This is a genomic window from Paraburkholderia dinghuensis, assembly GCF_003837865.1.
GTDB lineage: Bacteria > Pseudomonadota > Gammaproteobacteria > Burkholderiales > Burkholderiaceae > Paraburkholderia > Paraburkholderia dinghuensis.
This window is the reverse complement of record NZ_RQIS01000011.1, coordinates 19236-249921: the sequence shown is the minus strand read 5'-3', so window position 1 is coordinate 249921 and position 230686 is coordinate 19236. Positions and strand designations below refer to the sequence as shown.

The window sequence follows — 230686 nt, the reverse complement described above, 5'->3', positions numbered from 1 at the left end:
CAAGGGCGCGGCTTCGCTGTGGTCGCAAGCGAAGTCCGCAGTCTCGCACAGCGCTCCTCAAGCGCAGCCAAGGAAATCAAGGAACTGATCCAGGGTTCGGTAGCAACGGTCCACTGTGGCTCCGCCCAGGCGGAGCAGGTCGGCCATACCATGGCCGAAGTGACGCTAGCAATTCGGCGGGTCGCGGATATCAACGCGGAAATATCCTCTGCATCAGACGAGCAGGCCCGCGATATTGAGCAGGTCAACCTGGCGGTCAACCAGATGGATGAGGCCACGCAGCAGAACGCAGCGCTCGTCCAGGAAGCGACCGCCGCGGCGCAGTCGCTCGAGCAAATGGCTGGGGAACAGAAGAGCGCGGTGGCCGTGTTCAGGCTGGCAGGCAGTGCGGAGCGATTCGCTTCCGCTATCCCGCACAAGTCTGAGCCTGCGCTGGCCCCTGGGCCCGCCATGCGTCAAGCTGTATCAGCCTGAACTCCATCTGAGAGGTAGTCGGCCGATAGGCAAGAAGCGGTCAATGGGCGGTGAGTTTTTCCCTAACTGCGCAGGGCTGACGCTCCGATCGTTCAATGCGGCGGTGAAGTTGACCGAAACCAGAAGTCGCGACTAGCCGCCGTTCGCCTGCAACATCCTCCAGCCTCGGCTGTGCACGCCGCGCCCCGTTCGCGGCTGCTTGACGTGCAGCCGCCATGCGCGGGCTCCCCCTCCCGCGCAACCACAATTTCTCTCGGCTCATAGCCCATCTCCGGGTCAACCCTGACTTCTTCGTTCAGAACGACGCTGGAAAACCGCCGTAATTCGCTATATCATTAAGCTAATTACACCAAACTTCGAGACGCCCTACCCATGTCTGATCCGCATATCGTTGTGGGCCATGCCGACGGCATCACGACTCTGACCCTCGCGCGCCCGGAGCGGCGTAACGCGTTGACGCTTGGCATGTACCGCGCACTTGCCGATGCCCTGACTGCTGCAACCCACGACACGCAAACCCGAGCGGTGGTGTTGAGCGGCGCGGATGGCTATTTCACCGCGGGCAATGACCTCGCGGACTTCATCGACTACCGGAAAGGCGGAGAGTTTGTCGCGCTGACCTTCCTGCACGCACTTTCAGCCTGCAAGAAGCCCGTCGTGGCGGCGGTCGAACGCGGCGCGATCGGCGTCGGCGCAACACTTCTTCAGCATTGCGACTTTGTCTATGCGGGCCGCAGTACGCGTTTCTCACTGCCGTTCATCAACTTCGGACTGAGTATCGAAGGCGGTACGAGTCTCGCATTGGGTCGCGGGCCGCTAGCACGCCAGGTGACCCGTTGGCTGATGCTCGGTGAGCCTTTCAACGCCACGGAAGCGCTCGCCGCCGGCCTCGTCACCGAAGTGCTCGACGACGATTCGACGCTCGCCGCAGCGCAGACCACCGCAGCACGTCTCGCAGCGATGCCGCCGGAGCCGCTCCAGCGCACCAAGGCGTTGCTGCAGAAAGCACGCGGCCCGATGCACGAGACGCTGGCCGAAGAGATCGACTATTTCACCGGTCTTTTGCAAGGCGAATTTGCGCAGGAACAACTGCGACGCTTCACAACGAGGGACAAGTCATGAAACGTACGATCTTCGAAGCCGAGCACGAGAGCTTCCGCAACAGCGTGCGCCGTTTCGTGAATAACGAAATTGCGCCCCACGTCGAAGCATGGCGCGCCCAGGGTTCCGTCACCCGTGAGGCATGGCGCAAGGCCGGAGAGCAGTCGCTCCTGTGCATGTGGGCAGGCGAGCAGTATGGCGGCGCGGGAATCGAAGACTTTCGCTATGACCAGATCCTTGCCGAGGAACTGTATCTTGGCGGCGACCCGGGCTTTTACATTCCGCTGCACAACCGCATCGTCGCGCCCTATATCCAGCGGTTCGGCAACGAGGAGCAGCGCCAGCGCTTCCTGCCTGGCGCTATCAGCGGCGAGACTATCCTCGCGGTCGCCATGACCGAACCGGGCGCAGGATCCGACCTGGCCGGCATGAAAGCCCACGCGCGCGACTGCGGCGACTACTGGCTGCTCAATGGCAGCAAGACGTATATCTCGAACGGGATTCTCGCCGACGCGGTCATCGTCGCGGCACGGACCAACCCGGAAAGCAGCCATGGGCTGAGCCTGTTCATCGTCGAACGCGGCATGCAAGGATTCGAACGCGGTCGACGCCTCGCCAAGATGGGTCTCGATGCCCAGGACACCGCCGAGCTGTTCTTCAACGACGTGAAGGTCCCGAAGGCCAATGTGCTGGGCGAGCCCGGCAAGGGGTTCGTCTATCTGGCGAGCAATCTGGCCGAGGAGCGCCTGATGTGCGCCGTGCAGTCGCTCGCGCACGCTCAGGCCGCTTTCGATCTCACGCTCGACTTTGTGAAACAGCGCCGTGCCTTCGGCAGGCCCATTGGCGCGTTGCAGAACACACGCTTCAAGATGGCCGAGATGCGAGCGCAACTGGACTGTCAGCAGGTCTGGGTCGATCAACTGGTGCTTCTGCACAACGAAGGAAAGCTCGACGCGGTCGATGCGTCGTCGGCGAAGCTGCTCGCGACGGAACTCGAAGGGCGCGTCATCGACGAGTGCGTGCAGTTACACGGCGGCGCGGGCTTCATGGAAGAGTACCGGATTTCGCGCATGTATCGCGACGCGCGCGTCACGCGCATTTTCGCGGGTACCAACGAGATCATGAAGGAAATCATCGGCCGCTCGCTCGGCCTCGACGAACGCAAGCTGACCTGATCCGGTTTCCGCGCGGGTGTGCCTGACTGGCCGCCCCGCCTCGCCCACTCGATACGCACACCCGCATATGACAACACCGCTGACCATGAAGACCCGCGTCACTGAACTGCTGGGCACCCGCTACCCCATCGTGCAGGGTGGCATGCAGTGGGTCGGCCTCGCCGAGATGGCTGCGGGCGTCGCCAACGCAGGCGGCCTCGGCATGCTCACCGGCCTCTCCCAGCCCACGCCCGAAGCCCTCGCCGCCGAGATCGACCGCTGCCGCAGCATGACCGACCAGCCCTTCGGCGTGAACATGACCATCTTCCCCACCATCAAGCCGCCCCCTTACGCCGAGTACATCGACGTCATCATCGACAAGGGCGTCAAGGTTGTCGAAACCGCCGGCAATAAAGCCGTCGATTTCATGCCGAAGATGAAGGCCGCCGGCATCAAGATCATCCACAAGTGCGTCGCCGTGCGCCATGCCCTCTCCGCCGAAAAGCTCGGCGTCGACGCCATCAGCATCGACGGCTTCGAATGCGCCGGCCACCCCGGCGAGGAAGACATCCCCGGCCTCGTGCTCATCCCCGCCGCCGCGCGCGTGCTCAAGGTGCCCGTGATCGCCTCCGGCGGCATCGGCGACGGTCGCGGCATGGCCGCCGCGCTCGTGCTCGGCGCCGAAGGCATCAACATGGGCACGCGCTTTTGCGCCACCCAGGAAGCACCGATCCACGAGAACATCAAGCGCGCCCTGCTCCAGGCCAGCGAGCGCGACACCAACCTGATCTTCCGCTCGCTGAAGAACACCGCGCGCGTGCTCAAGAACACCGTCTCCGATGAGGTGGTCGCCACCGAACGCCGACCCGGCGGCTGTGATTTCGCCGAGATCCGCCCGCTCGTGGCAGGCACCCGTGGCAAGGCCGCGCTCGATGCGGGCGATCCGCAAGGCGGCATCATCACCGCAGGCATGGTAGTGGGCCTGATCGACGACATCCCCACCTGCGCCGAACTGCTCGAGCGCATGGTCGCCGAGTGCCACCAGCGCCTCGGTGCCGCCAGTGGCTACTTCGCCTGACCAGCGAAGCGATCGAAAACAACCTTCGTGGCGCCCATCGCGCCACGAACATGGAGGAACGACACAATGAAGATTCTGGTCCCGGTCAAACGGGTGATCGACTACAACGTCAAGGTTCGCGTCAAGGGCGATGGCAGCGGCGTCGATCTCAGCAACGTCAAGATGAGCATGAATCCGTTCGACGAAATTGCTGTGGAAGAAGCGGTTCGTCTCAAGGAAAAAGGCGCGGCAAGCGAAGTCGTGGTCGTGTCCTGTGGTCCGGCGGCGAGTCAGGAAACGCTGCGCACGGCGCTCGCCATCGGCGCCGACCGTGCCATCCTGGTCGAGAGCGACGCGGACCTGCAGCCGCTGGCCGTCGCGAAGCTGCTCAAGGCGCTGCTCGACAAGGAACAGCCTGGCCTCATCATTGCCGGCAAGCAGGCCATCGACGACGACTGCAACCAGACCGGCCAGATGCTCGCGGCGCTGGCCGATCTGCCGCAGGCCACCTTTGCATCGAAGGTTGAAATTTCTGAAGGCGCGGCCATCGTCACGCGCGAAGTGGATGGCGGCCTGGAGACGCTCAGGCTGAACCTGCCCGCTGTCGTCACGACCGACTTGCGCCTGAACGAGCCGCGCTACGTCACGCTGCCCAACATCATGAAGGCCAAGAAGAAGCCGCTCGACACCATCAAGCCTGACGCACTCGGCGTGGATGTCACACCGCGCCTGAAGACCCTGAAGGTCAGCGAGCCGCCGAGCCGCAGCGCCGGCGTGAAGGTGCCCGATGTCGCTACCCTGGTGGCAAAGCTCAAGAACGAAGCGAAGGTGATCTGACATGACAGTGCTGGTAATTGCCGAACACGACAACGCGTCTATCAAGGGCGCCACGCTCAATGTAGTGACCGCCGCCGCGCGGTGCGGCGGCGAAGTTCACGTGCTGGTGGCCGGACACAACGCCGGCGCAGCCGCCGCGGCTGCCGCCCAGATCGCCAGTGTCGCCAAGGTGCTGCACGCTGACGATGCGCGTCTCGCCGACGGGCTGGCCGAATCCGTGGCCGCCCAGGTGCTCGCAATCGCAGGGCGCTACAGCCATCTTCTGTTTGCTGCCACCGCCAGCGGCAAAAACGTCGCGCCCCGCGTGGCGGCGAAGCTGGACGTGGCTCAGGTCAGCGACATCATCCGCGTGGTGGACACCGCGATCTTCGAACGCCCGATCTATGCCGGCAACGCTATTGCCACGGTGCAAAGCGACGATGCAATCAAAGTCGTCACCGTTCGCACCACCGCGTTCGACGCTGCATCTCAAGGCGGTACGGCGCCGGTCGAGACCATCCCACCGGTATGCGACAACGTCGGCAGCAGCCTGGTTGGCCGCGAAGTCACGAAGAGCGACCGCCCCGAACTGACTGCGGCGCAGATCGTCGTTTCCGGTGGCCGTGCGCTCGGCAGCAATGAACAATTCATGCAGGTGCTCACGCCGCTGGCCGACAAGCTGGGCGCAGCGCTCGGCGCAAGCCGTGCGGCAGTCGACGCCGGCTACGCCCCGAACGACTGGCAGGTTGGGCAGACGGGCAAGATCGTCGCCCCCGATCTGTACGTTGCATGCGGGATTTCCGGGGCGATCCAGCATCTCGCCGGCATGAAGGATTCCAAAATCATCGTGGCCATTAACAAGGACGCCGAGGCGCCTATTTTCGGCATCGCGGACTACGGGCTTGAAGCCGATTTGTTTACCGCGATCCCTGAACTCGTTAACGCGCTGTAATCCGCTGCCGCCCCTCCACCATGAAACCTGACGATACAGCTGCCCTGATGCCGGACAAACCCGCCGCTGTACTGGCGGGCGACGGCAGCGTGCTGAGCTTCGCGGAACTGAGCGAGCGCTCCTTGCGCCTTGCTTCCGCGATGGCCGCACAGGGTCTGCGCTCGCGCGATCACGTCGCGATCCTGCTGGAAAACCGGCTCGAGTACTTTGTCGCGGCGTGGGCAGCGCACCGGCTAGGCCTGTACTACACGCCGGTGAACTGGCACCTGCAGCCGGGCGAGGTCGCGCACATCGTGGCGGACTCGGGGGCGCGCTGGCTGTTCGTTTCCAGGGAACTCGCGCCGCTGGTGACAGGGCTCCAGTCCGAATCGCTCGAACGCGTGATCGTCATCGAAGACAGCGTAGCCGGACTGGCGACACTGCTCTCGCGAGCCGACATCGAGCGCCTGATCGACCAGCGCGAAGGCCAGGCGATGTTCTATTCGTCCGGCACCACGGGCCAACCGAAAGGGATCAAGCGCAATCTCGCGCTCGACATGTATGGCACCACACCGCCGTGGGAATCGCTGATTACCGACGCCTATAACGTCGACGCCGAAACTGTCTATCTCTGTCCCGCCCCGCTCTACCACGCGGCGCCGCTGGGCTGGACGATGGCCGTGCAGCGCCGTGGCGGAACGGTGATTCTGATGGAGCGGTTCGATCCGCGCGAGGTCTTGCGCCTGATCGAGCAGTATCGTGTGACGCATCTGCAAATGGTACCCACGCATTTCGTGCAGTTGCTCAAGCTGAGCCGCGCCGAGCGCGAAGCGTTCGACCTGTCCAGCCTTCAGGTCGCGGTGCATGCGGCCGCGCCGTGCCCGGTGCAGGTGAAAGAGCAGATGATCGACTGGTGGGGGCCTATCGTCTACGAATACTATGCGTACTCGGAAGGCAGTGGCTTCGCCCGCATCAGTCCCCAGGAATGGCTGGCGCACAAAGGCTCGGTAGGACGTCCGGTGCTCGGTACCGTGCGCATTCTGGATGAACACGGCAAGGAACTGCCGACCGGCGAGCCGGGCGTTATCTGGATCGAGGGCGGCGCGGATTTCGCGTATCACAACGATCAGGCCAAGACTGCTTCGGTGCATGACGCGCAAGGCCGCACCTCGGTCGGCGACATGGGCTATGTCGATGCCGAGGGCTATCTGTACCTGACTGACCGCGTGTCGCACATGATCATCTCAGGTGGCGTCAACATCTACCCGCAGGAGGTGGAGAATCTGCTGGTCATGCATCCCGAACTGGCCGACGCTGCGGTGATCGGCGTTCCGGATGCGGAATATGGCGAACGGGTGCTTGCCGTGGTCGTGCCTGCCGAGGGCGTGCAGGCCGACGCGGCGCTGGCTGCGCGCCTCATCGAATATTGCCGCAGCAATATCGCCCACTACAAATGTCCCAAAGCAGTCGAGTTTGTCGATAGCCTGCCGCGACTGCCCACCGGCAAGCTGCTCAAACGACACCTGCGCGAACGCTTCACACTTCCGAAGACATCCGTATGAATTTCGATCTCACTCCCGAGTTGCTCGATCTCCAGCAGCGCACGCGCGATTTCATCGCGCGCGACGTGATTCCGTTCGAGCGCGACCCGCGTTGCACCCCTCACGGCCCGACGGAAGATCTGCGGGCTGAACTGATTGCTCGTGCAAAGGCTGCCGGCCTTTTGTCCTCGCACATGCCGCTGGAACTGGGCGGCCTGGGCCTGAACCACCGTGCCAAAGCGATCGTTTTCGAAGAATCCGGCTACTCGCCGCTCGGTCCTGTGGCCATGAATATCGCCGCGCCCGACGAAGGCAACATGCACCTGATGGAAGTCGTAGCGACGCCGGAACACAAGGCACGCTGGCTCGTGCCGCTTGCCGCTGGCAAGATCCGCTCGTGCTTCTGCATGACGGAGCCGGACCCCGGCGCGGGGTCGGACCCGAACATGCTGATGACGACCGCGACGCGCGACGGCGACAGCTATCTGATCAACGGTCGGAAGTGGTTCACCACGGGAGCCGAGGGCGCGGCTTTCGCCATCATCATGGCAAGGCACGAGGGTGGCGAACTCGATGGCCAGGCGACCATGTTCCTCGCCGACATGAATCAGCCCGGAGTGACGCTCGAACGCACGATGGACGCGCTCGACACCTGCTTTCCTGGCGGCCACGGCGTGGTGCGCTTCGACAACCTGCGCGTGCCCGCCACCGATGTGCTCGGCGAGCCGGGCCAGGGCTTCCGCTACGCGCAGGTCCGGCTTTCGCCCGCGCGACTCACGCACTGCATGCGCTGGCTCGGCGAGGCAAGACGCGCGCACGACGTCGCCACGGCCTACGCTGCCAAACGCAAGGCGTTCGGCAAGACGCTGGGCGAGCACGAAGGCGTGGGTTTCATGCTCGCTGACAACGAGATGGATCTGCACGTCACGCGCCTCGCGATCTGGCATTGCGCATGGACGCTCGACCAGGACAAACTGGGCCGCCACGCATCGAGCGTCGCCAAGGTCATCTCGTCCGAGGCCTGCTGGCGGGTGGTAGACCGCTCCGTGCAGATTCTCGGCGGCCAGGGCGTAACGAACGACACCGTTGTCGCGCGCATCTTTGCGGACATGCGCGCATTCCGTATCTACGACGGCCCTTCGGAAGTGCATCGCTGGAGCATCGCCAACAACATCCTGCGCCGCGCTAAGCCGGCGCATTGAATCGTTCTGCGGAGACCCTTATGTCCGATCTGGTGCTTGTCACCCGTCACGACGCAGTCGTGCAGTTGACATTGAATCTGCCCGACAAGCGCAACGCGCTGGAGACCGCGCTTACCGACGCGCTCGCCGAGGAACTCGAAGCGCTGCAGCGTGACGCCACGTGCCGCGCCGTGGTGTTGAGCGGCGGCAAAAGCTTTTGCGCGGGCGGCTCGCTCGACTCACTGAAAACCAGCGGCCTCGAGATGCGCGGCGAGATGCGCGCCGGCCATCGCCTGCTGCGCCTGATCAATGCGGGACGGCTGCCGGTCGTGGCGGCGGTGGAAGGCGCCGCATTCGGCGCCGGCCTGTCGCTGGCGGCGCTGTGCGACTTCGTCGTCTGCGATAGCGAAACGAAGTTTGGCGCAGTGTATGGCAAGGTCGGCATCATGCCAGACTGGGGCGCGTTGTGGATACTGCCGCAGCGCATGGGCATCGGGCGCACGCGCGAGCTGGTGATGTTCAGTCAGGTCGTGGGCGGCGCCGAGGCCAAATCGATCGGCCTCGCCGATGTGCTCGCCGAGAACGGCCAGGTGCTGCCCGCCGCGCTCGCGTGGGCGCAACGTCTCGCGACGGCGGCCCCGGGCGCCATCAGTGCCACCAAGGCCGCATTGGCTCGCCAACCGCTTTCGCTCGATGCAATGCTCGACTGGGAAGCGGACACCCAGGCACTGCTGATCGCATCGGACGACTTCGCGGAGGGCCGCGACGCGTTCTTCGGCAAACGCGCCGCGCAATTCAAGGGGCGGTAGGCTCGCCACGGACGCTGGCGCGGACCTCGTATTTCAGCAGCTTGCCCGCCGCCGACAACGGCAACGCATCTCGAAATTCGATGCTACGCGGGCATTTATAGCCGGCAAGGTGTTCACGGCAGTGAGCGATGACCCGATCACTGCCGAGCGCCGTGCCGGCCTTGAGCACCAACGCGGCGTGCACGCGCTCACCCCACATCGCATCCGGCACGCCAACCACCGCACAGGCGGCGATCTCGGGCATCATCAGCAGCACGTTCTCCACTTCCGCCGAATACACGTTTTCACCACCGGTGATGATCATGTCCTTCAGGCGATCGACGACGTAGAGAAAGCCATCGTCATCGAAGCGTCCGAGATCGCCCGTGTGCATCCAGCCGCCTCTTAGCGTCTGCGCACTCAACTGCGGCTGCCCCCAGTAACCTTGCATGACCATCGGGCCGCGCGCGACGATCTCTCCCACCTGCCCTGGCGGCAACGGCAGTCCGTCGGTATCGATGACGGCCACTTCCGCAATCGGAATGGGGCGCCCGGCCGAGCGCAGACGTGCGCGTTCCGCCGCATTGCTAGTTGGCAAATGACACGAGGCAGGCAAGGCGGTAATGACCGGAGAGAGTTCCGTCATGCCATAGAACTGCACGAAGCCCACCGACGGCATGGCGCACAATGCCTGATTGAGCAACGCTTCGTCGATCGGCGCCGCGCCGTAGAGCACCGAGCGCAACGACGAGAGATCGAATTCACCGAAGCGCGGATGATCGATCAGGCGCTTGAGCATCGTCGGCACGAGAAAGGTCTCCGTAGCCCGTTCGTCGGCAATGCCCCGCATGATAGCCACTTCATCGAAGGCGGGCAGCAGCACCACAGTCGCCGCTTGCCCGACCAGTTGCAGCAGATGGCCGATCGCGCCGACATGGAATAGCGGCGCACACGTCAGCGCCACCGTGTCCGCCTCACGATCGACCGAGGCGCTCGCCGACTGTGTACCGAGGAACAGGTTAGCGTGCGACAGCATCACGCCCTTGGGTTTGCCAGTCGTGCCGCCCGTGTACATCAGGGCGGCGAGGTCATCGCCTTGCCGCGCGGCATCCTCCACCGGCGCGAGGCCGACCAGTGCCGCTTCGATATCGACGACGTCCGCCGGCGCTGCGCCGTCACCGCAATAGAGGACCTCGACGAGGCTGTGCGATTTCTCGCGCAGCGCCGGCACCTGCGGCGCGAATGTCTGATCGACGATCAGCCAACGGGTCTCGCAATCGTCGAGTGACCAGGCCATCTCCGCTGTGGTCCAGCGGATGTTCACCGGATTCACGACGCCGCCAGCCCACCACACGGCGTACATCGCCTCGACGTAGCGCGCGCTGTTCATCCCGAGCAGTCCCACGCGATCGCCGGCGCGCACGCCTCGTGCATGCAGCAGCGCCGCCAGCCGCGCGACACGCGCGGCCAGCTCGCCATACGCCACGTGTCGCCCGCTATCGGCAAGAGCGATGCGGTGCGGGCAGTTGGACAACGCACGGTGCAGCGGATGGGTCAGTTGCATGAGTTTCCTCGAAACCGGTGGACCAGAAAGCAGACAATCAGGCCGCCCAGGCAGGCGTCCTTGCACCACGCTAGAGGGCGCGCAACCGCTCGCGCAGCGCCTGCTTGTTGATCTTGCCAGTCGCATTGCGCGGCAACACGGCAATCGCCTCCAGCCTTTCAGGTGTTTTCTGACGCGCCTTGCCGAGCCTCGCGAAATGCGCGGCGACCTCATCGAGCGCGAGCGGATTGCCGTCCCTCCACACCACGAACGCACAGATCCGCTCGCCCACACGCGAGTCCGGCGAGCCCACGACAGCGACCTCGGCGACTTGCGGCAGGAGCGCTAGTATCTCTTCGACCTCCCGCGACGAAATTTTTTCACCGCCTCGGTTGACGATGTCCTTTTTACGGTCGGTGATGTGCAGAAAACCGTCGGCGTCGAGGTGCCCGATGTCCCCTGTGAGAAACCAGCCACCGGGAAGAAAGGCCGCGCGATTCAGCGAGGCGTCGCGATAGCCGATGAAGCACTCCGGTCCGCGCGTGGCGATTTCGCCGTCCTCGCCAAACGGCACGTCGCGGCCTGCATCGTCGACAATCCGCATCCGGTTGCCGGCTGACAGCGAACCTTCGGTATGCAGACGAGTTTCGAGTGCATCGTCAGTCCAGCCGAGCGTCACTGTCGGGTGCTCCGAGAGACCATAGGCCCGATAGGTGGAGATGCCGCGCTCGACACAACGCTGCACCAGCGCGCTCGGCACCGGCGCGGCGCCGGTCAGGTAATCATGCAGCGTGGCAAGCGCGAGGCCCGCGGTATCGGCGGCATCCAGTAGCGCGCTCAGGTGGAAGGGCGTGCCCGAACTCGCTCCGATCTCGAAGCGCTCCACGAGTACCGCCGCGCGCGCGGGGTCCCACGCGTCCATCAGCACAGTGGGCCGTCCGCGCAACGCGTGCTCCAGCAGCACGACGAGGCCCGCGATATGACCCGTAGGCCAGGGAGAAAGCTGTGGTGTCATTGGGTTTGCGCGGCGCTGCGCCGCCGTGCGGCTCTCGGCCAGCAACGTGTTGGCGCTGTGCTGCACGCCCTTGGGGGCCGCCGTCGTGCCCGACGTGTAGATCAGAAGCGCGGGATCGTCGGCGCCGGCGCGACTCGGCGGCAAGACGATGCCAGCACCGCCGCCGACGTCGGCGGTCAGCGTGCTCCAGCTCAGCGCGTGACCGCCAGAGGTCTCGCCAACCACGATGGTCCGCCGTAGCCCCGGCAACGTGCGCGCGGGATCAAGCGCGTCGAGCAGCGCCTGCGCGCTGCCGTGACGCGTCGTCGCCGGCACCACCAGCATGCGGGCATTCGCATCGCGCAAGATCTCGCTCAGTTCCGCCGCACCGTAGATCGGCACGATGGGCAGAAAAACCGCGCCCAACGCGGCGGCCGCGCGCTGCAACAGCACGCCTTCGAGCGAGTTGGGCAATTGCACCGCGAGTACATCGCCCGTGCGGAGCCCTTCGGCGGACAATGCGGCGGCCAGCCTCAGTCCCTGTGCGTGCAGGTCCGCCAGCGTCGTGCGGGTTTCACCCGCGGCCGTGCTGATGACAATCGGCGCGTCCGGAAACGCGCCGGCCGCTTCCGCGAAAGCCTGCCCCAGATTCCGTTCGCCGTGCAGGCCCAAGGTGCGCCACTCGAGCCGCTGCTCCCGCGGCGGTGCCCAGCTACGCTCGCCTTCCCGCCCGGCAAGCCGCGTCGTCTCCGTCATGACTCGCTCCATAATCAGCTTTATCATTAATATAATTTTACGATACCATTGATGGACCATCAATGCACCGCAGAGACGCCTGAACTGCTCATGAAGTCCTCCGATCAGCCGGTCACCGCGGCCACACTAGATATCCCTGAACGTTTCAATACCGTTCAGCCCGACCTTGGCAGCGACCCCGCCTGGGACCACCGCGACCTGAGCGTGCTGCTCTCGCTCAAGCGTGGCGACGATGGCGCGCTGTATAGCCCCCATACAGACGTCAACCTGAATGGCGCGGTTTTCGGTGGCCAACTGGTGGGCCAGGCCATTGCCGCCGCCTCGGCGCAGGACATCCCCCCCGACGCGGCGGCGCACTGCGTGCAGGTGAATTTTCTGACCGCCGGCCGCGCAGGCGAGCCGATGCGTTACGAAGTGCGTCAACTGATGAAGGGACGCCAGTTCTGCGTACAGCAAGTTCTGGGTACCCAGGGCGAGCGTGTCGTCATCAGCGCGAACGTCTCGTTCCATCGCGATGAGCCAGGCCCGAGGTTTCATCAGCCCATGCCGACGAACATGCCAGACCCCGACAGCCTGCCGACGCTGCGCGACACCCTGCTCGCGCACGCCGACCAGTTGCCGGCGCGGGTGCGCAAGCGCGCCGGGATGTCGCGCTCGCTGGACTTGCGTCCGGTCGATCCGGAAGGCTTCCTGTTCAGGCGCGACACAGTTCATGCCGCGTTTCGCTACTGGGTGCGTGTCGCACGTCCGCTTCCCGACGAACCCTGGATTCAGCAAGCCGCGCTGGGCTATCTGTCCGATTACTGGTTCCCGTTGACCGGGCTCACGCCGCATCTCGACAACAAAATCGGTGCCGGTCTGTACGTAGCGAGCCTGAACCACACGATGTGGCTGCACCAGCCGACGCGTGCCGATGACTGGTTGCTGGTCGACGCAAGCAGCCCCGGTTCGGGCAACTCGCGCGCGCTGAGCATCGCCCGCGTGTATGCGCGAGACGGCCGCCTAGTGGCGAGCCTTGCTCAGGAAAGTCTGTGCCGCGGATGGGTCGAGCATGACGGCGTCTTCGATGCGCCCGGCATGCCGGACGATTCAACCGACATCAATTCGAGTCCCTCTTAATCTTACCGTGTCGTTTAATTGATTATGCGAGGCTGATCGTCCGGGCAAGAGGGGCACCATCGTTGCATGAGACGAAATCCAAACAGAATGCATAACGTGGCACTGCAAACGCGCGGTGGCTGCCGGTGCGCTGTTCGGTAGAAACGAACTGCTCCAAAAGGAAAAAATCGATATGAGGAGTTTCGAAAAAATCGCCGATCTACAGCCACTCGTTGGCGAGTCGCTTGGCACGAGCGAGTGGCTGACGGTCGATCAGCATCGCGTGAACCTGTTTGCGGAGGTGACAGAGGATCACCAGTGGATACACGTGGATGAAGCTCGCGCAAAGGCGGGGCCTTTTGGAGGAACCATCGTGCACGGCTTTCTCACGCTGAGCCTGCTGCCCGCTTTCACCGCGAGGACATTCCATATCGGTGAGACGAAAAGCGGCCTCAATTACGGGCTCGACAAGGTCCGGTTCGTCTCGCCGGCGCTCGTGGGCAAGCGGCTGCGTGCCCATTTTCGGCTGCTGGAGTGGACGGCGATCAATAACGGCGGCGCACAGTTGAAGATCGAAATGACGGTCGAATGCGAAGGACTGGAAAAGCCCGTGTGCATTGCCGAGTCGATCCTGCGTCTTTTCCCATGAAAATAACAAAATAATATTAATCAATCGTGTCTATGTCCGATACCCTGTTGCGCCGAAGCGAACTCGCACCCCCAGCCGAACCGAGGCCTGGCCAGCTACTGGTCCGCAATCCGCAGCGACTGCTGCGCAGTTCCTACCCTTACTTCTGGCCGTTTCCGATCCGCTGGAGCGACGTCGAAAACGGCATTGTCAGCCGGGTCGGCATGGCGCAATTCTACGAGGACACGCGTACGCGGGTCGCGCGTGCAATCCTGGGCGACGATAACTTCGGCTTCGACAAATGGAAGGGCTTGCTGCGCGCCATCACGTTCGAGCATGTCAGCCCGGCGCAACACGATCTGCCGATCGAGATGGCGGGCACAATCGGCGCGGTGGGGCGCAGTTCCCACACGTTCGCGCTGGCCGCGTTCCAGGGTGAACGCTGCGTGTCCCTTGGCCGAGCCGTCGGCGTAACCGTGGACGACGAAATGCACGCCGCGCCCACGCCGCCCGAACTGCGCCTGCTCCTGCTGAGCCAGGTCTGGCCGCATGCCGACACGTTGCCCGTCAGTCACGGCGACGCCGATCTGCCGCACGACGTACATGCCTATCCCTTCGTCGAGGAATACGCGACACGCTTTTCCGACACAGACGCGGTCGGCCACGTGAACAACGTTGCCGTAACCCGCTATCACGACAACGGGCTGATGGCCTTCCAGGCGGCGCAGACCGGCCGCGTGACGGTGCACGGCGACGCCGGGTATTGGCACGTCGCGCGTCACGAGATTTCGATGCTTGGAGAGTCTTTCTACCCGGCGCCCATGCGTGTTTGTGTTGGCGTTACTGGTGAGATCGGGCCGACGCATTTCACGTTGGCTCAGGCGCTTTTCCAGGAGGGGCGTTGCACGGGCCGGTCCATCGCTGAGATCAGCGTGCTGGACGCGAGTGGAAAGCCACGCGTGCTGTCCGCTGCGTTGCGCAACAGACTGGAGCGCAATCGGCTCGTCGGTTGACTGAGACAAAAACGGGAGCCGTAAAGGATCGCAACCAGCCGGTCGGTCCTTTACGGCATTGACGGCTTGCCCTGCTTCAGGCCGCCTTCAACGAGGCCATGTCGATCACGAAGCGATACTTGATGTCGTTACGCTGCATCCGCTCCCACGCCGTATTGATTTCTTGCATCGGAATCAACTCGCATTGCGGCAACACCTGATGCTCGGCACAGAATTCCAGCAGACCCTGCGTGGCCGCAATCCCACCGATGGCCGAACCGGCCAGTGAACGGTGGTTTTGCAGAAGCAGACCAGCATGAACCGGCGGGATGAAGTCGATTGCGCCTACCATCACCATCACCCCGTTACGGCCAAGCAGATTCAGATAAGGCGCGACGTCATGCGCATTAGGAATCGTGTCGATCAGTAGATCGAAGCGGTTCCTGCTGGCCTTCATCGCATCGCGATCATTGGATAGCAGCACATGATCCGCGCCCAGAGCGCGGGCGTCGGCCGCCTTCGACGGCGAGGTCGTGATCATCGTCACCTCGGCGCCCAATGCGGCGGCCAGCTTCACGCCCATATGGCCCAAGCCGCCCAGGCCAACAATCCCCACCCGCTTGCCCGGACCGGCATGGAAGCGGCGCAACGGCGACCACATGGTGATGCCCGCGCAGAGCAGCGGTGCCGCGTAGCGCAGATCGAGGCCGTCCGGCACCTTCAGCACGAAACGATCGCGCACGACGATGTGCTCGGCGTAGCCGCCACGCGTGAATCCGTCGCCATTGCGCTCGCGTGCGTTGTAGGTGCCAGTCGGCCCTTTTTCGCATAGCTGTTCTTCACCCCCTTCGCAGGCGGCGCAGCGTAGGCAACTGTCGACCAGACAGCCCACCGCCACCGCGTCGCCCACGGCGAAGGCAGTCACCGCCGATCCCACCGCAGTCACGTGGCCGACGATCTCATGCCCCGGCACCAAAGGGTAATTGGTGTTGTGCCAGTCGTTGTGCGCCTGATGAGCATCCGAGTGACACACGCCGCAATACGCGATCGCAATTGCCACGTCGTCTTCGTTCAGCGCGCGCCGCTCGAAGGTCATCGGAGTGAGTGGCGCATCGGCACTCGTCACGCCATAACCGAAACATTGACTCATGACACGCGCTCCGTTTTCAGGTGGGCAGGACGCGAGGGTCCGGATTACCGCAATCGCAGACACCGTGAATCACCTTGCCCTTCAGACCCGTGCGAAGTTTGTAGAACGGCTCCGAGCGCTCCAACCGGCTCGACAGCACGACTTCGCCGCCCTCCTCTTCGACGTTCCATTCGAAGCGGTCCAGATGCGCACCATGGCCCGCAGGACACTCGATGGCGAAAGCGGGTCCCACCTCCAGGCAGCGATACACCTGCAGACCCGGTAGCGCTTTGAGCGTCTCGTAGGCACCGGGCCTCGCCCAGACCACCATGCCCTCGAACACTTTGGCCGGATCCAGATCCATGCGGGCGAGCCCTTCCAGCGTGCCCGGCGTGATGCCCATTGCAGCGATCAGCTTAAAACGGCGCGAAATGTTCGCCACGCGTCCCGCGTCGAAAACTGAGGAGTCGGCGGATACCACGACCATGCCGTACGACATGATCGCGCGCTCGACGCCCAGCAACTGTGCGCCCTCGTCCCACATCGCGGTGAACATCACATTGCCGCCGGTCCGGAAGTGGAACGCGTCGAGCACGCGCACTGCCGCAAGGCGGGCGCGTTCCAGTTCGAGCGCGGAATACGCCAGCGTTTTGCGCGAGCCATCGGCGGCGATATAGCGGCCGACCGCGATGGGCGAAATATCGAACTTGAGATCTGGATTGTTCATGCCTTGGTCACTCGCGGAATCTTGTTGGGAGGCCCGTTCTTCAACAATTCGGCGTTCTCGACTAGCTCCACTTCTGCCGGCACGCCAAGCCCGGCGCTAACCGCCGCGCAGATTGCCTGCGCCAATTCTTCCTTGCTGCCCTGGAGCAAATCGGCGGCGTAACCCACGCGCAACTTCAGCACCTCGGCTTCGCGCTGCGGACGCACCAGCTGGAACAACGCCGACTGCGTAGCGGGGAACTGGTGCATCAGCGGGAAAATGTCGAGCGGCAAGACCGAGCGGCCCTGAATCAGCATCTCGTCACCCTTGCGGCCCAGCGGGCGGATGCGGCCATGCGTGCGGCCGCATGTGCACGGTTTGCTTGTGTACTCGACCAGATCGTCGGTACGGAAACGTACCAGCGGTCCGACGTCGTCGGCAAGCGCCGTCACCACCATTTCGCCACGTGCACCGTCCGGCACCGGCTGATTTCCCGATGGATCGAGGTGCTCCACCAGCGCGAGGTCTTCCCACGTATGCATTCCTTCATGGGCGCTGCATTCCATGCATGTCGCAATGTCGCCCAGCGACGTCAGCTGGAAGATCTCGAGACCCCAGCTTTCTACCAATTGCCGCAAACTCTGACTCAGCGGCTCGCCACCGAAGACCACACCCCGACAGGACGAGAAAGCCTCGCGCAAGTCGTCGCCGGTTTTCTGCTGATATTGCTGCAGGCCCATGATGAGCGGCGTGGACAACATGAAAAGCGTCGTCGGCCTGAACTTGCGTGTAATCGCTACCAGGTTCGCCACCTCGAACGGCAGATGCGGCACACAAACGGGACGGATCCCCGAAGCGGTGAACTTGTCGAAGTTCAGCCCCTCGCGGAACGTGAACAGCGCATAAGCCATGTAATCGTGAGGTCTGGCACCCATGTGCCACATCTCGCGCTGGATGCCATCGATCGTAGTGTGATGTTCCGAGCGCGGCAAAGGCGTCGGGTCACCCGTGGTGCCCGAGGTGAAACCCACGCCGCGCAGATGCGGGGCGTCGGCACAGCGCAGACCTCCAAAGGGGTCGCCATGCGTATCGCGGAAGCGCCGGATGCGATCCTTGTCGATGAACGGCACCTTCGCCTTGAAATCGGCCATCGAGCGGAGGTCTGACGGCTTGACACCTGCCTCGTCCCACACTTCCCGGATCAAGGGCGAACGCTGATACACGTACGGCATGAGCTGAAGAATGCGCACCTCTTGCAGCCTCTCGAGCTGATCGCGCGGCATCGTCTCAATGTGCGGATCGAAATATCGATCACTCTGGGCACAGGGCGTGGTCATTCTGTCTCCTTCATGTGAACCGCTCCGGTCTCACCAGCTCAAACGGGCGAAATTAGCTTAATGATTTACATTTTGAAGATGAATCACAGCGCGCGCCTCCGTAGTTTCCCGAAGCCCGCGTGCTTAATTCATACGAAACTGTCGAGCTGCTGCTGCGCACGCGTGCGAACGGCGTGGCGGCGGCGCTCCAGATCGCCCGGATCGATGTCCGGCATGGCCGCCACCGAGCGGCGATGTTCCAGTTCCAGCGCCTCACCGTAGGGCAGTGCGTAACCGTCGTCGATCAGGCGCTTATATTCGATTAGGGTCTGCGGCACCGTGGAGAGCATCGCGGCCGCCATCTGGCACGCTTCAGGCAACAGGCGATGCGGCTCGACCACGCGATGAGCGAGGCCCCAGGCCTCGGCTTGCGCAGCGGACAAAAAATCTCCGGTAAGCGACAGCGCCTTCGCACGATAGATGCCGATCGTGCGCGAAAGCCGCTGCGACAGCGTCCAACCCGGCAGCACGCCCACTCGCGCGTGCGTGTCGGCAAAACGGGCAAGCTGGCTGCAGATCAGCACATCGCAGGCAAGCGCCAGTTCAAAGCCACCAGTGATGGCCACGCCGTTGATCGCACCAATCACGGGGCCGGGGAAGTCCAGCAATGCGGCGACCGGATTGCACTCGATGTCATCGAGCGCAAGCGCGTTGCCACTCGCGGCGGCGCCAAGCTCCTTGAGATCCAGTCCGGCGCAGAATGCGTCGCCCGCGCCAGTGAGAATCAGCACGCGCGCCTGCGGGTCCCGCGCCAGCATTCGCACCGTATCAGTCAGTTCGCGCCGCAATGCCTGCGACAGCGCGTTCTTCGCGTGCGGACGGTTCAATGTGAGCAACACGCAACCGGGCAGCCGTCGCTCGACAAGCAAACTGGAGTCGGCCATCAAGCTTTCTCGTCAGGTTGAAGGTAAACATAGGACCCGGCGGCGTGAAACTCGCCGCCGGGTTACTGCCGGCAATTCCGGCGCACTCAATTGCCGTAAAAACGCTGCCCTTGCGCTGCCATCGCACGCATGCGTTCGGTCGGCCGATAGCCCGGGCCCAATGCCGCGTAGGCCTCGGCCCGCTCGACGACGTGAGCAAGACCCAGCCAGTCCGCGTACTTCAATGCGCCGCCCAGATAGGCCGGAAACCCGATGCCAAGCAGCAATGCCATATCGAGTTCGACCGGACTGGCCACGACACCGTCTTCCAGCGCGTGCGCCGCTTCGATGATCAGCGGCAGCATCATGCGTTCGATGATCTCGTTGTCGCTGAAATCGCGCGTGCCGTTCGGCTGGATCTGCGCCAGCAGCGCGCGGGTATCGTCCGCCACGCTGCGGCGCGGCTTGCCGTTCGGGTCGGTTTCATAACGGTAGAAACCCACGCCGTTCTTTTGCCCGAAGCGCTTGTTGGTCGACATCAAACGCAATGCGTCGTGCTCGAGGTAAGGCATGCGCTCGGCGTAGCCCGCCGAAATGATGTCGCTGACGTGACTGCCCGTGTCCATGCCGACCACGTCTTCCAGATAGGCCGGGCCCATCGGCCAGCCGAATGCTTCCATCACCTGATCGACGCGCTCGAAATCGGCGCCGTCGCTGACCAGTTGCAGAAAGCCGCGCATATAGGCGGTCAGAATGCGATTGACGAGGAAGCCCGGACAATCCTTGACGACAATCGGTGTCTTGCCCATCGCCACGGCGTAACCGACCGCCGTCGATACCGCTGCGTCGCTCGTCCGGCTGCCTTTGATGACCTCCACCAGCGGCATCACGGGAACCGGGTTGAAAAAGTGCATGCCGACGAAGTTTTCGGGCCGTTGCAGCGGTTGGGCGATATCGTCGATGCGCAAGCTCGACGTGTTCGAGGCGATCACGGTATCCGAACGCACCACGCCCTCAAGTTCGCGCAGCACCTTGTGCTTGACGCCAAGGTTCTCGACCACCGCCTCGACCACCACGTCGACCTTGTCGAAGTCGGTATAGGCAAGACTGGGGACAATCGCGCGCAGCACATCGTGCGCCTTGGATTGCGCCAACCGTCCGGCCTTGATCTGCTTGGCGAGCTGCTTTTCGGCTTCACTTATGCCGAGGTCGAGCTGTGCCTGGGCGATGTCCTTCAGACGCACCGGCACGCCCCGCAATGCACTGGTGTAGGCAATGCCGCCGCCCATGATGCCGGCGCCGAGAACCGCCCCCTGGCCTACAGCACGAGCCTGCTTCGCGTGCTGCTTGAACAGTTTCTTCAGAACCTGATCGCTCAGGAACGTCTGAACCAGGGCATCGGCTGCCTGGGTTTTGGCGATCCGGGCAAAAGCGAGTCCCTCTTCGTCCAGCGCACCGGCGCGATCCATGCGGGCCGCGCGCTCCATCATTTCGACTGCGGACAGCGCGGCCGGCTGATGCTTGCCACTCGACTTCGCTACCTTCGCCCTCGCCTCGTCGAACAGCTTCGCCAGATCTTGCGGCGACTGTGCGAGCGGCGAGCGCTTGGCGTTCTGACGCGCGCGCCAATCCAGTTTGCCCTCTGCCGCGCGTTTCAGATGATCGAGCGCGACATCGCGCAATGCTTCCGGCTGCGCCACCGTGTCGACCACGCCGGCTGCCAGCGCGCCGTCTGCTTTCGACGGCTTGCCTGAGGCAATCCAGTCGATCGCGACCGCCGGGCTCGCCAGACGCGGCAGGCGCACCGTGCCGCCAAATCCCGGGAACAGGCCGAGCTTGACCTCGGGCAGTCCAACCTGCGCCTCGCTCGACATGATCCGGTAGCACGCACTCATCGCCATTTCCAGACCACCGCCGAGCGCGAAACCGTTCAGCGCGACGACCGTCGGCACCGGCAAGTCCTCGAACGCGTTGAACACTTCATTCGAGCGCGCGTTGTGCGCTGCGAGATCCGGAACCGGCAGCTTGAACATCTCGCCGAACTCCGTGATGTCCGCACCGACAATGAATACATTTTTTGCGCTGGTTACCAGAACGCCTCGCAAACCCGCCACGCCGGCGATTTCCGCCGTGGCACGGCGCAACTCGTCGACCGTGCGCGCGTCGAGCTTGTTGATCGAATCGCCTTCGCGATCGAAACACAGTTCGACGTATCCGTCCCCGAGCGCCTGCACCCGGATGCTCTGACCTTTGAACAAGACTTCTCTCCTCTTCCGTGATTCACCGACGGCAGCGTCGCCCGTCAGCCGTCAAAGACGTTCGACGATGGTGACGTTAGCCATGCCGCCGCCTTCGCACATCGTCTGCAGGCCATAGCGCTTGCCGCGTTGTTCGAGCGCGTTGATCAGCGTCGTCATCAGCTTGGTACCGGACGCGCCCAGCGGGTGACCCAGCGCGATCGCGCCGCCGTTCACGTTCAGTCGCTCCGGGTCGGCGTCCAGTGCCTTAAGCCACGCAAGCGGGACCGGTGCGAACGCTTCGTTGACCTCGTAGAGATCGATATCGGAGATCTTCATGCCCGCCTTCTTCAGTGCGTGGGCGGTGGCCTGGATCGGCGTTTCGAGCATGATCACCGGATCGCTGCCCAGCACGGTCATGTGGTGAATGCGCGCGAGCGGCTTGACGCCCAGCGCCTTCAGGCCACGCTCGTTGACGATCATCACGCCGGTCGCGCCATCGCACACCTGGCTGGCCGTCGCGGCGCTCACGCGCCCGCCTTCCTGCAGGAGCTTCACGCCAGCGATGCCTGCGAGCGTCGCGTCGAAACGGATACCTTCATCGACCGTGTGCATGTCGCCTGGCACCGTGCCATCTGCGAGACGCACCTGAAGCGGCAGAATTTCGTTCTTGAAACGGCCCGCTTCGGTGGCCTGAATGGCGAGCTGGTGGCTATGCAGCGCGTAGGCGTCGAGTTGGTCCTTCGAGAGCGCGTACTTTTCAGCCATCATCTCCGCGCCCATGAACTGGCTGAAGACCACGCCGTTGTAACGTGCCGAGACCGTGTCGCTGATGTAGGTGCCCATGCCGTTCTTCTGCGGCAGCGCCGAAGGCGTGAACATCGGCACGCGCGTCATCGACTCGACGCCAGCGGCAATCACGATATCCATTGCGCCCGACATCACCGCCTGCGCCGCGAAATGCGCGGCCTGTTGCGACGAGCCGCACTGGCGATCCACCGAGGTGCCCGGCACGGATTCCGGCAGCTTCGATGCGAGTACCGCATTGCGCGCGACATTGGTCGACTGTTCGCCGACCTGGCTCACGCAGCCCATGATCACGTCGTCGACCGCGGCCGGATCGGCGCCCGAGCGTTCGAGCAACTCGTTGATGACCTGAGCGGCCATGTCCACCGGATGCCAGCCCGCCAGACGGCCATTGCGACGACCGCCCGCGGTACGCACCGCGGCGACGATATAGGCTTCAGCCATGTTGATCTCCTGAGAATATGCAGAAAAATGGATTCGACTTCGTCGCCGGATCAGCGCGGCGCCATGCGGATAGCGCCGTCGAGACGGATGCACTCCCCATTGAGGTATGCATTGGTCGCGATGCTTTCCACGAGCGCAGCGAACTCTTCCGGCTTGCCAAGACGTTTCGGGAACGGGACCGAATCGGCCAACGACTGCAACACGTGATCGGGCACGCCCATCATCAACGGCGTTTCGAAAATGCCCGGCAGAATCGTATTGACGCGGATACCGTCGTTCATCAGGTCGCGCGCGATCGGCAACGTCATGCCAACGATCCCCGCCTTCGAAGCGCTATAGGCCGCCTGTCCCACCTGACCGTCCTGCGCCGCCACCGATGCGGTATTGACCACGAGGCCGCGTTCGCCATCCGCGAGCGGAGCGAGGTTCAACATGCCGGCGGCCGACTTCGCGATGCAGCGGAAGGTCCCGATCAGATTGATCTGAATCGTGCGCTCGAACTTGTCCAGCGGATAGTGCTTCGTCTCGCCAGTCGACTTGTCGCGACTGGCCGTCTTGATCGCGTCTCCGGTGCCGGCGCAGTTGATCATCAAACGCTCCTGGCCAATGGCGGCTCGCGCCTTCGCGAACGCGGCGTCCACCTGTGCCTCGTCGGTTACGTCGACCTTGCAGAATACGCCGCCCACCTCTTTTGCCACGGCTTCGCCGTGTTCCGCGTTGAAGTCCAGAATCGCTACGCGCACGCCGTGCGACGCCAGACGGCGCGCAGTGCTCGCGCCCAGACCGGACGCGCCGCCGGTGATCACAGCCGAAATCGTTGAATCAAGAATCATGATGAATCGCACTCCTCGTTGATGGTCAAGCGGCGTATGCAGACTCCGCAATGCCATCACTCTAGGCACGAATCGCACGAAAGGCCATCGTCCGAAACGACGAGAGCGGCGGCGCAATGCGGCCCGCAAGGTGCGTTGCCTTCACGGAGATCCCCCTCTAGAATAGAGGTATCTGTTTAGACTAAAATCGCCGTGACGGGTTGGCGGTTTCGATGACATCCGGACAATACCGGTATCTTTATTTGACGCGCCACGCCTCTTCGACAGGCATCAGGAGACAACACATGAGTCAAACCGGCTCCGGCATCGATGGCAAGTTCTTTCGCAGCGCACTCGGCTCCTTCGCCACGGGCGTGACCATCGTCACCACGCACGACAGCGAAGGCGGGGACGTCGGTCTGACCGCCAATAGTTTCAACTCAGTTTCACTCGACCCGCCCATGGTGTTGTGGAGCCTCGCCAAGACCTCGGGCAGCATGCCCGCGTTCATGGCCAACGACCACTTCGCGGTGCACGTGCTCGCGGCGGATCAGCAGCCGCTGTCGGACCAGTTCGCGCGGCGCGGCACCAACAAATTCGCCGGCCTCGAGATGGAGCGCGGCGTGGGCAACGTGCCGCTACTCGATGGCTGCTCGGCGCGCTTTCAGTGCCGCACTGCGTTTCGCTACGAAGGCGGCGATCACGTGATCTTCGTGGGCGAAGTGCAGGCCTTCGATCATTTCGACCATCCTCCACTGGTATTTCACGGCGGCAAATACGCGAAGATGATGCCTCGCGCGGCGGCCGATGCGAACTCGGGCGAGGAAGTGGAGAGCAGCTTCAGGAAGGACTTTCTTGGTTATCTGCTCGGCCTCGCGTCGATCCAGTTGCACAACCCGGTGAAAGCATGCTGTGCGCAACGTGGCATCTCAGAGCCGGTGTATTACGTGTTGACGCTGTTGATGGCCCGCCCTGATCTGACCGCCGGGCAAGTGAACGACCTGCTCGCGCTCACCGGCGAGGGACTCACGCCGGCCCTGGCGCAGCAATTGGTCGATTCGGGATGGGTCGAGCCAGGTGACGGCTCTCGCGAGGCGCGGCTGAAGCTGACGCCGCAAGGCTGCCAGCTCGCCATCGAGATATTCGCCGTCGCCAAGGCGGCCGAAGGGGCCGCGACCCGTCTGCTGGATTTCGAAGAATTGACCCTGCTGAAACGACTGCTCAAGCAGGTGATCCGTGGCTCGCTCGCCACCGGGACGGAGAGCGCGAGTTCACCGCAATAAGCCAGGTAACGCTTGCACGGCCGGTGAATCACCGGCCGTGCAAGCCAAGTCAAGCTGTGGTCTGGTTGAACGGTACGTCGCGATCAGGCCGGAAATCGGCGGGCAATTGCAGCACGCGTTCGGCGATGATGTTGCGCAAGATCTCGTCCGTGCCACCGGCAATGCGCAGGCCCGAGGACCACATCTGCCAGTAATTGAACCGCTGCACCGGCGATGCCTCGTCGTTGTCGATTGCGAGGTTCCCGACCAGCTCCTGCGCCCAGGCCGACATATCCTGCAGGTTCTTCGCCACAACCAGTTTGCTGATCGACGCTTCGGGGCCAGGCACGCCTCCGCGCGACAATGCAGTCATGAGACGCATGCGCGTAAGAGCGATACCCTGATCCGCGACGTAAAAACGCGCCAGTGCTTCGGCATGCGGCAAGGGATCCTCACCGAGACCCGACATCAGCGCAATCAGATCGGTGACACCGGGTGAGCCCGCGGGCTTGCCACCCACCGCGAGGCGCTCGAACATCAACGTCGTGAGCGACACCTTCCAGCCTTCGCCGAGTGCACCGAGACGCTGACTATCCGGAATGCGCAAGTCGGTGAAAAATACTTCGTTGAACTCAGCATCGCCGTACATCGTGCGAATGGGCCGCACCTCGACACCCGGCGCACGCATGTCGATGAAGAACATCGTCAGGCCCTTGTGCTTCGGTACGCTAGGGTCGGTGCGCGCGAGCAGCAGACCGAAGTCAGCCTCATGGGCAAACGACGTCCAGACCTTCTGGCCGTTAATCACCCAGTCATCACCGTCTCGCACCGCGCGGGTCCGGGCCGCCGCCAGGTCCGAACCCGCCGAAGGCTCGGAAAACAGCTGGCACCAGATCTCCTCGCCGCGCATGCCCGGAGGAACATAGCGCTTCGCCACTTCGGGCGAACCGTGCGTGAATACCGTGGGCAGACACATGCCCACGCCGACGGCAAACTGCATGGTCGGCAAGCGATAGTGCTCTTCTTCCTGATGAAAGATCACATGCTGGATCGGGCTCCCGCCCTGACCACCGGCAGCTTTCGGCCAGACGATGCCGACATATCCGGCGTCGGCCTTCGCGGCCTGCCAGCGGCGCGCCCGGCGCATGATCTCTTCATCACTCAGTTTTTCGCCTGCCGGCAGCACGCAAGCAGGGGCCTGTTCCGCCAGCCACGCGCGCACCTGCGCGCGGTAGGCGGCTTCTTCGGGGGAATCCTGGAAGTCCATCGTGGTATGTCTCGTTCGGGATCAGGATGTGGCGGATTTAGCAAGCGAGGCCGCCAGCGCCGCGGTAAGTGCTCGTGACCAGTACTGGCGCCCGCCGAGGCCCACGGCCTGTGCACGGCAGTTTCGGTAGTACAACTGGGCGTCGCATTCCCAGGTAAAGCCGATGCCGCCATGCAACTCAACCGATTCTTCGGTCACGTAAGCGAGCGCATCGAGCGCCGCGAGCCGTGCGCCTGCAGCAGCCTGCGGCAGCTCGGGTGCACCGTGGCTAAGCGCCCAGGCGCCGTAGTAGGCATGACTGCGCGCCAGTTGAATCTTCACATACATGTCGGCCAGCTTGTGTTTCACCGCCTGGTATCCGGCCACCTCACGACCGAATGCCTTACGGGTTTTCACATACTCGAGCGTCATCGCCATCGCGCCTTCCGCGCTGCCGAGCTGTTCGAACGCGGTGAACACCGCAACGGCTTCGGTCAGTCGCTGCAGGATGGCCGCGCCCGCGCCCGCTGCACCGACACGCCGCGCCGCCGCGCCCTCGAAACGAAGCCGGCCATGCCGGTTGACGAGATCGAGGCTCTTCAGCGTTTCGCGCTGCACGCCGTCGCCGCGCAGGTCGACGAGCCACAGGCTGAAACCGTCGCCGTCATCGTCGTCGTGCGCCGAAACGATGGCGATGTCCGCGCCTGCCGCGTGTGCAACCGGCTCCTTGGTGCCGCTCAACCGTCCACCCACGACACGCGTGCCTGGCTTGTCGGTCCACAGGCGCCCGCCCGTCTCGACGAGCGCAAGCGTCGCCACTACGTCACCGGCTGCCAGTTGCGGCAACCACTCGTTCGCAACCTCATCGACGCTACCGCTGGATTGCGCCAACTTCAGCGCCTCGGTCGCCTGCAACACGGAGGCCGCGAAAGGGAGCGGCGCCAGCACCCGGCCGCACTCTTCAGCCAGCACGCACAGCTCCAGCGCACCCAGCCCGAGGCCGCCCTGTTCTTCGGCGATCGCAGCGGCAGTCCAGCCCATTTCGACAGCCTGACGCCACAACGCGCTGTCGAACGGCGCGTCGCTTTCGAGCTGCGCGCGCGCCGCCCGCGGGCCGATACCCAGCAGCCGCTGGGCCTGGCGTCGCAATTCCTGCTGCTCGTCGGAAAAATCGAAATTCATGCGGACACCGGATAGAAAAGTTGGCCAGCTGCGGCACGCTGCCGAAGCCAGTCGCTCGGACGGAAACGCTCACCGAACGCATCGGCCAGCTTGTCGCACGCGGCGACAAAGACGGACGGCCCGACCGTGTCGATCTGCGAAAAGACACCGCCGGTGTACAGCGGAAAACCGATGCCCAGCACCGAGCCGACATCGCCCTCAGGGGCGGAGTTGATCACGCCGCGCTCCATCGCGCGCGCCGCTTCCAGTGAAGCGATGTAGAGCAGCCGCTGCTTGAGGGTATCGACGCCCGGCTGCACAGCCGGTGCGGGGAAAACTGCGGCGAGTTCCGCCGACGGCGTGCGTTTGTCGTCGGGATAGTCGTAGAAGCCCTTGCCGGAACGACGCCCACGACGCTCCAGCTTTTCGCAGAACAGCTTCTGAACCTGATAGCCGGCGGGCTCGTGCCAGGCCTCGCCCGCGGCTTCGGCGGCCTCACGCTCCGCACGCAACGCCTTGTAGCCGTTGTCCATGCCAAGCTCGTCCATCATCGCGAGCGGACCGGTCGGGAAGCCGGCCATTTTCGCAACGTTGTCAATCAGCGCTGGGCTCAGCCCTTCGCCGACCATCTGGAACGCTTCCTGGATGTAGGCGGAGATCACCCGCGTCGTGAAGAAGCCGCGCGAATCGTTGACGACGATCGGCGTCTTGCGCAGCGCCTTGACGAGATCCATGGCCTCCGCGAGCGTCGCTTCGCTGGTCGCTTTGCCGACGATCACTTCGACGAGCGGCATGCGGTCCACCGGCGAGAAAAAGTGCATGCCGATGAAACGTTCGGGCTGCTCCAGCCCTTCGGCCAGTTCCGTGATCGGCAGCGTCGAGGTGTTGCTCGCCAGAATCGCGCCCGGCTTCATCGCGCGGCTCGCGCGCAGGAACACATCGCGCTTGACCGTCGGATCTTCGAATACGGCCTCGACCACCAGCGAACAGTCGGCGAGTGCCGCGAAATCATCGGTCGGATGAATGCGGGCCAGCAACGCGTCTGCCTTGTCCTGCTTCATGCGGCCTTTGGCGATGCGTTTGGCGAAATCCGCAGCCAGTTTCGCCTTCGCGTTTTCCGCTTGCGCGAGCGTCGAATCGAGCAACGCCACGTCGATGCCAGCTGCTGCTGCGGACTGCGCAACTCCGGCGCCCATCAGACCCGCGCCGATCACGCCGATGCGGCGGTGACTCACCGGCGCCACGCCTTGCGGCCGCCGTACGCCCTTGTCGAGTTCGCCCTTGCTGACGAACATCGTGCGGGCGATGTTACGGGCTACCGGATTCAGCACGAGCTTCGCGAAGTTGCAGGCTTCGATATGCAGCCCCGCATCGATCGACACGGCCGTGCCGCGCGCGACCGCGCTCAGGAGTGCGATCGGAGCCGGAAGATTGTGCTGCGTATCGCGCGAAATCTGCGTTGCGCTGAGGTTGTACAGTTGCCCCAGTTCGGGAGTCTGAAAACCGCCGCCGCCCGGAATCTTGAAACCCTTCTGGTCCCACGGCTGCACTGCATTCGGCGCATCGCTGAGCCACGCGCGCGCAACGGCAACGGTCTGCTCGGGTGCTGCCACGGCGTGCACGACGCCCTGCTTCAGCGCATCGGCAGCGGACAGCCGGGTGCCCTTGAGCATCAGAGGCAACGCCTTCGCCACACCAATCAGGCGCGGCAATCGTTGGGTGCCGCCCGCGCCGGGCATCAGGCCAAGCGTCGCCTCGGGCAGCGCCATTTGCACGGACGGCGCATCGGCCGCGACGCGGTAATGGCAGGCCAGCGCGAGTTCAAGTCCGCCGCCCATCGCCGGGCCGTTGATGGCCGCCGCGAACGGCTTGCCACACGTCTCGATGCGGCGCAGGGTGGGCTGAAACGTCGTGGCAATGGCAAACGCTTCTTCGCGCGTCATCGGGCGCGAGAACGCCTCGACCATGTACTTGAGATCGCCGCCGGCCATAAAGTCGCTCTTGGCCGAAGTCAGGATCACGCCCTTAATGGCGGAGTCGGCGCGAACATGGTCGACGAGCGCATCGAGGTCGTTGCGCAATGCATCGCTGATGACATTGGCTGTGCTGCCGGGTACGTCGATCGTGACCAGCGCTATGCCGTCGTCGCCGAGATCGAAGCGCAAGGTGTCGAATCGCAGGGGAGTGTTCATGGCTAGATTCCGAGTGTCCGGGTTCACAGTCGTTCGATGATGGTTGCGGTGCCCATCCCGAGCCCCACACACGCCGTAATCAGCGCGGTACCCTGGCCGGTGCGCTCCAGTTCGTCGAGCGCGGTGCCGAGCAGCATCGCGCCCGTAGCGCCGAGCGGATGGCCCATGGCAATCGCGCCGCCGTTCACGTTGATGCGATCGTGCGGCACGTTCATCACCCGCATGTATTCGAGCACGACTGAAGCGAACGCTTCGTTCAGCTCCCACAGATCGATATCCTTTGCCGACATGCCGCCGCGCTCCAGCGCCTTCAGCGATGCCGGCGCGGGGCCGGTGAGCTGGATGGTCGGCTCCGAACCGACCGAGGCATAGCTGCGCAAACGCGCACGCGGCTTCAGACCCAGCGCTTCGCCTGCCTCGCGGCTGCCGATCAGGACGCCCGAAGCGCCGTCGACGATGCCGCTCGAATTACCTGCGGTGTGCATGTAGTTGATGTCGAAGGTATCGGGATAGCGCTGCAATGCGACTGCGGTATAGCCGCCCAGTTGACCCATCTGCGCGAACGACGGTTCGAGCTTGCTGAGATCCTCGAGCTTGATGCCAACGCGAATGTGCTCGTCGCGCGAAAGCAGCGGCAGACCCAATTCATCCGTCACAGTGATGACCGAACGGGAGAACCGTCCCTCATCCCACGCCCGCGCAGCACGTCGCTGACTCTCGAGTGCGTAGTTGTCGACATCACTACGGGTGAACCCTGAGCGCGTCGCGACCAGATCGGCCGCGAGACCCACCGGGTTGAAGTAAAGGCCGTAAACCAAGGCCGGATCGAGCGCGTACGCGCCGCCTTGCGAGCCGATCGGAATGCGCGACATCGATTCGACACCGCCAGCAATGGCCAGATGCAACTGCCCCGCCATCACCTGCGCGGCGGCCAGATTGCACGCGTCGAGGCTCGACGAACAGTAGCGGTCGATCTGGATGCCCGGCACGCTCTCGCCGAGCGCCAGCAGCGCAGCCGGCCGCGCGATATCCGCACCCTGCTCGCCCACCGGATTGACGCAACCGAGAATGACTTCCTCGACGCGCGAGGGGTCCAGTTGGCTGCGTTCGCGCAGCGCCCGCAGCACCTGTGCGGCCATCTCAACCGGCGGCACGCCGTGCAACCCGCCGCTGCTGCGCCCCCGCCCACGGGGCGTACGCACGTGGTCAAAGATAAAAGCTTCGGTCATCTCGATCGTCTCCTGCGCGGCTGCGCGTTCGCTTTTTTGCCCAGTCACGGCCCGAATCCGACCGTTGGCTTTACAGTCGAAAGCGGGACGCGCCCGTTACCTTGCACGTAATCCTATCAATCTTTAATATGTTTTGGAATATTCAGGCACCTCTTTTTCGGCGACAATCCAGCCAGCCAGGGACCCCATACGGAGACATCATGGACTACAGCACCATCCTGTACGAAACCACGCCCGACCACGTCGCGACGATCACGCTGAACCGCCCCGACGCGCTGAACACCTTCACGCCGCAGATGCGCCGCGAGTTCGATCACGTGTGGGCACGTATCCGCGAAGACGATGCGGTTCATGCCGTGGTACTGCGCGCCGCACCCGGCAAGGCCTTCTCAACGGGGGCAGATGTGCGCGGCGGCCACTCGGTCGAGGAGGTCCTGTTGTCCGAGAAGATGTGGAACCAGACCGATCCCGGCGAAAGTCTCGGACCCAAGATGAACAAGCTGTGGAAGCCCGTCGTCACGGCGGTACATGGCTGGTGTTGCGCCGGTGCGTTTTACTGGCTCAACGAAAGCGACCTCATCATCTGCTCCGAAGACGCGCAATTCTTCGATCCCCACGTGTCGTACGGCATGGTGTGCGCGGTTGAGCCGATTGGCTTGCGCTATCGCCTGCCGCTTGGCGATGTGCTGCGCATGGCGCTGCTCGGCAATGACGAGCGTATCAGCGCGCAAACCGCCCTGCGCATCGGCCTCGTCAGCGAAGTGGTCGCGCCGGAAGCACTTTGGGCGCGTGCACATCACCTCGCCGCACGCATCGCGGCCAAGCCGCCCACCGCGGTGCAAGGCACCGTCCGCGCAATCTGGGAGTCGATGGACTTGCCGCGCACGGCGGCAATCATCCAGTCGCTCAAGTATCCGTTGATGGGCAATCCCGTCGGCGCTACCGAAATCGATGCTGAAGAGGCCCGACGCAGCGCCAAGGTGTACGAGACGCGCTGACCCTGTTATCCGCCCGTGGCGTAGTCAATTGCCGGCGCGCAACGGGCGTGACTTCGGCATTGCCAATCGGCTTAATCATATATATCATTTACCCCACACGGACACATGTGGGGATGCATATGCAGCAGACGCGAGAGGTTGTGATTGTCGCCGGTACGCGCACGGCAATTGGCGATTTCGGCGGGGGGCTGTCGACGGTGCCACCGACCGAACTGGCAGCCATCGTCGTGCGCGAAACGCTGCGCCGCTCGGCGGTTGAAGGCCATGAGGTCGGGCAGGTCGTTTTTGGCCATGTGATCCACACCGAGCCGAAGGACATGTATCTGGCGCGCGTGGCCGCGCTTAACGGCGGCGTCGCGGAGCAGGCGAGCGCCCTCACGCTGAACCGTCTGTGCGGTTCCGGCTTGCAGGCCATAGTCTCAGCCGCACAATCGATCATGCTGGGCGACGCTGATGTCGCCATCGCTGGGGGTGCGGAAAACATGAGCCGCTCCGCCTACGCCGCCACTTCCGCACGCTGGGGCAACCGCATGGGCGACATCCGGCTCATCGACATGATGGTGGGCGCGCTCACCGACCCGCTGCACCTGTGTCACATGGGCGTGACTGCGGAAAACGTCGCGGCACGCTATGACATCAGCCGTGCCGAGCAGGACGCCCTCTCCGCCGAGTCGCACCGTCGCGCGGCCAGCGCCGTCGAGCAAGGAAGGTTCGAGTCGCAGATCGTTCCGGTCCCGGTGCGGACGAAGCGGGGAGAAACGTTCGTCACTGTGGACGAGCATGTCCGTGGCGGCACGACAGCTGAACAGCTCGGCGCGCTCAAACCGGCCTTCCAGAAAGACGGCACCGTCACCGCAGGCAATGCGTCCAGTCTGAACGATGGTGCGGCGGCGGTCATGTTGATGGAGCGTGCCACTGCCGAGCGACGCGGACTCGCGCCGCTCGGGCGGCTGGTTGCCTACGCGCACTCAGGCGTCGATCCGTTGTACATGGGCATTGGCCCGGTACCCGCTACGCGCGCCGCGCTGCAGCGCGCAGGCCTCACGCTGTCCGACATCGACGTGATCGAATCCAACGAAGCATTCGCCGCGCAAGCGTGCGCGGTCGCCAAGGAACTTGGGTTCGATGCATCGCGGGTCAATCCGAACGGCTCGGGTATCTCGCTCGGTCACCCGATCGGCGCCACTGGCGCCATCATCACGGTCAAGGCGCTCTATGAATTGCAGCGCACCGGCGGCCGCTATGCGCTCGTGACGATGTGCATCGGTGGCGGGCAGGGCATCGCCGCCATTTTCGAGCGGGTTTGACGTCCTGGCGAGTGCGGACCCAAGTGACCATGCAGACTCCGATGACAAGCGCTGACACACCCGCATTGGCGGGTGATACTCCGTTGTCACCGCTCACGCTTGCGTTGAACACCAGCCGAGGGCTATTTCTGAGCGGGTTGCAGTTTCCCTATCCCACGGACATCAAGGTAGTCAGTGGCAAGCTCACGCTGGCCGGCGCAAGTGCCTTCCCGCGACAACTGTCTGCCGGATCGAGCACGCTCGTGCCAGCCAATCACCGCTTCGATCTCCTCCTGTTACCCGCGACCGGCGTCGCGACGACTGGGCGATGTCAAATAGCGCTCGATCGCGCCAGCACACACCACGGCGACAGTAGAAGACTTCTCTCGCGCGAAGCTGCACGGCTCGTATTCGAATCGCCCGCCGATGCGTGGACGGTCGCACTGCTGGCCGAGCGTCTAAGCATCTCCGTCACACGGCTTCGCGCGCGCCTGTTCGTGGAAAACGCAGGGGCAAGCTACATCATCCGGACGCAGCGTATTCAGCACGCGCTCACCATGCTGCTCACGACTGATCTGCCGCTCGCGCGGATCGCGGCTTCATCAGGCTGGCCGAATAGCCGCGCGCTAAAGCTTGCCCTACGCGATGGACTGCTGCTCGACCCAAAGCAGATCGAACGTGTGCAACCGAAACCCGCGACGCGGAGCTTGCCCGAAAAAAGGTTCTGGCGCGCTTCGCCGCTGCTGCTGTCCGGCGGCAGCCGCAACAGTCGCACATCCGGTGCGAATGGAATATCGAACTAATGGCGGAAGACCTGCGGCTCATCGAGCAGCCAGAGGCGCTTCCCTCCAGGGCCGCCGTCACGGCCATCCCGGCCGATGTTCCCGCGCCGCCTGGCACGCCCGCCACGGCGGTCATGAACCGACCAATGATCACGCTGTCGATCATGCTCGCGACACTGATGCAGTCACTGGACAGCACGATCGCCAATGTCGCGCTGCCCCACATGCAAGGCGCGCTGTCGGCCTCGCAGGACGAGATCACGTGGGTGCTGACCTCATACATTGTTGCAGCAGCGATTACGATGCCGCTGACAAGCTGGCTGGCGGCCCGCTTCGGCGTCAAGCATCTGCTCGCGGCCTCGATCATCGGCTTCACGATCGCCTCGGGCCTATGCGGCATCGCGCAGTCTTTGCCGCAGATGGTCATTGCGCGGCTGCTGCAGGGCGTGTTCGGCGCATCGCTTATACCGCTCTCCCAATCGACTCTGCTCGACATTAACCCCCCCGACCGACAGGGCCGAGCGATGGCAGTCTGGGGCATGGGTGTCATGGTTGGCCCGATCCTCGGCCCCACGCTCGGCGGCTGGCTCACCGAAAGCCTCGACTGGCGCTGGGTGTTCTTCATCAATCTGCCCGTCGGTGCTGTGGCACTTTTCGGCGCCTGCACCTATCTGCCGAAGAACACGCGCAAACCAGACCAAAGTCTCGACTTCTTCGGCTTTGTGGCGCTCAGCCTCGCGCTCGGCGCGCTGCAGGCGTTGCTCGATCGCGGCGAGCAACTGGACTGGTTCAACTCGATCGAGATCCGTATCGAAACGCTGATTGCCGTCATCGCGATGGCGTTCTTTGTCGTGCACACGAAAACCGCTGGCCACTGTTCTTTTTTTCGTCGTGAGCTACTCAAAGACGGCAATTTTGTGACAGGACTTTTTTTCGTCTTTGTCGTCGGCGCAGTGTTGTACGCAACGCGCGCACTGCTGCCGCCGATGCTGCAATCCCTGATGGGCTACAACGCGTTGAACGCGGGCCTCGTCAGCGCGCCCAGCGGTATCGGCACCTTGATCGCGATGCAGCTCGTGAGCCGTCTGATCGGCCGTGTCGATGTACGCCTGCTGCTGGTGACCGGTTTCACGATTTCAGCGCTAGCGCTTTGGCAGATGATGCATTACACGCTCGTGCTCGCCGAGTCGAACATCATCTGGCCAGGCGTGATCCAGGGTTTCGGCCTCGGCCTCGTATTCGTGCCGCTCAGCACCATGACGTTCTCCACGCTGCCCGGCACACTGCGACACGACGGTACCGCGATCTATAGCCTGATGCGCAGCATCGGCAGCAGTATCGGCATCGCGGTCGTGCAGACCTTCGCCACGCGCAATACGCAGATCGCGCACGCTTCGCTCGCCGGCCATTTGTCCGTGTTCGACGCCGTGGTGCAGAATCAGGTCGATCTGCATTCTCCGGCCGCGATCTGGCTATTGAACGAGCAGGTAACGCGACAAGCCGTGATGACGGCCTATCTCGACGATTTCAAGCTGATGTTCATGGTGACGTTGCTCGTGATTCCGCTGCTCGCGCTGATCCGGCCGGCCAACTCCGGTGCCGCTTCAGCAACCGATGTCCACGTCGCGATGGAGTGAGCAGCAACACTGTTGACACGAGCAAGGGTCGAGTTAATGCTTGCGATCTTGCGGATAAGAACCACACCCGCACTCGCCGCTCATGGCTTCTTTCCCAGCTCGCTCAACATGTCGCGCCCCGACGCGGCGTAGTCACGCTTTTGCCCCACCACGCGAACGGCCACTTCACGCCGTTCCGGCTGAAATGAATGACAGAGTGCGGGCTGATGCATAGCGGCCGCAGTAGCAATCCGGTCATGGTCGATCGCACGACCGCCCGCGACCAAGATGGCGCGGCGCAGAATCGTCGCGTATTCGGCCGATGCCTCATCCATGCTCTCGGTCCATGCACGAAATCCCCCGCCCAAAGACTGTCCGGCAAACTGCGCGGGCGCCTTGATAAGGTTTTCCGCAACGTCCCAGTACATGACCTGTGCGCCATCCTGAATGAGTTCCGCGCGCAGCGGACCGAACACCGGTTGGTACGCGCCCTCCCAACGAAGAACGTCCGGGTCGCTCACCAGCACTTCGTATCGCCGGTGCGCCTCGGCGCGGGAAATGTGAGCGAGAACGAGGCCGCTCAGATCGAAAACATGCGTGCATTGCGCGCGCATGTCGACCAGCGCGCCGATGTCCGACGCGCGCCGTGGCACCGCGCAGCCAACGAGCGCCTGCAACGGCGCGTCGACCTCCGCGCAGGTGGCCCATGGATACCGCACGGTCGCCACGCGCACGGCCCGCACGCGCCCTTCTGCGTGCTCGATCGTCACGCCGAAGTGATGGAAATCGTCCTCGACCCATCCGACGACCGTGTTTTCGTCCCAGCGTTGCAAGTCGATCAGGCGCCGCAGGCGGCCCTCGGGAGAGGCTTTTCGGGCAAGGGTCATCTATAGTCTCGTGGTGAAATTGCAGACTCGCCGCGTTGGCGGACCACTACTGTACAAGACAGTATGCCTTGCAAAGAATAATGTAAATCATTAATATGTTTTCAAGGTATCTTCGCGTGGCGCCCCCTTGCGACCCACGCGACTTCAAATTCAAATCACACCAACGTATTTGCAGGAGACACATCTTGACCGCTGCAACCATTGCCCAACCTCGGCGAGATCTCAAGGCCTTCTTCAGTCCGCGAAGCGTGGCGTTGGTCGGCGCCTCCGAAAAGTCCGCGTGGTCGCACGGCGTGGCGGCTAAATTCCGTGCCTACGGCTACGCCGGCAAAGTGTTCGCGGTCAACCGCGGCGGCGTCGACGCACACGGCTTTCCCGGCTTCAAGTCGTGCAAGGACATCCCTGAACCAGTCGATTTCGCCTACCTGTTCGTGCCAGCCGAAGCGACGCTTGAAGCGCTGACCGACGCAGCCGACGCTGGTATCAAGCACGTCAACATCCTGACGTCCGGGTTTGCCGAGACTGGCGAGTCGGGAGCGCTCCTTCAGCAGCAGCTGCTGGATCTGGCCAATGCGCGCGGCATCACGCTGCAAGGCCCGAATTCACTCGGCTTTGCGAACATCGCCGCAAGACTGGTCGCGACCTCGATCCCGACCCGCCTGCCGCTGATCGACGGCACGATCGGCCTTGTCTCGCAAAGTGGCGCGGTAGTTGCCGAAATTTCCAAGGTCATGCACCAGCAGGGCGTCGGGCTGAGTCTGGTCGCAGCGACCGGCAACGAGGCACAGATCGCATTGACTGACGTGATGGACTATCTCGTCGACGATCCCGGCACGCGCGTCATCACGGTGTTCTCCGAATCGATCCGCGATCCCCAGGCGTTTCGAGACGTGGCACTGCGCGCGCTCGCCGCGCGCAAGCCGATCGTCATCCTGAAGGTCGGCAAGAGTGAAATCAGCGCACAAGTGGCACAGGCGCATACCGGCTCACTGGTCGGCGACGATCGCGTATTCGATGCAGTGTGCACGCAATACGGCATCGTGCGCGTCGATTCGATCGAAGAACTCGTCGCAACGAGCGATCTGCTGTCGCGCGTGCCGCCGCTGAAAAAAAGCGGCGTGGGTGTCGTGTCGATTTCCGGTGGCGGATGCGGCATGTTTGCCGATCGCGCCGCCGAATGCGGTGTCTCGATCACGCCTTTCAGCGACGCAACGCGCGCGGCCCTCAAGCAGGTGTTGCCGGACTTTGCCTCCGATCTCAATCCGCTCGATATCACCGGTGCTGTGTTCCGTGCGCCTCAACTCTGGGAAACCACGCTGCCGGTCGTCGCGCGCGATGAAAACGTCGGCCTCGTCGTCGTCCTGAATCAGTTGCCCGGCACACCGGATGAACTGAGGGGCCTGCGCGAGAACGTGCTGGCGATGGGCCGCGGCCTTGCGTTGTGCGAAACGCCCGGCGTCGTTGTTTCGATGACCGCCCAACCGATGACCGAAACGTTGCGCGAGGTCGCGACCGAAGCCGGATTGTCCGGTGTCTGCGCGGGTATTCCGCTGACCGTGCGCGCGATTGCCGGGCATGTTCAGTGGTCCGAATGTCTCGCCCGCTTCGAGGCCGGCGAGCGTCGCGCGCGACCGGCGAGCGAGACGCAGGCGGCAACGGGCCAGCGCCCGCGCTCCGAGCGTGAGGTGCTCGAATTCCTGCGCGATCAGCGCGTGCCTGTCATTCCCGCGCACGTCGCGCGCTCCGCGCAGGAAGCCGTCAGCTTCGCGCGCTCGGCGGGCGGCAAGGTGGCGATGAAAGTCCTCTCGGCTGACATCGCACACAAAACCGAGGTTGGGGGTGTCAAGCTCGGCGTCATCGGCGACGATGCGGTGGCGCAGGCCTACACCGACATCGACACGGCGGTGCGAAAAAACTGCCCGAACGCGAAAATCGACGGCGTCATCGTGTCGCCGATGCGCAGCGGCGGTATCGAATTGTTCGTCGGCACGGCGCGCGATCCGCACTGGGGACCCGTGATCGCCGTCGGGCTCGGCGGTGTGTGGGTCGAAGTGTTGGCCGACACGGCCGTACGCGCCCTGCCCGTTACGCCCGGCGACGTCAAGGACATGCTCGGCAGCCTGCGCGCTGCAAAAATTCTGCAAGGGTTCCGTGGCACGCCGGCAGCCGACCTCGACACACTCGCACAAACCATCGCACGGATCGGCGACGCCGCGCTGGCGCTCGGCCCGCAACTCGCGTCGCTCGAAATCAATCCGTTGCTGGTGTCGGGCGACAAGGTCGAGGCGCTCGACGGCCTGTGCGTTTGGGAGGATGCCTCCCAGTGAAAGACGCCACGACGGATACAGGAACAGGCCTGCCCGAACGCGAAGAAGTCGTGCGCTACGAGCGCGTTGGCGAACACATCGCCGTTGTCACGCTGAATCGTCCTCAAGCGCGCAATGCAATTAACGGCGACGTCGCGCGCGCCATCGACACCATCCGCATGCAAATCGAAGCGGATCCGGAGATTCGCGTCGCGATTCTCGCCAGCAGCAGCGCCGATGTATTCAGCGCGGGAGCGGATCTGAGAGAGGTGAGCAGTTCGCGTGCGGGGGCTTCGGGACTTTCGACGCCAAACGGCGGGTTCGCCGGTTTCGTCAAGGCTGAGCGCAAAAAGCCGTGGATTGCCGCCGTGCGCGGTAAAGCGCTTGGTGGCGGGTTCGAACTGGTGCTGGCCTGCGATATGGTCGTCGCGGGCCAGAGTGCGAGCTTCGGCCTTCCGGAAGTGAAGATCGGCGTGCTGGCCGCGGCAGGCGGCGCGTTTCGCGTCGCACAGATCCTGCCGCGCGCGATAGCCAATGAACTGGTGAGCACCGGGCGCTCCATCGACTCTGCCTTCGCCCTCGCGCACGGACTGATCAACCGGGTCGTCGCCGACGACGCCGTGCTGGACGAAGCGATACGTCTTGCTAGTGAGATCGTGAAAAACGCGCCGATATCGGTGCGGGCTTCACTCGACATCGTACGCGCCGCCACCCAACTGGGTGAAGGCGAATTGTGGAAAATGACCGAAGCGTGGGCCCAGCGCATCATCCGTACCGAAGATGCAAAGGAAGGGCCCCGCGCTTTCCTCGAAAAACGCGCGCCGCGCTGGACCGGCCGCTGACTGCCCAGCTCCGGCTACGCACGACCACGCGTAGCCGGCAACCCGCCGCACCCGACAGCGCATCGACGCAGATCAGGCTCCTCTCCGAATACCGGCTGCCCCGGTGTCAGCGTCCCATCAATCGTCCCGTCTTCCCTGGCGAAGTGCGCCGCGCAGGACATGTGCGACGGTTCGTCTCGCAAGTTCAAACAGGTATCTTAATGAGGGCCTGTGCTAGTATGACCAGTCCCACAGAACAGGTTAAACCTCGCTTGCAGCTATGAGCACGCCTACGAAAAGCCGCCCTCGGCCCCGCGCCGATTCGCTGCGCAAATCCCCCACCGGCGACCGTACGGCGCAAGCGCGCGAAACGGCAATTCCCGCTGAAAAGATCTCAAGGCCACCTGTCGGCCACGCCGATGAAGGCGCTCCGCTAGTTCAGCGCGCAGTTGAAGCGCTGCGAAAAAAGATCCTGTCGGTGCCCCACGACAATCCGTTCCTTGGATCGGAAGACGAGCTGATCGCCACGCTCGGCATCAGCCGCCCCACCTTTCGGCAAGCCGCCCGCCTGCTCGAGCATGAACAGCTCCTGAAGATCAAGCGCGGCAGCGGAGGAGGATTCTTCGCACAAGCACCGTCGGCGCGTGCCGTCTCACGCATGGCGGCGATCTATCTGAATTCGCAGGGAACGACACTTCAGCAGATTCACAATGCCTTTGGACCGCTCGTCATCGAAGCTGCCGCTCTCGCGGCGGGCACAGCCAACGAGGCGACGCGCAGCCGTCTCACCGACTTTGTGCAGTCACACGACGGTTTCGAGGAACTCGATGATGAACGGCTTCAGATGCGCGTGGTGCTCGAATTCGAGAGGCTGCTTGGGGACATTTGCGGCAACCCCGCCGTTGCCTTGATGCTGAGCGTGATGCGCGATCTCGTGCGAGATCCGCGCTTCGGCAATGTCGGCCTCACGCGCGATCGCGCGCGGTCCTACGCGGAATTTCATCGCAAGCTCGCCGAAGCGGTGCGCCTTGGCGATGCCGATATGGCGAGACTTTTCGTGCGCGCCCATATGGCCGAACTGGCTCGCTGGAAGCCTGTCGCGTCCAGGGCCCGACGCGACGCGGACGTGACGCATGCGGTCACCGCCGGGGACTGACGCGGAATCGCCGGCGCGCATGCTCACGCAGCCGCCGGCGACATTTCACTGACTCAACGCGCACTACGCAGGCGGGCGGTGCGATCCGCAGGTCGATCATCCGCCTTGCGGGTGCGCTCCAGCGTTTGATTCGGCCCGGTAGTCGACTGTTCTCCGGCGCTGCGCGCCCACAGTCCGTCGGGAAGCAGAAAATGCGAGAGCGCAGGGATCAGGACAACTGCGCCGACCATGTTCCAGATAAACATGAAGGCCAGCAGAATCCCCATATCGGCCTGGAACTTGATCGGCGACCACGCCCACGTGATCACGCCTGCCGCGAGCGTAAATCCGATCAGACCGACCACCTTGCCCGTGAACATCACCGACTTGCGATAGGCTTCGGCCAGACTGACGCCGCGTCGTTGCAACCCAAGCTGCACGCTCAACAGATAAAGCGCGTAGTCCACCCCGACGCCGACACCGAGCGCGGTGACCGGCAAGGTCGCCACCTTGACGCCGATACCCAGCGCGACCATCAACGCCTCGCACAGCACCGACGTAATGATGAGCGGCACCAGCGCGACGATCACGGCGCGCCAGCTGCGGAAAGTGATGAAGCACAGCACGATCACGGCGCCATACAGCATCAGCAATACCGAACGGTTGGCAGATTTGACGACCAGGTTCGTGATCGCCTCTATGCCGGCCGAGCCCGCCGCCGGAAGGAACTGCACGTCGTCCGAGTTGTGCTTCTTGCCAAACGCAACAACTGCATCGAGCACCCGGGTCAGCGTCTCCGCCTTGTGGTCACTTAGGTAGGCGACGATAGGCACCACCGAACACGCCTGATTCGTCGCATCGGGCATCGCGACCGAGGCCGCCGAATAGGCGGAATCGACGAGCCCCTGATCGCGGCTGATCGTCTGCCACTTGCCGTTGCCGTCGAACTGCCCAGCGGTAACGTGACGGATGATTCCCGGCAGCGACACCACGGTCTGCACACCTGGCAACTGCTGCAACGACCAGGCCAGATTGTCCATGGTGACAAGGTTGGCCCAGCTTGCGCAAGCGTTGGGTTGCGTCTTGACGATGACCGCAAACTGGTCGCTCGACAAACCGTAGTGCGCCGTGATGTACGCATCATCCAGGTTGTAGCGGGATGACTTGCGCAACTCCGGCGCGCCGGGGTCGAGATCGCCGACCTTGACATTCAGACTGCCAATGAATCCGGCCACGCCGATCACGGCGAAAACCGCGACCGTCGCAGTTGCCCAGCGGCGTTGCGTAAAGCGGTCGAGCTTGCCCCACAGCTCATTTATCTTGCGGCGCTTAGGCGCCTGTGCATCGTCGACATGTCGCGCGGCCGCTTTCTTGCTCACCCCGACGTAAGACAACATCACCGGAATCAGAATCAGTTTGGTGACGATCAGCACGAACACACCGATGCTCGTTTGCAACGCCATGCTCTTGATGATCGGGATGTCGATCACCATCAGCACGGCGAAGCCCACTACATTGGTCAATAGCGCAGTCAATCCGGCAAGAAACAGGCGCCGGAACGTGTAGCGCGCGGCGACATACTTATGCGTGCCCCGCGCCACGTCCTGCATGATGCCGTTCATTTTCTGGGCACCATGTGACAGGCCAATCGCGAAAATCAGGAACGGCACGAGAATCGAGTACGGATCGAGAACGTACCCCGCCAGATGCATGAGACCGAGCAGCCACACCACGCCCAGCAGCGAGATGGAGACGAGCAGCACCGTGCTGCGCACGCAACGCGTGTACCAGAAGATCAACAGCGTGGCGATGGCCGCTGAAACGGCAAAGAACCGCGCCACGTAGGCAAGACCGTCCATCAGGTCGCCGACCAGCTTGCCGAAACCGACGATATGCACCTTCACGCCCGATGACTGCTGAGCCTGGATAGTACGTTCAAGTTCGTGCGAGAACGCGCGATAGTCGAGTGGTGCCCCCGTTCTCACGTCCGTCTCGAGCAACGGCACAATAATCATGCTCGAATGGAGATCGTTCGACACCAGCGTGCCCAACACCCCGGCGCGTGCAACGTTCCTGCGCAGCGCCGCCACGCTATCGGGCGACGCATTGTAGTCAGGCGGCATGACAGGGCCGCCGTTGTAGCCCTCTTCCGTCACCTCGGTCCAGCGGACGACCGGCATCCAGAGTGACTTCATCCACGAGCGGTCGACGCCCGGAATCAGGTACACCGCGTCGTTGATCTTCTTCAGTGTGTCAAGGTAGTGCGGATCGAAAATATCGCCATTCGTGTTTTCGACGGCAATGCGCACGGTGTTGCCAAGACCCGGCAACTCTTTTTCGTTGTCGAGGTAGTTGCGAATATACGGATGCGAGCTCGGAATCGTCTTTTCGAAGCTGGCGTTAATGGTCAACCTGGAGGCATGAAACCCCAGAAAAATGGTTGCCAGCACGCATAAGATAATCACAACCGGACGATGATTAAATACGAGCCGCTCAAAAAAGCTGCCCGAATTCCGGTCGAAATCCTCTGGATTTCTAACGACCGGCATCTGGTTAGACGATGAATTCACTTGCACAGTCACAATCAAATCCTTTCGATATCGCGGGTAACAGCGTTCGGGGGCAGCGCTCAGAGTCTCAGTGCGCGCCACCCAGTCGCACCAGCTTCGGGCCGGTCGACGTTGCGACAACAACACCGTTGTCGCCCTCCGGCGCAATGCCGAACACCTCACCTGCTATTGCCTGCCCGCTCGCGGACAGCTGCGTAGCATTCGCGGGCAACTGCATGATCTTGCCGCCTTGCGAGACTAGCAGCAGAGCGCCGTCGGGCCGCTCGGCCGAGCCAACGAAAGACTGCGTCGTGCCGGTCTCCAGCACATGCCATGTGGCGCCGTGATCGTCGCTCAACAGAACATGGCCGCCGAGACCGTAGACGACGACTCGGTTCGCTTGCACCGCCACGCCGAAGAGCGATCCCTTATACGGCAAGGGGACGGCTACAAAGCGGCCCGTGGCGGCGTCGAGCCGCAGTACGATTCCCTGTTCGCCGGCAATGAACACGTCATCTCCGTGTCCGCGGACCGCGTACAGGTGGAGCCGCTTCGCGTTGTCGGTCAAATCCATTATCGGCGTCCAACTGTTGCCCGCATCCGTCGTGTGCAGGATCAGTCCGAACGCACCCACCAGATATCCATCCCTATCGTTCCTGAACCAGACGTCGAGGAACGGCCATGCGGGCGCTTGAGCCGCCACCTTTTTCAAATAATTGAGTTGACGCGCAGCCGCCTCGTCGCCCTTGGCCGCGCGACCTTCGTAGTACGAAACCGCAGCCTGCCAGGCCGTATGGCCGTCGAGGCGACGCTGCCAGCTTTGTCCACCGTCGCTGCTCGACAGCACGACGCCATCGTGCCCGACCGCCCAACCGTGATCCGGCGACGGAAACGACACCGCCACAAGATCGCTCGAGACCGGCACCGCTACCTGAACCCACGTCGCAGTAGGCGATGATTTGCGCAGAATGTGTCCACGTTGACCGACGGCGACAACCCCGGTTCCAGCTTGCGCGATTGCAAGAACGGGCGAGTGCAGCGACATCGGCGTTATCTGCGCCGGCTGATGGAGCGGATCCTCGAATTGCGCGGGCATTGCCGTAGCGTTGACAGCAATCCCTAATACACACATCACGCCAAGCCATGCACGCGCAGTTCTCATACCCGTCTCCGTTCTATCGTCGCCTGTGCTGGCGTTAGAAGCCAGCCTTGAAAGTCACAAAGAACCAGCCCTTATCGTTGAGGGCGTCGCTACCGTTGGCAACTACACCCGCGGGGGTGTTGTGCGTCCGGTTGTAGAAGCCTTCGTAACTCAGTGTGAGATCGTACTTGCCACGATACGTGAAGTCGACCCCTGCTGAGTAGGTAAGGGAACCCTGGAAACCGCCCGCGTTATTTGCCGCATTGCCGTACAGGCCGTAGTTCAGGAACAGCGGCGTGCTGATATCGACCGAGGGGAAGACCTGCAACCATTGCGGTGTGAACTGATACGTCACGCCTACAAAGTCCCGCGTTGCGCAGCCGTTCCACTTGTTCGTACACGCGCCATAGGCCTGACCATTGAATTCGGACACATTGTTGGTGACGGAATTCAGGTGGTTGTACGTGAATTCCAGAATGGAAGTACCCGTATCGTAGAAGCGAGTTTTGTCGAGCAGCCAGATCGCGTTCAGTACTCCGTTCAGGGTATTCCCCGAAGCGCCCTGATTGTTCACCAGGCTGATACCCGATGACGAGAGCGCCGTGTTCTTGCGGAACGAGAATTCGGCACCCACGCTTGCACCTGCGATATCGCGTGCCGCTGTGACACCGAAGAGTTGCGTATCGGTGGCATACGCGAGGCGAGCACCATTGGGCACCACAATCCCCATCGCAAGCAGCGCCGGATTCAGGGTGACCTGGGGAGCCGTCCACGGCGTGTAGTCATCGAACTTGCGATAGTAGAAGCCGAACTTCGTCTGAAGCGGCTCGACCTTCCACTGAACGTTCAGGCCGAAATTGCCTACGTTCTTCGGCTCGAGGTCGCCCGTACGCGGAACAGTAAAGCCGCCTGTCCCTGGAATCGGAAATTGATTCGGACCCTGGAATAGCATGTCCGCAGGGCCGAAGTACGTACCGCCTGCTGGCAAACGTGTCGGCGCCCACTCAAGGAAATATTGTCCGCCCACCGAAACTGTAGGCGTGATTTGCGATTGCAGCGAAATCTGGTTCAAAGGCAGAAACAGTGTCTTGATTTCCGCACCTGGGTTCGAGCTACCCTTGATGAGGTCAACAGGTGACTGCGAATCGGACACTGCGTAGGTATTGGAGAAAACCGCTTCGCCCCAATACTCTGTGTGGCGGCCGACCTTCACGTTGATCGGCACTTCCCCGGCAAAGAACTTGCCGAACGCGTAAGCATCGAGAAGCTCACCCGCCGGTCCTCTGTAGTATCGCTGCGTATAGCTGCTGAACCTGTTGTTTGCATAGCCGCTCGCGCCGAGGAACGGACTGACCTCCGCCGTCAACGAACTGTACGCGGGATCGTACCAGCCATCACCGCTGATGCGGAATCCGTAGTTGTTCTGGTATTTCACAACCAATTCCGAAAGCAGAGAGAAGCGGCTGGTATTGATGTCACCCTGGCCGAACTTCAAATTGCCGCCTCCCGCCACGGAGTTGGTGATGTAGTCACGCTGCGCTTGCGTCCGGACACCGCCTGTATAGCCGAACGTGTTGGTCCAGTCGACGCTCAGGTCGGGCAATCCCGTATCGAACGACATCGCGCTTGCGGAACCCTGTGTGAGGAGTACCGAAATTGCGACGACGGATGCCTTCAACGCAAATCGGGCCTCGTGAAACGAACCACCTCTGTATCGCTGGAATGCCATGTTCCCTAGTCTCCTGGAGTTATTGTTGGTGCGGCGAACGGTCTGGGCCGATGTGCTCGCCCGGTCTGGCGGCAAAGAGGAGCACTTCAGGGCTTCGTCATTTTCCGTCCTAATGATCTATATTATTAACACTTTGGTCAAGGCAAACGACGCTGGGGAAAACCAGAAGATCGACTCATCTACCCAACGTACCGCTAATGCCTCTTGCAAGCGGCGCCGTGGACTGTTAGATGCGAAGCGCGAAGCAGCACACGACAGGATCCAATCGCACAGCAATAAAAAAGGAGGCTCAATGAGCCTCCGCAGATTGGTGACCAACCCCACGTTTTTTCGAAAGCGTGGTTTTATTGCTTTTCAGGCGCAGGCTAGAGGTGTCCCACCGCACGCGAACGGAATTGACCGGCGTCAGCGTTGGCGAAACCGCGCTCTACCGTCTCCTTGCGCCGCGCACAGATAGCCGATGAACAGCAGCTTGCACACCACCGGATCAAGCGGCGGGCGGTCTTTGTCCGCGCAGTACCGGTGCTCCATCTTCGCGCGGATCAATTCGAAATCCTCCGCCCCTCGATCTGGTGCAATGCGTGCTCCTTCGACGCGAGTTCCTCGAGTGTCGCTATCTCGAGTTCGTGCCGGGTGGGTGTCAGCTTCTTCGGCATGACGTCCATTAAATAGCAAAGCCCAAGGCTGGACCTTGGGCTTTGTCGGCAGTCTGAGAAGGCTCAGTGAGCCCCCCTCTGCTCAATTTCAATCAAAGCTGTTCGCGCGCTCGACACCGCAATGAATCGAAAAACATTCGCGCCGGGCTTCAATCATTGCCGCTGCCGGCCAGTGCTTCGGGCGTCAACTCACGCTCTCCCGGAACCTTGATATGGAAGTTGTAATAGCCCGTCGGTCCGAGAATGGACTGCAGCGAATAATTGCCCTTCGTGAAGTCAAACGCGGAGAAGATTGCAGCATAGGGAGTAGCGGCGTCGTACACCTGGAACTCGAGCGTATACAGCGCCTTGTAGAGATTCCCGCCGCCGTCGTAGGTGTCCTCCATACCGCTTGCCGGCGCATCCTCATCGAGATAAAACACCCGCTTGCTGTACGCATGCCGCATTCCCGGCTTCAGCGTTGCCTCGACAACCCAGACACGGTGCAATTCCCAGCGCTCGCACGCCGGGTCCAGCGTGTGGGCCTTCAGGGCCTGGTTCTCGCCGACGCACTGCATCGCCAGCTTGTAGTTGTTGTACGGGATGTACATCTCCTTCTTGCCGATCAGCTTGAAGTCGAAACGGTCCATCGCTCCGCTGAACAGGAACGCCTCATCGAAGAAGGTAGTGCCGCCCGTCTGCGAGCTCGGCGTGTCATACGCGAAGGTCGGGGCAAGCTTGACCCGCCGCTGACCCGGATCGAACTGCCACGCCTGACGCGGCTGCTTGACCGGGTCCAGGTAGTCCGAGTATCCAAGCATGCCTCCTCGCTCGCGCGCCGGATTCTGCGTCACGATGTAGAGCTGATAATATTTCTGCGGGTTTGACCGGCCCTCTGCCATATAGAACGTCGTCTCGGTATAGGAGTCGAGTTCGTTGGCCACGTAAGGATGCCCAGCGGTATCCACGACGTACGAGCGCGCGTTATGTGACCTGACGGGTGGCGTATAAGCTGTAAGCAGATTCCACATGACTTCATTGCCGGTCTTCGGAATCGGGAAAGCCACACCACCGCGGCACACCGGATCCAGCGTGACGCCACCTTGCAACGTCTTGCATTCAGTTGCGTTGCGCTTCGTGCCCGCATAGACCGCTTCCGGGTACGCCGCCGTCCGATGCGTCGGATAGATGTCCAGGTAATAGTCCGGATTGCGCTTGAGCAGCTCCTTGGTCCCGGCGCTAAGCTTGTCGGCATACTGCGCCATGTTCTTGCTATCGATGCGCAGGACCGGCTTGTCCCCCTTGAACGGATCGATGTATGCACCAGGCGCGAGCTTCGGTGTATACCCTGCCGGCGGTGTGGTCAGCCCACCTGTCCACTCCGGAATCGTGCCGTCTGCGTTGGCCGCCTTGATCGCGCCAACCGGCGTGAGCGTAGTGCCAAGCGCCTTCGCTTCATCCGCCGATACTGCCGCGAAACAGCTGTAGGAACCGACTGCGAGCGTGCACGCCAGTATTCCTGCTTTCAGAACATTCATACCTGTCTCCAATCTTTTTTGATGTTTCGGCCGCGCTAAGGATTTCGCCGAACAGCAGAATCACCTCAGCGACGAAACCCGCTGCCATCACCCGGTACGCCGGAACGTCGACGCATACGAACTTCCGGCGGCCACGTATCGAAGCGAACAGAGGGCAAACCCCAAGACATGTCGACCCTTCCGGACACTCGCCGACCATTCAGCATGGCCAACTTCCCGCCGCCTTAATCCTATATATCATTATTATTGTTTGCAAGCGCTTTTTGGGCGGCTGCACGACGACACCCCGACACCCCGAATCGTCCGCCGCCGCCCGCCTGCGTAACAGCGACAAAGCACGCCTCAACGCGGCAATCCGAGGCCACGCTGAGCGATCAGCGTGCGCTGTATTTCGTTTGTCCCGCCACCGACGACGATCATGATCGAGTGACGCAGCAGGTGCTCAAGCCGGCCCTGCGCGACTGCACCAACCGAGCCGGTCGAAAGCGACGCGTCGCTTCCGAAAATATCGAGCGCTGCCTCGCCTACGCGCTGCATCAATTCGCCGCTGAAAATCTTGCTCATGCCCGCTTCGAACGTGACCTGCACACCCGCCTCGGCCAGCCGCGCGCTGCGCGTGAGCAGTTGACGGGCAACTTCAATCTCCGCCGCCAGCGTGCCGATTCGCTCGCGCACTGTAGCGTCGCCGGCCAAGCGCGTGGAAGCCCGCACCTCAGCCAGCATCTTTTCGAACGCCGCGCGCACCGTGGCGACAAAGCCGCCCATCGAGATCCGTTCCGTCGCCAACGCCGACGTGATAATCGCCCAACCCTGGTTGACCTCGCCGACCAGCGCACTCGCGGGAACACGAACGTTATCGAGGAATTCGGTACAGAACGTGTGCCCGTACATCGCCATCGAAGGCCTGATCGTGATGCCCGGCGTGTTCATCGGCACGATGAACACGCTGATTCCCGCGTGCTTGGATTTGGCGTCAGGATCGGTACGCGCGGCGAGCCACATGTAGTCGGCGTATTCCGCACCAGTCGTCCATAGCTTCTGGCCGTTAATGACCCACTCGTCGCCGTCACGCAACGCCGTGGTCTTAAGCGAAGCCAGGTCCGAACCCGATTCCGGCTCGCTATAGCCGAGACAGAACGTCACCTCGCCGCTCGCGATACGCGGCAGGAACTCGCTCCTCTGCGCCTCGCTGCCGAACTGCATCAGCGCGTGCGCCTGAATCGCGCCACGGCTCGACGGCGCACCGGCAAGCTGCGTTTCCTCGACAAAGGCGAGTTGTTCCAACGGCGTTCTGGCCTGGCCGCCAAATTCCACCGGCCAGCTGAGCGCATTCCAGCCCTTCTCACCGAGCCCCCGCGCGTATTCTGGATCGAAAGCGCCTATCACGACATCTGCCGCACCAGACGCGGCGCGCGGCTTAACCCAGTGCTCGTTCAGCCATGCCCGCACTTCCGCGCGGAACGCATTGCCCGTGCTCCCCAGATCGTATTCGGGCAGCACGCCACCTGCGTCGATCAACGCTTCAGCCAGTTCGGCACGTGCACTACGCACACCGCCGTGGCGGATCAAGTCGGCGTGCGCACGCCGGAAATGGCGCGGTGCTTCATGTTCCTCGGCGTAGCCGATCGCCCCCAGCACATGATGCGTTTCCAGGGTGACCTGGCGCAGCGCCGGGCTGGCGTAGGCAAATGCGGCGCACGCGAAGTAACGCCAGTGGTCGACTCCCAGATCGAACGCCTCACTCGCGTGCGCAAGCGTCAGGCGCGAGCCATCGAGTTCCGTCAGGGCGTCGGCAAGCTTGTGCTGGATCGCCTGGAAGCGGCCGATCGGCTGGCCGAACTGGTGCCGCTGTTTTGCATGGTCGACGGCCAGCTCAAACCCTCGCTCAGCCGCGCCCAAAGCGCGTGCCAGCAAGCACAGACGACTCAGCAGTTCGACGTCGCGGCGTGCCTGATCCGGTAGCGGAATTAGCGTCGCCGGGACATCGTCGAACCTGACACGTGCGAATGAGGGCACCGCGAGTCCTGGCGTTAGCTCATGTGACACACCTGGCGAATCGCGTTCGACGATAGCGAAACCGGCTACATCGTCGGATAACACGACGAGGTGGGTCGCCGCGGCCATGCCTTCGACGCCCCCCGCTTCCCCGTTGAGTTTCCCGCCCGCCACGCTCAGCCACAGGCCGCCGCTTTGATCGCCGGCACCAAAGACCACGGCGAGACTCGCCTGCCCTTCGTGCACGGCGGACGCGAGCGCGCTGTCGGCACCTGCTGAGTCAAGCAGCCAGTTCGTGAGCACCGCTTCGCGCACGGCGGCGGGACAAGCGGCCCGGCCGAGCTCCTGCAATACGACCAGTGCCTCCCGCAAACCGCCTGCGGACTGCGTGCTACCGAGATCGAGCAGACCCTGCTCGCCCAGGAGACGCAGTAGCGAACGCACCTCGGCCGGATCGTTCGCCAGCGTTAGCGCGTGCTCGGCAGGCCAATGTTTGGACAAGAGCGCCCGAACATTGTCACGAATCAGTTCCCGATCCTCGTCCGTCATGCCGCCGTTTTCATCGGTCGTTACTGGTGATGTCATCCTCAGCCTCTTCAATATGCGATGTTCTTGATGCAATATGTGTCTACTCACACGACACGTGTCGCGTAAAATATCATGATGTATATTTGCCGCGCAATACGGCAGAACCAGCGGCAGGACCAGCATCCGCCGGCTGTCATGTAACTTCAGTGAGTAAGGTGTCGCAACGTGAAGAGAGGAACCCGCATGGAGGACTTTGACGAAGATACGCCCGGCGACGTGTCAATTCGTGAACGGCATCGGCAGATTACGCGCATGGCGATCCTTGACGCGGCCCATGCCGTATTTCACAAGCATGGGCTGCGAGCCGCGACGATCGACCAGATCACCAGCGCGGCGCAAATCAACCGGGCGACGTTTTACCTGCATTTCAAGGACAAGATCGACGTCGCAGCGAACCTTGCGCGCCGGCTCGTGACGCGTCACAAGGAGCACTACGGCGAGCTGGCTACCCTGCGCTCACCAACCCGGGCAAGCGTGCGCAAGTGGGTCGAGCGCTATTTGGCTTTCGTCGAGGAAGAGCGCCTGTTGACGGCAATGTTGAATGAGGCGACGTCTGCTGAACCTGCGTTCGCCCAGGAACATCTCGATTACGTGGGGCGCATCGCAGACACCCGGCTCGAAACACTGCTCGCTCGTGCAACGGGCAAGCCACGTGAAGTGTTACGTAGCAAACTGATTCTGCTGCAAATGATGATGTCTCATTACGCGTACTACACGGTGGGCCAGGCGCTGACGTTTCCCGGCAAGTTTCCGCTCGATGCACTTGCCGATATCTGGTGGAACGAGGTCTTCAGTCCGCAAACGTGAGCGCGCTGGCCTGCCGCTTTTGTCCCCGTTCCGGCCCGGTTACCGCGGGCCACCGCGGAGCGTATCGGCCAGGACCCTTGCCGCGGCCTCGATCAGTCGCTCCGTCGTCACGCCAAAAGCATTCGATCCGCCCGGTACATACGCGGCAAGACGGTCGAGCATCGCGAGCAGCACACCGGCGGCCGAAGGGGCGTGATCGATATCCGGACGCACGTGCGCAAGTTTGGCTGAGAGCGCTTTTAGCAGCGGCAGCGAAGCGTCTTCCTCCGCTTTCGCAAAGCGCGGCTCACCTTCGGCCACGAGCATCGCACGTACGCGCAGCAACGGCGCGTGCTCACGCCAGTACGATACATAGGCAGAAACGAACTCGAATGCCCGTGCGTCGATTTCGTTAGAGGGCCACGCGGCGTCGAGCAGTCCGACAATATGGTCGTCGCCCATCAATACCTGCTGCACGGTCGCCAGCACCGCGTCGATTACACCATCGAAATACAAATAGAAATTAGGCAAGGAAGTACCGGCCTCGCGCGCGATGTCGGCGGCGCGCAGTTGCCCGAGCGGACACGTGCGCAACAGATTGCCGGTAGCCTCGACGATGCGCTGGCGCTTCTCCTGGCCCTTGCGGCGCATCGCCTGGCCGGACTTGTTGACTGAAGGTGATCCGGACAAAGTGCTCATGTCGCGCAAACGAAAGGAAGACGACAAGATTTTACTTTGCCGCGGGCCAGCATGCATCACCACCCGACACGTCATGCAGCATCATGCCCGACGATGACTGCCGCGGGGCGTTCGCACGTCGCAAACCGGTTTTCAATAGCCCCCCTCGGGGATACGAAATTCGGCACCATTCAGCGCCGGAGTCACGATGACCTGACAAGTCAATCGGCTACCCGGGCGCGGGTCGATCACGTTATCAAGCATCGCCGACTCCATCTCCCCGGGCGGCGGGACGCGGCCTGCAAATTCTGCCGAAAGGTGTGCATGACATGTCCCGCATGACAGGCAGCCACCACATTCAGCGGCGATGCCCGGCACGGAGTTGCGCACCGCCGCTTCCATGACAGAGATACCTTCCTCGCTGGCCACTGTGACGACTTCACCACTCGTCAAGACGAACCGGATCTCGATCATCTCACCCTTCCACTTCAACCATGTAAAAATCGGATTTCACAGCGCCGCAGTCAGGGCAAGTCCAGTTCTCGGGAATCGATTCCCATCGCGTTCCGGGAGCAATGCCCGCTTTCGGCAAACCAAGCTCTTCGTCATAAAAGAAGCCGCAGAAAAAGCATTGCCATTTTTTCCAGTCACTCATCGGACCTTCCCTTCAGGGTACTGAATGTGTCTCGGCGGGATTCCAGACAAGCGGCAGTGAAGTAATCGTAGCCACGCTGCGCACACTGACCTTCACGTCAGCGTCCGGGCTGATCTGGAAATCGGGAATCCGCTTCAACCATTCATCGAGAAACACCCGCAACTCTGTGCGGGCGAGCATCGAACCCATGCAACGGTGCACTCCGCCACCGAACGTGGCATGAATAGGTTTCTCGCGATTGAAATCCACCTTCAGCGGATCGGAGAACTTGCGATCGTCGAGCCCATCAAGCGCCGTCGGCACCACGACCATGTCTCCTGCCTTCATCGCAACACCGCCGAATTCCACATCCTCCTTTACGACACGCGCGAGATTCGCAATCGGATAGCGACGTAGCAGCTCCTCAACTGCGTTCTGCATCAACGCGGGGTTGCTGGCCAGTTGCCTGCGATGATCGGGATTCGTCGCGAGAAAGCGGGCAAAGAAACCCATCATGGAGGCAACCGTGTCAAGGCCAGCGAGCAATAGTAACGTCATCATGCCGGTCAACGCGAAGTCGTCCAGCTCCTCGCCGTCGACCTTCGCGGTCGCTAGCGAGCTAATCAGATCGGAACCAGGATGGGCTCGGCGCTCGCGGATTTTCTGCATCCCGTATGCACCGATTTTTTGCAGCGCAGACTGGCGCTGCGATTCGTCGTCGCTACGCACGACAACTTCGGTAAGCTGCGTCAAATAGGGACGATCCGACTCCGGCAAATCGACGATGTTCAGGAAAATCGCCACCGGAAGGTGTTGTGCAAACTCGCTGACGAACTCGCACTCACCGCGTGCGCGAAAACCCTCGATCAGTTCAATGGCGAGTACGCGTGCATTTTCGCCTAATCCTTGAACAGCCTTCGGAGAAAGCGCCGCCATCAGCAGGTTGCGATACTTCATGTGATCGGGCGGATCCACCTGAAGTGGCTTAAGCGGCGGCATTTCCCGTTCAGGAGGCGGTTTAGGAACACTAATATAACGGGACGAAAAATGAGCCGTATCGCTCAGGACGGCATTGATTTCGGTCGAACGCGTCACGACCCAATGACCACCATTTCGGACAGTCCAGAAGACTTCGGGCACGTCTGGCTCTTGCAACCGCCTGAGTGCGGCTTGATATTCGGCACCGGCGAGACCGAGGTCGTAAATATCAAAATCCAACACCCGGCTTGCATGCACGTGTGGCGGGTACTCCACAGACTGCTGTTTCATGGTTGTCTTCCCCTGTTTAAAACCGTTTCAGTTCAAAGTCGCCCACCAGGAACGGGTGCGAGTGCATCTTCAATGCCGCTCATTAAGACAGCCCGTTCAGGGTTTAGGCGATCAAGACAGTTCAATCAGGCAGTTCCTCTCAAGCGGGAATGCTGACTGTCTTCAGGCGAATGAACTCGTCGAGTCCCGGCCGCCCGCCTTCCTTGCCGTAACCGGACAGGCCGACCCCGCCAAACGGCGCCCACGCCGGGATATTGCGCGAGCCGTTGATGTGCACGTAACCGGTCTTGAGTGCCGTTGCCACGCGTTGCGCACGCTTCAGATCATTCGTCTGCAAGTAACCGCCAAGCCCGTAGTTGGTCGAGTTGGCGATGGCAATCGCTTCTTCCTCCGTCCTGAAGCGATGAATCACGAGCACCGGACCGAACACCTCGTTGCGCGCGATCTCGCTACTCGGGTCGACGTCGGCGATCACGGTCGGCGCAACGTAACAACCTGTCGCGAGGTGACCGCCGAGCCGCTCGCCACCGGTTATCACGCGCCCCGCGCCGCTATCACGCGCACGGCCGATCATGCCCAGCACGCGCTCACAGGCGGCCTGGTTGATCAGCGGCCCGACGACAGTCGCCGGATCGAACGGATCGCCCACCGGCAGATGGCCTGCCACCGCCGCGACCGCTTCGACCGTGCGCTCGTAGATGCTGTCGTCGACGAGCAGGCGCGTGGGCAGTTCGCAACCCTGCCCGCTCAGTAGCCCGACGCTCCAGAACGCCGCAAACTGCGCCACGGCCTGAATATCGGCATCGGGAAACACGATGTTGGCCGATTTACCGCCCAGTTCGAGCACCGCTGGCTTCAGCAAATCGGCACACTGATGCAGGATCTTGCGTGCAGTCGCGGGACCACCCGTGAACGTGATTTTCTCGACGTCAGGATGGGCGATCAATGCCTCGGCAGCCTCTGCCGCACCCGGCACCACATTCACAACCCCCGGCGGAATGCCGGCCTCACGGGCAAGATCGGCGAACAGACAGGCCACGAAAGGCGTCTGTTCCGCCGGCTTGATAACGACAGTGTTACCCGCAGCGAGCGCGGGGGCCACCTTCATGCCCAGCGAAATCAGCGGCCCATTCCAGGTCACGATGATGCCGATCACGCCATACGGCTCGGGCAGCGTATAGATGAACTCGTCCGCTGGCGGCATCGACACCACCTGGCCATCGATCTTGTCCGCCCATCCGGCGTAGTAGTTCGTCCACTCCACGGCGAGGCGCGGGCCACCCGCGCCGACCGTCACGGGCGTACCTCCTTCGATGGCCGCGAGGCGAATGAACTCGTCGCTGCGCGACTCGATCAGTGCGGCGAGGCGAGCAAGCCTCTCACGCCGTTCGACGGCCGGCATCCGGCGCCACACTTCGAAAGCCTGCTTCGCACAGGCGACGGCCTGCTCGACCTCCGCTTTGCCGGCGAGCGGCACATCGGCCTGATGCTCGCCATTGGCGGGGTTGATGTGGGCGAAGACACCGCCACTGCCAGCGGCAAAATCGCGCTCGCCAATCACGATACGACCTGCCGGCGGGCGCCGGTCGATCGCGGGTTTGATCATGTCACTCATGGGATACCTTTCGCTGTGAGCAGTGGGCGATCAGAGCCGGACGATCGTCCCGCCGTCCACCGGCAAGATCTGACCGTTGATGTAATGCGCGTCGTCGCTGAGCAGGAAAATGCCGACCCGCGCGATCATCTCGGGCGCCGCGACTTCAGCGGTCGGCTTGCCGAGCATCTGCGCCCACTGCCCCATCTGCTCGACTGACATGATGGGTTGCATCCCTTCCGTCGCCGTGGTCCCCGGTGCGACCGCATTGACACGAATACCGTGCGGCCCGAGCGTCTGCGACAGATTGACGGTCAGTGCGTTGACGCCGGCCTTCGACACCGAATAGATGCCGGTCTTCATCCAGCTGCCGATCGACGACGTGTTGACGATTGCGCCGCCGCCTGCGGCCTTCATGGCCGGCACCACCGCCTGGGTCATGTACAGCACGCTGTGCATGTTGACCGCGACGATGCGCAGATAGTCGTCGATCGCGATTTCCGGCAGCGGTGCCGCGAAAGAAGCACTGAGTAGCCCCGCGTTGTTCACGAGGTAGTCGATGCGCCCGAACGCCTGCGTCGCAGCCGAAGCGCAGGCAAGACAGGACGCGGGATCGCCCACGTTAGTTGCGTGCGCAACCGCGCGGCCGCCGTCGGCACGAATACTCTTTGCCACCGCCTCTGCCGCGTCGGCCTGAATATCGGCGACGACCACCGCTGCACCGCGCTGCGCGAGCAGGCGTGCATAAGCTGCGCCCATGCCCTGGGCAGCACCCGTGACGACCGCTACCTTGTTCTCGAAACCCATGTCGTTGTCTCCTCGATTCCCTGGACCACCCTATTAACGGAATACTATTCCGTTTTTTATTATTGGGATGTTCGGCGCACCAGGTCAAGCGCAACACGACACAGTGCTTTCCCTAAGCCGCGCGCTTTTGAAATGCCAACGGAGGCGATCGTAGGTAAAGTGCTTTACCGCGCCGAGACTTGCAAATAATATATATGATCGAGATGATAATCTGCGGTTATCCCGAGCAGCATCTCCACCTTCTCCTCGCTTCAGCACGGCTTCCAATGAAAACAAAAGTATGTGAGATGTTGCAGATCGAACTCCCTATCTTTGCCTTTTCGCACTGCCGGGACGTGGTCGCGGAAGTCACGCGTGCGGGCGGCATGGGTGTTCTGGGGATCAGCGGATACTCGCCGGAACAACTGGAGCAGGAGCTGCACTGGATCGACGAGCACACAGACGGCAAGCCGTACGGCGTTGACATCCTGATTCCCAATAAATACGAGGCGTCGGCGAAGCGCTCGAACGGACGTCCGACGTTGCCCGAGGAAAACCAGCGCTTTCTCAGGAAGCTCTGTGACGACGCGGGCATCCCGCCATTGCCGGCCGGAGAAGGCGACCGCATGTTCGACGAGTTCCTCGAACGTCTGCACATGACCCCCGAAGCCGCCGAGGAACTTTTCGAGGTCGTGCTGCGCCACCCGAACGTCAAACTGCTGGTCAATGCGCTGGGCACGCCGCCGAAGCACAAAGTCGACGAGCTTCACGCGAAGGGCATCAAGGTGGGATCGCTCGTGGGTCGTCTCGATCACGTGGCCGCCCAAATCGAAGCGGGCGTCGATGTTCTCGTCGCTCAAGGCTGCGAAGCCGGCGGACACACCGGCACGATCACGTCGATGGTTCTCTGGCCGCAGGTGGTCGACGCGGCAGGCGACATTCCGGTGCTCGCCGCCGGCGGCATTGGACGTGGCCGGCAAATGGCTGCCGCTCTGGCGCTGGGCGCAGATGGAATCTGGTGTGGATCGATCTGGCTGGGCACGGACAAGAGCGATCTGACTCCGGAAATGAAACAGCGGCTCTTCAATGCAAAGTCGGAAGAAGCGGTCCAATCGCGGGCGCTGACCGGCAAGCCGTGCCGCATGCTTAAGAGCAAGCTGAGCGATGCGTTCGAGCAGCCCGGTGCGCCGAAGCCGCTGCAGATGCCGCTGCAGACCATTTCGACCTTCGAAGCGCGCACCCGCATCGAACGTGCGCGCGCGAGCGACTATATGAGTTACCCGGTCGGGCAGATCGTCGGTGACATGAATGGTGAAACCACGGTGAAGGAAATCGTCTACGGCTTGCTCAACGAGTTCCTCGACGCGACTGAGCGTCTCCATCAACTCGTTCACGCAGAAGACCACGCATAGAGGAAGGACCGCCTCGGTTCGAGTACGGCGCTGATCGCCAGCCTCAATAAAGGCCACTCGATCAAATCACCTCAGGAGACAAACCTTGCCTACGGACGCATCGTCGATTGCCGAGAAGACCCATCTTCTCCTGAACCAACCCGCAGCCTTGGCGGGATATTCGCTGCATGGCTGGGAGCACCTCCCGCGTGCCGAACTGGATGCGATGCATCTGCTCGGCCTGAAGCAGCGCTTCGCTGAACTGAGAGACGCGATCCCGATGCTGAAAAAGCTCGCCGACGGGACAGGCGTCGAAACCATCGAGCAGGTCGATGACGTCGTCCCGCTGCTGTTTCAGCACACCGTCTACAAATCGTATCCACCGGCGCTGCTGGAAAACAACCGTTTTCCGCAGATCAACCAATGGCTGACCAAGCTGGTAACACCAGAACTGGCCGAGCAGGTGCGCGCGGCAGAAGTGGGTGCCTGTGAGGGACTGGACGACTGGTTCGCCGTCATGGACGAAGCGGTGCCCGCGTTACGGCTCGGGCATTCCACTGGCACATCGGGGTCGATGTCGTTCTTGCCGGTGAGCAGCACCGAGTATCAGAAAAACGCGCTGGTGCGGCGACTCTTCGTCTGGAATCAGACCGGTCCGGACATGCCTGCCCCCGACTTGCACGTAGCCTACCCCTACTTCCGCTCGGGTAGCTCGGGCCATCTGCGAGGCAACGACATGGCGGTACAGGTGTTGCTGAAAGGAGAAGATTACTTTCACGCGGCTTATCCGGGTCGAATGAGTTCGGATGTGCTTTATCTCGGCGCGCGGATCCGCGCAGCGCAGGCCCGCGGCACATTGGACCGGCTGCAGATCAGCCCAGCGCTAAGGGCCAAAAAGGCGCAGTTCGATGCGCTGCTGGCCGACATGCCACAGCGCCTGGAACAATTCTTCGAACAGCTCGCCGAGCAACTACACGGCAAACGCATCTATATCTGGGCGACCTGGAACATGCTGCACGGCATGGCCAAGGCAGGTTTGGCGCGTGGGCTGGAAGGCGTGTTCGCGCCGGATTCGTATATCAGCTATGGAGGCGGCGCAAAGGGCATGGTGCCACCACCGGACTGGCAGGACGATGTGCGCCGCTTTACCGGAGTAAAACGTCTGCACGAACTCTACGGCATGACGGAGATCCTCGGCTCGCATATGAAATGCGAACACGGTCATTTTCACTTCGCACCCACCGTGATTCCGTTTTTGCTTGATCCGGAAACGGGTCAACCGCTGCCGCGCGAAGGCCGTGTGACCGGACGCGCAGCGTTCTTCGATCTGGGCGCTCACGCGCGCTGGGGCGGGTTTATCTCGGGCGACGAAATCACGGTCGAGTGGGACAAGCCGTGCCCGTGCGGGCACACCGGCCGCTATGTGGTTGGCGCGGTCCAACGTTATAGCGAGAAGAATGGCGGCGACGACAAGATCACGTGTGCTGCCTCGGAGAGCGTCGTCAACGATGCACTGTCGTTTCTCAACCAGTTCGAGGTATGAGCATGGAAATCCAGGTAGCTCATGACACGACGCTGCCCGTCGTGCCCTTGATTATCCGTGGCGAAGTGATCACCGATCACCTCGTGGAAGTGGGTGGCCGAGGCGGCGATCTCCGCTTTCTGACCCCCGACTGGCACCACTACGCGGATCGCTTGCCGCTCGCCGATCCAGCGCGCCTCGCCGAACTGACCCGGCTCACGTTCGACGATATCCTCGACTACGCCGCCACGCTCGCAAAACACCTCGACCTCGCCAGCAATCCGCATCTGCAGCGTGCCTGCGAGCTGACCTATCTGACCGCGCCGACCACGCCGTCACTGGTTCGTGCCACTTACCTGGGCCTGCCTCGCATGCTGGACCGCGCGGCCATCATCGAAGCGACGGAGAGCACCGTCGGCATCCGGCACCTGGAAGGCTGGGTTCGTCAGACGTTGATCGACGGGACGGAGCTCGAAGTGCGCTGCTTCGGCGCACGCGCGCTGCATATCGTCGCCGGCAACTCGCCGGGGCTCTCTCTGCTGACGATCCTGCGCAACATGATCTTGCGCAGCGACGCCATCATCAAGGCGCCCTCAAACGACCCTTTCACGGCGACGGCCATTGCCCGCACGATGATCGAGATGGCGCCCGATCACCCGCTCACCCGCCATCTCACCGTGGCCTACTGGAAAGGCGGAGACGAGGCCTTCGAGCGCCGCCTGTACCAGCCGCAGCACATCGAGAAAATCGTGGCATGGGGCGGCTTCGCGTCGGTCAAGCACGTCACCCGATACATTCAGCCCGGGCTGGAACTGATCTCGCTGGACCCGAAGCGAAGCGTCAGTATTTTGGGCGCAGGCACCTTCGATAGCGAGCAGACCCTTGCCGAAGCAGCCCAACGACTTGCCTGCGACATCGGCGCCGCCAACCAGACCGGTTGCGTGAACGCCCGCGTCGTCTATGTCGAATCGGGCACCGACGAAGCAGGACTCGCGCGGCTCAACGACTTCGGGCGGCGCGTCTACGAGGCCATACAAACGCTGCCGAATTCGATCAGCACCGCCCCCCGACGGCCCGACCCGAACCTCAAGGCGGACGTCGATGCGTTACGCCTCGATGACGACTGGTATCGCGTCATTGGTGGCGAGCAAGGCGAAGGCTCGATCATCGTTTCGCAACTGTCCGATCCGGTGTCTTTCGCTGCCGCACTGAACGACCGCAACGCGAACCTGGTGCCTGTCGATACGCTGGATCAAGTGCTGGCCGCCGTCGACGCCACCACGCAAACCGTCGGTATATACCCCGAAGCCCTGAAGGACGAGCTCAAGGATCTGTTGCCGTTGTACGGTGCACAACGGATCGTTTCACTGGGTTACGCCGTTGCGCTCAAGTGGGCCGCTCCGCAGGATGCAATCGAACCGCTACGGCGCATGGGCAAATGGATCTCCAACCAGATCGCCAGTCCCGAACGCGTCCCCGGTCCCTGGCAGCGTCCGCCGATCGTCATGGAATGAACGGAATGCTGACCAACCACTTCCTGAGCCAGGAAGAGCGCGCGGAACTGGCGCTGTTCACGCAGTCCGTCGAGCGCTTCTGCGCGGCTGAAATCGAACCGCACTATCGCGAGTGGGAGAAAGCAGGCCAGGTGCCCCGTGAGCTATTCGCCAAGATGGGTGAGCACGGTTTTCTCTGTGCTGACGTGCCCGAGTGCTATGGCGGTGCAGGCGCCAACGTGAATTTCTCGTTCGCGGTGATCGAGGTGCTGTCGCGGCTTGGCTATGCCGGTTTTGTTGGCGGTCTGCAAGTGCATACCGACATCATTCCGCCGTACTTGCTGCACTTCGGCACCGAGGCACAACGTCAGTACTGGCTGCCGCGCATGGTTCAGGGCAACGCGATCGCCGCGATCGCCATGACCGAACCCGGCGCGGGCAGCGACCTTAAGGCCATCCGCAGCCATGCGCGCCGGGACGGCGACAGCTATGTGATCAACGGCTCGAAGATTTTCATCTCCAACGGGCAGAACGCCGATCTGTTCGTGCTCGCGGCCAAGACCGATCCGTCCGCTGGCGCCAAAGGAGTGAGCCTCTTCCTCGTGGACGCGAGCGCGCCCGGCTTCAAACGCGGCCGGCGCCTCGAGAAGGTGGGCCAGCACGCGGGCGACACCTCGGAAATCTTTTTCGACGACATGCGCGTGCCTGCAGATGCGTTGTTGGGAGGCGTCGAGGGACAGGGCTTCGTGCAGATGATGCGCGAACTGCCACGCGAGCGGCTGATCATCGCCGTACAGGGCGTGAACGCTGCCAAGGGTGCGCTCGATGCCACGGTTCGCTACGTACGCGAGCGTGAAGCGTTCGGCCATTCCCTTGCGCAATTTCAGAACACGCGCTTCAAGCTCGCGCAGGCCGCAACCGATATCGCGGCCGCCGACGCGTTCACCGCCGCCTGCGTCGATGCCTATCGCCGCGGCGAGTTGACGCCCGAGGCGGCATCCGCGCTCAAGCTGCACGTGAGCGAGCTATTCGGCCGGGTAGCCGATGAGTGCCTGCAGCTATTCGGAGGCTACGGCTATATGGCCGAATATCCGATCTCACGTTTCTGGACCGACGCACGCGTGCTGCGCATCTATGGCGGCACGTCCGAAGTGATGAAAGAACTGGTCGCGCGCTCGCTGCTCGGCCGCTGATGAGTCGCCATCCATGACTATCTCAAACCCGACACCTCAATCTGCACGCACCGTGCAGCAATTGCACGATCTGCGCAACCGCACCGCACTCGTAACCGGCGGTTCGCGAGGCCTTGGATTGCAGATGGCTCACGCGCTCGGCGAAGCCGGCGCCCGTCTGATGCTGAGCGCGCGCAAGGCCGACGAACTGGCCGAGGCCGTGGCCGAACTGCGTGCAGCCGGTATCGAAGCCGATAGCATCGTCGCCGACGGTGGCCAGGAAGACCAGGTGCTGGCGCTAGCGGACAATGCGCTGGAACGGCTCGGTGCCGTGGACATCCTCGTGAATTGCGCAGGCACGACCTGGGGCGCGCCGGCCGCCGAGCATCCCACCACCGCGTGGGACAAAGTAATGGACGTCAATGCCCGCGCGAGCTTCGTGCTCGCGCGCGAACTCGGACGGCGCAGCATGATTCCGCGCGGTCATGGCCGCATTATCAACATCGCATCCGTGGCGGCGCTGGGGGGCACCAACGGCTCGATGGAAGCGCTCGCCTATTGCGCCAGCAAGGGAGCGGTGGTCGCGATGACTCGTGCACTGGCTTGCGAGTGGGGTCCGTTTGGCATCACCGTCAACGCCATCCTGCCGGGCATTTTCCCCAGCCGCATGTCGAAGCACCTCACCACGCCGGAGCGCACCGCCGAATTGACTGGCGCGGTGCCGCTACGCCGTTTCGGTGACGACGAAGCGTTGAAGGGCGCAGTACTGTTGTTCGCGAGCGATGCTGGCAAGCACATCACCGGGCAACTGCTGCCGGTGGACGGCGGCGTCTCTGCAGTGGTCATGGACTGACGGCCCACCATGAGCGCTATCCGCACCGAACTCGATGACCAGGTTCTGACGATCACGCTGGACCGTCCCGACCAACTCAATGCTTTCACTGTGAGCATGGGCGAGGAGCTGATCGAGGCCTTCGACGACGCGAGTGAAAACGATGCTGTACGGGCCGTGATCGTGACCGGCGCCGGTCGTGCATTCTGTGCCGGCATGGACCTGAGCGGTCCGGGCAACGTGTTTGGCCTGGACGAAACGATGTCGCCCACCCTCGCCGATCTTCAGCAACAGCCCGACGACCCGATGCTGCTACGCGGCGTCCGTGACAAGGGTGGTCTGCTGACACTGGCCATTTTCCGTTGCAAGAAGCCCGTGATCGCGGCTGTCAACGGCCCGGCCGTCGGCGTGGGTGCGACGATGACGCTCGCGATGGACGTCCGCTTCGCGTCAGATCGGGCCCGTTTCGGTTTCGTGTTCGGCAAGATCGGCATCGTTCCCGATGCTTGCTCGAGCTGGTTTTTGCCCAAGGTGGTGGGCCTGCCGAAAGCGCTGGAGTGGGTCTATTCGGGCGAAATTATTCCGGCATCCGAAGCACACCGCTGCGGCCTCGTCAGCGAGGTCTTGCCTGCGGACGAGTTGCTCGCGCGCGCGCATCGCTACGCACACGTGCTGGTGCATGAACGTTCCCCGGTATCGGTGGCGCTCACACGGCAGATGATGTATCGCCTGTCGTCGATGCCCGATCCCTGGCAGGCGCATCTGGTCGAGACAATGGGTGAATTTCACACGAGCCAGCACGACGGGCGCGAAGGTGTACGGGCCTTCCTTGAAAAACGGCCGCCGCAGTTCGCCGAACGCGCGTCCCGCATGCCTGACTTCTATCCCTGGTGGCTCGGTCCAGCCTGACCGGCCAGCCGACCATTTCGAGGCGTTCCCTATGACCGACGCCGTACTGCATGTCCACATTGCAGACGCAATCGCTACGCTAACGCTCAACCGGCCGCAGCGCTTCAACGCGCTGGACGTCGCTCTGATCGACGCTCTGCGCCGTACGCTGGACGAGCTTGCCGTGCGCGAGGATGTGCGCGCCCTGGTATTGACCGGGGCCGGACGCGCCTTCTGCAGCGGTGCCGATCTTGCCGCCGGAGGCGCGAGCGGCACCGGCCGCGACTACGACGGCATACTCGACCTGCCGCCTGAGGGACGCTCGGCCGAGTTGCGCCATATCGGCGACGACACCCGCGACGGCCTGCTGCAGCACTTCCACCCGCTGATTCGCCAGATCGCCGACCATCCGAAGGCGGTGGTCTGTGCAGTGAACGGTACCGCCGCCGGTGGCGGTGTGGGCCTCGCGCTGGCCTGCGACATCGTGCTGGCGTCACGCTCCGCGCGCTTCATCCAAGTATTTGCACCGCGCCTCGGCCTGGTGCCCGACTGCGGAATTAGCTGGCAGTTGCCCCGCACAGTCGGACGCGCCCGCAGTCTCGCGCTGGCGCTGCTCGGCGAACCGGTATCCGCCGACGAAGCCGAACGCCTTGGCCTCATCTGGCGTGCGGTGGACGACGACGCGCTGGCAGCCGAAGCACAACGTGTGGCCGCACGGCTCGCCGCGAATCCCACGCACGTCAATGCAGAGGTAAAGGCCTTGCTGCGCCGCTCGCCCGAACACGACCTCGCCACCCAACTCGACCTCGAGGCACAACTGCAGGGCGAGTGTGGTGCGAAGCCGTCCTTTGTCGAGGGCGTGCTGGCCTTCCAGCAGAAACGCGAACCTGTTTTTCATCCGGCGCCGACGCCGGATGATTAGGCAGCGTGCTCAGGTTCGTTGCTGCTTGTCGGCCGAGTCGCGCCGGGCAATCGCGGCGCGAGCCTGGAGCCAGTCGTCATCGCTCATCTTGCTCATGCTCGAGAAATTGCCGCCAGTCGCCTGATATTGGCCGCCATCGATTGCAATGATCTGACCGTTCACGTAAGCCGATCCCGGCGACAGCAGGTACACGGCGAGGTTGGCTAGTTCGGGCATCTCGCCCGTACGCCGCATCGGGTTACCTTCGATCATCCCGCCTTCATCGCCGTTCGGATTCAATCTCGCACTCATGCCTTCCGTTGGAAACACGCCGGGCGCGATCGCGTTGAAGCGGATGCCGCGTCCACCCCACTCCACGGCAAGAGACTGCGTCATCGCCGCCAGCGCCGCCTTTGACATGGCTGAAGGCACGACGAACGGCGAACCGTTCCAGACCCACGTCGTGACGATCGAGATGACCGAGGCTTGCGTGCCGGAGGCGAGCCAGCGTTTGCCGCAATCGAGCGTGACGAGGAAAGAGCCTCGAAAGACGATGTTGGAAATCGCATCAAAACCGCGCGTCGACAGATCCTCTGTACGACTGACGAAATTTCCGGCAGCGTTGTTGACGAGACCGGTAAGCGGACCGCCATCGGCCCAGATCGCATCGAGCATTGCGCTAATCTGCGTCGCCTCTCGGATGTCACATACCAGTCCGACCACGTTGCCACCATGTGCGGCCATCAGCTCCGCCGAGGTTTGCTCGAGCACGCCTGCACGTCGACCGCAGATATAGACCGTCGCGCCGAGCAGCAAACAGGCCTCGGCCATCACCCGCCCGAGACCCGTTCCGCCACCGGTAATCAAAATACGCTGACCTTGTAGCAGGCCCGGCTTGTAGAGCAATTCGTCGAGTTTCATCAGGACCCACTTTATCTTCAGATTTTTTGCACATAGTTCGGCACGCGTTTTTCGACGAAGGCGCTGACCGCCTCGACGAACTGCGGGGTCTGCGTGCAGAGGACCTGCTGTCGGTCCTCCAGCGCGATCACCGCTTCGAGGCTCGCTCCGTCGATCGCATGATTGAGACCGTCCTTGGTCAGGCGTAGGCCCAGCGGCGACGTGGCAAGCATGTCGCTAGCCAGCGCACGCGCTTCCTCATGCAACTGCTGCAACGTATCGACACGGCTGACCAGTCCGAGACCGACGGCGCGAGTCGCGTCGATAAAGCGCCCGGTGAGGATGAGTTCGGCAGCCACCGAAGCGCCGACCATACGATTCAGGAAGTAGCTCACGCCGACATCACAGCCAGTCAGCCCCACCTTGATGAAGGCTGCGTTCATGCGCGCATCGGGCGTCATCAGCCGGATATCGCAGGCCAGTGCGAGTGCAAGACCACCGCCGCTGGCTGCTCCCTGCACAATGCCGATGATCGGTTGCGGGCAGCGCCGCATGGCAAGGATGATGTTGCGAATGCTGTGCTGCAACGCAAGCGCGGCCTCCGCATCGCCATGCACCGGCTGAACGAGTTGCTCCTTCAGATCGAGACCGCAGCAGAAGCTGCGCCCGGCCGCCTGAAGGATGACAACGCGCGTGCTGCGGTCTCGCACAAGCCCAGAGAAGAAGTCATGCAGTTCGGCCGCCAGCGCCGCATTGAGCGCATTCAGTTGCTGCGGCCGGTTCAGGGTGACCCGCGCTACCGGACCATCCCAATCGATGAGAAGGTTAGGTTCTGCCATACACACTCGCCAGTTATAAGAATGCAGGGGTAAACACGCACGCCGTGTATCGGAGATCGGATCTCGTCATGCAAACCGATCGCGCGGACGCCGGCGAAGCTCCCACTTTATCGTATAAATGATTACAATTAATAGATGCTGCACGCAAGCGTGCTCCCAACACAACTCCTCCATACGGACGAACCAATCATGTCCAGAATTGCAGACAACACCCCTGTCGTGATCGGCGTCGGACAGGTCAGCGAACGCCTGAACACGCCCGAGTATCGCCAGTTGTCGCCGGTGGATCTGGCTGCACTGGCCGCCAGTGCAGCCTGCGACGACGCCCTGTCACTCGCGGCGCTTGCGCCGGCAATCGACGCCATCTTCGCCGTGCGCACCGTGGCCGACTCCGTGGCCGCGCCGATGCGTGCGCAAATGGCACCGTTCGGCTCGCCTGAGAACGTACCTGCCAGCGTTGCAAAGCGTCTCGGAGCCACACCCCGCCTGCTGGTCTATTCGCCCGCGTGCGGAGACGAACCGCAAAAGCTGTTGAGCGAGGCCTGCGAACGGCTGCACAGCGGCGAACTGGAAATGGCGCTCGTCTGCGGAGGCGAGGCCATTTCAACCCAGCGCGCCGCGCAAGCAGCCAAGCAGCCACTGGATTGGTCCGAACCCAGCGACGTGCCGTTCGAAAACCGTAACTGGAATATGGGCACGCTGCGCACGCGGCATATGAACGATCACAAGATGATCATGCCACCCACGGTTTACGCGATGTTTGAGAACGCGCGCCGCAAGCGCCTGGGGCTGTCGCGCGACGCCTATGCTCACGAAATGGGCCGTCTGCTGTCGCCCTTCTCGAAGGTGGCCGCAGCCAATCCACACTCCGCCGGCACCAGGAAGGTCTGGAGTGCAGAGGAAATCGCGACGATCAGCGCCGACAATCGTATGATCGCCGACCCGCACCCCATCTCGGCGGTCGCGCGCGACCAGGTGAACCTCGGCGCGGCGGTCTTGCTGACCACGGTCGGCACCGCGCGCAAACTGGGCATCGACGAAAGCAAATGGGTGTATCTGCACGGCTATAGCAGTATCGACGAGCGCGCGGTGCTGGAGCGCGAGCGCCTCGACCAATCTGTCGCGATGGACCTGGCTTATCGCAAGGCGCTGGAAGAAGCCGGGGTCGAGATCGCCCAGATCCGTTACATCGATATCTATAGCTGTTTTCCGATTGCGGTGTTCTCGGCCACCGACGCGCTGGGACTCGACGCACAGGACCCGCGCGGCCTGACCCTCACCGGCGGTCTGCACTTTTTCGGCGGCCCGGGCAATAACTACTCGATGCACGCCATTGCCGAAGTCGTCGCTCGCCTGCGCGCGGACCCTGGCACTTTCGGCCTCGTCGGCGCCAATGGCGGGTTCCTCTCTACGCATGCGGTGGGCATCTACTCAACCACCCCACGGGCGTGGAAAACCTGCGACAGCGAGGACATCCAGGCCACGGTGAACCAACTCCCCGCGCCAGCCTTCACGCGCGAGCCGGAAGGCTGGGCCACCATCGAAACCTACACGGTCCTGTACGGCAAGGAAGGTCCGACCGATGTGATCGTGGTCGGCCGCCTCGAACGCAACGGCGAGCGTTTCATCGCCAACAGCATCCAAGGCGATCGCGATACGTTGCAGGCCTTTGTCGACGGAGACGGCCTGAATCTGCGCATCTGCCTGCGTCCGCATTACCAGGGCCTCAACCAGTTCGCGCTCGATGAAGAAACCCTGAATCGTCTGCTGCCCAAGCATCCGAACCGCATTCTTCCTGCCTACGAACACGTGCTGGTGCAACGCCACGGCCCGCTGCTCGAAGTGACCATCAATCGGCCGGACGTGAATAACGCGCTGACGCCCGAGGCCAACGACGAACTCGAACAGATCTTCGATGCATTCGACGCAGATCGCAGCCTGTGGGTCGCCATCATCACTGGCGCTGGCACGCGTGCGTTCTGCACCGGCAATGACCTCAAGGCCGGCTCCTCCGGGCGTCGTATGTGGATGCCGCGCACCGGCTTCGGCGGGCTCACGAACCGTCGCACCCGCGTCAAACCCGTTATCGCGGCAGTCAACGGCTACGCGATGGGCGGTGGATTCGAAATCGCGCTCGCGTGCGATCTGATCGTCGCCGATGACAAAGCGCAGTTCGCGTTAAGTGAAGTGCGGGTCGGACTGCTCGCCGGTGCCGGCGGCCTGCAACGGCTGACGCGCCAGATCCCGTACAAGCAGGCGATCGATCTGATTCTTACCGGGCGGCGCGCCAGTGCAGAGGAAGGCCGGACCCTCGGCTTTGTGAACCGCGTGGTGCCCGAAGGCACGGCATTGCAAGCCGCTCGCCAACTGGCCGAGGAACTGCTCGAAAACTCGCCTACCTCGATCCGTCTCTCACTGGAGATGCTCAGGGATTCAGAGCGGTTCGCCAGCACAACTGACTCGATCGGGCTTCCCTATCCGGCGCTTGAGCGCCTGCTGGCAAGCGAAGACCGTATCGAAGGCATGATGGCCTTCGCCCAGAAGCGCAAGCCGCAATGGAAAAACCGCTGAGCGGCGGCTAGCTCAGTTCGTCCCGCCGCCGGGGTGGCGGCGGGCAAGACGGCGTGCCGTACGGGCGCGTCGCCACATCAGGCCAGCAAGGCCCGCAATGCGCTAACGAGGCTCAGCGGTTGATCCAGCATGATGTGGTGGTGCGCCTCGGGTATCACGACGGCGCGCCGCCCCTGCCCGATTGCCGCCTCGATATGCACGAGCCGTTCGGCATCGCATATCACGCTGCGGGCTCCGCCGATGTAGTCGGTAGGCACGTCCAACCGCCGCAACGCGGCTTGCGTCCCGAACTCGAGACGCGCAGCCGGCAACGCCGTGTCGAATTTCCAGCTCCAGCCACCCTCCACCTCGCGCACGGAGTGATGCGCGATATAGGCCAGCGCCCACGGCGGGCAAGGCTGCCCGGGCAACAGCCGGTAACGCCCGACGATGCTCGCATAGTCCGGATAGGGCTGCACGCTCCCGACCTTCTCCGCAACGCGCTCTTCGTCCAGACCCGGAAACAGAATGAGCGTATCGACGACAATCAGACGCTTCACCAGCCCCCGATGCTGGGCCGCCAGTTCAATGCTGCAGGCACCGCCAAAGCTGTGGCCGACCACGGTCACCGGCCCATCGGACACCTGACCGATCAACGACGCGAGATCGTCCGCGAAGCGGGACCGATCGCCATAGTCGGCCCGTCGGCCGCTCATCCCCATCCCCATCAGATCGACTGCCATCACGCGAAATTGCCCGGTCAGGAAGGGCGCGATGGGGTCCCAGGCATGCGTGTGCGCGCGATAGCCGTGAACCAGCAGCAGCAGTGGCTTCTCGATCTCGCTCTCGTTCCAGAACACGCAGTGCAAGTGCTCGCCTGATGGCATCAAAACCTGCCGTTCGGTCGTAGGTTGCTGGACGGCATCCAGATACCACGCGGGCGCATCGGCAGCGCGCAAGATCTTCAGCAGTTCGTCAGAAACATTCGGGGCAGAACTAACCATACTCTTCCTTATCGATGACAACTCATCGGCTTCGTCCATTTCCTCACCCGCTCCGGCATGTCTGGCTCGGGCCACCTTTAAATATTATAATCATATATCTGATTAAATCGATCTCGCGGCGAGATCGATTCTCCTCCACGCCTTGTTCGAGGTCCGCATGACTTCATTCGATTTCAACAGCAAGACCGCATTGGTCACCGGCGCATCCGGTGGGATAGGTGCGCAGATCGCGCATCGCCTGGCCGAGGCGGGCGCGGTCGTTGCTGCGCATTGTGGCCGTAACCGCGCTGCCGCCGATCAGCTCGTGGGCGAGATCCGGGCCAACGGCGGCAAAGCGTTCGTCGTCCAGGCGGATTTGCGCGACGTCGCCGGGCTGCCCCGCCTTTACGAGACGGTCACGCGCGGATTCGAGCTGGAAACGCAGCGCCCGCAACTGGACTTCCTCATCAACAATGCCGGAGCAGGCGGCTCACGACCCTTGATGCACGTTACGCCTAAGCACTTCGATGAGGAGTGCGAGATCTTGTTTCGTGGCACGTTCTTTATGTGTCAACTGGCATGCGAGCACTTGAGCGATGGCGGACGCATCGTCAATATCTCATCGAATGCGGCCAGCAGCGCATTGCCCTATCAGGCTGTGTACGCCGCGGCCAAGGCTGCGGTCAATCACTTGACGCTATCGTTCGCCCAGCATCTTGGTCACCGCGGTATTACGGTCAACGCCGTTTCTCCCGGCGCGACGGATACCGCGTTGATCGCCAACTTGCGTGCCAGAAAAGGATTCGACGAAAGCGTGCAGCGCCTGACGGCGTTGGGACGTCTGGGACAACCCGATGACATTGCGTCAGCCGTGATGTTGCTGTTGAGCCCGGAGGGCCGCTGGATAACGGGGCAAATCGTCGAAGCAAGCGGCGGAATGAGCCTTTGAGGGCGAGGCGTTGGCGAATACCCCGCGGCGCCAGTGATGACCCAGGCAGCGCCATACGCGCCCTACCACTGGGAGCAATGGGTTGTCTTTGCCCGAGCCGACCAACGAGAATCGTTATGCTTTTTTGAGCGAGCGTCGCCTATTTTGGGTAAAGAGCAACGCAAGGCAGCGTGCATCGAATCACACCCTTCATCGGCATTCGACCGCGTGTCTCTACAGTCCATCGATCGAGGATTGAGGTAGTGGAAATCCTGAAATGGGCCGTTACTGCAAGCGCCCTGATCGGCCTTGTGATAGGTATCCAGTTGTTCAACAGCACTGCCGTGGTCGCTTCAGTCACCGCTTTTTCACGCTTCGCGCATTCTGGCTGGCTGCACTGGGTATCAACCTGATGCGGTTCGGACGCTATTGCTATGCGAATGCCATAAGCAATCGTGCTTTCATTTACGATGAACTCGTCCTCGTCGTTCTGAGCATCGTCGCCATTGTCTAGATGGCCTATGAAAACATCCGTGATATTACGATTGACACGTTCGAAGGCCTTATGAAACGCTTTGCGACAAGCAACGTCTTGGCTTAGCACGGTCCGATTACGTGAGGAGTGAAAGTGATACTGGAGGATGCAGCTATTCGTTATGTGGCACTTTCGAATTTGCGTGCCCCGTCATGAATTGGCCGGTGAATTCTGGCTGGCCTCGCAGCCATTCGCGAGTACCCGCCGCAGCATGTTCTTGAGAAAGCCGGTTTCCTCGGATGACAGACCGTTCATGAGTTTATCCGAGACGGTAGTGAAGATAGTCGGCATGCATGCAGCAATGGCCTGCCCTTCGGGCGTGAGCGCGAGCCGCACAGCCCGGCGATCTTCGGAACTACGCACGCGCTCAAGCAGACCGCGCTGTTCCAGCCGGTCGACGAGGCGCGTCACCGCGCTCGCGTCGATCCCGTACTCGCGTGCGAGTTCGGCGGCCAGCACGCACTTGCCACTTGCTACCATGAGCAGCACGCTGGCCTGCTGGCTCGTGACGCCGAATTCGTTGACAGTGCGCTGGTTGATCAGGTTCGACAGGCTCGACTTCACGCGAGCGATCAGGTGGCCGGCACTTTCGCCGAAGTCGCACTCGACGACTTCGAGTGGAGTTGTAGGGGTCGGGTCTGTCATGATTCTGCTGCGCCGTCAACGGTTGACCAAGCAGGAATTATAGGGTGTGGTTAATTGCCACAGCAAGTTTCAATTCTGAATAATGACTTCGCGGTCGAAATGACGGCCGTTGAACGACCACTCCAGATCTTTCAGCTTGCTCATTGGCTCCTGATCGTCAAAAGCTCAAGGCTAACTGACTGACGCATCGGAATTGCACCACAACCAAGCGACAATAGTTTTTCGCTACATCTTTTGCATACGTTGGTATCTGCGCTACAAGCTCAGTCTGCGTGATCTTGTCGAGATGATGGCCGAACGCGGCGTATCGCTGGTCCACACGACGATCCTGCGTTGGGTGAAGCGCTACACGCCGGAGTTCGTCAAACACGGGAACCGGTTGGTCACGATAGCCGGTCGGTCGTGGCGCGTCGCCGAGACCTGCGTGAAGATTCGTGGCAAATGGCCTATTTCTACCGTGCTGTCGACCGTGCGGGAAAGACGGTCGATTTTCGCCTCAGCGCCAGGCGCGACGTGGCGGCAGCAAAGGCGTTCTTCGCGAAGGCGATCAGAACGCAGGGGCGCACTCCCGAAACGATTACGCCGGACGGCTACGCGGCGTCTCATCGGGCGGTCCGCGAGATGAAGATCGATGGCTCGCTATCCGGGCGAACGAAATTGCGATCCTCGAAGTACCTGAACAACCTGATCGAGCAGGATCACCGCCACATCAAGTCGCGGGTGAGCGTGATGCTCGGGTTCAAGCGGTTCCGGAACGCGGCCATTACCCTGTCCGGCATCGAACTGATGCATCGCATTGGCAAAGGCCAGTTCGATCTCACCCGCAAGCGCCTCAAAGATACCACTTCGCCCCCGGTCTGGATGGCGGTTCTTTCGGCTCGTTGAAGGTCCCGAAAAAAGAGCGATTTTTCGCCCACCTACTCAGTTTGCACCACAACCCTATCCACCACCTCACGCACCGATTCCGGTTTCAAGCTCGTTAAGTGCGCCTTCATGTGCCGCGAGCAGCCGTCGCACTTGATTCCGTAATTTTTGGATAACTACTGAAATTTTTCTGGTCGTACGGACATTCTGGTCATCACACCTGTCCGCGATGGCCGGTGTCGCTCAATGCCAGTTCGTCTCGACGCGCCGTATTTCAGTTCGAGCTCCTTGAACCGGGACGGGTCAAGGTCGGACGGACCTGCGCCCCTGTACCGTATGGGGCGCAGCCCTGAACCGCCTGTCGCGAAGTCAGGGGCGAGGCATTCGGTGATACGGACGTTAGGCACCAAGCTCTGATACAAATAACTACATAAAATGTAGTGAATATTACGTCTTGGTGGTTCTGCCGGCCAGAATCGAGCGTAGCCCGTCGCTACACGGTTTTCCGCCATTAAGTGCACTGGCAAAACGTGAAACATTCATCTGGAATACGACCGAAAGCGCCGCTGGTTAAGGCATTGGAGCATCTGAGAATTCTCTCTCGAATGTTTCACGGCGGCGAGATTAGCCACCGGCATGATCTGCTCGCGGTGGTCCGGGTAAGAGGCTCAGTTAGCCGACTGGCCGCCTGGAGATCGACTTGAGTACCCACCGAGTTTCTGCAACGATGCCCCGCACTTCTCAAATAAACTCCGTCGCGGCGTCCATGTCCTCAATCACCAATCGCGCCACGAAATATGCGGGCGCCATCAGGCGCCTCGTGGTTTCTCGGCGGATTGACGGTTAGTTGCGTTATTGAATTTCAATCATAAATTGCGCGACTCAGTTCCCGTCAGTATTCCCGCCGACGCTTCTGCTGGCACAGGTGCGTGGGCCGGTCATAGCCGCTGCGACACCTATGTGTTGCTGTAAGCGAGATATCGCTGAAACTGACCTCTCCCGAACTCCGTTTTCGCGGCGTCGACAGCGCCCTTCACCTGTCCCAAAGTGGCTACCCAAGAATGTTTGTGCCGCTTTCTGAACGCCGCGATGGACTGCTCGCGTTAGGCTATTCACGGGCTCACTTCTGGCTTCGTCTCCGTACGCCGCCCCTTACGCACCTATTGATAAAGCGCACACTGATATTGCGCCGCAACCTTCCGTGGCCGCCTACAAGCCGCTCCGCGCGCGTGGAAATATACTGAGCAGTGCCATTCGTCAACAATTGACTCGCGTGCAGCTTCCGTCTCGTGACGGCATGCGTTTTAGTAACGTTGCAGGTCATCAGAGCGCCCAAATCTCCGCCACTCTCTGTGCCCCGCTCGTTCGCGCCAGCATCATGCCGGGAACAGAATCCGACTACGGCTAGCAGTCCTCGTTGTGATCGCGCCGTGCCGTTTAAACAAAACGCACGGGCATGACTTCACGCAGATGCCTCAAGATCGATTTGCCAATTGGCTCGGAGAAGATCCGGACGAACCGGGGCGTGCAGAGTTTTGACAAACGCAGAGTATGGTTCATCCAAGTTTTTGACGAGATGACGCTCACCCATCAAAAGACTGCGGAGTGATCGTGGCGGCAAGCTTTGACTTTGCAAGGTGCCGACGCCACCCAACGACTTTTTGGTGCCGGTATTGCTTCATTGAAACCGGTCGGATAGACACATGCCGTGAATGCAGTGTGCCTATTAGGCGCACTTGGCGAGCCCGCTCGTGCCGCAGACCTGCATTCAGGTCTGTGCCTAAAAGGCACACTCCCGGACTAAAGAGGACGCGCGTGGCGGCTGTCCTACGGTCTGGTAGAGCACTAGTTCGACCATTCGGTTCGTACCCGCGTGACCCACAGTATCCAGCGTGTGTCAGCTTTACTGGGAGCCTGCTTTCGGGTCGGTGGGACGCGAAACAAAGGCCCCATGTGGTGACGGATATAGCTAACGGGGCTGAAGCGTTCAGCACACGTCTCACATCTGCCAGCGATTCCGCCGCTGAAGCTGGAGTCACGCGCACGAGGGTGATTAATTCGAATCGATTCAATCTGATCGGTGGTGGTCCGCTTCGCCCCTGGGCGGCCGGCATGAAACACGTCAATGTTCGCGCAGGAGTGTGCCTAAAAGGCACACACTTCGCTGGCACTACCTTCGAACCGTTGCGCGCCTTCGTTGACAACTGTGCGCCTTAACCACTTCGACACCCACCCGACGAAGCCACGCGAATATGCGACACCAATAAAAAAGCCCGCTTTCGCGGGCCCCCGATCTGCATCTCCAATTCACACTGGATCGCCGTTAAACAACTCGCTGATGACCTGGCGAATCCTCGTTTCCTGAGCGTCAGAGAGAACACCGGTCTTGATCTTCACAGTAAAGCTGTTCACGTCTTTCGTAATGCTGCCCGCGTGAGTCGTTCCAGCAAAGAACTTCTCGATTGATCGTTCGCGAGCAGATGTTCGCGAGTTTCGCCGTACAACAAGCGCCGCAATCGCCGACGCGAACTTGCTTTGATCGAGACTTCCGGACACAACATCGGGCCAAAGCTCACGAGCCGCAACTACGCCATCGTCTCCGTGCTTCTTCAACACCGTGACGATTGCATCAGCCGCATTGCATCCGATCAACGACGGCTTCAGATCCAAGTCCTTCGTAACGAATTCCGGAAGGCTTCCAAAGGAAATGAACTTATACAGACCACGGCGACTCATTCCTACGGCCTCCGCGAGACGCGTGCGGTTTGGAAATTCCTTTTCGGTCGTCCGGATCGAAACTGCGATCTCGTAGTCGGTCAAATCGTCACGACTCACGTTCTCCACTAGGGCGAGAACAGCCATGTCCTGGTCCGAACATTCGATCACCACCGCTGTAACGGCATCTTTCCCGAGCATCTTGTGCGCCCGCCAACGCCGCTCCCCCGCTACGATTTGATATCCCGCCTCGGCACGCCGGACCACGATCGGCTGCAACAGTCCCGTCTCGCGAATCGATTCTGCCAACTCGGAGAGTTTTTCCTCCGAAAACACCCGGCGGGGTTGCCACGGGTTCGGAACGATTGCTGCCACGGGAAGTTGCGAAGGCGTTCCCGAAGCCTCCAATTCCCGCACTCGAAGTTGAGCCGACGCCAGCGCTCCCGCCATCCCCGGTGCTGTCTCGGTACGTGACGCGCGACGGGCGGGATCAGGCTTTCGTTCGTCCGTGGACCGGATGCCCGCCGTTTTGGCAAGCAGTTGCTCACGAATGTTGCTCATTGTGCGGGCCTCCATTGCTTGATGAATTGTTCGTCGACCCACCGGCAGTAGTCGACTAAAGGCTGTCGCACTCGCTGCAAGGACTTCGCCTGACTGTGTGTGCTACTGATGTCGAACACAGTGGTAAATGCCAGCGCGCCGGAACTCATGACTGAACTTGCGGGGACCTCGAACGGATCCAGCCACTGACGGTAGGCGCCTTGAGCCCAGGTGCGGACAACTGGAGCCGATGATGTCGGCCCGTAATTTACGCGGGTAAGAAGCACGGACACGAAGTCGTACTTTTTATCGGCCTCGAACCTGATGAACGATTTGGCGACGTCGGAGAACAACCGCCAGAATGAGAGCGAACTGAAAAAGTCCAGATTTTCGGGCACCATCGGCATGATCATGGCGTCAGCGGCCATCAATGCATTCAAGTTGAGATACGACAGGGAAGGGGAAGTGTCGAGGACAATGTAGTCGTAGTACTTCCGCAGAGGTGCCAGCCCGTCTCGCAGCACCTGCCAGAACTTGAATCCTGGAAGCTTCATCTGCATCGCCGGGAGGTGATACTCGGCACCGACCAACTCGGTATGCGCCGGAATGATGTCGAGTCCATCCCAGTATGTCGACTGAACTTTTGCGAGCAGCCCGCCTTCAATGTCCTGATCGTAGACATAGGGCAGCACCGTCGCTTCAGGAAACACCTCCTTCTCCGCGTATAGCCCACAGAGCTCTGAAAGAGAGGCTTGGGGGTCAAGGTCGACTACCAACACTTTGCGACCACGGAGCGTCAGTCCCTGTGCAAGACACATGGTAGTCGTAGTCTTCGCAGAGCCGCCCTTCAGCTGCGAGGTAATGATAATCTTGCCCTCGAAGTCCTCGCTTGGGCCCGCGACTAGCGGTGTCTGGTAGATATCGGAAATCTGCTGGACCCAGGTGCGCGCTTCTGCCAGAGTGAACTGCCGACTCCGACTGCGCCCCGTCCCGGTGCTATGCCCTTCCGGCAACACCCCATCACCTTTCGTTATCTGGTATTGCACCTGATTACGGGTCAATCCGCACAGTTCCGCGATCTCGCCGGTCGTGAAGACCGGTGGAGTCTTGCGGGGGCGCGGGGCGAGAATTTGGTCTCGCAGTTCCGACGCATAGTCGGTCACGATGTCTGCGAAATCGCTGATTTCCGCGAGCGTGACTGTCCGGTCGATTGGAAGCGGTTGGCTGACATTGGCCATTTTCAGAGTTTCCGGTCAAAAATTAGGCTAAACGCAGAATACCGGAAAAATCCGAAAACGTCTTTATATTAGTGCCGTATTCGTCGACTTTAGCTGCTTTCGAGCTTAGCGACAGCAACCCATTGATCTTCTTCAGGGCTAACGAGCATCTTACCTGTCGCCCGGATGCACACAACCAAGTACAAAATATCTCACCTTTGTGACGGCTCGCGCGTGCTCAAGTACAAAGGTGAGCTATTTTGTACCTCGTTAGAGCAATGCATGTAATGCAAAATGACATAGAAGGGCAAGACGTGGGTCAATCGGATGAATCTAACATTACGTTTTCATTTCGCGCGCCATCTCCACCAGCAAAGGTGAGAGATTTTGTACCGCTCTATCGAGCGCTACCGACAACCAACCCTTGAGCGGTACATAATCTCTCACCTCTGAGAGGCGTCTCTAAACGAAGACCGAACGGCCCGTTTACCGGCGCTCCGTTTCTTGCGGCGGAGTCAGCTTTTCTTGGCTTGGGTTCGACACTCGCCGAGCCCGGAACACCAATTCTTCCCTTGAGATCCTCAAGAAAACTCGGACCATATCCGGACGTTGCCTCGTTGGGTAATTACTCTGGAAACAACCCAACGATGTGACAGCTGTGGAGAAAGCGGTTTGGTGCACCGGGTTTGTATGTTGTTTTAATAAAAAATAACGAACCTACAAACATACTGGACGAAGAATCTTGTTTAAAACCAGATACTTATGCACGAAAAGTGAGAGATGGTGTCCCAAAGGTGAGAGTTCATGTACCACAAAGGTGAGAGACACTGTACGCAGAGGTGAGACTAAGTGCGAAGGGGAGGTGAGAGATATTGTCCTGAAGCGAACAGATGCGATACGACTCAATGCATGCCTGTGGACAACCCTTCGGACGCGCTTCGCTATTGGGATCGACCAGAATTCTCCGTGTGTAAAGGTGAGAGTTTGTGTACTAGAGGTGAGAGATTTTGTGCGTCCGTGCTGTGGGATCGATGTAAGGTGAGAGATCCCCGTTGACATCTCACCTTTATGTGCTACAGTCAGTTGAAATTTTGAGGGTAAGAACGGCTCCATGATCACGGACCTGGCATGAATGGCAGAATTGACCGGCGGGTGACACCGCTCCAGTATGCACTCGACCTTTTTGTCGAAAACTCGCCGGCTCAGAGAGCTATTCACGAACTCGCGTCAGACAAGGACATCGGATTTCAAAAGAATCGGGTGTTTGCCCGAATCGTCGGCCTTGGGCTGTCCGCGCGGCGTTTCGTTGACGCGGCTTACTTCATCGTAGCTCAAGAGCCAGAAGTCAAGGAGGCCTACGACGTCACGCTCAGCTTTTTCAAGTGGCTGATGCGCTACGACAGCAAAAACAAAAAACACTTTTCCAGCGTTATACGTAGCGTCAAGTCGTCCATGCTCGAGGTGACAAGCGCGCCGATCGTCTCGGTTGATCCGGCTGGACGGTTGGTCGATCAGTCATCTGACGACCACGACCTCGATGAAGAGGGCCAGACGGATGATGCGGGGAAAGCCGCAATTGTTTCGATCGCTGATGAAGATGGCGACTGGCTGGAGTTGATCGGCCGGGTAAGCGTTCGAAACGGCCGGATACGATTCCGCGTGCCTGTCGAACTGCAGAGACTCATCAAAGATCCAGAGAATTCGTACTGGACGAGCTTGCTGGTGACATCAAGGTTCACCCTGATCTACGCGAGAGGCATCTACGACCACGTGCAACCTGCCGTCGCCAATGGCGTAACGGAATGGCTGTCCCTCGACCTGATACGAAACCTCCCGGGGAAATCCTGGGCGAACAACGCCGAGTTCAAATACTTCAAGCGTGACTATCTCGAGCCTGCCGTCAGGCAAATTAACGAGCTGTCCGATATCGACCTGTCATATGAGACGCGAGCTGGAACGCCTGGGTCACGCAAAAAGGATCAGATTCGCTTCAAGCTCAAGCGAAAGAATGGCGCATTGGCGTCCAAGGCCGCGATGCTCAACTCTGTGGCTCTTTTCCAGACCCTGCAGAACGAGTTTGGCCTGACTGACAAGCAATTTGAACGAATCGAGGACAACCGGGCTGTCTGGACCGACGAGCGAATTCAGCAGGCGATCGACTACACGCAGTGGACGATCCGCCAGGGCACCAAAGTCAAACGAGCGTCTGCGTACCTGATGAAGGCCCTGTCGGAAAACTACCGCGTGGCCGAAGCAGACCGGCAAGTTGAGCTCGTGCAGATGAAACTCGCCGAGACGGCTGCGGCCGAAAGTGCGGCCAAGCTTGCTTCCCGTACCGCCGTCGCCGAAAGCGTGGCGGCAGCAGATGCGGCGGCGAACCAGCGTCGTGAGGACGAGGCGAAACACGCGCGAGAATCTTTCGCGGCGTTTGACAAGAAAATGCGAGAAGAACTCGTTCGCAAGTTCGTCGCGCAGAACGTGTTCGGACTTCGCGCTATCGAGCGCCAGGGGATCAAACCGGCAGATGTCACGCATGAGAACATTATGGAATTGCCCGGCATCGCAAATACGTTCAGCCATTTCGTCGCGTCAGAATTGAGGAAGGCCGCGCGGGCACGGCAATTAAAAGACTGATGCGAGACATGAGATGTGCCGGAGTAAATGAGCGTGCACCTGTAATCGAGCCGTACTCAAGGGACGCGACCACAATCTCCATCGAGCGCATCGAGATCAACGGCTATCAGCGCTGATTCCCCGACGCCTTTTGATATCGAGAACGGTCTCGCTGTCGGGTAGCCACGGAAGCGGGCGGCACGGTCCAATGCGCGAGTGACATACAAGCCTGAAATGCCGTGGTCGATGACGATGTCGACAGCTCTTTCGTGAAATCGTCGACGATTGTCAGGCACTTCAGGCGTCGCCCACCGGCAAGCGTACGCGCTCAGCCGCGGATGGGCGTCCGCATCAATTCGGACCGTCAGCTCAAGATGCGCGTTCGTCACTTCGTTTTCCCGTGCGTGTTACGTTGCGGCTGGTATTTCACGCTGGTCGGTCGGCCAGCGCTGACTTACCGGCAAAGAGAAATCCGCGCGCGTTGACCATCAGGGGATCACGCAACACCTGGACCGGAATGTCGCTGAAAACCTTTGTGATCGCTGGCCGGAAGAACTCGCCGCCGCCCCCAGTGAGGCAGATGCCGGCGAGATTCTCGGTCGAGCCGGCGTGGCCATAGATTTCGAGCACACTGGCATCGAGCTGCGCCGCGATTCCTTGCATGAAAGGCTTAGGCGCGATCGGTCAGTCATACACCGTATAGGGTGTCTTTGTGTGCAGGCAGTGCTCAAGTTGATCGAGGTTGCTGATCGGCTTGCGTAGATGTTGCGCGATGGTATCGGCCACCGTTCGGTAGATTTTGCTTATCCCCGCCTCCAGCCCAAAGCCGTGCGCATGTTCCAGCGTGAGGCCGCGGACGTGCAAGACGTCAACGCTGTAGTAGCCAACGTCGATCACGAGTTGAACGTGATGTGCACAATTAATTCGGAGTGCGTGATTTATACCACTCAGCAATGATCCAAACGGCCGGGAGGCACGATGGTGTTGCCAATGTGATGGCGGCCAAAGCCAAAATCAACCGCGCCACGAATCGACACAAGGTGGTCGTGGTGCTTCTCAAATGTATGCACAGCTATGCCGACCACAAGGACATCGATTTGATTCAGTCCGACTGACACAGACCCGCAGCCAACAGGGTGGTGTGCCACGTGTCAATTGTGGGGAGGTGCCGGCGAGCGTCGCCTTTGTTGCGAGCGCTAGGGCGCGTTGTACGTCGCATTCTTGTAACTTCGTTAAGGCTCGCGCGAGGTCAGGGGGCCGTCGAGCTTTAACTGCGTGACCGCATACTCACGGAGGTCCGCAGGGGTTGACTCGGCGCGGTGCGTGCAGGACGCGAGGGCCGGGAAGTTGTCAGTCACTTCGCCCTTGCGAGTGATGTCATTATCTGCACAGTGGTGACGATCGCCGTCCGAAGACTCGCCATGATAAAAAGCCATAACTGCGCCGAGTTCCCTAAGCTTGTCCTCCTGCAACGTCTGCTGCTTCATCCCGTTTTGTCTTCCTTATCCACCCCGAACCATAATGCAGGGGGGGCGCTCTGCGGTGGACTTGATCAGCTCTGCCTTAGAGAATCCTGAGGTTGCGGATCCTGCCGATTGTCGGGGAGCGCTCGACGATCAGCGTGGCAATGAATTCAGGTAGCAAGGCGCGCGGCACGTTCGCTGGAATATCGGCGACGACCTGCGATGGAACGTGAACGATGAATTCGTCCGGCGCAGACGCCAGGCTATGTTCGTAACTGACGCAAATTTCCATGTGGTTTCGTTTTGGGGATGTCATCGCCAGCTACACATTTAGCGTGCGCTGGCGTTGGGCCGGGCTCTGGGATCAGTGTAGCGCTGGATGCCTGTCTTTGCCCTGACGAGCACGGGCAACGCTGTTTGCGGGCACCAGTACGTTCTGCCTTTAACCGGGCGTGGTTACGGACCGCTGTTTCTTTTCCTTTGCGACACACGTGCGGTGTGTCTGGTCTCCATCTATGGGGGCCGGTTACCATAGGGCTGGTTATTGCCAACAGTCTAAAGGTTGCGTGCGGTTCACTCACGCCCGCGTCTGTTAGCCGACTCACGAAAGTGAAGCGCGGTGCGCGCGCCGAGAGTTGTTCCCCGGCGGTGAAACACGAAGAGGCTACTGTGCGACCTGGCGTTGGCTGTCTGTGAATCGACTGTCTTGGGCGGCCAGATCTACCAGCTTTTCAAGATGATCACTCGCCTGGACAACGATCTCCATACGGGTCACGCAAAGCTGGCGGTCGTACTCGTTGACTACGGCAGTGAGGCCCTCGATCAACGAATCAGAAACATTCCATATCCCGCTGCGATCTGCCTCGAGGAGTACTTCACCGAGGCCACGCTCCACGCGTTCAATGTCCTCGATATCGAGCTCTCCATGTCCCGCCCTGGTGATAAAGCTCGCGATGATGACGATCTGGGAAACGAGATTGATCAGGGAGCGGTCTGCTTCGCCATTGCGCAGGCGCTCAACTGCGATCCGCGCACGCAGCGCAAGATCCGAGGCTTCCGCCCGCGGCATGGGAAGAAACAGCGCCTTCGCGTGTGCTCCCGATGGCCGACGCGGCGATCGATAGATCTTCTTGTTGGGCATGTCCAGTAAAAACGGCCGATTAATTCCGGGACGGTAGGTTGGGATCTTTCCACCAGAGTCAAGGGCGAACGCCAAAAGCTACCCTGAATCATCACGCGTTTGCGGTTCCAGCCAGGGCTGGGACGGTTGCGACCTGGAACGGCCTAAGCCGTCTCGCAGCTCTCCCCGGATCGCCGTCATGGTCTGGCTGGACGCACATCGTGTTAGTGCAGCCACCGCCGGCACACGTGCGGCCGTGGGCGAGGAGGATGTGGATCAGGCGGCGGTCGAGGGGAGTTGATTCACGGCAGATCCTGGCATTAATGCAACTAACCGTCGGTCAACTCCACACACAGCCAACGCCTGCCGGCGGCAGGAGTCGATCGGCAGCGAGGATGGGGTAATGGATGACAGGTCCGCTCTGCGATATCCAGCCGGGACGCGGGCCGCGCAGGATAGCCAGGACAAGTGGTTCCCTGAAGCCCGGGGGCGTTGGACAGCCGTTTAATTGCGATACTCGGCTGTCACTTCACCAGCCTGTTTCGATTGTTGCGATTTCGAATAATTCGATTTAGACTGTGCGTTGTTGAATCAGGAGCATCTTATGAACACCACCATGCACCCTACGACGCTGCCTTCGGAGCAGGAGGCGGAACTAGCCAGGACGTCGGGCAGGGATTTGTCGGTTGTGTTGTCGAGCCGGGCCGAAAATCAGCAGTTCGAGTTCAGGGACGACAGGGGGGAGGTGCGCACCGTAACGCTGCCGACGTCGTTCGTGCGGCTGATGGTTGATGCACTCGCAGAAATCGGGAAAGGCAATGCGGTATCGATTATCCCGATCCATGCCGAGCTGACATCACAGGAGGCGGCGGACGTTCTGAATGTTTCGCGCCCGTACCTTATCCAGCTTCTGGACAAAGGCGAGATTCCTTTCCGGAAGGTGAACACGCATCGACGCATCCGCTACGACGACGTGATGGCCTACAAGAATCGCGTCGATGCCGATCGTCGTGCAGCGCTTGAAGAACTTGCGGCGCTTGATCAGGAAATGGGACTCGAATAAATGGCATCGAGTTTCACCGCGATCTACGACGCCTGCGTTCTCTATCCGGCTGCACTACGCAACCTGTTGATGCATCTCGCGCTCACCGACCTGTTTCGTGCGCGCTGGACTGATGCCATACACGACGAATGGACGCGCAACCTGATCAAGGATCGTCCTGATCTGGATCCCGCAATGATCTATCGAACGCGTGACCTGATGGACAGGCACGTCCGGGATGCGAAGGTTGTGGGCTATGAGCAGTTGATGTCAGCGGTTCAGCTGCCGGATCCGGACGACGCCCATGTCGTAGCGGCAGCCATTCACTGCCATGCGTCGACCATCGTCACGCTCAACCTCAAAGACTTTCCACCTGACGTGCTGGCGCTGTTCGGCATCGAGGCGCAACATCCCGACGATTTCGTTGTCGGTTTGTTTAACCTGAACCAGATGCTGGTGCTTCGAGCGATGGCGGACCATCGGCGCTCGCTACGCAATCCGTCAAAGTCGGCCCATGAATACCTCGATACGCTGGCGTCTCAAGGCTTGACGCAGACCGTCTCGGTCATCAGACCGTACGCCGCCGCGATCTGAGATGACCCGGAAGCGCCGCGCATTCCGGCAGATCTGATCGCTCATGCGTTGACCGGATACCCGACCTGTTTTCGGCCCACGCGCGTGTTCCGGCGTCCGCCGGGCAGGGAACCGGGCGTCAACCATCCGGAGGCCCCTCATGGATGCCCGGATCGACTTTTCGGCAGCGTCGATCATCTTTCTCCACGCCAGGTGAATTACGGCCAGAGAGGGGGCTGCCTGCATGCTGTCAATCGTTTTGTCCTCACGTCGCGCTTGATGATGTGGCTTGTCATGCCGGCCTGAGGCTTTTCCTTCATGCTGTCCGTATTCTTCACGATGAAGAGCGGGTCATGCGGCGAAAAGCGGCACCAGTTTGGGGGTGTTTCAGGCTGAACGTGGTGGCGAGTAGCTCTCCGGCGCTGACACCGGAGTTCCCCACGGGTGCAGATTCCGGCTACGCCAGACCATCTGGACTGCTATCTGTCTGATGCATGGCGCGCCGGAGAACGATGACGCAGAGGGCGACCACGCCGATCGTGGCGGGAACAATGTGTACGTCGCGTGGTGTAATCATTTGATCTCCCTGCCGTGGCGAAAGCCTGTGGCCGCATCGCTCTGTCGGGCATTCAACCTCGCATCGAGTGCCTGCAGGGTCCCGAGCGCAGGGCCCGCCAGGCCGACGCCGCGGTAGCTCGCGATCCGGAAATCATGCGGGTTGATGCGGATGATGCGTCGCCCCATCTGTTCACTGAAGTGGCGTACGGTCGGGATCGCCTTGCCGGCACCGAGCTCAACCACGACCGGATTGCGGAGCCGGGCACGCCAGCGCGTCCAGTGCTCCCGCTGTCGGGCGAGGGTGGTGTCAATCCATCGGGGATCGTCAAACAGCAGCATGTTGGGGCGGGCAACCTGCCCACAGCGGGGGCAGGTGGGCAGGTTGCTCAGGAGTTGGCACCTGGCCATTTCGATGACGGGCTGGAAATCGTCTGCCGGCCAGATGGCCGCATCACAGCCGTCGATACACTGCAGGTAGTGCAGCGAACCGTGGCATTCCATGATCCGCTCGCGGTCGTAGCCGGCTTTCTGGAATGCCCCGTCCACGTTGCTCGTGAAGACGAAATACCCCTGTTCCATCTGCCGCGCCCAGTGCAGGAGGATCTGGAATCCCTTGTGGGGATGCGTCCCGCGGAAGCATTGCAGCAGATACCCGTGGAAGCCCCATGCGAGTCGTGGCGCCTTGCGTATCGCGATCTCCGTGGAGATCCTGGCGAAATCCATGTTCAGGTGCTTCAGCGCGGGCCAGGCCTTCCAGAGCCCATGCCGACCCCGAAATGCGGGCAGGCCCGAATCCACGCCCATACCTGCACCCGCTGTGATCAGCAGGGCGTCCGCATCCCGGAGCCACGCCACGGCCTGATCGAGTTTCTCCTCGTCGGTCAACGCCATTTTATTTCTCCTTCTGGTTCGCGAGATTCGCGATCGCCGCAATCCCTGCCTGCATCCGCGCAGCAGCAGCCGGATTGGCGGAATGGACGAGGATGAGCGGTGGCACGAACCCGCGCAGCGCAACGGCTTCCTCGATCCAGCGGATCACGTCGTAGCCGGTGCCGCGGCTGTCGTCACCAAGATCGTGATCGAGGCTGACGGCTTCCACCCTGCCTGTCTCGAGCAGTGCAATGACCTCATCAGGCCAGTACGCCCGGACCCAGCCTTCAGGGGTGACGCGTTCATCATCAAGAAAGATTTTCATCGTGGAGGCCACCGTGAAAGGAAGTGGGCGGGGCAGACTTTTGTCGCGAACGTCAGGGTGGTCATCGGCATCCTTCTTCGGCCAGAACACCCTGATCCAGGCATCCAGGAGGGTCATGTCGACGATCCCTTTTCCGGGTAACCCGATCCTGACCGTCCAGCGGAACGACACATCGTGGGTGACGGACTCGACGGGCATGCAGAACGTCGTCGAGGTCGTCCCGGGTGCGCGGCATGGTGGCCTCGTGCCCGGTGAACGGGTGTGTCCCGGATGTGGCGTGGCCGCATGCCGGGACGCGTGCGTGGGCGTACGGCGGCATATCGGCGAATTCGACCTGAAGGCGGTCGGGCGCAGCAGTGCAGGTGACGCGTGCTGCGCCGTCGCAGGCTGGACCGTGACGCAGGCATGCAGCAGGCCGGTCGATGCGGGTCCAGCGTGCACGTCCGGTCGAAGCACGTCAGCCGGGGTGGCTGTTTCAGCGAGCGGGCGGGAGCCGGCGGCTGGCCAGTCCGGATCGCCGGTCAGCGTGACGGGTATGCGGGAGCGCTGGATTAGTCGATCGCGCAGCGATCGCCGGATCAGGCAGGGTCTCGCGGGTCCGGGAGATACGGCAGGAAAGTCAGTCATGGGTGGTGTCCACGAAAAGGGAGGGGCGACCTGCGGGGCATCCATGCGTGTGATGCCCGCACAGGCGGAACATGGGGCTAGCGCAGCGGCCCGTCATGTATGCCGTCACGCCGCGGCAGGAACAGCCGGCACGGCACCTTGAGCGCCATGCGCAGGCGCAGTTGGCGTCGCCGCCGGCTGCGTCGTTGTCCGAGGCGAATGGCCCGACGTCCCAGGCCTGTGCGGTTCGGTCTGTCGCGGCTCATGCGGAACAGCCAGCCCGACAGGCTGATCGGGACCCGTTCGGCAATGAGCGACGAGGCGGTGGGGTTGAGCGGATAGCGAGGCACCCGGCGCCGGTGGGGAGTGAGGCGAAACCAGAAGCGATCGCGGTGGGAGCGGATAACCATGATCGTGGTCTCCTCAGCGACGCGTGACGCGCCGCAACCAGCGCCAGGCGATGACCAGCGGCAGGAAGTACTCGCGCAGGCAGATCCTGGCCTCGTCAACGACGACCTGCCAGAGGGTACGGGGTTCATTCATGAACGGGTTCTCCCATGTGAAAGTGAGTGAAATTGAGTGAAACGCATGACGGATAACCGGGCCACCCGAAACGGGCCAGCCCATCTGTTGCTGCACGGCGCTGTGCAGGCAGAACCAGGTTCTCACGGGGTTGAACGAATGCAAGTCGACATCCGGGCGCAGCAAAGTGCCGGCGAGGTGCCGCGCAATCCATCCAATCCACACAACAGGCTTTGCGCCGTCTCCTGCCAGGGGGCCGGGCATACCGGCACAGGCGGGTGCTCCCGGAAATGCCGGCTACACATCGACTGCGATGAACGGCACCGCAGGACATGCGGCGCGGGGGTCGGCTCGCCGACGGGCGGCAGCATCCGGGCCGTGCGCGTTGTGCCCGGAAACGGGAGGCAGGCCGGTGGGCCAGGGGCCCGGGACTGGGGCAAAAGAACGACCGCTGGGTGCGCAGGCGGGGGGCACCGGCAGGCTCCGCCCCCGGCGCGCAAGCGGCTGTCCGTGGCTTCGGTCAGTCGATGCACGGCCGGATCCGTGTTGCGATCCGTTCGCCGGTCGCGCAGCTTCGCCTGCTGCAATCTTTCGTCGCGCGAAGTCAGATTCCCGGGCACCTGCAGCCATCCGGAAGAATGCAACCCGGCTTCAGATCGGTCACTCTCCGGCGCCGATGCCGATGCCGAGGGCCCGGGCGGCGGCCTGCATGTCCTCAAGGGACAGAACACGCTCTTCCTCTTCCTGGCCAGCGAGAAACCGCGCGGCGCTCACACTGATGGCCTCGGCAATGAGCGCCTGTGCATCGGCAATGGGGCGACCGCACAGCAGCATCACGGCCAGTTCCTCTGCCTCCGACTCCATCACAAGCTCCAGATCTGCCTGCCGTTCGCGCAACGTCGTCTCAATCCACGCGCGCATGTCTTCGTCCGCGGGCACATCAAAGCGGACCTGCATGGCAAAGCGCCCGCCACGCAGCACCGCCGGATCGAGCACATCCGGATGATTGGTGGCCGCGATGTAGATGACATCGGGTGTCCGGCCGCCGGTGCCATCGATCGTGGCGAGGATCCGGTTGGTGAGGGCCGGGACGTTCGAGTGACGCCGGTTAGCCAGGACCGGCTCGGCCTCGTCGATGAACACGATGGCCGGGCGCTGGTCCTTCGCACGGCGCACGAGCTTTTCCCATTCATCGGGGCGGGCCATGAGGTCGGTGCCGGTGGTAGACAGGAACAGCCACCCAGACTCCTTCGCAAGCGACATTGCGGCCATGGTTTTGCCGGTACCGGGCGGCCCGTAGAACAGGATTCCGCGCGGCAGGGTACCGCCGAGCTGGGTGAAGTCCCAGACATTGCGCAGCCGGTCCCCGAGGCCGGTCAGCATCCCGCGCGAGGCCTCGGGCATGACGATGTCCTCGAGCGCGACGACGTGCTCTGGAAACGTGCTGCGCTGCCCCTGGATGTGGCGCATGGCCCGCGTGGCCAGATCGAAGGTGATGGTGCCGTCGAACGCACCGTCGCGCTGCATGTCGCGCAGCTGCGGGCCGAGGGCAGCAAGCCGCGCGGCGCTAAAACCTTCCCAGCGGCGTGCGAGCTCGTCGACGACATACCTGTCGACGGCTTCCTTTCCGAGGTACCGGGCGATGGCTACCCAGATCAGGTAGCGGCGGGACTGGAAGTCGGGAGCCGGAACCTCGATGTGGAAATCAAAGCGCCCCGGGCGGATCGCGGCATGGTCGAGTTGCTCAATAAAGTTGGTCGCTGCCACCAGCACCACTTGTGCGCTGCGCAGGTCGACGATTTCCTTCAGCAGCGTGTTGACCACGTCCCGGTCCATCGAATGTCCCATGCTCGCGCCATCGCGGGGCTTGAGGAACGAGTCGACCTCGTCTATGAAGAGTACGCAGGGGGCACAGCGGCGTGCGGTACGGAAAAGACCGCGCAGCTTTTCGGGGGTCTCGTTGATCCACTTCGAGGCCATGTCGCCGAAGGCGACGGACAGGAACGGGATGCCGAGTTCACCGGCCAGCGCTTCCGCAAACATGGTTTTGCCGTTGCCGGGCTCGCCATGGAGCAGGATGCCGTTGCGCGGCTCGCCATCCAGACCCGCCAGGATGTCCTGTCCGGCACATAGCAGGCGGTGTTTTGTGTCGGCCATGCCGGCAAGGTGCCTGAACGAACCTCGGGCACGACGCACGAGGTCGCTGCAGTCGTGCGGGATCGCACCAGTCGTGACCGGCACCGGATTTGCCGGACGCACAGCTGGGCGGGATGTCGATTCCGCGCGCAGCGGTGGGGCGGATGGCGCCGAAGAGGAGGACGTCGCCGATGCGACAACAGCTTTAGCCGGTGCCGCCGGAGCGGATGCAGCCACTGGTGTGACGACAGGAGCGGCCGGAACCGTTGCGCCTGCAACGGCACGGGAGTGCTTGATCTTGTGACGCAGCGGAATCCATGCGCGGGAGCCTTCGACGAAGAATGCGGACTTACGACCCGAAAACGGTTTCTGGATTGAAGAGTATTGCATGGTGACCCCGTGAGTGAGTGGACCGGACGGTTCCGGTCCGTGCTGTTGCCGCAGATCGCTGCGGGAGACAGAACCAGGGTCTCACGAGGTTGGGCGGATGCAAGTCCGTGCCAGGACGGGCTTCAAACGATAAAAAGATTTTGCAACGACGGCAACATAACGGCGAAAGGGCACCCGACTGGAAAGTTCACCTTCAACGAAATCAACGGGACAGGCTTTCCGGGACTGTCAGCGGCTGACATTTTCCGCGCAGTGTTTGCGTGAGCTTCGGGTGAAAATGCTCCGGTGATATGTGTCAGGACTCCTGTACGCCGATTTCCGTGCCATCTGTTGTGCACGGCGCAATGCGTGCGGGCGAAAGCAAGTCTTGCCAGTGCGGCAGGCCGGTGTCGATGGTTGTTCGAGCCGTCAGCTGAACAGATGCACGCCCGATGAGGGCCATTTTGACAGTGTTCTTCGCTGTGTTGAGTGGCGAAAGCGGCAGCATTTCGCACCACATTCGCCGATCCGTCTTCCAGTCGCTGCGGTGTGGCCGTCGGAGTGTTCAAGACCACTGGCTGCTGTATAAGTGTCCCGACGCGCCTGGCGCCGCCGCTTGTCGATCTGACGCATTGCAAGGAGCGCCTGGAGCGTTCGCTTCGCCGGCGCCGCAGTAACCCGATTAACTCGTTGGACCCGCATTGCCTTTCCCGGCGGGATTGTCGGCGAGCAGGGCGGGCGCGTCGCGGGGCTACGCGTCGCCGTCCTCCTGACCGGGAAAAGCCAGCGCCTCGCGCGAACGATCGACGGGCATCGGCACTTCCGGGTTCTTGTGCGCGAACGCGATGACGTGGCCGATCAGGTGATCGAGCCCGTCCTCGGGCGCTGCGTCGATGAACCGGAAGTCGTCACGCTGCATTGCGGGCTCCCTTCCGGTGTACGTCTATGGGAGAGCGGCTACCTTTGTCGTGTGTGTTCATGGGAATGCCCTAAAGTTTGCTGTCGGCTTGCCGAAAAATTGGTTATGGAAGACGGAATCGTCTAAGGAATTCTGCAGAACTCATTCTTCTCCGCGCAGGCTTTGTGTAACTCGTCATGTCAGCTCGCGGAATCCGGCGGGACGTTAGCGACGCGGCTCTTGCCCTGCCACGACCGGCATTTGCGGGAACGCATAAAGTCAATCTCCAGCTGTTTCAGGTCTGGCACAGAGTCCTGCGTACCATCCACAGGTTGCACAGAGCGAACAGTGTCGTGAGCTGCGCGGTGTTTTTCATCAGCCCCCTGTAGCGCGTTTTTGTATAGCCAAACTGCTGCTTAATGACACGGAATGGATGTTCGACCTTGGCCCGGATTCCCGCTTTCAGACGCTCGATCTGGTTGTAGATCGCGTCCAGTCGATCATTCAGGTCCAGTTGTCTGCGCCTGCCTGGTCGCATTGCGACATGCCAGCGAACCGTGTCGTCCTCGCTGCGCTTTTCAACGCCCTGATATCCAGCGTCGGCATACACATCCGTTTCCGCGCCGTGCAACAACGCGTGAGCCGCAGTAAGGTCGTGAACGTTGGCCGCCGTGCCAATGACGGTGTGCACCAGGCCTGACTGGGCGTCCACGCCAATATGCGCTTTCATCCCGAAGTACCATTGATTACCCTTTTTCGTCTGGTGCATTTCGGGGTCACGGGTACCGGAAGAATTCTTCGTCGAACTGGGCGCCGAAATCAAGGTGGCGTCGACCACTGACCCAGTCTTGAGCAGCAAGCCTTTCTCTTTCAGGATCTCATTGACCACGGCCAGCATTTGTACTGCCAGTCCGTGCGTCTCGAGCAGGTGACGGAACCGGAGAATCGTGCTTTCATCCGGCAAGCGCGTCATGCCCCCATCAAGCCCGGCGAACTCACGATACATCGGAACGTCATACAGCGCTTCTTCCATCGCCGGATCTGACAGGCCGAACCACTGCTGCATGAAATGTATCTGCAACATCGTCGCGATCGGGAACGGCGGTCGTCCGGTTCTGCCGGCGGGATAGTACGGCTCGATCAGCGCAATCAGCCTCGACCATGGCACAACGCGCCGCATCTCGTCGAGAAATTCCCGCTTGCGCGTGCGCTTTGTCGACAGATCCAGACCAAGACCAAGTTGCGTCATCGAGGCTCTCCTGACTCACACCGTTCTTCCCAGGATACTTCATCCCGCACATCGATACAGGGACTTTTGCAGACCTTCCCTAACTTGCCGATGAAGAGGCGCATATGTCGAAACACAGCGTTGTTGAGAAAGCCATAAACACCATTCGCCGTGCGACAGGAAAAAGGAAGCGCGACGATCTGCGATATGGCGCGCCCGAACGCAGTGCGGCTGAAACCGCGGCGAAGCGCGCTCTTACTCGCGCGATGGAGTACGAGATTGATGAAATCCACGGCGCGGGTGCGGCAGGCTAGTTTTGCCGAGCAGATCATGCCCCGGCTGCCCTTATCTTTCCCACTGTTCTGCACCGGGTAGGCATGGTTCTGGTAATCGCCGCGTGGAATCATGCTTTGCCCCCAGCGCTGGCGTCGTCGATGGCGGCGCACTTCCCGGCTGCGATATAGCTGTCGAGGGATACATCCATCATCGCGTAGTTGAGCAGCCAGTTCGGTTGGCCGTATTCGCTCGCTGTGCAGCCGCGCCTCAGCGCCGTGTCGCGGGCGTGCTGTTTCAGTTCGCGCCACCGCGCTGCCGTCATCCGCTTTCTCCGCGGGGCGTGCTGCGAGCAGGGCGCGGACATTCTGGCGCGCGTGCGGCCCGCAGTTGCCTTCATCTTTGCACCAGTCGATGTCTTCGATAAGCCGGGTCATCGACTCGATCAGCGTCGGAATCACGGCCTTCAGGCGCTTCCCGCAGATTCGGTCGGCAGCGTCCCATAGTGTGCAGAGCCGCGCGCACCTCGTCGTTGTAGCGCCTCTGTGGGCCCGAATAGCCCCGGCGTTGCCCTCGGCCCATTTGCGTGCCTCGTCGGTTGCGGCCGTGTCGTGCGCAATCGTGATCGGCGGTCTAGCTTTCGTATCTTCTCCGTTTGCTCAGGTATACGAATGAGTTCATCTGATCACGAGAACCGGCGATAACCGCGAAACCACGCACTGGGGAATATTATTTCGACAGTTCTGAGGAAATTATTTCCGACGTGGACAGGAAAATTCGGCGTCGCGTGGCGGATGTCATCGTTGTGCTGCCATCCGGACTGGCCAGGGCCGGGATGGCCAGACGGAGCGCACCGGAACAGTGAAATGTGGTCCCCCGTCTGGCCAGCAGGCTACGGCTTGCCGCCTGGCAGGAACTGGGCAAGGCTCGACCGCACGTCGCTGGCCATCACGCCGGGAGGGTTTGGCGCCGCTTCGTCGCGTGCGCTCCGATGGTTCGTCGCACCACGCGCGGCCGCCGGTGCTGCACTGTCGCCCAGCAGCAGCGCGTCCTCTGCGAGCCGTTTCAGTGCGGCCGCCCGGCGCTTTCCCGGTTCACGCGCCAACAGGTAGGCGTGCAGCCGCGGATGCGCGTCCGCATCAATGCGGATCGTCATCTCAAGATACGAGGTCGTCACTTCGTCGTTCCCTTTCATGTGGTGTACTGGAGCGCCAGTGTCACGCTGCCCGATCGGCCAGCGCCGACTGGCCCGCGACCAGAAACCCGCGCGCATTGGCCATCAATGAATCCGGCATTACCTGGATGGGAATGTCACCAAAAACCTTTCCGATGGCAGGGCGGAAAAATTCCCCACCCCCCCCAGTCAGGCAGATGCCGGCGACGTTCTCGGTTGTGCCGACCCGGCCGTAAATCTCCAGCGCACAGGCGTCAAGGTGTGCCCGGATCTCCTGCATGTAAGGCTCGAGTGAGACCTGCTGGCCATAGACGAGGTAGGGCGTCCGTGTACGCAAGCAGTGTTCGATCTGGTCAAGATCGCTTACGGGCCTGCGAATTTTCTGCGCGACCAGGTCGGCGAGCATCCGATAAATCTTGCCCATCCCGGCAGCCAGGCCAAAGCTATTGCTGTTCTCCAACGTGAGGCCGCGCGCACGCAGCACGTCGGTGCTGTAGTACCCGACATCAATCACGATCTGTGAGTTGCGTGTGCTGTTCATCAGAAGTCCTTCATTGATTCCGGCCAAAAGCGAACCAAATGGCTGCGGCAGCACAATCGTTGTTCCGATAGAGTGCGTGCCCAGTCCAAAATCAAACGCGCCACGGATGGATGACAGATGGTCGCGATGTTTGTCGAAGGTATGTACGGGGGTGCCCACCACCAGCACATCGATCTCTTTCAGTCCGGCTGCACGCAGCCCCGCGGCCAGCAGGGCTGTGTGGTGCGACGAGTTCTGAAAATCATCCCCGGGCGCCACGCGTGTCGCCCCGGCCACCCCGCGGTTGGACGCCAGCGACACGTTATACATGACGCCGCCGACCACCGGTGTCACTTCATCAGACCGACGTTCACCTTGAAACGATGTGAGCGCGCCGGTGCCAGAAAGGGCAACGATGGACGGCAGGTGACCTGCGGCGACGATCCGTCCGCCTTCACTGGCCATGTATTTTGTGTTGCCTGCCCCGACCTCAACTACTACAACAGAATCCGACATAACAACTCCTGTAGGATAACGAATGAACGGAAACTGGAGATGACCGCACCGGAAAGCAGGAATCGGCGCGGTCATCGCGACGTTTTATTGCGGTTTTTTACTCATGCAGCCGGGTTGCGTTGACCGGAGCTGCGTGACCGATTGCTCGCTGCCGCGCAGCGTTATATACGTTGCGAGTGCGGTCAAGCAGTTTGACGATGGCGGAATCGAACTGCTCGCCGAAGCGCGCGGCAAGCGCTTTTCCGACCGCGTGCCAGTCTGTGCAACAAGAGGGACACACTACGAAGACCACGGCGGCGTCCAGATTGCCCTCGCCGCGATTCACAAAAAGTTTCGCCGGTTTGCGGCCGCTTCCCGCGAGTTGCTGAACAGCGTCAGTGAAAACGCGATTGAGTGACCATGATTCTCCACCAAACTGAAGATCGTCAAGAAGTGCGGGTTCCGACGCCAGCACGCGCGGGCGGAATTTCAGCGCGACCACCTCGCGAAAGAGTCCGTGCCAGTAAAGGGTCTCCATGGGCTGCATTTCGATCAACCCCCACGAAGTGACGCGGTGTGGCACTTCGAGCGGCGACGTCCTGGCCAACTCCGCCCGGTAGGCCTCGGTCTGGCGGATTGCCTCCTGATCGCGCTTTGGTTGCGGCAGATCGAGCTCCTTCTCGTCCTGATTGAGCGCGGCTAGGAGTGAGATGTGTTCTGCGAGCCACGTCGGCCGCGGGGCGCTCATGAGTCCCATGGCGTCGGCGAATGCGCTTTCCATGGCTGCGAGATGTTGCTTGAAGGATGGGTACGGCACGGGGACCTCCGTTGAAAATGGTAGGGAAGGTCGTGGCCGAAAAAAATCGGCGACGCGCAAGCCGATTGCCGGCAGGGCGGTGCTTGCGGATCGCGAATTTGAGAATTACGGTCGGAGCCAAACGATGGCCGAAATGGACGCACGAAGGCTGCGCGTCATTTTCAGGGTCGATGGTTGAATATGGCTGCCCTCAGTTAAGGAAAGCGGCCAGTGGCTCGCAAAGATGAGCAAATTGATTTTCATGCGCGGAACGCGCGCACCAATTTGCTTTTACTGGATAGGCGCAGATGCTGTCGATGCGCCTGGTAAGTGCCGCCGTAGCGGGTAATCATTTTACAGTTATTGCCGATCTAACGGCTGATGATGACTATAGCAAGGATGTTTCGCTCCGTGCAACTATTTTCGGACAAAATATTTACGAATTATTTCGTTATGCTAATCACATGGCTTGGATCTGGTGCGAAGTACATCCTGTCGCAGAGCCTTCAACCGGATGGCACGGCGGGTACCGAGAATCAGGTCCGATTTCGGGGCGACGGTCGGGGAGCCCTCCACACGTGATAGCAGTGTGGCGAATTCAATCTTGGTCAGTGATCTCAGGTGCCGGGCGATGTCACGTCGACCGTCGGCGATGAGCAGGGACGCAAGCTGATGCTGGTGTTCTGCTGGTTGCGCCCGATCTTGCTGTGCCTCAAAAGAGGGCAACTGCTGATCGAGGGCCCGTAGTTGCCTGATCGTCTCGGTCAGTTCATCCCAAATGTCACGCTGTACCCGCGCGACCAGCTCACCTGAATGCCATGGACATGGTCGCTCTGCCGGCAACACGGCGGCGCGTTGAGCCCAGCGCCAGATGTGGCAGAAAAGATAAACTTCCGCGCCAGCGCGCAGGCGTCGCGTCGGGCCGTGATATTCGAGATAGGCATTCTGTCCGGAGGGTAGATTTTCGGGGGGCGCGTTCCCGACTACGACGAAATATTGTCGTAGTGCATTGGATTGCCGTAGCAAGGCTGGACGCTCTTCGGGCTTGCGAACCGGAATTGCGCACTCAACAAAGCAGTCGATGAGCGTGACTAGGTTGGTCACCGGATGCTGTTGTAAAAAGCGCTCGAGGCGGGACTGTTGCCACTTTTGCAGTGCTTTCGGCTGATCCTGGCCCAGCGGCATTTCCCTGTTTGTGCCAGGAGGCTTGAGGTAATAGGATGTGTTTCCTGAACTTGTGGTGCGTGCTCGCAGGCCGGGTGGCAATTGACGTTTCATTGATTAGCGTCCGGAGAGATAACTGAGGGTAATGGCTGGTCTGAAGTGGCCGAGTTCCTGGCTGAGAATCAGGAGCGCGTCACGTGGCGGAAGCAGCGCGCACAGCGTTGCCAGACGGCGACGCGCAAAACTGTGGCGAAGCCCATGAAGTCCCCGGCTCCACCCGAGCGCGAGCTCGCTGGCGCGGCTGAAGCTCGAAGATAGCGCCTGCCCGCCACCGATGGAAAATGACGACATGTAGTCGACCTCTCGATCGCGGATCGCGACAGGCGCCGGTCGTAGCAGCTTGAGTAGTGCGTCGGAGAGTTCGATCGACACGGCGACCTCACGGCTCAGCCCCCCCTTGCCCGTGACGAGATAGATCACTATGTCGGTGAGCCCCGCAAAGCGGTCAGGTGACCAGTCGCGATGGGTCGATGGTGCCCCATCGCAGCGGCGGGTGAGGGTGATGCACTCGTGCGCGCGCAACCCGGCATCAAAACAGAGCAGAGTTGCCAGTTGATTCTTGCGCGTCTGGTACTTGATCACCTGTGACAGTTCGTCAAAAGTGTAGGCGCGGTCACGCGTCACAGTTGCGACGAGGCTCTCTACTGTGGGGAGTGTCACGGCAAAGGTTTTCTGGAGAGCCTGTCTCGCCTGGTCGAGCGATTTCTGCCCGTGCGATTCGGCGTATTCATCGATAAATTCCATCAGCATGTCGCGCGTGTGAAGGGTCTGGAGCGGGATGCGCTGGTCACGCAGCCATTCCAGATAAGCCGTGACAACCTGGCGGTACGCGCGCTCGGTTCCAATGCTTCGCACTGCCCACGCGTTCAGAGCATCGAGATCGGCCTTGGAGCGTCTGTGGACCGTCATGTCGGCAACGAGTTCACGCGCAAGCGACTGGAGCGTGGTCATGGTTCAACCCCACAACTCGTAGAGACCATGGGCGATCAATGCCTTGCGGACAGCGGTCTGGGAGAACGAATGCTCGGACTTGCTATTGATTACCGCCGTTATGTGCTTTAGCGTGAATCCCGCAGGGCGATCCGAATTTAGCCGCTGCAGTGTGAACACCTGCATGTCCGCGAGGTAGGCGTCGAGGGCGGAACTGCGCTCCCGGGTACGTCGCGGGCGAGTCGGCGCATCGGCGTAGCGGCGACGAAGGTGTGTGAGCAGATCGTCAAGGTCCATCCCATATCTCCATGCTTGACGGGTGAGAAGGAGAAAACAGACAACGAGAGACCATGGACGTGCAGAACGTCCACCCGGCCCGGGCGCACCAGGGCCTCGCCGCGGACTACGTGAGTGCACCGAGCCCGCGGCGAGGCTCAGGACAAAGGATTGCGGTTGATTGGACGCGTGCAGACGTGCTCGTGCCTTGGGATCACACAGGAAAAGGAAATTTCACGACCATGATTGGCCGCGATTGCCGAAGCGACATCGGCCGTGCGGCCAGATGTGCTTGCTGATGACGAGCGGCAGGTTCGGAACCTGCTCGCGCGGGATGTGAGCCCGTCTTGCTTTGTGGCCTGACGATGACGCCTGGCCGACTCTTGCGATTTAAAACTTGTGCCGCTCTTCGGCGTTGAATGCATTGAAAGCCTACATCAAATCGATGTGGCACGCAACGAATTTTCGGACTGGTGCGCGCGATTGGTTTTGTCGCTGCAACAACGCTTCCGCGGCCACAGCGAGACATTTGTTATCCGAATTAAAGCGCACATCCACGGTAACTGCCGGAATCATTGCCGGGAGTCAGCTCGGTCATTGACCGGAGTTTGCTCCCACGAAATTCGGCAAATTCATCCTGATCCCGGCCAGCCAGGACGATGCCGGGAAACATGTCCGACTTGCACTGTTCGATCAGGTTTGCTGGCTGCCAGGTCGGACGATCGTCGTACCACAGTCGAGGCAAGCAGGCAGCGACGCATCGCCGTCGTACATAATGATCGCCGCGGATACACGCGTTCCAGCGTGAAGCCTTAGGGCAAAGCTGATCAAGTCCACCGCAGGGCTATTCCAACCGTTATAGATCGGAATGGATAAGGAAGGCGGAACAGGATGAAGCAGCAGACGCTGGCGATGGCAGCTGATGGAGGTGCGGGTTTCGAGACGCACCGCAAACGGACGCGGCGCGATGAATTTCTCGATACGATGAATGCAATTACGCCGTGGGCTCAGTTGTGCGCGGTGGTCGAGCCGTATTACCCGAAGCGCGGCAATGGCCGCCCGCCAATTGGTCTGGAGCGCATGCTGCGCATCCATTTCATCCAGCACTGGTTCAACCTGGCCGATTTCGCGTGTGAAGAGGCACTTTACGATAGTGCCAGCCTGCGGCGCTTTGCAGGAATTGATCTGGGTTGCGAGGCGGTGCCAGACGCCACCACACTGCTCAAATTTCGTCGTCTTCTCGAAACCCACAAACTGGGCGAGAAGCTGTTTGCCGAAGTCGGTCGGGTGCTTCAGGCGAGCGGCATGAAACTCAAGAGCGGCACGATCGTGGATGCCACGATCATCGGTGCGCCGAGTTCGACGAAGACTGAGCAGAAGTCGCGCGATCCCGAAATGCATCAGACGCGCAAAGGCAGGCAATGGTACTTTGGCGCGAAGTTGCATATTGGCGTGGACAGCCAGAGCGGCCTGGCGCACAGCGCCGTGCTCACGCCGGCCAACGTCCACGACAAGCATCCGCTGCCGCAATTGCTGCACGGCCAGGAGCGGCGGGTCTCCGGTGACAGCGCCTACGCCAGCCAGAAGGCGCTGATCCACAGCAAAGCGCCGAAGGCGCGCGACTTCACGAATCAGCGCACCCGCCGCGCGGGTGAAGTCGATGAGGTGCAGCGCGGCAAGAACCGCCACAAGTCGAGGATCCGCGCACGTGTGGAGCATGTCTTCGCGGTGGTCAAACGACTGTGGGGCTTCACGAAGGTGCGCTACCGCGGGCTGGCGAAGAACGCGAACCGGGCCTTCGTAGCATTGGCGCTCGCCAACGTGTACCTGTCGCGCACGCGATTGATGGCACAGGTGCGCCCGTAATGGGCGAAAGGCGGGCAAAACGCCCGCGTGTAATGCCCGCAAGGGCCAAAAGCCAAGGGAGCGCGGTCGGCTTTACGACCTGAACACCTCCACATCGCCGACGCGTCGCAAACTGGCGGCTTGTTCAGCGTAGCCTTAGCTCAGGGAGCCATCTGTGGACGAGGGCACCGCACGCCCGAAATTTGACTGTAAGCGGCATCGTGAATCGTCCATTTCCGCTCGAAACCCTTTCCTGTCAAGGGTTAGAAGAAGGCAGCATCACTCTGACATAGCGAGCAATTTGAGCTATCCGGATGCGTGCTCGCGTTGAGCCGACCGTACCTTGACGTCAAACGGCCGCCCCGTCCGGTGCTAGCCGCCGCGCGGAGCGTCCGACGCCGGTCAGGCAGAGCACGACTGCAATACGCTGTCATCCGTTGTTCCATCCATCGCAGGCACCGCTGACCGGTTGATCCAGATCTGCGGACTTGCTGCAATACATGTTGGCGTGACTGCACCCGGGAGCCGAACGCGCTAGAGAATCCTGAGATTGCGGATCTTGCCGATTGTCGGGGAACGTTCGACGATCAGTGTGGCAATAACCTCGGGAAGAAAGGCGCGCGGCACGTTCGCTGGAATACCGGTAACGACCTGTGACGGGACGTGAACGATGAATTCGTCCGGTGCAGATGCGAGGCTGTGTTCGTAAGTGACGCGAATTTCCATACTGTTGTTTCGTTGGGGGCGTTATTGCCAGTTGCCCATACAGCAGCGTGGGCAGGGCGTGTGCATGGTTCTGGACGCAGTGTAGCGAGCGATGCCCGCCTTCTGTCGGACATTGGCGACACGGTGTGCGGGCACCTGCATGATTCTGCCGGTAACCGGAAGCGGTTGGGGATCTATTCCCTTTCCTTTGCGACGCCCGTGTGGTGGTCTGGTTTCCGTTTATGGGAGCTGGTTACCAATGGGATGGCTTGCCCCAGCCGTTTAACGGTTGCATGCGGTTCTCTCCCGCCCGTGCCTGTGCGTTCAAACGAGGAATTAAATCGCGTTACGCGTGCCGATGCTTGTTCCCCGGCGACGCAGGTCGAAAAGGCTACTGTGCGGGCGGGTGGCCGCTGGCTGTCGAGCTGGCGTCACGCGCAGCGAGATCAACAAGCTGTCCAAGGTAATCACTCGCCCGGACAACAACCTCCATCCGGGTGTCAGCGGGCGGCGTTATAGAGCCATTTCGCGGGCGGCGTAATCGGGCCACCTGATGGGCGGCGCAATAGAGCCAGTCCAGGGGCGGCGTAAAGGAGCCACCCTGCGGGCGGCGTACAGAAGCCAGCGGTAGCGGGCATAAGCGCAATTCGAACTTTCCAAGTCGGTACGCTCCGTTCATTTGAACGGAGCGCCTATGGCCAACAGGAGGTTCGAGTTGTTTGAGTATCGTCACATCCTTGTGCGCATGCGACGCGGTGATTCCGACCGCGACATCGCGCGGCGACGCCTGATGGGCCGAGCCAAGCTTGCAGCCCTGCGGCAGGAAGCCCAGTCGCGAGGCTGGCTCGATCCGGCGCAGCCCATGCCGGAAGACGCCGAGATCGCAAGCGTCCTCAACAGCGTCCCGAGACAGGTGCCACGCAGCAGCGTCTCGACGGTGGAACCGTATCGCGAGCAGGTTCGCGAGTGGCTCGCCGCTGGCGTCCAGGGCACCACAATCCATGCAGCTCTTCAGCGGAATTACGGCTATACCGGCAGTTACGATGCCGTGAAGCGCATGCTGCGCCGGCTGGCCGCCGAACGCGTCGTCAAGGCAACGACGATCCTCGAGTTCGCGCCCGCCGAAGCCGCCCAGGTCGATTTCGGCGCCGGCCCTGTTCTCACGCACGAGTCCGGTATCTCGCTCAAGACGTGGATCTTCGTCATGACCCTGTGCTGGTCCCGGCACCAGTACGCCGAGGTCGTGCTGGACCAGACCGTCGAGACGTGGCTGGCCTGTCATCGCCGCGCCTTCGAATGGTTCGGGGGGTGTCCTTCCCGGGTGACGATCGACAACGCCAAGTGCGCGATCATCCGGCACTGCCTGCACAGTCCTGAGGTTCAGCGCTCCTACGCGGGGCTCGCCGAAGCATACGGTTTGCGCATCGACCCATGTCCGCCGCACGACCCGGCCAAGAAGGCGTTGACTTCATAATGCACCTTGTTCGGTTTGTTGAGCGGGAATTAGACGGGGCGGCCTGCCGCCGTATCGACTGCCTGCGCCTTTGATCAGTTTGACGTCGCCGGGCGGCTCGTACAGGCACCGGCAGTTGTTGCCGTATAGATGCCGCTTGAGAACGCCTTGACGCCCGAGTTGGTGGATGGTTGTCGTCGATACGTTGAGTTGCCTGGCCAACTGCTCGCCGGTGAGCATACCGCGCTCGCGCAATCGGTCAAACCGGCTCTTCAACGCGTAGGTCTGGCGAATGAGGATGACCTTCTTCATGGTGAAGTGCTCTCCACGCCAATTCCGATGGTCAAGTTCGTTCAGTCTCGCTGCGATCTGCCGGTCCGTTGAAGTTTCCAACAGCTCGTCGATCAGGGAAACGACTTCGGGCCGCGTCTTGCGCACCCTGGACATCGGCTGCGGCCGCTCCACGGCCAGGCTCTGTGTATGTCCGCCGCGCCAACGTACATGAACATCGACCTGCTGACCGACGATGAGCGTCACGTCTTCGATTAGCAATCCGAGCATGCGCTTGCGCTCAACGGCGCTCGTGTGTTCGTCGTTCCATACGCGAGGGAAGTCGGAAGCCAGCGCCATGATGCGTCGGCGTGCGGGCTCGTCCAGGAGTGTACGGTCGGCCTCCCGCTGGCGCTCATGCTCACGCTGCAGCGTATCAAGCTGACGCAGGCGGGCGTTCCAGTCGGCCTCCAACGCGTCGGCCTGTACAGCGCTCGCCGTTCGAAGGCGTCGGCAAACCCGAGCCGCTGAAGGAAAACCTGACTGGTTTTTGGTCGCGACGCATCGATGAAACGAATCGCCTGGTCTACGAAGTCGCGGGCACACAAATCAATATCGTTTCGTGTCGCTACCACTACTGATCAGCTGATCGGTCACGATCTTCGTGGGTACCGGGTGTGAGCGCAGCACCTTGCTGAAGAAGCGTTTGGCCGCAGGGCAATGTCAAGTTGAGATCGCGGGCGGGTAGGATGACGAGATGAAGAAGATCGAGTCGCCTTTTCACGGTTTCCGTTTCCCTGCCGCGGTCATCAGATGCGCGGTACGTTGGTACCACCGTTTCAATCTGAGCCTGCGGGACATCGAGGAGCTGCTGCTCGAGCGTGGCGTCAGCGTCACGTACGAGTCGATTCGCAACTGGTGCGACCGGTTTGGCGCGCAGTTTGTGCGCCGGGCCAAGGCCTCGCGCGGCACACCGGGCTCCACCTGGCATCTTGATGAAGTCTTCGTGAAGCTGCAGGGCGAGCCGTACGTGCTGTGGCGCGCGGTGGACGAACACGGAACGGAACTGGACGTGCTGCTGCAAAAGCGACGCGACAAGACTGCGGCCAAACGCTTCTTCAGCAAGGTGCTGCGCTCACACCCGGTACCCACGAAGATCGTGACCGATCAGCTGCGCAGCTACCCGGCTGCAAAGGCGGAACTGCCTGAGCTGGCCGGTGTGAAGCACGTCTTCGTGAAAGCTTCGGCCCGGGTCAATAACCGCGCTGAAAACAGTCACCAGCCCACACGCCGGCGGGAACGCCAGATGCAGGGCTTCCGCGATCCGCGACGCACGCAGGCGTTTCTCTCGCGCTTTGGTCCGATCCGTCAGCACTTCGTATTGCCCCGGCACCGGATGAAAGCGGCCAGCCATCGCGCACAGCTGAAGGCGCGTTTGCACGCGTGGTATGACTGGACTGGTGTGCAGCTCTTCAACGCGAATTAAAAAGGATACCTTAGTTCGTCTGAATGGCTCACACACTTCTCCGACAACTTGACAAAGCCCTTTGGGGCACTCTGCATGTTACCGGTGGATTTCGACAATCGATATCTCATTGTCCGGGTCCTCGCTACGCACAGCGCGCGCTTTCATCCCTGCCAGACAGTGAATGCACGTCGAGCATCGAAAAGCAGGCTAGCAAACTTGATGGACCTCCATTAGCGTCCCTGTGAACGCGGCTAGCAGAATTAACGAACTTCAACAGTTAGCGAGATGCTGGGCCACAGCCGGCTGGGTGTGACGAACGCATACTACGGGGCCTTCAATTTTCGCACCAGGGCCGAGACACAGGGGCCGGCCGATTGTTCTACGCGAGTCATGTCTCCCGGCTACGTGCTTGAGCGGAGTGAATACGGGGAGATCGAAGAGTAACTGCGGCCAGAAGAGGGGTGCTTGCGAATGCTGACGTTGCGGGCTTTGCCAATTGACAGAGCTCGCTCGTGGATTAGTTTGTCGATGAACTCGGGCATCTACCTCCACCTCAAAAGCCGTCAACTAGCGTTCGCGGCCGCGGGCATTGGGGAGACGTTGCTGGAAATAGCGGGTCAGGTATGGCCGTACCATTCACATGGCGATCGGCGGAGTACTGACCCGAGCGGAGGATGGCGCGCACTTTGCGTGCTGAAATCCCCCGTGGCTACGTGCCACGGGGTGATTGGTTTCGATCTGTCCGGGTCAGGCCTAGACTCCCTCGCCTCAATTGCGAAGTGGCACTTGACTGAGAACCCGATCAGTCACTCTCGGCTTCCAGTTCGTCCAGCACTGCTAGCCAGTCATCCGCGACTTCATCGACGTGAAGACTTATTGTCGTCGGGTCTTCTAGCTCCCGCCGCCAGGCGGACGCGATTTCGGAGACCCAGACAGGGTCCGTCATTTTTTCATCGAACGCGTTATCGTAGCGATCCGGGTCGTCCGCCTCAGCGCACAGCAAAACCTCGAAATCCAGCGTCGAATATTCACGAGGACTAGCTCGAGTCCAGCCAACAATGAAGGATCCCTCGATATTTTGCCAGTATTGGCGTACGGCGTGATCGCGATACTGACCGTCGCTAAAATTCTCATGCACATACGCGCACCTGGATTGAGGAAAATAGCCGATGCCCGTCGTGTTGGCGGCCAATTCAACGATACCCTCGTCAGACAGCCCGCGCACCAACTCTAAGTAGAGTTCCGCAATCTCTACGCGAATACGCTGTAATTGCAGTGACCGTGCAGCCGGACTGTGCTCGTGCGAGCGCCCCCCGTCATCGTGGCGATCCGTTCGCGCGATATCTAGGATTGGTTGCGCGATACTGCTCCGTCCGGAACGGGTCACGGTACGACGCACGGAAACCTCTATCCTATGTTCAGGCAACGTGTGGTTGGCATCGATCACGATGTGTCCTCGAGCCTCGTCCGTAACTGCCGATCCGGCGGGAGGCAGCCCGGACAGTAAGATATCGGGAAGGGGGATATCGATCCTCGCGCGGCGACCGTCGCCTACGATCGCTAGCTCACCGGTGATGTCGGGGAGGCCCAGCACGTCGTGGCGAGTAATTTCGCGAATCCTTTGGTTGAGCGCCTCGCCAGTTGGGTGAAGTTGGGCGAGGGGGTGCGCGATGCTGAACGCCGTCCGCACGAAGCTCGCAACTATTTCCGGCTCATACCTTGGATCCAATTGGCCGCAGCGTGCCGTCAGCAAATCGACGTCAAGGACAAGATGGGCTGCTGCGTCAAGTGAGCCAGTCTTCGCGTCTGAAGCCTGAAAAGCAGCCAGAGATGCATGGCCCAAGGCAGCAGCGACCAACTGGTCAGCGTGGTTGAGCTTGATAGGATAGCCGGCGCGATTGCTGGCATTGCGGACCGCGAACGCGATCTTTCGGAGTGTCACCATTGTGGTTTCCCAGTTCTGCACAAACATCGAGCGATTAGGTGAATGCGCAATTTATGGAATACACACAACAGCTACCATACAGGTGCCACAAAAGATATTTCAGTGATCTGTTTCGAGCCGCTCGAAGCTCCGCCGGACCACGGCCATAGAATGATGGTGCAACATATCGAGCGCCGCGTCAATCCCCGGCATCCGGACTTGGTTGATATCGCCGAGGGTGTTGGTTGCACTGGCAGATCGCATGCCCTCAATCATCCATTTTTTTCTTTGAACGGGAACATGCATAAGGGCGATGACGCGGGTAGGACTACTCACGTGCGTGCCGAAAAAGCGTCGCCGATTTGGCGAGCCCGCTCCACCTCATCGCTGTGCAGGTAGAGCGACGTGGTCGACACCGAGGCGTGCCGCAGGTTGTCCCGCACGGTGGTCAGCTCTGCCCCGCGGCCGAGCGCGTGGGTGGCATGCGTATGCCGCATCCAGTGCGGGCTCGCACGGCGCAGTTTCTCCGCGAGGGGTGGGTGGTCCGCTTCGATGGCGTTCGCCGCGAGCTGGAAGAAGCGCCGTAGCACACCCCACAGCCGTACGCTGCTGATCGCCGCGCCGCTGTCGGTGCGGGTTCCCCCGTCGAGGCTGCCGATGACCGGCGTGTCCGGGCGCCAGCGCGCGGGCGTGACCGGCAGGCCGCGTTCCGCGAGGTAGCGCGCAAGCGCTTCCCAGGCGAGCGGCGGCAATGCCACGCGCGCCAGCTTGTTTCCTTTGCCCGTCACGCGCAGCCAGTGGTCGCCGCGCGCATCCGTCTCAACGTGCCCGAGGGTGGCGCCGACGAGTTCGCTGGCGCGTAGCCCCGTCGCGTAGCCGAAGTCGAGCAGGAAGCGCAGCCGCTGCGCCGCGGGCGCCGTCCAGCGCGGTGACCACTCTGATGACCATTCCAGACCATCGGCGAGCGTGCGCGCGAGCGCCCATTCGCCTTCGGTGAACGCGTGCGAGGCGTCGAGCGCCGAGGCGGAGCTGCCGCCGCGGACCTTCACGCCCGCGAAGGGATTGGCGAGCACGTAGCGCTGCTCGACGAGCCAGCGAAAGAGGGCGCCGAGAATCGACAGGGCATGTGCGATCGATCTGGCCGAAAGACTCCCGCTGAACGGCCGCCAGCCGGGTGAGGTGCGGGGCTGCACCGGCCCGACCCAGCGGGCACGCGGTGACGGATGCCGCAGAAACGTCCGGTAGGCGATCGCATCGTCGGTCGTGAGCGACGAGAGTGCGCGGCCCCGCTCGACGATCGCCCACAGGATCAGGCGCTCGGCCTCCTTGCGGTAGGTGCGCTGTGTGGCCGGGGATTCGTGCAGCGCCAGCCAGGTCTGCACGGCCTCGTAATCATTGGTGGCGTCGAGTGTGCAGGTGGCGCGCGGCGCGCGGAACGTGCCGTCGGAACCATCGACCTCATGCGGCACCCGGATCGCTTCCCACGGCACGCACATCGTGTCCATTGGGCCGCGCTGGCTCGCTACGACGAGTGCGCGGGCCTTTTCCGTGAGCGCGGGCCACGCGGCGAAAAACACCTCGATGGCGCGGGCGCTCGCGGCGCCCAGTCCCGGCACCGCCTTCCACCACTGGCGCCGGCGCGGAATGCGTAACGTGAGGTCGGCGAGGGTGGTGATGCCGTGCGCGTGCAGCACCCGCACCGCGCGCGGGGCGAACCACCGGGCGATGGCGTCGGCGATCTGGGGCGCCGGCGGGCGTGCGGTGCGCAGGACCTCGATCGCATGGGCGACGGCTTTCGCATGCTGCCCGCGCTCATTGGCCGGATGGGCGAGGAGGGCGGCCAGATCCTCGCGGTGCGCGGCACGCGCGACGGCGACCAGCTCGCGGCGGATGCGCCCGAGCACGCCACGGGCGGACTTGCCCTCGCCGAGTGAGGCCGGCAGGTAGCGCGCCACGGCCTGCCGCACGGGGACTCCCGCGTACCAGGCGCGCAGCATGGCGAGTTCACCCGCGTCGGGAAAACCACGCGGTTCGGCGGGAGTCGGGGACGCAGCAGGGGCGGACAGCGGGTCGGGGCGCATTTTCATGCAGGCGAGTTTAGTACAGAAACAGAGGCCTTGTGATAAGAAGACTTATCTTAATAGGCGCCTCATGCAGTGCATTTTGCTGAGGCATTCGCACTCTTCCAGTCGCACTTAAAGCCTGCGGATGACCGTTCGCGGGCGCGATGACAGGACTCTGTCGACCCAACCCTGACATTCGGCAATCAAGTTCCAACGTCCTCTGTCCGACCCGTTGTGGCCCATCGGGGGATTCTAGGGCGTTACGAGTCTGGCCCAACGAGGTCCGTGTTGAGTAAATCGCAGCCTGGAGAGGGAAGCCGGTTCGGGTTGCCTTGGGCTGATGGTTCGCTGACGCGCTTTACCGCAATTGGATGCGAAGGCTGTGAGCGCCACGGAAAATTCAATTCGTTTTACAGATCGGAGTCTTGAACGTGCCGGACAAGCACGTCGTTCTCATTATTGTTATCGGCAGTCCACCTGGTCCTGAAGGGCATTCGCCAGCCACTCGCGCGTGGCGGAAACGTCGGCCGCTGAACGGTCCGCCACCGGCAGCAGCAACTGATAGGTTAGGTATCCGCTCGACAACATCGTGATGCGCACCGCGCGTTCGCGGGCGTTGCGTCCGCGCAGCCATCGTGCGAGAGGCACGGTCACATGCGTCGTCAGCCGTTTGAGGGTCACGGCACGCGCAGCGATATCGGATGTAGCCAGCAACATCATGGCTAGCGGATTGGGCGAATCCCCGGACGCGTTGGTAAGCAGGTGCGCGAGCCGATCGCCGAATGCGTTGCGGTCGCCTGCAATGAGACGATCGATGTCCAGGCTCTCCAGCAACGCGGCCTCGAACAGGCCCTCCTTGCTGCCAAAGTAGCGGATCACGAGGGCGACGTTGATTCCCGCATCTGAAGCGATCTGGCGCACCGTCGCCTGCGCATAGCCATGAACTGAAAAAGCGTGGCAGGCGGCTCGCAGAATGTCTTCGCGTGTCCGGTCAGCATTGCGCGGGCGTGGGGGCGTGGGGGCGGGAACAGGCGTCATGCGTACATTGTACGTAAACGCTAGTTGACTTGCGATTCGGCCATGAGCACAATATGTCAACGCTTGTTTACTTAAGGCCAGATTCCATGTCTCCTGTTCTGATTCGCATTGACGTCACCGACACGCTCCCGCCAGCTGTCTCCGCAGGTCAGCGCCTCTACGTCGGCGCTTGGCTCTTCGTGCCAACACGCCTGCCTGACCGGCCGACCGTTTCTGTGTGGCTGAACGGAGGCACATATGACAAGCGTTACTTCCACGCCGAGGTTCCCGAACACCCGGGTTACAGCATGGCCGAGCATCTGGCCGCGAGCGGTCACATCGTCGTCTTGCCCGACCACCTCGGTATCGGCGACAGTTCGCGCGCGCCGCGCCAGATGGTCGTGACGCGGCAGGTAGCGGCGAAAGCCAACCACGATGCGATGACACAGTTGTTCGCGCAGCTGCGCGAGGGCACGCTGCATCCGTCGCTCCCCGCGATACCGCAGTTCATCAAGCTGGGCGGGGGCCATTCAATGGGCGGTATGCAGACGATCACTCAACAGGCGGCTCACAGCACCTACGACCGAATCGCCGTGCTGGGCTACACGGCGATCGGCGTCCATCTCACACTGGGCGGGCAGTTGCATAGCGCGGACCCCGGACCGCTGGACTTCAGCATGCCCGACTACCCGGTGATGGACCGCCGTCACCTGCGTAGCACGTTCCACTGGGACGATGTGCCTGAGGCGGTGCTCACTGCTGACGACGCGCTGCTAGTCCCTGTGCCCTACGTGCTTTCGATGCAATCGATTACTGCCGGCATCGTGAGTGAGGATGCCGGAAACATCGACGTGCCGATTTACCAGTGTCTGGGCGAGCGCGATGTTTCTCCCGATCCATGGGCCGAATCGGCGCACTTTCGCGCCTGCCGGGACTACACACTGCACGTGCTACCGAAGAGTGGCCATTGCCAGAACTTCGCATCCACACGCTCGGTAATGTGGAATCGCATCTGCGCCTGGAGCGAGAGTCTCGATGTGCCGGATCGGCTTGCGTGAAGAGCACCGAATCGAACGTCCGAAGCCAACTCTAGACGGGCCTTAATTGGAGGAAATGCGACGGGCCGATTTTGGCCGAGTGGCGACGACCACGCCGGGCGGCAGTCGACCCTCTCCGGCCGTCCGAACCAGCCGCTCCCCTACGACAACTATCGAGGGTCTAACGGCCAGCCACGTGGTCACAGCGGCCGCTGGACGCTCGGGGTATGGGCTATTGTGCCGATCTGCGTCAATGGCAGCACCGTACTTCCCCGTTCGGTGCTCGGCCTACGGCCCGTGCTCCGCGGCGGCTTCCGTGCGGGGTCGGGGCTGCAATCCGCCCATTGACTCAGACAACCGAGATTCGGCTAACAAGGTGTCCTTGCATATCGGATCGACTTTTATCTGTCATGCGCAGCGCTTGTATGCAATTCGTACTATGCGCGCAACGTTCGCAATTGATCGTCTGATTGTTCGTCTAACCATTTTTCCAGGTCATCGACCAGGCGCGGACGGCTGAAGTAGTAACCCTGGGCCATCGTGCACCCCTGTTTTCTCAGGAACGCAAGTTGTTCGCTGGTCTCTACGCCTTCGGCCACAACGTCCAGATTCAAGCTTCGTGCAAGTCCCAGAATTGCGCTGCAGATGACGGCGCTCTCCTCGTCGTGGTGCGCTTCCTTGACAAAGGACCGGTCGATTTTCAAGGTATCCAGCGGCAGGCGCTTCAGGTACGCAAGACTGGAATGTCCTGTGCCGAAGTCGTCCACGGCAATGCGCACCCCAAGCGAGCGTATCGCCGACATGGTTTCAATTGCCTGGTCTGGATTGCGCATGACAGCGCTTTCCGTCAGTTCGATTTCCAGAGCTTCGCCGGGCAATCGATAGCGTACGAGCAGTTCCCGAATTTTCTTGGCCAACGTTCCCCGCTGCAGCTGCAGGGCAGACACATTGACCGCCAACGAATCCAATCCTGTGCCGGACGCCTTCCACAGGCTCAATTGACGGCAGGCTTCCTCCAGCACCCAGTCCCCAATCGGCTCAATCAACCCTGTCTCTTCGGCGACAGGAATAAACTCCATCGGCGGGACAAGACCGCGCAGCGGATGTCGCCAACGAATCAGCGCCTCGGCACCGCACGGCGAATTCAGCTGCAGACAAATCTTGGGCTGGTAGTGGAGTTCGAATTCCCGCTGCTCGATAGCCTTGCGTAAATCCATTTCAAGACGCAGCCGCGCCTGCGCCCGACCGGCCAGCTCAGCGCTAAAGAAACGATACGTGCCCTTGCCCGCCGCCTTCGCGTCGTACATCGCGGTATCCGCACCCTTCATCAAGCTGGCGACGTCCACGCCATCGCCGGGATAAACAGCGATACCGATCGAAGCGCCGACCCGCAGCGACAGGCCGGACAAGTCGATCGGAGCGGCAATCTGGTTGATCACGCGCTCGGCGGTGGCGGCGATTTCCTCCGGACGGCCACACGGCTGCAGAACAAGGACAAATTCGTCGCCCCCAAGCCGCGCGACGGTGTCCGTTTGACGTACGACCGTTTGAAGTCGGGCCGCGACAACCTTGAGCAGGTCATCTCCCTTGTCATGACCGAACGTGTCATTGACGTGCTTGAAATTGTCGAGATCGACAAACACCACGGCAAGCTCACTTCCGCTCCCGTCGGCAAGCGAAATGGCTTGCTTCAGGCGATCGGCCAGCATGGAACGATTTGCCAGGCTGGTCAGCGAATCATGGAACGCGAGGTATTCAATATGCTCATCCTTCCGTCGCTGCTCGGTAATGTCATTGAAGACGGCGACGTAGCGGTCGACACCGTCTTCGCTTTCGATGCGCTGGATCGTTTGCTCTTGAAGGTAGACCTCGCCGGACTTGCGCCGGTTCCAGACTTCCCCGGCCCACTGACCGGTATGTTCAATCACCCGCCACATCTCCTGATAGAACCCGGCATCGTGATGGTTGGATTTCCATACCCGCGGTGTCTTTCCGATGACCTCTTCTTCGCTGTAACCGGTAATCTGGGTGAAGGCTGGATTGACCGATTCGATACATCCATGGGCATCGGTAACCACGATGCCCTCGATGGTCTTATGGAACACCTTTGCCGCCAGCTTCTGCGTGGCGGTCGATTGCATCAGCGCCAGGTCGCTTTTTTCCATTTTGCTGGCGATATAGCCGAGCAACGCACATTGCCCGACGCCCGCGGCAAGGTGCACCAGCAAGGTGCGCCCGTCAACACTGTGGAACACGACCACCGGCACGTTCACGGATTGCAGCGCAAAGAAGCCGAGATGATGCGCAAGGATGACGGCGCAGGCGAGCCCGATAGGCCGCCATGAGCGGTAATAGAGCAGAAACGAGGTGAAGATAAAGAACGGGAAATGCGCTTCGCCGGCCCCACCCCCGAAGTGCATGATGAGCGCGCTGAACACCATGGAGGTGACGGCGTTGTACATGGTGCCGAGCCTTTGCCCAGGCCGGAGTTTCCAGATCAGCACGGACCCCAGCGCCAGCGGCCCGGCCAGCATCAGCGCCAATGGCCATCCGCCACCGATAATGAGCGGCACACTTTTCGCAGCCGTACAAATCGTGGACGTGATCGACCAGCGCGTAGAAAAGTAGGCGAGGCCCGTGATAACCGGCGTTAGTCCGACAAACAGTGCGGCAAATATTCCGTCCGCATGCGAACGCGTCTTGTGTAATGGGGAATTATCTTTTGTGCTCATTGTTACAACGGGCGCGCCGTACAAAGAAAGCCATCTCGGGCGTAATCGTTTTGCCGCGCGATGCGTAAGGCGTGACACCGAAGCCTTGTCCCTTCTGCTGGCTGCCCGTAGAAGTGACGTTCACATTTACGAGCGGCCCCAAAAATGCGCCAAGGCAAGCGATGCAAACGCGAGGTCGTTGTCTCGACGCAGCGATGGCGACGTGTACCGGCTGGTCATGCCAGCCGCTTTCACCCTCTTTGGCCGCCAATGCTGCGGAACACGGCGACCGCTTCGCCCAGCCTGCGCGTTCTGGCTTCAAGATTGCCTGCGGCCATCGCGGATTCCTGAGCCAGCCCGGCATTCTGCTGTGTCAGCTGGTCGAGCTGGGTCACGGCAATGTTGACCTGGCCGATCCCCTCCGACTGCTCCCTGGTGGCCGAACTGATTTCGTTGATGAGGTCGGTGACCCGCGCGACCTGGCTCAGGATGTTGCGCATCGAGCCTCCCGCCTGGTTCACAAGCTCACTGCCGGTAGCCGTTTTTGCAACGCTGTCGTTGATCAGCGCCGTGATTTCCTTGGCTGCCGTGGCGCTGCGCTGCGCGAGCGCTCGCACTTCTCCGGCTACGACTGCAAAGCCTCGCCCCTGTTCCCCGGCGCGGGCCGCCTCCACCGCCGCATTCAGTGCCAGGATATTCGTCTGGAACGCGATGCCTTCGATGACGCTGATGATCTCGCTGATTTTTCTGCTGGCATCGGTGATCTCGCTCATGGTTTGCACGACCTTGCCGACTGCCGCATCGCCGTCCGATGCCGCGTCGCTTGTCAAATCTGCGAGCTTGCTCGCCTGCAGCGCGGTGTCCGCATTATTCTTGACGGTTGCCGTCATCTGTTCCATCGAGGCCGCAGTCTGTTCGAGACTCGCTGCGGACTGGACACTGCGATCGCTCAAGTCATTGTTGCCCACCACGATGTCACTGCTGGACTGCTGGAGTCCGCCAAGCTGTTCGCTCACGTCATCCACGAGTGAGCGCAGGTTGAGGCCGGACTGATTGACCGCACGCAGGATCATCCCGATTTCGTCGACGCGATTCAGGTGAATATTCTCGCCGGGTTGGCCCGCAGCAACGGAGAGCGCCTGTTTCAGCACGGCTTGGAGCGGGCGGGAAATCTGTCTTTCGAGCCAGAAACACGTGAAAAGCGAAAGTACCGCGTCCATTGCGGCGAAGCCACCGAGCATCGGACCAGACAGGCCAAGCAGAAAGGCGAACAGGACTGCCAGCGCGTACGACACCAGGAGCCCTGAGCGGATACGCCACCGCACCGGCATGGTCTGCAACAGCGAGGTCCACACTAACAATCCAGTGCGAACAATCAGCCCATGGTGAAACTTCCGCTGGCCCGTCCGGCCTTCGCGAAAGTCTCGATAGAGGCGCTCGGCGGCTTCGATCTCGCTACGCTCGGGCTTGGTCCGCACCGACAGATACCCCGTCACCTGCCCGTCGCGAATGAGCGGGGCGGCGTTCGCCCGCACCCAGTAGTGGTCACCATTCTTGCGCCGGTTTTTTACCAGGGCGGTCCACGAAAGACCGGACTTGAGCGTCGCCCACATGTCCTCAAATGCCTGCGGGGGCATGTCCGGGTGTCGCACAAGATTGTGTGGCTGCCCGAGGATCTCATCGCCGTCGAATCCGCTGACCTGAACAAATGCCGCATTTGCGTAGGTGATATGGCTTTGCGTGTCCGTGGTCGACATGAGCGTGGTGTCACGCGGGAAATCGTACTCCTGCTGCGTTACGGGCAGATTGGCTCGCATCGGAAATAGAGTCTCGTGTAAGTGCTGGAAGCGATGGTCCGACCGGAGTGCCAGCGAACCTGCGGAGCAACATAACCATGTTTACGGCAGGGTTTATGCAAAATGAATGCTGTCCCTTTATCGCACCAGGCGAACGATGACGGACAGGCTCCACGCGCGAAGGTCCGTTGGCTGGTGCGGAGCCGACGTTCGAATGTCAGTATGGAAGCACGGGTGAATGCCCGCAGGTGGCCGTCCTGCGCCCCCCGGATCATGTATCGCCCCATGCGGCGATTGCTGCGCCGCGCAAATGAAAACCAACCACCGAATCCGAATACCCCAATAATTGCACCCCCGCCTCGTGCAAGCGGCTGTCGTGCAGCTGGCCAACGCGCTCCTAGTGGTCAAAAGCGCGGCCTTCGTCGATGACCCAGGGCGGGAAATCTTCGTCCAATCCGGGACGCGTGGCTCAAGCGACTTCAGGACGGCAATTGCCTCATTGCGGGTAGTCGCCGTCGGCGCTGATGCCGGGTCGGCGTGATCGACCGTAGCATCGGTTTCAGGTACTGTGAGCTTCGCTCATCTATTTATCCTCGTTCTCGCTGGATTCTCGCCCGCCCGTGGTGTGGGCACGCGATAGTTTGCTTCGGTATTCATCGAGTCGTGCGGCGTTGTCCTCGTCAGAAATTCTGTAGCGGATCACCACGCCCCTGAGCGGTTGCCGCGGGCCGGGTGCGTCCCCAGTCATTGGATGCATTGTCGGGCGTGGGCCGCATTCCTCGACTTCGAATGTTTCGCGCGCGTGGCCTTTATTCGCCGATGCGTTTGACTCTTCGCTTTCGATCGCATCACTCTTGCAGCAACGGTTGTCCGCCAAAACGGCGCTGTTGGTGGGTGACGTAGGCGAGGACTCGGCCGTCGCGGCGTTGCCGTGAACTGGTGTGATCCCTGTCGCCGTTTGCTGCACGGCTACGGCGGCCGCGCAGTGTTTCAGCACATACTCGCGCACGGCAACGCGTGAGACCTTCAGCCCTACCTGCAGGCCGAGATAGTCAGCAATCTCCGCATAGTTGAATCCCTCAGCAACCAGCCTGCCGACCAGGTCGGCGTGGCGGAAGAGCTTGCGTCGGCGACGGCGTGTGAGAAGGAACTCGGCTGGGTCAATCATCGTGTACAACCTCCATCGAATGCTTTACCTGTGAAATGCCGCGGCGGCGTTGAACAAGTGGGCCACGCCCAACGAAACCAGCGGCGCCCGGCGAGGTCCACGAGTGCTTTACCGGAAACCGTAGTAGAGACGAAAACATGCTGCCACCCCTGAGGAGGCGCGCGAAGGTTCCCTGGTCGCTACGTTATCGCCGTTGACATCACATGCGAGAGGAAATCTTTGCGAAAAACCCGCTTCTTTCGAGGCGCGCTGCTCGTTCTGCTGGCCAGTCCTCTCGCGCGGACAACGACATCGCAAGCGGTACGGTTCCACTCGATGATGCTCGCCAGCGCGTGCACACTTCACAGTCGAAATGCCACGGCGCGCGGCTCGACGCGGACGTGCGAGGAGGGTATGTGCCAGGCGGTCGGCACCGGCACGGACGAGAACGAATGCGTAGGAATGGAAAAGAACGGATAAGAACGGGAAACTTAAGCCGGCCACAGCGACGCAGGATTCCCAGCGCCGCGCTCGTCGCGAACGCGCGCGGCTCGACGCCGACGTGCCAGGAGGGCACGTGCCAGGCGGTCGGCACCGGCACGGACGAGAACGAATGCGTAGGAATGGAAAAGAACGGATAAGAATGGATAGGAACGGGAAACTTAAGGCGGTCACAGCGACCCGGGATTCTCAGTGGCGCACTTTGCAGGCCGAGAACGTAGTTCCAGTGGCCTTCAGTTGGACCGAGCGCTATCTAAACGCTACACATGAGCGCCCTTGAGCACTGCGAAGTTGACAGATCAACAACTCAAACGCAACGCGCCTTGTTCGGCGAAACGCAAACGGAAGGCCTTGCGCAGCAAGCGTAACGTGTGATTTACTTCAGGCCAGCGAGCAGAACGAGCGCACTCTCCTGCCGCCAGAACACCCAAGCCGCCACTGCGGCAGCCTGATCTCTCGCGAGACGGCACCCCCAAAGAGGTCACTAGCACTAGGACCTCGATGAAGTTGCATACCCACCTAAACGCCGCACGGCGTTTTTTTAGAAGTCGGCGGTTTTGAAAAACTTTTGAAGACTGAGGTAAGGCGCAAACCCCGCCGGGTACGGTTCCCCGGGCGGTTTCGTAGACTTGCCGACGACTTCAGGAGTTTACAATTCAGCCGCCAGCACCCCGCATAAAGAGGCCTTTGCCGGCACACGCCGGGCCACTGACGCGTCGCTAAGCGACATACCAGCGGAGGGCACCCCCTATCCAAGGACAGGGCACATTAACCCAGGTACGCGCGCTACCTCGACCGAGGCCGAATATGGCAATCGGAAGCGCGTCGGTTCGTCTCCTCCGGTAAAAAGGAGTCCGCGCCTGGCTTTGGCCAGGTAACCCGGTGACCGTAAGGCCCGGGCCGTTGGCTGAAGATTGGACTATGAGAAAAGCCAACGGAAACGTACGTTTTTAAGACCGACCGAACTCAAGGTTGGCAGTCCACCATGTACGCGCGAACCCGCGCCCGAGTCGAGTTGGAGAGCGGGTTGAACCTGATCCTGATGCGAGACAGGACACAGGGGGGCAGAAACGGCGCAGTAGCCATGGCACCGCAGCTACTGCACGCCGTAAATATCATTGGTATGTAGCTATGCTAATAGACTGCGCACGCTCTGGTTGCGCCCTTCAGCCAGAGCGTGAAAAGGCATAAGAGGCCAGTTCAAAAAGCCAACTGCGCTCGTTTGAGTATGTTCCAGCATACGAGCGAGAAAGCGAATCTGAGGAATGCTTCGTGAATGTCGCTACGGCGATCAAAGCGAATACGAAGCCGGCGGAAGTTGTGGAGCCACGAGTGAGTCCGCTCTACCACCCAGCGGAATTTTCCCAGGCCACTGCCATGTTCAGTTCGACGCCGTGCGATTACTGGCCTGATGCCACGATCACGCAAGCGCTGGCGATGCGTGTCGGAGTCGTAGCCACGATCGGCGTAAATGACTTTCGGCTTGCGCAGCGCTCGGCCGCGCATGCCGCGGATCGGCCCGATGGCATCGACCAACGGCAGCAGCTGGGTGACATCGTTACGGTTCGCACCGGTCAGTATCACGCTAACCGGTACCCCGTTGGCGTCTACGAGGATGTGGTGCTTCGAACTTGGGCGCGCACGATCCGTGGGGTTCGGCCCAGTTTTTCGCCCGCCCCAACGGCTCGTACCGACGATGAATCGACGGCGGCATATGAGAGGTCCAGTTGTCCGGATTCGCGCAACCTGTCGAGTAGCAATGCATGCAGCCTGTTCCAGACACCCGCCTTCTGCCATGCGTCGAGGCGACGCCAGCAGGTCGCACCCGAGCCAAACCCCAGTTCGGTCGGCAGGTGGTTCCATCGAATCCCGGTGCGTAACACGAACAGGACACCGTTGAGCGCCGCCCGCTCCGACACGCGCGGCCGTCCGCGGCACTCGTTGTTTCGGCGTCCGGGCTTTGGCAGTAGCGGTTCGATCAGTGCCCACAATTCGTCGTCAATGATCGGCGCTTGCATCCCCTCGGTCTCCGTCGTCTGGACGACCGAGGTTAACATCGCGCCGCGAAAGTTAACAGACCATCGCAGGCCTTTTTTTGAACTGGCCTCTTAGGTTCGCTAGTGACTGTGGAAAAAAGTCGCCTGACCCTCCAGCGCAAACAGGACAACGTCGCCAGAGACGTGCTGGTCGACGATGATACGGCGCTGTCCGCGCAGCCGGACGCCGCAGCTCAGCCCGTGGTCACATGCCCTGCGCATTTCCGTATAATCAGTATTCCTACTCATCATAAAAATGTTCTCATCTCATATCCGATGATGGCGACACAGCCCGAAGTTCCCGGCCCGCAAGTAAGGATTGCGCGCGATCAAATTCGGCCGCGATATATCCGAGATGTTGGGAGTATGCAACCGTGAACTGCGGGGTAACACTTATATTCACATCCGCTCTTTCACGGGCGTTGCTCCGTTCATCTGCAGATGGCAGATGGACGGATCTAGAACCAAGGACAACAAACATGAAAACCATCCTGAAGAAAACACTGATCGCTTTCGGAGTACTCGGCACATTCAGCCTCGCGGCACATGCGCAAAGCAGCGTGACCCTGTACGGCTCGCTCGACGCAGGCATCGCCTACGTCAATAACGCGGGTGGCAACAGCGTGTGGGCCCAGTCCAGCGGCCTGCTGTCAAACACCTTCTTCGGCCTGAAAGGCGCGGAAGATCTCGGTGGTGGCACGAAGGCTGTATTCAAGCTCGAATCCGGTTTCAACCTGAACAACGGTGCGGTTAGCCCGGGCTATTTCACCGGCAACTCGTCGGGCCTGTTTACTCGTCAGGCTTACGTCGGCCTGCAGAACGACCAGTACGGCTCGCTGACGCTGGGCCGTCAGTTTGACTCGGTCGCGGATTACCTCACGCCGCTGGCACTGGCAGGTCAGGCAGGCGGTATCAACCTCGCGGCCCACCCGTTCAACAACGACAACATCGGCGCGCAGTTTTCGACCTCGAACGCGGTCAAGTACGAAAGCGTGAATTACGCGGGCTTCCACTTCGGCGGTCAGTACGGCTTCAGCAATCAGGCAGGGGGTTTTGCGGACGGTCGCCAATGGAGCGTCGGTGCGGGTTACGAGAACGGCCCGTTCAGGATTGCGGCCGCTTATGACCAGATGAACAACCCTGGCGTGAACGCCAATGCAGCTGCGAATTCGGTCACCGGGCTCGGATTCGGGAACGCAGATGTACAGAGGACGTTCGGTGTCGGCGCGAATTACGCCTATGGTCCTGGCACGGTCGGCCTGCTCTGGACGCATTCGCGTCTTCAGGATTTTGGCGCTCCCGGTTCAGGTATCAACGCGCGGTTCGACAATATCGAGCTGAACGGTACCTACGCGCTGACGCCCACGCTTGCCGCAGTCGGCGAGTACACGTACACGTGGAGCAGGTTGACGGCAGCCGGTTCCGGTGTCAGCCCCAAGTGGCACTCGATCACGGCGGGCGGCGATTACTCGCTCAGCAAGCGCACCGACGTCTATCTCGCGGGCGTATATCAGCATTCGTCGTCGTTTGACGTCGGTGGCGTTTCGGCCTTCGCCCCCACTTCGATTGGCGGCATCCTGCCGTCGTCGACAACGCAAAACCAGGTGGCTGTGACGACGGGTATCCGCCACCGCTTCTAAGCCGGACCAGGCTGGCCAGTCTGTCCTTTTCCAATCCAGACTGATATGAGCCGCCCTGTCCGGGGCGGCTTTTTTTATCCGCACTGCGTCATTTTTTGCACCTGCTTTGCGCCGGGAGTGCTTTCCAATACCGACGTGAGGGCGGAGAAGTCGGAAGTGCCGGGTCGTGCGGCGGTGCGCCTATCGCGGTTGTGCGTCAGTACATTGAACAGGAGCATCCAGTCTGTGTTGCTTGATGCCGAAGCCTGCGACCTCATCCTCGATGGGCGAGCGCGACTGGATTTCGGAGCAGGTATGAGAACCGGCTCTACAAGGGATTACTGGATCGGCTTGATCGACACCTTGTAAGGGGACTCGCTCGCATCCGTGGCGTCAACTCACGACTGAAACGAGCTTTGGAGTTTCAAGGCTCAGAGCAAACGCATTTTCGTCTTCGACAGGATATTTGCCGCCTTTGGGGGGAGTCATATCTTGATGACAAGACCGGGATGCAGTTGGAGACAGGCAAGCTTGCTCTCGCCGAGTTGGAGTCGAAGCTGCGCACAATTAGAGGATTGAAACAACGGGGCCTCTATTCGCTGGTTCCCGCTGCTTCGATAGTCCCCGCCCAAATTCATCGCACAAACATTCTGAATCACGACCGTCACTATCATCATCTGCCTCCTCTATGGGAGAAGCTGAAAGATGATCTACGGGAACGGTTATTGCCCCCGGAAGAGCGCTTGGCGCGGCAACAGCAATTGCAGAACGCTTACGTCAGCTACGCGTCCTGTCGCGCGAGCTACGGCGGTCACGGGTGGTCGCCTGGCAATGCCCAGCCGATGAAGGCGGAGTATCGCAGGGCCATGACCCGGCGATACTTTGAGCGCTGTCTGAGTTGAGCCTCATTGCTGGAGCAAGCGAAGCGTCAGCGCATTGCTGCGACCCGCCTGGCCTACCGTTAGTGAGCTTGCGACGACATCGGGTAGGTACCACGGATCGCTTCTGCCGCTTTCGAGTGCCGACGGGAACAGGCAGTGACACATTTAATGCCGCAACGGTGACACTTTTAATACGGTCTACGAATCGACTTGAAGCTTCCCGCCAACAGGACGAATCTATCAAAACCCAGACGCTTCGTGCTAACCGCTTCCTCGCCTCCCTAATCTTGACAATCGACAACCTCGCGCCAGCATCTTGCTGCCGCGAAGTCGGTGCTCGAACGCAGACTTGCGTCTGCGCCCGAGCACGCGGCCTGAATCAGTCCAACCTTCCCGTCTGAGCTACTTCAGAGAGGAACTCATGTTGCGCTACGTACCAGCGGACCAGGCACTCCCTGTCGTGGCAAGCGGATTCGCGATAGTTCCATTGCTGGCGCACTCGCTCCCGGAACCCGGCCTTGTCGGTCACCGCCGCCTTGGCCTGCTCGAACAAACTCGCCAGCGCAACATCTTGGGAAGCCAATCCCGCATCACTGCAAATCAGGCGTTCAGCATCTGACTTCGCCTTCTGACAATCAAAGCTTGGGCTTGCTGCAGCTGGCTGGCTGGATGCTTTTGAATAGCCACCCGCACTGTAGGCAGCCGTGGTACTCGTGCCTCCTTGGGCAGCGCCTCCCTCGGAAGCGCCATCCGCGGCAATCACTTTCGGCGGGTCATCCTTCTTCACGAGCACATACTTATCGCCCGAGTATTGATAGATGTGGTCAGCGACATAGTCAGCCTGACCAGGAATCGAGTATGAGAACGCGACTTTGATATCGTAGTGCGCCGGGTCCTTGCCCTTGACGAAGCTCGTCTTCACGTCGACGGACTCAGTGTCGGAGACGCCGGTGTCACCGTCGTCAACGATACTCACAAAATTCCCGTCCTTTCCTCGAACGAAGGCATTCATATACGCCGTCTGATAACCCTGGTGTGTGTCGCCACCACTGACAATCAGCGCGTACTTTCCGTCGCCGGCAGGAGCCCATTCAAACCTGCTGCCGACCGACCCCGTTGTGCCCATCGAAGCAACGTACGGTTGACTCGAGTCAATCTTCCAGGCGTTACCATCCTTCCTGAAGATTGCGACGCCAAGCAATCCCGTGCAAGCATGGCAGCCGCCGTCTACCGGTACCGCGTTCGTGACAAGGACCTTCTTTTCCTGGCCGCCTTCCGACAACACGAACGTTGCCATCCCTGTAACGGCTAATGGCTTCCCATCCGACAATTGCAGATTCTCTCGCCAAGGCAGGTCAGAAGGCACCGCTGCGTCAGACCAGGATGCGGTTTTCGACTGCGCGTCGTAAGGCCCATAGAGCAACTCAAGAGCGGCAGGAACGTTGAATTCGCCCTGAATCGAGCGCGAAGCCATCGCGACGCCGCACGCGGTCGACATGAGTTCCGCCATACCGGGCTCCGACTTCGCGGAGACAGCCTCATCATTGCCCGGGTAGTCCTTGTCGGCCGTTCCGTCAGCTCGATACTGCGTTCCGCCGAGACGCTTCGTGGCGTCGCGACAGTTCGTAACCACGTCAAAACGCGCGTATCCATCCGGGAACGTCTTCAGCGTGTGGACAACATAGCTGCTGCCGTTGCGGGCGATATCGGAAGGATTGAACCAGAGCTGCGCGGCGTCTCCCGAGGTACCAACCCGCTGATACCCCGGAAACTTTTTCTCCGCGACCTGCGACGTGCTCGCCCCGTTGTCTTTACCGCAAGCAACGAGGCTCATCGCGACTGCGACGGCAACGCCGTGGCCAGCGAAGCGTCGACTCCAAGTAGCCAGGCGACTCATGCTTGCGACACCTCCGCGACCGGCTGGCCCGCAACCGAGGGAGTCGCTTGGCGCAGAGGACGCGTGTTGCGCTCGATAGCAAGCAACACCAGGACGAGGCTAAACAACGCGACGAGCAGCAGTCCGGTAGCAGTTCCCGCAGCAACCATCTTCAGCGTTTGCCACTTTTCCGCGGCCTTCGCGGCCGCTTCCGTGTAGCGCTCGCTCTTCGTTTTCATGTAGGAGTTGATGGCTTCAAACACATCCACCTTGCTCGCTTCCGCAGATGCAACCACCGCGCCGAGTTCATCGAGGTAGGCCTGGCGGTCAGCGACCGGCACCGAGTCGAGGTGATTGCGGATAATTTGCGCATTGTCACCCGATGCATATTTTTGAAGCGCGAATGGGATTCGATAGCCTGCGAGTGGGCTCTGAGCAGCGCCTTGTTCAGCGGGAGGTTGAGTCCCTTGGGTTTGCTGACCGTCTGGCTGCGGCGCAGGCGTCTGCTTCAGTGGCTCGACAATCTCCTGCGCCGAGACTCGAGTGTCGACGTGGTCCTGCCACACCGAGACGCCGAAAATAACGGTGCCGACGATTGCCAGCAAAAATACGGTAACGCACACCAAAGCAACAGCGCGCGTGATGTTGAAGAGCGCCTTGCGCTCAAATCCATCGATAACACTCATGGTCTTCCTCTAGTTTTAATGTGTACCCGCAGAGCCAACCTCTTGTGGCTAAAAATCAAATAGCGGCGTTTTCGCCTCAATCTTTAGCGCGGGGAAAATTTTATGCTATCCAGAGGTTTTCGATGAGCGTTTTTGTGGCCGTACTCCGCGTGATTTTCATTCTCGACACGAAGCTCAACAACATCCATTTCGCATATATGTGTAACTGAGAACTTTCAACAGAATTCGATTGTTACGCGAATTAAATCCTATAAAACTCGCAAACGTTTTCCAAGTCAAAATGGACCGGCCAGCCTTTCGTAGACACCTTTGAGCCATAATTTCTGGCAACCAAAGGAGTCCATATGAGCAGCAAGCGGTACACGGATGAGTTCAAGCTGAGGCAGCCATCGGTATCGCCCAAAATCCTTCTGCAGTCCATTAAATCGTAGCGACACCTGACAATGCTGCGGCCCATGACCACTAACGTGACAAAGCCCTCTAGATCGTTCAGCTGGTCATTGGCTCGTGATCGTCAAAAGCGCAAAACTAACAGACCGACGCATGGGAATTGGGCCACAACGCGAGAACGCATCAAGGCCCTGGAGCGTGAGGTCAAGGCGCGCGAAGTGGAGCGGTTCAGGAAGCCACGTGGCTAGAGGTTGATTGCGCTTGTTTTTGCGTAATTTAACATAAATATATTTATCGAATTATTTGATGGGGTGCGATGCTATAATCGCAAGACTTCCACGCCGGTTACGCTTGTCGATTCGCGGCTCCGCCAAGATAATTTCCCTTTCGAGCGCGATCACCGGGACTCACACGATCACACGCATGACCAAGGATATGAGCCCTCCCACCTGGGCTGAGGATTATCGCCACTGGTTTGCCGAGCTCAAGCAGCGGGTCGAGCACGCGCGGCAGCGCGCCGTGGCCAGCGCGAATCGCGAACTGGTCATGCTGTACTGGCAGATCGGTCGCGATATTCTCGAGAGGCAGCAGCAACAAGGCTGGGGGGCCGGCGTTATCGACCGGCTCGCGCGCGACCTCAAGGCAGCTTTTCCCGACATGCGCGGATTCTCGCCGCGCAACCTCAAGTACATGCGCGCGTTGGCACAAGCCTTCCCGCGGTCGGAATTTGTGCAACAACCCGTTGCACAATTACCCTGGTCGCACGTCGTGACACTGCTGGACAAGCTCAACGACGAGGCTCAACGGCTGTGGTATGCAGAAAAGTCGCTCGAGCACGGTTGGTCGCGCAGCGTGCTGACCATGCAGATCGGGACGGCCGCCCACGCGCGCGCCGGCAACGCTGTCACGAATTTCGCTGACCGGTTGCCGCCACCGCAGTCCGATCTCGCGCGCGAAGCGCTCAAGGATCCGTATATCTTTGACTTTCTCGGCCTGGCCGAGAACGCCCAGGAGCGCGACATCGAGCGTGCGCTCACCCAGCACATCACCCGTTTCCTGCTCGAACTGGGGGCCGGCTTCGCGTTCGTGGGGCGCCAGTACCGGCTGGAGGTAGGCGGCGACGAGTTTTTTGTCGATCTGCTTTTCTACCATCTCAAGCTGCGTTGCTATGTCGTCGTCGAACTGAAAACGACGCCGTTCAAGCCCGAATATGCGGGCCAACTGAACTTCTACCTTTCCGCGATCGATGCGCAGGTCAAGGCGCCCGAGGACCAGCCAACCATCGGCCTGCTGCTGTGCAAGGAAAAGAACCGGCTTGTCGCGGAATATGCGCTGCGTGGCGTGACCAAGCCAATGGGTGTCGCTGAATACCAACTGATGCGCGAGGTGCCGCCATCGCTGGTGACTGGACTACCGACCATCGATCAGATCGAGGCCGAACTGCGTCCTGACCTACCGGACGGCACTGCGTAAGACAGGATCGCGTCGACTGGCGGCGTCAGCGTGGAATCTTCCACCATGACCGAGCCAATGACTTTCTGTCCCCGGACGGGCGTGCGCTCACCGAGCAGTGCATACCCCACGATTTCAGATCACATGGCTTGTTAGCGGTCTATCAAAACCAGCTCTGCGTTGGCACATGATCGCGCCTGTCCTTTTCCCTATTTTTCTCGTCAACGAATACCAGCTTCGGGTGCCAGCCCGCGGCGAGCTCGGTCTCGTCGACCATCGCAAACGCCGCGACAATCACCGGATCGCCGAGCTGCGCCCGTCTTGCCGCCGAACCATTGAGTGAAATCATGCCGCTTCCCCGCTCGCCCTTGATTGCGTAGGTGGAAAATCGTTCGCCGTTGTTGATGTTCCAGACATCGATCCGCTCGTTTTCGACTAGCCCGGCCGCGTCCAGGAGATCTTCGTCGATAGCGCACGATCCTTCGTAGTGAAGTTCGCAGTGAGTGACAACCGCGCGGTGTATCTTTGACTTGAGCATATTGCGCTGCACGTTACTTTCCTCTCGCAACTATGGAGTATTAAGACAAGCGACCTATCGTGAAGGCAGCTGACGAAGGAACTGTATGGGGCCGAACGCCGACGCAAGCCACGCCGTAGCGTTGGGGTTATGCGCGGCAAATGCCGTTCTGCATAGGGATATGAACCCGTGTGGCGACGCTCAGGCACCGGGTCCGATTCCGGGCCATTAAGCAATGTTAATGAAAGGCGTGTTCGAATCCATCCAGTCGTATTGAACCTGGGGAGTCGCCCACGCCCAATTTGGACACGCGTTGATGTCACGTTTCTTGTCTGCGCGGAAAGCGCCCGAAACACCGCCGGAGTCCGCGACATCTACTGCAAGCGGCTGTTTCGACTCATCCCAGTCACTCATCTTGAATTTTCCTGGAAATCAAAAATCTTGCCGTTTTCGTCGTCGCTGAATGGAACACCTGCGCATAGCAAGGCCGTTGAGCCGGCTTGATAAAGCAAGGAACGCACCAGGCAGCGACAAGCACTGGAGCGCCTGTTGACACTGGCCCATGGCACACCGCACGGTCGAGCGACGATCCAGAAATGAAATCTTGCGTTGCAGTTGTGAACGTCTACGTTGCCTGACATGGGAAGAAGTACGTGGAGCGAATGCGCCCGCAGGCTTCGTCCTGCGTACATACAAGAGTCAGTATCCGCAACTAGAGCTTGAAAACGCTAACCGCTGCGTGCAGTTTCTTCGCCTGATCGTCCAGCGACTGCGCCGCAGCTGCAGCCTGCTCCACCAAAGCCGCATTCTGCTGGGTGACTTCGTCCATCTGCGTGACGGCTTGCCCGACCTGATCGATCCCTTTGCTCTGCTCGTCCGAGGCCGCTGCGATCTCGCCCATTATGTCCGTCACCCGCTTGATGCTGGTCACGACTTCCCCCATGGTGCTACCCGCCTGATCGACCAGCCTTGTTCCTGTTTCGACCTCGCTCACGGAATTTTCAATCAGCGTTTTGATTTCCTTCGCGGCTGCGGCCGAGCGCTGTGCGAGCGTGCGCACCTCGGTGGCGACCACCGCGAAACCCCGGCCATTCGGTCGGCGGTCGAGCTCCGCCTGTGCGAAATACGCTGACACCTTGCGCAGGATTTCATTGACCTGGCGCAGTTCACAGTTCTCGCGTTCCAGCTCTTTCAGCCGCTTCTGATCGGCGCTGTTGTCATCGGCCCGCAAGCCCCGATTGCGTTCGTCCTGACGTACCCAGTTGCGCAGCGTCTCGCCGGAGCAGCCCATCTTGGCCGCAATCGACGCGATCACCTTCCACTGCGATTCATGCTCGCCCCGGTGCTCGTGGACCATCCGGAACGCTCGCTCACGGACTTCCGGCGAATACCTGGGTGACTTCTTCTTGATGTTTTCCATGACTCCATTTTCTCAAGAATAGGAGTCTCCAGAAAACCCGGGGCGCTTCACAGGGTGAATGATGTCTGAACCGGTTTTTTGGGGGCGATAGGGTAAATACCTTATCTGATTTACCCCATGGCTCAACGCTAGGCAAAATCCCGCAACCTCAGGCAAAGATCGTTTTTTCCGCTCCGCCTACTATTTCTCCGTTACCAAATAATCCGACCACCCGATACAAACATGAATATCGGCGGCTCGGTCACATGGAGCTGGAGACAATAGAATGACGATTCGCAAGAACTGGGTACTGACCGCAATCTGCGCCGCGATCCTTGCCGGTTGTGGCGGTTCAGACCACTCAACGCCCACTACCACCACCGCCGCCACTGACCCCGATACGGTTGCGGATCAACGCGCGGCAGCCTTGGTTGCTCAAATGACCCTGGATGAAAAAATCCAGATGGTTCATGGCATAGGCGCTCAGCTCGCGCCCCTTGGTGGCGATGGCACCATTCCTGGCATCCCACGACTAGGGATCCCCGACTTTTATACTACCGACTCCTCGACAGGAGTACTGCAAATTTTAAATGGCGTGGTTCAACCCAACGGCTCAACGGCCATGCCATCCCCGCTAGCCCTGGCCGCCAGTTGGGACCCCACGCTAGCACATGACTATGGCGCGCAGATCGCCAAGGAATTGCGCGTCCGTGGCTTCTCGGAAGGCCTTGGTGCCGGGGTTGACCTCGCCCGTGAACTGCGTAACGGCCGTACATGGGAATACCTGGGCGAAGACCCGGTCCTTGCCGGTTACATGATCGCAGCGCGTACCCAAGGTACGCAGGAACAGAAAGTCATTGCGACGATCAAGCACTATGCGGCCAATGACCAGGAGACCAACCGCTACATTTCCAATTCAATCATTGATGAACGCACTTTGCGGGAACTAAGCCTGCTGCCTTTTGAAATTGGGGTGAAGGTAGGCCAGCCTGGCAACATCATGTGCGCGTATAACCTGGTGAATGGCGTCAAATCTTGCCAGAACAGCTATTTGCTAACTGACGTGCTCAAGAACGAATGGGGCTTCAAAGGGAAGGTCCAGTCCGACTGGTATATGGCAATCACCGATACTGAGCAGGCCGCCAACGCCGGTACGGATGAAGAGGAAGGCGGTTCTACTAATGACAGTGTTGGTTACCTGGGCCTTGTACCAACCTTTTTCAACCAGAAGCTCGAAGCCGCTGTGACTGCCGGAACCGTACCCATGACCCGACTGAACGACATGGTTCAGCGTCGCTTGCGTACGATGATCCGGGTCGGGGTTATGGATTCGCCTGCCACGTTGGGGGGCACGATCGACCAGGCCGCGGGTGACACGGCTACGTATAACGCTGCCATTCAGACGATGGTATTGCTGAAGAACGCAACGCCCGCCAGCAGCAGTACACCGGTACTCCCGCTGAATGCCTCAACCATTCACAGCATTGTGGTTATCGGCGGCCATGCGGACGCTGGCGTAATGGCGGGTGGTGGCTCCGCCTTGACCCCGCCGCGGGATGGCATCAATGCGGTAAAGTGCCTCGTTGATCCTTCAACTATGATCGCCGTCGGCATCCCCGCCTGCGCAACCTACTACAATTCTGCGCCCCTTGATGCAATCAGGGCTAAAGCGCCGAACGCAACCGTGACGTATCTCGATGGCACCGATGCCAATGCTGCGGCCGCCGCCGCCGCCGCCGCCGATGTAGCCATTGTCTTTGGTACACAGTTTGAAACGGAAGGCGCCGATTTGTCCTCTCTCAGCCTCCCGAATAGCACGACTGATCCTGCGAACCAGGCTTATGACCAGAACGCCTTGATTGCCGCCGTTGCGGCAAGTGCCAAGCGCAGCATCGTCGTGCTGGAAAACGGCACTGCAGTGACCATGCCCTGGATCGATAATGTCCATGCGGTGCTGGAAGCCTGGTATCCCGGTATGCAGGGGGGACCAGCCATAGCTGACGTTCTGTTCGGAACGGTGAACCCGTCGGGCAAGTTGCCGATCACGTTCCCGATGGCAGATACCGACCAGCCGCAGAAAGCAATCAGCCCTACCGACACCAACGTTGTTTACAGCGAAGGATTGCAGATGGGCTACCGCTGGTATGACGCACAGAACATCCAGCCGCTTTTCCCGTTCGGCTACGGTCTGTCCTACACCACATTTGGCTACTCTGGTCTGAGCACTTCGATGGATGTATCCGGCAATCTGACAGCAACGCTTACGGTCACAAATACCGGCAAAGTCGATGGTGCCGAAGTGGTAGAGCTGTATGCGGCTCTGCCACCGGCGGCAGGTGAACCGCCGCGCCGTCTGATTGGCTGGCAGAAAGTGCAGCTGGCTGCGGGGAGTTCGAAGCAAATCACTATCAGTGCCAGCGCAGAACGTCTGGCAATCTGGGATGTCACGTTGGGTCAGTGGCGGATCCCTGCAGGGGCATTCACGTTCTATGCAGCCTCGTCTTCCAGAGACTCGGGCGCGCTGACCAGTACCCGGACCCTGTCCAGCAAGGTGGTGCCGATTTCCGACTAAAGCGTGGTGTTTTGGGGCCCGCCGCTATGCGTACTTTGCGTACGGGGGCCGGCTCCAGGCCTTGATCCTGGCCGTCATGCGGAACTAGTGCCAGCTTAGTCACGTGAACGTGAGGACAATCCCTTAGTGGATACGACGAAGCTGCGTGCTAGATTGGTTTCGCGTTGATTGGGCCCACTGCGTCGCTTTTTCTGGGTGACCGACCAGTCATTCATGGCCTTGATCCTGGGGACTACCTACATGTCACATTGGTCTAGGACTGTGACCAGCAAACTTGCCTCACTCGGCCTTGAGTCCGCAAAGGAAGCGGGCATCAGCCCGGCGGAATTTCAGCGCCTGACGGGAATTTCCTTACTGGAGGCCAATGACCCTCATGGCCGAATCAGTGCGACAAAGCATATTGCCATGCTCAATCTGATAGAGCGCCTTGATACGGTAACGATGCTCGAACGAAGCGGTAATGCGCCGCTCCGCGCTCCGTTCGGTACGCTAATTGGTGTTATTTCCAATTCACGAACACTGAGGGAAGCGTTCGATAACTACGTACGAATCAAACCGCTTATTGGCGACGTGGACGACATAAGTTTTCAGGTTGTGGGTGACCTGTATGAATTTGTGTATACGCTGGATGATCCACAACAGCGGACCGCAATGAGTGCGTTCGGCCACCTTGCATCAATGGCGGATCTCGCTCGGCAATATACCGAAAACGATCGGCTCGCGGCGACCATTGAACTTGTGGGGAAACCTTTTCCAGGGTGGAAACGTCTGGCGCAATACAAGTCCTGCAAAGTGGTTTTTGAGCAGCCGGCGAATCGCATGCAGCTTCGATTGCCTACGGCAGATGAGCCTTACCACCTGTATAACCGATTTGCCTTTGACGCGATCGATGGGCAGGCAAACCATGAGCTCAAGCTACTTGAGCAGCAGCGTTCATTTGCTGTACGCGTCCTTGCACTGATCAACGAACTGGAGATGTATGCTTCAGAGGGGACGCTATTAACCTTGGTATGCGAAAAATTTTCCATCTCCCGTTCCGCGTTGCATCGGCGTCTACAAAGGGAAGGTACGAACTTCCAGAGTGTTGCGACTCAGGCGCGGTTGTGCCGGGCAAAGCAAATGCTCAGCCAGCAGAGCATGCCGATCTCCATGATTAGCGACGAACTTGGGTTTTCCTCGGTCTCAGTATTTTCCAGGTTCTTTTCCGGGCATTACGGACAATCCCCGTCACGTTATCGGGCAATCAATCGTCCTGATTAATAGAATACGGTTTTCGCCAGATCGATGCCAATTGTCGTAATCAGCATGATGGCGCCCCTACCGGTTTGAGTGGTCGATGACCCTTCCACTCCGGCACATTGATGCCTTCATCGGGTGGGGGCGTCCATCCCATTGCTTACCGTGCATCAGGAATCAATACCGGTATTACAAAATGGCGAATTTGATAACGAAGTGCCATTTCCTCCCAAGGAGCCTGACTGGCAAGCTGCAAAAACTGGGTCATGTTCCAGGACATCAATGCATCAAAAGGAACGTTTCGACGCATTTCTCCCTGCTGATAGGCCGTCTTGAGCAAAGGCACGATGGAATCACCAAATAGGTGGCTGTACGCAGATTGAATCAAGGCCAAATTCGGAAAGGCCCAGCCCGCCGTATAGAAGGCGTTCAAACACGGGTCGTGGCTCATTTCAAGGAGCGCAAAGACCATTCCATCTTCAAAGCGTCTTGCAATGTTTTTTTCGCCCGAAAGCAACTTGAGAACAGGCGCTACAAAGGGAATTGACCTGGCATACAACAAACTTGCAAAAATGCCTTCACGGTTGTCAAATCGACGATACAGCGTGGCCCTGGAAACTCCGCTGGCTTTGGCAATTTCGTCGCCCGTAGTCTTGTCAGGCCCGAGACGCGCAATGCACAGCGCCGTTGCCTGAAGGACGCGGACCACTACTGGGTCGTCCAAATCCGCCAGTTTGATGGTGCTTGACATCGGCTCCGCCTCGACAACTGTTTTGCTTTTTTTGGGCACCATATTTGCGCTAAGTTGATATCCGCCCTGTTGTAGCGGCAAACACTTATGCGAGGCGTGACGCTCGTATCATGTCCGCGCATTTTTCGCCGATCATGATGCTCGGAGCGTTGGTGTTGCCGCCAACAATGGTTGGCATGATCGAAGCATCGGCGACGCGCAGATTGTGGATGCCTCGGACTCGCAACTGTGCATCAAGCACCGCCATGCGATCGTTGTCCGGCCCCATCTTGCAGGTGCCCACCGGGTGATATTGCGTGTCTGCCCGATTACGAATGTCCTCCTCCAAGGCCTTTACGTCATCGGCTGGGATTGGATGGAGCGATCTGCCGCGCACAGGCGTGAGGGCGCTGGACTCCATCAGGCGTCGCACCATTTGTCCGCCCTTGACCAACAACTGCAAATCGCGTTCATCCGACAGAAAGCGAGGATCAATCAGCGGGGCCACACGGGGGTCTTGGCTTTGCAACTTGACCGTTCCACGGCTGTACGGCCGAAGCACATCGGCGTGGCAGGCCATACCGTGACCGAGATGCATCTTGCGGCCATGGTTGTCGACCATAGCCAGAATCAGGATCAACTGCAGATCGGGAGCCGGTGCATCCGCATGGGATCGAACAAAGGCCCCGCCTGATGCATAGACGCTAGTGACCATGCCGGTTCGCTTTTTGCGCCACTCTCTGATGGCACTCAGCATTTTTCCAGTGCCACGCCATGAAAGTCCAAACGTCCCCGTATCGCTGGGCGTGGTCCAGCTTTGAACGTAGTCAATATGGTCTTGAAGATTCTGGCCAACCCCGGGAAGATTGTGAATCGATGCAATACCGAGTTGACTCAGTTCTTCAGCATCACCAATGCCGGAGAGTTGCAGCAATTGAGGCGAGCCGAAGGCCCCCGCAGATACGACGACCTCGCGGCGAGCACGAACCGACATCAACTCATTGCCCAGATAAAAGGACACGCCCGTTGCCCGTTTGTCCTGGATGTTGATCTTGGAGCTCACGGCTCCGGTGATGACCTTCAAATTCGGGCGATCGAGGTTGGGTCTCAGATAGGCCTTGGCAGCGCTACAGCGCTCGCCGTTCTTCTGGTTGACCTGGTACAGGAAAGAGCCGTCCTGAACAGCCCCGTTGTAGTCGGGATTGGAATTGATGCCACATTGGACTGCCGCGTCCAACCACATCTGACTCACTGGGCTGTCAAAGCGCGGATAGGTCACATTCAAGGGCCCGTCCTGGCCATGGTACGCATCATCAAATTGCTCGTTATTTTCGGAGCGCTTGAAAATGGGCAATACCTCGTCATAGCTCCATCCCGGGTTGCCGAGGGCTGCCCATTGGTCGTAATCGAATCGATGGCCCCGCACGTACAACATGCCGTTGATGGAACTGCTGCCACCTAATGTTTTGCCGCGCGGCTGGTACCCGCAACGTCCGTTGAGACCTGGCTGTGGAACCGTATCAAAAGCATAATTGTTGAATTTCGAAGGCACCATGGCCGCCGCGCCAGCGGGAGCGTGAATAAAGATGCTGCTGTCGGGGCCGCCCGCTTCAAGAAGGCACACCGTTACGCCCGGATCTTCACTCAGGCGCGACGCCACGACACAGCCAGCGGAACCGGCGCCCACAACGACATAGTCAAATTCCATTGCTTCCATATTTAATTTTTTGCAAATAGCCTGGTTTCGTGGGTTTGGTTACCTATTGGCGTTCGTGGCAACCTTGTATTTGATGCCCCAATATTTTCGTTTTTCGTTCAAAGAACATTGCCGCCACAGAAGTCGCCTCTATGGTTAACAACGCCACTACGGGCGCGGCTAGACTCCCCTAATTTTTCGATCAAACCCTATTGCTTACTGTCCAGACATGCCTCTGACAGTGCGTATGCTCGGACATAAAAAGCATTCATTGCATTGCCCGAGATCGGCGCAGGAAACGATGCCTACGAAAATTAAAAACGACATGAATGGCTTATAAATAAAGCTTCAATGGTTTTGATTGAGACAATATTTAAACTTTGTCTCAAAGGCGGGGCCTAGTCAATGTCAATTCGATAGGTGAATACCCTATTCCCCTATGAGGAATTAGTTTTTGGGCGACCGACAAATACTAGTTGGAGGTGGCTCATAACGATCCGCAGCAACATCGCATTCCCCTGAACACTCGTACGGAACTCGCCAGGACCGTGCTGGACGGTTGATTGAGGGATTGGGTAATTCGGTGCCTGGACCGGCCAGCCTTTCGTAGACGCCTTTGAGCCATAATTTCTGGCAACCGAAGGGGGCCATATGAGCAGCAAGCGGTACACGGACGAGTTCAAGATTGAGGCGGTCAAGCAGGTGACCGAGCGCGGTCATTCGGTGGCGGATGTGGCGCAGCGGACGCTCGCCACGACCGTTGCCATCGAACTAGCGCAAGCGCGATTTCCAGATTCATCACGTCGATCCTGCGAGCTGCGCAACCCATAGCAAGGTTCTCAAACGTGCCTGGCTCGAGCCCTTCGTTGCCAGCAGGCCTGCGAGTCGCGTCGTCACGGAAGCGTGCGGCAGCGCCCATCGCTGGGGCTTGGCCGTGATATGTGCCGCATTGCCGCCCAGTCCGGGCGGCCGTTCGCGAATTCCAACAAGATGGCACGAATCTCATGTGCCCCGCCTGACGTCTCCGCAGAAAATATCGCGCGCGCCGTCAGCAGGACTGGTCCGAACCACGATCGCGTGATCGCGCGCGACGAGATCGTCGAACGGCATGGGCACCCGTCGCCACAGCTTGAAACCCTGTTGCGGAACATAATCTCCGAGGACGGTCCTGTCAGTCATGCCATAGAGGGGTTTGTCCGCCAGCTGGTTGCACGATCCCGGGTAGACATACGTGTAAAGATGCGCTGGCATCGTTGTACCCGACGGTACGCCGCCGATAAAGAACAGCATTTCCGTTGCATTGCCGTGCGGCACCAACGTCACTTGCCCGATCTTGCCCGCGTTCTGGGCCGAAGCGGTCAAGGTAACGTTCACGGACTGTGGGGCCGCGTAGCTAGTGAGTACAGCGCAACATCCAAGCGCCGCGCTCACCGCCGCCACTACCATAGGTCTGGCTTCCAGTTTCATCGCCGACCTCCTGCTCGAAGCCGCTGCGAAAAGCAGCTTGACTTCAATATAGACCACGCTCGTGTTTACCCCTAATGCTGCGGGGTCATTTTTTCGAGCGGGCCGCGCAGGTGCGGCACAACGCGATTCATATGAGTAAGGTTTGCTGCTCCTCACGATTCCGGAGCTACACCTCCGCGCTCGCGATTCTTCAGATCCTTTGCACACTGCGTCAGAAGCACAACGCTCGTGCGAGCGGTGTAGGCCAGTGTGCCCGGCCCAATTCCGCGCTCCTCCAAGGCTCGCCAGTAAATCCCGATGTCCTTTTCGAGCAGATCGAGGCTTGCCACATAGCTTCGTACACCGCGTGACGGGTCGTAACGCTCCATCGTTACGCTGCGTCCGCTTCCGTTGCGAAGCACATGCATCAAAGCCTCGACATCGAGGCCCAGTTCCCGGCCAGTGCATATCGCGTCATCCACGAGCGCGATGTGCGCCGTATAAAGTGCGTTGTTGACGATCTTCGCGAATTGCCCCGCTCCGGTCTCGCCCATGTGGACCACCGGGTTGCCAAACGCGGCAAAAAGCGGGCGGCAACGCTCGAACGCGGCCTCCGATCCGCCGACCATCACCGCCAGCCGGCCTTCGCGGGCTGCGGCCGCGCCGCCGCTCACCGGCGCGTCCACAAGATCAACGCCGCGCCGCTCTGCCTCGCTCGCCAGCATCCGGCAAGTGTGCGGCGCAATCGTGCTATGAATCGCGACCACGGAACCGGGCGTCATTCTCGCGATCAGCCCGTCGGGACCGGCCAGTACCTGACACACGTCGGCGTCGTTACGCAGGCAGATTGCGACCACATCCGATGCCGCCGCGAGCGCGGTCAGATCGGGCGCCAGCATGGCACCCGATTTCGCGAACGGCGCAAGCGTCTGCGCGCGTCGCGCCCAGAGGGTGACGGGATACTGCGCCGCGATGATCCGTTGTGCGATCGGCGCGCCTTGCTCGCCGAGTCCGATGAATCCCACCCTCATCCCGCCTCCCCTGATCGCAGATCGCGTCACTGGCCGATGCGGAACAGCACCGATTTTTCGAGCGTGTATTCGTTGATCCAGTTCTCACCGAATTCGCGACCCAGACCCGAGCGCTTGTAGCCGCCAAACGGTGCATCGGCAAGCGAATACAAGCCGCCGTTCAACACGACACCACCGGTACGCAGTTGCAGTGCCATTTCGTAGGCCTTCGCCGAATCGCGCGAATGAATGCCCCCGTAAAGGCCATATCGACTGTCGTTGGCAATACGCACCGCCTCTTCGTCACTATCGAAGCCGATCACGCTTGCAACCGGCCCAAAAATTTCCTCCTGCGCGATGGTCATCTTGTTGCTAACGTCGTCGAAGATCGTAACGTCGAAGTAAAAGCCCTTGTCCAGATGCGCGGGCCGACCACCGCCCACGACGAGTCGCGCGCCCTCGTCGCGACCCTGTTCGACGAAGCGCTGCACACGGGTGCGCGAAGCCTCGCGAATCAGCGGTCCCACCCCCGTGGCCGGGTCGGAGGGATTGCCGAGCGTCAATTGCTGCACGACGGCGCGCATCGTCTCGACGTAAGCCGGCCGTATCGAGTTGTGAACGATATGCCGTGTCGCGAGCGCGCAGCCCTGGCCGCAGTTCGTGGAGATCTGGAATGCCCCTTCCATTGCAGCCTTCTGGACGTCGGCGTCTTCGCGTACGATCAGTGCCGACTTGCCGCCGAGTTCCAGCAGCGTGCGCTTGATAGTCGGCGCGGCCTGGCCCAGAATCGCGGCGCCCACCGTTTCGGAACCGGTGAACGTCACCATGTCCACGCGCGCGTCGCTGGTCATGAGCTTGGCGACCCCGGCGTCTCCGGTAATGACGTTCAGTACGCCGCGCGGCAGCCCCACCTCCTGCGCGATCTCGCCAAACATCAACGCCGAATACGGCGTATAGGGCGACGGTTTCAGCACGACGGTGTTGCCGGCCAGCAGCGCGGGGAGCAGCTTGGACAGACCGACGAGGAACGGCGCATTGAATGGCGTGATCGCCGACACCACGCCGACCGGTTCGCGCACCACCACGCCGCTGCCGATCAACTGGCTACCCGCAGGGTCGAACGGATTCATCGACGTGGAGATCGGCAGATGCCGCGTCGAGGACACGAGCGAGCGCTCGATGGTCGTCTGCGCGATCTGCATCGGTGCGGCAAACATCATCGTTTGCGCGAGAATCCGCGTGATGCCGGCCTCGGCGATCTGCAGCTCCTGAATCTCTTCGGCGCGCACCTGCAGCGCGGCGTGGAAGCGCCGCATCGCCGCCGCCCGCTCGGCCTGCGACAGGCGTGGCCACGGGCCGTTGTCGAACGCGTCGCGAGCGGCCGCTATCGCCATGTCACATTCGTACAATCCGCCGACCGGCGCTTCGCCGATCGCTTCTTCTGTCGCTGGATTGACGACTGGCTCGCGTTCCCCGCCGCGCGGCAAGACCCACTCCGAGCCGATAAACAGTCTGTCAATTTCCGTAATGCGCTTCGTGCGCGTGCCGAGTTCGTTCATGCTGTGTCTCCATCCTTGTCCATTGTGGTAACTGCAAAGGTGAGTATCTGCGCGATCAGCGGTCTTTCAGGATCAGCTCTGACGCGCGCAGCCCGATAGCCATAGCCGGCGCGTTCGTATTGCCGGCAATCAGCGTCGGCATAATCGACGTGTCGACCACGCGCAGGCCCGTCACGCCACGCACGCGTAGCGCGGTGTCTACCACCGAGCGTTCGTCGTTGCCCATCCGGCACGTGCCCGCCACGTGATAGCCCGGCGAGCCGAACTTGAAAAACGCGTCCACGAGTTCCTCATCCGACGTGAAGTTCGGACCGGGCGCGGTCTCCTCGCCATAGTGGCTCGCAAGCGCGGGCTGCATCTGGATGCTGCGCATCAACCGGATCAGTTCGACGCTATGGCGGCGGTCCTGTTCGGTGTCGAGATAGTTCGCATCGATCGAAAGCGGCGCGTCGGGATCCCGTGACGTGACACTCACCCCACCTGTGCTTTGCGGATGCGTCAGATAGCCGACCCATGTCATGCCCGGTTTCGAATCGATGTCGATCTTGCCGTTCTTCACCGCGAGCGAGTAGAGCCCGACGCCGATTTCCGCGTTCGGCCGCGAGAGCTGCGGATTCGTCTTCACGAACGCGCAGACCTCATGCGCGGCGTGCGTCAACGGCCCGCTGCGGTGCGCCGTATAGCGCAACATGCTCGCGAGCAGCGCCCAGCCATGAAAATGCCGATTCAGGCTGCCGCGTGTCACGCGCGTGCTCATCATCACGCCACGATGCTCGCGCAGATTGCGGCCGACCTCGGGCACGTCGGCGATGACGTCGATGCCAAGCTCTCGCAGTTGCTGCGCGTCGCCGATACCGGACAACTGCAGCAGCTTGGGCGAATTGAGCGCACCGGCGGACACGATCACCTCGCAGCGTGCGGCGACCGTGTGCTGGCCATGTTCGCCGCGCAGCACGACGCCACTCGCGCGCTTGCCATCGAATGCGATCCGCACGACTTCGACGCCAGTCTGGATATCGAGATTCGCGCGATTTCGTGCAGGATCGAGAAACGCCTTCGCTGCACTCCATCGCCGCCCCTGCCAGATAGTTCGAGGCTGATAGCCGATAGCCGGCTCGCGCGATGAATTGATGTCCTTCACGCGCACGATGCCCGCTTGTCCGGCGGCGTCGATCACGGCCTCACACAGTTCGTCGCCTGGCGGATGCATCGAGATTTTCACGGGACCGCCGGCGCCGCGGACGTCTGACTCGCCAAGCTCGTGGTCCTCCATCGCCTTGAAGCAGCGGCCCATGTCGCGCCAGCCCCAGCCTGCGCAGCCAGCCGCTTCCCAGTCGTCATAGTCCTGCGGGTGGCCGCGCAGGTACACCATGCCGTTGACCGAACTCGATCCGCCCAGCGTGCGGCCCTTTAGCCAGTCCTCGGTGTCACGGCCTTTGCGCTGGTTCGCGCGATAGCTCCAGACGAGCGGGCCGCCCACGGTCAGAATCTTGCCGATGCCGCGCGGCATGTGAATCATCGGGCTCTTGTCGGCGGGGCCGCTTTCGAGCAGCAGGACCGACACGGCCGGGTCGGCGGAAAGGCGGTCGGCAAGCACGCAACCGGAAGATCCGGCGCCGACGATGATGTAATCGTAGTGTTCGCGAAGTGCCATGTTGCATTGCTCCAAACGGTCCGCAAGATGTGCGGACCAGACGAATGAATGAAAGACGACCCCGCGGGTCGATGCCTCGGCACCGTGCGCCTGGCGTTTCTGCGGTTGCCTCACGCGTAGCGGCGGGACGCGCCGCCGTATCGGTCAGCGGGATCGTCTGGCGGAAAGGCAGGCTAGATCTGGCTGGCCGGCAGCCGGATCACAAGACCGTCGAGGTCAGTGGACATCTCGATCTGGCAAGTCAGGCGGCTGCCCGGACGCGGTTCGATGGCGCATTCGAGCATCCCCTGCTCCGTGCTTCCGGCCGACGGCAGGCGATCGATCCATGCGTCGTCGACATAGGCGTGGCAGGTCGCGCAACTGCACGCGCCGCCACAGTCGCCGATGATGCCTGGGATCGCAGCATCGACGATGGCACGCATCACCGATTGGCCCATTTGCGCATCGAGACGATGCGCGGTTCCGTCGTGTTCAATGCAGATCAGACTCGGCATTACACGTGTCTCCGGTGGTTTATCGGCATTCAGCCGTTTTCTGCTCGCGCACGTCGCCGTTACGCATCGGCAGCAGCGCCGCCGCACGATGCGATAACGCGTCAAGCGTCGGCGCTGGACGCGGCGCTGTCTTCGACAATCGTCAGCACGCGCTCGGGGCAAGCTCGCACGCTGCGCCGAGCGAGGCTTTCGAGGCCGGCCGGCACCTCGACCGTCGTGGCGACGGTGTTGTACCCGCTTGCGTCGAGCGGGAATAGTTCCGGCGCGACGATGTTGCAGCGCGCGTGCCCTACACAGGCCGCCGTATTGACGATGATCTTCATGCGGCCCTCACTTCGGCGGGGTCCCATTCCATTTGAAGCCCGGATACACCGAAGACGCCGGATGCACGAACCTGTATCGGATTACCGTTCATCCGGAAGGTTGGGATGCGCTTTGTCCACAGTTCGAGCGCGATGCGAAGTTCGCGCCGCGCGAGATGCGAGCCGACGCAACGGTGCGGGCCATACGAAAACGCCATATGAGCCTGCGCGTCTTCGCGATCGAACTTCACATGTGCGGGACAACTGAACGCTGCGGGGTCGAGGTTGCCCAGTTCGGTGCTGATCAGCACGTAGTCTCCCGCGCGCATCGTCGCGTCGCCGATCTGCACGTCGGTCGTGACGACGCGGCGCATGTTCGTGATCGAATACGAACGCAGCAGTTCTTCGACCGCATTCGGAATGCGCTCCGGGTGCGCCTTCAGTTCGGCCTGCTGCTCAGGGTGACGGGCCAGATGCATGAAATGGAAGCCGAGGCTGGACGCGACCGTATCGAGGCCGCCGATGAAAATCAGGAAGCACATCCCGAACACTTCGTCGTCAGTCAGCGGGCGACCGTCCACCTCGCTAGCTAGCAGATAGCCCGTGAAATCGTCGCCGGGATTGACGCGCCGCTCGGCGATCCTCTCACGCAGATAATCGCGAATCTGCGTGAGCGCGCCGACCACTTCGCCTGGATTCATGCTCTTGATGAGCGTATGCGTCCAGCGCACGAACGTCGGGGCCTCCTCGGTTGGCCAGCCCATCAGGCGCAGGAACACCAGTGTCGGATACCAGTCGGCGAATTCGCCATTGAAGTCGCAGTGCCCTTTCGTCGCGAACTGATCGATCAGTTCGTTTGCGCGCAGGCGGATCGTGGGTTCGAGTTCGTCGATGCGCTTCGGTGAGAACAGCGTGTTGATCAGCGCACGATATTTCGCGTGCTCCGGCGGGTCGATTTCAAGTGGAATCAGCTTCCAGTCTTCGCCGAGCATCTGCGCGAAGGGCATGCTGCCGCTGCTGAAGGTGTCGGTGTCCTGCAGGATGCGGCGCAGCTCCTCGGCGCGCCGCGGCACCCACGCGCCGGGCAAGTAGCCAAGCCGTGGGATATAGAAGATGGGAGGCGTTTCGTCGTGATAATCCGCGGCCCGTTTGAAGGCGTCGAGCCCAGCGGTGGAAATTTCGGTCCAGATGTCGAATTCTCGCACCAGGTGCGCGGACACGTGAGAAGGAATCTCAGCGCCCGGATGGGGGACTGCGGTCATGTGTGTCTCCATTTTTTCGTCTTCGCAAAACCGGGCCGACGCAACAGCAGCGGCGCCGCTAATCCGTCTTTTTCGCCCTGCGTTTGCCCTTTTCCCCTTCTGCTGTCGGGCCTGAAGAATCCGCGCGCTCGCTGTCGGCGGGCGGTGCCACTGCAATCAACCCGCGGAGAATGACGATTAGCAACTCCGGTGAAAAGAACGTCGGATGGCTTTCCGGCGTGTCTTCAACCGGCAGACGTGTGCTGCGATAGAGCGTGAGCATCGCCTCTGCCAGTTCGCCCACCGGCAGCGGTGGCCGCTTGCCGCCCCGCCAGAAAAGCTTCGTGATGATGCGCTCGAACCCGTCGAGTACCTGTCCGTGATACTGCCGATAGCTGGCCGCGAACTCCGCGTCGCGTTGTGCGTACAGATTGATCTCCGCAGCAATCAGGGGCCACACGCCATCCGGATCGAAGAGCCTCGTTCGGTCGTTCAGAATAACCAGCAGATCTTCGAGACCGATCGCGCTTTCCGCGAGTTCAAGCCAGTTCTTGATTTCAGCCGTGAACTTCTCCCGGATCAGATCGAGCAGGAGTGCCTGCTTGTTCTCGTAATTCGCATAGAAGGCGCCGCGCGTAAACCCTGCGGCTTCCGCAATGCGCTCGGCGGAAGTGCCTGCCACGCCACACGTGGCGAACTCTCGAACGGCTGCCTGACGCAAAGCTGCATCCGTTTGCTGGCGGCGCTCCTCACGGGTGAGGCGCCGCGGCGGAATGAACAAGTTGTCTGGATGCATGCACGCATACTAGTCCGCTCATGCATATTAAACAAGAATGCATTTTCTGTACTATCGGTGGAGTTCGCATTGCACAGCCCTGACATATCTGTAGAGTCATTTGCACACGGCGCGCGTTGGCATGCACAGAGAAGCCTCAAGGCAACCATCTGAACATCGGGAAAAATACGCACGCGACGCATGCCCTGACCGCAGTTCTCGCGTGCCTGGGTGCTCGCGCGAGGCCGTCGCCATAGCTTCCGGATAGCCTGTGGGCGAAACGGACTGTACTCGCCCCCGGGATACAGGTGCGGCACGCACGGCATACCCTGATCGATCGGCCCCAGCCAATCTTCAGAACAGTTTGCAGATAGATGTTCAACAAAATTCCGACGATCAGGGAAAACGACAACATCGCACCCGGTATTCTCTCTTTAGAATCCGATTCCAGATCCAGCCAAGTCTTAATTGAACGCAATAAGTTAATGTGTTCACTTTGCATCCAAGTGGACTCGCGGTGATTCGCGCCCGACGCGAGCGCCTCCGACGAAAAAAAGACCAGGCCCGCAAGGCAGCCAAGGAGACAAGGAGATGAAGGGAATGAAAAGCCACGCCAGATTGAAGAGGAGCCGGCTTAGCGCTGGCATCACTGCGGCGCTCGGGTGTTGGGCCGCGTCGGCAAGTGCAATGCCCCTTCTGACTAATATCCCGGACTGGAACATCAACTGGGACACCACGGTCAGTTACAACCTAGGCATGCGCGCCCAAGGGATCGACCCGTTGATCGGCAATAACCCGAACTTCAGCGAGTCCGACTACAAGTTCAGCCATGCGGGTGATATTGTGACGAACCGGGCATCGGCCCTTTCCGAGTTCGACGCGGTGTTTCAGAACAAATTCGGCTTTCGTGTCAGCGGTTCCATCTGGAAAGACTTCGCGTACGGAAGTGGTGTCAACAACAACCCGGCAGACTTCGCGCCAGGTGTGCCGTACAGCATGCTGAACTCGTACGCGAATAACCGCTTCGGCAGCTTTACCTCGCGCTACTATCAACAAGGCGCCCAGCTGCTCGACGCTTTCGCGTTCTACAACTTCAATATCGGCAACGCACCGAGTTCGATCAAGGTCGGGCGCCTGACCCAGTACTGGGGTAACGCACTGTTCTTCAACGGCCTGAGCTACGGGCAAAACGCGGTGGACGGCATCAAGGGATCGGCGGTACCCGGCACGCAGCTCAAGGAATTGATGATTCCGCGCGCCCAGGTGCTGCTCCAGAGCGACATCACGCCGACCGTCTCGGTGGCCGCGCAATACTTCGCCGAATTCCAGCCTAGCCTGTTCCCGCAAGGTGGCACCTACCTCGGCACGGCTGGCTTCCTGTTCCAGGGCCCGAACTTGCTGCAGGGGCAGATTCCGCAGGGCCCGATCATCGAGCCCAGCGACGGCTTCCACTCCGACTACGGCTTCAAGCTGACCTGGTCGCCGCAGTGGCTCAACGGCACGATGGGGTTCTACTACCGCAACCTCACGGAAACCAATCCGTGGGTGCTGCTGGGAGTGAATCCGGTGACCAGCGCGCCGAACTACCACCTGTCGTACGCATCGGACGTGAAGCTGTATGGCTTCAGCCTCGACAAGCAGATCGGACCGTACAGCACCGGCCTCGACGTTTCGTACCGTCACAATACGGCGCTCAACAGCGGAACGGGTCCGCTGCCGAGCGACTTTAGCGGCCGGGAAGGCGCGCGTGGCGACGTCCTGAACGTGGTCGCCAACTTGATGGCCGGCCTCACGCGCACGCCGCTGTGGGACACAGGCAGCGCGATTGTCGAATTGGGCTACACGCAGAAACTGAAGACGACCAGTAACGCCGCGCTGTACAACGGCGTGGGCAACGCCCTCGAGTGTCCGACCGGCAGCAAGTGGGACGGGTGTTCGACGGACAGCGCAGTCGCCATCGCGGTCCAGTTCGATCCGCAGTGGCTGCAGGTGTATCCGGGCGTCGATCTCGACATGCCGATCTTCCTCGAATACGGCATCTATGGCAATCAGGCGACGGTGATGCCTTCGCCGGGTCAGGGTTCGCTGCAGTACACGATCGGTCTGCATGCGCTCATCCAGAACAAGTTCAACGTGACGCTGCAATACAACGGCTATCACTCGCGCCCTGGCCAGACCACCACTACGCCAACGGGCCTTCCGTACTACTCAACCGGTAACGGCACGTTCTTCTATAACGACAGAAACTGGGTCTCGCTGACGCTTTCAACCACCTTCTGACGCCAAACCGCTTGCGCCGCGTATCGTGCCTTCGTCGCTGCAGAACGACAACGGCCACCGTCACGCGGCGCGCAATCCGTCCGGGCATTACCAATACGAACTTCGGAGACAGATCAATGAAACGTGCAATGTTAATGGCGACGCTCACGACTGCGCTTTGCGCGAGCGGTCACGCGTTGGCTGCGGTGAGTGCGGAGGAAGCGAAGGAACTGGGCCAGAAGCTGACCGAGTTTGGCGCGGAAAAAGCCGGCAATGCCGACGGCTCGATTCCGGCGTATACGGGTGGCGTCAAGGACCTCGCTATTCCGGCGGACTTCAAGCCCGGCAGTGGCCACTATCCGGATCCGTTCAAGGACGATAAGCCGATCGCGTCCATTACCAAAGCCAACGCGGCACAGTACGCGGACAACCTGATGCCCGGCACGAAGGCACTGCTCGACCGCCTCCCGGGCTTTCGCATGGATGTCTACAAGACGCGCCGCACGATGGCCTACCCTGACTGGGTTCTGAAAAACACGGTTGCGTGCGCGCAAACCGCGAAGCTGGCCGGCAAGGTCAAGGGCGACAGCGTGGAAGGCGCGTTCGCGTGCATTCCGTTCCCGATCCCGAAGGACGGCTATGAGGTCATGTGGAACCAGAACCTGCGCTACCAGGGCCCGCGTACGGACTTCCGCTTCCGTACCATCCTCATCGACGAGTCGGGGCACAAGACTCTGATGGGCGATAACGAAACTCAGTTCATCTACCAGTACTACGACCGCAATGGCAGCAAGCTGCCCGATAACTTCTTCCGCACGGGCTTCACGCGCTTCTACGGGCCGCCGGCGAATGTCGGCATGCTGACGCTCGCGAAGTACACCATCAACGCCGGCGAGGACGACGACACTACCTGGATCTACATGCCGGGACAGCGCCGTGTGCGCGTGGCGCCGGAGTACAAGTACGACACACCGATGGCGCAGATCGGCGGCACGCTGCTATTCGACGAGATCGGCGGTTTTCAGGGGCGCATGGACCGCTTCGATTTCAAGCTCGTCGGCAAGAAAGAAGTGTACGTCCCGTATAACAACTATCGCGCGTACAACTCCAGCAACCTCGCCGGCGACAAGTTCACGAACCCCGACGACGTGCGCTGGGAAAAGCACCGCGTCTGGGTCGTCGAGGCGACGCTCAAGCCCGGCGTGCGCAATATCTATAGCCACCGTACCTACTACATCGACGAGGATACCTGGCTGATCGTTGGCTACGATGCGTATGACCAGAGCAACGCGCTTTATCGCACTGGCTACACGCTCGACATCGTTCCCTACGACAAGCCGCGCGTGGGCCAGCCGAATGCGGTCATGTACGACCTGACCAAGGGCAATTACTCGGTCACGGCCGATACGGGCACGCCCTCCCAGCACATGATCCCCTACGACGAGGTGCCGAACCTGGGGAACTACAACACCCAGGCATTGCTGAACGCTGGCGTGCGGTAACGCTGTAACGCGGTAGCCGCGAAGCGGGCGGACAGGTCACCCGCTTCGCAGTACGGTATCTCAAGAGCTGTCCTGCGGAGAGTCAAAACATGTCTATCCGGACGCTGCAACGCGCAGCAGTCGCCGGTCTGGCGTTCGCGTGCGCCAGCACGCTATGCACGGCGGCAGAAACCAGCAACCGGTCTTTCATCGATCCGCTCGACGCGCCGGCTACACTCGCGGCTGTCCCGGCGCGAGCACCGATGACTGCTGTCGCTCACGCCGCGTCGCGTCTCGTCGCAGTCGGCCAGCGCGGCGTGATTGTCATGTCCGACGACCACGGCCGCACCTGGAAGCAGGTGCCGAGCCCGGTGCAGAGCGACCTCACCGCCGTGACTTTCGTGGGCGCATCGCAGGGATGGGCGGTCGGCCACGACGGCGTGATCCTGCATACGTCGGACGGTGGCGAAACGTGGGTCAAGCAACTCGACGGCCGCGAGGCCAACCCACGCTTCGTTGCCCACTACCAGGCCGCCGTTGCGGCGGGCGACGCGAGCGCGAAGCCTCTGCTCGAACAGGAGGAGCGCAACGCGAAGGCGGGTGCATCGCTGCCGTACCTGGACGTCTGGTTCGAAAACGCCCAGCACGGTTACGCGGTCGGCTCGTTCGGCATAGTCGCCGTCACCACGGACGGCGGGAAGACGTGGTTGCCCGGCCTCGCGAACGTCGACAACCCTGACTTCCTCAACCTGAACGCGATTCGCCGTATCGGCGACAACGTTTTCATCGCCGGTGAACGCGGCACCGTGTTCCGGCTCGACCGCGCCAGCGGCCGCTTCATGCGCCTGAACTCCGGTTACGCAGGCAGCTTCTTCGGCATCGCCGGTAACGATGCGCGGCTCTACGCGTTCGGCCTGCGCGGCACGATCTATGAAAGCGTCGATCATGGCGACACGTGGCGGCAGGTGCAATCGGCGACCGACTCGTCGCTCAACGACGCGATCGCGCTCGCCGATGGCCGGGTCGTGATCTGCGGTAGTCGGGCACTGCTGCTGGTTGCCGATCCGGTGTCCGGCGAGTTGCACCGCGTATCGGCGGACACGCCAATGATGTTCACAGGCATTACGACAGACGGTAGCGATCACGTCGCGGTTAGCGGTTCGGGTGGCGTGATGATCGAATCAATCGTGGCACGGCATTGAGCCATGCCTCGCACGGTAACAGGTGTTGAACATGGATAAACCGCAAGCTGACGCTACCGGACACGGGCGGAAGCCCGTCTCGGAACAGCAGCCGTTCGATCGCCGCTCCGGCGGCCCTGTCGAGCGCCTGATCTTCAATCATCGGGCGCTGATCGTGATCGTCTGCGTCCTGCTCACGGCGCTGTTCGGTTTTCGCGCGTCGCGGCTGGAGGTCAATGCGAACTTCCTGAACATGATTCCGCAGTCGCACCCGTTCGTGCGCAACTATCTCGACAATGAGGGCTCGCTGCGCTCGCTCGGTAATTCGCTACGCATTTCAGTCGAGACCACGAAAGGGTCGATCTACGATCCGGACTATCTGCGCACGCTGCAGAAGATCAACGACAAGGTCTTCCTGATGCACGGCGTCGACCGGACGTGGATGAAGTCGCTGTGGACGCCGTCGGTGCGCTGGACCGAAGTCACCGAGGATGGTTTCAAAGGCGGCCCGGTGATGCCCGAAGGCTATGACGGGTCGGCGAAGGCGATGGCCGAGTTGAGGCGCAACGTCGCAAGCGCGGGACTGGGTGGCTCGATGGTCGCGAACGACGAGCGCTCCAGCATGATCTTCGTGCCGTTGCTCGACAAGGATCCCGCCACGGGCCTGCCGCTCGACTATCGCCAGCTGTCGCATGATCTGCAGCAACAGATGAACACGCTTGCCACGCCGGGCATCAAGGTGCATATCGTCGGCTTCGCGAAGCTGACGGGCGACCTGATCGACGGGCTCGACCGTGTGATCATCTACTTCGGCATCTCAACGCTGATTGCGGCGCTCGCGCTGTACGGCTACACGCGCTGCGTGCGCAGCACGCTGCTCGTACTGCTGTGCTCGGCGGCCGCGGTGACGTGGCAGCTCGGCATCGTGCAGTGGCTCGGGTTCGTACTGGATCCTTACTCGATCCTCGTGCCGTTCCTGGTTTTCGCCATCGGTGTATCGCATGGCGCGCAGAAGATGAACGGGATCACGCGCGACATCGCCCGTGGCGCGCATCGTTACGCCGCCGCGCGCTTTACGTTCCGGCGTCTGTTCCTCGCCGGCCTCACCGCGCTGCTGGCCGACGTCGTCGGCTTCGCGGTGCTGATGATCATCGACGTTCCGGTGATCCGCAATCTGGCGTTGGCGGCAAGCATCGGCGTGGGCGTGCTGATTTTCACGAACCTCGTGCTGCTGCCAGTGCTGCTGTCGTACACCGGCGTGAGTGCGTCGGCAATCCGCCGCGCGCGCAATAGCGACGACCAGAATGCACGGCACAGCGTCGTCGCACGCGGCTACATGGTGTTCGAACGCTTTTCGACGCGCCGCTGGGCGATCGGGGCGATGGTCGGTGCGGCGATTCTGTTTGTCGGCGGTTATTCGGTTAGCCGGCATCTGCAGGTGGGCGATCTCGATGCCGGTGCGCCCGAGCTGAAAGCCAGTTCACGCTACAACCGCGACAACGCGTTCATCAACCAGCACTACAACCTCTCGAGCGACGTCTTCGCGGTCATCGTCAAGACACCGAACGGCGGCATCGAACGCTATCCGACGCTGATCGAAATGGATCGCCTCGAAACCCTGCTGCGCGGAACACCCGGCGTGCGCGGCACCGAATCGGCTGCGAGCGTCGTGCGCCAGTACATCGCCGGAAGTTTCGAGGGCTCGCCCAAGTGGCTCACGATCAACCGCGATCCGTTCGTGACCGGCGATGCATTCGCGCAGGTCGTCGTCGCCCTGCCTGAACTCACCAACGCAGACCGCACGGTCGCGCCGTTGCTCGTGTTCCTGAGCGACCATAAAGCCGAGACGCTCGCCCGGGTCGTCAAGGTGGTGCAGGACTTCGCCGCCGCGCACGACACCGCCGACCACCGGTTCCTGCTCGCAGCGGGATCCGCGGGAATCGAGGCCGCAACCAACATCGTGGTCGAACAGGCGAATCGGGAGATGCTGGCGCTCGTCTACGCTTCGGTGGCGATCCTCTGCTTCATCACGTTCCGGACCTGGCGCGCGGTCGTGGTCGCGCTGATTCCGCTGATGCTGACATCGGTACTGTGCGAAGCGCTGATGGTGATGCTCGGCATCGGCGTGAAAGTCGCGACGCTGCCGGTCATCGCGCTCGGCGTGGGGATCGGCGTCGACTACGCGCTGTATCTGCTGTCCGTGCAACTGGCGCGGCAGCGTGCCGGCGCGACGCTGCGCGAAGCCTATCGCGATGCGTTGCAGTTCACTGGCAAGGTGGTGATGCTGGTCGGCTTCACGCTCGCAGGCGGCGTCGTGACGTGGGTGTGGTCGCCGATCAAATTCCAGGCGGACATGGGCATTCTGCTGACGTTCATGTTCTTGTGGAACATGGTCGGTGCGCTCGTGCTCATTCCCGCACTCTCCTATTTCCTGCTTCGCCCGAAGGCCGAACGCCAGCGCGGCGAGGCGCAGTCTGCACCGGCCGGCCAGGTGGAGCAACCCGACGCTGGAGCCGTCGCGCGGATGCCGCAGGTTTGCGCGACTCCGGGCCACTGAATATTCCTCACATTCCTGGAGATTTACAGATATGTTCGATTTGCTGATGACCGCCGACATGATGGTTCCCGATCCGGACGGCATGACGGAACTGCTGGTCAACAAGCTGGGTATTCACAAGCACCCGAACTGGCGCCAGGCATTCGACAACCACCCGTACATCGCGCACTTCCTGCGCGTGCACAAGTCGCTCGCGGTCGCGCCCACGCGCGTCGAGCCGCAGATTCACCTCGACCGGCCGAATCCGGGCGACCCGCTCTTTCACGACTTCCTCGACAGCCTCGCGACGTTTCAGGGCAAGCATCGCCCGATCCTCACGCATTCGATCGTGGTCGCGTCGCGCAAGCCGCACTTCGAGCAGACCGTAGAGCGTCTCGCGCGCTTGCGCCAGCCGTTCCGGCTCGCGCAGCGCACGCCGGAGATGCCGTTCGACCGCCTCTGGGTCGGCGTCACGCCGGAGCGCCCCTACTACGAGCCTTCGGTGGATGGAGGCCTGTGCATCGAGATCATGCCGGTCGAGCCGCTGCAGCTGCCGCCCGAGACGTTCGCGATTCCCGCGCCGCAGCCGCGCGATCTGCAGCCGGGCCAACTCGTCCGGGTAACGGCGCGCGGCTATCTCGTGCGTGATCTTGACGACACGCTGCGCCGCTGCTCGGCCAATCTCGGCTGGGACCCGGCCGGCCCGGTCGAGCAGCTCGACGTCGAGGGCTACCGGCGCGCGCGCATGGGCTTCACCCTGCAGAACAGCGCGGCGCTCGATATCATCGAGCCGACCCGCTGGAACAGCGACGCGGGCCTCTACATCAACAACTGGGGGCCGGGCCCCTACTTCGTGCGCATTGCCGTGAACGGTCTGCAGGTGAAGGCCGAAGAGCTGAAGTCGCGCGGCGTCCGCTTTGACTGGATCGAAGCATGCGAAGCAGTCGGCGGACGCTCCCTGATCCGCATCCATCCCTCGGAGCTCGACGGGCAACTCTTCGAATTCGAAGAGTTTCAGGCTTCCTGATAGCGTTGACCGGACAGGGAGAGAAGAGATGGACGCAAAGTCAGACAATGCAGCCGTGCGGGTCGAACGCAACGGCAAAACGGCCTGGATCGTCCTGAACCGGCCGGAGCAGATCAACGCGATCAACGACGAAATCCGCGAGGGCGTGCCGCGCGCGCTGCGCGAACTGGAGGCAGACCCGGCGGTCAGCGTGATCGTGATCCGCGGCGAAGGGCCACGCGGTTTTTGCGCCGGCGCGGACATCAAGGAAAAGCGCGGTCCGGAATCGTCGCTGCAAGTGCGGCGGCGCATGGAGCGCTCGCGCTGGATCGAGACGCTCGACTGGATCGCGAAGCCCGTGATCGCCGCGCTGCATGGGTTTTGCATGGGTGGCGGGATGGAGCTCGCACTCGCCTGTGACATTCGTTATGCCGCGTCCGATACGGTGATGGCGCTGCCGGAAACGGGCCTCGGCCTGATTCCTGGCGGTGGTGGCACCCAGCGTCTTTCGCGTCTGGTCGGTCACGGCCTGGCGATGGACATGCTCCTGACCGGCGAGCGGCTCGACGTACAGCGGGCGAAGGAAATCGGGCTCGTCTCGCGCATCTCGGCCGCGCCCGCTAGCCTCTTCGAGGAGGTGCAGGCGCTGGCCGACCGTATTGCCTTGCGCTCGCCAATGGCGACGGTCTATGCCAAGCAGGCCGCACGTGCGGCGCTCGAACTCGACCTGCGGCGCGGACTCGATCACGAACTGGACCTCTTCGCGCTGCTCGCGCCGAGCCAGGACGTCAAGGAAGCGGCGCTGGCCTTCAGGGAAAAGCGCGTACCCGTGTTCACCGGAGAATGACCTGTCATGAGCAATGAGAAGGCTGAAGGCAAGCTGGAGAACAAGGTTGCGATCGTGACCGGCGCGGGCGCAGGACTCGGCGCCGCGTGCGCCCGCGCGCTGGCGCAACACGGGGCGCGCGTCGCGGTTGTCGATATCAACGGTGAAGCGGCCGCCGCCGTGGCGGCCGATATCGGCGAGCGAGCGATGAGCGTGCGGACGGACGTGTCGTCGGAGGCAGAGGTCAAGGCGATGGTGAGCGCCGTGCTGGAGCGCTTCGGGCGCATCGACATCCTCCACAACAATGCAGCTGTGCTGGACGACGTACAGCGGGCCGGCGACCGCGATGTGATCAACGTGAGCGTGGAAGTGTGGGACCGCGCAATGGCCGTGAATCTGCGCGGCGCCATGCTGTGTTGCAAGCATGCAATTCCGGCGATGCTTCGTGGCGGAGGCGGCTCGATCATCCACTCGTCCTCAGGCTTCGGCGACCAGGGTGACTTTACAATGAGCGCCTATGCGGCCTCCAAGGCGGGGCTCGCGATGCTGAGCAAGTCGGTGGCCGCGCAGTACGGGAAGGAGCGCATCCGTTCGAACACGATCCAGATCGGCCTCGTGGTCGCGGACCATCCGCTTCCCGAGGACATCAAGGCCGTGATTCTTGACGGGCACCTCACGCCCTACCTGGGCGACCCGAAACATATCGCCGACGTCGTGTGCTTTCTCGCATCGGACGAAGCGGCGTTCATCACCGGGCACACCCTCGCGGTGGACGGCGGATTTTCCAGTCACGCGCCAACGCTCGCTCCCCTGCGCGCCCTCTTCGCCTCCCGCGGCAAGGCAGCCTACTGAGCGGCCATTGCCGCGTATCGATCACGTAGGCGTCCTGCCGCCCGGACGAGACGCCTCTCCCACGGAACAGTTCACTTGACCGACCAGCCGACCATCGTCCTCGTCCATGGCGGCCAGCACACGCGCACCTGCTGGGACCCCACGGTCGCGGCGTTGAACACGCTCAACCCGCATGTGCCGGTTCTCGCCGTCGATCTGCCGGGGCACGGCAACGAGCCCGGAGACCTCGCGCAGCTCACGATCGCGCAGTGCATCGAGAGCGTGCTGGCGCAAATCGACGCCTCACGTGCAAGAAGCGGTGCGAAAAGTGTCGTGCTGGTGGGGCACTCGCTGGCGGGCATCACGCTGCCCGGCGTTGCCGAGAGGCTCGGGACAGCACTCAAGCGGATGATCTTCATCGCGTGCTGTATTCCGCCGAACGGACAGTGCGTGCTCGATACGCTTGGACCGCCCATGAATCTCATTGCGAAGCGCGCGGCGCGCCGCGAAGCCGTGAGCGCGCCGCTACCGGCATTCGTCGCGTCGTGGGTGTTCGGCAACGGCATGACGCGCGGCCAGAAACAGCAGGTTATTCGCGGCCTGTGCGCCGAAAGTACGAAAGTGACGACCGAGCCGGTGGACCGCGCCATGTTGCCGGCCGCACCGATGTCGTGGGTGTTGACGAAGCGCGACCGTGCGCTGCGTCCGAAACTGCAGCGCAGGTTCATCGCCAACCTGGGCGGTGTGGACGAAGTGATCGAGTTGGACACCTGCCACGACGCGATGATCAGCGAGCCGCTCAGGCTCGCGCAGATCGTACTCGAACGCTGCTGAGCGAGCGGGGACTTTCCCCGCCCTCTCCTCTTTCCCCTAAGCCGGCCGGCGCCAGCGCGCGAGAATTTCCAGCCCTTGCGGATCGAGGACTTCCTCCGGTGCGCGCACGCTTGGGCCGAGGATCGGGCCGACCTGCTCGTGGCCCCACGTGCTGAGCTTTTCGGGGTTCAGCTCGAAGCCGTCCTCATGCCAGGGTTCGAGTTCGGTGATGATCTCGAACGCAAAGCCGCCAGGCGAGAAGTGATAGAACGACACGTGCGGATCCTGCGTGTGCTGCCCGAGCGTCATCATCATCGGAAGGTTGCGCTGCTTGACGATATCGTACGTCTCTCCGACGTCGCGCAGGCTGTTCACGAAGAGGCCGATGTGCTGGATTCCCATCTTGTTCGGCCCATGACCGTACGCGATATCGTGGCTCGTGCTGTTATTGAGTTTCGAGCGGTAGAACGCGGTCTTGCCTTTGCCGGCGCCAGCGCCGTAGTAGTGAAAGCCCATCACCACGGTCAGGAAATGTTCGAGCTCCGGCGGGAACTCCGGCGTGATCAGGACGACATGGCCAAGTCCGCGTGCACCTGCAGTGAAGCCGCCGTGTGGCCGTCCAGGGATGAACGAGCGCGGCATCCATTTCTGCGAGTAGAACAGCTCGTGCTGGTAGCCAACCGGATCACGAAAACGCACTACGTCCCGCACGCCGCGCAGTTCGGCATCGCCTTGAGTGACTTCGATACCGGCGTCACGCAGGCGCTGAACGGCAGCCTGAAACTCCAGCTTGCCGCGCGCTTCCCAGCCGACGTAAGCCAGCCGGTCTGACTTGCCCGGATGAAACGCGAAGCGATGCCGCCGGTCGTCGATCCGGAAATAAAGCGAGTCGCGATCGTTCTGAGGCGACTCGCCGATCTGCCAGCCCAGCACTTCGGGCCCGTATGTCCGCCATTCGTCCATTCTGGCCGTCTCAAGGCCGAGATATCCAATGCCGATGATGTCCACAGTGTCTCCTGGTGCGTTCTTGCTCGCGCATGCATGGGCTGTCACAGTGACAGCATTCCGCCGTCCACCACGATGTCCGTGCCGGTGAGGTACGAAGCCTCGTCGGATGCAACGAACAGCGCGACGGCGACGATTTCTTCCGGTTCGGCCGCTCGCTGTACCGGCACCCCGGCCAGCAGCGCCGCGCGCGTCGCGGGGTTGTCGAGAAACGGCCGGGTGCCCGGGGTGGCAACGACACCCGGACTGATACTGACCGCGCGGATGCGATGCCTCGCGCCTTCGATGGCAAGCTGCCGGGTCAACGCCACGACGCCGGCTTTCGCCGCAGAATGCGCGCCGATGCCGGTCGTGTCCGAAGCACCCCACGCCGCCACCGACGAGATGTTGACGATCACGCCGCCGCGTTCGGCGAGATGCCGCCACGCATAGTGCGTGGCGTAGAAGACCAGGTCGAGCTCGTTGCGCATGGTCCAGCGCCAGTCGTCGACTGACATGTCGCCGACAGCGCCGAAGCGCGCGGCGGACGCGTTGTTGTAAAGGATATCGATTCTGCCGTACGCGGCGGCCGCCTCTTCGACCCAGGCCTGCGCGGCCTGCGCGTCGCCCAGGTCCACGCTGCCGGCGCCAGCCACTTCGAGGCCTTCGGCCCGCGCGAGCTCCACTGTCTCCTGCTGCGCAGCCGCATTGACGTCGCAGCCGAAGACCCGCGCACCTTCACGCGCGAACCGTAACGCCGCAGCCCTGCCTTGTCCGCCGCCCGTACCACTGATCAATGCGACCTTGCCTTCGAGCCGTCCCATCCGCCACCTCCGCCTCTCAGACCGGCACGGTTATGCGCCGGCCGCTTCGACCGTGAGCGCCTCAGCCGGACAAGCCGCGGCGCCCTCCCGCGCTTCGCTTTCGAGTTCCGGCGGCACGGTGTCGGACTCGAGGTAGACGATTCCGTTTTCGTCGAGCTTGTAGACCTGTGGACACAGTTGCGCGCACAGCCCGTAGCCGCAGCAGCGGCTGCGATCGGCTCGCACGTGCAGCACGGCCGTCCCCTTGATTTCCGAATCCATGTCTCCTCCCGTTGATCGCCGGCTGTGCCGACATTAGCGAGGAAATTATATGCACAGATTCAATATAAGTGTTGAGTTTAGCATTCGGGTTGTCCCTGGCGCCCTGCGTGCGGCAGTGGCCACGCGTCTTCGATATGGGTCGGCCTCTGAATGGATTTTCCGCATTCGTTTTACTCCTGGTCAGCGCATTACATTGAACAGTTGCCACATATATGATCCACTTGTTCGCGCAGGATCTGATCATACGGCCGCGTGGCCACCAAGTCCGCGCGGCCCCGACAACAATAAGGACGGAGACAGATGTCAATCAGTCAGACCCATGATGTCGTGATCGTCGGCGGCGGCCACAACGGCCTGTCCGCTGGTTGCTATCTGGCGGCAGCCGGCAAAAAGGTACTCGTGCTCGAAGCGCTGGAGAAGGTGGGCGGCATGGCCTCCTCTGGCTATCTGCTACCCGAGGCGCCCGAACACCTCATTCATCCGTGCGCGCTAGACATGATGTCAATGCGCGTCCATCCGCGCGTTCCGCGCGAACTCGAGCTGGAGCGGCACGGCTTTCGGCAGGTGGAGTTGACGCCCGGCTATGTCTACCTGCACCCGGACGGCACGTCGCTGGTGTTCTGGCGTGATCCAGAGCAGACTGCGCAGGAGATTCGCCGTTACAGCCCGAAGGACGCGGAATCCTTCCTTGCGTTCATCAAAGTCGTTTTTGCCTTCCTCGACCTGGCCGTGCCGATGATGCGCGTCGATCCGGCAGAGGGCAATCTGGGCGCGCGCTTTGAGGCGTTGCGCGCTGCGTTACGCAACCGAAAGCTCAAGCCGGAGCTGATGGCGTTGCTGACCGGGTCGGCTTATCAGGCCGCGCTCGAGCACTTCGAACATCCCGTTACGATCTCGGCAATGTGCTCCCTGACGGGACTTGCCGGGCCGATCACTGCGGACGGCAGCGGCATTTATTACGCACTACTTGGATTTTTGCATCGCTTCGGTGTTGGCCGGGTGGTCGGTGGCATGCAGACGCTCTCAAATGCGATGGCCGCGCGCCTGCGCGAACTGGGAGGCGAAGTGTTGACGTCCGCCCGCGTCGAGGAAATCGTCGCCGATGGGCAGGCGGTGCGCGGCGTGCGCCTCACCGACGGCCGCACCTTCGACGCGCGCGCCGTCATCGCGAGCTGCCACCCGCAGGTCGCTCTGGAACTGGTGACGCCGGGGCGCATCGACCAGCGCCTGCTGACCCGCATCCGTCATGCACCGGCTAACGCCCACGGCGCCTCCCCGTTGAAGCTCGACATGGCGCTGCGTGGGCAGATTTCGCTCGCGCGCTTCGAGGCGAAGCGCGGCGACGGCGTCGACCTGCGCAAAACCTGCCTGCTGATCGGCACGGCCGAGGCGGTACTGGAGAATTTCCGTGCGGCAGCCCGCGGCGAAGTGCCGACGCTGCCCTACCTGACGATCGCGGCACCCAGCGCGGTCGATCCCTCGCAGGCCCCCGCCGGGCAGGACACGGTCTACATCTATCCGCCCGCCATGCCCGCGAATCCGCGCGAGGGCTGGGACGCCATCCGCGAGCGGGTTGCGCAGCAGGTGATCGACCAGGCAAGCGAATATGTCGACGGGCTGAAGGAATTCGAAATCGCACGCCGGATGGAGGCGGCGCCGGATTTCACACGGCGGCTGAACACGGTCAATGGCTGCGTGGTGCATATCGACACCACCACGATGCGCTCGAACAAACTCAGGCCCGCCTATGGTCTGGGCGGCGCGACACTGCCGGTGCCGGGGCTTTACTTCGGTGGTGCAGGCATCCATCCCGGCGGCGGCGTGAACGGCATGCCGGGCCGCATCGCAGCACACCGGGTACAGCGATGGCTGGGGCAAAGCGAGCGCCGCAGCATGCGAGCGCTAGGTCTCGTAGCCGCCGTCCTCGGCGCGTGGGGCATCGGCTGAGCGCGAAGACGGCGCGCGCGGCCGCGTCAGCGGCGGCCGCTCGTGCGCGAGTATCGTGGACAGCACGAAATCGATCGAATATTCGCGCCACGCCACCGCGCCGTCCGCCGACGTCGTATCGAAGCCCGCCACCGCCGACACCGTATAGTGATTGGTGAACCCGCCGGTCGTCAGCAGCGCCGCGGCCGCATAGAACATCCGTGCGTCGACGCCGGGACGAAAGTCGCCGCTCGCGACACCACGCAACAGGATGCGCTCCATCTGCGCAACCAGCGCGGGCGCCAGATCGACAAAGCGATTGCGCGGTGTAGCGCCGGCCTGATGCTCGTGAAAGCGCAAGCTCTCCTGCGCCAGCGAGCCCAATGTCGGATCGCGCCGATACTGGTCGAAGCCGTGCCGCAGCAGCACCCGCAGTCCCTCTAACGGAGGCAGATGGTCGAGTTCGAGCGCCAGCAGATCCGCCAGCACGTCTTGCGCCGATTCGTCGAGCACACTCGCGAACAGCGCCTCCTTGCTGGTGAAATAGTGGTAGACCAGTTGCTTGGTGACGCCCGCGGCGCGCGCGATATCGTCGATGCGCGCGCCTGCGAGGCCGTGCGCCGAGAACGCGCGGCGCGCTTCCTTGAGCAGGCGGGCGATTGTCGCCCGCTTGCGGGAGGGCGAATTGAGCGATGCGGTATCGGCTGGCGGCGAGGACATTGGCGAACAGGAGGACAACTGCAATCGGTGGGTAACCGCATCGACTCTCGCATTGTAGTGTCGATCACCCATCCGGTGCACGCGTTCGCCGCTGTGCGGACCGATGTTCAGAAGCTCTGCGTCAGCGGCCGCACGATGATTTCGTTCACCGCGACCTGCTCCGGCTGGGTGATCGCGTAGACGATGGCATCGGCGATCGCGTCGGCAGGCATCGCCCCTTCGAAGAGCTTCTGCGCGCGCTCGCGGAACGCGGGCACCGTGATACTGCCCGGCAGCTCGCTTGCCACGAGTCCAGGACAGATCGAGGTGACGCGTACCTTGCCCGCGCATTCCTGCCGCAGCCCCTCGCTGATCGCGCGCACGGCGAACTTCGTCGCCGAATAGACCGCGCCGCCCGGTCCAACGCTCAGGCCGGCCACCGACGAAATGTTGATGACATGACCGGCGCCCCGTTCCAGCATGGCGCCCAGCACCGCATGGATGCCGTACAGCACGCCCTTGATGTTCACGTCGATCATGCGGTTCCAGTCGTCGACGCAGCCTTGCGCAATCAGCGAAACCGGCATGATGCCCGCGTTGTTGACGAGCACGTCGATGTGGCCGAAACGCTCGCGCGCCGTCGCCGCGAGCTGCTGGAGCGCCTCGGGCTTCGTCACGTCGGTAGCGGCCCAGATGACCTGGTCGGAGCCACCGAGCTGTCCGGCCAGCTGACTGAGGCGCTCAGCCCTTCGCGCCGCAAGCACGAGCTTCGCGCCATGCTGCGCGAGCCGGCGCGCCGTTGCTTCGCCGATGCCGCTGCTCGCGCCCGTGATCATGACAACCTTCTCTTCAATCGGATTCATATGCCTGGCTACCTTCGATAAGTGGAAAAGCTTGCGGGCCGCTCAGCCCGCAAGCGACTCGATCAGTACAGGGTCTGCAGCCTCCTCGGTGCCCCACTTCACCATTCAGCGCAGCGGTTCGATGGCGTCCTGCCCGTCGAGGTTGTGCTGCAGCGTTGCCGGCCACACCGAGCGACACTAGACGCTGCGCGCCTTGCCACGCCAACTGGTCACGCAACGCGGCCATCAGCGTCTCGGGAAAAATGCCGATGGTCTGCGTATACGCATTGACCGAGCGCACCGAGGTCGCGAGATCGTCGACCGGCATGAGATTGCCGACCCGACAGCCGAGGACGCGAGAGAAGCTGACCGGCGTGGGTCCCGCGATACGATCACGGCACGCTCGCTGCCGCGGCCGCCGCACACCGTGCATTCATCCGCGAACATGCAGCAGACGGCGCGCCGCCGCATGGGCGCACCGCGCACGTGAAAGGTCTGTCCCGCCGGCACGAACACGCTTGAGCCGAGCGGCGCGAAGCCGGTGTGGCCGGTTTCGCCGCGAAATGCGCCGTAGCGCCCGTGCGAGTACTCGTCCAGTGACATGTCGAGATATCCATCCAAGGGACGGAAATACGCGTCGAGCGGATCGTTCAGCCGGAGCGTGCGCACGTTGACCTCGAAGCGCGGCGTGCAGATATGCGCGTCCACTGAGAGTCGCGACGACGGCATCCGCGGGTGGCGGACCAGATGCTCGTCGCCCGCCACCGTGTAGAGATCTGAGACGGCTGATTCCATCGCGTATTCGACATTGATTCGACATTGCGTCTGCCGGGCGGTCGCCCGGTTCACGGTCGGTCAAAAATACACACTTATAAAGAATATGTCTACCTTCATGCCATCCCCCTGGTCAGGCAATGCCCCCTCATTTGACGTGGCGTCAAACGAACGCGGCGGACAGCGACATCCGACGCCGTTAAGCTGCACGGCGTACACCATTCGACGTGCCCTGCCATATCGCCCATCTCGCAGGGCCTAAACGAGGCCCGACACGGGCCGACAAAGGAGACACATGAGCACCACCCTCGAGAACCCCATGCAGGACCTCGAGGCGGCGTACCACGCCGTCTCTGATACCTATCGCGGCCCGGACATCGACCTGCAGGCACTGTGCCGTGAAATGCGCCACAAGAATCCGGTCATGAAGGGGGATTTCGTCGCGACACATCTGGGTATCCCCACCAATGCGGGCGCCAAGGCTGCGAAGTGCGAGGTGACGCTCTTCAAGTATCAGGACGTGCTAGCGGTGATGCGCGATGCCACGACCTTCACAAACGGCTTCATCGCCGAGGGCTTCGGCGCATTCTTCGACGGACTGATCATCCTGGCGATGGACGGCGACGCGCACCGTCGCGCGCGCGGTCTGCTGCAGCCGGTGTTCATGCCGGAAACCGTGAACCGCTGGCGTCCCGAGCTCGATCGCGTGATCCGCGAAGACTTCCTCGCGCCGCTCGTGCCGAAGAAGCAGGCCGACCTGATGGACTTCGGCCTGTATTTCCCGATCCGCGAAATGTACGCGCTGATGGGCTTTCCAACCGACGACACAGCAAAGTTCAACCAGTACGCGACCTGGGCGCTGGCGATGGTAGCGGGCAACCAGATCGATCCGGAGAAGATCCGGATCTTCGGCCCCATTGCGGCTGCGGCGGTCAAGAACCTCTATGACGCGGTAATGGAAGTGGTTGTGCAGCGCCGCGCAGCCGGCGCTGAGGGCGATGACCTGATCAGCCGCCTGATGCGCGCCGAATACGAGGGCCACAAGCTCGACGATCACGAAGTGACGACCTTCGTGCGTTCGCTGCTGCCGGCCGCCGGCGAAACCACGACCCGCACGTTCAGTTCGGTGATTACGTTGCTGCTCGAGCGCCCGGCACTCGTCGAGCGCGTGCGCAACGACCGCAGCCTGATCCCCCGCCTGATCGACGAAGCCGTACGCTATGAGCCCGTTGCAACCTTCAAGGTACGCCAGGCGGCGCGCGACATCGAGATTGGCGGCGTCAAGGTGCCCAAAGGCGGGCTGGTGCAATGCATGGTGATGTCGGCGAACCGGGATGAAGACGTCTTCGAGAATGCCGATACGTTCGACATCGACCGCAGGCCAAAGCCCTCGTTCGGTTTCGGGTTCGGCGCGCACATGTGCATCGGCCAGTTCGTGGCGAAGATCGAACTGCAATGCGCGGTAAATGCAATCCTCGACCTGTTCCCGAACGTCCGGCTCGATCCCGCGAAGCCGGCGCCGAAGATCGCTGGAGCGCAGCTTCGCGGCGCGAAATCCGTGCCGGTGATCTGGGATTAGGCTACGACGCGCCCGCCATTTTCCGGTGCGCGCTCGTTCTCAACGCTCGCGCGCCCACTCTTTCATCCGCCTGCATGCCCATAGAGCCATGAAATACTTCAAAACCATTCCAGAGCGAGGCGACTTTCGTTACCAGACCCTCGTCGCGCCACACAAGGTCAGCGGCCGCGCAATGCACGATCTGCGCGGCTTTTACGGGCTGCAGCTCACCAAGGGCATGCCGTTTGGCTGCGTGCGCGACGAGGACGGCGAGATGTACGCGTTCGTGCGCGCCGTCAACGAGCCAGGCAGCACGCCGAACCCGACGCGCTTCGTGTATCTCTCCACCCGCGTGGACGGCCAGCACCTGCGTATCGACAAATCGCGCATTGAGCCGCGCGCGACGACGCTGTTCCCGCGCCGCTGGCTGGAAGGTGACACGGCATGCTGGTCGAGTCTGGAAGACGAGCCTGGCGCGGCCTGGCACCTGAGCGCATCGGGCGAGCGGCTTAGCTGGACCGAGGAGGGGCTCTTCGAGCTGGGCGGCCCGCTGCTCGGCCAGGGCATGCAATGGTATCTGCCCGGAGTCGACTGGGGTACGTTCTACGTCTCGCAGATCTACGACATCGCGGGCATCTGCGACGGCCGGCGCGTGAAGGGGCTCATGTGCTTCGACCAGGCGTACATGGCTGAGGGCGGCGCAATCCACTTCAGCAAGGACCTTGTGGTCAACAACCAGATGCACGTGATCTGGTGGTCGTTCGCAACGGTCTACAAGGACGGCAGTTGGGACGTGGGCTCGTTCATGGTCGGCCATGACCATCTGGGTTATGCGATCTTCCAGAACGACAAGGGTGAAATTCGCACCACCACCGACATCGAAGGCAGCGTGAAGCACAAGGACGGCAGCTATTTCGTCGAAAGTGCGCGGATCGTGCTGGACGGCACTGAGGAGTGGGAGTTTCTGCCGTGTCCGAAAGGCGAAATGATCGACTTTGTCGGCGGTTTTCCGATTACCGCGCAGCAGGAAGGCCGCTGGCGGCGCGTCGGCGACACGCGCGAAGCGGATCGCTGGTTGGGCTGGGGCGAATCGGATCGCCGGAACGGCACCGCTCGCAACGTGCGCGGCATTCAATCCTGACGCGGCGCGACACCCGCGCGCGGCTTATCGAAGGAAGCAAACCATGGCGAATACCGGACACATCGAAGCGTTCCTGCTTGCACAGACCGACCACTGGAACACAGGCGACAAACAGGCGTTCCTGGACGACTACCGGCGCGCCGCGCCCGACGGTCTCACAATCGAATACGTCGGGCGTCCGCCTCAGGACGGCTGGGTCGTGCTCGACCACATGTGGGACCAGCAGCGCGACAAGATTCGCGTCGAACCGGTCGCGAAGATCGTGAACGGAAACGAAGCGGCCTGCTACGTCCGCAACGTGATCATCGGCACCGGGCGCGCGATCGAAACCATCGAACTTTATCGCTTCGATGCGGGCCAGTTGTACGTGCGCTACTTCGTCAAGCAATAGCGCCTTCGCCGCGCCCGGTTGCGCCGGCTAGCGCCGGGCCCGTGTGACGCCGCCAAAGCGCAGCGCATCGACCAGCCGGCCGATGCGGCGCGGCATCGCGCTGCCTTCCGATCCGCCGCTGACGAGCAGCTCGCTCATGACGAGGCGGATCAGCAGGTCGCAGATCAGCTCCCGGTCCAGCTTGACGCCGAGCTCCTCGTCCCATGCGTCGAACACCGGGGCGAGGAGATCCTGAAAGCGCACCACCGAGTCGTGGAAGATGCGTTTGAGAAAGCGCAGCGCGAACTCGGGTGCGACGACCAGCATGCGCTGCGCGGTCCCGGAGTCGAGGAAGTCCTGCAGATACCGGATAAGCCGCGTGAGCCGCTCGTTGGGATCGACCTCATTTGCGAGCAACTCGCTTAGCGTCCGGTGAAAGCGTTCGCGCGAATAGCGCGAGTAGGCCTCGAGCAGCTCCTCCTGCGAGCTGAAGTAGCGGTAGAAAGTGCCGCGCGAAACACCCGCTGTCTCGCAGACATCAAGAATGAAGACGCGGTCGGCGCCGGATGCCAGTACCACCTGCTGGGTCGCCGCGAAGATGTTGTCGATGGTCTGCTCGGAGCGCCGGTTGCTGCGCCGACGGCGCGGCGCGGACGCTGCAACCGGGGATTCCGCGACGGCGGGCTCCGGGGCGCGTCGGCGCCTTGCCTTCGGCGCCTCGACTACCGCCTCCGCAACCGCCTTCGGCCGCTTGCCGACAGCCGCGCGCGGCTTCGAAGGCTGCACAGCCTCTGCCTTTCGGGTGCGGGTTTTCGAGGACGCCATCGCTTTAGCCATAGTTCAATGAATCTTCCAAAAGTGTGCGGAATTGCCGCAAATCAGAAAGAAAATGCAGCCGGCAGCATCGAAGCCCGGACTGCGGAGTCCAGGCCGGCGCCATCGTACCGGTTGCCGCGCACGCTGCCCCGTCAAGCCAGCGTACGAGCCCATATTGTAATGGCACGAACGCCATCGAAAACCGAATCGGCCCACCCAACCCCAGGTCCGATCATAATTGACACTATTCGCATTTTTGTCTAAAAACGTTGGAGCAACTGGATCACACGGAGCAACCATGAGTATCTTTACGCATTTCACGTTGGGCACATGCGATCTCGATCGCGCGAAGGCGTTCTACGACAGGGTTCTCGAACCGCTAAACCTCAAGTCGCTATTCTCGATAGAGGGGAAAGTGTGCGGCTGGGGCAAGGAGGCCCCGCAACTGATGGTCCTGTACCCGCGCAATGGAGAGCCGGCCACGGCGGCCAACGGGCTGACCGTGGGCCTCGCCGCGCCGGACCGGGAAGCGGTGCGGGAATTTCATCGTCGTGCGCTCGAACTCGGCGCCGTCTGCGAAGGGCCGCCGGGACCGCGCCCGTTTGCGCCCAACGCGTATGCCGCCTACATCCGCGATCTGGACGGGCACAAGATCGTCGCGTCGTGTAGGACGCCGGAGTAAAGGCAAGACGCGCCGCCCGCGCAGATGTTCGCGGCGCTCAGGCGTACGCTGCAGCTTGCAAAAAACCCTATCTCACGGAGACGGAAATGAAGGTACGAAGTGCAAGCGCGTTGATTTTTTCTGTCGTTTTTTCATGTGCAGCTTTTGCACAGACCGGGGAACAACTCGCCAAAGCGAAAGGATGTACAGCCTGCCACAGTGTTGATGGTGTAGGCGTGGGACCGTCGTTCCACGACATTGCGCAACGCTTCGCGGGGCTGAAGAATGCCCGGCCGATGTTGATCCGGATCGTCAAGACAGGCACGGGCAGCGGACCCGTCCCCTACCACTGGGGTGACGTCAAGATGCCACCGGATTCCGCTCGTGTTCCAGTGAACGAAGCGGAGGCCAAAGAACTGATCGACTACGTTCTCAGCCAGCGTTAGCCACCCACGGGTACGCGACGCTGCAAGCCCGCGGGCGCGACGGCGTGCTCTGGCGAGTCCGGAATGGCTTGACCCTTATGCGGGGGGCGGGAGGCGCTTCATTGCAGGCGCCGCCCTCGCCCTCGCCTGCAATCGCCCTGTCTGGCAACGAAAACTCGACCATGATTTCACTCGCCGATCAACTGGCCACCTGCAACACACCTGGCCTCTTCGACGTGCTGCGCATCCACGGCTTGCCGGTGCACGAACTGCCACGCGAAATTCGCGGGCTCTCGCCCACAATGAAGCTCGCCGGCCCGGTGTTCACCATCACCGGGCGTGCTGATCCGGCCGTCAGCGTGGCGGAATCGCTCGAACTGTTCATCTCACGCGTGCTGTCAGGCGCACCAGCCGATCACGTCGTGGTGTGCCAGCCGCACGATCATTCGCGCTCGGCCATGGGCGATCTCGCAGCCGAAGCGTTGAAGCAGCGCGGCATCCGCGGCTACTACATCGACGGCGGCTCGCGCGACGCCGACGAAATCGAATCGATCGGTTTTCCGGTATTCGCCCGCTACACAAGCCCGATCGACATCGTCGGCAGCTGGCGGCTGGAGGCGACGAACGTTCCCGTGGTCATCGGCGGCGTGACGGTCTCGCCCGGCGACTACGTGCTCGGCGACCGCGATGGCACATTGCTGATCGAGGGCGAGCACGCCGAGTTCGTCATCACCGAGACCGTCAAGACAATGAGCACCGACTCACGCATGCGTACCGCAATCCGCGGCGGCCGCGATCCGTACGACGCGTTTCTCGAGTTCGGCAAGCTGTGAGGCATCACCGATGAAAATCGCCCGCTATCGCCTGAACGACACCGTTCACTACGGCGTGCTCGAAGGAGAAACGTTGCAGCGCCTGAGAGGCTCGCCATTCGAATCGCTCACGCCCGCTGGCCCGCGCGATGTGCTGGCCGACGTGCAGTTGCTGTGTCCGCTGCCCGCGCCGCGGCTCTTCGCCGTCGGCATGAACTATGTCGGCCACATTGCCGAAGCGGGCGCGAAAACGCCCGAAATTCCGCAGTTCTTCATGATGCCGACGACAGCCGCCATCGGCCCCGGCGAAACGATCGTCCGACCGCGCGAGGCACAGATCGTCCATCACGAGGCGGAACTGGCGATTGTGATCGGACGCCGCGGGCGCCGTATCGGCGTCGAGCGCGCACTTGACCACGTGTTCGGCTATACCTGTGCGAACGATGTCAGCGAACGCGTGATCCAGAACCGCGAAATGGGCTACGGCTGCCTGCTTGTCGGCAAGGCGTTCGACACGTTCTGCCCCCTCGGCCCGGTCATCGCCACGGGGCTCGACGCCGGCAACCTGCGCGTGCGAGCGAGCGTAAACGGCTCGCCCAGACAGGACGGCAACACATCCGACCTGCTGTTTACCGTGCCTTATATCGTGTCGTACCTGAGCCAGGCGGTGACACTGCTGCCCGGCGACGTCATCCTGACCGGCACGCCCTCCGGAGTCGGCCCCCTTCTATCTGGAGACGTGTGCGAAATCACGATCGACGGGATCGGCACGCTGCGCAATCCTGTCGTTGACGAATCCGCCTGAGCCCTGCTGCACGGCAATCGAGGCGCAAGCTCCATCCGCAGGAGTCCTGAATCATAAAACGATACGTACACCACATCGACGGAAACGGGGCCGCACCGCTTTGACCCAAGACCCGCTGCGTCACCCACGCGATGGCTGCTCATCCCCTTCCTGTTCACCCGTCAATGCCCATCTCGCCCGATCTCGAAGCGCAGTACAACCTGCGCGCACTACGTCCTGACTTCGAAGCCGGCATGCTGCAAGACTGGTTCGCACGCTCGGCGCGGTTCCGACGTGCGTGCGGCGGCTCCCTCGATCTCGCGTACGGCGACGGCGAGCGCGACCGGCTCGACTACTTTCCCGCCGCCACAGCCGATGCACCGTTGCTGGTGTTCTTTCACGGCGGCTACTGGCAGCGCGGCGACAAGTCCGTGTACAGCTTCGTTGCCGAGCCATTCGTCGCGGCAGGCATCTCGGTTGCGATCGTCAACTACACGCTGTGCCCGGCTGTCCGCATCGCCGACATAGTCGCCCAGGCCCAGCGCGCGCTTGCCTGGCTCTGGCGGCACGCGGATGCGCTGGGATGCGCGCGCACACGGTGGATCGTGAGCGGGCACTCGGCGGGCGGCCACATCGCTGCGAGGATGATGGCCACGCATTGGCCCGCCGTGGGCGAGGACCTGCCGCCGCGGCTCATGGATGGCGCGATCCTGATCTCCGCGATGTTCGACCTGGAGCCGCTGTGCGAGACATCGATCAACGACGGGCTCCGCATGAACCGCGGCGAGGCACGCGCGGCCAGCGCACTCGCTCATCCCCCGGCAAGCGACGCACCGCAACTGATCGCCGTAGGTGGCACGGAAACGGCGGCGTTTCATCAGCAGGCACGCGCCTATGAAACCGCATTCGGTGCGGCGTCGCGCTCGATGCGGGGCTACACGGTCGAGGACTGCGACCACTTCGACGTCGTGCAGGCGTTCGCCGACCCGTGCCACGCGTTCTTCGATCTTGCGCGGCAGTTCGTCCATTCGGCCTCACCGCCCGCCTATACAGCGCGTCACGATGGCCGCATGTGATCCGCTGCAGCCGTTGCTGCCCCCCTGATTCATGCACCTGCGCGCACAAACCGCGCGACGCTCAGCCGTTCATGCCGAGCAGCCCGCTGATGTCCCTGCCCGGGTCGGCATCGGATCCGTACGAGAAGTCGCCCCGCTGCTGGCGCTGCGCCAGCGACTCCATCTGAAACCGGTAACGCGTGCCCGGCGTGTCGAAACGCGAGTGCAGGTCCGGGCGCTCGTCGGGATCGAAATAGCGTTCGTTCTGGGGCCGCACGACCGAATTGTCCTGTGGCTGGATCACGAACGCGATGCGCGGCATCACGTAGCGCAGCGGAACCGGCGCCGCCGTCGTGTTGAACGTGACGTCGCAGCGCGATCGATGCCGGCCCACCGGCAGGAACGGCTGCAGGTTCGGCACGTCGTAGCCGGGCCGGAAACGCGGGTACGAAATGCAGACGTTGCTGCGCAGGTGCACGTGCAGCACGGCGCGAAAGTCCTGATACTTCGCGCGCACTCCGCCAACCCAGCGCATGATCGGCGCAACCGACTTCTGCGTGACGATGCGCGTACGCGTCAGCGTCTCCGAATTCCACTCCACTTCGACGACATCGGATTCGGAAATCCCGTCGCCGATCGTGCCGGCATGCAGAAAATCGGCGTGCGTGAGATCGAGCAGGTTCTCGACCGAGAGCGCCGACGTCGCGTCGAAGCGCACTGTGCGCTGCGTATAGCCGGGCAGACTGCCGTCGAGCGGTAGAAACGGAATGTGCGGCAGAAGCAAGACGTCCACGTGGTCGGGATTGCCGTACCACGCCCAGACGTAACCGTAGCGTTCGACCACCGGATAGAACCCTGATCCGCCGGTGAATGCGCTCGTGCGGGCACGCGCCGACTGCGGCGCGTCCGGGCGAAACTCAGATGCGACCGGCTTTCCGTCGTCGCGCCACAGGTAATACGGCTGCGAATGAATAATGCGGCGAATCGGGCGCTGCGTCACGTCGCGGCTGTGCGACACCGGAAACCACGTGTCGCGCAGATCGTAGTTGACGGGTATCCAGTCACGCCGGCCGGCCTTGCGCGGCGCGGCGCCACCCTGTGCGTCGGCATTCGGGGCGGGGGCCGAATCGCTGCTATCGACCGCTGTGTTCATGGTGTTCCTCCTTGTCGATTGGTGCGCGTTTGCTCCGCTTGCGGCCGGCAACGCCATACCGCGCGTTCACGCGATGGAAGCAATCGGCGCGCGTGCTTCGGCGCGCGCGGCGGCCAGATCACGCGATGGCGCAACGAGCAGCGCAGCCAGCGCTGCGCCATCGATCTGCTCGCGAACCCTGAACGGCGAGCGCCCCGTCGCGCGTGCAATCTGCCAGCGCAGCGGCGCGCCGGCCACGCGAGCGTCGTGCCAGAAACCACGCCAGCAGAGGCTCGTCGTTCCGCGCCGGTTCGCACTGCTCGCAACGAACACGGTGACAAGTGGCGTCTCGTCGGCATCGAGCAGAGCGACGAGCGCGGCGCCGCCCGCGAGCGACACGGAGGTCCGAACTATCAGCGGATGATCGGTCACGAACGCAGGCGGCAACATGCGCGTTTTCCAGACCGCGCCGCGGTCCACCGTCAGCCATCCGTCCTCGGTACGCGCATCGCCGAGAAAGAAGTCGGTCATGCGGACGCCGTCTAAGGACACGAGACAGTCGGGCCCGTCGAGCATGGCGTCTTGATATTCGTGCGCGGCGACGTTCACGATCGACGCCCCCGTGTGCTCTTCGCCCTGCGGGTGGTAGACCAAGCCCGGCAAGGGGGCGTCGTCTGGCTCACCGTCGCCGAGCCAGACATGCATGAAGCCGCCCGCCTCAGCAACCCGATAGCTGCGCGCCCCGTAGCGCGGCGGCACCCGCTCGTCGGCGCGCAGGTTAGGAATGGCGGTGCAAGCCCCTGTCTTGCCGTCGAAGGTCCAGCCGTGATAGCCACACTGCAGGCCCTTCTGCGTGACCTTGCCGAGCGAGAGCGGCACGCGCCGGTGCGGACAGCGATCCTCCAGCGCGCAGGCTGCGCCCGACGCGTCGCGAAACAGCACGAGTGCTTCGCCATTGCAGACGACCGCGAGCGGCCGGCTGGCATCGACTGATTCCGAAAGTGCTGCGGCCCACCAGCTACCGGTCGCCATTCGTGTCTCCCTCATTCTCATGATGTGAACGGTTTCGCGCTCCCTGCGTTCATGCCTTCATGCCGCTACCGGCTCGTGCGCGTCGAGCTTCAGCAGCTTGCGCGCGTTGCCGCTGCGGATCTTCTCGCGTTCGTCGTCGGTGAGGCCCAGCCCCGCGGTCAGGTCTCCATGCTCGTATGCGCCGCCGAAGTTGGTGCCATAGACGAGGTTGTCGACGCCGACCACGTCGACCACGCCGCGCCGCAAACCGGGCGCGTGCACGTCGAGATCGAAATAGAAGTTCGACAGGTATTCGATCAGTCCACGCTTGTTGCGCGAGTCCGGCGCCATCACCCGGTTCAGGTCGTTCAAACGCCCGAGCTGAAAGATCGCCATGCCGCCCGCGTGCGTGATATAGGTCTTCAGGTTCGGAAAGGTGTCAAGTGCGCCGCCGTTGATCAGGTTCCAGAAGAACAGCGTCTCGTCGACGCAGTCGCCGACAATCGAGGTGGTCTCGAACTTGTCGTCGGTGTGTTTCTCGCCCCAGTAGATCGACTGGTTGAAGCCGTGCACCATGATCGGCGCATCGAGCTTCGACAGCGTTTCCCACACCGGGAAGAGCTCCTCGCTGTAAGCCTCCAGACCGTTGAAATTCGCGCCGCCGACACACACGCCCTTCGCGCCCAGCTGCGTGACCGCGCGCTCGATCTCGCGCGCGGCCTGCGCCGGGTTGGCCAGGTTCGCGTGCGCCCAGAACGCGAAATGCTCCGGATCCTGCGCGCAGAATGCCGACAATTCGTCGTTGCAGATGCTCGCGTATTCGTCGCCGAACTCGCCGGCCCAGTACATGAATGCGTGGGACGGCGTCGAGAGCACGAGCTTGTCGACGCCGCGCTCGGCCATCAGCTTGCGGCGTGCCGCGTGCGTCATCCGTGCCAGCAGGTTCGCTTCGGCTTCGTCGTCATCACGGGCTTTCGCGGGCTGGGTGGTGCCGAGCGAAAAATGCCCGACCGTCAGCCCCCGCGTCTTCATGAATGGCCCCCAGAAATCGTGGCGCTTGAGCATGCCGGGGGTGAAGAGGTGTGCGTGAACGTCGATCAACATGGGTGACTCTCCTGAGTAGGGTGAAAATACGCGCGACCGCTGACGGCGCGTGAAGCGCGGATCGCCATCCGGCTTGCGGCATATATCCGCGCTGTCTTGTCCTGTCCTGTCTGGCTTCGCGCCGACGATGTGCTGCGCGCCGCGTCGCATCCCCGGGCCGCGTCAGCCCGCGTCGGCGTTCGCGCCGCCCGGCATGCGGCCCATGAAGCCCGCAGGCTGGTTATGAAATACGGCGCTGCCTGACGCACCCGCCACCGTGACGCCCGAATCGACCACCAGCGTGTGGGCGTTCACATGGCGCGCGTCGTCGCTTGCGAGGTACACGAGCGCCGCGGCGACCTCCTCCGGCATCAGCGGCGAGCCGAGCGGCGAAGCCCGGGTCGCCGCGTCGATTGCGGCTTCCCTGCTGCCGCGGCCCTTCACCATCATTTCAGTGACGGTCGTGCCCGGCGCAACTGCGTTGACGCGCACGCCGCGCGGCGCAAGCTCCGAAGCCGCCGAACGGGTCAACCCGATGACGGCGTGCTTGGCGCTCGTGTAGGCGTGCGGACCGAGCCCGCCGATCACACCCGCAGTGCTTGCCACCGAGAGGATGCAACCGCTTCCCTGCTTGACCATCGCGCGCGCCGCGTGCTTGATCCCGTAGAACACGCCATCGAGCAGCACACCCAGCGTCGCATGCCACGCGGCCGCGCTCGTTTCGAGAATCGACCCGTAGGCACCGACGAAACCCGCGTTATTCACCATGCAATCGAGCCGGCCATGCAGCCGCAGCGCCTCCTCAACCGCAGCCGCCACCTGCGCTTCGATACTCACGTCCGTGTATACGAACGTCGCGTCGCGCAGTTCGCGCGCCAGAGCCTGCCCGGCCTGTTCGTCCACATCGGCGAGCACGACGAAGGCGCCTTCCTGCGCCATCAGACGCGCGGTGGCCGCGCCGATGCCGCTCGCCGCGCCGGTCACGAGCGCAACGCGGCCCTTGAGACGTTCGCTCATCGGATCCCCTCGTTCACGGAATCATCAGTCCGCCGTCGACGGCCAGCGTCTGTCCGGTGATGAAGTTCGCGCCATCGCTGACGAGAAACACCAGCACGGGTGCCATCGACTTGTCCGGATCTCCGAGCCTGCCTCCTAGCGGAACCTGCTGCGCCATCATGGCGTCGTGCGCTTCCAGTTGCGCGCTGTCGAGCCGCGCACGGAATTTCTCGTACATCGGCGTCCACATCGCGGGCGCCATGGCGTTGACCGCGATGCCGTATTTGCCCCACTCCTTTGCGGCGGTGCGCGTCCAGCCCAGCACCGCGGCCTTGGATGCCGAATAGTGCGCAAGCCCCGGGAGGCCCATCACGCCAGCCGCCGAGGCGAAGTTGACGATGCGCCCGCCGTGCTCGCACAGCCAGGCGAATGCCGCCTGATTCGTGTTCAGCGTGCCGCGTGCGTTGACGTCGAACATCAGGTCCCACTCGTCCTGCGTGATCGCTTCTGCCGGCGCCTTGCGCTCGACACCCGCGATGTTGATGAGCGCATCCAGCCCGCCGAGGCGCGCGACCGCCACGCGGAAGACCTCGTCGACCTGGTCTCTCCGGCTGACGTCGCAACTGAAGTAGTGCGCTACCCCGGGGCCCGCCGCCGAAGCGTCCGCGGCGACGGTCCGACCTGCCTCGTCGGCCAGATCGAGCGCGGCCACGTTCGCGCCGGCCCGCACCAGCGCCTTGACGGCGCTCGCGCCTATGCCGCTGGCGCAGCCTGTCACGATCACGCGCTTGCCTTCGATATTCACGCCTGTCTCCTTGTATTCGCCGTGTTTGCGGCTGGTATGCACAGCCTGCGCGTCATTGCCCGAGCGGCCTCTCACGCGAGCTGCGCGATCCGCTCTCTCGCCTCGCCGATCAATCGCAGAGCGGATGCGTGGTGCCGGTGCCCGAGTTCGACGGGCGACTGACCCGCGCAAGCGCGCGCGTAGCTGCCTTCAAGCAGGATGCCGAGCTTGAACCGCGCGAGCACCACGTACCAGTCGATTGCGGACAGGTCCCGCGTGGTGCGCTCGCGGTAGTACTCGACCAGTTCACTCGCTGACGCGAAGCCGCGCCATGGCGTCACCCGTATCGTGCCGGCGCCCTGCCCGCTGGCGTCCGGCCACGTCGCGACCAGCCAGCCGAGATCGAGTAGCGGGTCACCCACCGTCGCAAGCTCCCAGTCGATGATCGCGGCCAGCTCGGCGGACCCTGTACAGAACATCACGTTCGCCAGATGGAAATCGCCGTGCAGGATGCCTGTGCGCGACGGTGCGGGCCGGTTTGCTTCCAGCCATTGCGCAACCTCGGTTACGCCGGGCAACGATGACGGTCCCGGCCAGCCTGCGTGAACCCGATAGTGTTCGAGCTGGCCGTGCCAGCGCGCAACCTGGCGTTCGAGAAAACCTTGTGGTTTGCCGAAATCGCCGAGACCTACCGCTTGTGGATCGACTTCGCCTAGTCGCAGCAGCGCATCGACCATCGAGCGACCCATTCGCCGCTGAATAGCCGGGTCGCGGTGCAGCTCGGGCAAGACCGCGGCCGATGCGTTGAAGCCGTCGATCGGCGCCATCAGGTAGAACGGCGCGCCCAGCACGTCGTCGTCCGTGCAGGACGCATGGAGTGCAGGATGCGGCACCTCAGTTCCGGCCAGCGCTGCCAGCACGCGCGCCTCACGCGCAATCGTCGCGCAGACCTCGGGCCTGGCGTGCAACGGCGGCCGGCGCAGCACGAACTCGCGCGCGCCGCGCGTGAAACGCAAAAGGATATTCTGGGTTCCACCGGTCAGCAGCCGTGCGCGGGTAATCGGACCATGCCCGAGCCGCTGCGCGTCCATCCACTGCACGAGCCGCTCGACATTCACCGCGCTTTGCCAGGCCTCGCGCGTCATCGTGCCGCTCCCTCCCCCAGCACCGCCGCGAATTTGCGGTGCGCGGAGGCGGCGGCCGTCGGCCGGTGGTACGCGGGAAACATCTGCTCGCACGGCGCGTAGTCGCGCAACACCTGCTTCGCCACCGTCACCTTGTGAACCTCGGTCGGCCCATCGGCCAGCCCCATCTGAAACGCACGCGAGATCATTCCCGCGAACGGCATCTCCGACGAAGCTCCAATCGACCCGTGCACGTGCAGCGCACGCGCGGCGATGTCGTGCAACACCCTGGGCATCGCGGCCTTCACGGCGGCAATGTCCTTGCGCACTTTCTGATAGTCCTGGTAACGGTCAATGCGCCACGCGGTGCGCATCACGAGCAGGCGAAACTGTTCGAGTTCGAGCCACGAGTCGGCGATCTTCTCCTGCACCATCTGCTTGTCGGCGAGCGCGCCGCCCTGCGTATGGCGCGACAACGCGCGTTCGCACAGCGCATCGAGCGCCTTCTGCGCGAGTCCGATCGTACGCATGGCATGATGGACCCGCCCGCCGCCGAGCCGCACCTGCGCGACGACGAACGCCTCGCCGGGCGCACCGAGCATCTGGTCGTCCGGCACGCGGACATCTTCGAACGCCAGGTACGCGTGCGTCGCCTCCGGCTCGTCGGCCATGCCGACGTTGCGGATGATGCTCAAGCCGGGCGTGCCTGCCGGCACGATGAACATCGACATGCCCTTGTACGCCGACACTTCGGGATCGGTGATCGCCATCACGATGAAGAAGTTCGCATAGCGCGCATTCGACGCGAACCACTTGCGTCCGTTGATCACCCACGCGTCACCGTCACGCACCGCTCGGGTCGTGAACACCTTGGGGTCGGCACCACCCTGCGGCTCGGTCATCGCGAAGCAGGACACGATGTCGCCGGCCAGCAGCGGTTTCAGGAAGCGCTCCTTCTGCGCCTTGGTGCCGTAATGCGCGAGAACTTCCGCGTTGCCCGAGTCCGGCGCCTGGCAGCCGAACACGATCGGCGCGAATAGCGCGCGACCCAGAATCTCGTTCATGAGCGCGAGTTTCACCTGCCCGTAGCCAGGGCCACCCAACTCGGGGCCAAGATGGCAGGCCCACAGCCGGCGCTCCTTGACCCGCTGCTGCAAAGGCTTGACCAGCGCCTTGAAGGCCGGATCGTGGATATTCCACGGGCTGCCCAGCACGTGTTCGAGCGGCTCGACCTCCTCGCGTACGAACTGGTCGATCCAGTCGAGTTCGGCCTGAAAATCGGCGTCGGTTTCGAAGTCCCAGGACATACGGTTCCTTTGTCAGGTTCGGGCTCAGGCGAGCAACATGCCGCCGTCGAGCAGCAAGGTTTGCCCCAGCATGTACGCCGAAAGCGGCGAGGCGAGAAACAGCGCGCCACCGGCCATGTCGGCGGGCGTGCCCAGACGCCCGAGCGGGATACGGCGCAAGGCCGCGTCAAGACGCTTCGGATCTGCAGTGGTTACGCGCGTGAGCTTCGTGTCGACGAGGCCCGGCGCGATGCCGTTCACGCGAATGCCATCGCGCGCCCAGGCTTCCGCCAGCGTGCGCGTAAGTCCAAACGCACCGGTCTTCGACGCGTTATAGGCGGGATTGCCGCGCGTCGAGTGAAACGCCGCGGCCGAACTGACGATGATCATCGCGCCGCGCGCCGCCTTCAGCGCCTCGAAGCAGCGATCCGCGCACGCCATCAGACTCGTCAGGTTAACGTCGAGCACCTTCCTGAACTCAGGCGCCTTGAACTCCTGGCGGTCGTAGAGCACGGTGCCCTGCGCCTGGACCAGTACGTCGAGCGAGGCGAACGGCAGCACACAGCGTTCGACATTGGCTGCGTCGGAAACGTCAACCTGGGCATAGTGCAGGCCCGTCAGGCTGGAATCGGGCGAGTCCGCGTAGTCGGATGCGCTACGGCGCGTGCCCCAGACATGGACCGTGGCGCCGCGCTCGAGAAACGCACGCGCAATGCCGTTACCGATACCGCTCGATCCGCCGACCACCAGGACCGTCTTGCCCGAGAAGTCCAGTTCGTTCATTCGGTTTGTCTCCGTCGCGCCTCGTGCGACAGGTCAGGCGCAATTGCATGACCATGCGGACGCGCGATATTTGATACATTTTTCTGTAATGTGTTCATATGCTAGATTCGGATCGAATGGCGGTCAACTGCCATCAAAGGGAAATAGCTAAAAACAGTGCGGCTCCTGCCTACTCACGTTGTTGTCGAGTGCACACCGGCGCTCACTCATCGCACGATGTCCCGCACACGAACGGCCGCTTGCCAGGGCATTTACCGAGTTACTGTTCACAATCGGCCGATAGAATGAATTTCTGAATCTGAAATTCCCCTCCGATCCTTTGGCCATTGCCCCACAAGCCGGGCAATTCGTTGCGGCATGCAGGCCAAACCTCCAAGGAACCCGTCGATGTCCCTCCCCGACTCATCGCGTGGCGCCATACTCGAACTCACCGAATTCCGCACAGGCTGGCGCAACGTGCTGGTGGCCATGCTCGGTCTCGGTGTCGCGGCCAATGCTTCGATGCTCTACGCGTTCGGCTCACTCGTGATTCCATTGCACGACGCATTCGGCTGGAGCCGCGGCGAGCTGCAACCGGCAATCAGCTTTCTCTTCGGCGGCGCGGTGATCGGTGCGCAGCTGGTGGGCTGGCTCAATGCGCGCTACGGCATGCGCCGGGTGACGATGGTGTCGCTGCTTGCGCTATCGGCCGTGTACGCGCTGATGCCCTTGATGGGACGCTCAATTGCCTGGCTTTATCTGATGTGCGCGTTGCTGCCCGTCGCCGGGATGGGCACGATGCATATCACATGGACGCACCTGGTCAATCTCTGGTTCGAACGCAATCGAGGCCTCGCGCTCGCCGTGATGCTCTCAGGCACCGGCTTGTCGGCCATGTTGATACCGTCTGCCGTCACGTCGGTGATCGGGCGCTGGAACTGGCAAGCCGCTTTCCTCCTGCTTGCGATCCTGCCCGTCGTACTCGTGTTGCCGCTCGTGCCGCGGTGGATGCAGACGCCCGAAGAAGAACGCACTTCGGCCGCGCAGCGCATGACGCGCGCGCCGCAGCGTCCGGGGCTCGTCTTTCGCGAAGCGGTTCGATCGAGGCGCTTTTGGGCGCTGAATGCCGGTCTGTCGATGGTGGTGGCGGCCACTGTCCCGATGGTCAGCAACACAGTGCCCCTGTTGCGGGACAAGGGGTTGTCGGCGGCGGACGCTAGCCACATTTTCGGCAGCTTCGGCATTGCCCTGATCGGCGGCCGCCTGATCGTGGGCTATCTGATCGACCGTTTGTGGGCACCCGCCGTGGCGGCTACCGCCCTCGCGATGCCCGCCCTCGGCTGCCTGCTGCTGTCGACCACCGGCGCCGAGCAGACGGGCCTGCTCGCGATAGCGACGCTGCTGGTCGGCGCCGGCGCGGGTGCGGAGTTCGACATCGCGGCCTATCTGGTCGCGCGTTACTTCGGCATGCGCGATTACGGGCGGCTTTTCGGCGTACACGTTGCGCTGATCACGCTCGCCGGCGCACTGTCTCCCTGGCTTTTCGGCTACCTGTACGTACTGACCGGTTCGTATGCGGTGATGCTGGAGATTTGCGGCACGGCATACCTGCTTGGCGCGCTCATTCTGCTGCCGCTCGGCCGCTATCCGAAGTTCGATGTCCTTTACCAGGCCTGAACGCAGGCTGTCCGGACTCCGAAGCGTCTGGACAGCCTGCGTTCATACCGCGCGGCGCTCCCCGGTTTCATCACATGCGGCAAAGTATTCGGCCATCAGCGCCTCGCGCTGCTTCTCGACGGCCGCCAGATTGCGTTCCTTCACGTGGCCGAATCCGCGGATCGCGGCGGGCAGTTGTGCCAGGCGGATCGCCACGTCACGGTTCGCGGCGGTCAGCGAAACACAGAACTGATCGACGAGGGCCATGTACTCGCCGATGAGGCGCCGTTCTGTACGGCGCTCAGCCGTCTTGCCGAAGACGTCCCATACTGTGCCGCGTGCAACCTTCAGCTTCGCCAGCACGCGCAGCATCGGCAACACCCATGGTCCGAAGCGCTGCTTCACGAGATGCCCGCCCTCGTCCCTTCGTGCGAAGAGCGGCGGGGCGAAGTAAAAGCTGAGCGCATAGTCCTTGCCCGGCTCGCCCTCGAACTGCGCGCGCAGCTTGTCCTTGAACGCCGGCGCCGCGTAGAGGCGCGCCACCTCGTATTCGTCCTTGTATGCCATCAGTTTCGCGAGATTCTGCACGACTGCGCGGGTGAGCGGCAACGACTTGCCGATCGCAAGCGCCGCCTCCTTCGCACGAATACGCTCGATCACGGCCAAATAGCGCGCTGCGTAGTTCGCGTTCTGGTAATCGGTCAACCATTGCGTATGGTTTGCGATCAGCGTGTCCAACGCTTCAGGTAACCGCAGCACGATCGCCTGCTGCGCATCGCGCTGCCCGGCAGCGCGCGCTGCCGCGTCCGCGCCGTGCTCGGCCACGAAGCGCCCCCAGTCGAAGGCGAGGCGATTTTTTTCGACGGCTACGCCGTTGAGTTCGATCGCGCGGATCAGGCTCGCGTAGCCGAGTGGCAGCCAGCCCTTCTGCCATGCGTAGCCGAGCAGCAGCGGATTGGCGTAGATCGTGTCGCCTAGCAGCGTGAGTGCGAGCTGGTTCGCATCGATGAACTCGCAGGCTTCGCCGATATTCTCGCGCAGCAGTTGTTCGGTCTGCGCGCCCGGGAACGTCCAGTCGGGATTCTGGACGAACCCGGCGGTCGGCGTCGCGCCGCTGTTGATCGCGGCGCGCGTGATGCCGCGCCGCATCTTCGACAGCGCCTCCGCCGATGCCGACACGATCGCGTCGCATCCGATCACAAGGTGCGCTTCGCCCGTGCCGATCCGCGTGGCGTGCAGGCCGGCGGGCGTGGGCGCGATCTGTACGTGGCTCGTCACCGCACCGCCCTTCTGCGCGAGTCCGGCCATATCCAGCACGATGACACCCTTGCGTTCGAGATGCGCGGCCATGCCGAGCAGGCCGCCGATCGTCACGACGCCCGTGCCGCCCACGCCAGCCACAAGAATGCCGTACGGCCGGTCAGGCACTTCCGGCCGCGGCTGCGGCAGTTGCGCGAAGTCGGGCAACGGTGCTGCTGCCCCCGCGCCGGAAGGCTTGCGAGGCTGTGCACCTTCCGCGGTCGTGAAGCTCGGGCAAAACCCTTTCACGCAGGAAAAGTCCTTGTTGCACGAGGATTGATTAATCCTGCGTTTGGTGCCGAGCGGCGTATCGAGCGGCTCGACCGACAAGCAGTTGGACTGCACAGAACAGTCGCCACATCCCTCGCAGACCGCATCGTTGATGAAGGCCCGCCTGGCGGGATCGGGATACGTGCCCCGCTTGCGCCGCCGACGCTTCTCGGTCGCGCAGGTCTGGTCGTAGATCAGCAGCGTCGTGCCGGGCGTCTCACGAAGCTCGTGCTGGATCGCATCCAGACGGTCCCGATGGTGCACACCGACGCCCTCCGGCAAGCGCACGGCCGGGGTGTACTTCTGCGGCTCGTCGGTCACGATGACAACGCGCGCCACGCCTTCCGCGACGGCCTGAAACGCGATCTGCGGCACGCTCAACACCCCGTCCACCGGCTGTCCGCCCGTCATCGCCACCGCGTCGTTGTAGAGGATCTTGTAGGTGACGTTCGCGCCTGCAGCAACCGCCGCGCGAATAGCAAGCGAACCGGAATGAAAGTAGGTGCCGTCCCCCAGGTTGACGAACACGTGTTTCTCGCCGGTGAAATGCATCTGGCCGAGCCATGCTGCGCCTTCGCCACCCATCTGGCTGAACGTCTCGGTCCTGCGGTCCATCCACATCGACATGTAGTGGCAGCCGATTCCGGCGAGCGCACGCGAGCCTTCCGGGACCCTCGTCGACGTGTTGTGCGGGCAGCCCGAGCAGAACCACGGCGGACGCTCCGCAGCGAGGCGCGGCTGCGCGGCGTCCCTCTCCTTCTCCTCGATGACGGCCAACCGCCCGGCGATGCTCGCGGCAACCCCGGGCGGCAGATCGGTCTTCGCCAGCCGGCGTGCAATCGCTTTCGCGATCAGCGCCGGCGACAGTTCGTGATGCGCCGGCAGCAACCAGTCGCCTCGCGGCACCGACCACTCACCGCCTTCGTTGTCGCGCTCGTCGAACTTGCCGTAAATCTTCGGCCGCACGTCCTCGCGCCAGTTGTAGAGTTCCTCCTTCAACGCATATTCGAGGACCTGGCGTTTTTCCTCGACGACCAGGATCTCCTCCAAACCCTGCGCGAAGTGGCGCGCGTCCTGCGCATCGAGCGGCCACACGCAGCCGACCTTCATCACGCGGATGCCCACGCGCGCACAGGTTGCATCATCGAGCCCGAGATCGAGCAGCGCCTGACGCACGTCGACATAGGCCTTGCCTGCCGTCATGATGCCGAAGCGCGGGTTCGGCGCATCGATCACGATGCGATTGAGCCGGTTCGCGCGGACATATGCAAGCGCCGCGTACCATTTGTGATCGAGCAGACGCGTTTCCTGCACAAGCGGCGGATCCGGCCAGCGGATGTTGAGACCGCCGTCCGGCAACGGGTAGTCATCGGGCATCCGGATCTGCACCCGCTCGGGGTCGATATCGATCGAAGCGGTCGATTCAATCACATCGGTCACGCACTTCATCGCGACCCACAGGCCGGAGTAGCGGCTCATCGCCCAGCCGTGCAACCCGTAGTCGATGTACTCCTGCACGCTCGACGGATACAGCACCGGAATGCCACTCGCGATCAGGGTGTGCTCGGACTCGTGCGCGACCGACGACGATTTCGCACCGTGATCGTCACCCGCGAGCACGAGCACGCCGCCGAGCGCATCCGTGCCAGCGGAGTTCGCGTGACGGAGCACGTCGCCGCTGCGGTCGACGCCCGGCCCCTTTCCGTACCACATGCCGAACACGCCGTCATACTGCGCGCCAGGCCACAGATTGATCTGCTGTGTACCCCACACCGCGGTCGCGGCGAGATCCTCGTTGACGCCCGGCTGGAACACGACGTCATGCTCGCTCAGATGCTGCTTCGCATTCCATAGCGCGAGGTCGAGGCCGCCAAGCGGCGAGCCGCGATAGCCGGAAATGTAGCCGGCCGTGTTCAGGCCGGCGCGCCGGTCGCGCTCTTTCTGCAACATCGGCAGGCGCACAAGCGCCTGCGTGCCGCTGATGTAGACGCGCCCCCGCTCGAGCGTGTACTTGTCGTCAAGCGTAACGGCGGCTAGCTCCGCCGCGTGCGAAGGCGATACTGGCGCATTCATGACACTTGTCCCCGATAGATGTTTCGGGTCAGTATAGAGACGCCGGTTTGGCCGGTAAAACCACAAATACGCAAGCCTCGCATCCGAAAAACGCATGGCAAAAGACATCACCCTGAGACAGCTTCGCTACTTCATCGCCGCCGCGCGCGCGGGACAGTTCTCGATGGCGGCCACGAACGAGCACGTGTCGCAGTCCGCTATCACGAACGCAGTCATCGCGCTCGAACAGGCGCTCGGCACGAAGCTCTTTGACCGCGGTGCACACGGCGTCACGATGACGGCCGACGGCCACGACTTCTATCATCACGCGCGCCACGTCCTCGACTCGGTGCGGGACGCGATGCACAAGCCGCGCGCTGACGCGCGCGCGACCTCCGGGACGGTGCGGATCGCCGCCTCCTATGCGGTGCTCGGCTACTTCCTGCCGGAGCTGCTCGCGCGGTTTCGCGCGAGCTTTCCTGCCATCGAACTGGATCTGCGCGACATGGATCGCGCCGAAATAGAAAATGCCGTGCTGGACGGCACGATCGATCTCGGCGTCACGCTCGTATCGAACACAGCGAGGCTCGAGGCGTTCGAACATCGGGTCTTGATCCGCTCGCGGCGCCAGCTCTGGACCGCGCCCTCGCATCCGCTTGCACGCGCCGCGAGCGTGTCGCTCGCCGACATCGCCGCGCATCCGTACATCCTGCTTGCCGTCGACGAAGGCGAGACGTCGACGACGCGCTACTGGCAAGCGAAGGGCTTGCAACCGAATATCGCGTTCCGCACAGGGTCGATGGAGGCGGTACGCGGGCTGGTCGCAAACGGCTTCGGTGTGACGGTGCTATCGGACATGCTCTTTCGGGCATGGTCGCTCGACGGCACGCGCATCGACGCGCGCCCGGTCGTGGATTCCATCCCGCCCATGGAAGTGGGCCTGATATGGCGCCCCGGTGCAGCGCTCGCGCCTGCCGCCCACCAGTTGCGGCACTTCCTCATCCAGGTGAACAGCGGCGAAGCGGACTAACAGGCTGTTGAAATTCTCCTGCGAGGGCTCCCGCAGAAAATAATCGACCTCATAAAACGCTGTACAAGCCGCTCGCGGAATCTCGGTAAGGGGTAGACGACCCCTAAAAACCGTCTGTGAACACCCCTCTGAACCGTTTTTCAACAGCCTGCTAAGGAGCCCGATGCCGCATGGCGCACGCCAGTCACCGGCTCCCATCGGCTAGATCAGCGCCGGCTCCACGCCGCCCCTCAGGTAAGCCGCGCCGCCATGCTGGGCCCGCGCGCCCGGCGCTCTAAGCGCCGCAGCATCGTTGCTGCCAATCCGGAACACCGCCACCGTGTTGCGCAGTACGCCGGCCTGCTCTTCGAGCGAATTCGCCGCTGCCGCCGCCTCTTCGACGAGCGACGCGTTGCTCTGTGTGGCTTTGTCGATCTGTGCGATCGCCGTGTGAACCTGCTCGATGCCGCCGCTCTGCTCCAGCGCCGCGGCCTCGATCTCGCCCATGATGCCGGTCACGCGGCCCACGGCTTCGCGTGCATCTTCCATCGTCCGACGCGTATCCTGGACCAGCATCGTGCCCTGCTCGACGCTCGCGCCAGATTCCGCGATCAGGTCCTTGATCTCCTTCGCAGCCGTACCCGAGCGTTGCGCGAGACTGCGCACCTCGGATGCCACCACCGCAAAGCCGCGTCCCTGGTCGCCAGCGCGCGCTGCCTCGACAGCCGCGTTCAGCGCGAGGATGTTGGTCTGGAACGCGATGCCCTCAATGATGCCGGTAATTTCCGCGACCTTGCGAGACGAAGTCGAAATCTCGTTCATCGTCTCGGTCACGCGCGTGACGAAATCGGCGCCGCGCGTCACCGTATCGAACGCACCTTGCGCGAGGTGGTTCGCCTGCTTCGCGCTGGCGGTGTTCTGCTTGACCGTCGCGGACAGCTCTTCAAGGCTCGCCGCCGTCTGTTCGAGCGCGGCGGCCTGTTGCGACGTACGGCTCGCGAGGTCCGCGTTGCCGGCGGCGATTTCGCTCGCGCCAAGCGCGATCGCATCGGTGCTACCGCGCACGCCCGACACGGTGTTCGAAAGCGCCTCACGCATATGCATGAGCGCGGTCAGCAACCGGCCCAATTCGTCGCGCGAGCGCACACGCACATCGATCGACAGATCGCCGGCCGCGATGCTTTCGAAATGGCGGATTGCCTGGTTAACCGGCTTCACGATCGATGCCGTCACCCGTACGCTTGCAGCAACGCCAATCAGAACGCCGAACGCCGCGAGTATCGCGAATAGCACCAGCGCATAGTGAAAGCGTACGACGGCGGAGTCGGCGTCCCGGTCCTGAATCTGCGTCTGGTACTGCTCAAGTTCGTCGATTGCCTTCGTGTAGGCTGTGTAATAGCGCGCGGCCGTTTCGCCCTCGATCGAGCGGAACGTGTTGAAGTCGTTGTTGACGAGCGCCTTGTGTTCCGGTTCGAGCACCTGCTCGACGAACACCGTACGCGCCTGTGCGGCGGCCCGCGCAAGACGCGCCTCCTCTTCGCTGTCGAACGGACCGTTGGCGTACGCGCGAAACGCTTCGTTCGACTCGTTCAACATCTGATGCGCTTGCGCCAGCAGCCCATCGGTCGATTTGCCACTGCCGAACAACGCCTCCGTCTCGGAGCCGCCCAGATCGACCCGCACCCGCAGCAGTTGTTCAGAACTGGACTTGAGCGACATCATCGCCAACGAACTGCGCCGCGCGTCGCGCAGGCTCTCGTTGGTCAGTTTAAGCACGCCGGATGCAACGGTGATCACCATCAGCATCAGCCCAATAAAGATGACGACGAAGACCGTTAATCGACCGCGGATAGTCCGATTTTTTAGCATGATTGTTCCGTAGCGTATCAACCGGCACTATCGGCTTGGGCCGGAGACGGTTGCATAAGGGATATCCATGACCAGGCAAAACTGTCGTCCACTTGTGTCTCGTGCCACGGAAGGAGGGTCAAGACGCGATTCGCAGCCTGCCAACACCGAACCATCACGGATACCAGCACTAACGTTAGTTGTTTAGGATAGCTTATTTCATTCTGTAAAAGTCAGCGCGGTTAGCAGTGCCCTGCCAGGAAGCGGCTAGTGGCGAATCTGCGTCTCGTCGCAGTGTGCCGTCGTCAGGTTATCTGGTTGCTCCCGGAAGTGCGCATACCTTTGTTCCGGTCTTTCGTCGTCAAGTTCCCCGCCCCGCCCCCCCTGAAACCTGTTTTCGCAAGACTTCTTCCAACTTCGTTCTCACGGTGAGACGTTTTGATCGATTACGTAACCGGCTTGCGCAATACGCGAAGAAAAATCGCCCGGGACCAAAAACGTACACATTTATTCAAATTCTGTCTACCTGTGTATCACCCTGACAGGTTCCAAAAGCCCGTGGTCCATGCGACGTCTGTTTGACAGATCGTCAAACGCATGAAACGGACTGGCACCCGCCTTTATTGAGCGACGCGCTGTACGGCGCGTCGAATCAGGATGTTGCCGCTAGCTCACACAGATTTTCACTTGGCGCAGAGTATCCGGGACCGTTTGCAACTCCGGTTATCCCTGGCCCGATAATACTGAACATATTCTGTACATGTGTCTATAATTTCGCGAACAACCGATCGCCCGTGGCACCGCGCGCTGCCAGCACGGACTATCCCACGAGCGCGTCGCTCGCCGCGCCGGAACCAGGAGACCTCATGCATATCGATCTTCGCAACAAGCGTGTCATCGTCACCGGTGCGTCGCGCGGCATCGGCCGCGCGATCGCACGTGCATTCGCCGCGGAAGGTGCGCGCGTTGCGATCTGCGCACGCACCGCCGCCGACCTCGAAGCCGCCGGCACAGACCTTCAGTCACGCGGCGCGGGCGATGTGATCGCCCGCGCCGTCGACGTCACGGACACGGCCGGGGTACGGCAATTCGTCGAAGACATCGCCGCTCGCTGGGGCGGCATCGACGTGCTGATCAACAATGCCGGCCAGGGACGCGGTGGAAATCTGGAAACCCTGACACCCGAGCAGATTCTCGAACACGCGAACGTGCTGCAAATGGGGCACTTCCGTTTCGTGCAGGCGGTTGTGCCGCACATGCGCCAGCAGCGCTGGGGACGCATTGTCGAAATCAATGCACTGGCCGGCGTGGTGCCGACGCCGGACGGCATTCCGTCGGTGGTCAACCGCGCAGCCTGCGTCGCGATGTCGAAGTCTCTCGGCATGTCGCTCGCCAAGGACAACATCCTCGTCAACACGCTGAACATGGGCTGGATCGATACCGGCCAGTGGGACCGCCACTACCGGGAGATGCCGCCAGGATGCTCACGCGAGGAATTCGACCAGATGGTGCTGAAGGTCGTCCCGCTTGGCCGCTTCGGCAAGCCGGAGGACGTTGCGGGGATGGCGCTGTTTCTCGCTAGCGATTACGCCAGTTTCATCAGCGCGGCGTCGATCGACATTGCCGGCGGTATGGGCGGGCAAATCGCCTACTATCCGACGCTCAAGCGCGACTTCTACGAGTCCGTCAAGGCGCGCAGTGCGGAACCGCACACCGAAGCGGGCTAACACGCGCTGAGTGCGCCGGGAAACATCGCGCCGCGCGCGGTCCGCTTTGCCAACCCTCTCGACGGAGACTGACTTGCAACCTGCCTCGATATCCCGGACACCTGACGAACGTTGGGGGTCGTCCGCGGCGCGAATTTCCGCGCAATATCCATCGGCCCGCTATGCCTGGTATGTGATTGGCGTGCTGTTCGTCGTCACGCTGATGTCCCAGATGGACCGGCAACTGCCGTCGCTCGTTGTCGGGCCGCTACGCCGGGAGTTCGGCATCTCGGACACCGCGTTCAGCCTGCTTCAGGGCTATGCGTTCGCGGTCTTCTACACGCTCGCCGGGCTGCCGCTCGGACGCCTCGTCGATCGCGGCAGCCGGCGCAACCTGATTTGTGCGGGCCTGCTGTTCTGGGGCGTCGCCACCGCGCTGTTCGCATTCGGTCAGACCTACGCGCAGTTACTGCTCGCGCGTATCGGCGTGGGCATCGGCGAGGCAGTGCTGGCGCCGGCCGCGTATTCGCTGATCGCCGATTGCGTCGCACCTGCCCGGCGCGGCCGCGCGCTCGCGGTCTACTACACGTCGCTCGCCATCGGCTCCGGCACATCGTTGCTGCTCGGCGGCTGGCTGCTTGCCGTCATCCCCGCCGCCGGTATCACGATCGCTGGATTCGGCAACGTGCCGGCCTGGCGCGTTGCCTTCGTTGCCGCTGCGCTCCCCTCGTTGCCGCTCGCGCTGATGATGCTCGTATCCGTGCGCGAGCCCGTGCGCCACGAGACCACGCCTTCTGTCGCTGCCGAACGCGCGGCGTCTGTGCGCGAATTTGCGCGCTATCTACACGCCCATGCTGGCACGTTCGCGCGCGTTCTGACCTATCCCGCACTCCTGTCGGTTATCGGCTATGGTGCGCTCGCGTGGGCACCCGCGCTCTTCGCGCGCAGCTTTGGCATGCCCCCTTCGCATTCGGGTCCGCTGCTCGGCCTGATCGTCGCCGTTGCGGGCGCTACCGGCACGCTCGCTAGCGGCGCGTTGAGTGACCAATGGGCCGCGCGCGGCGTCGGGGCAGCCCGGTTTCGCGTGGCGCTGGCCGGAGCGTGCCTGTTCGCCGTCCCTTCCGCGTTGTGGCCGCTGATGCCGAATGCGCCGCTCGCGTTCGCGTTGCTGTTCGTCAACGTGCTCGGCCTGTCGATCGCGCAGGCCGCAGCCCCAACGTCGATACAGGCCGTCGTGCCAAACCGCCTGCGCGGTCAGGCTATCGCACTCTATCTGCTGCTCGCGGGACTGTTAGGAATCGGCCTCGGCCCGACCGCCGTGGCGCTTCTGACCGAGCATCTCTTTCATCAGGATGCTGCGCTACGCTATTCGCTCGCGCTGACTGCCGCTCCCTCAGCGCTGCTCGGTCTCTGGCTGATCGGCTCCGGGCTGCGGCCCTACGCGCGTACCTACGCTGCGCTGCATAGCGCTTCGCACTGAATTCGCGGCGGCGCGAGCCCTATGGGCTTAGCCGCCGCGAAGACCTGCACGATACGCAGCCGCTCACGCAGCGTTACCCGGGATGCCGAGCCGTCCAGCGCGGCGCGTGCTCGCCAGCACACGCTTCGCCCCAATCGTGTTACGCAGCACGCCGATTCCCTCGATCTCCGCTTCAACCGTATCGCCTGGCTGCAAAAAGCGGCCGTCCTCGAGCCCAACGCCGCAAGTAGAGCCGGTAAAGATCAGGTCACCCGGTTGCAGCTGAATGCGAGCGTCGACGTAGTTGAGCAGCTCGTCGAGCGGGAAAATCATCTGGTCGGTCGTGTCGCGCTGGCGTTCTTCGCCGTTCACGCGCAGCCTTACCGTAAGGCGCGGCTGTCCCGCCCCGCCGAACTCGTCGAGTGTCGCAATCCACGGACCGACCGGCGCGGTACGGTCGAGCGCCTTCTGCGTAAACAGGTCGAGCGAACCCAGCAGCTTGCCGGCGTCGCGTGCACTGATGTCGTTGCCGACAGTGAACCCTAGCAGGCACGCGCTTGCCTGCGGCTCCTCGGCGAGCGACCGGGCTACGACAGCGACCAGTTCGACCTCATAGTCGAGCTGTGCGGTCACGGCCGGGTACTGAATCTCACCGCCCGGATCGACGAGCGCCGAAGACGGCTTGATGTAGGCAATCGTATGAGGCGGCGCCTCCTTGCGGCCCAGCCTCGTCAAATGCGTCAGATAGTTGAGCCCGACGCCGAACACGCGCGCACCGGGATGCACCGGCGGACACAGCTGCAGAGCGACGAGCGGCAGGCGCGCGCCATCCAGGTCGAGCGCCGCTTCACCGTGTTGCGCGAGTGCCTGCGCCCACACGTCGAACGGTGCACGAATACGGCGGACGCACTGTGCGACGTCGTCCACCTGCGCCCAGAACGCTTCGCCCGACGCGTCACGCACTCTGGCAAGTTTCATCTTTTGCTCTCCGTTTGACGATATTCGTATTTTTTTTTGCCGGCGGCATCCCTCTGCGAGGCACCATTGCGGGGTTCATTACATGAACATAATTACTAAATATGTCTCAAATGTAGCATGATTCGCTTCGGAATTCGCCTCCTCGACTGGCGATCAGACCGCCCGAACAAAGCGATTTCGCTGGGGTAAGCACCATGAACGAAATCATGGAATTTGATCTATTCTCTATTCAGAATACAGATCCATCTCTTAGAATAAGCTCGGCACGACATCGAGACGGCGCGCGCCTTGTCCTCGCGAGACAAAACCGAGGTACCCGCACGGCGCCCTACGTCCGCCCGAATTCAACAGACCGCTACGTCCAGGTATGAGAAAAAGCACCGCAGCCGCGCAGAAATCAGAGTCAGCCGAAACCGCCCCAGCAGCAGGGATCGCACACGAACCCCGCAAGAACGGTTCGACGAACGCCGTCATGGTCAAACCGGTGGCAAGCTCCATCCAGATCCTGCGTTACCTGACACAGACTGGCGCACCCGAACGCGCGACGGACATCGCGCGTCACCTCAAGATCAATCCCAGCACGTGCTTCAACATTCTTCGCACGCTGGTGGCCGAAGACGTGGTCGATTTCGATCCCCTCGCGAAAACGTATTCGGCAGGCATCGGGCTGGCGCGTCTGGTCGAGCAGCTCGTCACGCAAGGGCAGAAGCTGCAGCTCGCCGCGCCACTCATGCACGATCTCGCCGCTGAGTTTGGCGTCACAGTCACGCTATGGCGCCGGCTCGGCAGTGACCGTATCGTGCTCGTCTGCTCGGAATCGAGCCCGACCGATCTGCATATCGGCATGCCCGCCGGTCAGCGCCTCCCGATCCTCATGGGTGCGAGCGGCCGCCTGTTCGCCGCGAAACTTGATTTCACCGAGGAGCAGATGCGCACGGAATTCGCCAATCTGCGCTGGGTCCGACCCATGTCCTTCGACGCCTACCAGCGTGAAGTCAACCGGGCGCGCCGGCGAGGCTGGGCGAGCGACGATGGCTACTTCGCCACCGGCGTGCGCGCGATTGCCGCGCCGGTATGCGACCGCGCGGGCAACATCGTATTCACCGTGTCAACGGTGATGATCCGCGGCGACCGTGCCGAGGAACAGGTCGACGCACTGGGTGAAGCCGTACGCGAACTGGGGCAGCGGCTCGAATCCGTGCTCCTTTGAAAGCAGGCGCGCCAACCGTGGCGCCCGCAGGCCGCGGCCTCACCGCGGCCCGGCACACGTGCTGAAAACGCGCGCCACAACATTTTCCCGCCTACGCTCCTCCTGAGGGTCACCGTCATGCTCGGTGGTACGCCAGAGCCGCACCGCCGTCACCTTGAAAACAAGCCTGCGGCGCATGCGCACGCCCCCGCGGTTCGCTGCTGAACGATCTCCCGGTTAACCCTGGAAAACAGCCTTTTCCGCCAATAAAATGTACATAACTGTTGATTGTGTATAACTTATTATCTAGTATCTCAGGACACCCACCCACTTCCACTCGGCAATCTCTTGTGATTGCCACTAACACGGGGAACCCTGATGAAACTGGAAGACCTCATTCTCGTCAGCGTGGACGATCATGCGATTGAGCCGCCCAACGCATTCACCCGTCACATGCCGGCCAAATACAAAGGCCGCGAACCGAAGGTCGTCCAGCGCGGCGGCCGCGACGTCTGGGAATTCGAAGCCAAGGCAACGGGCTACATGGGGCTCAATTCGGTAGTTGGCCGTCCGAAGGAAGAGTACGGCATGGAGCCGCTCAGCTACGAACACATGCGTCGTGGCACGTGGGACATCAAGGCGCGCGTCGATGACATGAATGCGAACGGCGTGCTCGGCTCGTTGTGCTTTCCGACGTTCCCCGGCTTCGCGGGCCAGCGTTTTCAGGTGCACGAGGATCGCGGCGTCTCGCTTGCGGCGATCCAGGCCTACAACGACTGGCACCTGCACGATTGGTGCAACGCCGCGCCGGGCCGCTTCATTCCGCTCATGCTCGCGCCGTGGTGGGACATGCAAGCCGCCGCAGCCGAAGTCGAGCGCATGGCCAAACAGGGCGTGCATGCGCTGACACTCTCGGACAACCCGACTGTTCACGGCTATCCGTCGATCCACAACGACTATTGGGACCCGCTGTGGAAGGCATGCGCGGACAACGACGTCGTGATCTGCTGCCACATCGGCACCGGTGTGAAAGCGGCGCACGCATCGGACGAATCGCCGATCGACGCCTGGATCACGTCGATGCCGATCGCGATCTCGAACTCGGCGGCCGACTGGATCTGGGCGCCGATGTGGAAGAAGTTTCCCAAGCTGCGCATGGCGCTGTCCGAAGGCGGGATCGGATGGATTCCGTACCTGCTTGAACGCGCGGACTTCACCCACCGCCACCATCACGCGTGGACGATGTCGAACTTCGGCGGCAAGATGCCGAGCGACATTTTCAACGAGCACTTCATCACCTGCTTCATCGAGGACAAGTTCGGCCTGAAGAATCTCGATTCGATTAACCTGGACAAGGTCACCTGGGAGTGCGATTACCCCCATTCGGACTGCACATGGCCGAATTCGGCGGATGTGTTCTGGGAACAGGCATCGTCGCAGAACGTCTCCGACGACATCATCAACCGCATCACGCACCTGAATGCGATGCGCGAGTTCTCCTATGATCCGTTCGCGATCCTCGGCCGCGAGAACTGCACCGTCGGCGCGCTGCGTGCGCGGGCGAAGCACGTCAGCATCGAACCGGCATTGGGCCTTGGTGGCGCGGCGCCGGTGCGCGATCCGAACAAGCCGGTGACGTCGGGAGACATCAACCGCATGTTCGCCTCTGCCGACGCGCAGACCGCACTGTAGACGTCACCGTCGCGCAGCGAGACCACGATGTGGTGTCTGTGGACCTCGCTGCGCCCTTCGTCAAATGAGACCGAAGCGCCTGCCTCGCCGTCGGCGCCCGCGTACACGCGCCTTGATCGCACCATGTCCGTTACCGCATTTCGCTATCACCCCATTCCTCTGGATGACGAACCATTACGCAAGGAGGTGCGCGAGTTCCTTGCCGTTGCACTGCGCGACCGGCCGCCCTTGCGCCGCGCCGAATCGTGGATGGGCGCCGACCCGGCGTTCAGCCGTAAGCTCGGCGAGCGCGGCTGGATCGGCATGGCGCTACCGAAGCGCTACGGAGGCGGCGAAGCCGGACCGTTTGCACGCTATGTCGTCATCGAGGAATTGCTCGCCGCCGGTGCACCGGTATCGGCGCACTGGATTGCAGATCGCCAGAGCGGTCCACTGATCCTGCGCTACGGCACCGACGCGCAACGCGAACGGTATCTGCCGGCCATCTGTCGCGGTGAAAGCTATTTCTGCATTGGCATGAGCGAGCCCAATTCGGGTTCCGACCTGGCCTCGATCCGTACCCATGCGGAGCGTGCCGGCGACGGCTGGGTACTAAACGGCCATAAGCTCTGGACAACCAACGCGCACCACTCCCAGTACATGATTGCGCTGGTGCGAACCGCCGGGAAGACAGCCTCGCGTCACGAAGGCATGTCGCAGTTCGTCATCGACCTGAAGGCACCGGGCGTGACGATCCGCCCGATTCGCGATCTGGCCGGCGGCGAGCACTTCAACGAGGTCTTTTTCGACGATGTCGAGCTCGGGCGCGACGCGCTGATCGGCACCGAGGGCCAGGGCTGGGAGCAGGTCACAGCGGAGCTCGCATTCGAACGCAGCGGTCCTGAGCGTTTCCTGAGCAGCATCGCACTGCTGCACACGATGATCGACGCCATCGGCAAGCGGCCCGACGCGCTGCAGGCTCGCGAGATCGGCCGCCTTGCCGCACGCCTCTTCACCTTGCGGCAGATGTCGCTGTCGGTCACTGCGGAGCTTGCCGCGGGTCGCAATCCGGCGTGGGCCGCTTCCTGCGTGAAGGATCTCGGCACTGCATTCGAGCAGGAGATCCCAGAAGTGGCGCAGTTGCTGCTCGATGTCCCGCCCAGCACCGCGGGCGGCTCTGATCACGCGAGCGTGCTCGCCTATCTCATGCAGATGGCGCCGTCGTTTTCGCTGCGAGGCGGTACACGCGAAATCCTGCGCGGCATCATCGCCCGCGGACTTGGACTTCGGTAACGACCATGAAAGAAATTTTTGAGTCTACGATCGAGCGCCTGCTCATCGATACGGTCACGCCGGAACTGCTGCATCGTTGCGAAGCCGGCGAATGGTCGTCACCGCTGTGGAGTGCCATCGAGGAGTCGGGCTTCGCCGTCGCGGCCGCACCGGAGGCCTCCGGCGGCGCGGGCGCAAGCTGGGACGATCTGTTCGGTGTCGTGCGGGCAGCGGGCCGCTATTGCCTGCCGGCGCCGCTGCCCGAGACGCTGCTCGCGAATGCACTGCTCGGCGAGTGCGGACTCGATGCAATCAACGCGCCGCTCGGCATCGCCGGCAGTGGCTGTTTGACACTCGCCCAAGGCCGTGTCAGCGGCGATCTGGTCGATGTGCCCTGGGGGCGCGAAGTGCGGCATGTCGTGGCGATTGCCGGCACGAGCGAGCCCATGGTCGTCCTGCTCGACGCCGGTGAGGCGCAGTGCACGCAGCGTCTGAACACCGCGGGTGAGCCGCGCGACGAGCTGCGCTTCGAGCGCGCAGTGTGCGTGAGCTGCGCCCCGCTTCCGCCCGACCTTCAGCCGGACGTGCTGCACCTCGGCGGCGCGATGCTGCGCTGTGCGCAGATTGCGGGCGCCCTGCAGGCAATCGTCGATCTGACCGTTGGCTACTCGACCGAGCGCGTGCAGTTCGGCAAGCCCATCGCCTCGTTCCAGGCGCTGCAGCAGCAAATCGCCGTGCTGGCCGAACACGCCGCGGCCGCGGCCGTGGCCGCCGAATGTGCGTTCGCCAGCTCGCTCAACGGCGCTGGCTGCTTCGCGGCGTTGCCGATCGCTGCCGCGAAGATCTGCGCCGGCGAGGCGGCGAGCATCGGCGCTGCGATCGCGCACACGGTCCACGGAGCCATCGGCTTTACGCACGAACACGCACTGCATCTCTCCACGCGCCGGTTGTGGTCGTGGCGCAGCGAATTTGGCAATACCACCTCATGGGCGCAGCGGCTCGGCACGGCGATCTGCGCAGGAGGCTCGCCCGCGCTGTGGCCCGCGATCACCGCCGGCAGGCTCGACCGGCTCGCTCAGGCTAAAGGAGCCGCAGCATGACCGAACCCTTTCTGATCATCGAGCATGAAGGCGCCGTGCTGAGCGCCCGCCTGAACAGCCCGCAAACGCGCAATGCGCTGTCCGAGCCCGCGCAAATGGACGAACTGGTCGAGCTGTGCAACCGCGTGCGGCGAGACCGGACCGTCAAGGCGGTCGTGCTGACCGGAGAAGGTAGCGCGTTCTGCGCGGGCGGCAACGTGAAGGACATGCGCGATCGTGGTGGCATATTCGCCGGCTCGCCGCATGATCTGCGCGACAGCTACCGCAACACCATCCAGCGCATTCCGCTCGCGCTCTACGAGCTCGATGTGCCGGTAATCGCAGCGATCAACGGGCCGGCGATCGGCGCGGGGCTTGACCTCGCCTGCATGTGCGACATCCGGATCGCATCGGACAAGGCGCTGTTCGCCGAGAGCTTCGTCAAGGTCGGCATCGTGCCGGGCGACGGCGGTGCCTGGCTGCTGCCGCGCGCAATCGGCATGCAGCGCGCGAGCCTCATGGCGTTCACCGGCGAAACGATCGACGCCGCGAAGGCACTCGAGTGGGGGCTAGTCGCCGAAGTGGTACCCGCCGACCGGCTGATGACGCATGCGCTGGACCTCGCGCAGCGCATCGCCAGCAATGCGTCGCACGCGCTGCGGCTCACCAAGCGCCTGCTGCGGGAAGGCCAGCACATGCGCCTCGATTCGCTGCTGGAGATGTCGGCGGCATATCAGGCCCTTGCGCATCACACGCATGACCACCTCGAAGCCGTCAACGCGTTTCTGGACAAGCGCGCGCCGCAATTCACGGACCGCTAGCACGCGCTCCGTCCTTACACGAGACCGATTGAATCGCAGGACAACCGACATGCGAACCGTATTCAGGGAAGATCACGAACTATTCCGCCAGCAGGCGCGCCGTTTCATCGAAAACGAAATCGTCCCCCATCTGCACGAATGGGAGCACGCCGGCATCGTGCCGAAGGAAATCTGGCGCAAGGCCGGCGAAATCGGCCTGCTCTGCTCTACCGTGTCGGAGGAGTACGGTGGTAGCGGCGGTGACTTCGGCCACTCGGCGGTGATGATCGAGGAGCTGGCGCGTGTCAATGCGACCGCGATCGGATTCACGACGCACTCGGAAATTGTTGCGCCCTACATCGTCGCTTACGGCACCGAGGAGCAGAAGCGCCGATGGCTGCCGCGCATGGCGACGGGTGAGTTGATCGGCGTAATTGCGATGAGCGAGCCCGGCATCGGCAGCGATCTGCGTTCGATGCGAACGACCGCCCGACGCGAGGGCAACGACTACATCGTCAACGGTCAGAAGACCTTCATCACGAACGGCGGCAACGCCGGGCTCGTCGTGACCGCGACCAAGCTCGATCCGCAATCCAGGGACCTGACGCTGATCTGCGTCGAGGAAGACATGCCCGGATTCTCCAAGGGAAAGCTGCTGGAGAAGATCGGACTCAAGGGACAGGATACGTCGGAGCTGTTCTTCGACAACGTCCGCGTGCCGGCCGAATTCCGCCTCGGCGAGGAAAACAGCGGCTTCACCTACCTGACCCATCAGCTCGCCTGGGAACGCACGATCATCGGCATTCGCGCCGCGGCCTCCATCGACTCGCTTCTGGACGAAACCATCGCGTACACGCGCGATCGTCAGGTGTTCGGCAAGCGGCTATTCGACTTCCAGAATACCCGCTTCAAGCTCGCCGAAGTCAAGGCGCAGGCGACGATGCTGCGCACGTTCGTCGACGATTGCCTCGGCAAGGCCATGCGCGGCGAGCTGACCGCCGAGGTCGGCGCGATGTGCAAGCTCGTTGGCTCCGAGCTGCAAGGCAAGCTGCTCGACGACCTGTTGCAACTGCACGGCGGGTACGGCTTCATGAGCGAATACCGCATAAGCCGGGCGTGGGTAGATGCGCGCGTCGCGCGCATCTACGGTGGCACCTCGGAAATCATGAAGGAAATCATCGGCCGCTCGCTTTGACTGTGCCGCTCTAGAAACGGCAATACAACAGAGGACCCTCCCATGCCCAAAGTCTCATTCACCTCACATGATGGCGTCACGACCGAAGTCGAGGCGGCCGACGGTGTCACGCTCATGCAGATCGCGCTCGAACAGGGCATCGGCGGAATCAGCGGGGACTGCGGCGGCGCGTGCCAGTGCTGCACCTGTCACGTTTTCGTCGACGACGCGTGGCAGTCGAGGCTGCCGTCCTTGGACGACCTGGAAGATGCAATGCTCGACAGCACCGCCGAACCGCGTCGCACCAATAGCCGCCTGTCTTGCCAGCTCACGATGCGCGCCGAACTCGACGGGCTGATCGTCCACCTGCCCGCCACGCAAATCTGACGAAGGCGGCGTGCAAGCGGGCAATTGCGCGTGCATCACAGAGGCCGAACATGTCGAAGGGAATTCTGCAAGGCGTGCGTGTACTCGACCTGGCAGCAGGCGCGGCTGGATCGGTAGCCGCGCTGCAGCTGTCCGAGGCCGGTGCGGAGGTGATCAAGATCGAGCCGCCCGGCGGCGCGCCGCTGCGTGGCAGTCCCGGCTTTGCGGTGTGGAACCGTGGCAAGAAAAGCGTCGTGCTTGACCTTGCAGCCGCCGAAGGCCGTGCGTCGCTGGGGCGGCTTCTTGCGGCGTCGGACGTGCTGATCCACGAATTCACGCCTCGCGAGGCGGCCACGCGCGGTCTCGACGACTCCGGCCTGCGCGCGCGCTTCCCACACCTGATCGTCTCCGCGGTATCGGGCTGGCCGTCGGGCCACCCCGACGCCGATCGCCCGCCCCGCGAAACGCTCGTGCTCGCACGGCTCGGTCTGATGGCGGAGCAGCCCGGTCATCGGCCCGGCCCGGTTTTCATCCGCATGCCTTACGCGAGTTTCTGCACTGCGTGGTTGTGCGCGATCGGCGCCGTCGCGAGGCTGATCCAGCGCGGGCGCGGACGTGGAGTCGGCCCCGCGCATACGAGCCTCGCTCAAGGCGCCCTGATTCCCATGACGATGCACTGGGCGCGCGCCGAGACACCCTCGGCGTCCTTCGTCAAGGGCCTCGACAAGTCCGTTGCGGTCGCCATTCATCAATGTTCGGATAACGAATGGATTCACGTCCACTACGCGCCCGACGCGGCGCCGTACATGCGCGAGGCCCTCGACGCGCTGGGCCCCGATGGCATCGCTGCAGCCAACGCGCGCTGGGGCAAGAACCACACCGCGCCAAACTTCGGCGCCAACCGGGAGATATTCGCAACGCGCCCTGCCCGGGAATGGCTGGAACACCTGTGGGCCCATGACATTTCGGCGCAGCCCGCCGCGCCTTTTGGCGCAGTTTATTTCGACGAGCAGGCGCGCGTGAACGGGTATATCGCGGAAGTCGACGACCCGCAGTTCGGCAAGACGCTGCAGCCCGGCCCGGCTTACGGGGTCACGCCACCCGCCAGGGTGGCCCGCGACGGTCTGCGTCCGCTGGGCATCGATACGCAAGCCGTATTCGAGGCACTGGAGCCGAAGCCGCCCTCCTCGACGGCCAGCGCCGCCACCGCGCTACCCCTCGAAGGTGTCCGCATCCTCGACTTCGGCGCCTATCTCGCGGGACCGTTCGGCGCGATGCTGCTCGCGGATCTCGGCGCGGACGTGATCAAGGTTGAGCCGACCAGCGGCGACATCATGCGCTATCTGGACCGCGTCTTTTGCGGCTGCCAGCGCGGCAAGCGCAGCGTCGCGCTGAACATGAAGGATCCCCGCACCAGGCCGGTCGTCGAGGCCCTCGCGCACTGGGCCGACGCGTTCCATCACAACATGCGCCTGCCAGCCGCACGCAAGCTGGGCCTCGACTACGAAAGCCTGCGCGCGGCCAATCCCGCGCTCGTCGGGTGTCATATCAGCTCGTATGGACCCGGCGGCGCGCGCGCCGACTGGCCAGGATTCGACCAACTCTTCCAGGCCGCGTGCGGCTGGGAAGTCGAAAACGGCGGAGAGGGCAATCCGCCGATGTGGCTGCGCTTCGGTGTCTGCGATCACCTTGCCGCGCTGTCGTCGGCCTACGCGCTGCTGCTGGGCCTCTACCATCGCGACCGGACGGGCGTGGGCCAGATGACGTGCGCCTCGCTGCTCGGCGCGACGATCCTCAGCACCGGCGAGACAGTGGTTCGCGCCGATGGCGGCGTCGGAGCTTTCGCCCGTCTCGACGGCGATCAAACGGGCGTGTCGCCCTCGCATCGGCTATATGCATGCAAGGACGGATGGGTCGCCGTTGCGGCATTGACGGACGACGAGCAGATACGCTTCGCGACGCTCGTGGGGCGTGACGCGCAAGCATTCTTTGCCGCCCGCGGCCAGTACGCCGTGGAAGCCATGCTCGAAGACGCTGGCATTGCGGCCTCCGTCGTTCGCGAAGAGCAACACCACGCGTTCCTCGACGACTCGGGCAATCGCGCCGCGGGCCTCGTGATGAGCGCAAAGCACACGACCCAGGGTCACCTGGAGCAGATCGGCGCGTTCTGGGATCTCGGCGAGGTGCGCGCCTTGCCCGACCGTGCCGCGCCGGCGCTCGGCGAACACAGCCGCGAGGTGCTCGCGGCGCTCGGGTTGCCGGACGTGGAGATCGAGGCGCTCGCCGAAGCAGGCCTCATCGCTGGCTGACGACGCAGACGACGCTCATTCGCGCGCAGAGTCAAAGCGCGAATGTTCGCCGGGAAGCGCCGGCTCCCCGGCATCGCCGGACTACCGCTCAATCCCACACCACATGCACCGCATCGGGCCCGCGCAACTGCGCGCCGATGATCTTCGGCGGCGACCGGTCCGGATCGAGGCGAAGGTTAGGCAGCAGATCGAGAATCGCGTTGACCGCGACCTGCAGCTCGACCTTCGCGATGAACTGCCCGATGCACATGTGCGGCCCGAATCCGAAACCGAACGAGGGCTTTGGCTTGCGATCGATGTCGAACGTCTCGCTGTTCTCGAACACCTCTTCGTCGCGGTTCGCCGACGAAACAATGCATTGCACCATCGCGCCCTTCGGGATGGGCACGCCGCCGATCTCTGTATCGACCGCGGCCTGACGCACCTTGAAGGTGGCGACCGGCTCGAAGCGCACCGCTTCATCGATCGCTTTGGGCACGAGGCTGCGATCCGCCTTCACGCGCTCGAGCAGCGCCGGCCGTTCGAGCAACAGCGTCATCAGCGAGCCGAACGTGCGCGTCGTAGTCTCGCCCGCTGCTGGCAGCAATGAGCGCACGAACGTCGCGATGTCGTGGTCGTCGAGATGGCGTCCCTCGTATTCCGCGCGGATCAGGCGGGAAATGAGATCCTCCCCCTCCGCGCCTTTCGCGCGCACTACGGCAACTTCGCTCCGGATCGCCGCATAGAGCGCCTCGGCCGCTTCCATCGCGGCCTTGCGCGCGATCGCGGCCTTTTCCGCATCGACCTGCGGCCCGGCCAGAATCGCCAGCGCCCACGCGGCGTACTGCTCGACCCGCTCCGGCCGGTCGTCCGCGAAGCCGATCAGCGAATAGATCAGGCGAATCGGAAAATGCAGGCCGAAATGCGTCAGGTCGGCCCGCCGCTGCGGCACCATGGGACCGATGAACTCGTTGCGCACGATCGGCTCCATCTTCGATTCGCGCCACCGGTTCACCACCTCCGGAAGAAACACCGGCTGCAGCAGCGCGCGCGCACGGCGATGCGCTTCACCGTCCATGCCGGTCAGGATCAGGCCGTCGAAGAACGCCCCCAGCCCTTCGGCGATAAAGCCGCTCGTGAAGTTCGCCGCGTCACGCAGCACGGACATCACGTCCTTGTACTTGAACAGCGTGAAGGTCGGCCGGTTCGGGTCGAGCTTCGCGATATTGGGCACCCCGAGGCTTGCCATGAAGTCCTGCGCGATCACGGGCGAGTTCCTGCGCATGTCGCGATAAATCGCGTTCAGATCGACGTCGCTGCCGCGATAGTTGCTCGCAGCGTTTTCAAATGCACTTTCGAGTGCGGTCGACTTGGCGGGGCTTGTCATTCCGGTCTCCATTACTGTTGTCGTTCGCGCTGCACGCCGCGCGCGTCACTCTTCATAGGCCCGCTGGGCCTGGGTCATGCGCCCGCCCGCCAGCATCAGCGCGCAGAACATATTGAGTTCGACGATCTGCGGCACGCTGAACCACGCGCCAAGATCCGCGAATATCGCTTCGTCGATTGCAAGCGGATCGGACGCGAACAGTTCCGCGAACCGCAGCGCGACGCGCTCCGCCTCACTGAAACGCGGGTCGGACGACGCCAGGCACGCCAGATCGGCATCGGTCACCGTGGCGGATTTGCGCGCTGTCTGGCAGGCGCGACACGTCGTGAACGATGCAATGCGCAGTCTCACGAGCTCGCGCAGCCGTTCGTCGAGTACGCCGTGGTTGTGCATCTGATCGAGCGCGACAAGCCAGGCCGCCGCGACTTCGGGACGGTGCGCCCAAACCTGGACCGGCGTGGTCGAGCTCAGCATGCGTGTGCTCAGCCCGCGCCGCACCGCGTCGGCGAGGCCTTCCGGGAACTGCGCCAGCGGAATCAGCGGCAGCAAGGCCATAACTTCTCCTCGACATCGGGCGTTGCGTACAGGCTCAATCGAGCCGTTCGATGACCGTCGCCGTGCCCATGCCGCCAGCGCAACAGATCGCCTGCAGGCCATAGCGGGCGCCGCGGCGCTCAAGTTCGTGCAGCATCGTCGTCATGATGCGTGCGCCACTCGCGCCTAACGGATGACCGAGGGCGATCGCGCCGCCGTTCACGTTGACCTTCGCATGCGGCACGCCAAACTCCTTCATCCAGACGAGCGGCACTGGCGCGAAGGCCTCGTTGATCTCGAACAGATCGATGTCGCTCAGCCCGAGTCCTGCCTTTTCCAGCACCTTGTGCGTCGCCAGGATCGGGCCGGTCAGCATCAACGTCGGGTTTGAGCCGACGGTCGTCACCGCACGCACGCGTGCGCGCGCTTTGACGCCGAGCCTGCGCGCCTTGTCCGACGACATCAGCAAGAGCGCGGCCGCCCCGTCCGAGATCTGCGACGAGTTGCCGGCCGTCAAGCGCCCGTCGCTGCGAAAGCTCGTCTTCAACGTGGCGAGCTTGTCGCTGTTCGTTCCCGGACGGATCGTCTCGTCAGCGGCAAGGAGCGCCGCCTCGCCTTCGAGCGACTTCTCGCGCAGCCGGTCGACCGGTACCGGCACGATTTCGCGTGCGAACCGGCCTTCGGCTGCCGCCGCAGCCGCGCGGCGATGGCTCTCGACCGAGTACGCGTCCAGTTGCGCGCGGGTGAGCCCCCAGCGATCACACAGGCGCTCCGCCGCTTCGCCCTGGCTCGTCAGCTCGAAGCGCTCGCTCGCCATCCAGCCAAACGCTTCGCCGTGCAGATCGCGGTTGCTCCCCATCGGCACGCGGCTCATGCTCTCCGCGCCGCCCGCGACGATCACATCGGCAGCGCCGAATGCGATCTGGCCCGCGGCAATGTGGACCGCCTCTTCGCCGGACCCGCACTTGCGGTCGATCGTCAGGCCCGAGATGGTCTCGGGCCAGCCGGCACCGAGCACCGAGGTCCGGGCGATGTTCGCCGACTGCTCGCCGATCTGCGTAACGCAGCCGAACACGACGTCGTTGACGGCCTGCGGTTTCAGGCCCGCGCGCTGGATCAGCTGATCGATGACGAACGCGCCGAGATGATCGGCGCGCACGCCGGCGAGTGCGCCGCGGAACTTGCCGATCGGCGTACGCACGGCATCCACGATGACGACGTCATGCGTCATAGCACGCTCCCCTTGAGGCCCGAGCCGGGCACACGCTGTCCGTCCTCGTAGCGATAGACACCGTGCCCGGTCTTGCGGCCGAGACGCCCCGCCGCCACCATCTTGATGATGAGCGGACATGGCCGGAACTTCTCGCCAAGCGTCTGATGCAGATACTTCAGCACGGACAGGCGTGTATCCCAGCCGGTAAGGTCGCCGAGTTCGAGCGGCCCCATCGGATGATTGAAGCCGAGACGCAGGGCGGTATCGATGTCCTCGGCGCTTGCGGTGCCATCCTGGAGCATCCACATTGCCTCATTGCCGAGCAGCGCCGACATGCGGCTCGTCGTAAGGCCCGGCGCTTCGTTGACGATGATCGAGGTCTTGCCGATCGCGTCCGAGTATTCACGCGTGACGGCCACCGTTTCGTCGCTGGTCGCGAGCCCGCGCACGAGCTCGACCAGCTTCATCTTGTGGACCGGATTGAAGAAGTGCATGCCGATCACGCGTTCCGGCTTCGTCACGGCCGTTGCGATTTCCGTCACGCTGAGCGCCGAAGTGTTGGTCGCGTAGATTGCCTCATCCGCCATCACCGCCGCTGCCTCGGCCAGCACCGCCTGCTTGACGGGCAGCTTTTCCGTCACGGTCTCGACCAGCAGCTGGGCACCCGCCGCGCCCTTCGTCAGCTCGCGCTCGAGCGACAGCCGGCCCAGGGCGGCTTGCGCGTCGGCCGCCTGAATCTTGCCGAGCCGGACGCCATCGTCGAGCACCTTGCCAATCGCCTGGCGAGCACGCTCGAGCGCGTTGCCGTCGGTGTCGACCAGCGCAGTCGAAAAGCCCGAACTCGTGAACGCGTGTGCAATGCCCGTGCCCATCAACCCCGCGCCTGCCACCACGACCTTGTTGTTCCTCAATGTCATCCCTGTTCTCCCCTCATGCTGATTCGATCACGGTCACGACGTTGCGCAGCGTGCCGATGCCCTCGATCTCCGCCTCCACGACGTCGCCCGGATTGAGAAATCGACCGGTACCCTGTCCCGTGCCTTCGGGCGAACCGGTGAACAGCACATCGCCCGGCGCGAAGCTCGATCGCTCGTCGACGAAGCGCACCAGCTCGGCCACGTTCCATGTCATCTCGCCGCACGACGCGTCCTGCCGTGTTTCGCCATTCACCTTGAGCGTCATGCGCAGCACTGGGCTGCCGTCCGGAAATTCGTCGCGTGTCACGATCCACGGGCCGAGGCCCGTGGATCGGTCCTGGCTTTTCGCCGCAAACAGATCCATCCCGACACCCGGCGGACCGCTACGCTGAAGGTCGCGGGCGCTCACGTCGTTGCCCACCGTGTAGCCGAGCACGCTCGAAAGCGGATCGTTGCGGTCGATCTTCTCCGCGCCGATCACCGCGACCAGTTCGACTTCGTGATCGAGTTCCTTCGTGAGCGGCGGGTAGCGGATCGGGTCGTGAGCGCCGATCAGCGCGCCGTAGGCCTTCAGGAACGCGACCGGCTGGCTGTGGCTACGCATGCCGAAATCGGCTTTCAGATGCTTCACGTAGTTCGCGCCGGCCACCACGACGCGGTTCGTGGGTTCGATCGGCGCAAGCAATCGCACGCCCGCGAGCGGCCGCTCCGGTCCGGTGAACGTCAGCGCACGCTCCCCTTCGCCTCGCGCGAGTGCCGGCCCCCAGTCTGCGGGGCCACCAGCGATCGGCCTCAGTGCGACGCGAGCCACGTCGACCACGGCCCAGAATGGCGTGCCGCCGTCGCTGCAGCGCGCGAGCTTCATGCGCTTACCGCCTGCTTCTTCGCGGGCGCGCCGATCTTCGCAGGATTGAGATGCAACAGCTCGCACGCATTCTTCCAGCGGATCTTCTGCAGGTCGTCGTCCGAAAGGCGCAGCCCCTCAGTCAGGTCGTGACGCACGGCGTCACTGCCACCGAAGTTGCTACCGTAGAGCACGCGGTCAGCGCCGATGATGTCGATCAGTGCCTGACGCATCGGAATTTCGTGCAACTCGACGTCGAAGTAGAAGTTCTTCTTCAGATACTCCAGCACCGGCTTCTTGTTGTGCGCGACGTCGAGATTGCCGTTGCACTGTGCCAGGCGACCGAGCTGATAGGGAACATAGCCGCCGCCGTGCGTGATATAGACCTTCAGGTCGGGAAAGCGATCCAGCACGCCGCCGCAGACAAGGTTCCAGAAACAGCGCGTCTCGTCGTACTGCATGCCAACGATCGCGGTCGTTTCGTAACGGTCGTCGTTAGCCTTCTTGCCCCAGGTGACCGACTGGTTATAGCCGTGAATGAACATCGGCAGGTCGAGATCGCAAAGCGCTTTCCAGACAGGGTCGAGTTCAGGCGAATCGAACTCGAGACCGCCGAAATTCGCACCACCGGCCACGAGCCCCTTTGCACCCAGCTCGGTGCAAGCCCGGCGCAGTTCGAGCGCGGCCTGTTCGGGCGCATTCAGTGCGGCATGCGCCCAGAACATCAGCCGGTCGGGTGCCGCCGAGCAGTATTCGGCCAGCGTATCGTTGACCTTCGTCGCGAACGGCACAGAGAACTCCTTCTCTGCCCAGTACATGTAGCAATGCGAGGGCACCGATACGACCTGCGCGTTCTGGCCTGCTGCATCCATGCCAGCAAGCCGCACCTTCGGGTCGGCCCAGCGCGCCTGATACTCCTCGAGCGTCGGCCCCTTACCCGCGCGCACGAGCGCCTTACGTTCGGGCGAACCCAGTGTCAGGATCCAGTCGCCTACACGGAGCTTGACGTCGCCATCTTCGTGCCGTTCAAAAAAGGGCCCCCAGTGAGGGTGCTGGTTGTAATAGCCCGGATGCGGTGCGTGAGCATGAAGGTCGATGAGCATGTTGTCTCCTTGCGCCCGTGGCGGCGCAGATGTGTAGAAGAAAGACCCGTACCGGGCGGGCCCCGTCTCCGGACACACGACAACCGGATACGCGAAGCCGCTCAGACTGTCGTCATCATGCCAATATTGGTCATTTAATGCAAATGTGTTTAACTTAATTGTCGGCGCATTGCCCGCTAGCGTCTCGCCCGCGTCAGACCGCCAAATCGCAGCGCGTCGATCAACCGTCCGATTCGACGCGGCATCTCGTCGAGATCCGCCTGGCTGTCGATAATCTGCTCGCTCATCACGAAGCGGATGATCAGATCGCAAATCAGCTCACTATCGAGCTTCACGCCGAGGCGACTGTCCCAAACCTCAAACACCGGCGCGAGCAGCACCTGAAAGCGGATCGCCGAGTCGTGAAAGATCCGCTTGTAGAAGCGCAGCGCGAACTCTGGCGCGACGACGAATAGGCGCCGCGGGTTGCCGACTTTCAGGTAATCGTGCAGATAGTGAACGAGCGCGACGAAGCGCTGGTCGGGGTCCTCGTACGACTCCAGCAACGCCGCGGTCGTGCGGTGGAACTGTTCGCGCCGATGCCGCGAAAACCCTTCCAGCAGTTCTTCCTGCGACGCGAAGTAACGATAGAAGGTGCCGCGTGAAATACCGGCGTTTTCGCAGACTTCCAGGATCGAAATGCGCTCTGCGCCGGACTTGAGCACGATCTTCTCCGTCGCAGCAAAGATGTTCTCGATGGTCTGCTCGGAGCGCCGGTTGCTGCGGCGCCGGCGCGGCGCTGGCGCCGCCGGCACCGCGCCGGCATTGTCCTCCACCCTCGCCACCCGGCGCCCGGCCGTCAGTGTCCCGTCGGCTGCAAGGCGCTTGCCCCGCGGGCCCTTTCTTGCGGCGGATTCCGGGCTGGACCTGTCATCGCCAGTGACATGCCGGACCGCTGCGGCCGCCTTCGTTGGTGTGAGATTCTTCGACATAATTTGAATAGATTTGCAAAAAGTGTTCGGGTTTATCCGCAGACCGCAATGACGATGTAAATACTAGAATCCCATTCTGAAATCAGAATCAAGTGACAAAGCGCCCGCATCGCTATCGGAGACGACGATATGGCAGGAACCGGAAGAACTGACACCTGGTCGCTCGGCGAACAGGACACCGTTATTGCGGCACTCGATCGAGCCGTTGCCGCACATCCGGACCGGGTGTTGCTCGACTTCTCGGGCGATCTGTACACCTATGCGCAGGTCGACCGGCTGTCCACCCGTCTCGCCAATTCGCTCGCAGAGCTTGGCGTGACGGCGGGCCAGACGGTCGTCACGATGCTCGACAATAATCTCGACGCCGTGATCGCATGGCTCGCGATCAACAAGCTGTGCGCGGTCAGCGTGCCGATCAATACGGCCCTGCGCGGCGAATTTCTGCGTCACCAGCTCGACGACGCGAGCGCACTGCTCGTCATCTGCGAGGGTGAGTACGTCGAACGCATCGCAGCCGTTGCCGATCAGCTCAAGGAAGTCAGGCGCGTGCTTTATCGTGACACCACCACGGTCAAGAAATGTGGTGCGCTCACACTGGCGCCGCTCGACGAGCACCGCGGCAGCGACGACACGCCGCTCAGCCGCAAGCCGAATCCGTGGGATCTCGCGAGCCTCATCTATACGTCGGGTACGACCGGGCCGTCCAAAGGCTGCATGATCAGCTACAACTTCATGTGCAATCTCGCGCGCCAGCAGTTGCGGGCAGGCCCGGCGACGGCGAACGACATCACAATCACCCCGCTGCCGCTCTTTCACATGAACGCGCTTGCTGTCGGCGTGCTCTCGAACATACTCGTGGGCGCACGCGTTGCCATCGTGTCGCGCTTTTCGGTGTCGAAGTTCTGGTCCGAGGTCGAGCGCAGCGGCGCGACCATCGCGTCGATTCTTGGCGGAATGGGCGGTCTGCTCGCCAACGCGCCAGACGACGAAGCTGCGAAACGGTGCTTCGGTCAGATCCATACGGTTCGCGGCAACCCGTTCACCGAGGCGACCAAACAGATATGGCGCGAGCGCTTCGGCGCGAGGCAGGTCGGCGGCAATGGTTACGGGCTGACCGAGGCATGCGTGATCACGTCGCTGCCGGCTGGCGAGTATGCGGCACCGGGCTCCTCGGGCAAGCGCATCCCCGAGTTCGACGTCCGCGTCGTCGACGAACTCGACCGCGAACTGCCCGCGAATCAGGCAGGCGAAATCGTCTGCCGTCCCCTCCACCCCGATGTGATGTTCATGGGCTACTGGCGCCGGCCGGAGGACACGCTCAAGCTGATGCGGAACTTGTGGTTTCATACAGGCGATATTGGCAAGTTCGACGACGATGGGTTCTTCTACTTCGTCGACCGGAAAAAAGACTATCTGCGCAGGCGCGGCGAGAATATCTCCAGCTTCGAAATGGAATCTGCGTTTTCTCGTCATCCCGACATTGCCGAGGTGGCCGTGCATGCCGTCCCGTCGGACAAGGGCGAGGATGACGTCAAGGTCACAGCCGTTCTCAACCCGGATTCCACCGTGACAGCCGAAGCCCTGTTTCACTGGGCAACGGACGCCGTGCCGTACTACGCGTTGCCGCGCTACATCGAGTTCCGCGAAACGCTGCCCAAGAACCCGCAAGGTCGCGTTCTCAAGTACCAGTTGCGAGACGAAGGCAAGACGCCGGATACCTGGGATCTCGAAGCCACGGACATCAAGGTGGCGAGACGCTGACTGGTTCCGGGGCGTGGGCCCCGTCTTCACCCCATCCCCAACGCAGTCGCGCCGGCATCGACCGGCGCGTTGCGTTTGCGGGATTTCACTCAATACTCACGCGGCTTGATCCCATCTGGCCGCGAGTTATATCCCGGCAGGTGCAGGCCGCCGTCGACATGCAGTGTCTCGCCCGTCACGAAGCGTGACATCTCGGAAGCAAAAAACACCACGGCAGGCCCGATGTCATGCTCCGGGTCACCGCTGCGCCCGAGAGGCCGCGCAGCGGCCGAGCGCTCCGCAAACCCCGGATTCTTCGCTGCCAGCTCAAAAAACGTCGCCCCCATCGCGGTCGGCGCGATCGCATTGACGGTGATGTTGAAGCGCCCCCATTCCGATGCGGCACTTCGAGTCAGGCCGACGATGCCCGCCTTCGCCGTGTTGTAATCGCCATGCAGCCACGCGCCTGTCTCGGTGTCGATCGAATAGAAGTTCACGATTCGCCCCCAGCGCTGCTCACGCATGGGCACAAACGCCGCACGCATGGCCCACCAGGTCGCCCACAGCGATGTCGTGAGCGTCTGCTCCAGCATTTCGTCGGTTTTCTCTTCGAGCAGTACATTCGGCGTCGGCACAAACGCGTTGTTGACCAAGATGTCGAGCCTGCCGAACTGCTCGACCGCGCCGCGCACCGCCGCTTCAATCGACGCCTTGCTTGTGACGTCGGTTTTGACGAACAGCGCCCGCCCACCCGTCTCGCGGATTTCCTGCTCGACCTGGCGGCCCGTGCTTTCGTTGATCTCCGCGATAATCACCGCCGCACCTTCTTTACTGAACGCGTGCGCAACTCCGCGGCCTATCCCGCCGCCCGCTCCGGTCACGAGCGCCACCCGCTGCTCAAGCAGACCCATACCGTCACCCCACGTTATTGAACAGATATTACAATATCGTACACTTTAAAGATAATTGTGTCAGCATTTGAACACTGCTGTCCTTCTTTCTGCTTTCCGGGGCTCACCCTCATGTTCAGACGTCGCATCATCATCAGCAACCGGACGGACGGCCCGCAGACCATCACGCGAGCCGCGCTCGAGGACGACTTCCACCATTTCCGCGTCGAGGTGACAAGCATTGGGGCCCGCGTCTCGAAAGTCGGTGGTGCAGCACCTCGCAAGCCCTATACGTTGTGCTCGCATGCAATCGGACAGCTCGAGGTACTGGTCGGCATGCCGCTTGCCGGAACCAGCCACGAGGTCACGCGCGTCACCGATCCCGCCGACCAGTGCACGCATCTTCTCGAACTGGCGGGGCTGGCGATCGCCGCGGCTGCGCGCGGCACGCCGAGACGCCAATACGACATCGCCGTACCGCCACGCGTGGCCGACCGCACGCATCCGACGCTAGCGCGCGACGGCATTCCCTGCCTTGCATGGAACGTGGTGGGTTCGGTCATCGAAGGCCCCGCCCCGTATACGGGCGTGAGCCTCTACCACGGCATGGCGCGCTGGGCACTGAGCACACTGGACGCGGAGGAAGCCGAGGCCGCCCTCGTGCTCAGGCGCGGCACGGGCATTTCCAGAGGGCGCGGCCTGAACCTCGACGCGCAGGTTCACGCGAAGCCGACCGGCAACTGCTTCGTGCAGCAGCCACAACGGGCGCCGCAGGCGATACGGGTGGTCGGCTCGACACTGGACTTCGCGGCCCGCCCCGCCGATCTGTGTGCTGACGATCTGACGTGGCTCGCGTTCGCCTGACCGGATCACGCCGGCATGCGCTCAAAACAGCCCGTCATACGAGCCGCCATCGAGTTGCAGGTTCTGACCGGAGATGAACGATGCCTGTGCCGAGCAGAGATACGCGCAGGCGTCACCGAATTCTTCTGGTTTGCCGAGCCGACGCGCACGCACCGATTTCACCTGAAGCGAGCGCGCCTGTTCGAAAGTGATCCTCCGATCCTCCATGATCCGCCGCGCCATATATTCTTGCCGGTCCGTGTCGATATGCTGGGGAAGCAGGTTGTTGATCGTCACGTTGTCGGCGACCGCTTCGCGTGACAGCCCCTTGGCGAATGCGGTCAGCCCGGTGCGCGCAGTCGTGGAAAGGCTCATGCCGAGGCGCGGCGACTTGACGACCGCCGAGGTGATGTTGACGACGCGGCCGAACTTGCGCGCCCGCATACCGGGAACGACAGCGGACATCAGCAGGATGGGCGCGAGCAGATTCGCTTCGAGCGCCGCCAGCCACGCCGCGTGGTCCCATTGCTCAAGTTCGCCGGGCGCAGGGCCAGCATTGTTGTTCACGAGGATGTCGGGCTGCGGGCACGCTGCGAGCAGCGCGGCGCGTCCCGCTTCGGTGTCGAGATCGGCGACGACGAGTGTCGGACGGCGCCCCGTAGCCTGTTCGATCTCGCGCGCGGCCTCGCCGAGCCTCGCCTCATCGCGACCGTTGATGAACACCTCGCAGCCCTCTCGCGCGAGTGCAAGCGCGCAAGCCTTGCCAAGACCGCGCGACGACGCGCAGACAATCGCTCGACGGCCGTCGATTCCCAGATCCATGCGCCCCCCGTCTTTCATGCCGCGCGGAACCTCGCGAGACGCGGGCGCGCGTTCGATGCTACGTTGCCTCGCCGTGCCCGACCTTCAGATGCGGTGGGACGCTCTCCTGCGGATCGAAGTCGATTTCCACTTCGACGCCGTTGGGATCCTCGAAGAAGACCTGCCAGGTACTGAACGGCCGGGGCGCACGGATCAGACGGTAACGAATCCGCTTCGCCTGCAGCAGCGCCAGCGTGGCAACAATGTCCTCACCGTAGAACGCCATGTGATCCAGCGCACCGCGCCGCAATTGCGGCATCTCGCCGACCGCCACAAGATGCAGCACCGCGCGGCCGGCCGTGTAAAGCCACAGGCCCGGCACCGGAAAGTCGGGTCGCGGCCCGACTTTCAGCCCGAGCATCTCGTAGAATGCGCGTGTTTCGTCTAGCTTGTCCGTCACCACCGTGAAGTGGTCCATCCGTCGGATGAAAGTCATCGCTGCTCCCCCGCACCGAAGCACTCACGACGCGGTTCGACGCGCTGCAATGCGCCTGGCAGGCCCGGGATCGTCAGAGGAAGATCGCCAGATTCGGCGTGCCAAGCACGGCCTGATCAAGCAGGATCTCGCGGCGTGCGAGCAGAAACGAGTCGCCGTGCGCGCGCAGCAGGTCGCGTCGCTCCGCGCTCACCTGATCGAACTCATCGAAGTTGAAGCGGCTACGCATCACGAGCAGATTGCTGCGCACCTCGTACTCGCCCGGTCGCCCGGCTTCGGACACACGGACGTTCGTCACGAGGCGCCGCGTGCGCGACGGCGGATCCTCGGCCCACGCACTCTTCGTTTCGGTGAGGCGCATCACGCGCCCCCTGATCGACCGATAGTCGTCGTCATAGTGCTGCATCGCCCGGACCACGCTTTGCTCGAGCTTCGCCAATGGGCGTGTCTGCCGCGTCGGTGCCGTATAGATAAGGTCCTCCGCGAGCGTCGCGACCCAGTCCTGCAGGCGGAGGTCGTCCAGCATCTCGGCCTCTTCGTACAAAAACTCCAGCACTGCGTTGTAGACCGGCGAGCCGATCCGCACGCGTGGTCCCACGTCGACCGATTCAACCTCGGCGTTCACTGCGTTCATCGATTGTTCTCCTTGGACGGTGTGGCGGCCTGGCACTCAGGCATCGGCGTCGGCGGTCATCAGTTCGAGCCAGTATTGCCACCAATGCCACTGCGTGTCGTCCTTCGTAAATCCTTCATTGACGATGCCCGGCCCCGGCCAGCCCTCAGGCGCGCCGTTCTCGTAAGCAGCCTGGTACTTCAACGTCATCTTCTTTCCTTGCGCGCCCTTTGCAGCGAGGGTCATATGCGGCCATGTGTCCGAGTCGTCCTGCTCGACCATGCCAGTTGTACCCAGCAACTGCGTCGCCTGCTTGCGCATCTTTTCCCGCACGTCCGCAGGCGTATCCTTCTCGACGAAGACCCAGTTCGTGAACTCCAGCTTGTCCGGTCCGCGCGGCACGTAGATGTGCAGCGAAATTGCACCGAGCGACGAGCCGTCGGCCTGCGGCAGATAGAGGAACGCAAACAGGACGTTTGGAAAGATGCCGCCGACCTGGGGCGGCATCGACGCCATCACCTCGATTTGCTCCTTGCCAAGATGCCGGATCAGCTGCGGCACCATGTCGGTCGTCATGCCGGGCGGCGGCAGCACCCTGAGCCGCTCTTCGGGCGTCAGTTCGGCGGGCTCCTTGCCGGTCAGGCGCCGGATTTTGCGCGCGAGGTCCTGGCAACGCAACGCGTGTCCGTGCGGCGAGCTGATTTCAACGCCGTACATCTGCTGCGTCAGGTCGTTCGCGCCTGAGTCCTTGTCCTTGACATGCGAATAGTTGCCCACTTCGCCCAGCCAGCGGTGTAGCGTCAGCGTATGGTAGCCGTCCGCGGCAGACTGCTCGCCCGCAGCCTTCCAGTTCGCACGCACGACGAACCGTTGCGGCGGCCCGAGCACTTCCAGGCCCTTGTCGCTACGCTGAAAGAGCATGTCGTAATACCACTTCGCGTCGCCAAGGAAGTCTTCGAACGAGGGGCCGTTGATATTCCAGGTGGCGAAAATGAGCCCGCCATAGAGCGTCACGCGTGCCTTCTTCAAACCCAACTCGGCCTTCGAACGGATCTTGCCGTGCATGCACTCCTTTTCCACGGGCGCACCGAGGAACGACCCATTGGTCGTGAACGCCCAGCCGTGGTAGATGCAGGTGTGAATCTGCGTGTTGCCCGCATCCACGGTCGACACGCGCATCCCCCGGTGCGAGCAGACGTTCAGAAGTACATGAATCTCACCCGCCTTGTCGCGCGTGATCAGAACCGAATCGGAGCCCATGTCGCGCACCATGAAGTCGCCCGCGGCCGGAATCTCGCTCTCGTGCCCAAGCAACAGCCAGGTTTTGCCAAAAATCCGCTCCATCTCGAGTTCGTAGAGTTCGGGGTCCGATAGCGCCCGCATCTGGACTTCCCGCATTTCCACGTTCACCAGATCCGCGACCTTGGTGCCGTCGGCCAGTGTGGGACCGGTCTTGGTCAACATGCTTGTCTCCTTCGGTTGTTCTTGGCATTAAATATAAACACATTATTGATATATGTCTATAAACTGGCCGCAAACCAGGGACAATCACCTAGACCTTCGCGCGATGCGCGAGCCACGCCTATCCGGCGCTTGCCTCGCGCATCGCTGCTTCACGCATGCGGTGGCACACTTGCGGATCGCCCAGCACGACCTCTTCCCGGTCCCGTTCCTGGCATAGCGTCCACATCGTCTCGGCTACGTCCGCTGCCACGATGTGCGCCGCCCGGTCTTCGTGGAAATCGCGGTATTCATCCCACCCCGGATCGCCCGGTTTGCGTGCGTCCGCAGCGAGGTTTTGCTTGCGCTGCGTATCGCCTTCCACAATCAATCCGGCGATTGTGACCATGCCCGAGTAGATCCCGTCGCGGGCGAGATCGACATACAGGCTGGATGCGTAATTGCGCAGCCCCGCCGCGGCGATCGCGAGATTCGAACTGAACAGCACAGGCGTAATCGCCGACGCCGGTGCCGTGAACAGCAGCGCACCACGTCTGCGTTCGAGCATGTCAGGCAGCACTTCATTTACCGCGACGACCGCGCCGAGCAAGATTCGCGCGAACACCGGCGTGACGTTGTCGAGCGTGATCTTGCGCGGCGCGACGAGCGACGCGGCTTCCGCTGTCGGGCCGTATTCGAGCACGTCGATCCCGCCAAAACGCGCCTTGACGTTCTTCAACGCCGTCACCAATTGCGCGGACTCGCTGACGTCACACGGAAAAGCAGCCGCATCGATGCCTTCCGACGCAAGCGTGGACACGAATCCATCGAGCTTCGCCGCATTACGCGCGAGCAACGCCACCTGATAGCCCTCGTGGCCGAACTTGCGTGCTACCGCGAGGCCGATGCCCGGTCCCGCTCCGAGTACGGCAATAACATTCTTCGCTTTGCGATTTTCGTTCGTCATTGAAATCTCCCTGCGTCGAGTTCCAGGATCGCTGTCCGGCGCAAAACCGCCCGGTGGCGCCCGTCTGTATGAGGCCGGCGCCGCTTTTATGCCTGCGACACCTCAACCGGCTGCGCCGCCGGCCGCACGACGCGGCTGCGCAGCACCCCGATCCGCTCCACTTCCAGTTCCACCACGTCGCCCGGCTTCAGATAGCGCAGTTGCTCAAGTCCGCAGCCGTTGCCAACCGTGCCTGAACCGAGGAATTCGCCCGGATGCAAGGTCTCGGAGCGAGAGATGTGTGCGATGACGTCCTCGAACGTCCAGCGCATGTCGCGCGTGCTACCGCGGCCCCACTCCTCGCCGTTGACGCGCGCGATCATCGTCAGGTTGTACGGATCGTCGAGTTCATCGGCCGTGACGAGGCAGGGCCCCATCACGTTGGCCGTATCGAAGTCCTTGCCCTTCGCCGGGCCGAGCATGCCGCCCATCTCAGCCGCCTGGGCATCGCGCGCGCTGATGTCGTTGAAGATCGTGTAGCCGAAGATATGTGCGCGCGCCTTTTCACGCGACACGTCCTTCGCGCGCGTCGAGATGTAGCAGCCGAACTCCAGTTCGAAGTCGAGAGCGTTGCTGTATGCGGGCCAGTTGACGTCGTCGTCGGGGCCGATTACCGCAAAGCGATTGCACTTGTAGTAAATCGGCTGACGATTGAACGTCTCGATTACCCGGTCATCCGCCCGCGTGTTCATCGCCTTGAGCGTCGCCTCAGGGTCTGGCGTGCGCAGCGCGCGTGCACGGCGCGCCGCTGCGAAACTCTGTCGCAGATGGAGTTCGAAGCAGGAGCAGTCGCGCATTTGCGTCGGCGGCTGGATTGGCGCCAGCAATTTGACCGCCTGACGCTCGCGCACCGCGCCGGCTGGCGCTCGAGCGAGCAGCGCGCGCGCTTCGCAGAGCGCGGCTTCGCCGCCTTCAATCAGTGTCTGCACACTCGAAAACACAGCGCCGTCGCCGCCGCGAGTTTGTATAAGCGAGTCGCGCAGATCGAGCACCGCGTGGTCGTTGTCGAAAAGCGCTCCGGCACGTTGCACGCCGTCACCCGCCTGGAAGGTTACAAGTCTCATATGGGAGAGTCCATTAAAGGGAGAGGTCGCTAGCGGGGTTCGCCACGTCGCGCCTGAGCACGACGGGCAACCCGCCGTGCTCGCGTTTGCTCATCCAGTGCGACAGCGCGGCGTCCATGTAGTCGGCGTGCTTCGGAAACCAGTCAACCAGCGCTCGGGTCAATTCCCGCACAATCGTGACGGCGGCCCCGTTGCGCAACATCTGTTCGACTTCGTGCACCGAACGCAGCACTGCGGCGTGTTCGTCCGCATGGCATTGGACTGCGGGAAAAGCGGTACTGCTCATCCAGTGCTCCTCCTGCGCGAAGTGCTCCATCGCGTGCTGCGCGAATTGCGCGAGGCGGGCGGGCAGTTCGGCATCCGTGGCACGTTGGAGCGCCGCCACCCGTTCGACGAACTCGCGATGGGTCTCGTCCATCGCCGCATTTCCGAGGAGGTAGTGGTCACTCCACCTCATGGTGTCAGCCGGAGCGGAAAGCGTCGCCATTACACGCGTCCCGCCACGGGCAGGCTAGCGCCGTTCATCGCGCGTGCATCGTCGGAAAGCAAAAACGCGATCACCGCGGCCAGCGCGTCGATCGACACCCAGCGCGATACATCCGCATCCGGCATGTCGTTGCGATTTGCAGGCGTATCGAGGATGCTCGGCAGCACTGCATTTACGTTGATGTTGCGATCCTTGAGTTCCTCAGCGAGCGCTTCGGTGAACCGCGCAACGCCAGACTTCGATGCAGCGTATGCGCCCATGCCGAGGCCCGCTTTCTGCGCAGCAAGCGCACCCACGTTCACGATGCGGCCCGCCTCTTCGCGCAAGAGATAGGGCAACGCCTCATGCGACGCGATTACTGCCGTGCGCAGGTTCACCGCATAGAGGCGGTCCCACGTTTCAACACTGCCGCCTTCGAGTGTTTCCCACGCAAAGCCGCCCGCCACGTTCACCAGGGCATCGATGCCGCCGAACGCGGCCTCAACCTTCGCGAATGCGCTTGCCGCGCTTGCGGTATCGCTCAGGTCGACGCCGCCGACCACTAACGCAACACCGGCCGCCTCCGTTTGCGCAGCGCGGTCGACCAGCGCCACGGTGGCACCCCGCTCGGTTAGCGCAGCGCCGACGCCGCGCCCTAGCGCCCCGAGGCCACCCGTGACGATCACCCTCCGGTTCGCCAGCTGATTTGTATCCATAGGAATCTCGTGTCTCCGATATCGCAGCAGCGCCATGGTCAATCCGTCATCGGGAAAACCCTGTCGCGACCACGTTGATTTAATACATATTTACCACTTCTGTTCATATATTATTGTGCCATCCAGCCCGGGTCAACAACCAGGTCGACAGCAGGACCACACAAAACTGGAAGTGTTCATGGAGAGAAAGCTGCCTTCCCTTACTCCTGAAACGTCGCCGTTCTGGCAAGGCGGTTCGACTGGGGTGCTGAACATCTGCCACTGCGCGGCGTGCTCCCGGTTCTTCCATCCGCCCGCGCCTGTATGCCCGAAGTGCCTCTCGCCGGACGTCGGTCCGAGGCCGGTGTCGGGGCGCGGGCGGGTGTTCAGCTTTACGGTCAATCATCAGGCATGGGTACCCGGTCTTCAGGTGCCCTATGTGGTCGCGATCGTCGAACTGGTTGAACAGTCGGGACTGCGTTTTCTGAGCAATATCGTGGGCGTTCCGCCAGCGGAGGTCCATATCGGACTGCCCGTGCGCGTGGTGTTCGAGCAGATCGAGGATGTCTGGCTGCCGCTCTTTGAGCGGGAAGAAGAACGGGGTGAAGCGTGATGGACCGAGTGTTCGAAAAGCATGTCGCGATCACGGGAATCGGGCAGTCTGAAATCGGCCGGCCGTCGAGCCGTACGGCGATCCGGCTGAGCGTGGACGCGGCGCTCGAAGCCATCGCCGATGCAGGGCTCGAGCGCAGCGACATCGACGGCATCGCGAGCTGGCCAGGCGACAACAACAACGGCAATCCCTTTTCGCCGGTCGGGCCCAATGCGCTCATGAATGTGCTCGGCCTGAACGTGAACTGGTATGGCGCGGGCTATGAAGGACCCGGCCCGCTCACCGGGATCATCAACGGCGCAATGGCGATTGCGACCGGCCTGTGCAAGCACGTGCTGGTGTTCCGCACGATCACAGAGGCAAGTGCGCGGCTTGCAAGCAAGACGGCGAGTGCACTGACCAACAAGACCATTGGACGCGACAGCAGTCATTTCTGGCAGTGGTACACGCCATTCAACGTCATCTCGGCCGTCAACCTGATGGCGCTCTATGCGCAGCGGCACTTTCACGACTACGGCACGACTGCCGAACAACTTGCGCAGATCGCGATAACGTGTCGCAATAACGCCGCCGACAATCCGAAGGCCCTGTTTCGCACGCCGATCACCACCGACGATTATTTCGCATCCCGCATGATCTCTACGCCGCTTCGCATGTTCGACTGCGACGTGCATTGCGATGCGTCGACCGCAATCGTGTTGTCGCGCGTGGACCTTGCCCGGGAGGGTCCCAACGCGCCGATCCGCCTCGAAGCGATCGGCTCGGCGTTACATCAGCCGTGGTCGTGGGACCAGATTTCGCTGACCGAAATGGCGTGCTTCGACGTGGGGCGCATGATGTGGTCGCGCACCGATCTCAAGCCGAAAGACGTGGGCGCAGCACAGCTCTACGATGGTTTTTCGATCCTGACGATGCTCTGGATGGAAGGCCTCGGACTTTGTCCGCGCGGCGAAAGCGGCGCATTCGTCGAAGGCGGGCATCGTATCGCCCGCAATGGCCAGATTCCGATCAATACCAACGGCGGCCAGCTTTCGGGGGGGCGCACGCACGGTCTCGGCTACGTCCATGAAGCCTGCACCCAGCTTTGGGGGCGTGCTGGCGAGCGACAGGTCGCCCCGCACGAAGTGGCAGTTGCGGCGGCGGGCGGCGGTCCGCTCGGCGGCGCGCTGCTGCTCGTCAAGGAATGAACTCCACATACCCCTGCTCAATCCATTTCCCGAGGAATCCGCGAATGCGCGACGCTCGCCCCACTAATTCGGCTTCGATCGACCTCAGCGAATTTCGCGGCGCGTGGCGCATCGTGCTGGTCGCAATGCTGGGACTGTGCGTGTCGGCCAGCGCGTCGCTGCTGTATTCGTTCGGTTCGTTGGTCATCCCACTGCAGCACGCGATCGGCTGGAGCCGCGCCGATCTGCAACCGGCCGTTGGCTTTATGTTCGGCGGCACCATCGTCAGCACACAACTCGTTGGCTGGCTCAACGATCGCTGGGGAATGCGTCGCGTGAGCGCTCTGTCGCTGGCGGGCATGTCAGCGTGTTATCTGCTGATGACGCAACTGGGCCACGCAATCGGCTGGCTCTATCTGCTCTGCACGCTGCTCGCGCTAGCCGGCGTCGGCGCCACCCAGGTGACGTGGTCGAATCTGATCGTGCTCTGGTTCTCGCGCAATCGCGGTCTCGCGCTCGCCGCGATGCTGTCCGGTACCGGGCTATCCGCGATGGTCTATCCGCAAGCGGTCACCTGGGCGATTTCGCGCTGGAATTGGCAAGGCGGTTTCGTGCTGCTGGGCCTCGCGCCGCTGGCGGTACTGCCGCTGGCGCTCGCGTGGATGAAGCTGCCGAGCCAACATGGCAAAGCGGCGGCGGACTTTGCCGCACAACGGCACGACGGGCTGTTGTTTCGCACCGCCCTTCGCTCGGCGCGTTTCTGGACACTCAATCTGGCGCTCGCGCTCGTAGTCGCCGCCGTCGTCGCGATGATCAGCAGCACCATTCCGTTGTTGCGCGACAAGGGGCTGGATGCGTCGGATGCGAGCCGTGCGTTCGGCGGCTTCGGCATTTCGCTGCTGGTCGGCCGGCTGATTGTTGGCTATCTGTTCGACCGGCTGTGGGCGCCCGGCGTCGCAGCGGTGACGCTCGCGTTGCCCGCGTTGGGTTGCGCGTTGCTCGGCAGCGCGGACGCGCAGCAAACCGGCCTGCTCACGCTCGCGACGATGCTCGTTGGCGTCGGCGCAGGCGCCGAATTCGACATCGGCGCCTATCTTGTCGCGCGCTATTTCGGCATGCGCGATTACGGGCGTCTGTTCGGCCTCCATGTATCGCTGATCACGTGCGCCGCAACGCTGTCGCCGTGGTTCTTCGGACACCTGTACGCATCGACCGGCACCTATGCCACCATGCTGGCGATCTGCGGCGGTGCATTCGTAAGCGGCGCGTTGTTGTTGTTGCCACTCGGCCGCTATCCGAAGTTCGACTCACTGAACCTTGCATAAATCCCTATGTCAACACAACACCTTGTCATCGTGGGCGCCGGTCAGGCCGGCTTTCAGACCGCAGCTTCGCTACGGCAGGCCGGCTTCACCGGCAGCATTGCCCTCGTCGGCGACGAGCCGGGTGTGCCCTATCAACGGCCGCCGCTTTCGAAAGCCTATCTCCTCGGCAAGATCGGGACGGCCGCGTTGCGTTTCAGACCCGAGGAATGGTTCGTCGAACAGCGCGTCGAGCGCGTGCAGGCGACGGTTGCCGCAATCGACCGGGACGCACGGCGCGTAGTCCTCGCTGACGGGGCACACTTGCCATATGACCATCTGGTGCTTGCCACCGGAGCGCGCAACCGTGTGCCGTCCGTCGACGGTATCGATCTCGACGGTGTATTCGGCATCCGCACACTAGCGGACGCAGACGCACTGTCGTCGCGAGTCGACACCGCACGCAACGTGGTCGTCATCGGCGCGGGGTTCATCGGCCTCGAGTTCGCGGCAGTCGCCGCTGCGAAGGGCTTGCCGGTTCGCGTGATCGAGCTCGGTCAGCGTCCGATGGCCCGTGCGCTATCCGAACCCATGTCGGCTCTGTTCGGCCATGCACATCGTGAGTGGGGCGTCGTGTTCGACTTCGGGCAAACCGTCACGCGCCTCATCGGCACGGACGGCAAGGTGACTGCGGTCGAAACGGGCAGCGGCGAGCGTATCCCAGCGGATCTCGTCGTATATGGAATCGGCGTAGTGCCCAATACTGAACTCGCAGCGGCAGCGAACCTGCGCGTCGACAACGGCATCTGCGTCGACAACCAGCTTGTCACCTCCGATCCGGCGATCTCCGCAATCGGCGATGCAGCCAGCTTCCCGTGCGCGTGGAGCACAACGCGGGTGCGGCTGGAGTCGGTTCAGAACGCCGTCGATCAAGCCCGCGCGGTAGCTGCCCGCCTGACCGGAGCACCGGCGCCATACAACGCCCTACCCTGGTTCTGGAGCGACCAGGGCGACCTCAAGCTGCAAATCGCCGGACTCTCGGGCGGACACGACAAAGCCGTTGTGATCGGGTCGATCGAGCAGAGACAGTTCAGCGTGCTCTGCTTCCGCGAGGGCCGCCTGATTGCGGTCGAATCATGCAATCGCGCGGCCGATCATATGGCAGCACGCAAACTATTAACCCGGGGAACGGCATTGGGCGTCGCCGACGCGCGTACACCCGGATTCGACTTGAGGGCATACGAGTCTTCGACCCGTGACGTCGCCGCCTACCAGTGACGCCGCCCGCGCGTCAGCCTCAAGTGCCTCGCCATGAATAGCAAGTTACAGGCTCTCGCCACGCGGGAAAAGATACTCGACGCAGCCGAGCTGGTCTTTTCCGCGCACGGAACTGAGCACACGACACTTGAAAACATCGCGCGCGCCGCGCAGGTGACGCGGGGCGCGATCTATGGCCACTTCGAGAACAAGACAGCGTTGCTGGACGCCCTGTTAAAGCGTGCCGCATTGCCGTTAGACCCATTCATGGTGCCGGTGCCTGAGAATTGCGAAAGCCCGCTCGAACGATTACGGCAAGACCTGCAAACGAGGCTGCACGCTGTATTGTGCGAAGGCACAACGCGGCGGCTTTATCGCATCCTGATCGCGGGGTCCATGAACAATACCATCACACCCGCGAAAACCCTCAACGAAGCCGCTCAGGTCGCACAGGCGTGCATTGCAGCCGCGTTGCGGGCTGCACAGGTGGTGGGCGAAATCAGCAAAGATGTCAGTTCGCCGCGCGAAGCGAGCATGATCCACGCGCTGCTAACGGGTTATTCCCTCCGCAGCCTGCTCTACACGGCGGAATCCAGGCCGCGCGAACTGGCTGTAGACGTCGTTCATCATGCGCTTCATCCGCTTTATTCTCATTACATCGCGCACCGGGTGCAATGACCATTGTTTAGTGGTTCTTTGAGGGAGTAGCTCATTACACGAGTGATCTATGACATTACCGTGAAATCCATAGACGGTGCCGAGCTTACGTTGGCGGCCTTCAGTGGCAAGGTGTTGCTCGTAGTGAACGTGGCCTCCAAATGCGGGCTAACGCCGCAGTACGAAGGTCTGGAGAAGCTCTATGAGGACAGGCGCAAGCAGGGCCTGGAAGCGCTGGGCTTTCCCGCCACAATGGCCCGCGAGATGGGGATGTCGCAGAAAGCCGTGTCGCGGATCTGGCGTGCCATCGGACTGCAGCCGCATCGTCAGGAGACCTTCAGGCTCTCCGCCGATCCATTTTTTGTCGACAAGGTACGCGATATCATCGGGCTGTACTGATCCCAGACCTTTTAACTGGACCAAATCGGCCGACGACATCCTCGCCAGCGTCAAACGATTTTGTCTACGAATTTCTAACTCGGGACACTAGAACAAGTGGAAGAATCGTTACGTGCGTCAAGGTTTTAACGGTCCCATTCGAGTTTCCCTGATCCGGACTCATCCCCGAAGCGTGCCGCCTAAGCCGCCATCAACGAGCAGGTCCGTGCCGCTAATGAAGCTCGCTCGTTCGGAACAAAGAAATTCGAGTGCATCGGCGATCTCCTGCATGCCGCCTTGGCGTCCCAAGGGAATCCGCGCGAGCAATTCATGCTTCTGCGGGGAATGGTGGAATTCGCGTTGCCCCATTGGCGTCGCGATCAGGCCAGGCGAGAGGGAGACGATGCGATTTCCGCGTTCACCCCATGTGCGCGCAAGACGACGACACATCCGGTTCAGGCCGTACTTGGAGATCATATAGCTGCGCGAGGCGTCAATGTCTCTGCCGCACTGGACCTCAAGCGCCTCCATGAAATCCTCGGCTAATGGTGCATCGAGCAATCGGTGCAGTGCTGTGAGATCGCCCGTGAGATGCCCCGCCATCGAAGATATGAACACACCCACACCCTTTGTAAGGTGTGGCAACGCCGCATCGGCCACCCGAGCGGCGCCTTGGAGGTTGACCGCCATGATCCGTTTCCAATCCCCTACCGACGGCGATAGCCCGACGACGTGAACGAGGGCGGCCAACGGCGCTGTGCGCGGCAAGGTATCAAATAGGGTGGCGACTGAATGGCGGTCAGTCACGTCACAAGGGCTCGCCAGTGCAGCGATCCCTTCTTCGCACAGCTGTGAAGCAAGCGTTTCCACCCGTCTGGCATCGATGTCCGCAAGCACGACCCGATAGCGCTGTCCCATGCGTCTCGCACACGCCATACCCAGACCACCGCCCGCGCCCACAACAATTGCGAGCGACTGATCTTCGCGAACTGATCGGTCAGCCATACCTGTCTCCTTTTTTCGCCTGCTAGCTTCCACCAATAACTGCGTTCACACACTATTGGCGTTGCAACATCCTCATGCCGCGCAGAATACGCCTCAGGCGTGTACGGCTTTTCGTCGAGTTCGCTTATCATGCTCTCGACCAACGTGGCGCAATTGCCCTTATGCCCCATGACACGAAGGGCGATCTCAAATTGGTCCGGATGGCCCGAACGACACAGAGCGGCCCGTTCATTGCGTCAGCTGCAAGTTTCAGATCGTGATCAATGGCCCGTCCCCCGGCTACGAGAGTCGCCCGGCGCACAATCGTCGCGTATTAGGGGCGAAACCGCAGTCACGGAAGCCAGTTGCTACGCCATGCCACCACGAAGATCTCCTGGAGGCCGACCTTCGCGACGCTCTGTAGACCAAAAAACGCACCTGAGGTCTCGCATCGGCTTGGCGGTGTTCACATAGTTTGCAATGGTCGCGATGTGCCTCCTGTAGAACACTTGAATTTTCTGGGTGCGTGCAGCGCGAGACTCATAGATCGATGGCGTGCAGGACGCCAAGCCTTACCTTAGGCGCTACGATCATCCCGAACATATTAATGATTAATGTTATTGTGAGCAACTGACGAGTCGGGCGGCCAGGAAAAACCAAGGGAATACCTAGTGTCCCGAGTTAACAATTGATTGCCTTATTTGCTTTGTGTATTAACCTGGGTTGCAGGGTTGGCAAATATGCGAGGCAACGATGAGACGAAGACCGAGGGCGCCGTCGGTCCTCAGTGTGGCGGAACGCGAACAACTCACGGCGCTGACGATGCGGCGCAAGACGGCGCAGGCGCTGCCCTTGCGCGCGCGCATTGTGCTGGCCTGCGCCGAGGGCACCGACAACAAGACGGTGGCGGCAAGAGAGCGTGTCACTTCGCATACGGTTTCGAAGTGGCGTATTGTTTCCAGCATTGTACCGATCACGCGATGCACCGATCGAAAGGGAATGCAGTCAAGGTCAAGGCAATAATATAAGCACTCCTGCAAAACATGTTCGCGCCCCCCCTGCAACCGCAGACATCCGGAGCAAAACACGTGCTAAGGCAGAGTCTTGGTGCGTCGCTCTGCCCTGTGGCTGCGCCATCCTCTCAGCAGAATACACGGCATTCGCAACAGCAGTCCCCAGCCCAGCAGCCCCAAGGCCTCCCATACATCGTGCGGACGTAACACGATGGTGGCCGCCATCGATCCCATGACCTTGGTCTTGAGAACAAGCTGATCTCCATCGAGGTCTACCGACTTCACCTCGACCATCTCGACGCCATCCTTGCTGAACATCTTCATTTTTTGCATGCCATCTGATTGGTGTCCCCAAAATGCATCAGGCCCTGATGGTGGCCGTGATCTTCGCATGCGGCCCCGCCACTTGCGCGGCCCAGGCATCGGGTGTCTGGTCGAAGCGGTAACCGACATGATCGAAGGTGATGCGATGCTCGCGCGCCATTCGCAACAGCCGGCGCCACGTGGCTTCCCGTTCGCTGGCCGGGCGTTGCCCCGTTCCCACGCAACTGAGCGTTCGGAACAGCAGATCGGCGATATTGAGGTTGATCTCACGCCCAGCTCCCGTGCCGATGGTGACAATGCGCGCGCCCCGGCGAGTGGCCTTCAGGGCATTGAGCATGGGCGCACCACATACGCCGTCGAGAACCACGTCGAATCCCTCGCCCGCAGCGGCCTTCAAGGCTGCAGCATCGTCGGCGCCGCCCAAGGTCACCACCGCATCGGCCAGGCCGCGCGCACGCAAGCGCTCGAGGGCGGAAGCATTGCGGGCCGCTCCTACCACGCGGCCGGCCCCGAGGATGCGCGCCAGCTGGATGGCGATCTGTCCAAGCGTTCCCGTGGCGCCCAGAATGAGCACGTTTTCGCCGGGCTTGATGCCTGCCTGCTCCAACGGCAGCAGCGCACCGGTACCCGCAATGCCCATGGTGATCGCGAGCACATCATCGACATCGTCTGGTACATCCCACACCTCCTCGACCGGGACCAAGGTATGCTCGGCCCAGGCACCAAAGGGCACCACCGAGCGTTCGCCAAAATAGACCCGGCGCCCCTCGACGGTATGGCCGACTCCCTCGCCACGAATGACGCACGGGAATTCCTCCCCCATGCGGTAGGCGCCTAGAACGTCCCAGCCCCCGAGTCCAGCAGTGTCGACGTTGATCAAGGTCGCACCCTCGCGCCCTTGCGGCACGGGGAAGTCCTGCAGAACCGGCCCCAGGCCGCGGTCCTTGATCACGGCGGCCCGCATCATGCCGCCACCAGCTTGTCGAAGTCCATGCCGAACTCCTCGTCGAGCAACAGCCGAGCCACGTTGCGCCCCGACGAGGCGGTGACACCTCCGCCCGGGTGCGTGCTGGCGCCGGCGATGAACAGTCCTTCGACGGGGGAGCGGTACTGCCCGTATCCCGGAGCGGGCCGGTTCCCGGCGATCTGCCAGTTGTAGGAGCCAAAGTGCAGGATATCGGCCTGAATCATGGCGTTGTTATGGCGCTCGATATCCAGCGGAGTCATCCATGAAAAGCCGATGATGTTGTCGTCGCCCATGTTGGTGGTGAGCTTGCGCAGATCATCCAGGAACCCGTGGGCTACCTCCTTGCCAATCTCGTCCCAGCGCGCCGCCCCGCCCTTGAGGTTGTAGGGTGCGAAGGCATACATGTTGAGCGCCCGCTTTCCCTCGGGCGCGCGCGTCTTGTCGTATACATCCTGCATCACATAGGCCACGTAATCTCGCCGCGGTATGCCGTACTCCAGATCGCGGAACGCGCGGGAGAATTCTTCCACGCTGGAATGGGAACGCTCCACCCAGAAGAAGTCGTCCACCGCAGGCCCCACCCTGTACCGCGGAGCCTCGTGCAGCGCCACATGCATGTTGAAAGGCTGGAAACTGGAATGCTTGAGCGTCTGGATACGGCGCTCGAAACCCTCCGGGTAACTGACGCCGGGCAGCATGTGCGGAAACACCTGCTTCGCATGCAGGGTCGAGATGACTGCTTTCTTCGCCAGGATTTCCTCCCCTGACTCCAGTATCACACCGGTGACCTTGCCGCCGTCCAGCTTGAATTGCTTCACTGGACTCGAGGTTCGCACCACGCCTCCATGTGACTCGAGGCAGGCGCGCAGCGCATCGGCAAACGCGCCCGATCCGCCAACCGGAATGCCGACACCGTAGCGGTGCATGAACGGCAGAATGATGTAAAAGCCGAAACCGGTGCCGTTGTCGAACGGATTCATCATCGCCTCGGACGCATAGCGTGCCAGCGCGATCTTGACCTTGTCGCTCTCGAACCATTCGCTGATCACGTCCCAGGCACTCATGGCCTGAGTGCGCATCAGATCTTGGCCCACGGCGCTCTGCTCCATCATGACCGCCTGCGCGCCCGCGTTGGGCGGCGCGTGGAACATGCCCATCACCATCATGTCCAGATTCTGAAACACCTGGTGGTTGAAGCGGCGATAGGCATCGGCATCGTGCTGTGAAAACTTGGCGATGGCCTGGCAGGTTCGCTCCAGATCCGTATAGAATTCCAGCGTCGTCCCGTCGTCGTAGAAGATCGCCGTCATCTTGTCGGGATTGACGTACCTGAGCCCGAACCTGGCCACGAGACCCAGCTCGTCATTGCGCAGCAGCGGGTTGGCCTGCAGCAACGTGTGGGCCACCGAGCACACGTCATGCTTGAAGCCCGGCACAGTCAGTTCGCGTGTCATTACACCGCCGCCGACCTTGTCGTTCTTCTCGACCACGCATACTTTTTTACCGGCCTTGGCCAGGTAACAGGCGGCGACCAGTCCGTTATGGCCTCCACCGGCGACCACAACATCATAGATTTGACTCATATCGCACTCCCGTGCATTACAGTGCGGTCTCGGCATCGGCAGCAGCGAACATCTTGTTGATGTCTCCCGAAGTTACCGGCTTGCCCGCCTCGCGCACCGGCCTCGCGCCTCCCATACCCAGCATGGGTTCGACACTGACATGCCGGGCCTGCGCCCGCAGTGCGCCCACCGTGCAGTTCTCACGCCCCAGAATGGAAAACGGGTCATAGGAAAACTCCCTCATTGCATTCAGGTGGCCGATCTTGTCGATCTGCAGATCCGTCAGATGCCGGGTCTGGGCATGGAATATCTCCGGTGAACCCGGCCAGGTGCAATCGGAGTGCGGATAGTCGCATTCCCATGTCACCTTGTCTTCGCCGATATCGGCCAGATTCCGCAGACCAAACTCGTCTTCGATGAAACAAGTGATGATGTGCTGCTTGAAGACATCGCTTGGCTTGCCGCCGCCGAAGTCGGTCATGGTCCATTCATGATGATGCCGATAAGTGAAGTCGGCGCGTTCCAGCAGATACGGAATCCATCCAATGCTGCCCTCCGAAAGGGCCATGCGCAGGTTGGGGTACTTCTTCCACATAGGGGCCCAGATCCAGTCTGCAGCCGAGTTGGCAATCGAGATCGGCATCGAGGTAATCCAGGCGTCGATCGGCGTGAGGTCCGAGGCGTGCTCGGCCTTGACGCCGGTGCCGATGTGACAGCAGATCACCACGTCGTTGTCCGCACAGGCCCGCCACACCGGATCCCAGTGATCGGAGTGGATCGATGGGAATCCGTGCAGCGCAGGGTTGTCCGAGAGCGAGATCGCGTGTACACCGAGTTTGGCCATACGACGGATTTCCTGAGCGGCCAGTTCACCGTCCCACCAGGGGATCAGGCTCAGCGGAATGAACCGGCCCGGCGCGGCGTTGCACCAATCCTGCAAGTGCCAGTCGTTATAGGCCTGGATGGCGGCAAACGAGACGTCCCGCGCCTCCTTGTATTGCTGGAAGCGTTGACCCGCGAAACCAGGGAAGGTCGGAAAGCAGATCGAACCCAGCACGCCGTTGGCGTTCATGTCGTCGACACGGGCCTTGACGTCCCACGTGCCGCGACGCATGTGCTCATAGCCCAAAGGTTCCATGCCGTATTCATCCTTAGGACGCCCCACTACCGAGTTCAGGCCCATGTAGCCCGTCGCACGGCCTTCAAAGACCCACACATCACGGCCCTTGTTTTGCACCACTTTTGGCTCCCGGCCTTTGAATCTGGCCGGCATGTGACGATCAAAGGCGCCGCGCGGTTCAATCGCATGGTCGTCAACACTAACAAGAATGAGCTCGTCGAGTTGCATGATGGTATCCGTATAAAGATTTATTCATGGTTTAGGTATCCATATCATCAAATGGCCGAGCTGGACCTGGCGCCGTGTATTACGAGCGTTGCCGCCGCTCATTCCCGGCATGGCCAAAGGTCGACCGCTATACCCGGCTCGATGGCGTGGACATCAATGCCTAAGACAGCTAATTGTGCTTCGGATCGTCAATCCCATATCACGGGCACAGTAGAGGCACCGCGCAGCATGCTGCCGGTGATTTCCGGGGCCGGACAGTCTGGATCCAGCCGAATGTTGGGGAAGAGGTCGAGTATGGCGTTGATTGCAATGGACAGTTCCATCTTCGCCAGGTACTGGCCAACGCACATGTGCGGGCCGAAGCCGAAGGTGAAAGACGGCTTCTGCCGGCGATCGATATTAAAGGTGTCGCTGTTGTCGAAGATCTCCTCGTCGCGGTTGGCTGAGGCCACGACGCATTGCACCATCGCCCCTTTGGGAATGTGCACGCCCCGGATTTCGACGTCTCGTGCTGCCTGTCGCACCTTGACAGTGGACACTGGCTCGAAACGGACGCTCTCGTCGATCAGCTTAGGCACCAGGCTACGGTCGTTGCGGATTCTCTCGACCAGTTCCGGGCGCTGCAGTAACAGCGTCATGATCGAACTAAAGGTACGTGTGGTGGTTTCCCCGCCAGCGGCGACCATCGAGCGCGCGAAGGTGGTGATTTCATGGTCATCGAGCTTGCGCCCCTCGAACTCGGCGCGCAACAAGCGGCAGACCAGATCATCGCCAGGCGCACCCTCCGCGCGACGACGCTTGACCAACGCCAGCACCGCCTCGTACAAGGTATTGGTGGCCTTCATGGCACGTTCGCGTGATTCGGCTTCCTTGATCGGGTCGAGCTGCGGCCCGGCCAGGATCGACAGGCCCATCGCGGCATATTCATAGAAATTGCCGAGTTCGTCGTCGGGAAATCCGATCAGGCCGTAAATGACACGAATGGGGAAGTACAGCCCGAAGTCGAGCAAGTCAGCCCGCTTGTCAGGGACCAGCGGCAGGATGAATTCATCGCGAATCTGATGCTCGATCAGACTTCGCCACGGCAGCATTGCGTTCGGCGCGAACACGGGCTGCAGAAGACCTCGAGCGGCACGATGCGGCTCCCCGTCCATGGCGATGATGATCAACCCGTCTGCACTGAAGAAGCTGCCGAGACCTCTGGCAATGAAGCCACTGGTGAAAGTAGCTGAGTCTTGCAGAACATGCTTCACGTCGTCGTACTTGAACAGCGCGAAGGTCTGGTTGCCGTGGTTGGCGCCTGCATGAGTGGGCACGCCGATGCTGTTCATGAAGTCTCCGGCCACGACCGGAGACTTCATGCGCCTGTCACGGCACACCGCGTGCAGGTCAATGTCGGTGCCTCGGTAGTTGGCCGACAGCGCCGCGAATGCTTGTTCGAGTTTTTCGGAACGGTGAGACGTACGCATGGCATTCCTTGTGATATGTGAGACCCTGAACAACAGATCAAAGGAAAATGCCGAGGTTTGGAGTTCCGATCACCGACTGGTCGATCAGGATTTCGCGGCGGGCAATCTTGAAAGAGTCCCCATCCTTTCGCAACACGTCGTGGCGATCACACGGGATCAGGTCGAAGTAGTCGAAGTCGAAGCGGCTGCGGCTAACCAACAAGTAGCTCAGAACCTTGTATTCATCCGGTTTTTCCGTCCCGTACACACGAACGTTGCTCACCATGCGGCGGGTGCGCGAGGGTGGATCCTCGCCCCATGCGCTGCGCGTATCGGTGATGCGGCGCACGCGCAGCATCAGGGATCCGAGGTTGTCGTGCATGTGCTGCACCGTACGGATGGTCGTTCCATCCTGTTGACGCACAGGGCGCGTCAGACGCTGGGGCACGTTGTATTCGATGTCGGGCGCGAGCAGTTCACTCCATTCAGCCAGTTTCAGCGTATCGAGCAGCTCGGCTTCATCGACGAGGAACTCGAAGATTTCGTTATATACGGGGCTACCCATATGCACGCGCCTGGCATGGATGGTGGGCGGCAGGGGTGTGGGTTCGAGCAGGTTAAGCGACATGGTGTGGTCTCCTGATGTGTATGAGTCCTGGTGTGCCGGCTCAACCGTTACGGGTCATCAGCTCGTGCCAGTACGTCCAGAAGCTCCAGTTGGTGTCATCCTTGGTGAAGCCACTGCCCACGTGGCCGGGGCCTGGCCATCCCTCAGGCGCCCCCGTCTCGAACCTGGCCTGGTACTTCAGGGTAATGTTTCGGCTCATGGCACCCTTGGCCACAATGGTCTGATGCGGCCAGGTATCGGAATCGTCTTGTTCGACCATGCCCGAAGTGCCCAGCAACTGGCAGGAAATGCGCAGCATGGCGGCTTTCTGCTCGGGCGGCGTGTCTTTCTCCGCCAGGATCCAGTTCATGAACATGAACTTGTCCGGCCCCACGGGCACATAGGTGTGCAGCGCCATGGCACCGACCACCTTGCCATCGGGGGTAGGCAGATAGATGAACTCGAACAGACCATTGGGGAAGAAGTTGCCGACCTGCGGGGGGTTGGAACTCATCATCCGGATCTGCTCTGGCGAGAGACGGCTGACCACGTCAGGGATCATCTCGGGCGTAAGGCCCGGGGGGGGCAAAACTGTGAGCTTTTCCTGCGGCGTAAGCTCGGACGGATCCTTGCCCGTGATCCGGCGCACCTTTCGATTCAAATCGATGCAGCGCATGGTGTGACCATGATCGGTCCAGACTTCGATGCCGTACATTTCGGGTGTGAGGTCGGCTCCACCACCCTCCTCGCCGGGCTTCCTGGCGTAAGGGCCGATCTCGCCCAGCCAACGGTGAAGCGTGAGGGTGTGGAAGCCATCCGAGGCCCCCTGCTCGGCGGCAGCCTTCCAGTTGGCACGGATCATGAAGCGCTGCGGAGGCCCCAACACCTCCATGCCCTTGGTCGTGCGGCACCACAGTGTGTCGTAGTAGAACCTGGCATCGCCCAGGAACTCATCGAACGACGGGCCGTCGACGTTCCAGGTGGCGAAAATCAAGCCGCCATAGATCGCCACACGGGCTTTTGTGAGCGAGAGCTCTGCCTTGCTCATCGTCTTCCCGTGCATGCACTCTTTCTCAACGGGTGCGCCGATGAAGTCCCCGTTGGGCTTGAAAGCCCAGCCGTGGTAGATACACAGATGGGCCTGGGTATTGCCCGCGTCCAGCGTGGAAACCTTCATGCCCCGATGGGTGCACACGTTGAGCACCACATGTACCTGACCTTCGTTGTCACGCGTAACGAGAACCGAATCGGAACCCATGTCCCTTTGAACGAAATCCCCCGCATTAGGTATTTCCGTCTCGTGCGCCAGAAAGACCCAAGTCTTGGCGAAGATTCTCTCCATCTCGAGCTGGTACACCTCGGCATCAGACAGAACCCGCATTTTTACTTCACGAGTGTCCAGGTTGATGAGATCCGAGACCTTGGTTCCGTCGGACAGAATTGGACTGCTACGCGTCAACATACAAGTCTCCTTATGACCGGCGTAATTGCGGCATGGAGACAAGTTAAGACAGTTTTCAGTTTTGTGTATAACTTGTGCAGGTTTACCCCGAACAGAGACGCAGGAATGCTTGATCTATCGCAAATCTCGACGGCCTTTGGCCACAGTTTGGGTAGTCAAGCCGATTCTGTTCTAGCCGGATATTTGAAGGAGCGACTGTCCCCAATCTGAATGCGCTGTAGTACACAAAAACGATGCAATTCGTGGTCCAGCCGTTCGAACCATTCGAGGCGGTTGCCTTCGAGCCGCTTGAACGGGCGCTGGTTCAGGTCGGCGATCAGTTCTGCAATGGCCTTGTTGAGTTCGGCCAGACTGTAGAAGCGATAGTGGCGTAGCCGGGCCAGCACCCAGCGCTCGACGATCTGCACGCCGACTTCGACCTTGGCCTTGTCCTGCGGTTTGCGCGGACGCGCCGGCAGCATCGCCGTGCCGTAGTGGTTCACGAAGTCCTGTGTGGTCGTGCCCAGTCCGGGTTCGTAACGGTCGGGCCGCGCGATCAGCGCGCGCGGGTTGTCGGGCACGAGCAGCTCGGGCACGCCGCCGATGAACTCCAGCGCGTCGCACAGGCTGCCGATCCAGTCCGCCATCGTCTCGGTGCGCGTCGCGCAAGCGAACGTATAGTTCGACGCACCGAGCACGGCAACGAACACGTGCGCCTCAAACTCGACGCCGCCATCGCGCGCGAGGCTCGGCACGGCCGGGCCCGCGAAGTCGGCGAACAGCTTCTCGCCGGCGCTGTGCTGCTGGCGCATTGAGCGCTTGATCGACTTCGCCCAGTCCCTGCACTTCTGGCAGAACTGCGTGTAACGGTAGGTCCGCTGGCCGGGGTTCGCTTCAGCGTATTCTTCCCACAGCAGTTGCAGCGTCACGCCCTTGCGGCGCAGCTCGCGATGCAATGCCGTGTAGTCGGGCTCGATGCGCCGGGATGTCGTCGCCGTGGCATCGGTTGCCGCAGGCCTCAGGCGCGCGTTCAGTTCATCGTCGGACAGCGCTTCGGCTGCGGCCCAGTCCCGCCTGGCTGGCCTGGGCCGAGAACTTCGACACGGCCCCGACGCTGATGCCGATGGCCCGGCTGATCTGCCGGTGCGTCAGGCCACACGCCCACTTCGGTCGCAGGACTTCCTTCAATTTGTGCATGCTCATCCGAGGTGTCGGCATCAGCGCTTCTCCCGCAAAAAAGGGAGCAGGCTAACGCCGCCGGTGAATACATGCGCAACGCCACCGCCAGACTCAAACCCGGATTCCGAATGATCGTGATCACGATCCGCCGTAATCCGTGATCACGTTCGCCGGAATACGCAATCTTCGCCCACACGCCCCCTCCTTCGTCACCTCGCAACTGAGGCCCAAAACGTCCACGAGCGCGCGTCGCACCCGGATTGGATCGCCGCATCCACACCCATGACGCAATGCGTTCGACTGCAGTTCAGGAGGCTCACGAAAAAAATTACGCGCTCTCCCGTGGATTTGATTTATATCACGTCTGCACAATATGTTGTGCCTTAAATCATGTTAACAACTATATCTAGTATACGATTAGCCATCTCGATAAGGGTCGTACCAATGCGGCAAGTCGCTATCGACGTACTGTTTCAGGAGATACCCAACGAAATCTGCCTGGGATTTTTCATGACTGGCTGCCCGCTCGCTTGTGCGGGGTGCCACTCCAAGGTGTTGCAGGACGCTGCGGCCGGAGACCCGTTGAGCCTGGAAACTTTCGACGCATGGCTCCAGCGCTATAAGGGTCTGGCTTCGTGTGTGCTGTTCATGGGAGGCGAATGGGAGACGGCGTTGCCGGAGTATCTCGCTCTGGCCAGACGTCTCGGCTACAAGGTTGCGTTGTACACCGGCGAAGAGCGGCTGGCACCAGCGCTCGAGCAGGTGCTCGATTATCTGAAGACCGGTCCTTATGTTGCCAGGCTTGGCGGTCTGAACCAGAAAACCACGAATCAACGACTAACACACGTGCCGACAGGCACGGACCTCACCCCCTTGTTTTGGGATTAAGGAGCTTCGATGTTTACACAACTGACCAGCACCCAGGTGGACCAAAAACTGGCCTTCCTGCGGCACTATGCGGAAGCGGCAACGGCCGCCGATGGCGCAGCACTGGACGCCAACGCCAACGTGGAGGACAAGAACATCGCGACGTTGGAAGCCGAGTTGCACAAGGATTTCAATATCCAGATCAACCGGCGCCTGATAAGCCAGGAGATCTCGGCGATGTTTGGCGATGAGCTGGCCGAAGAGTACATCAGGCAAATTACGGATCACGAAATATATGTGCACGACGAGACATCGCTGCGGCCATATTGCGTGTCCGTGAGCATGTATCCGCTGCTGCTCGATGGTCTGACCAAGCTGGGTGGCGAGTCGAAGGCGCCGAAACACATCGAATCGTTCTGCGGCACCTTCGTCAATTTCGTGTTCGCGGTGAGCGCGCAGTTCGCGGGCGCAGTCGCAACCGTCGAATTTCTCCTTTATTTCGACTACTTCTGCCGCAAGGACTATGGCGACGACTACCTGAACACGCATCGATCGCGGGTCGAAAACCACTTGCAGCACGTCGTGTACGCGCTGAACCAGCCGGCCGCCGCTCGCGGTTACCAGAGTGTGTTCTGGAACATCTCGCTGTACGACCAGCCGTACTTCGAGAGCATGTTCGGCACGTTC

The 230686-nt window shown here is 62.0% G+C and carries 200 protein-coding genes and 10 pseudogenes (1 of these 210 running past the window's edge); 87 read left to right on the top strand and 123 right to left on the bottom strand.

The features are described 5' to 3' along the window. The 9 genes from D1Y85_RS27940 to D1Y85_RS16835 all read left to right on the top strand — a co-directional run. Positions 1-474 carry the end of a methyl-accepting chemotaxis protein gene (locus tag D1Y85_RS27940; RefSeq protein WP_124152203.1) on the top strand. Its footprint begins 1161 nt before the window's first position, so 474 of the gene's 1635 nt are visible here — the last part of the coding sequence; its start codon lies off the left edge, out of view; it ends in the stop codon at positions 472-474. A 372-nt stretch (positions 475-846) separates the two neighbouring features. Further along, on the top strand, positions 847-1596 hold the full coding sequence (locus tag D1Y85_RS16870) for an enoyl-CoA hydratase-related protein (protein WP_124152202.1): 750 nt from the start codon (positions 847-849) through the stop codon (positions 1594-1596). Continuing rightward, a complete protein-coding gene (locus D1Y85_RS16865) occupies positions 1593-2750 on the top strand; it encodes an acyl-CoA dehydrogenase family protein (RefSeq protein ID WP_124152201.1) in 1158 nt (385 codons plus the stop codon). The genes D1Y85_RS16870 and D1Y85_RS16865 overlap by 4 nt, the downstream gene beginning before the upstream one ends. 85 nt (positions 2751-2835) lie before the next feature. Then, on the top strand, positions 2836-3807 hold the full coding sequence (locus tag D1Y85_RS16860; RefSeq protein ID WP_124152234.1) for an NAD(P)H-dependent flavin oxidoreductase: 972 nt from the start codon (positions 2836-2838) through the stop codon (positions 3805-3807). A gap of 66 nt (positions 3808-3873) precedes the next feature. Next, positions 3874-4623, top strand: a complete 750-nt coding sequence (locus tag D1Y85_RS16855) for an electron transfer flavoprotein subunit beta/FixA family protein (protein WP_124152200.1) — start codon at positions 3874-3876, stop codon at positions 4621-4623. 1 nt (position 4624) lies between these two features. Beyond that, positions 4625-5554, top strand: coding sequence for an electron transfer flavoprotein subunit alpha/FixB family protein (locus D1Y85_RS16850; protein ID WP_124152199.1), 930 nt, complete (start codon positions 4625-4627; stop codon positions 5552-5554). A 20-nt stretch (positions 5555-5574) separates the two neighbouring features. After that, positions 5575-7095, top strand: coding sequence for an AMP-binding protein (locus tag D1Y85_RS16845; protein WP_124152198.1), 1521 nt, complete (start codon positions 5575-5577; stop codon positions 7093-7095). Continuing rightward, a complete protein-coding gene (locus tag D1Y85_RS16840; RefSeq protein ID WP_124152197.1) occupies positions 7092-8276 on the top strand; it encodes an acyl-CoA dehydrogenase family protein in 1185 nt (394 codons plus the stop codon). Before D1Y85_RS16845 ends, D1Y85_RS16840 begins: the two co-directional genes overlap by 4 nt. A gap of 20 nt (positions 8277-8296) precedes the next feature. Then, positions 8297-9064 (top strand): enoyl-CoA hydratase/isomerase family protein, encoded by a 768-nt coding sequence (locus D1Y85_RS16835; protein WP_124152196.1) that lies wholly within the window; start codon positions 8297-8299, stop codon positions 9062-9064. Here D1Y85_RS16835 and D1Y85_RS16830 read toward each other — a convergent pair. Beyond that, a complete protein-coding gene (locus D1Y85_RS16830) occupies positions 9051-10607 on the bottom strand; it encodes a long-chain-fatty-acid--CoA ligase (RefSeq protein ID WP_124152195.1) in 1557 nt (518 codons plus the stop codon). The two genes, D1Y85_RS16835 and D1Y85_RS16830, sit on opposite strands and share 14 nt — an antisense overlap. Before the next feature lie 70 nt (positions 10608-10677). Beyond that, complete coding sequence (locus tag D1Y85_RS16825) at positions 10678-12336, bottom strand: AMP-binding protein (protein WP_185219019.1); 1659 nt, start codon at positions 12334-12336, stop codon at positions 10678-10680. A gap of 90 nt (positions 12337-12426) precedes the next feature. Between D1Y85_RS16825 and D1Y85_RS16820 the strand changes: the two genes are divergently transcribed. The 3 genes from D1Y85_RS16820 to D1Y85_RS16810 all read left to right on the top strand — a co-directional run bounded on the left by D1Y85_RS16820 (position 12427) and on the right by D1Y85_RS16810 (position 15075). Then, positions 12427-13455 (top strand): acyl-CoA thioesterase, encoded by a 1029-nt coding sequence (locus D1Y85_RS16820; RefSeq protein ID WP_221410309.1) that lies wholly within the window; start codon positions 12427-12429, stop codon positions 13453-13455. A 172-nt stretch (positions 13456-13627) separates the two neighbouring features. Beyond that, a complete protein-coding gene (locus D1Y85_RS16815; RefSeq protein ID WP_124152233.1) occupies positions 13628-14083 on the top strand; it encodes a MaoC family dehydratase in 456 nt (151 codons plus the stop codon). 32 nt (positions 14084-14115) lie between these two features. Then, a complete protein-coding gene (locus tag D1Y85_RS16810) occupies positions 14116-15075 on the top strand; it encodes an acyl-CoA thioesterase (protein WP_124152192.1) in 960 nt (319 codons plus the stop codon). Positions 15076-15151: 76 nt separating this feature from the next. On the opposite strand, the gene D1Y85_RS16805 is transcribed toward D1Y85_RS16810, so the two are convergent. The 7 genes from D1Y85_RS16805 to D1Y85_RS16775 form a co-directional block, all read right to left on the bottom strand. Continuing rightward, positions 15152-16204, bottom strand: coding sequence for an NAD(P)-dependent alcohol dehydrogenase (locus D1Y85_RS16805; protein ID WP_124152232.1), 1053 nt, complete (start codon positions 16202-16204; stop codon positions 15152-15154). A gap of 16 nt (positions 16205-16220) precedes the next feature. Further along, on the bottom strand, positions 16221-16910 hold the full coding sequence (locus D1Y85_RS16800; protein WP_124152191.1) for a phenylacetate--CoA ligase family protein: 690 nt from the start codon (positions 16908-16910) through the stop codon (positions 16221-16223). Then, a complete protein-coding gene (locus D1Y85_RS16795; protein WP_124152190.1) occupies positions 16907-18226 on the bottom strand; it encodes a phenylacetate--CoA ligase family protein in 1320 nt (439 codons plus the stop codon). Before D1Y85_RS16795 ends, D1Y85_RS16800 begins: the two co-directional genes overlap by 4 nt. A gap of 128 nt (positions 18227-18354) precedes the next feature. Beyond that, entirely contained in the window at positions 18355-19149 is a 795-nt protein-coding gene (locus D1Y85_RS16790; protein WP_124152189.1) for an enoyl-CoA hydratase, read from the bottom strand. An 86-nt stretch (positions 19150-19235) separates the two neighbouring features. Then, positions 19236-21386 (bottom strand): fatty acid oxidation complex subunit alpha FadB, encoded by a 2151-nt coding sequence (gene fadB, locus D1Y85_RS16785; RefSeq protein ID WP_124152188.1) that lies wholly within the window; start codon positions 21384-21386, stop codon positions 19236-19238. 51 nt (positions 21387-21437) lie between these two features. Next, on the bottom strand, positions 21438-22616 hold the full coding sequence (locus D1Y85_RS16780) for an acetyl-CoA C-acetyltransferase (protein WP_124152187.1): 1179 nt from the start codon (positions 22614-22616) through the stop codon (positions 21438-21440). A 50-nt stretch (positions 22617-22666) separates the two neighbouring features. Then, entirely contained in the window at positions 22667-23449 is a 783-nt protein-coding gene (locus tag D1Y85_RS16775; protein WP_124152186.1) for an SDR family NAD(P)-dependent oxidoreductase, read from the bottom strand. A 284-nt stretch (positions 23450-23733) separates the two neighbouring features. On the opposite strand from D1Y85_RS16775, the gene D1Y85_RS28020 reads away from it, so the two are divergent. Beyond that, positions 23734-24711 (top strand): flavin reductase, encoded by a 978-nt coding sequence (locus D1Y85_RS28020; protein WP_124152185.1) that lies wholly within the window; start codon positions 23734-23736, stop codon positions 24709-24711. Positions 24712-24760: 49 nt separating this feature from the next. On the opposite strand, the gene D1Y85_RS16765 is transcribed toward D1Y85_RS28020, so the two are convergent. The 4 genes from D1Y85_RS16765 to D1Y85_RS16750 are packed head-to-tail and all read right to left on the bottom strand — an operon-like array spanning position 24761 to position 30518. Continuing rightward, entirely contained in the window at positions 24761-25957 is a 1197-nt protein-coding gene (locus tag D1Y85_RS16765) for an acyl-CoA dehydrogenase family protein (protein WP_124152184.1), read from the bottom strand. Between the two features lie 21 nt (positions 25958-25978). Continuing rightward, positions 25979-27118: an acyl-CoA dehydrogenase family protein gene (locus D1Y85_RS16760; RefSeq protein WP_124152183.1), complete on the bottom strand. Its 1140-nt coding sequence runs from the start codon at positions 27116-27118 to the stop codon at positions 25979-25981. Continuing rightward, positions 27115-29289 carry a 3-hydroxyacyl-CoA dehydrogenase NAD-binding domain-containing protein gene (locus D1Y85_RS16755; RefSeq protein WP_124152182.1) on the bottom strand — a complete coding sequence of 725 codons (2175 nt, stop codon included), beginning with the start codon at positions 29287-29289 and terminating at the stop codon, positions 27115-27117. Before D1Y85_RS16755 ends, D1Y85_RS16760 begins: the two co-directional genes overlap by 4 nt. Positions 29290-29312: 23 nt before the next feature. After that, positions 29313-30518: an acetyl-CoA C-acetyltransferase gene (locus D1Y85_RS16750; protein ID WP_124152181.1), complete on the bottom strand. Its 1206-nt coding sequence runs from the start codon at positions 30516-30518 to the stop codon at positions 29313-29315. Positions 30519-30718: 200 nt separating this feature from the next. On the opposite strand from D1Y85_RS16750, the gene D1Y85_RS16745 reads away from it, so the two are divergent. From D1Y85_RS16745 to D1Y85_RS16730, 4 genes are all read left to right on the top strand, one after another. After that, positions 30719-31516, top strand: a complete 798-nt coding sequence (locus tag D1Y85_RS16745) for an enoyl-CoA hydratase/isomerase family protein (protein WP_124152180.1) — start codon at positions 30719-30721, stop codon at positions 31514-31516. Positions 31517-31635: 119 nt separating this feature from the next. Then, positions 31636-32823 carry an acetyl-CoA C-acyltransferase family protein gene (locus D1Y85_RS16740; protein ID WP_124152179.1) on the top strand — a complete coding sequence of 396 codons (1188 nt, stop codon included), beginning with the start codon at positions 31636-31638 and terminating at the stop codon, positions 32821-32823. A 41-nt stretch (positions 32824-32864) separates the two neighbouring features. After that, positions 32865-33605, top strand: a complete 741-nt coding sequence (locus D1Y85_RS16735; protein WP_124152178.1) for a helix-turn-helix transcriptional regulator — start codon at positions 32865-32867, stop codon at positions 33603-33605. A 125-nt stretch (positions 33606-33730) separates the two neighbouring features. After that, complete coding sequence (locus D1Y85_RS16730; RefSeq protein WP_425466940.1) at positions 33731-35221, top strand: MDR family MFS transporter; 1491 nt, start codon at positions 33731-33733, stop codon at positions 35219-35221. Between the two features lie 80 nt (positions 35222-35301). On the opposite strand, the gene D1Y85_RS16725 is transcribed toward D1Y85_RS16730, so the two are convergent. Continuing rightward, complete coding sequence (locus D1Y85_RS16725; RefSeq protein ID WP_124152177.1) at positions 35302-36087, bottom strand: DUF2889 domain-containing protein; 786 nt, start codon at positions 36085-36087, stop codon at positions 35302-35304. A gap of 185 nt (positions 36088-36272) precedes the next feature. Between D1Y85_RS16725 and D1Y85_RS16720 the strand changes: the two genes are divergently transcribed. From D1Y85_RS16720 to D1Y85_RS16710, 3 genes are all read left to right on the top strand, one after another. Then, the gene (locus tag D1Y85_RS16720; protein WP_185219018.1) at positions 36273-38414 is read left to right on the top strand and encodes an acetate--CoA ligase family protein; all 2142 of its coding nucleotides are present in this window, start codon (positions 36273-36275) and stop codon (positions 38412-38414) included. Continuing rightward, positions 38411-39235 (top strand): enoyl-CoA hydratase-related protein, encoded by an 825-nt coding sequence (locus D1Y85_RS16715; RefSeq protein WP_221410308.1) that lies wholly within the window; start codon positions 38411-38413, stop codon positions 39233-39235. The genes D1Y85_RS16720 and D1Y85_RS16715 overlap by 4 nt, the downstream gene beginning before the upstream one ends. Positions 39236-39494: 259 nt before the next feature. Next, positions 39495-40370 (top strand): FadR/GntR family transcriptional regulator, encoded by an 876-nt coding sequence (locus D1Y85_RS16710; RefSeq protein ID WP_124152175.1) that lies wholly within the window; start codon positions 39495-39497, stop codon positions 40368-40370. Between the two features lie 53 nt (positions 40371-40423). Here the strand turns inward: D1Y85_RS16710 and D1Y85_RS16705 are convergent, their stop codons facing one another. From D1Y85_RS16705 to D1Y85_RS16685, 6 genes and pseudogenes are all read right to left on the bottom strand, one after another. Continuing rightward, positions 40424-42898, bottom strand: a complete 2475-nt coding sequence (locus D1Y85_RS16705) for an efflux RND transporter permease subunit (RefSeq protein ID WP_124152229.1) — start codon at positions 42896-42898, stop codon at positions 40424-40426. An 88-nt stretch (positions 42899-42986) separates the two neighbouring features. Then, the gene (locus D1Y85_RS16700) at positions 42987-44060 is read right to left on the bottom strand and encodes a WD40/YVTN/BNR-like repeat-containing protein (RefSeq protein WP_124152174.1); all 1074 of its coding nucleotides are present in this window, start codon (positions 44058-44060) and stop codon (positions 42987-42989) included. A gap of 34 nt (positions 44061-44094) precedes the next feature. After that, positions 44095-45768, bottom strand: coding sequence for a DUF1302 domain-containing protein (locus D1Y85_RS16695; RefSeq protein WP_342773476.1), 1674 nt, complete (start codon positions 45766-45768; stop codon positions 44095-44097). A gap of 432 nt (positions 45769-46200) precedes the next feature. Next, positions 46201-46424: pseudogene (locus D1Y85_RS27655) on the bottom strand (transposase); the annotation flags it as partial. A gap of 149 nt (positions 46425-46573) precedes the next feature. After that, positions 46574-47941 carry a DUF1329 domain-containing protein gene (locus D1Y85_RS16690; protein ID WP_124152172.1) on the bottom strand — a complete coding sequence of 456 codons (1368 nt, stop codon included), beginning with the start codon at positions 47939-47941 and terminating at the stop codon, positions 46574-46576. Between the two features lie 342 nt (positions 47942-48283). Beyond that, entirely contained in the window at positions 48284-50521 is a 2238-nt protein-coding gene (locus tag D1Y85_RS16685; RefSeq protein WP_124152171.1) for an acyl-CoA dehydrogenase family protein, read from the bottom strand. Positions 50522-50689: 168 nt separating this feature from the next. On the opposite strand from D1Y85_RS16685, the gene D1Y85_RS16680 reads away from it, so the two are divergent. Next, a complete protein-coding gene (locus D1Y85_RS16680) occupies positions 50690-51331 on the top strand; it encodes a TetR/AcrR family transcriptional regulator (protein ID WP_185219015.1) in 642 nt (213 codons plus the stop codon). A 39-nt stretch (positions 51332-51370) separates the two neighbouring features. Here D1Y85_RS16680 and D1Y85_RS16675 read toward each other — a convergent pair whose 3' ends face one another. The 6 genes from D1Y85_RS16675 to D1Y85_RS16650 all read right to left on the bottom strand — a co-directional run bounded on the left by D1Y85_RS16675 (position 51371) and on the right by D1Y85_RS16650 (position 56292). Further along, a complete protein-coding gene (locus D1Y85_RS16675) occupies positions 51371-52009 on the bottom strand; it encodes a TetR/AcrR family transcriptional regulator (protein ID WP_124152169.1) in 639 nt (212 codons plus the stop codon). 132 nt (positions 52010-52141) lie between these two features. Then, complete coding sequence (locus D1Y85_RS16670) at positions 52142-52462, bottom strand: 2Fe-2S iron-sulfur cluster-binding protein (RefSeq protein WP_124152168.1); 321 nt, start codon at positions 52460-52462, stop codon at positions 52142-52144. A gap of 1 nt (position 52463) precedes the next feature. Further along, entirely contained in the window at positions 52464-52643 is a 180-nt protein-coding gene (locus D1Y85_RS16665) for a rubredoxin (protein WP_124152167.1), read from the bottom strand. A gap of 12 nt (positions 52644-52655) precedes the next feature. Then, the gene (locus D1Y85_RS16660; protein WP_124152166.1) at positions 52656-53891 is read right to left on the bottom strand and encodes a cytochrome P450; all 1236 of its coding nucleotides are present in this window, start codon (positions 53889-53891) and stop codon (positions 52656-52658) included. Between the two features lie 139 nt (positions 53892-54030). Then, positions 54031-55506, bottom strand: a complete 1476-nt coding sequence (locus D1Y85_RS16655; RefSeq protein ID WP_221410307.1) for an aldehyde dehydrogenase family protein — start codon at positions 55504-55506, stop codon at positions 54031-54033. A gap of 30 nt (positions 55507-55536) precedes the next feature. Continuing rightward, entirely contained in the window at positions 55537-56292 is a 756-nt protein-coding gene (locus D1Y85_RS16650) for a glucose 1-dehydrogenase (RefSeq protein ID WP_124152165.1), read from the bottom strand. A gap of 266 nt (positions 56293-56558) precedes the next feature. Here D1Y85_RS16650 and D1Y85_RS16645 point away from each other — a divergent pair, with 266 nt between their 5' ends. The 7 genes from D1Y85_RS16645 to D1Y85_RS16615 all read left to right on the top strand — a co-directional run bounded on the left by D1Y85_RS16645 (position 56559) and on the right by D1Y85_RS16615 (position 64491). Continuing rightward, the gene (locus tag D1Y85_RS16645; protein ID WP_124152164.1) at positions 56559-57683 is read left to right on the top strand and encodes a nitronate monooxygenase; all 1125 of its coding nucleotides are present in this window, start codon (positions 56559-56561) and stop codon (positions 57681-57683) included. Between the two features lie 205 nt (positions 57684-57888). Then, positions 57889-59205 (top strand): phenylacetate--CoA ligase family protein, encoded by a 1317-nt coding sequence (locus D1Y85_RS16640; protein WP_246024947.1) that lies wholly within the window; start codon positions 57889-57891, stop codon positions 59203-59205. Positions 59206-59207: 2 nt separating this feature from the next. Then, a complete protein-coding gene (locus D1Y85_RS16635; protein ID WP_124152162.1) occupies positions 59208-60698 on the top strand; it encodes an acyl-CoA reductase in 1491 nt (496 codons plus the stop codon). 5 nt (positions 60699-60703) lie between these two features. Continuing rightward, the gene (locus tag D1Y85_RS16630; RefSeq protein ID WP_124152161.1) at positions 60704-61870 is read left to right on the top strand and encodes an acyl-CoA dehydrogenase family protein; all 1167 of its coding nucleotides are present in this window, start codon (positions 60704-60706) and stop codon (positions 61868-61870) included. 13 nt (positions 61871-61883) lie between these two features. Next, entirely contained in the window at positions 61884-62702 is an 819-nt protein-coding gene (locus tag D1Y85_RS16625; protein WP_124152160.1) for an SDR family oxidoreductase, read from the top strand. A gap of 9 nt (positions 62703-62711) precedes the next feature. Continuing rightward, positions 62712-63590: a crotonase/enoyl-CoA hydratase family protein gene (locus D1Y85_RS16620; RefSeq protein ID WP_124152159.1), complete on the top strand. Its 879-nt coding sequence runs from the start codon at positions 62712-62714 to the stop codon at positions 63588-63590. 31 nt (positions 63591-63621) lie between these two features. Further along, complete coding sequence (locus D1Y85_RS16615) at positions 63622-64491, top strand: enoyl-CoA hydratase-related protein (RefSeq protein ID WP_124152158.1); 870 nt, start codon at positions 63622-63624, stop codon at positions 64489-64491. Between the two features lie 9 nt (positions 64492-64500). Here the strand turns inward: D1Y85_RS16615 and D1Y85_RS16610 are convergent, their stop codons facing one another. Together D1Y85_RS16610 and D1Y85_RS16605 are read right to left on the bottom strand one after the other, a co-directional pair. Next, a complete protein-coding gene (locus tag D1Y85_RS16610; protein WP_124152157.1) occupies positions 64501-65391 on the bottom strand; it encodes an SDR family oxidoreductase in 891 nt (296 codons plus the stop codon). Positions 65392-65408: 17 nt separating this feature from the next. Further along, the gene (locus tag D1Y85_RS16605) at positions 65409-66209 is read right to left on the bottom strand and encodes an enoyl-CoA hydratase/isomerase family protein (RefSeq protein ID WP_124152156.1); all 801 of its coding nucleotides are present in this window, start codon (positions 66207-66209) and stop codon (positions 65409-65411) included. Between the two features lie 135 nt (positions 66210-66344). On the opposite strand from D1Y85_RS16605, the gene D1Y85_RS16600 reads away from it, so the two are divergent. Then, positions 66345-68780: an enoyl-CoA hydratase-related protein gene (locus D1Y85_RS16600; protein ID WP_221410306.1), complete on the top strand. Its 2436-nt coding sequence runs from the start codon at positions 66345-66347 to the stop codon at positions 68778-68780. Positions 68781-68857: 77 nt separating this feature from the next. Here the strand turns inward: D1Y85_RS16600 and D1Y85_RS16595 are convergent, their stop codons facing one another. Next, entirely contained in the window at positions 68858-69802 is a 945-nt protein-coding gene (locus tag D1Y85_RS16595) for an alpha/beta fold hydrolase (protein ID WP_124152155.1), read from the bottom strand. Positions 69803-69905: 103 nt separating this feature from the next. On the opposite strand from D1Y85_RS16595, the gene D1Y85_RS16590 reads away from it, so the two are divergent. Both D1Y85_RS16590 and D1Y85_RS27100 read left to right on the top strand, forming a co-directional pair. After that, positions 69906-70691: an SDR family NAD(P)-dependent oxidoreductase gene (locus D1Y85_RS16590; RefSeq protein WP_124152154.1), complete on the top strand. Its 786-nt coding sequence runs from the start codon at positions 69906-69908 to the stop codon at positions 70689-70691. Between the two features lie 242 nt (positions 70692-70933). Continuing rightward, positions 70934-71083 (top strand): hypothetical protein, encoded by a 150-nt coding sequence (locus tag D1Y85_RS27100; protein ID WP_185219014.1) that lies wholly within the window; start codon positions 70934-70936, stop codon positions 71081-71083. A 272-nt stretch (positions 71084-71355) separates the two neighbouring features. Here D1Y85_RS27100 and D1Y85_RS16585 read toward each other — a convergent pair whose 3' ends face one another. After that, positions 71356-71850: a MarR family winged helix-turn-helix transcriptional regulator gene (locus D1Y85_RS16585; protein ID WP_124152153.1), complete on the bottom strand. Its 495-nt coding sequence runs from the start codon at positions 71848-71850 to the stop codon at positions 71356-71358. Between the two features lie 175 nt (positions 71851-72025). Between D1Y85_RS16585 and D1Y85_RS16580 the strand changes: the two genes are divergently transcribed. Beyond that, a protein-coding gene (locus tag D1Y85_RS16580; RefSeq protein WP_246024950.1) for an IS6 family transposase occupies positions 72026-72735 on the top strand; the annotation gives its coding sequence in 2 pieces (ribosomal slippage) (positions 72026-72296 and positions 72296-72735; 711 coding nt in all). A gap of 2286 nt (positions 72736-75021) precedes the next feature. Here the strand turns inward: D1Y85_RS16580 and D1Y85_RS16575 are convergent. Together D1Y85_RS16575 and D1Y85_RS16570 are read right to left on the bottom strand one after the other, a co-directional pair. After that, positions 75022-75990 carry a ParB/RepB/Spo0J family partition protein gene (locus D1Y85_RS16575; protein ID WP_124152152.1) on the bottom strand — a complete coding sequence of 323 codons (969 nt, stop codon included), beginning with the start codon at positions 75988-75990 and terminating at the stop codon, positions 75022-75024. Next, a complete protein-coding gene (locus D1Y85_RS16570) occupies positions 75987-77207 on the bottom strand; it encodes a ParA family protein (protein ID WP_185219013.1) in 1221 nt (406 codons plus the stop codon). Before D1Y85_RS16570 ends, D1Y85_RS16575 begins: the two co-directional genes overlap by 4 nt. Positions 77208-78314: 1107 nt before the next feature. On the opposite strand from D1Y85_RS16570, the gene D1Y85_RS16565 reads away from it, so the two are divergent. Beyond that, a complete protein-coding gene (locus D1Y85_RS16565; RefSeq protein ID WP_124152151.1) occupies positions 78315-79820 on the top strand; it encodes a replication initiation protein in 1506 nt (501 codons plus the stop codon). A gap of 149 nt (positions 79821-79969) precedes the next feature. Here the strand turns inward: D1Y85_RS16565 and D1Y85_RS16560 are convergent. The 3 genes and pseudogenes from D1Y85_RS16560 to D1Y85_RS16550 form a co-directional block, all read right to left on the bottom strand. Next, positions 79970-80118, bottom strand: a pseudogene (locus tag D1Y85_RS16560) (integrase catalytic domain-containing protein); the annotation flags it as partial. Positions 80119-80225: 107 nt separating this feature from the next. Then, positions 80226-80462, bottom strand: a complete 237-nt coding sequence (locus tag D1Y85_RS16555; protein WP_124152150.1) for a hypothetical protein — start codon at positions 80460-80462, stop codon at positions 80226-80228. 21 nt (positions 80463-80483) lie between these two features. Next, on the bottom strand, positions 80484-80696 hold the full coding sequence (locus tag D1Y85_RS16550) for a hypothetical protein (protein ID WP_124152149.1): 213 nt from the start codon (positions 80694-80696) through the stop codon (positions 80484-80486). Positions 80697-80752: 56 nt separating this feature from the next. Between D1Y85_RS16550 and D1Y85_RS27095 the strand changes: the two genes are divergently transcribed. Continuing rightward, positions 80753-80914, top strand: a complete 162-nt coding sequence (locus D1Y85_RS27095; RefSeq protein ID WP_185219012.1) for a hypothetical protein — start codon at positions 80753-80755, stop codon at positions 80912-80914. Positions 80915-81031: 117 nt separating this feature from the next. On the opposite strand, the gene D1Y85_RS16545 is transcribed toward D1Y85_RS27095, so the two are convergent. The 3 genes from D1Y85_RS16545 to D1Y85_RS16535 all read right to left on the bottom strand — a co-directional run bounded on the left by D1Y85_RS16545 (position 81032) and on the right by D1Y85_RS16535 (position 82478). Continuing rightward, entirely contained in the window at positions 81032-81286 is a 255-nt protein-coding gene (locus D1Y85_RS16545; RefSeq protein WP_124152148.1) for a hypothetical protein, read from the bottom strand. A gap of 76 nt (positions 81287-81362) precedes the next feature. Then, positions 81363-81554, bottom strand: a complete 192-nt coding sequence (locus D1Y85_RS16540; protein WP_124152147.1) for a hypothetical protein — start codon at positions 81552-81554, stop codon at positions 81363-81365. Between the two features lie 372 nt (positions 81555-81926). Next, on the bottom strand, positions 81927-82478 hold the full coding sequence (locus D1Y85_RS16535) for a hypothetical protein (RefSeq protein WP_246024946.1): 552 nt from the start codon (positions 82476-82478) through the stop codon (positions 81927-81929). A gap of 508 nt (positions 82479-82986) precedes the next feature. On the opposite strand from D1Y85_RS16535, the gene D1Y85_RS16530 reads away from it, so the two are divergent. Both D1Y85_RS16530 and D1Y85_RS16525 read left to right on the top strand, forming a co-directional pair. Beyond that, a complete protein-coding gene (locus tag D1Y85_RS16530) occupies positions 82987-83445 on the top strand; it encodes a helix-turn-helix domain-containing protein (RefSeq protein ID WP_124152146.1) in 459 nt (152 codons plus the stop codon). Further along, positions 83446-84018 (top strand): PIN domain-containing protein, encoded by a 573-nt coding sequence (locus tag D1Y85_RS16525; RefSeq protein ID WP_124152145.1) that lies wholly within the window; start codon positions 83446-83448, stop codon positions 84016-84018. It begins immediately after the preceding gene. A 552-nt stretch (positions 84019-84570) separates the two neighbouring features. Here D1Y85_RS16525 and D1Y85_RS16520 read toward each other — a convergent pair. From D1Y85_RS16520 to D1Y85_RS16465, 15 genes are all read right to left on the bottom strand, one after another. Then, the gene (locus D1Y85_RS16520) at positions 84571-85446 is read right to left on the bottom strand and encodes an SIR2 family NAD-dependent protein deacylase (protein WP_185219011.1); all 876 of its coding nucleotides are present in this window, start codon (positions 85444-85446) and stop codon (positions 84571-84573) included. A 1-nt stretch (position 85447) separates the two neighbouring features. After that, complete coding sequence (locus D1Y85_RS28015; protein WP_342773474.1) at positions 85448-85948, bottom strand: cyclic-phosphate processing receiver domain-containing protein; 501 nt, start codon at positions 85946-85948, stop codon at positions 85448-85450. A 506-nt stretch (positions 85949-86454) separates the two neighbouring features. After that, entirely contained in the window at positions 86455-86766 is a 312-nt protein-coding gene (locus tag D1Y85_RS16510) for a hypothetical protein (protein WP_124152144.1), read from the bottom strand. Between the two features lie 13 nt (positions 86767-86779). After that, a complete protein-coding gene (locus tag D1Y85_RS27090; RefSeq protein ID WP_185219010.1) occupies positions 86780-87142 on the bottom strand; it encodes a hypothetical protein in 363 nt (120 codons plus the stop codon). A gap of 396 nt (positions 87143-87538) precedes the next feature. Further along, positions 87539-89404 (bottom strand): AAA family ATPase, encoded by a 1866-nt coding sequence (locus tag D1Y85_RS16505; protein WP_124152143.1) that lies wholly within the window; start codon positions 89402-89404, stop codon positions 87539-87541. Positions 89405-89699: 295 nt separating this feature from the next. Then, positions 89700-89891: a hypothetical protein gene (locus D1Y85_RS16500; protein ID WP_124152142.1), complete on the bottom strand. Its 192-nt coding sequence runs from the start codon at positions 89889-89891 to the stop codon at positions 89700-89702. 243 nt (positions 89892-90134) lie between these two features. After that, positions 90135-90302, bottom strand: a complete 168-nt coding sequence (locus D1Y85_RS27085) for a hypothetical protein (RefSeq protein ID WP_185219009.1) — start codon at positions 90300-90302, stop codon at positions 90135-90137. Between the two features lie 274 nt (positions 90303-90576). Further along, the gene (locus D1Y85_RS16495) at positions 90577-91530 is read right to left on the bottom strand and encodes an IS5 family transposase (RefSeq protein ID WP_124152141.1); all 954 of its coding nucleotides are present in this window, start codon (positions 91528-91530) and stop codon (positions 90577-90579) included. Then, positions 91527-92243 carry a hypothetical protein gene (locus D1Y85_RS27080; protein WP_185219023.1) on the bottom strand — a complete coding sequence of 239 codons (717 nt, stop codon included), beginning with the start codon at positions 92241-92243 and terminating at the stop codon, positions 91527-91529. Before D1Y85_RS27080 ends, D1Y85_RS16495 begins: the two co-directional genes overlap by 4 nt. A gap of 431 nt (positions 92244-92674) precedes the next feature. After that, positions 92675-92977, bottom strand: coding sequence for a hypothetical protein (locus D1Y85_RS16490; protein WP_124152140.1), 303 nt, complete (start codon positions 92975-92977; stop codon positions 92675-92677). A gap of 22 nt (positions 92978-92999) precedes the next feature. Further along, positions 93000-93992 (bottom strand): ParM/StbA family protein, encoded by a 993-nt coding sequence (locus tag D1Y85_RS16485; RefSeq protein ID WP_124152139.1) that lies wholly within the window; start codon positions 93990-93992, stop codon positions 93000-93002. A 97-nt stretch (positions 93993-94089) separates the two neighbouring features. Then, positions 94090-94848 (bottom strand): hypothetical protein, encoded by a 759-nt coding sequence (locus D1Y85_RS16480; protein ID WP_124152138.1) that lies wholly within the window; start codon positions 94846-94848, stop codon positions 94090-94092. 375 nt (positions 94849-95223) lie between these two features. Continuing rightward, a complete protein-coding gene (locus D1Y85_RS16475; protein WP_124152137.1) occupies positions 95224-96045 on the bottom strand; it encodes a hypothetical protein in 822 nt (273 codons plus the stop codon). A gap of 3 nt (positions 96046-96048) precedes the next feature. Then, complete coding sequence (locus tag D1Y85_RS16470) at positions 96049-96942, bottom strand: site-specific integrase (protein ID WP_124152136.1); 894 nt, start codon at positions 96940-96942, stop codon at positions 96049-96051. Positions 96943-96945: 3 nt separating this feature from the next. Further along, the gene (locus D1Y85_RS16465) at positions 96946-97218 is read right to left on the bottom strand and encodes a hypothetical protein (protein ID WP_124152135.1); all 273 of its coding nucleotides are present in this window, start codon (positions 97216-97218) and stop codon (positions 96946-96948) included. Positions 97219-98088: 870 nt separating this feature from the next. On the opposite strand from D1Y85_RS16465, the gene D1Y85_RS16460 reads away from it, so the two are divergent. Then, positions 98089-99063 (top strand): IS5 family transposase, encoded by a 975-nt coding sequence (locus tag D1Y85_RS16460; protein ID WP_124152134.1) that lies wholly within the window; start codon positions 98089-98091, stop codon positions 99061-99063. A 513-nt stretch (positions 99064-99576) separates the two neighbouring features. Here the strand turns inward: D1Y85_RS16460 and D1Y85_RS16455 are convergent. Beyond that, entirely contained in the window at positions 99577-99768 is a 192-nt protein-coding gene (locus D1Y85_RS16455; RefSeq protein WP_124152133.1) for a hypothetical protein, read from the bottom strand. A 673-nt stretch (positions 99769-100441) separates the two neighbouring features. Between D1Y85_RS16455 and istA (D1Y85_RS27315) the strand changes: the two genes are divergently transcribed. Continuing rightward, a complete protein-coding gene (gene istA, locus D1Y85_RS27315; protein WP_246024945.1) occupies positions 100442-101221 on the top strand; it encodes an IS21 family transposase in 780 nt (259 codons plus the stop codon). On the opposite strand, the gene D1Y85_RS16445 is transcribed toward istA (D1Y85_RS27315), so the two are convergent. Then, positions 101216-101944 carry an HTH domain-containing protein gene (locus D1Y85_RS16445; RefSeq protein WP_124152132.1) on the bottom strand — a complete coding sequence of 243 codons (729 nt, stop codon included), beginning with the start codon at positions 101942-101944 and terminating at the stop codon, positions 101216-101218. The two genes, istA (D1Y85_RS27315) and D1Y85_RS16445, sit on opposite strands and share 6 nt — an antisense overlap. 5 nt (positions 101945-101949) lie before the next feature. On the opposite strand from D1Y85_RS16445, the pseudogene D1Y85_RS27650 reads away from it, so the two are divergent. Continuing rightward, a pseudogene (locus tag D1Y85_RS27650) lies at positions 101950-102111 on the top strand (Txe/YoeB family addiction module toxin); the annotation flags it as partial. Here the strand turns inward: D1Y85_RS27650 and D1Y85_RS16435 are convergent. Continuing rightward, a pseudogene (locus tag D1Y85_RS16435) lies at positions 102107-102184 on the bottom strand (IS6 family transposase); the annotation flags it as partial. The pseudogenes D1Y85_RS27650 and D1Y85_RS16435 overlap by 5 nt on opposite strands. 43 nt (positions 102185-102227) lie before the next feature. Between D1Y85_RS16435 and D1Y85_RS16430 the strand changes: the two are divergent. Continuing rightward, on the top strand, positions 102228-102956 hold the full coding sequence (locus tag D1Y85_RS16430; protein WP_124152130.1) for an IS6 family transposase: 729 nt from the start codon (positions 102228-102230) through the stop codon (positions 102954-102956). A 784-nt stretch (positions 102957-103740) separates the two neighbouring features. On the opposite strand, the gene D1Y85_RS16425 is transcribed toward D1Y85_RS16430, so the two are convergent. The 4 genes from D1Y85_RS16425 to D1Y85_RS16410 form a co-directional block, all read right to left on the bottom strand. After that, the gene (locus D1Y85_RS16425; RefSeq protein WP_124152129.1) at positions 103741-104883 is read right to left on the bottom strand and encodes a hypothetical protein; all 1143 of its coding nucleotides are present in this window, start codon (positions 104881-104883) and stop codon (positions 103741-103743) included. Between the two features lie 99 nt (positions 104884-104982). Then, positions 104983-105198 (bottom strand): hypothetical protein, encoded by a 216-nt coding sequence (locus D1Y85_RS16420; RefSeq protein WP_124152128.1) that lies wholly within the window; start codon positions 105196-105198, stop codon positions 104983-104985. Beyond that, positions 105195-106943 (bottom strand): site-specific integrase, encoded by a 1749-nt coding sequence (locus D1Y85_RS16415; RefSeq protein WP_246024949.1) that lies wholly within the window; start codon positions 106941-106943, stop codon positions 105195-105197. Before D1Y85_RS16415 ends, D1Y85_RS16420 begins: the two co-directional genes overlap by 4 nt. Before the next feature lie 444 nt (positions 106944-107387). Beyond that, positions 107388-107963: a TetR family transcriptional regulator gene (locus tag D1Y85_RS16410; RefSeq protein WP_124152126.1), complete on the bottom strand. Its 576-nt coding sequence runs from the start codon at positions 107961-107963 to the stop codon at positions 107388-107390. Between the two features lie 86 nt (positions 107964-108049). Between D1Y85_RS16410 and D1Y85_RS16405 the strand changes: the two genes are divergently transcribed. Further along, complete coding sequence (locus D1Y85_RS16405) at positions 108050-109000, top strand: alpha/beta hydrolase (protein ID WP_124152125.1); 951 nt, start codon at positions 108050-108052, stop codon at positions 108998-109000. A 416-nt stretch (positions 109001-109416) separates the two neighbouring features. Here D1Y85_RS16405 and D1Y85_RS16400 read toward each other — a convergent pair whose 3' ends face one another. The 4 genes from D1Y85_RS16400 to D1Y85_RS16385 form a co-directional block, all read right to left on the bottom strand. Continuing rightward, a complete protein-coding gene (locus D1Y85_RS16400; protein ID WP_124152124.1) occupies positions 109417-111711 on the bottom strand; it encodes a putative bifunctional diguanylate cyclase/phosphodiesterase in 2295 nt (764 codons plus the stop codon). 230 nt (positions 111712-111941) lie between these two features. Further along, complete coding sequence (locus D1Y85_RS16395; protein ID WP_124152123.1) at positions 111942-113507, bottom strand: methyl-accepting chemotaxis protein; 1566 nt, start codon at positions 113505-113507, stop codon at positions 111942-111944. A gap of 562 nt (positions 113508-114069) precedes the next feature. Then, positions 114070-114654: a hypothetical protein gene (locus D1Y85_RS16390; protein ID WP_124152122.1), complete on the bottom strand. Its 585-nt coding sequence runs from the start codon at positions 114652-114654 to the stop codon at positions 114070-114072. Between the two features lie 1680 nt (positions 114655-116334). Then, a protein-coding gene (locus tag D1Y85_RS16385; RefSeq protein ID WP_124152121.1) for an IS5 family transposase occupies positions 116335-117152 on the bottom strand; the annotation gives its coding sequence in 2 pieces (ribosomal slippage) (positions 116335-116804 and positions 116804-117152; 819 coding nt in all). Between the two features lie 509 nt (positions 117153-117661). Here D1Y85_RS16385 and D1Y85_RS16380 point away from each other — a divergent pair. Continuing rightward, positions 117662-118810: a porin gene (locus D1Y85_RS16380; RefSeq protein WP_124152222.1), complete on the top strand. Its 1149-nt coding sequence runs from the start codon at positions 117662-117664 to the stop codon at positions 118808-118810. A gap of 45 nt (positions 118811-118855) precedes the next feature. Further along, complete coding sequence (locus tag D1Y85_RS16375; protein WP_124152120.1) at positions 118856-119158, top strand: hypothetical protein; 303 nt, start codon at positions 118856-118858, stop codon at positions 119156-119158. Positions 119159-120049: 891 nt separating this feature from the next. Here the strand turns inward: D1Y85_RS16375 and D1Y85_RS16365 are convergent. Together D1Y85_RS16365 and D1Y85_RS16360 are read right to left on the bottom strand one after the other, a co-directional pair. Beyond that, positions 120050-121504, bottom strand: a complete 1455-nt coding sequence (locus D1Y85_RS16365; RefSeq protein ID WP_124152118.1) for a lysozyme inhibitor LprI family protein — start codon at positions 121502-121504, stop codon at positions 120050-120052. Between the two features lie 59 nt (positions 121505-121563). Further along, complete coding sequence (locus D1Y85_RS16360) at positions 121564-122232, bottom strand: hypothetical protein (RefSeq protein WP_124152117.1); 669 nt, start codon at positions 122230-122232, stop codon at positions 121564-121566. A gap of 813 nt (positions 122233-123045) precedes the next feature. On the opposite strand from D1Y85_RS16360, the gene D1Y85_RS16355 reads away from it, so the two are divergent. Beyond that, positions 123046-124095, top strand: coding sequence for a PDDEXK nuclease domain-containing protein (locus tag D1Y85_RS16355; protein ID WP_124152116.1), 1050 nt, complete (start codon positions 123046-123048; stop codon positions 124093-124095). 142 nt (positions 124096-124237) lie between these two features. Here the strand turns inward: D1Y85_RS16355 and panD are convergent, their stop codons facing one another. The 4 genes and pseudogenes from panD to D1Y85_RS27645 all read right to left on the bottom strand — a co-directional run. Beyond that, positions 124238-124624, bottom strand: coding sequence for an aspartate 1-decarboxylase (gene panD / locus D1Y85_RS16350; protein ID WP_124152115.1), 387 nt, complete (start codon positions 124622-124624; stop codon positions 124238-124240). Between the two features lie 195 nt (positions 124625-124819). Beyond that, positions 124820-125005 carry a hypothetical protein gene (locus D1Y85_RS16345; RefSeq protein ID WP_124152114.1) on the bottom strand — a complete coding sequence of 62 codons (186 nt, stop codon included), beginning with the start codon at positions 125003-125005 and terminating at the stop codon, positions 124820-124822. 298 nt (positions 125006-125303) lie between these two features. Further along, positions 125304-125681, bottom strand: a pseudogene (locus D1Y85_RS16340) (methyl-accepting chemotaxis protein); the annotation flags it as partial. Between the two features lies 1 nt (position 125682). Further along, a pseudogene (locus D1Y85_RS27645) lies at positions 125683-126011 on the bottom strand (transposase); the annotation flags it as partial. A 265-nt stretch (positions 126012-126276) separates the two neighbouring features. Here D1Y85_RS27645 and D1Y85_RS16335 point away from each other — a divergent pair. Together D1Y85_RS16335 and D1Y85_RS16330 are read left to right on the top strand one after the other, a co-directional pair. Continuing rightward, the gene (locus D1Y85_RS16335) at positions 126277-128562 is read left to right on the top strand and encodes a beta-glucosidase family protein (RefSeq protein WP_124152112.1); all 2286 of its coding nucleotides are present in this window, start codon (positions 126277-126279) and stop codon (positions 128560-128562) included. Positions 128563-128775: 213 nt separating this feature from the next. Next, positions 128776-129822 carry an AraC family transcriptional regulator gene (locus D1Y85_RS16330; protein ID WP_124152111.1) on the top strand — a complete coding sequence of 349 codons (1047 nt, stop codon included), beginning with the start codon at positions 128776-128778 and terminating at the stop codon, positions 129820-129822. Positions 129823-129958: 136 nt separating this feature from the next. Here D1Y85_RS16330 and D1Y85_RS16325 read toward each other — a convergent pair whose 3' ends face one another. Together D1Y85_RS16325 and D1Y85_RS16320 are read right to left on the bottom strand one after the other, a co-directional pair. Beyond that, positions 129959-130549: a TetR/AcrR family transcriptional regulator gene (locus D1Y85_RS16325; RefSeq protein WP_185219007.1), complete on the bottom strand. Its 591-nt coding sequence runs from the start codon at positions 130547-130549 to the stop codon at positions 129959-129961. Between the two features lie 85 nt (positions 130550-130634). Then, positions 130635-132236, bottom strand: coding sequence for a GMC family oxidoreductase (locus tag D1Y85_RS16320; RefSeq protein WP_124152221.1), 1602 nt, complete (start codon positions 132234-132236; stop codon positions 130635-130637). A gap of 639 nt (positions 132237-132875) precedes the next feature. Between D1Y85_RS16320 and D1Y85_RS16315 the strand changes: the two are divergent. Then, positions 132876-132968 (top strand): annotated as a pseudogene (locus tag D1Y85_RS16315) (transposase); the annotation flags it as partial. A 258-nt stretch (positions 132969-133226) separates the two neighbouring features. On the opposite strand, the gene D1Y85_RS16310 reads toward D1Y85_RS16315, so the two are convergent. The 8 genes from D1Y85_RS16310 to D1Y85_RS16275 form a co-directional block, all read right to left on the bottom strand. Next, positions 133227-133691 carry a hypothetical protein gene (locus D1Y85_RS16310; protein WP_246024943.1) on the bottom strand — a complete coding sequence of 155 codons (465 nt, stop codon included), beginning with the start codon at positions 133689-133691 and terminating at the stop codon, positions 133227-133229. Positions 133692-133843: 152 nt separating this feature from the next. Beyond that, positions 133844-134731 (bottom strand): NAD(P)-dependent oxidoreductase, encoded by an 888-nt coding sequence (locus D1Y85_RS16305; RefSeq protein ID WP_342773473.1) that lies wholly within the window; start codon positions 134729-134731, stop codon positions 133844-133846. Then, positions 134728-136239, bottom strand: a complete 1512-nt coding sequence (locus tag D1Y85_RS16300; RefSeq protein WP_124152108.1) for an aldehyde dehydrogenase family protein — start codon at positions 136237-136239, stop codon at positions 134728-134730. Before D1Y85_RS16300 ends, D1Y85_RS16305 begins: the two co-directional genes overlap by 4 nt. A gap of 55 nt (positions 136240-136294) precedes the next feature. Further along, positions 136295-137893 (bottom strand): GMC family oxidoreductase, encoded by a 1599-nt coding sequence (locus tag D1Y85_RS16295; RefSeq protein WP_124152107.1) that lies wholly within the window; start codon positions 137891-137893, stop codon positions 136295-136297. Positions 137894-138066: 173 nt separating this feature from the next. Next, a complete protein-coding gene (locus D1Y85_RS16290) occupies positions 138067-138387 on the bottom strand; it encodes a 2Fe-2S iron-sulfur cluster-binding protein (RefSeq protein WP_124152106.1) in 321 nt (106 codons plus the stop codon). Positions 138388-138488: 101 nt separating this feature from the next. Beyond that, positions 138489-138710: a ferredoxin gene (locus tag D1Y85_RS16285; RefSeq protein ID WP_124152105.1), complete on the bottom strand. Its 222-nt coding sequence runs from the start codon at positions 138708-138710 to the stop codon at positions 138489-138491. Then, positions 138707-139951: a cytochrome P450 gene (locus tag D1Y85_RS16280; RefSeq protein ID WP_124152104.1), complete on the bottom strand. Its 1245-nt coding sequence runs from the start codon at positions 139949-139951 to the stop codon at positions 138707-138709. The genes D1Y85_RS16285 and D1Y85_RS16280 overlap by 4 nt, the downstream gene beginning before the upstream one ends. 58 nt (positions 139952-140009) lie before the next feature. Next, on the bottom strand, positions 140010-140726 hold the full coding sequence (locus tag D1Y85_RS16275; RefSeq protein ID WP_124152103.1) for a TetR/AcrR family transcriptional regulator: 717 nt from the start codon (positions 140724-140726) through the stop codon (positions 140010-140012). 570 nt (positions 140727-141296) lie between these two features. Here D1Y85_RS16275 and D1Y85_RS16270 point away from each other — a divergent pair. From D1Y85_RS16270 to D1Y85_RS16235, 8 genes are all read left to right on the top strand, one after another. After that, positions 141297-142985: a DUF1302 domain-containing protein gene (locus D1Y85_RS16270; RefSeq protein ID WP_124152102.1), complete on the top strand. Its 1689-nt coding sequence runs from the start codon at positions 141297-141299 to the stop codon at positions 142983-142985. A gap of 116 nt (positions 142986-143101) precedes the next feature. Further along, entirely contained in the window at positions 143102-144466 is a 1365-nt protein-coding gene (locus D1Y85_RS16265; protein ID WP_124152101.1) for a DUF1329 domain-containing protein, read from the top strand. 89 nt (positions 144467-144555) lie between these two features. Continuing rightward, positions 144556-145647 (top strand): WD40/YVTN/BNR-like repeat-containing protein, encoded by a 1092-nt coding sequence (locus D1Y85_RS16260; protein WP_124152100.1) that lies wholly within the window; start codon positions 144556-144558, stop codon positions 145645-145647. A gap of 31 nt (positions 145648-145678) precedes the next feature. Further along, entirely contained in the window at positions 145679-148183 is a 2505-nt protein-coding gene (locus D1Y85_RS16255) for an efflux RND transporter permease subunit (protein WP_124152099.1), read from the top strand. Between the two features lie 31 nt (positions 148184-148214). Further along, on the top strand, positions 148215-149189 hold the full coding sequence (locus D1Y85_RS16250) for a VOC family protein (protein ID WP_124152098.1): 975 nt from the start codon (positions 148215-148217) through the stop codon (positions 149187-149189). Positions 149190-149217: 28 nt separating this feature from the next. Next, on the top strand, positions 149218-150015 hold the full coding sequence (locus tag D1Y85_RS16245; RefSeq protein WP_124152097.1) for an enoyl-CoA hydratase/isomerase family protein: 798 nt from the start codon (positions 149218-149220) through the stop codon (positions 150013-150015). Positions 150016-150021: 6 nt separating this feature from the next. Further along, positions 150022-150846: an SDR family NAD(P)-dependent oxidoreductase gene (locus D1Y85_RS16240; protein ID WP_124152096.1), complete on the top strand. Its 825-nt coding sequence runs from the start codon at positions 150022-150024 to the stop codon at positions 150844-150846. Between the two features lie 75 nt (positions 150847-150921). Next, positions 150922-151659, top strand: a complete 738-nt coding sequence (locus tag D1Y85_RS16235; RefSeq protein ID WP_124152095.1) for an alpha/beta fold hydrolase — start codon at positions 150922-150924, stop codon at positions 151657-151659. A 36-nt stretch (positions 151660-151695) separates the two neighbouring features. Here the strand turns inward: D1Y85_RS16235 and D1Y85_RS16230 are convergent, their stop codons facing one another. Genes D1Y85_RS16230 through D1Y85_RS16220 form a run of 3 tightly spaced genes read right to left on the bottom strand, consistent with a single transcriptional unit; the run spans position 151696 to position 153707 of the window. Then, positions 151696-152646, bottom strand: coding sequence for a VOC family protein (locus tag D1Y85_RS16230; RefSeq protein ID WP_124152094.1), 951 nt, complete (start codon positions 152644-152646; stop codon positions 151696-151698). 41 nt (positions 152647-152687) lie between these two features. Then, complete coding sequence (locus D1Y85_RS16225) at positions 152688-153446, bottom strand: SDR family NAD(P)-dependent oxidoreductase (RefSeq protein ID WP_124152093.1); 759 nt, start codon at positions 153444-153446, stop codon at positions 152688-152690. 30 nt (positions 153447-153476) lie between these two features. Then, positions 153477-153707: a ferredoxin gene (locus D1Y85_RS16220; protein ID WP_124152092.1), complete on the bottom strand. Its 231-nt coding sequence runs from the start codon at positions 153705-153707 to the stop codon at positions 153477-153479. Between the two features lie 300 nt (positions 153708-154007). Between D1Y85_RS16220 and D1Y85_RS16215 the strand changes: the two genes are divergently transcribed. Beyond that, positions 154008-155654, top strand: coding sequence for a phytoene desaturase family protein (locus tag D1Y85_RS16215; protein WP_124152091.1), 1647 nt, complete (start codon positions 154008-154010; stop codon positions 155652-155654). On the opposite strand, the gene D1Y85_RS16210 is transcribed toward D1Y85_RS16215, so the two are convergent. From D1Y85_RS16210 to D1Y85_RS27310, 3 genes are all read right to left on the bottom strand, one after another. Continuing rightward, on the bottom strand, positions 155610-156353 hold the full coding sequence (locus D1Y85_RS16210) for a TetR/AcrR family transcriptional regulator (RefSeq protein ID WP_124152090.1): 744 nt from the start codon (positions 156351-156353) through the stop codon (positions 155610-155612). The two genes, D1Y85_RS16215 and D1Y85_RS16210, sit on opposite strands and share 45 nt — an antisense overlap. A gap of 107 nt (positions 156354-156460) precedes the next feature. Next, positions 156461-157195 carry an SDR family oxidoreductase gene (locus D1Y85_RS16205; protein ID WP_124152089.1) on the bottom strand — a complete coding sequence of 245 codons (735 nt, stop codon included), beginning with the start codon at positions 157193-157195 and terminating at the stop codon, positions 156461-156463. 225 nt (positions 157196-157420) lie between these two features. Continuing rightward, positions 157421-157969, bottom strand: a complete 549-nt coding sequence (locus D1Y85_RS27310) for a hypothetical protein (protein WP_221410316.1) — start codon at positions 157967-157969, stop codon at positions 157421-157423. Positions 157970-158243: 274 nt separating this feature from the next. Between D1Y85_RS27310 and D1Y85_RS16195 the strand changes: the two genes are divergently transcribed. The 3 genes from D1Y85_RS16195 to D1Y85_RS16185 all read left to right on the top strand — a co-directional run bounded on the left by D1Y85_RS16195 (position 158244) and on the right by D1Y85_RS16185 (position 161038). Next, entirely contained in the window at positions 158244-159527 is a 1284-nt protein-coding gene (locus tag D1Y85_RS16195) for a cytochrome P450 (RefSeq protein ID WP_124152088.1), read from the top strand. Between the two features lie 88 nt (positions 159528-159615). Further along, entirely contained in the window at positions 159616-160647 is a 1032-nt protein-coding gene (locus D1Y85_RS16190) for a hypothetical protein (protein WP_124152087.1), read from the top strand. A gap of 43 nt (positions 160648-160690) precedes the next feature. Then, on the top strand, positions 160691-161038 hold the full coding sequence (locus D1Y85_RS16185) for a nuclear transport factor 2 family protein (protein WP_124152086.1): 348 nt from the start codon (positions 160691-160693) through the stop codon (positions 161036-161038). Between the two features lie 27 nt (positions 161039-161065). Here D1Y85_RS16185 and D1Y85_RS16180 read toward each other — a convergent pair whose 3' ends face one another. Beyond that, on the bottom strand, positions 161066-161803 hold the full coding sequence (locus tag D1Y85_RS16180) for a TetR/AcrR family transcriptional regulator (protein WP_246024942.1): 738 nt from the start codon (positions 161801-161803) through the stop codon (positions 161066-161068). A gap of 328 nt (positions 161804-162131) precedes the next feature. On the opposite strand from D1Y85_RS16180, the gene D1Y85_RS16175 reads away from it, so the two are divergent. The 5 genes from D1Y85_RS16175 to D1Y85_RS16155 all read left to right on the top strand — a co-directional run bounded on the left by D1Y85_RS16175 (position 162132) and on the right by D1Y85_RS16155 (position 165591). Further along, on the top strand, positions 162132-162515 hold the full coding sequence (locus D1Y85_RS16175; RefSeq protein WP_124152084.1) for a VOC family protein: 384 nt from the start codon (positions 162132-162134) through the stop codon (positions 162513-162515). An 86-nt stretch (positions 162516-162601) separates the two neighbouring features. Next, positions 162602-162940: a c-type cytochrome gene (locus tag D1Y85_RS16170; protein ID WP_124152083.1), complete on the top strand. Its 339-nt coding sequence runs from the start codon at positions 162602-162604 to the stop codon at positions 162938-162940. A gap of 161 nt (positions 162941-163101) precedes the next feature. Next, the gene (locus tag D1Y85_RS16165; protein ID WP_246024941.1) at positions 163102-163752 is read left to right on the top strand and encodes an RraA family protein; all 651 of its coding nucleotides are present in this window, start codon (positions 163102-163104) and stop codon (positions 163750-163752) included. 10 nt (positions 163753-163762) lie between these two features. After that, positions 163763-164536: a fumarylacetoacetate hydrolase family protein gene (locus tag D1Y85_RS16160; RefSeq protein ID WP_124152082.1), complete on the top strand. Its 774-nt coding sequence runs from the start codon at positions 163763-163765 to the stop codon at positions 164534-164536. A gap of 164 nt (positions 164537-164700) precedes the next feature. After that, the gene (locus D1Y85_RS16155; RefSeq protein ID WP_185219004.1) at positions 164701-165591 is read left to right on the top strand and encodes an alpha/beta hydrolase; all 891 of its coding nucleotides are present in this window, start codon (positions 164701-164703) and stop codon (positions 165589-165591) included. Positions 165592-165652: 61 nt separating this feature from the next. Here D1Y85_RS16155 and D1Y85_RS16150 read toward each other — a convergent pair whose 3' ends face one another. From D1Y85_RS16150 to D1Y85_RS16115, 8 genes are all read right to left on the bottom strand, one after another. Continuing rightward, a complete protein-coding gene (locus D1Y85_RS16150; RefSeq protein ID WP_124152080.1) occupies positions 165653-166723 on the bottom strand; it encodes an oxygenase in 1071 nt (356 codons plus the stop codon). Between the two features lie 66 nt (positions 166724-166789). Further along, on the bottom strand, positions 166790-167734 hold the full coding sequence (locus tag D1Y85_RS16145; protein WP_124152079.1) for a Rieske 2Fe-2S domain-containing protein: 945 nt from the start codon (positions 167732-167734) through the stop codon (positions 166790-166792). A 57-nt stretch (positions 167735-167791) separates the two neighbouring features. Continuing rightward, positions 167792-168817: an amidohydrolase family protein gene (locus D1Y85_RS16140; protein WP_124152078.1), complete on the bottom strand. Its 1026-nt coding sequence runs from the start codon at positions 168815-168817 to the stop codon at positions 167792-167794. Positions 168818-168979: 162 nt separating this feature from the next. Then, positions 168980-169813 (bottom strand): SDR family oxidoreductase, encoded by an 834-nt coding sequence (locus D1Y85_RS16135; protein WP_124152077.1) that lies wholly within the window; start codon positions 169811-169813, stop codon positions 168980-168982. Positions 169814-169826: 13 nt separating this feature from the next. Then, positions 169827-170597 carry an SDR family NAD(P)-dependent oxidoreductase gene (locus tag D1Y85_RS16130; protein ID WP_185219003.1) on the bottom strand — a complete coding sequence of 257 codons (771 nt, stop codon included), beginning with the start codon at positions 170595-170597 and terminating at the stop codon, positions 169827-169829. A gap of 71 nt (positions 170598-170668) precedes the next feature. Then, positions 170669-171721, bottom strand: a complete 1053-nt coding sequence (locus D1Y85_RS16125; RefSeq protein ID WP_124152076.1) for a phosphotransferase family protein — start codon at positions 171719-171721, stop codon at positions 170669-170671. Next, positions 171718-173007 (bottom strand): acyl-CoA dehydrogenase family protein, encoded by a 1290-nt coding sequence (locus D1Y85_RS16120; protein ID WP_124152075.1) that lies wholly within the window; start codon positions 173005-173007, stop codon positions 171718-171720. Before D1Y85_RS16120 ends, D1Y85_RS16125 begins: the two co-directional genes overlap by 4 nt. A gap of 24 nt (positions 173008-173031) precedes the next feature. Then, a complete protein-coding gene (locus D1Y85_RS16115; protein ID WP_124152074.1) occupies positions 173032-173769 on the bottom strand; it encodes an SDR family NAD(P)-dependent oxidoreductase in 738 nt (245 codons plus the stop codon). A gap of 387 nt (positions 173770-174156) precedes the next feature. Between D1Y85_RS16115 and D1Y85_RS16110 the strand changes: the two genes are divergently transcribed. Next, positions 174157-175425 (top strand): MFS transporter, encoded by a 1269-nt coding sequence (locus D1Y85_RS16110; protein WP_124152073.1) that lies wholly within the window; start codon positions 174157-174159, stop codon positions 175423-175425. 42 nt (positions 175426-175467) lie between these two features. Here D1Y85_RS16110 and D1Y85_RS16105 read toward each other — a convergent pair whose 3' ends face one another. After that, on the bottom strand, positions 175468-179046 hold the full coding sequence (locus D1Y85_RS16105; protein ID WP_124152072.1) for an indolepyruvate ferredoxin oxidoreductase family protein: 3579 nt from the start codon (positions 179044-179046) through the stop codon (positions 175468-175470). Between the two features lie 94 nt (positions 179047-179140). On the opposite strand from D1Y85_RS16105, the gene D1Y85_RS16100 reads away from it, so the two are divergent. Beyond that, positions 179141-180055, top strand: a complete 915-nt coding sequence (locus D1Y85_RS16100) for a LysR family transcriptional regulator (protein WP_124152071.1) — start codon at positions 179141-179143, stop codon at positions 180053-180055. A gap of 201 nt (positions 180056-180256) precedes the next feature. On the opposite strand, the gene D1Y85_RS16095 is transcribed toward D1Y85_RS16100, so the two are convergent. Then, a complete protein-coding gene (locus tag D1Y85_RS16095; protein WP_124152070.1) occupies positions 180257-181903 on the bottom strand; it encodes a methyl-accepting chemotaxis protein in 1647 nt (548 codons plus the stop codon). Between the two features lie 845 nt (positions 181904-182748). On the opposite strand from D1Y85_RS16095, the gene D1Y85_RS16090 reads away from it, so the two are divergent. Both D1Y85_RS16090 and D1Y85_RS16085 read left to right on the top strand, forming a co-directional pair. Next, positions 182749-183609 (top strand): SDR family oxidoreductase, encoded by an 861-nt coding sequence (locus D1Y85_RS16090; RefSeq protein WP_124152069.1) that lies wholly within the window; start codon positions 182749-182751, stop codon positions 183607-183609. A gap of 73 nt (positions 183610-183682) precedes the next feature. Then, positions 183683-185068 (top strand): MFS transporter, encoded by a 1386-nt coding sequence (locus tag D1Y85_RS16085; protein WP_246024940.1) that lies wholly within the window; start codon positions 183683-183685, stop codon positions 185066-185068. A 63-nt stretch (positions 185069-185131) separates the two neighbouring features. On the opposite strand, the gene D1Y85_RS16080 is transcribed toward D1Y85_RS16085, so the two are convergent. Beyond that, positions 185132-186025, bottom strand: a complete 894-nt coding sequence (locus D1Y85_RS16080; protein ID WP_124152067.1) for a fumarylacetoacetate hydrolase family protein — start codon at positions 186023-186025, stop codon at positions 185132-185134. A gap of 472 nt (positions 186026-186497) precedes the next feature. Here D1Y85_RS16080 and D1Y85_RS16075 point away from each other — a divergent pair, with 472 nt between their 5' ends. The 8 genes from D1Y85_RS16075 to D1Y85_RS16040 all read left to right on the top strand — a co-directional run bounded on the left by D1Y85_RS16075 (position 186498) and on the right by D1Y85_RS16040 (position 195885). Further along, positions 186498-187235, top strand: a complete 738-nt coding sequence (locus D1Y85_RS16075) for an IclR family transcriptional regulator (RefSeq protein ID WP_124152066.1) — start codon at positions 186498-186500, stop codon at positions 187233-187235. 357 nt (positions 187236-187592) lie between these two features. After that, entirely contained in the window at positions 187593-188906 is a 1314-nt protein-coding gene (locus D1Y85_RS16070; RefSeq protein ID WP_124152065.1) for an amidohydrolase family protein, read from the top strand. Between the two features lie 123 nt (positions 188907-189029). Continuing rightward, the gene (locus tag D1Y85_RS16065) at positions 189030-190178 is read left to right on the top strand and encodes an acyl-CoA dehydrogenase family protein (protein WP_124152064.1); all 1149 of its coding nucleotides are present in this window, start codon (positions 189030-189032) and stop codon (positions 190176-190178) included. A gap of 5 nt (positions 190179-190183) precedes the next feature. Continuing rightward, positions 190184-191257 carry an acyl-CoA dehydrogenase family protein gene (locus D1Y85_RS16060; RefSeq protein WP_124152063.1) on the top strand — a complete coding sequence of 358 codons (1074 nt, stop codon included), beginning with the start codon at positions 190184-190186 and terminating at the stop codon, positions 191255-191257. Continuing rightward, entirely contained in the window at positions 191254-192057 is an 804-nt protein-coding gene (locus D1Y85_RS16055; RefSeq protein WP_124152062.1) for a crotonase/enoyl-CoA hydratase family protein, read from the top strand. The genes D1Y85_RS16060 and D1Y85_RS16055 overlap by 4 nt, the downstream gene beginning before the upstream one ends. A 49-nt stretch (positions 192058-192106) precedes the next feature. Next, the gene (locus D1Y85_RS16050; protein WP_124152061.1) at positions 192107-193231 is read left to right on the top strand and encodes an acyl-CoA dehydrogenase family protein; all 1125 of its coding nucleotides are present in this window, start codon (positions 192107-192109) and stop codon (positions 193229-193231) included. 42 nt (positions 193232-193273) lie between these two features. Then, positions 193274-193597 carry a 2Fe-2S iron-sulfur cluster-binding protein gene (locus D1Y85_RS16045; RefSeq protein ID WP_124152060.1) on the top strand — a complete coding sequence of 108 codons (324 nt, stop codon included), beginning with the start codon at positions 193274-193276 and terminating at the stop codon, positions 193595-193597. A gap of 50 nt (positions 193598-193647) precedes the next feature. Beyond that, entirely contained in the window at positions 193648-195885 is a 2238-nt protein-coding gene (locus D1Y85_RS16040; protein WP_124152059.1) for a CoA transferase, read from the top strand. A gap of 88 nt (positions 195886-195973) precedes the next feature. Here the strand turns inward: D1Y85_RS16040 and D1Y85_RS16035 are convergent, their stop codons facing one another. From D1Y85_RS16035 to D1Y85_RS16005, 7 genes are all read right to left on the bottom strand, one after another. Then, positions 195974-197251 carry a cytochrome P450 gene (locus D1Y85_RS16035; protein ID WP_124152058.1) on the bottom strand — a complete coding sequence of 426 codons (1278 nt, stop codon included), beginning with the start codon at positions 197249-197251 and terminating at the stop codon, positions 195974-195976. Between the two features lie 45 nt (positions 197252-197296). After that, positions 197297-197806 carry a carboxymuconolactone decarboxylase family protein gene (locus tag D1Y85_RS16030; RefSeq protein ID WP_124152057.1) on the bottom strand — a complete coding sequence of 170 codons (510 nt, stop codon included), beginning with the start codon at positions 197804-197806 and terminating at the stop codon, positions 197297-197299. A gap of 34 nt (positions 197807-197840) precedes the next feature. Then, the gene (locus tag D1Y85_RS16025; protein WP_124152056.1) at positions 197841-199016 is read right to left on the bottom strand and encodes a thiolase family protein; all 1176 of its coding nucleotides are present in this window, start codon (positions 199014-199016) and stop codon (positions 197841-197843) included. Then, on the bottom strand, positions 199013-199915 hold the full coding sequence (locus tag D1Y85_RS16020; RefSeq protein WP_124152055.1) for a 3-hydroxyacyl-CoA dehydrogenase: 903 nt from the start codon (positions 199913-199915) through the stop codon (positions 199013-199015). The genes D1Y85_RS16025 and D1Y85_RS16020 overlap by 4 nt, the downstream gene beginning before the upstream one ends. 13 nt (positions 199916-199928) lie before the next feature. After that, positions 199929-200780 (bottom strand): fumarylacetoacetate hydrolase family protein, encoded by an 852-nt coding sequence (locus D1Y85_RS16015; protein WP_124152054.1) that lies wholly within the window; start codon positions 200778-200780, stop codon positions 199929-199931. Continuing rightward, positions 200777-201862: an amidohydrolase family protein gene (locus D1Y85_RS16010; RefSeq protein WP_124152053.1), complete on the bottom strand. Its 1086-nt coding sequence runs from the start codon at positions 201860-201862 to the stop codon at positions 200777-200779. The genes D1Y85_RS16015 and D1Y85_RS16010 overlap by 4 nt, the downstream gene beginning before the upstream one ends. 176 nt (positions 201863-202038) lie before the next feature. After that, the gene (locus D1Y85_RS16005) at positions 202039-202833 is read right to left on the bottom strand and encodes a TetR/AcrR family transcriptional regulator (protein ID WP_124152052.1); all 795 of its coding nucleotides are present in this window, start codon (positions 202831-202833) and stop codon (positions 202039-202041) included. A gap of 129 nt (positions 202834-202962) precedes the next feature. Between D1Y85_RS16005 and D1Y85_RS16000 the strand changes: the two genes are divergently transcribed. Next, complete coding sequence (locus tag D1Y85_RS16000) at positions 202963-204594, top strand: ATP-dependent acyl-CoA ligase (protein WP_124152051.1); 1632 nt, start codon at positions 202963-202965, stop codon at positions 204592-204594. Between the two features lie 89 nt (positions 204595-204683). Here D1Y85_RS16000 and D1Y85_RS15995 read toward each other — a convergent pair whose 3' ends face one another. Next, positions 204684-205484, bottom strand: a complete 801-nt coding sequence (locus D1Y85_RS15995; RefSeq protein WP_124152050.1) for an SDR family NAD(P)-dependent oxidoreductase — start codon at positions 205482-205484, stop codon at positions 204684-204686. A 111-nt stretch (positions 205485-205595) separates the two neighbouring features. Between D1Y85_RS15995 and D1Y85_RS15990 the strand changes: the two genes are divergently transcribed. After that, complete coding sequence (locus tag D1Y85_RS15990) at positions 205596-206327, top strand: DUF2889 domain-containing protein (RefSeq protein ID WP_124152049.1); 732 nt, start codon at positions 205596-205598, stop codon at positions 206325-206327. A gap of 21 nt (positions 206328-206348) precedes the next feature. On the opposite strand, the gene D1Y85_RS15985 is transcribed toward D1Y85_RS15990, so the two are convergent. From D1Y85_RS15985 to D1Y85_RS15950, 8 genes are all read right to left on the bottom strand, one after another. Further along, positions 206349-207128, bottom strand: coding sequence for an SDR family oxidoreductase (locus D1Y85_RS15985; protein ID WP_124152048.1), 780 nt, complete (start codon positions 207126-207128; stop codon positions 206349-206351). A gap of 58 nt (positions 207129-207186) precedes the next feature. After that, entirely contained in the window at positions 207187-207603 is a 417-nt protein-coding gene (locus D1Y85_RS15980; protein ID WP_124152047.1) for a VOC family protein, read from the bottom strand. A 73-nt stretch (positions 207604-207676) separates the two neighbouring features. Beyond that, positions 207677-208237: an aromatic-ring-hydroxylating dioxygenase subunit beta gene (locus D1Y85_RS15975; protein WP_124152046.1), complete on the bottom strand. Its 561-nt coding sequence runs from the start codon at positions 208235-208237 to the stop codon at positions 207677-207679. 36 nt (positions 208238-208273) lie between these two features. Then, positions 208274-209680, bottom strand: coding sequence for an aromatic ring-hydroxylating dioxygenase subunit alpha (locus D1Y85_RS15970; protein ID WP_124152045.1), 1407 nt, complete (start codon positions 209678-209680; stop codon positions 208274-208276). A 118-nt stretch (positions 209681-209798) separates the two neighbouring features. Beyond that, complete coding sequence (locus D1Y85_RS15965; protein WP_124152044.1) at positions 209799-210623, bottom strand: SDR family NAD(P)-dependent oxidoreductase; 825 nt, start codon at positions 210621-210623, stop codon at positions 209799-209801. A gap of 86 nt (positions 210624-210709) precedes the next feature. Continuing rightward, positions 210710-211726 carry a fumarylacetoacetate hydrolase family protein gene (locus D1Y85_RS15960; protein WP_124152043.1) on the bottom strand — a complete coding sequence of 339 codons (1017 nt, stop codon included), beginning with the start codon at positions 211724-211726 and terminating at the stop codon, positions 210710-210712. A gap of 13 nt (positions 211727-211739) precedes the next feature. Beyond that, a complete protein-coding gene (locus tag D1Y85_RS15955) occupies positions 211740-212183 on the bottom strand; it encodes a bacteriohemerythrin (RefSeq protein ID WP_124152217.1) in 444 nt (147 codons plus the stop codon). A 29-nt stretch (positions 212184-212212) separates the two neighbouring features. Further along, positions 212213-212908, bottom strand: a complete 696-nt coding sequence (locus D1Y85_RS15950; protein ID WP_124152042.1) for an SDR family NAD(P)-dependent oxidoreductase — start codon at positions 212906-212908, stop codon at positions 212213-212215. Between the two features lie 178 nt (positions 212909-213086). On the opposite strand from D1Y85_RS15950, the gene D1Y85_RS15945 reads away from it, so the two are divergent. From D1Y85_RS15945 to D1Y85_RS27075, 6 genes and pseudogenes are all read left to right on the top strand, one after another. Continuing rightward, positions 213087-213500: a Zn-ribbon domain-containing OB-fold protein gene (locus D1Y85_RS15945; protein ID WP_124152041.1), complete on the top strand. Its 414-nt coding sequence runs from the start codon at positions 213087-213089 to the stop codon at positions 213498-213500. Beyond that, positions 213500-214687 (top strand): thiolase family protein, encoded by a 1188-nt coding sequence (locus tag D1Y85_RS15940; protein ID WP_221410300.1) that lies wholly within the window; start codon positions 213500-213502, stop codon positions 214685-214687. Before D1Y85_RS15945 ends, D1Y85_RS15940 begins: the two co-directional genes overlap by 1 nt. A gap of 44 nt (positions 214688-214731) precedes the next feature. Next, positions 214732-215991 carry an MFS transporter gene (locus tag D1Y85_RS15935; protein WP_185219001.1) on the top strand — a complete coding sequence of 420 codons (1260 nt, stop codon included), beginning with the start codon at positions 214732-214734 and terminating at the stop codon, positions 215989-215991. A gap of 6 nt (positions 215992-215997) precedes the next feature. After that, complete coding sequence (locus D1Y85_RS15930; RefSeq protein ID WP_124152038.1) at positions 215998-217245, top strand: NAD(P)/FAD-dependent oxidoreductase; 1248 nt, start codon at positions 215998-216000, stop codon at positions 217243-217245. Between the two features lie 33 nt (positions 217246-217278). Further along, positions 217279-217902, top strand: a complete 624-nt coding sequence (locus D1Y85_RS15925) for a TetR family transcriptional regulator (RefSeq protein WP_124152037.1) — start codon at positions 217279-217281, stop codon at positions 217900-217902. Between the two features lie 42 nt (positions 217903-217944). Next, positions 217945-218121 (top strand): annotated as a pseudogene (locus D1Y85_RS27075) (glutathione peroxidase); the annotation flags it as partial. A gap of 318 nt (positions 218122-218439) precedes the next feature. On the opposite strand, the gene D1Y85_RS15915 reads toward D1Y85_RS27075, so the two are convergent. Further along, positions 218440-219264, bottom strand: coding sequence for an SDR family oxidoreductase (locus D1Y85_RS15915; RefSeq protein WP_124152036.1), 825 nt, complete (start codon positions 219262-219264; stop codon positions 218440-218442). A 732-nt stretch (positions 219265-219996) separates the two neighbouring features. Between D1Y85_RS15915 and D1Y85_RS27640 the strand changes: the two are divergent. After that, a pseudogene (locus D1Y85_RS27640) lies at positions 219997-220194 on the top strand (IS630 family transposase); the annotation flags it as partial. 140 nt (positions 220195-220334) lie between these two features. On the opposite strand, the gene D1Y85_RS15905 reads toward D1Y85_RS27640, so the two are convergent. The 8 genes and pseudogenes from D1Y85_RS15905 to istA (D1Y85_RS15870) form a co-directional block, all read right to left on the bottom strand. Further along, positions 220335-220589 (bottom strand): hypothetical protein, encoded by a 255-nt coding sequence (locus D1Y85_RS15905; protein ID WP_221410299.1) that lies wholly within the window; start codon positions 220587-220589, stop codon positions 220335-220337. Positions 220590-220617: 28 nt separating this feature from the next. Next, the gene (locus tag D1Y85_RS15900; RefSeq protein WP_246024937.1) at positions 220618-221547 is read right to left on the bottom strand and encodes a quinone oxidoreductase family protein; all 930 of its coding nucleotides are present in this window, start codon (positions 221545-221547) and stop codon (positions 220618-220620) included. Then, positions 221544-223130 carry a phytoene desaturase family protein gene (locus D1Y85_RS15895; RefSeq protein WP_124152035.1) on the bottom strand — a complete coding sequence of 529 codons (1587 nt, stop codon included), beginning with the start codon at positions 223128-223130 and terminating at the stop codon, positions 221544-221546. Before D1Y85_RS15895 ends, D1Y85_RS15900 begins: the two co-directional genes overlap by 4 nt. Before the next feature lie 16 nt (positions 223131-223146). Next, entirely contained in the window at positions 223147-224457 is a 1311-nt protein-coding gene (locus D1Y85_RS15890) for an amidohydrolase family protein (protein ID WP_124152034.1), read from the bottom strand. A 188-nt stretch (positions 224458-224645) separates the two neighbouring features. Beyond that, a complete protein-coding gene (locus D1Y85_RS15885) occupies positions 224646-225926 on the bottom strand; it encodes a cytochrome P450 (protein ID WP_124152033.1) in 1281 nt (426 codons plus the stop codon). A gap of 37 nt (positions 225927-225963) precedes the next feature. Continuing rightward, a complete protein-coding gene (locus tag D1Y85_RS15880; protein ID WP_124152032.1) occupies positions 225964-226533 on the bottom strand; it encodes an aromatic-ring-hydroxylating dioxygenase subunit beta in 570 nt (189 codons plus the stop codon). Between the two features lie 40 nt (positions 226534-226573). Continuing rightward, complete coding sequence (locus D1Y85_RS15875) at positions 226574-227974, bottom strand: aromatic ring-hydroxylating dioxygenase subunit alpha (protein ID WP_124152031.1); 1401 nt, start codon at positions 227972-227974, stop codon at positions 226574-226576. 203 nt (positions 227975-228177) lie between these two features. Next, positions 228178-229171 (bottom strand): annotated as a pseudogene (gene istA / locus D1Y85_RS15870) (IS21 family transposase); the annotation flags it as partial. A gap of 351 nt (positions 229172-229522) precedes the next feature. Here istA (D1Y85_RS15870) and D1Y85_RS15865 point away from each other — a divergent pair. After that, positions 229523-230020 carry a 4Fe-4S cluster-binding domain-containing protein gene (locus D1Y85_RS15865; RefSeq protein ID WP_342773472.1) on the top strand — a complete coding sequence of 166 codons (498 nt, stop codon included), beginning with the start codon at positions 229523-229525 and terminating at the stop codon, positions 230018-230020. A gap of 9 nt (positions 230021-230029) precedes the next feature. Further along, on the top strand, positions 230030-230686 hold a 657-nt coding region (nrdD, locus tag D1Y85_RS27635), incomplete at its 3' end, for an anaerobic ribonucleoside-triphosphate reductase (RefSeq protein ID WP_281278292.1).

What these genes read in the sequence shown, in the direction of transcription:
- D1Y85_RS16870 (WP_124152202.1), top strand. Translation starts at nt 847, where the DNA reads ATGTCTGATCCGCATATCGTTGTGGGCCATGCCGACGGCATCACGACT.
- D1Y85_RS16865 (WP_124152201.1), top strand. Translation starts at nt 1,593, where the DNA reads ATGAAACGTACGATCTTCGAAGCCGAGCACGAGAGCTTCCGCAACAGC.
- D1Y85_RS16860 (WP_124152234.1), top strand. Translation starts at nt 2,836, where the DNA reads ATGAAGACCCGCGTCACTGAACTGCTGGGCACCCGCTACCCCATCGTG.
- D1Y85_RS16855 (WP_124152200.1), top strand. Translation starts at nt 3,874, where the DNA reads ATGAAGATTCTGGTCCCGGTCAAACGGGTGATCGACTACAACGTCAAG.
- D1Y85_RS16850 (WP_124152199.1), top strand. Translation starts at nt 4,625, where the DNA reads ATGACAGTGCTGGTAATTGCCGAACACGACAACGCGTCTATCAAGGGC.
- D1Y85_RS16845 (WP_124152198.1), top strand. Translation starts at nt 5,575, where the DNA reads ATGAAACCTGACGATACAGCTGCCCTGATGCCGGACAAACCCGCCGCT.
- D1Y85_RS16840 (WP_124152197.1), top strand. Translation starts at nt 7,092, where the DNA reads ATGAATTTCGATCTCACTCCCGAGTTGCTCGATCTCCAGCAGCGCACG.
- D1Y85_RS16835 (WP_124152196.1), top strand. Translation starts at nt 8,297, where the DNA reads ATGTCCGATCTGGTGCTTGTCACCCGTCACGACGCAGTCGTGCAGTTG.
- D1Y85_RS16830 (WP_124152195.1), bottom strand. Translation starts at nt 10,607, where the DNA reads ATGCAACTGACCCATCCGCTGCACCGTGCGTTGTCCAACTGCCCGCAC.
- D1Y85_RS16825 (WP_185219019.1), bottom strand. Translation starts at nt 12,336, where the DNA reads ATGACGGAGACGACGCGGCTTGCCGGGCGGGAAGGCGAGCGTAGCTGG.
- D1Y85_RS16820 (WP_221410309.1), top strand. Translation starts at nt 12,427, where the DNA reads ATGAAGTCCTCCGATCAGCCGGTCACCGCGGCCACACTAGATATCCCT.
- D1Y85_RS16815 (WP_124152233.1), top strand. Translation starts at nt 13,628, where the DNA reads ATGAGGAGTTTCGAAAAAATCGCCGATCTACAGCCACTCGTTGGCGAG.
- D1Y85_RS16810 (WP_124152192.1), top strand. Translation starts at nt 14,116, where the DNA reads ATGTCCGATACCCTGTTGCGCCGAAGCGAACTCGCACCCCCAGCCGAA.
- D1Y85_RS16805 (WP_124152232.1), bottom strand. Translation starts at nt 16,204, where the DNA reads ATGAGTCAATGTTTCGGTTATGGCGTGACGAGTGCCGATGCGCCACTC.
- D1Y85_RS16800 (WP_124152191.1), bottom strand. Translation starts at nt 16,910, where the DNA reads ATGAACAATCCAGATCTCAAGTTCGATATTTCGCCCATCGCGGTCGGC.
- D1Y85_RS16795 (WP_124152190.1), bottom strand. Translation starts at nt 18,226, where the DNA reads ATGACCACGCCCTGTGCCCAGAGTGATCGATATTTCGATCCGCACATT.
- D1Y85_RS16790 (WP_124152189.1), bottom strand. Translation starts at nt 19,149, where the DNA reads ATGGCCGACTCCAGTTTGCTTGTCGAGCGACGGCTGCCCGGTTGCGTG.
- D1Y85_RS16780 (WP_124152187.1), bottom strand. Translation starts at nt 22,616, where the DNA reads ATGGCTGAAGCCTATATCGTCGCCGCGGTGCGTACCGCGGGCGGTCGT.
- D1Y85_RS16775 (WP_124152186.1), bottom strand. Translation starts at nt 23,449, where the DNA reads ATGATTCTTGATTCAACGATTTCGGCTGTGATCACCGGCGGCGCGTCC.
- D1Y85_RS28020 (WP_124152185.1), top strand. Translation starts at nt 23,734, where the DNA reads ATGAGTCAAACCGGCTCCGGCATCGATGGCAAGTTCTTTCGCAGCGCA.
- D1Y85_RS16765 (WP_124152184.1), bottom strand. Translation starts at nt 25,957, where the DNA reads ATGGACTTCCAGGATTCCCCCGAAGAAGCCGCCTACCGCGCGCAGGTG.
- D1Y85_RS16760 (WP_124152183.1), bottom strand. Translation starts at nt 27,118, where the DNA reads ATGAATTTCGATTTTTCCGACGAGCAGCAGGAATTGCGACGCCAGGCC.
- D1Y85_RS16755 (WP_124152182.1), bottom strand. Translation starts at nt 29,289, where the DNA reads ATGAACACTCCCCTGCGATTCGACACCTTGCGCTTCGATCTCGGCGAC.
- D1Y85_RS16750 (WP_124152181.1), bottom strand. Translation starts at nt 30,518, where the DNA reads ATGACCGAAGCTTTTATCTTTGACCACGTGCGTACGCCCCGTGGGCGG.
- D1Y85_RS16745 (WP_124152180.1), top strand. Translation starts at nt 30,719, where the DNA reads ATGGACTACAGCACCATCCTGTACGAAACCACGCCCGACCACGTCGCG.
- D1Y85_RS16740 (WP_124152179.1), top strand. Translation starts at nt 31,636, where the DNA reads ATGCAGCAGACGCGAGAGGTTGTGATTGTCGCCGGTACGCGCACGGCA.
- D1Y85_RS16735 (WP_124152178.1), top strand. Translation starts at nt 32,865, where the DNA reads ATGACAAGCGCTGACACACCCGCATTGGCGGGTGATACTCCGTTGTCA.
- D1Y85_RS16730 (WP_425466940.1), top strand. Translation starts at nt 33,731, where the DNA reads ATGATCACGCTGTCGATCATGCTCGCGACACTGATGCAGTCACTGGAC.
- D1Y85_RS16725 (WP_124152177.1), bottom strand. Translation starts at nt 36,087, where the DNA reads ATGACCCTTGCCCGAAAAGCCTCTCCCGAGGGCCGCCTGCGGCGCCTG.
- D1Y85_RS16710 (WP_124152175.1), top strand. Translation starts at nt 39,495, where the DNA reads ATGAGCACGCCTACGAAAAGCCGCCCTCGGCCCCGCGCCGATTCGCTG.
- D1Y85_RS16705 (WP_124152229.1), bottom strand. Translation starts at nt 42,898, where the DNA reads ATGCCGGTCGTTAGAAATCCAGAGGATTTCGACCGGAATTCGGGCAGC.
- D1Y85_RS16700 (WP_124152174.1), bottom strand. Translation starts at nt 44,060, where the DNA reads ATGAGAACTGCGCGTGCATGGCTTGGCGTGATGTGTGTATTAGGGATT.
- D1Y85_RS16695 (WP_342773476.1), bottom strand. Translation starts at nt 45,768, where the DNA reads ATGGCATTCCAGCGATACAGAGGTGGTTCGTTTCACGAGGCCCGATTT.
- D1Y85_RS16690 (WP_124152172.1), bottom strand. Translation starts at nt 47,941, where the DNA reads ATGAATGTTCTGAAAGCAGGAATACTGGCGTGCACGCTCGCAGTCGGT.
- D1Y85_RS16685 (WP_124152171.1), bottom strand. Translation starts at nt 50,521, where the DNA reads ATGACATCACCAGTAACGACCGATGAAAACGGCGGCATGACGGACGAG.
- D1Y85_RS16675 (WP_124152169.1), bottom strand. Translation starts at nt 52,009, where the DNA reads ATGAGCACTTTGTCCGGATCACCTTCAGTCAACAAGTCCGGCCAGGCG.
- D1Y85_RS16670 (WP_124152168.1), bottom strand. Translation starts at nt 52,462, where the DNA reads ATGATCGAGATCCGGTTCGTCTTGACGAGTGGTGAAGTCGTCACAGTG.
- D1Y85_RS16665 (WP_124152167.1), bottom strand. Translation starts at nt 52,643, where the DNA reads ATGAGTGACTGGAAAAAATGGCAATGCTTTTTCTGCGGCTTCTTTTAT.
- D1Y85_RS16660 (WP_124152166.1), bottom strand. Translation starts at nt 53,891, where the DNA reads ATGAAACAGCAGTCTGTGGAGTACCCGCCACACGTGCATGCAAGCCGG.
- D1Y85_RS16655 (WP_221410307.1), bottom strand. Translation starts at nt 55,506, where the DNA reads ATGAGTGACATGATCAAACCCGCGATCGACCGGCGCCCGCCGGCAGGT.
- D1Y85_RS16650 (WP_124152165.1), bottom strand. Translation starts at nt 56,292, where the DNA reads ATGGGTTTCGAGAACAAGGTAGCGGTCGTCACGGGTGCTGCCCAGGGC.
- D1Y85_RS16645 (WP_124152164.1), top strand. Translation starts at nt 56,559, where the DNA reads ATGAAAACAAAAGTATGTGAGATGTTGCAGATCGAACTCCCTATCTTT.
- D1Y85_RS16640 (WP_246024947.1), top strand. Translation starts at nt 57,889, where the DNA reads ATGCATCTGCTCGGCCTGAAGCAGCGCTTCGCTGAACTGAGAGACGCG.
- D1Y85_RS16635 (WP_124152162.1), top strand. Translation starts at nt 59,208, where the DNA reads ATGGAAATCCAGGTAGCTCATGACACGACGCTGCCCGTCGTGCCCTTG.
- D1Y85_RS16630 (WP_124152161.1), top strand. Translation starts at nt 60,704, where the DNA reads ATGCTGACCAACCACTTCCTGAGCCAGGAAGAGCGCGCGGAACTGGCG.
- D1Y85_RS16625 (WP_124152160.1), top strand. Translation starts at nt 61,884, where the DNA reads ATGACTATCTCAAACCCGACACCTCAATCTGCACGCACCGTGCAGCAA.
- D1Y85_RS16620 (WP_124152159.1), top strand. Translation starts at nt 62,712, where the DNA reads ATGAGCGCTATCCGCACCGAACTCGATGACCAGGTTCTGACGATCACG.
- D1Y85_RS16615 (WP_124152158.1), top strand. Translation starts at nt 63,622, where the DNA reads ATGACCGACGCCGTACTGCATGTCCACATTGCAGACGCAATCGCTACG.
- D1Y85_RS16610 (WP_124152157.1), bottom strand. Translation starts at nt 65,391, where the DNA reads ATGAAACTCGACGAATTGCTCTACAAGCCGGGCCTGCTACAAGGTCAG.
- D1Y85_RS16605 (WP_124152156.1), bottom strand. Translation starts at nt 66,209, where the DNA reads ATGGCAGAACCTAACCTTCTCATCGATTGGGATGGTCCGGTAGCGCGG.
- D1Y85_RS16600 (WP_221410306.1), top strand. Translation starts at nt 66,345, where the DNA reads ATGCTGCACGCAAGCGTGCTCCCAACACAACTCCTCCATACGGACGAA.
- D1Y85_RS16595 (WP_124152155.1), bottom strand. Translation starts at nt 69,802, where the DNA reads ATGGACGAAGCCGATGAGTTGTCATCGATAAGGAAGAGTATGGTTAGT.
- D1Y85_RS16585 (WP_124152153.1), bottom strand. Translation starts at nt 71,850, where the DNA reads ATGACAGACCCGACCCCTACAACTCCACTCGAAGTCGTCGAGTGCGAC.
- D1Y85_RS16575 (WP_124152152.1), bottom strand. Translation starts at nt 75,990, where the DNA reads ATGAGCAACATTCGTGAGCAACTGCTTGCCAAAACGGCGGGCATCCGG.
- D1Y85_RS16570 (WP_185219013.1), bottom strand. Translation starts at nt 77,207, where the DNA reads ATGGCCAATGTCAGCCAACCGCTTCCAATCGACCGGACAGTCACGCTC.
- D1Y85_RS16565 (WP_124152151.1), top strand. Translation starts at nt 78,315, where the DNA reads ATGAATGGCAGAATTGACCGGCGGGTGACACCGCTCCAGTATGCACTC.
- D1Y85_RS16555 (WP_124152150.1), bottom strand. Translation starts at nt 80,462, where the DNA reads ATGCAAGGAATCGCGGCGCAGCTCGATGCCAGTGTGCTCGAAATCTAT.
- D1Y85_RS27095 (WP_185219012.1), top strand. Translation starts at nt 80,753, where the DNA reads ATGATCCAAACGGCCGGGAGGCACGATGGTGTTGCCAATGTGATGGCG.
- D1Y85_RS16545 (WP_124152148.1), bottom strand. Translation starts at nt 81,286, where the DNA reads ATGAAGCAGCAGACGTTGCAGGAGGACAAGCTTAGGGAACTCGGCGCA.
- D1Y85_RS16540 (WP_124152147.1), bottom strand. Translation starts at nt 81,554, where the DNA reads ATGGAAATTTGCGTCAGTTACGAACATAGCCTGGCGTCTGCGCCGGAC.
- D1Y85_RS16530 (WP_124152146.1), top strand. Translation starts at nt 82,987, where the DNA reads ATGAACACCACCATGCACCCTACGACGCTGCCTTCGGAGCAGGAGGCG.
- D1Y85_RS16525 (WP_124152145.1), top strand. Translation starts at nt 83,446, where the DNA reads ATGGCATCGAGTTTCACCGCGATCTACGACGCCTGCGTTCTCTATCCG.
- D1Y85_RS16520 (WP_185219011.1), bottom strand. Translation starts at nt 85,446, where the DNA reads ATGGCGTTGACCGACGAGGAGAAACTCGATCAGGCCGTGGCGTGGCTC.
- D1Y85_RS28015 (WP_342773474.1), bottom strand. Translation starts at nt 85,948, where the DNA reads ATGCCCGTCGAGTCCGTCACCCACGATGTGTCGTTCCGCTGGACGGTC.
- D1Y85_RS16510 (WP_124152144.1), bottom strand. Translation starts at nt 86,766, where the DNA reads ATGGTTATCCGCTCCCACCGCGATCGCTTCTGGTTTCGCCTCACTCCC.
- D1Y85_RS27090 (WP_185219010.1), bottom strand. Translation starts at nt 87,142, where the DNA reads ATGCCCGGCCCCCTGGCAGGAGACGGCGCAAAGCCTGTTGTGTGGATT.
- D1Y85_RS16505 (WP_124152143.1), bottom strand. Translation starts at nt 89,404, where the DNA reads ATGCAATACTCTTCAATCCAGAAACCGTTTTCGGGTCGTAAGTCCGCA.
- D1Y85_RS16500 (WP_124152142.1), bottom strand. Translation starts at nt 89,891, where the DNA reads ATGCTGCCGCTTTCGCCACTCAACACAGCGAAGAACACTGTCAAAATG.
- D1Y85_RS27085 (WP_185219009.1), bottom strand. Translation starts at nt 90,302, where the DNA reads ATGCAGCGTGACGACTTCCGGTTCATCGACGCAGCGCCCGAGGACGGG.
- D1Y85_RS16495 (WP_124152141.1), bottom strand. Translation starts at nt 91,530, where the DNA reads ATGACGCAACTTGGTCTTGGTCTGGATCTGTCGACAAAGCGCACGCGC.
- D1Y85_RS16490 (WP_124152140.1), bottom strand. Translation starts at nt 92,977, where the DNA reads ATGAAAGGGAACGACGAAGTGACGACCTCGTATCTTGAGATGACGATC.
- D1Y85_RS16485 (WP_124152139.1), bottom strand. Translation starts at nt 93,992, where the DNA reads ATGTCGGATTCTGTTGTAGTAGTTGAGGTCGGGGCAGGCAACACAAAA.
- D1Y85_RS16475 (WP_124152137.1), bottom strand. Translation starts at nt 96,045, where the DNA reads ATGAAACGTCAATTGCCACCCGGCCTGCGAGCACGCACCACAAGTTCA.
- D1Y85_RS16470 (WP_124152136.1), bottom strand. Translation starts at nt 96,942, where the DNA reads ATGACCACGCTCCAGTCGCTTGCGCGTGAACTCGTTGCCGACATGACG.
- D1Y85_RS16465 (WP_124152135.1), bottom strand. Translation starts at nt 97,218, where the DNA reads ATGGACCTTGACGATCTGCTCACACACCTTCGTCGCCGCTACGCCGAT.
- D1Y85_RS16460 (WP_124152134.1), top strand. Translation starts at nt 98,089, where the DNA reads ATGAAGCAGCAGACGCTGGCGATGGCAGCTGATGGAGGTGCGGGTTTC.
- D1Y85_RS16455 (WP_124152133.1), bottom strand. Translation starts at nt 99,768, where the DNA reads ATGGAAATTCGCGTCACTTACGAACACAGCCTCGCATCTGCACCGGAC.
- istA (WP_246024945.1), top strand. Translation starts at nt 100,442, where the DNA reads ATGGCCAACAGGAGGTTCGAGTTGTTTGAGTATCGTCACATCCTTGTG.
- D1Y85_RS16430 (WP_124152130.1), top strand. Translation starts at nt 102,228, where the DNA reads ATGAAGAAGATCGAGTCGCCTTTTCACGGTTTCCGTTTCCCTGCCGCG.
- D1Y85_RS16425 (WP_124152129.1), bottom strand. Translation starts at nt 104,883, where the DNA reads ATGGTGACACTCCGAAAGATCGCGTTCGCGGTCCGCAATGCCAGCAAT.
- D1Y85_RS16415 (WP_246024949.1), bottom strand. Translation starts at nt 106,943, where the DNA reads ATGCGCCCCGACCCGCTGTCCGCCCCTGCTGCGTCCCCGACTCCCGCC.
- D1Y85_RS16410 (WP_124152126.1), bottom strand. Translation starts at nt 107,963, where the DNA reads ATGACGCCTGTTCCCGCCCCCACGCCCCCACGCCCGCGCAATGCTGAC.
- D1Y85_RS16405 (WP_124152125.1), top strand. Translation starts at nt 108,050, where the DNA reads ATGTCTCCTGTTCTGATTCGCATTGACGTCACCGACACGCTCCCGCCA.
- D1Y85_RS16400 (WP_124152124.1), bottom strand. Translation starts at nt 111,711, where the DNA reads ATGAGCACAAAAGATAATTCCCCATTACACAAGACGCGTTCGCATGCG.
- D1Y85_RS16395 (WP_124152123.1), bottom strand. Translation starts at nt 113,507, where the DNA reads ATGCGAGCCAATCTGCCCGTAACGCAGCAGGAGTACGATTTCCCGCGT.
- D1Y85_RS16390 (WP_124152122.1), bottom strand. Translation starts at nt 114,654, where the DNA reads ATGATTGACCCAGCCGAGTTCCTTCTCACACGCCGTCGCCGACGCAAG.
- D1Y85_RS16375 (WP_124152120.1), top strand. Translation starts at nt 118,856, where the DNA reads ATGAGCCGCCCTGTCCGGGGCGGCTTTTTTTATCCGCACTGCGTCATT.
- D1Y85_RS16365 (WP_124152118.1), bottom strand. Translation starts at nt 121,504, where the DNA reads ATGAGCCTCGTTGCTTGCGGTAAAGACAACGGGGCGAGCACGTCGCAG.
- D1Y85_RS16360 (WP_124152117.1), bottom strand. Translation starts at nt 122,232, where the DNA reads ATGAGTGTTATCGATGGATTTGAGCGCAAGGCGCTCTTCAACATCACG.
- D1Y85_RS16355 (WP_124152116.1), top strand. Translation starts at nt 123,046, where the DNA reads ATGACCAAGGATATGAGCCCTCCCACCTGGGCTGAGGATTATCGCCAC.
- D1Y85_RS16345 (WP_124152114.1), bottom strand. Translation starts at nt 125,005, where the DNA reads ATGAGTGACTGGGATGAGTCGAAACAGCCGCTTGCAGTAGATGTCGCG.
- D1Y85_RS16335 (WP_124152112.1), top strand. Translation starts at nt 126,277, where the DNA reads ATGACGATTCGCAAGAACTGGGTACTGACCGCAATCTGCGCCGCGATC.
- D1Y85_RS16330 (WP_124152111.1), top strand. Translation starts at nt 128,776, where the DNA reads ATGGCCTTGATCCTGGGGACTACCTACATGTCACATTGGTCTAGGACT.
- D1Y85_RS16325 (WP_185219007.1), bottom strand. Translation starts at nt 130,549, where the DNA reads ATGTCAAGCACCATCAAACTGGCGGATTTGGACGACCCAGTAGTGGTC.
- D1Y85_RS16320 (WP_124152221.1), bottom strand. Translation starts at nt 132,236, where the DNA reads ATGGAATTTGACTATGTCGTTGTGGGCGCCGGTTCCGCTGGCTGTGTC.
- D1Y85_RS16310 (WP_246024943.1), bottom strand. Translation starts at nt 133,691, where the DNA reads ATGAAACTGGAAGCCAGACCTATGGTAGTGGCGGCGGTGAGCGCGGCG.
- D1Y85_RS16300 (WP_124152108.1), bottom strand. Translation starts at nt 136,239, where the DNA reads ATGAACGAACTCGGCACGCGCACGAAGCGCATTACGGAAATTGACAGA.
- D1Y85_RS16295 (WP_124152107.1), bottom strand. Translation starts at nt 137,893, where the DNA reads ATGGCACTTCGCGAACACTACGATTACATCATCGTCGGCGCCGGATCT.
- D1Y85_RS16290 (WP_124152106.1), bottom strand. Translation starts at nt 138,387, where the DNA reads ATGCCGAGTCTGATCTGCATTGAACACGACGGAACCGCGCATCGTCTC.
- D1Y85_RS16285 (WP_124152105.1), bottom strand. Translation starts at nt 138,710, where the DNA reads ATGAAGATCATCGTCAATACGGCGGCCTGTGTAGGGCACGCGCGCTGC.
- D1Y85_RS16280 (WP_124152104.1), bottom strand. Translation starts at nt 139,951, where the DNA reads ATGACCGCAGTCCCCCATCCGGGCGCTGAGATTCCTTCTCACGTGTCC.
- D1Y85_RS16275 (WP_124152103.1), bottom strand. Translation starts at nt 140,726, where the DNA reads ATGCATCCAGACAACTTGTTCATTCCGCCGCGGCGCCTCACCCGTGAG.
- D1Y85_RS16270 (WP_124152102.1), top strand. Translation starts at nt 141,297, where the DNA reads ATGAAGGGAATGAAAAGCCACGCCAGATTGAAGAGGAGCCGGCTTAGC.
- D1Y85_RS16265 (WP_124152101.1), top strand. Translation starts at nt 143,102, where the DNA reads ATGAAACGTGCAATGTTAATGGCGACGCTCACGACTGCGCTTTGCGCG.
- D1Y85_RS16260 (WP_124152100.1), top strand. Translation starts at nt 144,556, where the DNA reads ATGTCTATCCGGACGCTGCAACGCGCAGCAGTCGCCGGTCTGGCGTTC.
- D1Y85_RS16255 (WP_124152099.1), top strand. Translation starts at nt 145,679, where the DNA reads ATGGATAAACCGCAAGCTGACGCTACCGGACACGGGCGGAAGCCCGTC.
- D1Y85_RS16250 (WP_124152098.1), top strand. Translation starts at nt 148,215, where the DNA reads ATGTTCGATTTGCTGATGACCGCCGACATGATGGTTCCCGATCCGGAC.
- D1Y85_RS16245 (WP_124152097.1), top strand. Translation starts at nt 149,218, where the DNA reads ATGGACGCAAAGTCAGACAATGCAGCCGTGCGGGTCGAACGCAACGGC.
- D1Y85_RS16240 (WP_124152096.1), top strand. Translation starts at nt 150,022, where the DNA reads ATGAGCAATGAGAAGGCTGAAGGCAAGCTGGAGAACAAGGTTGCGATC.
- D1Y85_RS16225 (WP_124152093.1), bottom strand. Translation starts at nt 153,446, where the DNA reads ATGGGACGGCTCGAAGGCAAGGTCGCATTGATCAGTGGTACGGGCGGC.
- D1Y85_RS16220 (WP_124152092.1), bottom strand. Translation starts at nt 153,707, where the DNA reads ATGGATTCGGAAATCAAGGGGACGGCCGTGCTGCACGTGCGAGCCGAT.
- D1Y85_RS16215 (WP_124152091.1), top strand. Translation starts at nt 154,008, where the DNA reads ATGTCAATCAGTCAGACCCATGATGTCGTGATCGTCGGCGGCGGCCAC.
- D1Y85_RS16210 (WP_124152090.1), bottom strand. Translation starts at nt 156,353, where the DNA reads ATGTCCTCGCCGCCAGCCGATACCGCATCGCTCAATTCGCCCTCCCGC.
- D1Y85_RS16205 (WP_124152089.1), bottom strand. Translation starts at nt 157,195, where the DNA reads ATGAATCCGATTGAAGAGAAGGTTGTCATGATCACGGGCGCGAGCAGC.
- D1Y85_RS27310 (WP_221410316.1), bottom strand. Translation starts at nt 157,969, where the DNA reads ATGGAATCAGCCGTCTCAGATCTCTACACGGTGGCGGGCGACGAGCAT.
- D1Y85_RS16195 (WP_124152088.1), top strand. Translation starts at nt 158,244, where the DNA reads ATGAGCACCACCCTCGAGAACCCCATGCAGGACCTCGAGGCGGCGTAC.
- D1Y85_RS16190 (WP_124152087.1), top strand. Translation starts at nt 159,616, where the DNA reads ATGAAATACTTCAAAACCATTCCAGAGCGAGGCGACTTTCGTTACCAG.
- D1Y85_RS16185 (WP_124152086.1), top strand. Translation starts at nt 160,691, where the DNA reads ATGGCGAATACCGGACACATCGAAGCGTTCCTGCTTGCACAGACCGAC.
- D1Y85_RS16175 (WP_124152084.1), top strand. Translation starts at nt 162,132, where the DNA reads ATGAGTATCTTTACGCATTTCACGTTGGGCACATGCGATCTCGATCGC.
- D1Y85_RS16170 (WP_124152083.1), top strand. Translation starts at nt 162,602, where the DNA reads ATGAAGGTACGAAGTGCAAGCGCGTTGATTTTTTCTGTCGTTTTTTCA.
- D1Y85_RS16165 (WP_246024941.1), top strand. Translation starts at nt 163,102, where the DNA reads ATGATTTCACTCGCCGATCAACTGGCCACCTGCAACACACCTGGCCTC.
- D1Y85_RS16160 (WP_124152082.1), top strand. Translation starts at nt 163,763, where the DNA reads ATGAAAATCGCCCGCTATCGCCTGAACGACACCGTTCACTACGGCGTG.
- D1Y85_RS16155 (WP_185219004.1), top strand. Translation starts at nt 164,701, where the DNA reads ATGCCCATCTCGCCCGATCTCGAAGCGCAGTACAACCTGCGCGCACTA.
- D1Y85_RS16150 (WP_124152080.1), bottom strand. Translation starts at nt 166,723, where the DNA reads ATGAACACAGCGGTCGATAGCAGCGATTCGGCCCCCGCCCCGAATGCC.
- D1Y85_RS16145 (WP_124152079.1), bottom strand. Translation starts at nt 167,734, where the DNA reads ATGGCGACCGGTAGCTGGTGGGCCGCAGCACTTTCGGAATCAGTCGAT.
- D1Y85_RS16140 (WP_124152078.1), bottom strand. Translation starts at nt 168,817, where the DNA reads ATGTTGATCGACGTTCACGCACACCTCTTCACCCCCGGCATGCTCAAG.
- D1Y85_RS16135 (WP_124152077.1), bottom strand. Translation starts at nt 169,813, where the DNA reads ATGAGCGAACGTCTCAAGGGCCGCGTTGCGCTCGTGACCGGCGCGGCG.
- D1Y85_RS16125 (WP_124152076.1), bottom strand. Translation starts at nt 171,721, where the DNA reads ATGACGCGCGAGGCCTGGCAAAGCGCGGTGAATGTCGAGCGGCTCGTG.
- D1Y85_RS16120 (WP_124152075.1), bottom strand. Translation starts at nt 173,007, where the DNA reads ATGTCCTGGGACTTCGAAACCGACGCCGATTTTCAGGCCGAACTCGAC.
- D1Y85_RS16115 (WP_124152074.1), bottom strand. Translation starts at nt 173,769, where the DNA reads ATGAACGAACTGGACTTCTCGGGCAAGACGGTCCTGGTGGTCGGCGGA.
- D1Y85_RS16110 (WP_124152073.1), top strand. Translation starts at nt 174,157, where the DNA reads ATGTCCCTCCCCGACTCATCGCGTGGCGCCATACTCGAACTCACCGAA.
- D1Y85_RS16105 (WP_124152072.1), bottom strand. Translation starts at nt 179,046, where the DNA reads ATGAATGCGCCAGTATCGCCTTCGCACGCGGCGGAGCTAGCCGCCGTT.
- D1Y85_RS16100 (WP_124152071.1), top strand. Translation starts at nt 179,141, where the DNA reads ATGGCAAAAGACATCACCCTGAGACAGCTTCGCTACTTCATCGCCGCC.
- D1Y85_RS16095 (WP_124152070.1), bottom strand. Translation starts at nt 181,903, where the DNA reads ATGCTAAAAAATCGGACTATCCGCGGTCGATTAACGGTCTTCGTCGTC.
- D1Y85_RS16090 (WP_124152069.1), top strand. Translation starts at nt 182,749, where the DNA reads ATGCATATCGATCTTCGCAACAAGCGTGTCATCGTCACCGGTGCGTCG.
- D1Y85_RS16080 (WP_124152067.1), bottom strand. Translation starts at nt 186,025, where the DNA reads ATGAAACTTGCCAGAGTGCGTGACGCGTCGGGCGAAGCGTTCTGGGCG.
- D1Y85_RS16075 (WP_124152066.1), top strand. Translation starts at nt 186,498, where the DNA reads ATGGTCAAACCGGTGGCAAGCTCCATCCAGATCCTGCGTTACCTGACA.
- D1Y85_RS16070 (WP_124152065.1), top strand. Translation starts at nt 187,593, where the DNA reads ATGAAACTGGAAGACCTCATTCTCGTCAGCGTGGACGATCATGCGATT.
- D1Y85_RS16065 (WP_124152064.1), top strand. Translation starts at nt 189,030, where the DNA reads ATGTCCGTTACCGCATTTCGCTATCACCCCATTCCTCTGGATGACGAA.
- D1Y85_RS16060 (WP_124152063.1), top strand. Translation starts at nt 190,184, where the DNA reads ATGAAAGAAATTTTTGAGTCTACGATCGAGCGCCTGCTCATCGATACG.
- D1Y85_RS16055 (WP_124152062.1), top strand. Translation starts at nt 191,254, where the DNA reads ATGACCGAACCCTTTCTGATCATCGAGCATGAAGGCGCCGTGCTGAGC.
- D1Y85_RS16050 (WP_124152061.1), top strand. Translation starts at nt 192,107, where the DNA reads ATGCGAACCGTATTCAGGGAAGATCACGAACTATTCCGCCAGCAGGCG.
- D1Y85_RS16045 (WP_124152060.1), top strand. Translation starts at nt 193,274, where the DNA reads ATGCCCAAAGTCTCATTCACCTCACATGATGGCGTCACGACCGAAGTC.
- D1Y85_RS16040 (WP_124152059.1), top strand. Translation starts at nt 193,648, where the DNA reads ATGTCGAAGGGAATTCTGCAAGGCGTGCGTGTACTCGACCTGGCAGCA.
- D1Y85_RS16035 (WP_124152058.1), bottom strand. Translation starts at nt 197,251, where the DNA reads ATGACAAGCCCCGCCAAGTCGACCGCACTCGAAAGTGCATTTGAAAAC.
- D1Y85_RS16030 (WP_124152057.1), bottom strand. Translation starts at nt 197,806, where the DNA reads ATGGCCTTGCTGCCGCTGATTCCGCTGGCGCAGTTCCCGGAAGGCCTC.
- D1Y85_RS16025 (WP_124152056.1), bottom strand. Translation starts at nt 199,016, where the DNA reads ATGACGCATGACGTCGTCATCGTGGATGCCGTGCGTACGCCGATCGGC.
- D1Y85_RS16020 (WP_124152055.1), bottom strand. Translation starts at nt 199,915, where the DNA reads ATGACATTGAGGAACAACAAGGTCGTGGTGGCAGGCGCGGGGTTGATG.
- D1Y85_RS16015 (WP_124152054.1), bottom strand. Translation starts at nt 200,780, where the DNA reads ATGAAGCTCGCGCGCTGCAGCGACGGCGGCACGCCATTCTGGGCCGTG.
- D1Y85_RS16010 (WP_124152053.1), bottom strand. Translation starts at nt 201,862, where the DNA reads ATGCTCATCGACCTTCATGCTCACGCACCGCATCCGGGCTATTACAAC.
- D1Y85_RS16005 (WP_124152052.1), bottom strand. Translation starts at nt 202,833, where the DNA reads ATGTCGAAGAATCTCACACCAACGAAGGCGGCCGCAGCGGTCCGGCAT.
- D1Y85_RS16000 (WP_124152051.1), top strand. Translation starts at nt 202,963, where the DNA reads ATGGCAGGAACCGGAAGAACTGACACCTGGTCGCTCGGCGAACAGGAC.
- D1Y85_RS15995 (WP_124152050.1), bottom strand. Translation starts at nt 205,484, where the DNA reads ATGGGTCTGCTTGAGCAGCGGGTGGCGCTCGTGACCGGAGCGGGCGGC.
- D1Y85_RS15990 (WP_124152049.1), top strand. Translation starts at nt 205,596, where the DNA reads ATGTTCAGACGTCGCATCATCATCAGCAACCGGACGGACGGCCCGCAG.
- D1Y85_RS15985 (WP_124152048.1), bottom strand. Translation starts at nt 207,128, where the DNA reads ATGGATCTGGGAATCGACGGCCGTCGAGCGATTGTCTGCGCGTCGTCG.
- D1Y85_RS15980 (WP_124152047.1), bottom strand. Translation starts at nt 207,603, where the DNA reads ATGACTTTCATCCGACGGATGGACCACTTCACGGTGGTGACGGACAAG.
- D1Y85_RS15975 (WP_124152046.1), bottom strand. Translation starts at nt 208,237, where the DNA reads ATGAACGCAGTGAACGCCGAGGTTGAATCGGTCGACGTGGGACCACGC.
- D1Y85_RS15970 (WP_124152045.1), bottom strand. Translation starts at nt 209,680, where the DNA reads ATGTTGACCAAGACCGGTCCCACACTGGCCGACGGCACCAAGGTCGCG.
- D1Y85_RS15965 (WP_124152044.1), bottom strand. Translation starts at nt 210,623, where the DNA reads ATGACGAACGAAAATCGCAAAGCGAAGAATGTTATTGCCGTACTCGGA.
- D1Y85_RS15960 (WP_124152043.1), bottom strand. Translation starts at nt 211,726, where the DNA reads ATGAGACTTGTAACCTTCCAGGCGGGTGACGGCGTGCAACGTGCCGGA.
- D1Y85_RS15955 (WP_124152217.1), bottom strand. Translation starts at nt 212,183, where the DNA reads ATGAGGTGGAGTGACCACTACCTCCTCGGAAATGCGGCGATGGACGAG.
- D1Y85_RS15950 (WP_124152042.1), bottom strand. Translation starts at nt 212,908, where the DNA reads ATGGATACAAATCAGCTGGCGAACCGGAGGGTGATCGTCACGGGTGGC.
- D1Y85_RS15945 (WP_124152041.1), top strand. Translation starts at nt 213,087, where the DNA reads ATGGAGAGAAAGCTGCCTTCCCTTACTCCTGAAACGTCGCCGTTCTGG.
- D1Y85_RS15940 (WP_221410300.1), top strand. Translation starts at nt 213,500, where the DNA reads ATGGACCGAGTGTTCGAAAAGCATGTCGCGATCACGGGAATCGGGCAG.
- D1Y85_RS15935 (WP_185219001.1), top strand. Translation starts at nt 214,732, where the DNA reads ATGCGCGACGCTCGCCCCACTAATTCGGCTTCGATCGACCTCAGCGAA.
- D1Y85_RS15930 (WP_124152038.1), top strand. Translation starts at nt 215,998, where the DNA reads ATGTCAACACAACACCTTGTCATCGTGGGCGCCGGTCAGGCCGGCTTT.
- D1Y85_RS15925 (WP_124152037.1), top strand. Translation starts at nt 217,279, where the DNA reads ATGAATAGCAAGTTACAGGCTCTCGCCACGCGGGAAAAGATACTCGAC.
- D1Y85_RS15915 (WP_124152036.1), bottom strand. Translation starts at nt 219,264, where the DNA reads ATGGCTGACCGATCAGTTCGCGAAGATCAGTCGCTCGCAATTGTTGTG.
- D1Y85_RS15905 (WP_221410299.1), bottom strand. Translation starts at nt 220,589, where the DNA reads ATGCAAAAAATGAAGATGTTCAGCAAGGATGGCGTCGAGATGGTCGAG.
- D1Y85_RS15900 (WP_246024937.1), bottom strand. Translation starts at nt 221,547, where the DNA reads ATGATGCGGGCCGCCGTGATCAAGGACCGCGGCCTGGGGCCGGTTCTG.
- D1Y85_RS15895 (WP_124152035.1), bottom strand. Translation starts at nt 223,130, where the DNA reads ATGAGTCAAATCTATGATGTTGTGGTCGCCGGTGGAGGCCATAACGGA.
- D1Y85_RS15890 (WP_124152034.1), bottom strand. Translation starts at nt 224,457, where the DNA reads ATGCAACTCGACGAGCTCATTCTTGTTAGTGTTGACGACCATGCGATT.
- D1Y85_RS15885 (WP_124152033.1), bottom strand. Translation starts at nt 225,926, where the DNA reads ATGCGTACGTCTCACCGTTCCGAAAAACTCGAACAAGCATTCGCGGCG.
- D1Y85_RS15880 (WP_124152032.1), bottom strand. Translation starts at nt 226,533, where the DNA reads ATGTCGCTTAACCTGCTCGAACCCACACCCCTGCCGCCCACCATCCAT.
- D1Y85_RS15875 (WP_124152031.1), bottom strand. Translation starts at nt 227,974, where the DNA reads ATGTTGACGCGTAGCAGTCCAATTCTGTCCGACGGAACCAAGGTCTCG.
- D1Y85_RS15865 (WP_342773472.1), top strand. Translation starts at nt 229,523, where the DNA reads ATGTTAACAACTATATCTAGTATACGATTAGCCATCTCGATAAGGGTC.